The organism is Mesorhizobium sp. M0410 (genome assembly GCF_040321435.1).
Lineage (GTDB): Bacteria > Pseudomonadota > Alphaproteobacteria > Rhizobiales > Rhizobiaceae > Mesorhizobium.
Genome location: NZ_JAMYRN010000006.1, coordinates 1 through 226,142, shown reverse-complemented (window position 1 = coordinate 226,142; position 226,142 = coordinate 1). Strand labels below are relative to the sequence as shown.

General features: G+C 62.5%; 210 protein-coding genes, 4 tRNA genes, 4 pseudogenes and 1 riboswitch. Of the genes and pseudogenes, 107 read left to right on the top strand and 111 right to left on the bottom strand.

Annotation, left to right across the window (positions count from 1 at the left end; translation table 11 throughout):
* Window positions 1-5: 5 nt before the first annotated feature.
* The 9 genes and pseudogenes from NKI63_RS10980 to NKI63_RS10940 all read right to left on the bottom strand — a co-directional run bounded on the left by NKI63_RS10980 (window position 6) and on the right by NKI63_RS10940 (window position 7,505).
* Window positions 6-2,075: an ASKHA domain-containing protein gene (locus NKI63_RS10980; RefSeq protein WP_352688163.1), complete on the bottom strand. Its 2,070-nt coding sequence runs from the start codon at window positions 2,073-2,075 to the stop codon at window positions 6-8.
* 111 nt (window positions 2,076-2,186) lie between these two features.
* Window positions 2,187-3,161, bottom strand: a complete 975-nt coding sequence (locus tag NKI63_RS10975; protein ID WP_023676516.1) for a methyltetrahydrofolate cobalamin methyltransferase — start codon at window positions 3,159-3,161, stop codon at window positions 2,187-2,189.
* Window positions 3,162-3,241: 80 nt separating this feature from the next.
* Entirely contained in the window at window positions 3,242-4,333 is a 1,092-nt protein-coding gene (locus NKI63_RS10970) for a methylenetetrahydrofolate reductase (RefSeq protein WP_352477600.1), read from the bottom strand.
* A complete protein-coding gene (locus NKI63_RS10965) occupies window positions 4,330-4,953 on the bottom strand; it encodes a methylenetetrahydrofolate reductase C-terminal domain-containing protein (protein ID WP_352505747.1) in 624 nt (207 codons plus the stop codon). The genes NKI63_RS10970 and NKI63_RS10965 overlap by 4 nt, the downstream gene beginning before the upstream one ends.
* Window positions 4,946-5,248 carry a virulence factor gene (locus NKI63_RS10960; protein ID WP_352505748.1) on the bottom strand — a complete coding sequence of 101 codons (303 nt, stop codon included), beginning with the start codon at window positions 5,246-5,248 and terminating at the stop codon, window positions 4,946-4,948. Before NKI63_RS10960 ends, NKI63_RS10965 begins: the two co-directional genes overlap by 8 nt.
* Window positions 5,249-5,482: 234 nt before the next feature.
* Complete coding sequence (locus tag NKI63_RS10955) at window positions 5,483-6,169, bottom strand: fatty acid desaturase (RefSeq protein ID WP_352821546.1); 687 nt, start codon at window positions 6,167-6,169, stop codon at window positions 5,483-5,485.
* A gap of 32 nt (window positions 6,170-6,201) precedes the next feature.
* On the bottom strand, window positions 6,202-6,393 hold the full coding sequence (locus NKI63_RS10950; protein ID WP_352821436.1) for a hypothetical protein: 192 nt from the start codon (window positions 6,391-6,393) through the stop codon (window positions 6,202-6,204).
* 43 nt (window positions 6,394-6,436) lie between these two features.
* Window positions 6,437-6,852: pseudogene (locus tag NKI63_RS10945) on the bottom strand (hypothetical protein).
* Window positions 6,853-6,929: 77 nt separating this feature from the next.
* Window positions 6,930-7,505, bottom strand: a complete 576-nt coding sequence (locus NKI63_RS10940; RefSeq protein ID WP_352505750.1) for a DUF4893 domain-containing protein — start codon at window positions 7,503-7,505, stop codon at window positions 6,930-6,932.
* 121 nt (window positions 7,506-7,626) lie between these two features.
* Between NKI63_RS10940 and NKI63_RS10935 the strand changes: the two genes are divergently transcribed.
* Window positions 7,627-8,550, top strand: a complete 924-nt coding sequence (locus tag NKI63_RS10935; protein ID WP_254818172.1) for an NAD-dependent epimerase/dehydratase family protein — start codon at window positions 7,627-7,629, stop codon at window positions 8,548-8,550.
* Window positions 8,551-8,558: 8 nt separating this feature from the next.
* Here the strand turns inward: NKI63_RS10935 and NKI63_RS10930 are convergent, their stop codons facing one another.
* On the bottom strand, window positions 8,559-9,188 hold the full coding sequence (locus NKI63_RS10930) for a DUF1638 domain-containing protein (RefSeq protein ID WP_254818173.1): 630 nt from the start codon (window positions 9,186-9,188) through the stop codon (window positions 8,559-8,561).
* Window positions 9,189-9,252: 64 nt separating this feature from the next.
* Here NKI63_RS10930 and NKI63_RS10925 point away from each other — a divergent pair, with 64 nt between their 5' ends.
* Complete coding sequence (locus NKI63_RS10925; RefSeq protein ID WP_292654758.1) at window positions 9,253-9,393, top strand: EncA/B family entericidin; 141 nt, start codon at window positions 9,253-9,255, stop codon at window positions 9,391-9,393.
* A gap of 81 nt (window positions 9,394-9,474) precedes the next feature.
* Here NKI63_RS10925 and NKI63_RS10920 read toward each other — a convergent pair whose 3' ends face one another.
* A complete protein-coding gene (locus tag NKI63_RS10920) occupies window positions 9,475-10,173 on the bottom strand; it encodes a cobalamin B12-binding domain-containing protein (protein WP_023676506.1) in 699 nt (232 codons plus the stop codon).
* Window positions 10,174-10,481: 308 nt separating this feature from the next.
* Between NKI63_RS10920 and NKI63_RS10915 the strand changes: the two genes are divergently transcribed.
* From NKI63_RS10915 to NKI63_RS10895, 5 genes are all read left to right on the top strand, one after another.
* Window positions 10,482-12,056, top strand: coding sequence for a trimethylamine methyltransferase family protein (locus NKI63_RS10915; protein WP_292654762.1), 1,575 nt, complete (start codon window positions 10,482-10,484; stop codon window positions 12,054-12,056).
* 106 nt (window positions 12,057-12,162) lie between these two features.
* Window positions 12,163-12,834 carry a hypothetical protein gene (locus NKI63_RS10910; RefSeq protein ID WP_352821432.1) on the top strand — a complete coding sequence of 224 codons (672 nt, stop codon included), beginning with the start codon at window positions 12,163-12,165 and terminating at the stop codon, window positions 12,832-12,834.
* Window positions 12,835-12,938: 104 nt separating this feature from the next.
* The gene (locus tag NKI63_RS10905) at window positions 12,939-13,694 is read left to right on the top strand and encodes a dienelactone hydrolase family protein (RefSeq protein ID WP_352821430.1); all 756 of its coding nucleotides are present in this window, start codon (window positions 12,939-12,941) and stop codon (window positions 13,692-13,694) included.
* Window positions 13,695-13,762: 68 nt separating this feature from the next.
* Window positions 13,763-14,323: an RNA polymerase sigma factor gene (locus NKI63_RS10900; RefSeq protein WP_352452095.1), complete on the top strand. Its 561-nt coding sequence runs from the start codon at window positions 13,763-13,765 to the stop codon at window positions 14,321-14,323.
* Window positions 14,324-14,325: 2 nt separating this feature from the next.
* Window positions 14,326-16,443 carry a vWA domain-containing protein gene (locus NKI63_RS10895; protein ID WP_352821428.1) on the top strand — a complete coding sequence of 706 codons (2,118 nt, stop codon included), beginning with the start codon at window positions 14,326-14,328 and terminating at the stop codon, window positions 16,441-16,443.
* Between the two features lie 150 nt (window positions 16,444-16,593).
* On the opposite strand, the gene bmt is transcribed toward NKI63_RS10895, so the two are convergent.
* On the bottom strand, window positions 16,594-17,610 hold the full coding sequence (gene bmt / locus NKI63_RS10890; RefSeq protein ID WP_292654777.1) for a betaine--homocysteine S-methyltransferase: 1,017 nt from the start codon (window positions 17,608-17,610) through the stop codon (window positions 16,594-16,596).
* Between the two features lie 88 nt (window positions 17,611-17,698).
* Window positions 17,699-18,541, bottom strand: coding sequence for a helix-turn-helix domain-containing protein (locus NKI63_RS10885; protein ID WP_254818179.1), 843 nt, complete (start codon window positions 18,539-18,541; stop codon window positions 17,699-17,701).
* A 228-nt stretch (window positions 18,542-18,769) separates the two neighbouring features.
* On the opposite strand from NKI63_RS10885, the gene NKI63_RS10880 reads away from it, so the two are divergent.
* Entirely contained in the window at window positions 18,770-19,780 is a 1,011-nt protein-coding gene (locus NKI63_RS10880; RefSeq protein ID WP_352505754.1) for a fatty acid desaturase, read from the top strand.
* An 84-nt stretch (window positions 19,781-19,864) separates the two neighbouring features.
* Window positions 19,865-20,665: a phosphate/phosphite/phosphonate ABC transporter substrate-binding protein gene (locus NKI63_RS10875; protein ID WP_352821424.1), complete on the top strand. Its 801-nt coding sequence runs from the start codon at window positions 19,865-19,867 to the stop codon at window positions 20,663-20,665.
* Between the two features lie 109 nt (window positions 20,666-20,774).
* Here the strand turns inward: NKI63_RS10875 and NKI63_RS10870 are convergent, their stop codons facing one another.
* The 5 genes from NKI63_RS10870 to NKI63_RS10850 all read right to left on the bottom strand — a co-directional run bounded on the left by NKI63_RS10870 (window position 20,775) and on the right by NKI63_RS10850 (window position 28,559).
* Window positions 20,775-22,088 (bottom strand): M24 family metallopeptidase, encoded by a 1,314-nt coding sequence (locus NKI63_RS10870; RefSeq protein WP_352821542.1) that lies wholly within the window; start codon window positions 22,086-22,088, stop codon window positions 20,775-20,777.
* Window positions 22,089-22,113: 25 nt separating this feature from the next.
* The gene (locus NKI63_RS10865; protein ID WP_352821422.1) at window positions 22,114-23,691 is read right to left on the bottom strand and encodes an ArnT family glycosyltransferase; all 1,578 of its coding nucleotides are present in this window, start codon (window positions 23,689-23,691) and stop codon (window positions 22,114-22,116) included.
* A gap of 88 nt (window positions 23,692-23,779) precedes the next feature.
* Window positions 23,780-26,365 carry a GcvT family protein gene (locus tag NKI63_RS10860; protein ID WP_352821419.1) on the bottom strand — a complete coding sequence of 862 codons (2,586 nt, stop codon included), beginning with the start codon at window positions 26,363-26,365 and terminating at the stop codon, window positions 23,780-23,782.
* Entirely contained in the window at window positions 26,362-26,847 is a 486-nt protein-coding gene (locus tag NKI63_RS10855; RefSeq protein ID WP_352505758.1) for an endonuclease domain-containing protein, read from the bottom strand. Before NKI63_RS10855 ends, NKI63_RS10860 begins: the two co-directional genes overlap by 4 nt.
* 134 nt (window positions 26,848-26,981) lie before the next feature.
* A complete protein-coding gene (locus NKI63_RS10850) occupies window positions 26,982-28,559 on the bottom strand; it encodes a trimethylamine methyltransferase family protein (RefSeq protein WP_352706019.1) in 1,578 nt (525 codons plus the stop codon).
* Between the two features lie 210 nt (window positions 28,560-28,769).
* On the opposite strand from NKI63_RS10850, the gene NKI63_RS10845 reads away from it, so the two are divergent.
* The 3 genes from NKI63_RS10845 to NKI63_RS10835 all read left to right on the top strand — a co-directional run bounded on the left by NKI63_RS10845 (window position 28,770) and on the right by NKI63_RS10835 (window position 33,744).
* Window positions 28,770-29,930 carry an MFS transporter gene (locus NKI63_RS10845; protein ID WP_352821415.1) on the top strand — a complete coding sequence of 387 codons (1,161 nt, stop codon included), beginning with the start codon at window positions 28,770-28,772 and terminating at the stop codon, window positions 29,928-29,930.
* 95 nt (window positions 29,931-30,025) lie between these two features.
* Window positions 30,026-32,095: a prolyl oligopeptidase family serine peptidase gene (locus NKI63_RS10840; protein ID WP_352821412.1), complete on the top strand. Its 2,070-nt coding sequence runs from the start codon at window positions 30,026-30,028 to the stop codon at window positions 32,093-32,095.
* A gap of 269 nt (window positions 32,096-32,364) precedes the next feature.
* Entirely contained in the window at window positions 32,365-33,744 is a 1,380-nt protein-coding gene (locus NKI63_RS10835; RefSeq protein WP_352821410.1) for an aspartate aminotransferase family protein, read from the top strand.
* A gap of 322 nt (window positions 33,745-34,066) precedes the next feature.
* Here NKI63_RS10835 and mmsB read toward each other — a convergent pair whose 3' ends face one another.
* From mmsB to NKI63_RS10820, 3 genes are read right to left on the bottom strand one after another with little or no spacing between them, the layout of a single operon-like run.
* Window positions 34,067-34,951 carry a 3-hydroxyisobutyrate dehydrogenase gene (gene mmsB / locus NKI63_RS10830; RefSeq protein WP_352505761.1) on the bottom strand — a complete coding sequence of 295 codons (885 nt, stop codon included), beginning with the start codon at window positions 34,949-34,951 and terminating at the stop codon, window positions 34,067-34,069.
* Window positions 34,952-35,009: 58 nt separating this feature from the next.
* Window positions 35,010-35,378 (bottom strand): four helix bundle protein, encoded by a 369-nt coding sequence (locus tag NKI63_RS10825; RefSeq protein ID WP_254818189.1) that lies wholly within the window; start codon window positions 35,376-35,378, stop codon window positions 35,010-35,012.
* A 44-nt stretch (window positions 35,379-35,422) separates the two neighbouring features.
* Window positions 35,423-36,589 (bottom strand): isobutyryl-CoA dehydrogenase, encoded by a 1,167-nt coding sequence (locus tag NKI63_RS10820; RefSeq protein ID WP_352505762.1) that lies wholly within the window; start codon window positions 36,587-36,589, stop codon window positions 35,423-35,425.
* Between the two features lie 138 nt (window positions 36,590-36,727).
* Here NKI63_RS10820 and NKI63_RS10815 point away from each other — a divergent pair, with 138 nt between their 5' ends.
* Complete coding sequence (locus NKI63_RS10815; protein ID WP_352737201.1) at window positions 36,728-37,342, top strand: dimethylsulfonioproprionate lyase family protein; 615 nt, start codon at window positions 36,728-36,730, stop codon at window positions 37,340-37,342.
* Window position 37,343: 1 nt separating this feature from the next.
* Window positions 37,344-38,813 (top strand): cobyric acid synthase, encoded by a 1,470-nt coding sequence (locus NKI63_RS10810; protein WP_352505764.1) that lies wholly within the window; start codon window positions 37,344-37,346, stop codon window positions 38,811-38,813.
* Here NKI63_RS10810 and NKI63_RS10805 read toward each other — a convergent pair.
* From NKI63_RS10805 to NKI63_RS10795, 3 genes are all read right to left on the bottom strand, one after another.
* Complete coding sequence (locus NKI63_RS10805; RefSeq protein WP_352505765.1) at window positions 38,810-39,232, bottom strand: VOC family protein; 423 nt, start codon at window positions 39,230-39,232, stop codon at window positions 38,810-38,812. The genes NKI63_RS10810 and NKI63_RS10805 overlap by 4 nt on opposite strands.
* A 73-nt stretch (window positions 39,233-39,305) precedes the next feature.
* Window positions 39,306-40,133 (bottom strand): helix-turn-helix domain-containing protein, encoded by an 828-nt coding sequence (locus NKI63_RS10800; protein ID WP_352505766.1) that lies wholly within the window; start codon window positions 40,131-40,133, stop codon window positions 39,306-39,308.
* A 111-nt stretch (window positions 40,134-40,244) separates the two neighbouring features.
* Window positions 40,245-40,415 (bottom strand): hypothetical protein, encoded by a 171-nt coding sequence (locus tag NKI63_RS10795; RefSeq protein WP_254818195.1) that lies wholly within the window; start codon window positions 40,413-40,415, stop codon window positions 40,245-40,247.
* 189 nt (window positions 40,416-40,604) lie between these two features.
* Here NKI63_RS10795 and NKI63_RS10790 point away from each other — a divergent pair, with 189 nt between their 5' ends.
* Window positions 40,605-41,036 (top strand): tellurite resistance TerB family protein, encoded by a 432-nt coding sequence (locus NKI63_RS10790; RefSeq protein ID WP_352505767.1) that lies wholly within the window; start codon window positions 40,605-40,607, stop codon window positions 41,034-41,036.
* A 10-nt stretch (window positions 41,037-41,046) separates the two neighbouring features.
* Here NKI63_RS10790 and NKI63_RS10785 read toward each other — a convergent pair whose 3' ends face one another.
* The 5 genes from NKI63_RS10785 to NKI63_RS10765 all read right to left on the bottom strand — a co-directional run bounded on the left by NKI63_RS10785 (window position 41,047) and on the right by NKI63_RS10765 (window position 47,616).
* Window positions 41,047-42,669, bottom strand: a complete 1,623-nt coding sequence (locus NKI63_RS10785; protein WP_352505768.1) for an ABC transporter ATP-binding protein — start codon at window positions 42,667-42,669, stop codon at window positions 41,047-41,049.
* A complete protein-coding gene (locus NKI63_RS10780) occupies window positions 42,666-43,535 on the bottom strand; it encodes an ABC transporter permease (RefSeq protein ID WP_352505769.1) in 870 nt (289 codons plus the stop codon). Before NKI63_RS10780 ends, NKI63_RS10785 begins: the two co-directional genes overlap by 4 nt.
* Window positions 43,532-44,479 (bottom strand): ABC transporter permease, encoded by a 948-nt coding sequence (locus NKI63_RS10775; RefSeq protein WP_352505770.1) that lies wholly within the window; start codon window positions 44,477-44,479, stop codon window positions 43,532-43,534. Before NKI63_RS10775 ends, NKI63_RS10780 begins: the two co-directional genes overlap by 4 nt.
* Window positions 44,480-44,717: 238 nt before the next feature.
* A complete protein-coding gene (locus NKI63_RS10770) occupies window positions 44,718-46,196 on the bottom strand; it encodes an ABC transporter substrate-binding protein (RefSeq protein WP_352821404.1) in 1,479 nt (492 codons plus the stop codon).
* 130 nt (window positions 46,197-46,326) lie between these two features.
* Window positions 46,327-47,616: an acetylornithine deacetylase/succinyl-diaminopimelate desuccinylase family protein gene (locus NKI63_RS10765; protein WP_352505772.1), complete on the bottom strand. Its 1,290-nt coding sequence runs from the start codon at window positions 47,614-47,616 to the stop codon at window positions 46,327-46,329.
* 222 nt (window positions 47,617-47,838) lie between these two features.
* Here NKI63_RS10765 and NKI63_RS10760 point away from each other — a divergent pair, with 222 nt between their 5' ends.
* A complete protein-coding gene (locus NKI63_RS10760) occupies window positions 47,839-48,267 on the top strand; it encodes a L,D-transpeptidase (RefSeq protein WP_254818202.1) in 429 nt (142 codons plus the stop codon).
* A 151-nt stretch (window positions 48,268-48,418) separates the two neighbouring features.
* On the opposite strand, the gene NKI63_RS10755 is transcribed toward NKI63_RS10760, so the two are convergent.
* From NKI63_RS10755 to NKI63_RS10725, 7 genes are all read right to left on the bottom strand, one after another.
* Window positions 48,419-49,411, bottom strand: coding sequence for a lipid A biosynthesis lauroyl acyltransferase (locus NKI63_RS10755; RefSeq protein WP_352505773.1), 993 nt, complete (start codon window positions 49,409-49,411; stop codon window positions 48,419-48,421).
* A gap of 2 nt (window positions 49,412-49,413) precedes the next feature.
* Window positions 49,414-50,442: a zinc-binding dehydrogenase gene (locus NKI63_RS10750; RefSeq protein ID WP_352505774.1), complete on the bottom strand. Its 1,029-nt coding sequence runs from the start codon at window positions 50,440-50,442 to the stop codon at window positions 49,414-49,416.
* A 36-nt stretch (window positions 50,443-50,478) separates the two neighbouring features.
* Window positions 50,479-51,768, bottom strand: a complete 1,290-nt coding sequence (locus NKI63_RS10745) for a beta-ketoacyl-ACP synthase (protein WP_352505775.1) — start codon at window positions 51,766-51,768, stop codon at window positions 50,479-50,481.
* A gap of 75 nt (window positions 51,769-51,843) precedes the next feature.
* Window positions 51,844-53,031 (bottom strand): beta-ketoacyl-ACP synthase, encoded by a 1,188-nt coding sequence (locus tag NKI63_RS10740; protein ID WP_352505776.1) that lies wholly within the window; start codon window positions 53,029-53,031, stop codon window positions 51,844-51,846.
* A 39-nt stretch (window positions 53,032-53,070) separates the two neighbouring features.
* Complete coding sequence (locus NKI63_RS10735; RefSeq protein WP_023676462.1) at window positions 53,071-53,355, bottom strand: acyl carrier protein; 285 nt, start codon at window positions 53,353-53,355, stop codon at window positions 53,071-53,073.
* A gap of 213 nt (window positions 53,356-53,568) precedes the next feature.
* A complete protein-coding gene (locus NKI63_RS10730; RefSeq protein ID WP_352454578.1) occupies window positions 53,569-54,117 on the bottom strand; it encodes a histidine phosphatase family protein in 549 nt (182 codons plus the stop codon).
* A 106-nt stretch (window positions 54,118-54,223) separates the two neighbouring features.
* Window positions 54,224-57,235 carry a caspase family protein gene (locus tag NKI63_RS10725; protein ID WP_352505777.1) on the bottom strand — a complete coding sequence of 1,004 codons (3,012 nt, stop codon included), beginning with the start codon at window positions 57,233-57,235 and terminating at the stop codon, window positions 54,224-54,226.
* Between the two features lie 149 nt (window positions 57,236-57,384).
* On the opposite strand from NKI63_RS10725, the gene NKI63_RS10720 reads away from it, so the two are divergent.
* From NKI63_RS10720 to NKI63_RS10700, 5 genes are all read left to right on the top strand, one after another.
* Window positions 57,385-58,335, top strand: a complete 951-nt coding sequence (locus NKI63_RS10720; RefSeq protein WP_352505778.1) for an AEC family transporter — start codon at window positions 57,385-57,387, stop codon at window positions 58,333-58,335.
* A 315-nt stretch (window positions 58,336-58,650) separates the two neighbouring features.
* Window positions 58,651-60,108 carry an NAD-dependent succinate-semialdehyde dehydrogenase gene (locus tag NKI63_RS10715; RefSeq protein ID WP_352505779.1) on the top strand — a complete coding sequence of 486 codons (1,458 nt, stop codon included), beginning with the start codon at window positions 58,651-58,653 and terminating at the stop codon, window positions 60,106-60,108.
* Window positions 60,109-60,188: 80 nt separating this feature from the next.
* Window positions 60,189-61,214, top strand: a complete 1,026-nt coding sequence (locus NKI63_RS10710) for an aldose epimerase family protein (protein ID WP_352505780.1) — start codon at window positions 60,189-60,191, stop codon at window positions 61,212-61,214.
* A 226-nt stretch (window positions 61,215-61,440) separates the two neighbouring features.
* A complete protein-coding gene (locus NKI63_RS10705; RefSeq protein WP_352821398.1) occupies window positions 61,441-61,563 on the top strand; it encodes a hypothetical protein in 123 nt (40 codons plus the stop codon).
* A 130-nt stretch (window positions 61,564-61,693) separates the two neighbouring features.
* Window positions 61,694-61,966, top strand: coding sequence for a colicin immunity domain-containing protein (locus tag NKI63_RS10700; RefSeq protein WP_352505782.1), 273 nt, complete (start codon window positions 61,694-61,696; stop codon window positions 61,964-61,966).
* A 127-nt stretch (window positions 61,967-62,093) separates the two neighbouring features.
* Here the strand turns inward: NKI63_RS10700 and NKI63_RS10695 are convergent, their stop codons facing one another.
* The 5 genes from NKI63_RS10695 to NKI63_RS10675 all read right to left on the bottom strand — a co-directional run bounded on the left by NKI63_RS10695 (window position 62,094) and on the right by NKI63_RS10675 (window position 66,902).
* Window positions 62,094-63,014, bottom strand: a complete 921-nt coding sequence (locus NKI63_RS10695; RefSeq protein WP_352505783.1) for a phosphorylase family protein — start codon at window positions 63,012-63,014, stop codon at window positions 62,094-62,096.
* Between the two features lie 14 nt (window positions 63,015-63,028).
* Window positions 63,029-63,820 carry an ABC transporter permease gene (locus tag NKI63_RS10690; protein WP_352505784.1) on the bottom strand — a complete coding sequence of 264 codons (792 nt, stop codon included), beginning with the start codon at window positions 63,818-63,820 and terminating at the stop codon, window positions 63,029-63,031.
* Window positions 63,813-64,700, bottom strand: a complete 888-nt coding sequence (locus NKI63_RS10685) for an ABC transporter permease (protein WP_352505785.1) — start codon at window positions 64,698-64,700, stop codon at window positions 63,813-63,815. Before NKI63_RS10685 ends, NKI63_RS10690 begins: the two co-directional genes overlap by 8 nt.
* Complete coding sequence (locus NKI63_RS10680; protein WP_352821394.1) at window positions 64,697-65,734, bottom strand: ABC transporter ATP-binding protein; 1,038 nt, start codon at window positions 65,732-65,734, stop codon at window positions 64,697-64,699. Before NKI63_RS10680 ends, NKI63_RS10685 begins: the two co-directional genes overlap by 4 nt.
* Before the next feature lie 127 nt (window positions 65,735-65,861).
* Entirely contained in the window at window positions 65,862-66,902 is a 1,041-nt protein-coding gene (locus NKI63_RS10675; RefSeq protein WP_352737187.1) for an ABC transporter substrate-binding protein, read from the bottom strand.
* 33 nt (window positions 66,903-66,935) lie between these two features.
* Between NKI63_RS10675 and NKI63_RS10670 the strand changes: the two genes are divergently transcribed.
* Window positions 66,936-68,099, top strand: a complete 1,164-nt coding sequence (locus NKI63_RS10670; protein WP_352821391.1) for a LacI family DNA-binding transcriptional regulator — start codon at window positions 66,936-66,938, stop codon at window positions 68,097-68,099.
* Between the two features lie 12 nt (window positions 68,100-68,111).
* Here the strand turns inward: NKI63_RS10670 and NKI63_RS10665 are convergent, their stop codons facing one another.
* Window positions 68,112-68,696, bottom strand: coding sequence for a TetR/AcrR family transcriptional regulator (locus NKI63_RS10665; RefSeq protein ID WP_352821388.1), 585 nt, complete (start codon window positions 68,694-68,696; stop codon window positions 68,112-68,114).
* Between the two features lie 107 nt (window positions 68,697-68,803).
* Between NKI63_RS10665 and NKI63_RS10660 the strand changes: the two genes are divergently transcribed.
* The 3 genes from NKI63_RS10660 (at window position 68,804) to NKI63_RS10650 (ending at window position 71,661) form a co-directional block, all read left to right on the top strand.
* Entirely contained in the window at window positions 68,804-69,619 is an 816-nt protein-coding gene (locus NKI63_RS10660) for an oxidoreductase (protein WP_352821386.1), read from the top strand.
* Between the two features lie 86 nt (window positions 69,620-69,705).
* Entirely contained in the window at window positions 69,706-70,647 is a 942-nt protein-coding gene (locus NKI63_RS10655) for an alpha/beta fold hydrolase (RefSeq protein WP_352821383.1), read from the top strand.
* A 12-nt stretch (window positions 70,648-70,659) separates the two neighbouring features.
* On the top strand, window positions 70,660-71,661 hold the full coding sequence (locus NKI63_RS10650; protein ID WP_352821381.1) for an NADP-dependent oxidoreductase: 1,002 nt from the start codon (window positions 70,660-70,662) through the stop codon (window positions 71,659-71,661).
* On the opposite strand, the gene NKI63_RS10645 is transcribed toward NKI63_RS10650, so the two are convergent.
* A complete protein-coding gene (locus tag NKI63_RS10645) occupies window positions 71,654-72,583 on the bottom strand; it encodes a sugar kinase (RefSeq protein WP_352821378.1) in 930 nt (309 codons plus the stop codon). The genes NKI63_RS10650 and NKI63_RS10645 overlap by 8 nt on opposite strands.
* Window positions 72,584-72,740: 157 nt before the next feature.
* Between NKI63_RS10645 and NKI63_RS10640 the strand changes: the two genes are divergently transcribed.
* Both NKI63_RS10640 and NKI63_RS10635 read left to right on the top strand, forming a co-directional pair.
* Window positions 72,741-73,187 (top strand): FixH family protein, encoded by a 447-nt coding sequence (locus NKI63_RS10640; protein ID WP_352821540.1) that lies wholly within the window; start codon window positions 72,741-72,743, stop codon window positions 73,185-73,187.
* Window positions 73,188-73,194: 7 nt separating this feature from the next.
* On the top strand, window positions 73,195-74,394 hold the full coding sequence (locus tag NKI63_RS10635; RefSeq protein ID WP_352821375.1) for a cytochrome-c peroxidase: 1,200 nt from the start codon (window positions 73,195-73,197) through the stop codon (window positions 74,392-74,394).
* Window positions 74,395-74,595: 201 nt separating this feature from the next.
* On the opposite strand, the gene NKI63_RS10630 is transcribed toward NKI63_RS10635, so the two are convergent.
* Complete coding sequence (locus tag NKI63_RS10630; RefSeq protein WP_023676441.1) at window positions 74,596-75,048, bottom strand: Lrp/AsnC family transcriptional regulator; 453 nt, start codon at window positions 75,046-75,048, stop codon at window positions 74,596-74,598.
* Between the two features lie 162 nt (window positions 75,049-75,210).
* On the opposite strand from NKI63_RS10630, the gene putA reads away from it, so the two are divergent.
* Window positions 75,211-78,822, top strand: coding sequence for a bifunctional proline dehydrogenase/L-glutamate gamma-semialdehyde dehydrogenase PutA (gene putA, locus NKI63_RS10625; RefSeq protein WP_352704626.1), 3,612 nt, complete (start codon window positions 75,211-75,213; stop codon window positions 78,820-78,822).
* 69 nt (window positions 78,823-78,891) lie between these two features.
* Here putA and NKI63_RS10620 read toward each other — a convergent pair whose 3' ends face one another.
* Genes NKI63_RS10620 through NKI63_RS10610 form a run of 3 tightly spaced genes read right to left on the bottom strand, consistent with a single transcriptional unit; the run spans window position 78,892 to window position 82,802 of the window.
* Window positions 78,892-80,169 carry a TonB family protein gene (locus NKI63_RS10620; RefSeq protein WP_352821372.1) on the bottom strand — a complete coding sequence of 426 codons (1,278 nt, stop codon included), beginning with the start codon at window positions 80,167-80,169 and terminating at the stop codon, window positions 78,892-78,894.
* 48 nt (window positions 80,170-80,217) lie between these two features.
* The gene (locus NKI63_RS10615) at window positions 80,218-80,649 is read right to left on the bottom strand and encodes a hypothetical protein (RefSeq protein WP_352704622.1); all 432 of its coding nucleotides are present in this window, start codon (window positions 80,647-80,649) and stop codon (window positions 80,218-80,220) included.
* Between the two features lie 5 nt (window positions 80,650-80,654).
* Entirely contained in the window at window positions 80,655-82,802 is a 2,148-nt protein-coding gene (locus tag NKI63_RS10610) for a TonB-dependent hemoglobin/transferrin/lactoferrin family receptor (RefSeq protein ID WP_352704620.1), read from the bottom strand.
* Window positions 82,803-83,089: 287 nt separating this feature from the next.
* On the opposite strand from NKI63_RS10610, the gene hemP reads away from it, so the two are divergent.
* The 5 genes from hemP (at window position 83,090) to NKI63_RS10585 (ending at window position 87,334) form a co-directional block, all read left to right on the top strand.
* On the top strand, window positions 83,090-83,296 hold the full coding sequence (hemP, locus tag NKI63_RS10605) for a hemin uptake protein HemP (RefSeq protein ID WP_352477658.1): 207 nt from the start codon (window positions 83,090-83,092) through the stop codon (window positions 83,294-83,296).
* A gap of 9 nt (window positions 83,297-83,305) precedes the next feature.
* Window positions 83,306-84,364: a hemin-degrading factor gene (locus NKI63_RS10600; protein ID WP_352688203.1), complete on the top strand. Its 1,059-nt coding sequence runs from the start codon at window positions 83,306-83,308 to the stop codon at window positions 84,362-84,364.
* A gap of 12 nt (window positions 84,365-84,376) precedes the next feature.
* Window positions 84,377-85,285, top strand: coding sequence for a heme/hemin ABC transporter substrate-binding protein (locus tag NKI63_RS10595; protein WP_352505794.1), 909 nt, complete (start codon window positions 84,377-84,379; stop codon window positions 85,283-85,285).
* Window positions 85,286-85,290: 5 nt separating this feature from the next.
* Window positions 85,291-86,388: a FecCD family ABC transporter permease gene (locus NKI63_RS10590; protein WP_352505795.1), complete on the top strand. Its 1,098-nt coding sequence runs from the start codon at window positions 85,291-85,293 to the stop codon at window positions 86,386-86,388.
* A 157-nt stretch (window positions 86,389-86,545) separates the two neighbouring features.
* Window positions 86,546-87,334 (top strand): heme ABC transporter ATP-binding protein, encoded by a 789-nt coding sequence (locus tag NKI63_RS10585; RefSeq protein ID WP_352505796.1) that lies wholly within the window; start codon window positions 86,546-86,548, stop codon window positions 87,332-87,334.
* A 13-nt stretch (window positions 87,335-87,347) separates the two neighbouring features.
* Here the strand turns inward: NKI63_RS10585 and rirA are convergent, their stop codons facing one another.
* Window positions 87,348-87,809, bottom strand: coding sequence for an iron-responsive transcriptional regulator RirA (gene rirA / locus NKI63_RS10580; protein WP_352477664.1), 462 nt, complete (start codon window positions 87,807-87,809; stop codon window positions 87,348-87,350).
* Between the two features lie 191 nt (window positions 87,810-88,000).
* On the opposite strand from rirA, the gene NKI63_RS10575 reads away from it, so the two are divergent.
* The 3 genes from NKI63_RS10575 (at window position 88,001) to NKI63_RS10565 (ending at window position 90,447) form a co-directional block, all read left to right on the top strand.
* Window positions 88,001-89,299: a DUF445 domain-containing protein gene (locus NKI63_RS10575; protein WP_352477666.1), complete on the top strand. Its 1,299-nt coding sequence runs from the start codon at window positions 88,001-88,003 to the stop codon at window positions 89,297-89,299.
* Between the two features lie 83 nt (window positions 89,300-89,382).
* Complete coding sequence (locus NKI63_RS10570) at window positions 89,383-89,811, top strand: phasin family protein (RefSeq protein ID WP_352505797.1); 429 nt, start codon at window positions 89,383-89,385, stop codon at window positions 89,809-89,811.
* 138 nt (window positions 89,812-89,949) lie between these two features.
* The gene (locus tag NKI63_RS10565; protein WP_352505798.1) at window positions 89,950-90,447 is read left to right on the top strand and encodes a MaoC family dehydratase; all 498 of its coding nucleotides are present in this window, start codon (window positions 89,950-89,952) and stop codon (window positions 90,445-90,447) included.
* A 38-nt stretch (window positions 90,448-90,485) separates the two neighbouring features.
* Here the strand turns inward: NKI63_RS10565 and NKI63_RS10560 are convergent, their stop codons facing one another.
* On the bottom strand, window positions 90,486-91,889 hold the full coding sequence (locus tag NKI63_RS10560; protein ID WP_352505799.1) for an aminotransferase-like domain-containing protein: 1,404 nt from the start codon (window positions 91,887-91,889) through the stop codon (window positions 90,486-90,488).
* 104 nt (window positions 91,890-91,993) lie between these two features.
* Here NKI63_RS10560 and NKI63_RS10555 point away from each other — a divergent pair, with 104 nt between their 5' ends.
* A complete protein-coding gene (locus tag NKI63_RS10555; RefSeq protein ID WP_352505800.1) occupies window positions 91,994-92,887 on the top strand; it encodes a DMT family transporter in 894 nt (297 codons plus the stop codon).
* Window positions 92,888-93,925, top strand: a complete 1,038-nt coding sequence (locus NKI63_RS10550; protein WP_352821365.1) for an alpha/beta fold hydrolase — start codon at window positions 92,888-92,890, stop codon at window positions 93,923-93,925.
* Here the strand turns inward: NKI63_RS10550 and NKI63_RS10545 are convergent.
* Window positions 93,894-95,324: an MFS transporter gene (locus NKI63_RS10545; RefSeq protein ID WP_502896038.1), complete on the bottom strand. Its 1,431-nt coding sequence runs from the start codon at window positions 95,322-95,324 to the stop codon at window positions 93,894-93,896. The genes NKI63_RS10550 and NKI63_RS10545 overlap by 32 nt on opposite strands.
* 138 nt (window positions 95,325-95,462) lie before the next feature.
* Between NKI63_RS10545 and NKI63_RS10540 the strand changes: the two genes are divergently transcribed.
* Complete coding sequence (locus NKI63_RS10540; RefSeq protein WP_352505868.1) at window positions 95,463-96,356, top strand: LysR family transcriptional regulator; 894 nt, start codon at window positions 95,463-95,465, stop codon at window positions 96,354-96,356.
* 19 nt (window positions 96,357-96,375) lie between these two features.
* Here the strand turns inward: NKI63_RS10540 and NKI63_RS10535 are convergent, their stop codons facing one another.
* From NKI63_RS10535 to NKI63_RS10520, 4 genes are read right to left on the bottom strand one after another with little or no spacing between them, the layout of a single operon-like run.
* A complete protein-coding gene (locus NKI63_RS10535) occupies window positions 96,376-97,416 on the bottom strand; it encodes a zinc-dependent alcohol dehydrogenase family protein (RefSeq protein ID WP_352505802.1) in 1,041 nt (346 codons plus the stop codon).
* Complete coding sequence (locus NKI63_RS10530) at window positions 97,413-97,952, bottom strand: DUF4262 domain-containing protein (RefSeq protein ID WP_352821362.1); 540 nt, start codon at window positions 97,950-97,952, stop codon at window positions 97,413-97,415. Before NKI63_RS10530 ends, NKI63_RS10535 begins: the two co-directional genes overlap by 4 nt.
* Window positions 97,942-98,592 (bottom strand): maleylacetoacetate isomerase, encoded by a 651-nt coding sequence (gene maiA / locus NKI63_RS10525; RefSeq protein ID WP_352505804.1) that lies wholly within the window; start codon window positions 98,590-98,592, stop codon window positions 97,942-97,944. The genes NKI63_RS10530 and maiA overlap by 11 nt, the downstream gene beginning before the upstream one ends.
* Before the next feature lie 4 nt (window positions 98,593-98,596).
* The gene (locus tag NKI63_RS10520) at window positions 98,597-99,307 is read right to left on the bottom strand and encodes a fumarylacetoacetate hydrolase family protein (protein ID WP_352505805.1); all 711 of its coding nucleotides are present in this window, start codon (window positions 99,305-99,307) and stop codon (window positions 98,597-98,599) included.
* Window positions 99,308-99,530: 223 nt separating this feature from the next.
* Here NKI63_RS10520 and NKI63_RS10515 point away from each other — a divergent pair, with 223 nt between their 5' ends.
* Window positions 99,531-100,214 carry a response regulator gene (locus NKI63_RS10515; protein ID WP_254818245.1) on the top strand — a complete coding sequence of 228 codons (684 nt, stop codon included), beginning with the start codon at window positions 99,531-99,533 and terminating at the stop codon, window positions 100,212-100,214.
* Window positions 100,215-100,741: 527 nt separating this feature from the next.
* On the opposite strand, the gene NKI63_RS10510 is transcribed toward NKI63_RS10515, so the two are convergent.
* From NKI63_RS10510 to NKI63_RS10500, 3 genes are read right to left on the bottom strand one after another with little or no spacing between them, the layout of a single operon-like run.
* Window positions 100,742-101,275 (bottom strand): hypothetical protein, encoded by a 534-nt coding sequence (locus tag NKI63_RS10510; protein ID WP_352505806.1) that lies wholly within the window; start codon window positions 101,273-101,275, stop codon window positions 100,742-100,744.
* A gap of 60 nt (window positions 101,276-101,335) precedes the next feature.
* Complete coding sequence (locus tag NKI63_RS10505; protein WP_352505807.1) at window positions 101,336-102,676, bottom strand: ATP-binding response regulator; 1,341 nt, start codon at window positions 102,674-102,676, stop codon at window positions 101,336-101,338.
* 10 nt (window positions 102,677-102,686) lie between these two features.
* Window positions 102,687-103,826, bottom strand: a complete 1,140-nt coding sequence (locus NKI63_RS10500) for an FIST N-terminal domain-containing protein (protein ID WP_352505808.1) — start codon at window positions 103,824-103,826, stop codon at window positions 102,687-102,689.
* A 313-nt stretch (window positions 103,827-104,139) separates the two neighbouring features.
* Between NKI63_RS10500 and NKI63_RS10495 the strand changes: the two genes are divergently transcribed.
* Entirely contained in the window at window positions 104,140-105,162 is a 1,023-nt protein-coding gene (locus NKI63_RS10495; RefSeq protein WP_352505809.1) for an acyltransferase family protein, read from the top strand.
* 20 nt (window positions 105,163-105,182) lie between these two features.
* Here the strand turns inward: NKI63_RS10495 and NKI63_RS10490 are convergent, their stop codons facing one another.
* Both NKI63_RS10490 and NKI63_RS10485 read right to left on the bottom strand, forming a co-directional pair.
* Entirely contained in the window at window positions 105,183-105,680 is a 498-nt protein-coding gene (locus NKI63_RS10490; RefSeq protein ID WP_352821357.1) for a GNAT family N-acetyltransferase, read from the bottom strand.
* A gap of 20 nt (window positions 105,681-105,700) precedes the next feature.
* On the bottom strand, window positions 105,701-106,465 hold the full coding sequence (locus NKI63_RS10485) for a copper homeostasis protein CutC (protein WP_352505811.1): 765 nt from the start codon (window positions 106,463-106,465) through the stop codon (window positions 105,701-105,703).
* Window positions 106,466-106,685: 220 nt separating this feature from the next.
* Here NKI63_RS10485 and NKI63_RS10480 point away from each other — a divergent pair, with 220 nt between their 5' ends.
* Both NKI63_RS10480 and NKI63_RS10475 read left to right on the top strand, forming a co-directional pair.
* Complete coding sequence (locus NKI63_RS10480; RefSeq protein WP_254818252.1) at window positions 106,686-107,129, top strand: SRPBCC family protein; 444 nt, start codon at window positions 106,686-106,688, stop codon at window positions 107,127-107,129.
* 72 nt (window positions 107,130-107,201) lie between these two features.
* Window positions 107,202-107,593: pseudogene (locus tag NKI63_RS10475) on the top strand (carboxymuconolactone decarboxylase family protein).
* 27 nt (window positions 107,594-107,620) lie between these two features.
* Here NKI63_RS10475 and NKI63_RS10470 read toward each other — a convergent pair.
* Window positions 107,621-108,523 carry a LysR family transcriptional regulator gene (locus tag NKI63_RS10470; protein ID WP_352505812.1) on the bottom strand — a complete coding sequence of 301 codons (903 nt, stop codon included), beginning with the start codon at window positions 108,521-108,523 and terminating at the stop codon, window positions 107,621-107,623.
* 128 nt (window positions 108,524-108,651) lie between these two features.
* On the opposite strand from NKI63_RS10470, the gene NKI63_RS10465 reads away from it, so the two are divergent.
* From NKI63_RS10465 to NKI63_RS10455, 3 genes are read left to right on the top strand one after another with little or no spacing between them, the layout of a single operon-like run.
* On the top strand, window positions 108,652-109,155 hold the full coding sequence (locus NKI63_RS10465) for a nuclear transport factor 2 family protein (protein WP_352505813.1): 504 nt from the start codon (window positions 108,652-108,654) through the stop codon (window positions 109,153-109,155).
* A 57-nt stretch (window positions 109,156-109,212) separates the two neighbouring features.
* The gene (locus NKI63_RS10460) at window positions 109,213-110,196 is read left to right on the top strand and encodes an alpha/beta hydrolase (RefSeq protein WP_352505814.1); all 984 of its coding nucleotides are present in this window, start codon (window positions 109,213-109,215) and stop codon (window positions 110,194-110,196) included.
* Window positions 110,193-110,747 carry a nuclear transport factor 2 family protein gene (locus NKI63_RS10455; RefSeq protein ID WP_352821353.1) on the top strand — a complete coding sequence of 185 codons (555 nt, stop codon included), beginning with the start codon at window positions 110,193-110,195 and terminating at the stop codon, window positions 110,745-110,747. The genes NKI63_RS10460 and NKI63_RS10455 overlap by 4 nt, the downstream gene beginning before the upstream one ends.
* Before the next feature lie 237 nt (window positions 110,748-110,984).
* Here NKI63_RS10455 and NKI63_RS10450 read toward each other — a convergent pair whose 3' ends face one another.
* On the bottom strand, window positions 110,985-111,683 hold the full coding sequence (locus tag NKI63_RS10450) for a type 1 glutamine amidotransferase domain-containing protein (RefSeq protein ID WP_254818257.1): 699 nt from the start codon (window positions 111,681-111,683) through the stop codon (window positions 110,985-110,987).
* Between the two features lie 168 nt (window positions 111,684-111,851).
* On the opposite strand from NKI63_RS10450, the pseudogene NKI63_RS10445 reads away from it, so the two are divergent.
* The 3 genes and pseudogenes from NKI63_RS10445 (at window position 111,852) to NKI63_RS10435 (ending at window position 113,833) form a co-directional block, all read left to right on the top strand.
* Window positions 111,852-112,759: pseudogene (locus NKI63_RS10445) on the top strand (LysR family transcriptional regulator).
* A gap of 138 nt (window positions 112,760-112,897) precedes the next feature.
* Window positions 112,898-113,239: a nuclear transport factor 2 family protein gene (locus tag NKI63_RS10440; protein WP_352505816.1), complete on the top strand. Its 342-nt coding sequence runs from the start codon at window positions 112,898-112,900 to the stop codon at window positions 113,237-113,239.
* A 147-nt stretch (window positions 113,240-113,386) separates the two neighbouring features.
* The gene (locus NKI63_RS10435; protein ID WP_352821350.1) at window positions 113,387-113,833 is read left to right on the top strand and encodes a nuclear transport factor 2 family protein; all 447 of its coding nucleotides are present in this window, start codon (window positions 113,387-113,389) and stop codon (window positions 113,831-113,833) included.
* 56 nt (window positions 113,834-113,889) lie between these two features.
* Here NKI63_RS10435 and NKI63_RS10430 read toward each other — a convergent pair whose 3' ends face one another.
* Together NKI63_RS10430 and NKI63_RS10425 are read right to left on the bottom strand one after the other, a co-directional pair.
* Window positions 113,890-114,321: a cupin domain-containing protein gene (locus NKI63_RS10430; protein ID WP_352821347.1), complete on the bottom strand. Its 432-nt coding sequence runs from the start codon at window positions 114,319-114,321 to the stop codon at window positions 113,890-113,892.
* A gap of 70 nt (window positions 114,322-114,391) precedes the next feature.
* Entirely contained in the window at window positions 114,392-115,222 is an 831-nt protein-coding gene (locus NKI63_RS10425; protein ID WP_352737165.1) for a helix-turn-helix transcriptional regulator, read from the bottom strand.
* 88 nt (window positions 115,223-115,310) lie between these two features.
* Here NKI63_RS10425 and NKI63_RS10420 point away from each other — a divergent pair, with 88 nt between their 5' ends.
* On the top strand, window positions 115,311-116,510 hold the full coding sequence (locus NKI63_RS10420; RefSeq protein WP_352505820.1) for an amidohydrolase: 1,200 nt from the start codon (window positions 115,311-115,313) through the stop codon (window positions 116,508-116,510).
* Here NKI63_RS10420 and NKI63_RS10415 read toward each other — a convergent pair.
* From NKI63_RS10415 to NKI63_RS10400, 4 genes are all read right to left on the bottom strand, one after another.
* The gene (locus NKI63_RS10415) at window positions 116,488-118,710 is read right to left on the bottom strand and encodes a xanthine dehydrogenase family protein molybdopterin-binding subunit (protein WP_352704567.1); all 2,223 of its coding nucleotides are present in this window, start codon (window positions 118,708-118,710) and stop codon (window positions 116,488-116,490) included. The two genes, NKI63_RS10420 and NKI63_RS10415, sit on opposite strands and share 23 nt — an antisense overlap.
* Window positions 118,707-119,696, bottom strand: coding sequence for an FAD binding domain-containing protein (locus NKI63_RS10410; protein WP_352821342.1), 990 nt, complete (start codon window positions 119,694-119,696; stop codon window positions 118,707-118,709). Before NKI63_RS10410 ends, NKI63_RS10415 begins: the two co-directional genes overlap by 4 nt.
* Window positions 119,693-120,178, bottom strand: coding sequence for a (2Fe-2S)-binding protein (locus NKI63_RS10405; RefSeq protein ID WP_254818266.1), 486 nt, complete (start codon window positions 120,176-120,178; stop codon window positions 119,693-119,695). Before NKI63_RS10405 ends, NKI63_RS10410 begins: the two co-directional genes overlap by 4 nt.
* 275 nt (window positions 120,179-120,453) lie before the next feature.
* A complete protein-coding gene (locus tag NKI63_RS10400; protein WP_352821339.1) occupies window positions 120,454-121,341 on the bottom strand; it encodes a LysR family transcriptional regulator in 888 nt (295 codons plus the stop codon).
* A gap of 104 nt (window positions 121,342-121,445) precedes the next feature.
* On the opposite strand from NKI63_RS10400, the gene NKI63_RS10395 reads away from it, so the two are divergent.
* From NKI63_RS10395 to NKI63_RS10370, 6 genes and pseudogenes are all read left to right on the top strand, one after another.
* The gene (locus NKI63_RS10395; protein WP_352505824.1) at window positions 121,446-122,309 is read left to right on the top strand and encodes an SDR family oxidoreductase; all 864 of its coding nucleotides are present in this window, start codon (window positions 121,446-121,448) and stop codon (window positions 122,307-122,309) included.
* A 32-nt stretch (window positions 122,310-122,341) separates the two neighbouring features.
* Window positions 122,342-122,623, top strand: a pseudogene (locus NKI63_RS10390) (AtaL-like protein); the annotation flags it as partial.
* A 341-nt stretch (window positions 122,624-122,964) separates the two neighbouring features.
* The gene (locus NKI63_RS10385) at window positions 122,965-123,474 is read left to right on the top strand and encodes a hypothetical protein (protein ID WP_352505825.1); all 510 of its coding nucleotides are present in this window, start codon (window positions 122,965-122,967) and stop codon (window positions 123,472-123,474) included.
* Between the two features lie 192 nt (window positions 123,475-123,666).
* Window positions 123,667-123,867 carry a DUF982 domain-containing protein gene (locus tag NKI63_RS10380; protein WP_352505826.1) on the top strand — a complete coding sequence of 67 codons (201 nt, stop codon included), beginning with the start codon at window positions 123,667-123,669 and terminating at the stop codon, window positions 123,865-123,867.
* A 125-nt stretch (window positions 123,868-123,992) separates the two neighbouring features.
* Window positions 123,993-124,865 carry a hypothetical protein gene (locus NKI63_RS10375; protein ID WP_352821334.1) on the top strand — a complete coding sequence of 291 codons (873 nt, stop codon included), beginning with the start codon at window positions 123,993-123,995 and terminating at the stop codon, window positions 124,863-124,865.
* A 290-nt stretch (window positions 124,866-125,155) separates the two neighbouring features.
* A complete protein-coding gene (locus NKI63_RS10370; protein ID WP_352505829.1) occupies window positions 125,156-125,989 on the top strand; it encodes a trypsin-like peptidase domain-containing protein in 834 nt (277 codons plus the stop codon).
* A 605-nt stretch (window positions 125,990-126,594) separates the two neighbouring features.
* Here the strand turns inward: NKI63_RS10370 and NKI63_RS10365 are convergent.
* Together NKI63_RS10365 and NKI63_RS10360 are read right to left on the bottom strand one after the other, a co-directional pair.
* Window positions 126,595-127,971: a tyrosine-type recombinase/integrase gene (locus NKI63_RS10365; RefSeq protein ID WP_352505830.1), complete on the bottom strand. Its 1,377-nt coding sequence runs from the start codon at window positions 127,969-127,971 to the stop codon at window positions 126,595-126,597.
* A 93-nt stretch (window positions 127,972-128,064) separates the two neighbouring features.
* Window positions 128,065-128,139, bottom strand: a tRNA-Asn gene (locus tag NKI63_RS10360).
* Between the two features lie 220 nt (window positions 128,140-128,359).
* On the opposite strand from NKI63_RS10360, the gene NKI63_RS10355 reads away from it, so the two are divergent.
* Window positions 128,360-128,620, top strand: a complete 261-nt coding sequence (locus tag NKI63_RS10355; RefSeq protein WP_254818304.1) for a hypothetical protein — start codon at window positions 128,360-128,362, stop codon at window positions 128,618-128,620.
* 55 nt (window positions 128,621-128,675) lie between these two features.
* Here the strand turns inward: NKI63_RS10355 and NKI63_RS10350 are convergent, their stop codons facing one another.
* A complete protein-coding gene (locus NKI63_RS10350; RefSeq protein ID WP_352505831.1) occupies window positions 128,676-128,876 on the bottom strand; it encodes a hypothetical protein in 201 nt (66 codons plus the stop codon).
* Window positions 128,877-129,092: 216 nt separating this feature from the next.
* On the opposite strand from NKI63_RS10350, the gene NKI63_RS10345 reads away from it, so the two are divergent.
* The 8 genes from NKI63_RS10345 to NKI63_RS10310 all read left to right on the top strand — a co-directional run bounded on the left by NKI63_RS10345 (window position 129,093) and on the right by NKI63_RS10310 (window position 140,167).
* Window positions 129,093-129,166, top strand: a tRNA-Cys gene (locus NKI63_RS10345).
* Between the two features lie 89 nt (window positions 129,167-129,255).
* Window positions 129,256-129,924, top strand: a complete 669-nt coding sequence (locus tag NKI63_RS10340; protein ID WP_352505832.1) for a protein-L-isoaspartate O-methyltransferase family protein — start codon at window positions 129,256-129,258, stop codon at window positions 129,922-129,924.
* 185 nt (window positions 129,925-130,109) lie between these two features.
* The gene (locus NKI63_RS10335) at window positions 130,110-131,501 is read left to right on the top strand and encodes a TolC family outer membrane protein (protein WP_352505833.1); all 1,392 of its coding nucleotides are present in this window, start codon (window positions 130,110-130,112) and stop codon (window positions 131,499-131,501) included.
* 198 nt (window positions 131,502-131,699) lie between these two features.
* Window positions 131,700-132,566, top strand: coding sequence for a DUF2497 domain-containing protein (locus NKI63_RS10330; protein ID WP_352821329.1), 867 nt, complete (start codon window positions 131,700-131,702; stop codon window positions 132,564-132,566).
* Between the two features lie 391 nt (window positions 132,567-132,957).
* On the top strand, window positions 132,958-135,741 hold the full coding sequence (locus tag NKI63_RS10325) for a valine--tRNA ligase (RefSeq protein WP_352821326.1): 2,784 nt from the start codon (window positions 132,958-132,960) through the stop codon (window positions 135,739-135,741).
* Between the two features lie 381 nt (window positions 135,742-136,122).
* Complete coding sequence (locus NKI63_RS10320; RefSeq protein ID WP_352821323.1) at window positions 136,123-137,343, top strand: OmpP1/FadL family transporter; 1,221 nt, start codon at window positions 136,123-136,125, stop codon at window positions 137,341-137,343.
* 276 nt (window positions 137,344-137,619) lie between these two features.
* Complete coding sequence (gene ilvD, locus NKI63_RS10315; RefSeq protein WP_352505837.1) at window positions 137,620-139,344, top strand: dihydroxy-acid dehydratase; 1,725 nt, start codon at window positions 137,620-137,622, stop codon at window positions 139,342-139,344.
* Window positions 139,331-140,167 carry a tetratricopeptide repeat protein gene (locus NKI63_RS10310; RefSeq protein WP_352505838.1) on the top strand — a complete coding sequence of 279 codons (837 nt, stop codon included), beginning with the start codon at window positions 139,331-139,333 and terminating at the stop codon, window positions 140,165-140,167. Before ilvD ends, NKI63_RS10310 begins: the two co-directional genes overlap by 14 nt.
* A gap of 24 nt (window positions 140,168-140,191) precedes the next feature.
* Here the strand turns inward: NKI63_RS10310 and NKI63_RS10305 are convergent, their stop codons facing one another.
* The 4 genes from NKI63_RS10305 to erpA all read right to left on the bottom strand — a co-directional run bounded on the left by NKI63_RS10305 (window position 140,192) and on the right by erpA (window position 142,152).
* A complete protein-coding gene (locus NKI63_RS10305) occupies window positions 140,192-140,509 on the bottom strand; it encodes a hypothetical protein (RefSeq protein WP_254818311.1) in 318 nt (105 codons plus the stop codon).
* A 77-nt stretch (window positions 140,510-140,586) separates the two neighbouring features.
* Window positions 140,587-141,381 (bottom strand): exodeoxyribonuclease III, encoded by a 795-nt coding sequence (gene xth, locus NKI63_RS10300; RefSeq protein WP_352505839.1) that lies wholly within the window; start codon window positions 141,379-141,381, stop codon window positions 140,587-140,589.
* Between the two features lie 30 nt (window positions 141,382-141,411).
* Complete coding sequence (locus NKI63_RS10295; protein WP_352704543.1) at window positions 141,412-141,801, bottom strand: VOC family protein; 390 nt, start codon at window positions 141,799-141,801, stop codon at window positions 141,412-141,414.
* Window positions 141,802-141,804: 3 nt separating this feature from the next.
* Window positions 141,805-142,152 (bottom strand): iron-sulfur cluster insertion protein ErpA, encoded by a 348-nt coding sequence (erpA, locus tag NKI63_RS10290; RefSeq protein WP_254818314.1) that lies wholly within the window; start codon window positions 142,150-142,152, stop codon window positions 141,805-141,807.
* 73 nt (window positions 142,153-142,225) lie between these two features.
* Here erpA and NKI63_RS10285 point away from each other — a divergent pair, with 73 nt between their 5' ends.
* The 13 genes from NKI63_RS10285 (at window position 142,226) to NKI63_RS10225 (ending at window position 158,722) form a co-directional block, all read left to right on the top strand.
* Window positions 142,226-143,440 carry a deoxyguanosinetriphosphate triphosphohydrolase gene (locus NKI63_RS10285; RefSeq protein WP_254818315.1) on the top strand — a complete coding sequence of 405 codons (1,215 nt, stop codon included), beginning with the start codon at window positions 142,226-142,228 and terminating at the stop codon, window positions 143,438-143,440.
* 61 nt (window positions 143,441-143,501) lie between these two features.
* A complete protein-coding gene (argS, locus tag NKI63_RS10280) occupies window positions 143,502-145,259 on the top strand; it encodes an arginine--tRNA ligase (RefSeq protein WP_352821317.1) in 1,758 nt (585 codons plus the stop codon).
* A 103-nt stretch (window positions 145,260-145,362) separates the two neighbouring features.
* Window positions 145,363-149,040, top strand: coding sequence for an SPOR domain-containing protein (locus NKI63_RS10275; protein ID WP_352505844.1), 3,678 nt, complete (start codon window positions 145,363-145,365; stop codon window positions 149,038-149,040).
* A 117-nt stretch (window positions 149,041-149,157) separates the two neighbouring features.
* Window positions 149,158-150,177 carry a beta-N-acetylhexosaminidase gene (nagZ, locus tag NKI63_RS10270; protein WP_352505845.1) on the top strand — a complete coding sequence of 340 codons (1,020 nt, stop codon included), beginning with the start codon at window positions 149,158-149,160 and terminating at the stop codon, window positions 150,175-150,177.
* Between the two features lie 58 nt (window positions 150,178-150,235).
* Window positions 150,236-151,036, top strand: a complete 801-nt coding sequence (locus tag NKI63_RS10265; RefSeq protein ID WP_352505869.1) for a segregation and condensation protein A — start codon at window positions 150,236-150,238, stop codon at window positions 151,034-151,036.
* The gene (gene scpB, locus NKI63_RS10260) at window positions 151,033-151,812 is read left to right on the top strand and encodes an SMC-Scp complex subunit ScpB (protein WP_352451389.1); all 780 of its coding nucleotides are present in this window, start codon (window positions 151,033-151,035) and stop codon (window positions 151,810-151,812) included. Before NKI63_RS10265 ends, scpB begins: the two co-directional genes overlap by 4 nt.
* A 178-nt stretch (window positions 151,813-151,990) precedes the next feature.
* Window positions 151,991-152,212, top strand: coding sequence for a twin-arginine translocase TatA/TatE family subunit (locus NKI63_RS10255; protein ID WP_352505846.1), 222 nt, complete (start codon window positions 151,991-151,993; stop codon window positions 152,210-152,212).
* Between the two features lie 28 nt (window positions 152,213-152,240).
* Window positions 152,241-152,927: a Sec-independent protein translocase protein TatB gene (gene tatB, locus NKI63_RS10250; protein ID WP_352505848.1), complete on the top strand. Its 687-nt coding sequence runs from the start codon at window positions 152,241-152,243 to the stop codon at window positions 152,925-152,927.
* The gene (tatC, locus tag NKI63_RS10245; RefSeq protein WP_254818322.1) at window positions 152,924-153,787 is read left to right on the top strand and encodes a twin-arginine translocase subunit TatC; all 864 of its coding nucleotides are present in this window, start codon (window positions 152,924-152,926) and stop codon (window positions 153,785-153,787) included. The genes tatB and tatC overlap by 4 nt, the downstream gene beginning before the upstream one ends.
* Window positions 153,788-154,201: 414 nt before the next feature.
* Window positions 154,202-155,506 (top strand): serine--tRNA ligase, encoded by a 1,305-nt coding sequence (serS, locus tag NKI63_RS10240; protein ID WP_352505849.1) that lies wholly within the window; start codon window positions 154,202-154,204, stop codon window positions 155,504-155,506.
* Window positions 155,506-156,264, top strand: coding sequence for a 5'/3'-nucleotidase SurE (surE, locus tag NKI63_RS10235; protein WP_352505850.1), 759 nt, complete (start codon window positions 155,506-155,508; stop codon window positions 156,262-156,264). Before serS ends, surE begins: the two co-directional genes overlap by 1 nt.
* Window positions 156,261-156,926 carry a protein-L-isoaspartate(D-aspartate) O-methyltransferase gene (locus NKI63_RS10230; RefSeq protein ID WP_352479785.1) on the top strand — a complete coding sequence of 222 codons (666 nt, stop codon included), beginning with the start codon at window positions 156,261-156,263 and terminating at the stop codon, window positions 156,924-156,926. Before surE ends, NKI63_RS10230 begins: the two co-directional genes overlap by 4 nt.
* 263 nt (window positions 156,927-157,189) lie before the next feature.
* Entirely contained in the window at window positions 157,190-158,722 is a 1,533-nt protein-coding gene (locus tag NKI63_RS10225; RefSeq protein ID WP_352505852.1) for a peptidoglycan DD-metalloendopeptidase family protein, read from the top strand.
* Between the two features lie 97 nt (window positions 158,723-158,819).
* Here NKI63_RS10225 and NKI63_RS10220 read toward each other — a convergent pair whose 3' ends face one another.
* On the bottom strand, window positions 158,820-159,695 hold the full coding sequence (locus tag NKI63_RS10220; RefSeq protein WP_254818327.1) for an ATP-binding protein: 876 nt from the start codon (window positions 159,693-159,695) through the stop codon (window positions 158,820-158,822).
* Between the two features lie 289 nt (window positions 159,696-159,984).
* Here NKI63_RS10220 and yajC point away from each other — a divergent pair, with 289 nt between their 5' ends.
* The 5 genes from yajC to NKI63_RS10195 all read left to right on the top strand — a co-directional run bounded on the left by yajC (window position 159,985) and on the right by NKI63_RS10195 (window position 165,348).
* Window positions 159,985-160,326 carry a preprotein translocase subunit YajC gene (gene yajC / locus NKI63_RS10215; protein WP_254818328.1) on the top strand — a complete coding sequence of 114 codons (342 nt, stop codon included), beginning with the start codon at window positions 159,985-159,987 and terminating at the stop codon, window positions 160,324-160,326.
* A gap of 76 nt (window positions 160,327-160,402) precedes the next feature.
* Entirely contained in the window at window positions 160,403-161,449 is a 1,047-nt protein-coding gene (locus tag NKI63_RS10210; RefSeq protein WP_254818329.1) for a SecDF P1 head subdomain-containing protein, read from the top strand.
* An 88-nt stretch (window positions 161,450-161,537) separates the two neighbouring features.
* Window positions 161,538-164,090: a protein translocase subunit SecDF gene (gene secDF, locus NKI63_RS10205; protein WP_352505853.1), complete on the top strand. Its 2,553-nt coding sequence runs from the start codon at window positions 161,538-161,540 to the stop codon at window positions 164,088-164,090.
* Between the two features lie 15 nt (window positions 164,091-164,105).
* Window positions 164,106-164,495 carry an Mth938-like domain-containing protein gene (locus tag NKI63_RS10200; RefSeq protein WP_352505854.1) on the top strand — a complete coding sequence of 130 codons (390 nt, stop codon included), beginning with the start codon at window positions 164,106-164,108 and terminating at the stop codon, window positions 164,493-164,495.
* A 25-nt stretch (window positions 164,496-164,520) separates the two neighbouring features.
* Window positions 164,521-165,348, top strand: coding sequence for a phytoene/squalene synthase family protein (locus tag NKI63_RS10195; RefSeq protein ID WP_502900468.1), 828 nt, complete (start codon window positions 164,521-164,523; stop codon window positions 165,346-165,348).
* A gap of 63 nt (window positions 165,349-165,411) precedes the next feature.
* Here NKI63_RS10195 and NKI63_RS10190 read toward each other — a convergent pair whose 3' ends face one another.
* The 5 genes from NKI63_RS10190 to NKI63_RS10170 all read right to left on the bottom strand — a co-directional run bounded on the left by NKI63_RS10190 (window position 165,412) and on the right by NKI63_RS10170 (window position 168,191).
* A complete protein-coding gene (locus tag NKI63_RS10190; protein WP_352505856.1) occupies window positions 165,412-165,744 on the bottom strand; it encodes a type II toxin-antitoxin system RelE/ParE family toxin in 333 nt (110 codons plus the stop codon).
* Window positions 165,728-166,018 (bottom strand): type II toxin-antitoxin system ParD family antitoxin, encoded by a 291-nt coding sequence (locus tag NKI63_RS10185; RefSeq protein ID WP_352505857.1) that lies wholly within the window; start codon window positions 166,016-166,018, stop codon window positions 165,728-165,730. The genes NKI63_RS10190 and NKI63_RS10185 overlap by 17 nt, the downstream gene beginning before the upstream one ends.
* Window positions 166,019-166,089: 71 nt before the next feature.
* Window positions 166,090-167,499, bottom strand: coding sequence for a methylenetetrahydrofolate--tRNA-(uracil(54)-C(5))-methyltransferase (FADH(2)-oxidizing) TrmFO (gene trmFO / locus NKI63_RS10180; protein WP_352689951.1), 1,410 nt, complete (start codon window positions 167,497-167,499; stop codon window positions 166,090-166,092).
* 362 nt (window positions 167,500-167,861) lie between these two features.
* Window positions 167,862-168,002 (bottom strand): DUF1127 domain-containing protein, encoded by a 141-nt coding sequence (locus tag NKI63_RS10175; protein ID WP_023678914.1) that lies wholly within the window; start codon window positions 168,000-168,002, stop codon window positions 167,862-167,864.
* 48 nt (window positions 168,003-168,050) lie between these two features.
* A complete protein-coding gene (locus NKI63_RS10170) occupies window positions 168,051-168,191 on the bottom strand; it encodes a DUF1127 domain-containing protein (RefSeq protein WP_254818335.1) in 141 nt (46 codons plus the stop codon).
* Window positions 168,192-168,413: 222 nt separating this feature from the next.
* Between NKI63_RS10170 and NKI63_RS10165 the strand changes: the two genes are divergently transcribed.
* Window positions 168,414-169,532, top strand: coding sequence for a DUF2157 domain-containing protein (locus tag NKI63_RS10165; protein ID WP_352689952.1), 1,119 nt, complete (start codon window positions 168,414-168,416; stop codon window positions 169,530-169,532).
* Window positions 169,529-170,113, top strand: a complete 585-nt coding sequence (locus tag NKI63_RS10160; protein ID WP_352689953.1) for a GDYXXLXY domain-containing protein — start codon at window positions 169,529-169,531, stop codon at window positions 170,111-170,113. The genes NKI63_RS10165 and NKI63_RS10160 overlap by 4 nt, the downstream gene beginning before the upstream one ends.
* Window positions 170,114-170,202: 89 nt before the next feature.
* On the opposite strand, the gene NKI63_RS10155 is transcribed toward NKI63_RS10160, so the two are convergent.
* Window positions 170,203-170,287, bottom strand: a tRNA-Leu gene (locus tag NKI63_RS10155).
* 342 nt (window positions 170,288-170,629) lie between these two features.
* Here NKI63_RS10155 and tig point away from each other — a divergent pair.
* From tig to NKI63_RS10130, 5 genes are all read left to right on the top strand, one after another.
* Complete coding sequence (tig, locus tag NKI63_RS10150; protein ID WP_352689973.1) at window positions 170,630-172,105, top strand: trigger factor; 1,476 nt, start codon at window positions 170,630-170,632, stop codon at window positions 172,103-172,105.
* A 161-nt stretch (window positions 172,106-172,266) separates the two neighbouring features.
* Entirely contained in the window at window positions 172,267-172,788 is a 522-nt protein-coding gene (locus NKI63_RS10145) for a hypothetical protein (protein WP_352689954.1), read from the top strand.
* A 212-nt stretch (window positions 172,789-173,000) separates the two neighbouring features.
* Entirely contained in the window at window positions 173,001-173,354 is a 354-nt protein-coding gene (locus NKI63_RS10140) for a c-type cytochrome (RefSeq protein ID WP_502896050.1), read from the top strand.
* Between the two features lie 147 nt (window positions 173,355-173,501).
* Window positions 173,502-174,434 (top strand): heme o synthase, encoded by a 933-nt coding sequence (locus tag NKI63_RS10135; protein WP_352479773.1) that lies wholly within the window; start codon window positions 173,502-173,504, stop codon window positions 174,432-174,434.
* A 316-nt stretch (window positions 174,435-174,750) separates the two neighbouring features.
* The gene (locus NKI63_RS10130) at window positions 174,751-175,563 is read left to right on the top strand and encodes a DUF2189 domain-containing protein (RefSeq protein ID WP_254818341.1); all 813 of its coding nucleotides are present in this window, start codon (window positions 174,751-174,753) and stop codon (window positions 175,561-175,563) included.
* Between the two features lie 65 nt (window positions 175,564-175,628).
* Here the strand turns inward: NKI63_RS10130 and NKI63_RS10125 are convergent, their stop codons facing one another.
* The 9 genes from NKI63_RS10125 to NKI63_RS10085 all read right to left on the bottom strand — a co-directional run bounded on the left by NKI63_RS10125 (window position 175,629) and on the right by NKI63_RS10085 (window position 183,317).
* A complete protein-coding gene (locus NKI63_RS10125) occupies window positions 175,629-176,102 on the bottom strand; it encodes an aminoacyl-tRNA deacylase (protein ID WP_254818342.1) in 474 nt (157 codons plus the stop codon).
* 144 nt (window positions 176,103-176,246) lie between these two features.
* Entirely contained in the window at window positions 176,247-176,651 is a 405-nt protein-coding gene (locus NKI63_RS10120) for a cytochrome C oxidase subunit IV family protein (RefSeq protein WP_352689955.1), read from the bottom strand.
* A gap of 10 nt (window positions 176,652-176,661) precedes the next feature.
* Window positions 176,662-177,384 carry a heme-copper oxidase subunit III family protein gene (locus NKI63_RS10115; RefSeq protein WP_254818344.1) on the bottom strand — a complete coding sequence of 241 codons (723 nt, stop codon included), beginning with the start codon at window positions 177,382-177,384 and terminating at the stop codon, window positions 176,662-176,664.
* Window positions 177,385-177,397: 13 nt separating this feature from the next.
* Window positions 177,398-178,102, bottom strand: coding sequence for a cytochrome c oxidase subunit 3 (locus NKI63_RS10110; protein WP_352508764.1), 705 nt, complete (start codon window positions 178,100-178,102; stop codon window positions 177,398-177,400).
* Window positions 178,099-179,868 carry a cytochrome c oxidase subunit I gene (gene ctaD / locus NKI63_RS10105; protein ID WP_352689956.1) on the bottom strand — a complete coding sequence of 590 codons (1,770 nt, stop codon included), beginning with the start codon at window positions 179,866-179,868 and terminating at the stop codon, window positions 178,099-178,101. Before ctaD ends, NKI63_RS10110 begins: the two co-directional genes overlap by 4 nt.
* A gap of 91 nt (window positions 179,869-179,959) precedes the next feature.
* Window positions 179,960-180,775, bottom strand: a complete 816-nt coding sequence (gene coxB / locus NKI63_RS10100) for a cytochrome c oxidase subunit II (protein WP_254818347.1) — start codon at window positions 180,773-180,775, stop codon at window positions 179,960-179,962.
* Window positions 180,776-181,036: 261 nt separating this feature from the next.
* Window positions 181,037-182,314: a PQQ-dependent sugar dehydrogenase gene (locus tag NKI63_RS10095; RefSeq protein ID WP_502900467.1), complete on the bottom strand. Its 1,278-nt coding sequence runs from the start codon at window positions 182,312-182,314 to the stop codon at window positions 181,037-181,039.
* Between the two features lie 68 nt (window positions 182,315-182,382).
* On the bottom strand, window positions 182,383-182,832 hold the full coding sequence (locus tag NKI63_RS10090; protein ID WP_352689959.1) for a DUF2231 domain-containing protein: 450 nt from the start codon (window positions 182,830-182,832) through the stop codon (window positions 182,383-182,385).
* A gap of 128 nt (window positions 182,833-182,960) precedes the next feature.
* Window positions 182,961-183,317: an SPW repeat protein gene (locus NKI63_RS10085; protein WP_254818350.1), complete on the bottom strand. Its 357-nt coding sequence runs from the start codon at window positions 183,315-183,317 to the stop codon at window positions 182,961-182,963.
* Between the two features lie 493 nt (window positions 183,318-183,810).
* Here NKI63_RS10085 and NKI63_RS10080 point away from each other — a divergent pair, with 493 nt between their 5' ends.
* The 3 genes from NKI63_RS10080 to NKI63_RS10070 all read left to right on the top strand — a co-directional run bounded on the left by NKI63_RS10080 (window position 183,811) and on the right by NKI63_RS10070 (window position 188,946).
* The gene (locus tag NKI63_RS10080; RefSeq protein WP_352508760.1) at window positions 183,811-184,905 is read left to right on the top strand and encodes a glycosyltransferase family 4 protein; all 1,095 of its coding nucleotides are present in this window, start codon (window positions 183,811-183,813) and stop codon (window positions 184,903-184,905) included.
* 247 nt (window positions 184,906-185,152) lie between these two features.
* On the top strand, window positions 185,153-186,007 hold the full coding sequence (locus NKI63_RS10075; protein ID WP_352479767.1) for a class I SAM-dependent methyltransferase: 855 nt from the start codon (window positions 185,153-185,155) through the stop codon (window positions 186,005-186,007).
* Between the two features lie 359 nt (window positions 186,008-186,366).
* The gene (locus NKI63_RS10070; protein ID WP_352508769.1) at window positions 186,367-188,946 is read left to right on the top strand and encodes a bifunctional diguanylate cyclase/phosphodiesterase; all 2,580 of its coding nucleotides are present in this window, start codon (window positions 186,367-186,369) and stop codon (window positions 188,944-188,946) included.
* Between the two features lie 88 nt (window positions 188,947-189,034).
* On the opposite strand, the gene radC is transcribed toward NKI63_RS10070, so the two are convergent.
* Complete coding sequence (gene radC, locus NKI63_RS10065; protein ID WP_254818353.1) at window positions 189,035-189,781, bottom strand: RadC family protein; 747 nt, start codon at window positions 189,779-189,781, stop codon at window positions 189,035-189,037.
* 51 nt (window positions 189,782-189,832) lie between these two features.
* On the bottom strand, window positions 189,833-190,660 hold the full coding sequence (gene map / locus NKI63_RS10060; protein ID WP_254818354.1) for a type I methionyl aminopeptidase: 828 nt from the start codon (window positions 190,658-190,660) through the stop codon (window positions 189,833-189,835).
* Between the two features lie 302 nt (window positions 190,661-190,962).
* On the opposite strand from map, the gene NKI63_RS10055 reads away from it, so the two are divergent.
* A complete protein-coding gene (locus NKI63_RS10055; RefSeq protein ID WP_254818355.1) occupies window positions 190,963-191,262 on the top strand; it encodes a DUF982 domain-containing protein in 300 nt (99 codons plus the stop codon).
* Between the two features lie 124 nt (window positions 191,263-191,386).
* Here the strand turns inward: NKI63_RS10055 and NKI63_RS10050 are convergent.
* The 3 genes from NKI63_RS10050 to phaC form a co-directional block, all read right to left on the bottom strand.
* Window positions 191,387-191,461: transfer RNA gene (locus tag NKI63_RS10050), tRNA-Glu, on the bottom strand.
* 173 nt (window positions 191,462-191,634) lie between these two features.
* Window positions 191,635-192,747 carry a YcbK family protein gene (locus NKI63_RS10045; RefSeq protein WP_352508768.1) on the bottom strand — a complete coding sequence of 371 codons (1,113 nt, stop codon included), beginning with the start codon at window positions 192,745-192,747 and terminating at the stop codon, window positions 191,635-191,637.
* A gap of 327 nt (window positions 192,748-193,074) precedes the next feature.
* Window positions 193,075-194,901: a class I poly(R)-hydroxyalkanoic acid synthase gene (gene phaC / locus NKI63_RS10040; protein ID WP_352508758.1), complete on the bottom strand. Its 1,827-nt coding sequence runs from the start codon at window positions 194,899-194,901 to the stop codon at window positions 193,075-193,077.
* A 97-nt stretch (window positions 194,902-194,998) separates the two neighbouring features.
* Between phaC and NKI63_RS10035 the strand changes: the two genes are divergently transcribed.
* The 5 genes from NKI63_RS10035 (at window position 194,999) to recJ (ending at window position 201,028) form a co-directional block, all read left to right on the top strand.
* A complete protein-coding gene (locus NKI63_RS10035) occupies window positions 194,999-195,385 on the top strand; it encodes a hypothetical protein (RefSeq protein ID WP_254818357.1) in 387 nt (128 codons plus the stop codon).
* A 40-nt stretch (window positions 195,386-195,425) separates the two neighbouring features.
* Window positions 195,426-196,643: an LL-diaminopimelate aminotransferase gene (locus tag NKI63_RS10030; protein WP_254818358.1), complete on the top strand. Its 1,218-nt coding sequence runs from the start codon at window positions 195,426-195,428 to the stop codon at window positions 196,641-196,643.
* 42 nt (window positions 196,644-196,685) lie between these two features.
* Window positions 196,686-197,999, top strand: a complete 1,314-nt coding sequence (locus tag NKI63_RS10025; protein ID WP_352508757.1) for a homoserine dehydrogenase — start codon at window positions 196,686-196,688, stop codon at window positions 197,997-197,999.
* Between the two features lie 200 nt (window positions 198,000-198,199).
* Entirely contained in the window at window positions 198,200-199,183 is a 984-nt protein-coding gene (gene glpX, locus NKI63_RS10020; protein ID WP_352689960.1) for a class II fructose-bisphosphatase, read from the top strand.
* 60 nt (window positions 199,184-199,243) lie between these two features.
* Complete coding sequence (gene recJ, locus NKI63_RS10015) at window positions 199,244-201,028, top strand: single-stranded-DNA-specific exonuclease RecJ (protein ID WP_352689961.1); 1,785 nt, start codon at window positions 199,244-199,246, stop codon at window positions 201,026-201,028.
* Window positions 201,029-201,049: 21 nt separating this feature from the next.
* Here recJ and NKI63_RS10010 read toward each other — a convergent pair whose 3' ends face one another.
* From NKI63_RS10010 to folE, 3 genes are all read right to left on the bottom strand, one after another.
* Complete coding sequence (locus NKI63_RS10010) at window positions 201,050-202,021, bottom strand: patatin family protein (protein WP_352689962.1); 972 nt, start codon at window positions 202,019-202,021, stop codon at window positions 201,050-201,052.
* A gap of 84 nt (window positions 202,022-202,105) precedes the next feature.
* Complete coding sequence (gene hisI / locus NKI63_RS10005) at window positions 202,106-202,576, bottom strand: phosphoribosyl-AMP cyclohydrolase (RefSeq protein WP_352479758.1); 471 nt, start codon at window positions 202,574-202,576, stop codon at window positions 202,106-202,108.
* 10 nt (window positions 202,577-202,586) lie between these two features.
* Complete coding sequence (gene folE, locus NKI63_RS10000) at window positions 202,587-203,249, bottom strand: GTP cyclohydrolase I FolE (protein ID WP_254818364.1); 663 nt, start codon at window positions 203,247-203,249, stop codon at window positions 202,587-202,589.
* Window positions 203,250-203,489: 240 nt separating this feature from the next.
* Here folE and NKI63_RS09995 point away from each other — a divergent pair, with 240 nt between their 5' ends.
* Window positions 203,490-203,936, top strand: a complete 447-nt coding sequence (locus tag NKI63_RS09995) for an iron-sulfur cluster assembly scaffold protein (RefSeq protein ID WP_023678879.1) — start codon at window positions 203,490-203,492, stop codon at window positions 203,934-203,936.
* Here NKI63_RS09995 and NKI63_RS09990 read toward each other — a convergent pair.
* Entirely contained in the window at window positions 203,933-204,847 is a 915-nt protein-coding gene (locus NKI63_RS09990) for a LysR substrate-binding domain-containing protein (RefSeq protein ID WP_352689963.1), read from the bottom strand. The two genes, NKI63_RS09995 and NKI63_RS09990, sit on opposite strands and share 4 nt — an antisense overlap.
* Before the next feature lie 336 nt (window positions 204,848-205,183).
* On the opposite strand from NKI63_RS09990, the gene yidD reads away from it, so the two are divergent.
* The 3 genes from yidD to thrS all read left to right on the top strand — a co-directional run bounded on the left by yidD (window position 205,184) and on the right by thrS (window position 208,660).
* The gene (yidD, locus tag NKI63_RS09985) at window positions 205,184-205,558 is read left to right on the top strand and encodes a membrane protein insertion efficiency factor YidD (protein ID WP_352689975.1); all 375 of its coding nucleotides are present in this window, start codon (window positions 205,184-205,186) and stop codon (window positions 205,556-205,558) included.
* A 145-nt stretch (window positions 205,559-205,703) separates the two neighbouring features.
* Entirely contained in the window at window positions 205,704-206,519 is an 816-nt protein-coding gene (blaOXA, locus tag NKI63_RS09980; RefSeq protein ID WP_352689964.1) for a class D beta-lactamase, read from the top strand.
* A gap of 167 nt (window positions 206,520-206,686) precedes the next feature.
* Entirely contained in the window at window positions 206,687-208,660 is a 1,974-nt protein-coding gene (thrS, locus tag NKI63_RS09975) for a threonine--tRNA ligase (RefSeq protein WP_352689965.1), read from the top strand.
* Window positions 208,661-208,788: 128 nt separating this feature from the next.
* Here thrS and NKI63_RS09970 read toward each other — a convergent pair whose 3' ends face one another.
* The gene (locus NKI63_RS09970) at window positions 208,789-209,754 is read right to left on the bottom strand and encodes an RgsD C-terminal domain-containing protein (RefSeq protein ID WP_352508766.1); all 966 of its coding nucleotides are present in this window, start codon (window positions 209,752-209,754) and stop codon (window positions 208,789-208,791) included.
* 156 nt (window positions 209,755-209,910) lie between these two features.
* On the opposite strand from NKI63_RS09970, the gene NKI63_RS09965 reads away from it, so the two are divergent.
* On the top strand, window positions 209,911-210,495 hold the full coding sequence (locus tag NKI63_RS09965) for a nitroreductase family protein (RefSeq protein WP_352508748.1): 585 nt from the start codon (window positions 209,911-209,913) through the stop codon (window positions 210,493-210,495).
* Between the two features lie 18 nt (window positions 210,496-210,513).
* On the opposite strand, the gene NKI63_RS09960 is transcribed toward NKI63_RS09965, so the two are convergent.
* Window positions 210,514-211,395 (bottom strand): HpcH/HpaI aldolase/citrate lyase family protein, encoded by an 882-nt coding sequence (locus tag NKI63_RS09960; RefSeq protein ID WP_352777448.1) that lies wholly within the window; start codon window positions 211,393-211,395, stop codon window positions 210,514-210,516.
* Between the two features lie 2 nt (window positions 211,396-211,397).
* Entirely contained in the window at window positions 211,398-211,850 is a 453-nt protein-coding gene (locus tag NKI63_RS09955; protein WP_352821291.1) for a MaoC family dehydratase, read from the bottom strand.
* A 152-nt stretch (window positions 211,851-212,002) separates the two neighbouring features.
* Between NKI63_RS09955 and NKI63_RS09950 the strand changes: the two genes are divergently transcribed.
* The gene (locus NKI63_RS09950; RefSeq protein ID WP_352704454.1) at window positions 212,003-213,124 is read left to right on the top strand and encodes a DUF2336 domain-containing protein; all 1,122 of its coding nucleotides are present in this window, start codon (window positions 212,003-212,005) and stop codon (window positions 213,122-213,124) included.
* A gap of 168 nt (window positions 213,125-213,292) precedes the next feature.
* Here NKI63_RS09950 and parE read toward each other — a convergent pair whose 3' ends face one another.
* Window positions 213,293-215,344, bottom strand: a complete 2,052-nt coding sequence (gene parE, locus NKI63_RS09945; protein WP_352704452.1) for a DNA topoisomerase IV subunit B — start codon at window positions 215,342-215,344, stop codon at window positions 213,293-213,295.
* 272 nt (window positions 215,345-215,616) lie between these two features.
* Between parE and NKI63_RS09940 the strand changes: the two genes are divergently transcribed.
* A complete protein-coding gene (locus NKI63_RS09940; RefSeq protein ID WP_352704451.1) occupies window positions 215,617-216,786 on the top strand; it encodes a GGDEF domain-containing protein in 1,170 nt (389 codons plus the stop codon).
* Between the two features lie 72 nt (window positions 216,787-216,858).
* Here NKI63_RS09940 and gcvP read toward each other — a convergent pair whose 3' ends face one another.
* From gcvP to NKI63_RS09920, 4 genes are all read right to left on the bottom strand, one after another.
* Window positions 216,859-219,669, bottom strand: a complete 2,811-nt coding sequence (gene gcvP / locus NKI63_RS09935) for an aminomethyl-transferring glycine dehydrogenase (protein ID WP_352777446.1) — start codon at window positions 219,667-219,669, stop codon at window positions 216,859-216,861.
* A 16-nt stretch (window positions 219,670-219,685) separates the two neighbouring features.
* Window positions 219,686-220,054, bottom strand: coding sequence for a glycine cleavage system protein GcvH (gcvH, locus tag NKI63_RS09930; RefSeq protein ID WP_352508741.1), 369 nt, complete (start codon window positions 220,052-220,054; stop codon window positions 219,686-219,688).
* A 5-nt stretch (window positions 220,055-220,059) separates the two neighbouring features.
* A complete protein-coding gene (gcvT, locus tag NKI63_RS09925; protein WP_352689967.1) occupies window positions 220,060-221,178 on the bottom strand; it encodes a glycine cleavage system aminomethyltransferase GcvT in 1,119 nt (372 codons plus the stop codon).
* A 148-nt stretch (window positions 221,179-221,326) separates the two neighbouring features.
* Window positions 221,327-221,413: riboswitch (glycine riboswitch) on the bottom strand.
* 117 nt (window positions 221,414-221,530) lie between these two features.
* Window positions 221,531-222,358 carry a transporter substrate-binding domain-containing protein gene (locus NKI63_RS09920; RefSeq protein ID WP_352704447.1) on the bottom strand — a complete coding sequence of 276 codons (828 nt, stop codon included), beginning with the start codon at window positions 222,356-222,358 and terminating at the stop codon, window positions 221,531-221,533.
* A gap of 86 nt (window positions 222,359-222,444) precedes the next feature.
* On the opposite strand from NKI63_RS09920, the gene NKI63_RS09915 reads away from it, so the two are divergent.
* On the top strand, window positions 222,445-223,056 hold the full coding sequence (locus NKI63_RS09915) for a DUF3011 domain-containing protein (protein ID WP_352704445.1): 612 nt from the start codon (window positions 222,445-222,447) through the stop codon (window positions 223,054-223,056).
* 28 nt (window positions 223,057-223,084) lie between these two features.
* Here NKI63_RS09915 and NKI63_RS09910 read toward each other — a convergent pair whose 3' ends face one another.
* From NKI63_RS09910 to NKI63_RS09895, 4 genes are all read right to left on the bottom strand, one after another.
* Window positions 223,085-223,894, bottom strand: a complete 810-nt coding sequence (locus tag NKI63_RS09910) for a molybdopterin-binding protein (RefSeq protein ID WP_352704443.1) — start codon at window positions 223,892-223,894, stop codon at window positions 223,085-223,087.
* 1 nt (window position 223,895) lies between these two features.
* The gene (locus NKI63_RS09905) at window positions 223,896-224,774 is read right to left on the bottom strand and encodes a cytochrome b/b6 domain-containing protein (protein ID WP_352751282.1); all 879 of its coding nucleotides are present in this window, start codon (window positions 224,772-224,774) and stop codon (window positions 223,896-223,898) included.
* A 100-nt stretch (window positions 224,775-224,874) separates the two neighbouring features.
* A complete protein-coding gene (locus NKI63_RS09900) occupies window positions 224,875-225,552 on the bottom strand; it encodes a DUF1345 domain-containing protein (protein WP_352821282.1) in 678 nt (225 codons plus the stop codon).
* 5 nt (window positions 225,553-225,557) lie between these two features.
* The gene (locus NKI63_RS09895) at window positions 225,558-226,025 is read right to left on the bottom strand and encodes a YaiI/YqxD family protein (RefSeq protein WP_254818384.1); all 468 of its coding nucleotides are present in this window, start codon (window positions 226,023-226,025) and stop codon (window positions 225,558-225,560) included.
* Window positions 226,026-226,142: the final 117 nt, after the last annotated feature.

Sequence of the window (226,142 nt, the reverse complement as noted above, 5' to 3'; positions counted from 1 at the left end):
GCGAGTCATCCCCGCCCGCGCCGCGCGGCGTGGCCTTCGCGCGAACGCCGTCGCGGGGCAGCGTCGCCGGCAATGCCGTCTTCGCTCACCGTCTTGCGCGGCGGCAGTTTCACCGCCGCCGACAGCTTGGGGAACGGGTCGATCTTATTTGGGAGCGCCATGGCATAAACGAAATGTTCCTGGAATTTCGGCTCCAGCGCCGTCTCGATCTTCTCGATCCTGCTGACGGTTTCCTCGATCTCGCGGCGATAGCCGCGGTTCAGGAGCGCCATGCGGGCGCCGGCGCCGGCCGCATTGCCGACGGCCGAGACCTTGTCGAGGTCGCAGTCCGGGATCAGGCCCAGCACCATTGCGTATTTCGGATCGATGAACGAGCCGAACGCGCCGGCAAAATGGATACGGTCGACATGTTCGGTGTGCTGCTTTTCCATCAAAAGCTTGGTTCCGGCATAAAGCGCCGCCTTGGCAAGCTGGATGGCGCGCACGTCGGTCTGGGTAATGGTGATCTTGGGCTCGCCTTCCTTCAGCACATAGGAGAAGGTGCGGCCATTGGCGACGACGCGAGGCGAGTGGCCGCTCAGCGATCCATCGACGACGCCGTCCTCGGAAATGATGCCGGCGAGGTACATCTCGGCTACCACCTCGATGATGCCGGAGCCGCAAATGCCGGTGACGCCGGTCGCCTGCACGCTGTCGAGGAAGCCCGGCTCGTCGGACCAGAGTTCCGAGCCGATAACGCGGTATTTCGGCTCCAGCGTTTCGGGATCGATACGGACGCGTTCGATTGCACCCGGTGCGGCGCGCTGGCCACCGGAGATTTCCGCACCCTCGAAGGCCGGGCCGGTTGGCGAGGAGGCCGCCACGACCCGCTGGCGATTGCCGAGCACGATCTCGGCATTGGTACCGACATCGACGATCAGCATCATCTCGTCCTGCCGATGCGGGCCTTCCGACAGCGTCACTGCAGCCGCATCAGCGCCGACATGGCCGGCAATGCAAGGCAGCATGTAAAGCCTGGCGCCCTGGTTGAGTTTCAAGCCGATATCCGATGCCTTGATGTGCACGGCGCCGGAGACGGCTAGCGCGAAGGGAGCGCCGCCGAGTTCGGTCGGATCGATGCCGAGGAACAGATGATGCATGATCGGATTACCGACGAAAACGGAATCCAGGATATCGTTACGCTGGACGTTGCCTTCGGCGCAGACCTTGTCGACGAGGCCCGAAATGGCCTCGCGCACGGCGACCGTCATGCCTTCGCGGCCGTCCGGGTTCATCATCACGTAAGAGACGCGGCTCATCAGATCCTCGCCGAAGCGGATCTGCGGATTGGAGGTGCCCGACGAGGCGGCGACCCGACCCGACAGCAACGACACCAGATGCATGGCGATCGTGGTCGAGCCGATATCGCAGGCAAGCCCGTATGCCTCGTTCTTCAGGCCAGGCCACAGAGCGATGACCCGCGCGGTCTCGCTGTCGGTGTCCTTGTGGATGGCGGCCGTCGCGGTCCAGTTGCCTTTGCGCAAAATGCCTTGCACCTGCGGCAACAGATGGAAATCGAAATCTAGGCTCTTGAGGCCCCAGTCCTTCATCAGCGCGATCTTCAGGCGGTCGAGGTCGCCGAGCGGCTTGTGCATGTCGGGTTCTTCGATCTCGACATAGCACATGCGGATAGCCGCATCGCGGGCGATGACCCTGGTATCGGCGTCCTTGCGGATAGTCTGCGCGTTAATAACGGTGTCCTGCGGCACGTCGACGACGAGATCGCCGAGGATCTGTGCCGAGCAGGACAAGCGGCGCCGCTCGGGGAGCCCGCGAACGCGCTCGTAGCGCTCTTCCTTGGCGCCCTTGGGCGAGAGGTGATCGTTGGAGGAGACGATCTTGTGCTTGGCGAAATTGCCTTCCTGCACCTCGATCTGGCAACGCCCGCAAGTGGCACGCCCGCCGCACACGCTCTCGACGTAGACACCAAGCTGGCGCGCGGCATCCAGAACCGGTGTGCCGACCGGAAACCGCCCGCGCTTGCCCGACGGCATGAACAGCACGAGCGGATCAGTGATGTTGACGGGAGAGTTCATTCGTTCCAGACTTTACTTTCTACGCTGCTCGGGTCTTGGCCACGGCAGCGATGCCGCTGTGTTTCGGTTCCTCCCAGTCGTAAACCCATATCGTGTCGGCCAAGCCATGGCTCAACCCCGGGCCATCCGCGCTTCGCGGCCGCCGCGCCTGCGTCCGCCATTGCCATTGCCATCGCCCGGCGCGTTGACCTGCGTCCGGGCGGCAACGGCCTGGCCGCCTTCAGCAGGCTTGTAGTCCTTGTATGTCCTGATCCAGTTGGTGCAGTTCTCGTCGGTGCCGTTCAGCACGTTGGCGCCGCGCACCGCTTCCATTTCCTGCGGCCGCACCGGGTTCATGATCGCCGAGGTCATGCCGGCGCCGATCACCATCGGGATGAAGGCGGCGTTGATGCCATGACGGTGCGGCAGGCCGAATGAGATGTTGGAGAGGCCACAGGTGGTGTTGACCTTGAGCTCCTCGCGCAGCCGGCGTAGCAGGGCAAATACCTGGCGGCCGGCATCGCCCAGCGCGCCGATCGGCATGACCAGCGGGTCGACGACCACGTCATGCGCCGGAATGCCGAAGTCGGCGCAGCGCTGAACGATCTTCTTGGCGACGGCAAAGCGCACATCGGGGTCCATCGAAATACCGGTCTCGTCGTTGGAAATGGCGACGACCGGAACGTTGTATTTCTTGATCAGCGGCAGGATGGCTTCGAGCTTTTCCTCCTCGCCGGTGACGGAATTGACCAGCGGCCGGCCCTTGGCGACCTTCAGCGCCGCTTCGATCGCGGCGGTCACCGAGGAGTCGATCGACAGCGGCAGATCGACCAGGCCCTGCACGATCTCCAGCGTCTGCACCAGCAGCGCCGGCTCGGTGGCGTTGGGGTCGACTGCGGTGACGCCGGCGTTGACGTCGAGCATGGTCGCGCCGCAGGCGGCCTGCTCCAGCGCATCCTTGATGACGGTCTCAAAATTGCCGGCGATCATTTCGGCGGCGAGCTTTTTGCGGCCGGTCGGATTAATGCGCTCGCCGATCACGCAGAAGGGCTGATCGAAGCCGATGATGATTTCTCGTGTCGCCGAGGCGACGATGGTGCGGGTCATGAAATCTCTCCATCGTGATATAAAGAGTTCTTTATATCGTTATCTGTTTGTGATCAAGCGAATGCTGACGATTCGCGCTGTCAATGCGCGGTTTTGACCATGTCGACCTGGGTTTCGGTGAGGTCGTCATGCAGTATGTGGTCGAGCCGGTCGGCAACGAGCTGGTCGTCGCGGCGGATTTCGCGCTTCCATGGCCGGCGACCCTTCAGCACGCCGGATTCGTCGACGATCTCGGCGACGTATTCTTCCTGGCGATAGGCCATCACATGAACGCCGGACACACCGGGAATTTCCTTCACCTCATTGATGATGTCGATGCAGAGCTGCTTACCTTCCTTCTTCTGATCCTGAGCGCCTTCCAGGCGCTTGACGATCTGATCGGGAATGTGAATGCCCGGCACGTTGGAGCGGATCCATTTGGCCGTCTTGGCCGAGGCCAGCGGCCCGACGCCGCACAGGATGAAGCATTTCTCGGTATAGCCGAGATCGCGGACCTTCTGCATGTAGGTACGGAACATCGGCACGTCGAAGCAATACTGGCTCTGCACGAACTGCGCGCCGGCAGCGATCTTCTTGCCAAGCCGATAGGGCCGGAAATCGATCGGCGGCGCGAACGGGTTGATGGCCGCGCCAAGGAAAAGCTGCGGCGGGGTCGTCAATTTGCGGCCGGACAGGAATTTTCCGTTGTCGCGCATGATACGGCAGGTTTCGAGCAGCGACATGCAGTCGAGATCGAACACCGGCTTGGCGCCGGGCTGGTCGCCGGCCTGCACGCCGTCGCCGGTCAGGCAGAGCATATTGGCGACGCCCATCGCAGCACCCCCAAGCACGTCGCCCTGGATGGCGATGCGGTTCCGGTCGCGGCAGGCGATCTGCATGATCGGGGCATAGCCCATGCGGGTCAGGAGGGCGCAGATGCCGACCGACGACATGTGGCAGTTGGCGCCGGAAGCGTCGACGGCATTGATGGCGTCGACCCAGCCGTCGAAAATCCTGGCGCGGTTGTAGACGTCTTCCGGATCGGCGCTGTCGGGCGGATTGAGCTCGGTCGTCACTGCGAATTCGCCGCGTCTCAATACGCGCTCCAGGCGACCACGCGAGGTGTGGCCGGGCAGGGGATCGAGCGGCAAATGGATGCCGGCCGGATTCTCGTCGGGCTGGCGGCCAATCATGCCGACGCTCCAGTGTTGGTAATGTTCCGGGCCGCATCGCGGGCGGCCGCCGCCTGCGCGGTGACGCGCAGCCACGCGGAGGTCTCGCGCAAGGATTGGTCGACCGGTTTCTGCACCTCCAAAATCCTGTCGCCATGCACCATGTTCCGCGAGCCTTCCCAGGCCTTAACCCAGACGCAGGGCATATCAGGCTCGACCTCGCAATTGCCGTTGGCGCGGACACCGCCACAAGGGCCGTTGCGCAATTGCTTAGGGCAGTTCATCGGGCACGACATGCCGGTCGAGGAAAGGATGCACTGGCCGCACATGCGGCAGTCGAACATGAAACCCTTGACGCGCTTTTCGACGAATTTCACCGGTCCTTCGACGCGGCTGTAGCCGATGCCCTTCCAAAGCGGGTGGAGGAGCAGAAACATGTCGGCGAATTTGGCGTAAAACCATTCGAGCAACCGCGAATGCCGGACCGACCAAAGCCGCACTGCAAACGAACGCTGCACGCGCCGCTGCGGCGACACGTCGGCCGGCTTGTAGTCGGATTTCGGCGCCGCCTTCCTGACGATGGTCGCCTGCGTCAGGCCGGTCTGAGCCGTCGTCGCCGGCATTGATTGGGGATCAGACATTTTCTTTGCCGCCCGCCTTGACCAGAGCTATCAGCCGCTCGCGGTCGTATTTCGCATCGATTTCCTGAAGAGCCTTCTCCGCCTCGGCTTCAAGATCGTCACCGACTAGGATGGGTTCTGCCTTGCGCCATTCGGCAAGATAGTCGTCGGTGCCGCCGGCGCCGGTGCGCATGGCGCACATGTCGATCGCCTCGGTGAAGCGCAGCGGCAGTTCGCGCTTGGCGTTCTGCCGGCCCTTTTTGACGATGACCTGGGCGGGGATGTCGCGCCAGTAGACGACGATCAGATCGGCCATGAATTCCTGCTCCTGCAGAGCGCCGCGCGTCCAATCGAACGCACAAACGATGCTCTACCATCTAACTCCGCTGCATCGTGCCCTCCAAAGATCGATTCCGATGTTTTGGGCCAATGCAGTGGTTTCGAGCATTGCCGGAAGCGCTGTTGGGCTGCTTGTTATGGGACGACGCGGGGGCCTTCAAAAGCGACGCAATCGACGGCCGCGGTTGAAAGCGGAGTCTTTCAGCACAGGTCAGCCGGCGCGGCCATCGAAGCTGCCGACCAGCTTCCTGTGGAAACGCACGTAACCTCGTTCGGTCGTGCCTAGATGCTCCGCGACGATCTCATGGAAGCGCGGCAGGCGGTGGAAGGGAACGGCCGGATAGGAATGGTGCTCCGAATGGTATGGCATGTTCCAGGCCACGAAGCGCACCAGCCTGTTGGTGAAGGTGGTGCGGGTGTTCTCGAGCATGTTGGCGACATGCGGGCACAACGCGTGCTCGGCCAGCAGGTAGGCCCGCAAAAACGGCTGTCCTACCAGCACCGGCACGATCCAGACCCACAACAGCAGCGCCGACTGTATGGTGAGAGATGCGGCCAGCAACACCGCATAACCGATAAGGAACAGCCGTGCTTCGGCAACCACCTTGCCGCGACTCTTTTCCGGTACGAAGCCGTCGCGATTGCGGCCAGCCGCATTGGTTGCGACCACGCGGCCCATGGCGATCCAATAGGGGCCGCCCGACAGATAGCGCAGATATTGGCTGACGGTCTCCGGCTTCTGCGCCCTCAGTTCGGGGTCGTTTTCGGGGTCGTGCGTATGGCGGTGATGGGCGAAATGGAAATAGCGGAACCATGCCGGCGGCAGCAGGATCAGGAAGCCGGCCACGGCGGCAACAGCGCGATTGAGCCACGCCGTCCTGAACGCCGTTTCATGGATGGTCTCGTGCAGCGGCGTGAAGAAGAAGACGATCAGGATTCCCTGCGCAAGACGAGAAGCGGCCAGAACGGGATGCGGGCGGCGATCAACGCGCCCAGCAGGATAACCAGCCCGCCATGGGCGGCCAGCCGGAAAATGCCTGGCCGGTCAAGCCTGGCGGTGAGGTCGCGACGGTCCTCGACCGAAAGGCCGGCAATGATGGTGCGGTGATCGATGTCGCTCATGATGCAATGTTAGCGGCGGGTGGGCATCCGGTAAATCGGCGCGTCACCAGACGCCGTTCGTTATCCCGGTCCAGAGATAGGACCAGACCGTCGGGTGATACCATTGTTTCGAAGGCAGGCCGGGCTCGACCGTGCCGAGCTTGCCGGCCAGCGCATCTCTGACCGCCTCGACGCAGATGTCGCGCGAGAACGCCGCCTGCCGCAACGCGTAGCTTGAAATTGTGTCGCCCGGCTGCGGTTTTGCCGGGTCAGCATCATCGTGCCGAGTTGACCGATGGCCGAGGCCCAGCCTTGCCGTCGCGCCCGTCCGAGAAGCAATTGCTTTTTGGATTCAGGTGCTTCGAGGATAACACTGACCGGCCCGAGTTGATCGGCGACCGCGTTGACGATCGCCCAGATATGCGAGCCGCCTTCGGTGACGACGACGATCGGTCGTTGGTTTGGTTTCGACCGTGCCATGGTTCGCGACCTCCGCAAAGACCTGTTCTTTGCGCGCGAATGCTAGGCTGACCGGGTTAACCCTTGGTGATCGGGGCTCAGCGCTTGAGTTCGAGGATGTCGAGCTTCGATTCGTAATAGGGCGCCGGGAACTCGATGCGCCATTCGCTGGCGCTGTTGCGGAAGGCATAGCCGACCTGATCGCTTTCCGGGCCGCTGCCGTAGGGCTTTGCCGGATCGTCGTTGACGTAGAAGGAACCAACATAGATGGCGCGTTTCTCGCCATCGTCGAAGAAGCGGCCCTTGGTGCGCTGCGAGCCGGTGATCTTTTCCAGTCTCCAGCCGGAACCATCGTCGCTCACCTTGCATTTGAACCAGCCATAGATGACGAGCGGGCTCAATCCGCCGGCCTTGATGGTGCGGCATTGCCACTTGCCGGTCAGGTCGTTGTCGGAGAAGGAAACCAGCGGCTTTGCCAGCAAGGCGTCGAGCTGCTTGACCTCGGCCGGATCGCCGGCCTTCGCCTCGTCAAGCGCTGCCTTGCGCGTCTCGCCATATTTGTCGAGCCGCGCCTTGTCGGCAGCCGTTATCAACTTCTGCACCTCGCCGTCGGCGAACGCGGGCATGGTCAAGCAGAGGACAGTTGCTGCGGCAAACATGAGGCGAGCGATCATCGGTGGCGTTTCCCTGTTGATGGCTAGAGCAGCCCGTTTTCTTGTCTGGCGCATACCTTAATGTTTCGCCACGTTCTGTCATCCGTGCTTGGGCATCGACAGCGGAAACGAGGTGGAAAGAATGCGGATCTTGCTGACGGGATCGTCGGGCTGGCTGGGCAGCGCCTTGGCACCGCGCCTGCGGGCCCTCGGCCATGACGTCACCGGCCTCGATCCCGTTCCGTCTTCGGAAACTCCAATCGTCGGCTCAGTCGCCGATCGCGACCTGGTCATGCAGGCGGTCGAGGAGAACCGCATCGAGGCCATCATCCACAGCGGCGCGCTGCACAAGCCCGACATCGAACGTTATCGCAACGAGGATTTCGTCGAGACGAATGTGCGCGGCACGCTCAACCTGCTCGATGCGGCCGCTGCATTCGCGGTTCAGCGCTTCGTGTTTACGTCGACGACATCGCTGATGATTTCCGAGGCCATACGCGCCGGTTTCACGGGAGGCGCGCGCAAGGCGGCATGGCTGACGGAAGACATGTCGCCGGAGCCACGCAACATCTATGGCGTCACCAAGCTTGCCGCGGAACATCTTTGTCGCCTTTACCAGCTCCAGTTCGGCCTTCCGTCGATCGTACTGCGCACCGCTCGGTTCTTTCCCGAAGCAGACGATATGGCGCACGTGATCGAACAGTCGGACGCCAACACCAAAGCCAATGAGCTTTTGTTTCGCCGGCTGACGGTGGAGGATGCTGCCGATGCCCATATCGCTGCCTTGGAGAAAGCACCGCAATTGGGCTTCGACATCTTCATCATTTCGGCACCGACACCGTTCCAGCCCGAGGATTGCGCGGCATTGATCGCCGATGCACCCTCGGTCGTCGCACGCTATTTTCCGGATTATCCGGCACTCTACGCGAAGAAAGGCTGGACGATTTTTTCGTCGATCGACCGGGTCTACGATGCGTCGCGAGCGAGGGACCGGCTGGGTTTCGTCTGCAAGACGAGCTTTGCCGATGTGCTCGCCGGGCTCGAAGCTGAAGAAGGCCTTGCCTAGAAGTACCGTCAAGCCAGGATTGCAGCGCTGGCCAGTTCCTTCGTCAGGTCACCATAGCCGGTCGAGCGCCGCTCATAGGCGAGACCGAGCATTTTCGCCGCCTTTTCGGCGACCTTGTCGAGTTCCGGGTCGTCAGTCTGAGCGATATAGATCAGCTTCTCGTAGTTGCCGAAATAGTCCTTGATCAGCTCCGGGTGCTTGTCCAGGCCGAGCGGCTTCATGAAGAAGGCATCGAATTGCCGGCAGAGGAAATCGGTCATGTAGAACGACATCATGTCATCATCGGCGACCTTCGCATAGGTATCCATGCCCTGGTAGAAAGCAAAGCAATGCGGCCCGGCCATGCGCTCGACGCCATGCTTCTCGCAGATCCGATCGAGCAGGCCACCCGTGCCGCAATCGGCATAGCCGACGAAGATGTGTCTGTAGCCGTCGGTCTTGGCCTTCTCGATAGCCTTGTCCATGGCCGGCGCGATGCGGTCCGGATAGAAATGGAACTCCGCCGGCAGGCAGGTCAGGTCGAGATGGTCGAGCCCGAGCTGCTCCTTGACCGCCAAAACTTCGCGCGCGATCATCCCGCAGGCGATGACGAGCAGCCTGTCGCCTTGATCGGATTGTTGTTTTCGCGCGGTAGTCATGGAACCAGTCTAATCGATCTTCGTTGCTGTCCAGCGAATTTATATGCTGAGGGAGACACCATTCATGAAATTGTTCCGCGTCGCGCCAATCGCTATTCTCGCCTGCGCCTTGGCTGTTTCGGCCTGCGCCAACACGGTGCGCGGCGTCGGTAAGGATCTCAAATCCACCGCGAAGGCAGTTGACGATACCGTCAAGAAACCCTGATCTGCACGGCTCTAAACATTTGGGAATAAAAAAGCCGCACTGCAAGGCGCGGCTTTTCTCGTTCGTGCCGGACTTATTGGCTCAGGCCGAAGCGCGCACGTTGTGCTTGCGCTTCATGAAGTCCTTGGCGGTCTCGACTGCCACCGCGGCGTCGCGGCAATAGGCGTCGGCGCCGACGGCTTTGCCGAATTCCTCGTTGAGCGGCGCACCGCCGACCAGCACGACATAGTCGTCGCGAATGCCCTTTTCCTTCATCGTATCGATGACGACTTTCATGTAAGGCATGGTCGTCGTCAGTAGCGCTGACATGCCGATGATGTCGGGCTGGTGCTTTTCGATGGCATCGAGATATTTTTCGACCGCATTGTTGATGCCGAGGTCGATGACATCGAAGCCGGCGCCTTCCATCATCATGCCGACCAGGTTCTTGCCGATGTCGTGGATGTCGCCCTTGACGGTGCCGATCACCATTTTGCCCTGCTTCGGCGCGCCGGTGGCGACAAGCAGCGGACGCAGGATGAACATGCCGGCCTTCATCGCATTGGCCGACAGCAGCACTTCGGGAACGAACAGGATGCCGTCGCGGAAATCCTCGCCGACGATACGCATGCCCTCGACCAGAGCCTCGGTCAACACCTTGTAAGGCGCCCAGCCGCGCTCGAGAAGGATATTGGTGCCTTCCTCGATTTCTTCCTTCAACCCGTCATAAAGATCGTCGTGCATCTGCTGCACCAACTCGTCGTCGGAGAGTTCCGAAAGGATGATCTCGTCGTCGGCCATTTTTTCTCAGGCTCCTTGCCGGCTACAACTATCGCGGCAGCTTAAAAATATCGCGTCAATACCTAACCCGCACGGGCCGGTTGTCCATAGCTGATTTGCGACTTCCCGCAAAACGAAAGCGACCGTAAATCTCTTGGAATTCTTGTCGATTTTGCGACAGGCGTTGGCGCTGGCGAGCCGTTTCGAATAGGGTGCATGGCTACGATCCGGCCAGAGACCGCAATATGCGGCCGCAAACGGATTTCAGGCCGGTACAACAGCCCGGCCGGAGTAAATCAGGCCAGAACGAAAGCCAGGGAAGAACGATTATGAGTGAGAACGCGCCGGTCGATCAGGAAGCGTCAAACGCACGGCGCGGGCGCGCTGCCAGCGGTGGCGCCGCAGCCCGACGGGCCGCGCGTTCGGGCGGCGGCCCCGGCACACAGCTCACCTATATCAAGCGCAAGATCAACGTCTATGAAGTGCTGGACGAGGAAGGGCTGGCGCTGATCGAAAAGAACACCGACACGGTGCTGGAGGAGATCGGCATCATCTTCCGCGACGACGCCGAGGCGCTGCAGCTTTGGAAAGAGGCGGGCGCCGACGTCAAGGGCGAGCGGGTGCATTTCCCCAAGGGCCTCTGCCGCTCGCTGTTGAAGACCGCTCCGTCCGTCTATACCCAGCACGCCCGCAACGGCGAGCGCTCGGTGCAGATCGGCGGCAACGCGACAGTGTTCGCGCCGGTCTATGGACCGCCCTTCGTGCGCGATCTCGACGGCGTCAGGCGCTATGCGACGATCGAGGATTTCCGGAATTTCGTGAAACTCGCCTATATGGCGCCGTCGATCCACCATTCGGGCGGCACGGTTTGCGAGCCGGTCGACGTGCCGGTCAACAAACGGCATCTCGACATGGTCTACAGCCATATCAAATATTCGGACAAGCCGTTCATGGGCTCGGTGACCGCGCCCGAGCGCGCGGAAGATACGGTGGCGATGGCCAAGATCGTGTTCGGTGACGATTTCGTCGAGAACAACACGGTGCTGACCAGCCTGATCAACGCCAACTCGCCGATGGTCTTCGACGAGACCATGCTGGGAGCGCTGAAGGTCTATTCGCGCCACAATCAGGCCTGTATCGTCACGCCGTTCATCCTTGCCGGTGCGATGAGCCCGGTGACGGTCGCCGGCACGCTGACCCAGGTTTTAGCCGAGGTTCTGGCGGGAGCGTCGTTCACCCAGCTGATCCGGCCGGGTGCGCCGGTGCTGTTCGGCACCTTCGCCTCGTCGATCTCGATGCAGTCGGGCGCGCCGACCTTCGGCACGCCGGAGCCGTCGCTGGTCTCGTATGGCGCCGCACAGCTTGCCCGTCGGCTCGGCCTGCCGTTTCGCACCGGCGGTTCGCTCTGTGCTTCAAAAATCCCCGATGCGCAGGCCGCCTACGAGAGCGCCAACACGCTGAACTCGACGATCCTCGCCGGCACCAACTTCGTGCTGCATTCGGCCGGCTGGCTCGAGGGCGGTCTCGCCTCCTGCTACGAAAAGTTCATGATGGATATCGACCAGCTCGGCATGACGCAGAAGTTCTCCGAGGGTGTCGACCTGTCGGAAAACGGCCAGGCGATGGACGCCATCCGCCAGGTCGGCCCGGGCAGCCACTATCTCGGCTGCGATCACACCCAGGCCAATTTCCAGACCGCGTTCTACCGTTCCAACATCGCCGATAACAATTCCTACGAGCAATGGCTGGCCGAAGGCGAAAAGACCGCGCCGCAGCGCGCCAACGAGCTCGCCCGCCGCTGGCTGGAGAGCTACGAGGCGCCGTATCTCGACCCGGGCATCGACGACGGGCTGAAGGACTTCATCGCCAGGAAGAAGGCGTCGATGGCCGACGCCTTCACCTGAAAGGAGCCCGAATCAGGCGGGGCTAAAGTCGCCAATATCATCCACAAGGAAGTCTGGCGGAGCGCCTTCTCCGACCCGGACAAGAAGGGGTGATCCCGAGCGCGGCATGACTCAAACAATCGCGGCGGCACTTTCCGTCCATGGCCTTATGCTTCGCGGCGGCTTCAATTTTGCAGGTGCTGAGGAGACACCTTCCGGTCTCTCCGGCGCTGCCGCCAGATCCGTTCTGCTGGTGGGGCAGGCGGGTGCCGCACCTTGGCCGCACTTCCTGCGCTGGTTGGAGAAACAGTCACAGCCGATCGACGATCCGCTCGACAGATGGTCTCGCGAAGTGATCGGCGCGGTGGCCGGAAAATTCGGGGCGCGCGCGGTTTCGCCCTCCGATAGGCCATATCTGCCTTTCCAGCAATGGGCGGTGCGGGCGGAGGGCTTGCGGCCGTCGCCGCTCGGCATCCTCATGCATCCGCAATACGGGCTCTGGCACGCCTATCGCGGCGCGCTGCTGTTCGAAAATGAGATTGCGCTCCAACAACCCCACGAGGTGGTTCACCTTTGCGATACATGTTTGGAAAAACCTTGCCTGAAATCCTGTCCGGTCGAGGCTTATTCTGCGAATGGTTTTGCACATGAAACCTGTCTGGCCCATGTGCGCGGGCAAAACGGCGCGTCCTGCCGGACCGGCGGCTGCCTTGATCGCAACGGCTGTCCTTACGGCACCGATTATCGCTATCCGGCCGAGGTTCAGGCCTTTCACATGGCAGCATTCGCGCGTCTGTAGCGTCGCCGAATGCCGCACGAAATCTTGAAGCAGATCGCCTCATTACAGCTTGCGGCGACGGTCAGCGCGGATATCTATCGCACGACACGTCAACGGAGCGGGCGATGGCCAAGCAAGCGATCCAGATTAAGACGAGTGACGGCATGGCCAAAGCCGGGCTGTTCCGCTCGGCAGCCCCAGCCAAGGCAGCGATCATCCTCTACATGGACGCTTTTGGCCCGCGACCGGCGCTCGACCAGATGGCGGAAAGGCTTACCGACGAAGGCTATGCGGTGCTGGTGCCGGACCTTTTTTACCGCAACGCGCCCTACGGCCCTTTCGAAGCCAAGACTGCGTTCAGTGACGAGAGGAGCAAGGCCGCAATCACAGGTCTCGTCGGCGGCACGACCCAGGAGATGACGATCCGCGACAGCGGCGCGTTCCTCGATGCGCTCGCTGCGCAAGGCCTGACCGGGCCGGTCGGCATTGTCGGCTACTGCATGGGCGGAGCGCGGGCGCTGAACGCGGCGGCCACCTATTCCGACCGCATCGCCGCTGCTGCCAGTTTCCACGGTGGCAATCTGGCCGGTGACGCCGCCGACAGTCCGCACCGGAAGGCCGCCTCACTCAAGGCAAGGGTCTATATCGGCACTGCCGGTGTCGACCGCAGCTTTCCGCCGGAGCAATCGGCGCGGCTCGCCGAAACACTGCGCGCCGCCGAGGTTGATCATGTCATAGAGAACTATGCCGGCATGGCGCATGGCTGGTGCATGCCGGACCATAGTGCCTTCGATGCAGCCGGCGCCGAACGCCACTGGAAGCGGCTGACGACGCTGTTTGCGGAGACGCTCGGCCAAGTCACGCCAACCATTACGACGTGACCGCCCACCAAAAAATTCTTTCCATCGCCCCAAGGAACCGCCATTAGCCTTCGTCCAACAGGCAAATGATGGCGATGATGCTGGACGAAAGCGAAGCCTCGGACGCCGAACTGATCGGACGGGCGAAGGGCGGAGACCGGGGTGCTTTCGGCAAGTTGCTCGAAAGGCACTATGGTTTCGTCTATCGCGCCGCCTATCGTTGGTGCGGGAAAAAGGCCGACGCCGAGGACATCGCCCAGGAAGTCTGCGTCCGGCTCGGCCGGGCGATCCGCGACTATCACGGCAGCGGTGCCTTCACGACGTGGCTCTACACCATGACGCTGAATGCGGCGCGCGACATGATGCGCAAGACCGCCCGCGAGACGGTCAAGACCGAGGCTTATGGCGCCTATGCGCTGATTTCGGGGGAAATCTCGGCTGAGCCGGAAGACCCGGCCGAGGCGCTGTGGGCAGCGGTGCGCAAGCTGCCGGACAAGCAGCGCGATGCGGTGCTGCTGGTTTATGGCGAAGGGCTGAGCCACGCCGCCGCCGCCGAGGCGATGGCGATCTCGGAGACGACGGTTTCCTGGCACATCCATGAAGCGAAGAAACGGCTGAAGACGCTGATGCGTTCAGCCGGGGAAGTGTGACCATGGTCGACGACAACGAACTGAACAGACTGCGCGACATCGCGGCACCGGCGCCGGACGCGGACGCAAAGGCGCGTGCCCTCCAGGCCGCGCTGCGCGCCTATGACATGGAAGAAAAAACTTTGCCGGGCGCCCAAGGATCGGTGAGCGGGCTTCGTCTCACAGAGCGAGCACAAAGGCTCTGGAGCGAAATCATGCAAAAGAAACTCTTCGCCACGCCGGCCATTGCCGGGCTCGTTGCCCTGCCGATCGCCGGATACGCTACCATTTACATGCTGGGGGAATCCAAATTCGGCGGGCCCGAATTCGGCGGGGATAAGATCACCGAAACGCTGGCTGACAAGCCGACGACTGTCAAACCGCCGGTCGTTGCCGAAGCGGACAAGCAGAAGAAGGCGGACGCCGACAGCGAAAGCCGTAACGCCGGCGAGGCGCTTGTGGCGCCGACATCGCCGCCGAAAGCGGAATCGACCGCAGTCGGCGGGTTGACCCAGCAGGACGTGCTCACCCGCAATGCTCCCGAACCGGCGCAGAGTGGCGAGTTTGTGCTGAATGGCGGCACCAGCACCGCGGCTCCGGCCGTCGATGGCGGCGCGCGGGTCGGACGCATGCCTGGCACGGTTGCCGAGCCCAAGCTGATGGCACAGCAGCCTGCCGCTGCGCCGGCCGACCAGATGCTGCCGCAAGAGGAAAACCGCGATCGCATCGAGAATTTCAAGACCAATCCGGTGCATGCCGCGCTGGAAGATCCGGTCTCGACGTTCTCTATCGATGTCGACACCGCTTCCTATTCCTTCGTGCGGCGCTCGCTGAAGGAAGGTTTTATTCCGCAAGCCGATACGGTGCGCGTCGAGGAGATGGTCAACTACTTCCCCTATGACTGGAAAGGCCCGGACTCCACCTCGACGCCGTTCAACTCGACCGTCAGCGTCATGCCGACGCCATGGAACGAACACACCAAGCTGATGCACGTCGCCATCAAGGGTTTCGACGTGAAGCCGGCCGAGCAGCCCAAGGCCAATCTGGTCTTCCTGATCGATGTGTCGGGCTCGATGAACGAGCAGGACAAGCTGCCGCTCCTGCAGTCGGCCTTCCGACTGCTGGTCAACAAGCTGAGACCTGACGACACGGTCTCGATCGTCACCTATGCGGGCGATGCCGGTACCGTGCTGGAGCCCACCAAGGCTTCGGAAAAGGACAAGATCCTCGCTGCCATCGACAATCTGACATCGGGCGGCTCGACGGCAGGCGAGGCCGGCATCAGGCAAGCCTACCGGCTGGCGCAGAAATCCTTCGTCAAGGACGGCATCAATCGGGTGATGCTCGCCACCGACGGTGATTTCAATGTCGGCCAGACCGACGACGACGATCTGAAGCGGCTGATCGAAAAGGAGCGCAAGACAGGCGTATTCCTGTCGGTGTTCGGCTTCGGCCGCGACAATCTGAACGATCAGATGATGCAGACCATCGCCCAGAACGGCAATGGCACCGCTGCCTATATCGATATGTTGGCGGAGGCCGAGAAGGTACTGGTCGAGGATGCCTCCTCGACACTGTTCACCATCGCCAAGGACGTGAAGATCCAGGTCGAGTTCAACCCGAACAAGGTTTCGGAGTACCGGCTGATCGGCTACGAGACCCGCGCCTTGAATCGCGAGGATTTCAACAATGACCGGGTCGACGCCGGCGAGATCGGCTCAGGCCATTCGGTCACAGCGATCTACGAAATCACGCCTAAGGGCAGCGGCGGCGAACAGATTGATCAACTGCGCTATGGCCAGGCCTCGGTGAACAATGGCGGTGTTGCCAATGCCGACGAATATGCCTTCGTCAAGATCCGCTACAAGCTGCCGAACGAGGACACTTCAAAGCTGATCACCACGCCGGTAACGTCAGCCGACGAGGTGGCGTCGTTCGACCAGGCCAGCACCGACCAGCGTTTTTCCGTTGCCGTTGCTGCCTTCGGCCAGAAGCTGCGCGACGAGGATGCGACCGCGAAGTTCGGCTACGACAAGATCATGCAGATTGCCACCGCCGCCAGAGGACCCGACCCGTTTGGATACCGGTCCGAGTTCCTCTCGCTTGTGCGCCTTGCCTCGGCGCTCGGCGGTAACCGGTAGTGGCAATGACGGCCGGTTTCTTTCAGATGGGATCGTTCTGATAGGGGGAGCCGGCCTACGGGCGGGTGAGGCAGGCCGGCGAGGGAAACCTTGCCGGCCTTTTTTTCGCGGCCGCACTGCTTCGCGCGGACCGCGTCGCAGACGAAAGCGTCAGGCGCGTCCGCGGCGCCGCTCGCGGCGGGCTTCGCTGGTCTCGGCGACGTTGACCGTAGCCTGCTTGTTGCGCATCGGGCCGATGCGTTCGACGATCTGCTCGACGGTCGGGCGATCCGACTTGGTATGCGCATCGAGCGCCTTGCGCATGGCGGCAAGGTGCTGGAACGAGGTACCGCAGCAGCCGCCGACGATTTTGGCGCCGGCATCGACGGCGAGGCGCACATAGTCGGCCATCAGCTCGGGTGTGCCCGAATAGTAGATCTCGGCACCGCGAAATTCGGGAATGCCGCAATTGCCCTTGACGATCACCGTTGCCTCCGGCTTCGCCTCGGTCATGTCGAGCAGCGAAGCGAGAATATCGGAGGCGCCGACACCGCAATTGGCGCCGACACCGAGCGGCGTCTGCGACAGGCCATCGACGACGCCGTGGATGTCCTTCGGCAGCAGTCCCATCATGGTGCGGCCGGCGGTATCGAAGGAGCCGGTATAGGTATACGGCAGGCCGACGCGGATGGCGGCTTCGGCGGCGGCACGGATCTCGTCCGGCGCCGACATGGTTTCGATCCAGGCGACTTCGGCGCCGCCCGCCTTCAACCCCTCGATCTGCTCGGCAAAGGCCTCGACCGCCTCGTCATAGGTCATGGCGCCAAGCGGTACCAGCAGCTCGCCGGTCGGGCCGACTGAGCCGGCCACGATCACCTTGCGGCCGGCCTTTTTTGCAACGGCGCTTGCGATTTCGGCGGCGCGCTTGTTCAGCGCATAGACCCGGTCCTGCGCATGGTGCAGCTTGAGCCGATGGCGGGTGCCGCCAAAAGAGTTGGTCAGGATGATGTCGGCGCCGGCATCGACAAAGTTCTGGTGCAGGCTGGTGATGGTGTCGGGAGCGGTCTCGTTCAAGAGCTCGGGAGCCTCGCCGGCCTCAAGGCCCATGGCGAACAGATTGGTGCCGGTGGCGCCATCGGCGAGCAGGACGCCCTTTTCGGCAAGCAGAGCGTCGATCGGATTGGTCATTGTGGAATACGCCTTCCCGGAGAATTATTGAGATAACGATATAAAGAATTCTTTATGTGACGTCAATGTCGGCGCGGGAAACAACCGGTCAAAATCGCATCTCCGCCAGCTTTCGTGTGAAGCTGGCCGCCTCATGCGCGTTGACGTCCGCGGCACGGATCAGATTGTCGAAATGGCTGGTCAGGATGCGGATCGGCTGCGTGGCGTTGAGCACCAGATACATGTCGCCGACGTAAATGGCAGCGCGATAAGGCCCGAAGATCGTGTAGGGGATCGAATAGCGCATCCGCCCGTCATAGAGAAACAGGCGGAAGGTGGGATAGAGGTCGTCGAGCAGTGTCGCCATGTGGAGGAGTTGCTGGTGGCGGTCGGCTTCCGGAAAGCGGTCCCACACGCCCAGCCCGCGCGCGAAGATCTCCAGCGTGTGGCGCGGCATACAGACTTCCATGTCGGTTTCGGGCCGTCGGTTGTAGTCAATGCGATACTGCGTTTCGCCGGCCTGTGCCTCGCGGCTCTTGTTGGCGATGACGGCTTCATAGTCGACAAGCGCCTCGGTGCGCAGAAGATCGGGAATGCCGGCCGGCACGTAGCGGATTTTCGTTCCCGCCGCCTCGGCATGCCAGCGAGCCAGCAGCGTGCGGTCGAAGCCGTCCGGCGCCTCCTCGATCTCAAGGCTCTCGCGGATTTCACCGGTGACGCCCTCGTCGTGGCTGAGGCCGAGCAGCCAGTCGAGCGAGACTTTGAATTCGGCGGCGATGTTAAGCAGCGTTTCAGCACGGGGAAGGCGGGTCGAGCCGCCGGAGAGCAGCTGCGACAGTGCCGAACGGTCGATGCCAACCGCACCGGCGAAGGCCGACTGGTTCAAATCGGACCTTGTCAAGAGCATTTTCAGGCGCTCGCGAAAGATCGTCGACAGGTCGCGCTTGTCCAAATCGCCGTCCCACTCGATAGGAGGAAAAATTTGCGCTGAAACCTGCGAACGCGGGCTTCAGGCGTAAATGAATCCGGTCCGTTGTTTACAATGCATAACATATGCAGCTGAAAATGCGCAATCGCAACAGTTTGTGCGCTTTATCGCGTTGCCTCGATGCAACACTCCTGACACAATGCTGTCAGGAATCAAACGGGTTCCGGCGACTGGAAGGCAGTGGTCGATAGCATGACGAGCATGGGCAATAGGCGACACGGCGCAGCAGCCATCGAATGGCCGACCGTATTTCTCGCACTTCTCTGTTACGGCGGCTGGCTCGCTGCCGGCTTTCTGCTCTGGCCATCCTACCCGCTGCTGGCGCTCGCCTTTCTGACCCTGATTGCGACGCTGCAATCCTCGCTGATGCACGAGGTCCTGCACGGCCACCCAACCCGGAACGCGCGGCTCAACGAAGCGTTTGTGTTCCTGCCGATTGGCCTTGTCTGGCCGTTTCGCCGGTTCAAGACCATTCACCTGCGCCACCATGCAGACGAGCGCCTGACCGATCCGCTCGACGATCCCGAAAGCTATTACGAGGCGCTCTGGCAGCACGAGGGCCTGCCGTCGGCGATGAAATTCCTGCTGAAGATCAACAACACAATGCTCGGCCGTTTCGTGCTGGGCCCGTGGCTTTCCTGCATAGGCTTCTTCATCGACGACGCCAGGCAGGTTGCCGCGGGCGACAAGGTCGTCCGCAAGGCCTGGCTGCTGCACGCTATCGGCCTCGCCATCGTGCTGCCCATCGTGCAGTTCGGCTTCGGCATGCCGTTGTGGCTTTACGTTCTGGTGCCGGTATGGCTGGGACAATCGCTGATTTCGATCCGCACCTACGCCGAGCACCAATGGTCGGAACATCCGGAAGGCCGCACGATCATCGTCGAGCGCTCGCCGCTGTCCTTCCTGTTCCTCAACAACAATCTACATTTCGTCCATCATAAGAGCCCGACGGTGGCCTGGTACAGGCTGCCGAAACTGTTTCGCGACCGCCGCGACGAGTGGCTGCGGATGAACAATGGCTACGCCTATCCGAACTATTTCGCGTTGCTCAAGGCCTATGCCTTCAAGGCGAAGGAGCCGGTCGTCCATCCCGTGCTGCGGCGCATGCCGGAACCGGGACGCGCATTCAAGCCGCGTGTCAGGGCACGCAGCCTCAATGGGCTTGGCAGCGCACCGGTACCCGCCGAGCCGCCGAAAGAGTGATTCTTGCGTTGTTGCAGGCGGTTCCGCGCGGACGACGCTTTCCTGAACTTGTCAATTTCCCCGCATAACGGTCAAATCCCCGACATGAGCGAATTCATTGCGGCTTTGCCGATGTATGACTGGCCGGAAGCGCGGGACGAGGTCGACGCGCAATGGGCGCGGTTGCGCGATACTTTCAGACAAAGGGGCATCGATGCGCCGGAGACAATCGTCCGCCGCAATGGCGATTTGCCTCCAGTGCCTGGCGGTATCCGAGACGATCAGGGAAAACCCGTCGCGCCAGATCCGGCGACATTGCCGCCGGACGAGCTGGATTTTCACCGGCTCTGGCTGCACCCGGCGCTGCTCCTTGCGCAAACCTGTTGGGGACCGATGGAACTCGGCCTGTCGCAACGTGTCCAGCTCGTCGGTCAGCCGCGTTACGATGCCTTCGAGGGTGGACAGGGCGAACTCTATTCGAGCGCCCTCATCATGAGAGCGGGCGAGGCACCGCAGGCAAGGTCGCCGGCCGACGGCGGTGCCGTCATTCCGCTCGATCTGCTGCGCGGCCAGCGTTTCACCTTTAACAGCCTGGATTCCATGTCGGGCATCATCGCGCCAACTCGTGACCTGCAAGCATTGGGCGAGAGTCTGGACATCTTTTCCGCGTTGAGCGAAAGCTGTGGGCACCGTGCTTCGATCGTTGCCGTTGCCGAGGGCAGGGCCGACGTCGCGGCGATCGACTGCGAGAGCTGGGCGTTGGCGCAGCGTTTCGAGCCTGCGGCGCAGAAGGTGACGGTCGTCGGCTGGACAAGGCGGCGCAAAGGCCTGCCGTTCATCACGGCCAGGACAACGCCGGAAACGATCGTCACCACGATGCGCGAGGCGATCGCGGCGCTCACGTAAAGCGCGTCGCGTTCGGTCGGCCTCATGCGACGCGCTTTAGATTCCTGTTTTATGCATGTCGTTATCGCAAAGCCGCTGCACACTTTTGCGCGACATGCATTAGCGTCGCTCAGCCGCCAAGCAGCCGATTGTCGAGCGGGTAGGTCGAAAGCTTCTCATTGCCGGACTCGGTGATCAGGATCTGTTCCTCGATCTTGACGCCTTCGTAGCCGCCAAGCCGGCCGATATAGCTCTCGACGCACAGCACCATGCCAGGTTCGAGCACTCCGTCGGGTGTGTCGTCGGTCCAGTCGCTAGCATGCGGCAAGGTCGGGTATTCGTCGGCAAGACCGACGCCGTGATAGAGCACCCCGTAACGGGCCGGGAAGCAGTCCCCCGGCGGCACTGACGAGCGCTCGACGAGGTCGCGGAACGATACGCCCGGCCGCATCAGCTCCGTGTTGTGGGCGATCTGGTCGGCGGCGATGCGGAACAGGTCGCGCTGCTCCTGCGAGGGCGGCGCGTCAGCGCAAAGCCAAGTGCGCGAAAGGTCGGCGCAGAAGCCGTAAGGACCGATCAGGTCGGTGTCGAAAGCGACGAGCTCGCCGGCCTCGATCGTCCGCGACGAACACTCCTGAAACCATGGATTGGTGCGCGGACCTGACGACAGGAGCCGGGTTTCGATCCATTCGCCGCCGCGCGCGATGTTGCCGCGATGGAGTTCGGCCCATAATTCGTTCTCGGAGATGCCAGGCCTCAGCGCCTGCTCCATCTCGCCCATCGCCGCCTCGCAAGCGACGATCGCCCGGCGCATGGCAAGGATCTCGTCGGGTGATTTTATTAGCCGCGCATTTTCCATCACCGCCTCGCCATTGCCGGCCGAGATGCCGAGACGGGCGAGCTCTTCGATGCCCTCGGGATTGATGTGGTCGACTGCGATGCGGCGATTGCCCCCGCCGTGTTCCAATACCAGCTCGGCGATGCCGGCTGCCCAGCGGCGGACTTTTTGACCGGTCAGCTCGCCGCTGTAGAGGTAAGCCCACGACACCGCCGGCCGCACCTCGTCGACGACGCCGGAATGATCGGAAAGGTGCTCGCAGGAGAAGTAGTCGAACAGCACCACCGGGCCATCGGTGGCGACGAAACAGTGCCTGGTCCGATTGTGTGCGACCCAGAGCTGCATGTTGGTCGCATCCGTCGCATAGCGGATGTTGACCGGATCGTAGAGCAAGGCTCCCGCATAGTCGCGGCGCTTCAGCTCGGCGCGGATGCGCTCGAGCCGGTATCGGCGCATGGCGGGCAGGTCAGGGGCAGCAATTCCCGCCGCCTGCCATTCGGCTTCCGCCAGCGCTCCATAGCCCAGCGCATGCTGGTTGAGTTCAGCGGCCTTCAGCCGCGATTTTTTGCGCAGCACATCGTTCGAGCCGTCCGGCTCGAACGGCATGATCTTGCGGTGATGACGGGGCCGGTCAGTCGGGTTCCTGTCCACCCTCGGCTCCTCCGCTAACGCTTTCTTTTGGCGCTGTGGCTCCTCCCACCGCCATTCTCTTCAATCTTACATAGGCGCCGGGACGGGTGGACTTGTCGGTTCCACGCAACAGCGGAACCATCATTTGCCGCGGCTGGCCGTCCGGCTCATAGCCGGCCGCTTTGAGCTGCTCCAAAATGACCGGACGCGGATCGTCGCGGTCAAGCCAGACGAGTACGGCCGGCTCCTGCATCAGCATTTCGAAATTAGGCACTTCCTGGTCAAGTGCGACCAGTTTTTCGTCGACCAGCCGCAGGTTTCCGACCCATGCACCATCAGATATTGCGGTTTTGACCGGTCCGTCCGCAGTCAGTTGGCGATAGAGGGCGGGGTAATCCACGCGGATCATCCGCGACAGACCACTGGTCCCGTTTATCTGGACGTACCAGGTGGCGGGCGCGAGGAGCACGGCGATGATCGCTCCAGCCGCGATTACCAGGAGCTGCGCATTCCTGCCGTGCGGTGCCAGCCGTTCCATAGTGGCGACGATGGCCAGCGGCAACATGAACAGGACCGGTAGCAGCCAACGGTCTTTGACCACCGTCACGCCGGTGGCCAGTACCAGTATTGCAAGCATGGCCAGGCCGAGCGCCAAGGTACGCCGCAACAGAATTTCCCGAGGCGGACCTTTCGGGTGCCACTCGGAGAAACGAAACCCGGCCAGCCCGAAAGCCAGCGCGGAAACGAGCACCGGCAAGACCGCGAAATTGAAGGTTCCCATGATAAACTTGCCGGCACCGACAAAAGCCGCCGCCATGCGCCCTCGTTGCGAGTCTATTCCGAACTTCTCGCCTCTCGACAATAAATCGGCGGGATGCATGAGGCTCCAATAGGTGGTTGGCGCCAGCACCAATATCGCGACCGCTATGCTGATGGCGAACTTCGGATCGAGGATTACGCTGCGCCATTCGCGCAGCGACAGCACTGCAGCAACAAGGGCCACCACGAGGAAGACATCATTATATTTGGCAAGAATTGCGGCCGCCGTGGCCAAGCCAAACGCCGCATAGGCGACCATGCTTCGCCGCTCGAGAAGATAGGCCATGGCAAGCAGGAGCAGCGAACAGAAGGCGACGACGGCGACGGAATGCGACAAGGCGCGCTGCGATTCCCAGACGATCTGCGGGATCGTAAACAGGCCGAACATGGCCGCCGCCGCTGTCGCTTTGGTGTAGCCAAACCGCCGCATGGCGGCGAACACGCTGCAGGCGGCGAGGAACAGCACGGAGTATTTGACGAGCTTCAGCGTGAAGATACTGGTGCCGAAAACATGCGCGGCCAGCCAGTTGATCCAGGTGTAGAGGGGTGGTTGCGAGCCGCCATATCCAGCCCAGAGATACGGTATATAGATCAGCTGCTCCGCATCATCGATGCCGACGCCGGTTCCCGCCCAAGAGCTCAACAGGGACAGTATGACGGTCTGCAAGGCGAAGTAAGCCGCGACCACGACGATCGCCGCCGGGAACGGGCCGATCCGTCCCTCGGCCAGCCACTCGGCCCATCTCAGATTGTACTTCAATGAAATCTCATCGCCCCTGCCAGCAGAGTGTTGCCGGCTGCGCTAACATGAAGAGCATGCTCCGCACAATGCGACCGGCTGGCTGCGCCTACGTCCTCATCTTTTCGCCGCTCGGATCGAACGGCGGTTCGACATTGATGCGTGCGGGACGCCGGTGGCCAAGGATTTCGATCTCGAACAGGCCGGCGCTCTCGTTCTCGGCAAGCGCTGCCGGTACATAGCCTTGCGCCATCGACTTCTCGACATAATGCGCATAGCCGCCGGAGGTGACCCAGCCGACCACGCGCCAGTCGCCGTCGACAATGCCGCGCACGGCAGACGCGCCTTCGGCGGCGTTCGAGCCGCGCACTTCCTTGCCGCCCGCGTCGAAGCGCGGCGCGCCATAGCCATGCGGCTTTTCCACGGTGCCGTAATCCTTGCCGCCGATCTTGGCCCAGATCGGCTCGTCGCCCATGACGTCGGCATCCGCGGCATCGACGATGAAGGAAACGCGGCGCAGCTTCGGCCCCGCCGCCTGCTCCCTGGCCGCTGCCTCCCGGCCGATGAAGTCGTTCTTCTCCAGCTTGATGAAGCGGTCCATCGAGCCTTCGAATGGTCCGTAGATTGGACGTAGCTCGCGGAACCAGGTCGGGAAGTTCTTCTCAAGGCGCATCGAGAGCAAAGCCCGCATGCCGAAATCGATAAGGCCAAACTCTTCGCCAGCCTCCTTGATCGCCTTGTAGACCAAGCGCTGGTAGGCGGGCGCCATCCAGATCTCATAGCCGAGGTCGCCGGTGTAGGTGATGCGGTTGACCATGCAGGGCGCGCCGCCGACCGCCATCTCGCGGAAATCCATGAAGCGGAAGGCCTTGGTCGAGATGTCGACATCGACCAGTTTCTGCAGCAGGTCACGCGATTTCGGCCCGGCGATGGAGAGGCCGACCAGCGTCTGGTCGAAGCGGTGGATGCGCACCTCTGCCGCCCTTGGGCCGTCCTTGGGCAGATGCTTCTCGAACCAGCGCATGTGATACTTTTGCGCTGCCGAAGAACCCCAGATCATGAAGCGTTCTTCGCCCGCCTTGGCGATGGTGAAGTCGCCGATCAGCCGGCCGAACTCGTTCAGCATCGGCGTCAGCACGATGCGGCCGGTCTTTGGCATGCGATTGGTCATCAGCCGGTTGAGGAAATCCTCGGCCCCTGGTCCGGAGACTTCGTATTTGGCGAAGTTGGCGATCTCGGTGACGCCGACCCTCTCGCGGGTGGCTCGCACTTCCTCGCCGATCGGGCCAAAATCGTTGGAACGGTGGAAGGACACGATGTCCTTCGGCTCAGAGCCTTTCGGCGCGAACCAGAGCGGGGTTTCGAGCCCCCAGCTATCGCCCATGACCGCGTTATTGGCGAGCATCGTGTCGTAAAGCGGGGTCGTCTGCGCTGGTCTTGCCGCCGGCAATTCCTCGTTGGGAAAGCGGATGGAGAAACGGCGCGAATAGTTTTCGCGCACCTTTGCGTTGGTGTAGCGCAGCGTTGCCCATTCGCCGAAGCGGGCCACGTCCATGCCCCAGACGTCGAAGCCCGGATCGCCATGGACCATCCAGTTGGACAGTGCGAGACCGACGCCGCCACCCTGGCTGAAGCCGGCCATGACGGCGCAGGCGCACCAGAAATTGGTCAGGCCCTGCACCGGGCCGACCAGCGGGTTGCCGTCCAGCGCGAAGGTGAAGGGACCATTGATGATCTGCTTGATGCCGGCCTTCTCGATGCCGGGGAAATGCTTGAAGCCGATCTCGAGCGACGGCGCGATGCGGTCGATGTCGGGCTGCAGCAGCTCGTGGCCGAAATCCCACCGCGTGTTGACCGGCGACCACGGCTTGCAAGCCTTTTCATAGGTGCCGAGCAGGATGCCGTTGCGCTCCTGGCGGGTATAGATCTCGCCCTTGAAATCGAGCACGCCGATCATCTCGCGGCCGGTCGACTTGTTGAATTCCTCGACCTCCGGCATCGGCTCGGTCAGGAGATACATGTGCTCCATGGCCAGCACCGGCAGTTCGACGCCGACCATGCGACCGATCTCGCGCGCCCACAGGCCGCCGCAGTTGACGACATGCTCGGCTTTGACCGTGCCTTGCTCGGTGACGACGTTCCAGGTGCCGTCGACCTCCTGCGTCATTTCGACGACGCGGTTGCGCAGCACAATCTCGGCGCCCAGCTTCCTGGCGGCCTTGGCATAGGCGTGGGTGGTGCCGGAAGGATCGAGATGGCCCTCGACCGGATCCCACATGGCGCCGACGAAATTCGTCTCGTCCATCAGCGGGAACATCGCCTTGGCTTCGGACGGCGTGATCAGTTCGGTGTCCATGCCGAGATAGCGGCCCTTGGCGTGGGCGAGCCGCAAGAAGTCCATGCGCTCGGGCGTGTCGGCCATCATCACGCCGCCGGTCAGGTGCAGCGAGCAGGATTGGCCGGAAATCTCCTCGATCTCTTTGTAGAGCTGCACCGTATAGGCCTGCAGCTTGGCGACGTTGGGATCGCCGTTCAGCGTATGGAAGCCGCCCGCCGCATGCCAGGACGAGCCGGAGGTGAGCTCCGAACGCTCGATCAGCAGGATGTCGGTCCAGCCAGCCTTGGCCAGATGATAGAGCACCGAGCAGCCAACGACCCCACCGCCGATGACAACCGCTTTTGCATGAGATTTCATGAAGATAGTTCCGTTTTTGAAGAGATTGACTCGAGTGAGCGGGGCGCGAAAACAAAGCGGAGGTCGAATACAGCGGTGTTTTCGGCCAGCCTGCCATCAAGCGCGGCAAGAATGGTTTCACAGACGGAAGTACGATGTTTCAGGACGTCATGGTTCCAAAGACGCAGGATCGAATAGCCTTGGGCGCGCATGAAATCATCGCGGCGGCGGTCATATGAACTGTCGGCGTGCTGTTGTCCGTCGATTTCAACAACAAGCCATTTTTCGCGGCAGACGAAGTCTGCAAAAAAGGCGCCGATGGAGAACTGACGCGTAAAGCGATAGCCGCCAAGCTTGCGCGCCTTTAATTCAAGCCAGAGCAGTGCTTCCGCCTGATTGCCTGCTTGCCTAAGTTTTCGTGCTCGCTCGGTTGTACCTATTTTGCGGCGACTACGCGTTTCATGAACGGCTTCCCCCACTCCGTCGCTGCTTCGCAGCGCCACCTCTCCCCCCTCCGGAGGGAGAGGAAGGGGGCTGGCTGGAATAAGGTCGCGCCCTTCCTCTACCCCGTCGATCGGGGGAGAGGTGTCGAGCGAAGCTCGACGGAGCGGGGGTCGACTGTTCATCAAACCAATGATCAGAAATCGGTCGGCGCGCCGCCTTCGGCCCGGCGCTTGTCGACGAAAGCGTTGAGCTCCTCGCGAATTGCCGGGTCCATATAAGGCTCTTCATAGGACGCCAGCCGTTCCTTCCACACGCGATTGGCCTTTTCGAGTGCGGTCGGCGATCCGGCCTCAACCCAACTCTCGAAATTGCGCCAGTCGGAAATGATTGGCGCGTAAAACGCGGTCTTGTAGCGGTCCTGCGTGTGCTGGGTGCCGAAGAAATGGCCGCCGGGGCCGACCGACTGGATGGCGTCGAAACCGAGCGCTTCCTCGGAAAGGTCGAGCGGCGTCAGGAACTCGGCGACCATCTGCAACAGGTCTATATCGAGGATGGTCTTTTCGTAGGAACAGCGCAGGCCGCCTTCGAGCCAGCCGGCCGCATGCATCATCAGATTGCCGCCACCCTGAATGGCGCCCCACAGCGAGAACACGCTTTCATAGGCGGCTTGCGCGTCGACCGTGTTAGCGGCGCAGGTGTTGGAGGTGCGGTAGGGGATGTTGTAGCGGCGGGCGAGCTGCCCGCCGACCAGCTGCGCCTTCATATATTCCGGCGTGCCGAAGGCCGGCGCGCCGGACTTCATATCGACATTCGAGGTGAAGCCGCCGTAGCCGACAGGCGCGCCCTTGCGCACCATCTGCGCAAAGGCGATGCCGGACAGCGCCTCGGCATTCTGTTGCACCAGCGCGCCGGCAATCGTCACCGGCGCCATGGCGCCGGACAGGGTGAAGGGCGTCACGATGACCACCTGGCCCTTGCTCGACATCTGGATGATACCTTCCATCATCGGCACGTCGAGCTTGAGCGGCGAATTGGTGTTGATGATGGTGAATACCGACGGCTCTGCGAGCAACTGCTCATGGCTGATGCCGCGCGCGATCCTGGTGATCTCGATGCCGTCGACGTTGCGCTCCTTACCGAGCGAATAGATGTGGAACATCTTGTCGGTCAGCGTGGCGAGGTCACGGATGCATTCGAGGTGGCGCACGGACGGATGGATGTCGATCGGCTCGACCGGGTACCCGCCCGTGCAGTTCAATATGTTGTGCATCTGCGCAAGCTTGAGGAAGTTGCGGTAGTCCTGCTGGTTGCCTGGCCGACGGCCGCGGTCGACGTCTGAGCAATTGGGTGCCGACGCCATCATCGAGATGATCAGATTATCGCCACCAAAGCGCACATTGTGCGCCGGGTTGCGGGCGTGGATGGTGAATTCCGGCGGGCAATGGGCAACCAGTTCCAGGATCATGTCGCTGTCGAAGCGCACCCGCTCACTGCCCTCGCGGACATCGGCGCCATGCGCCTTCATGATGCGCCGGGCTTCGTCATGCAGCACGTCGACGCCGATTTCCCGCAGCACGCGCAGAGAGGCGAGGTGAATTGATTCCAGCTCGTCGTCGGAAACCAGCCGGGTCGGCGTCAGCGGGTTCTTCAACTGCCGAAACGGCGGCTGCTCAAACACCGTCGAGCCGCCGGCACGCTTCCCCGCGCGGCCGCCGCGACGGGCGCGGTCGTTTGCCAGTGCCGGTTCGGCGGGCTGAAGGGCGGCGGTCATGATAGTCCTCGTACGCTGCGGCAATGCGGCGGCATAATGGACCGCCGGCCGTCCGGCCATTGCGGAGGCGGCGACCACTAGGGCGAGGGAAGCGACATGCCCTGGGGGCAGCCGGCGGGATCGCCAGCCTCTTGATCGCGTTCCGGCTGGCGCAAGCGGTTTTCGTTGCCGGTGCTTACCGCGACGGAACCGAAACGCTAATCCTGCATCATGGACCGGGCGGAACAAAGCAGCGGCGAAATAGCGCAATGGGCGGCGATCACCGGCGTGATCGCCACCGTCTCGGTGTTCGCCATCGCGCAAGGGCTGAGCTATCCGCTGTTGAGCTTCATCCTGCAGCGCCAGGCCGTCTCGCCGGCCATAATCGGCCTGTCGGCGGCAATGACGCCGATCGGCTTCATCGTCTCGTCGCCGCTGGTTCCGGCGCTGGCGCGGCGTTTCGGGGCAGGGCGCACCGCGCTTACGTGCGCGGCACTTTCCGCGCTGGTGCTGGCGCTGATCGGCTGGACCCAAAATGTCTATCTGTGGTTTCCGCTGCGTTTTTTGATCGGCGCCGTCACCAACCCGCTCTACGTGCTGAGCGAAGTCTGGGTGATCGCACTGGCCCCGCCGGCACGCCGCGGCCGCGTCATGGGCATCTATTCGACCATCATTTCGGCGGGCTTTGCGGCGGGGCCGCTGTGCCTGCTTGCGGTCGGCACCGTGGGATGGCCGCCGTTTCTGGTCGGCATCGGCGCATTCCTGTTTTGCGGCGCCTGCCTCGCCTCGGTGCTGGCACGGCTGCCCAAGGTCGACGAGAGCGGGCACCGGGTTTCGGTGCTGGGGTTCGTGCCGCAGGCGTGGCTGCTGTTATCGGCGGTGATTGTGGCCGCCGGTTTCGAACAGGCGGTGCTCGCCTTGCTGCCGGTCTACGGAACACATTATAGTATTGCGGAAGCGCGCATGTCGGCGCTGCTGTCAGTGATGATCGCCGGCAATATCGCTATGCAGGTGCCGCTCGGGCTATTGGCGGAACGACTGACGGCGCGGCTGGTGCGGTTCATCTGTGTTTCGATGACAGTGCTGGGATGCGCGCTGCTGCCGGTTCTCATCGAGACGCCGCTGATCTGGCCGTGCGTCTTCGTCTGGGGTGCGGTTTCGTACGGTATCTATACGATGTCGATCATCGAGCTCGGCGAGCGGTTCACCGGCTCGGCACTGGTCGCCGGCAATGCCGCCTTCTCTTTGATGTGGGGCATCGGCGGCATCGCCGTGCCGCCGCTGGCGGGCAGCGCCATGGATGTTGTTGGCGCCGGCGGCCTGCCAATGACGCTCGGTGCCATTTGCCTGGCGCTGGCAGTTGTAACGGTCATTCGAAGACGGATGGCGTGAATGCCAGAAAGCCGCCGTTTCTGACGAATGACTTGCATATAAGCGGCCCCATGTCGATCTTGGCTATGCCGCCGCCCGACTCAACCGGAGACCTCATGACCAAATCGAATACCAAGGGCCAGCCGGGTTCGGCGGCCGAAGACCCGTTTCTCTGGCTGGAGGACAGGAGGGGCAAGCAGGCGCTCGACTGGGTGCATCGCCAAAATGCGATCACGGTCGGGGAGCTGCAGGGTGATCCGTCCTATCAGACGTCGTTCGAGACGGCGCTCGACCTGATGACGGCCGAGGATAACATCGCCGTCGGGGCCGCTATCAACGGCTATGTCTATAATTTCTGGCAGGACCGAACGAACGTACTCGGCCTCTGGCGGCGCACCACGGTCGCGTCCTACAAGACCGACAAGCCGGAATGGCAGACGATCATCGACTTCGACAGCCTGGCGGCGAAAGAGGGAGTGAAATGGGTGTTCAGCGGCGCCAGCCGACTTTATCCCGACTTCAGCCGCTGCCTGCTCAGCCTGTCGCCGGATGGCGGCGATGCCAGCGAGATGCGCGAATTCGATATCGAAAGCAGGTCCTTCGTCGATGGCGGCTTTCGTGCTCCTGCCTCGAAGTCGAGCTTTAGCTGGCTGGACGAGGACACGGTTATCGTTTCCGCCGCCTTCGAGGAGGACGACAAGACCCAGTCCGGTTATCCGCGCGTGGTCAAGCTTTGGCGGCGCGGCACGCCACTGAACGAGGCGATGCCGATCTTCGAGGCGCTGAAGCAGGATCTTGCCGCCGGCGGGTCCGTCGAATTCGACGGCAACAAGCGTCATGTCTTCCTCGCCCGGACCATCGACTTCTTCGCCTCGCACAGTTTCCTGCGGCTGCCATCGGGCGAAAACAGGCGCATCCCGTTGCCGGACGACGTCACCGATACAGCACTGTTCAAGGGCCAGTTTGTCTTCGGCGTGCGTACGCCATGGACGGCGCCGGACGGCACGCTGTGCAAGCCCGACGGGCTCTATTCACTCGATTTCGAGCGCTGGATCGAAACCGGGCTATTCGGATCCCTCGATACCGTGCTCGAGCCGGCGCACCGTGTCTCGATCGCCGGTATTGCCCGCACGCAGGACCGGCTTTTCATCAATTTGATGGACAATGTGCGCGGCAAGGTCGTCGCCGGCAAGCGCAGCGACAGCGGCTGGGAGTTCAAGCCCGTGGCTTTGCCCGAAAACGGCAATGTCGGCATCAGCCATGCCGAGCATTTCGGTTCCAGCGTCTCCTTCTCCTTCACCGATTTCCTGACGCCGAGCTCGATCATCTGGTCGGACGACAACGCCGCGGGGCTGGCAACGGTGAAGTCGCAGCCGGCGCGTTTCGATGCCTCGTCGCTGGTCTCCGAACAGTTCGAGGCGCGCTCGAAGGATGGCACGATGATCCCGTACTTCGTCGTCAGGAGGCGCGACTTGCATGGACCCGTGCCGACATTGCTTTACGGCTATGGCGGCTTCGAAGTGCCGCTGCTGCCCGGCTATGCCGGCGTGCGCGGCAGGCTGTGGCTGGAGAAGGGCAATGCCTATGTGCAGGCCAACATCCGCGGCGGCGGCGAGTTCGGGCCGAACTGGCATCAGGCGGCGCTCAAGGCCAATCGCCAGAATGCCTTCGACGATTTCGCCGCGGTGGCGCAAGATCTGGTCAAACGCGGCATCGCTACGCCCGCCACGCTGGGCATCCAGGGCGGATCGAATGGTGGCTTGCTGACCGGCGTCTCGCTGACCCAGCACCCGGAATTGTTCGGTGCAGTGATCATCGACGTGCCGCTGCTCGATATGCTGCGCTACACCGAACTGCCGCCCGGCGCGTCATGGATGGCCGAGTATGGCGATCCGGCGAAGCCGGAAGAGGCAGCCTGGCTTGCCGCCTATTCGCCCTACCAGCATGTAGACACGGACGCAGCCTATCCGCCGGTGTTGCTGATGACCTCGACCGCCGACGATCGCGTCCATCCCGGGCATGCGCGCAAGATGGCGGCACGGCTGCAGGCGGCCGGCCACGGCAAGACGCTGTTCTTCGAGGAGACCGAGGGCGGCCATGGCGGACGCGGCGATCGGCGGCCGCAGGCCGCACAGGCGGCAATGAAGTACGTCTTCCTGCAGCGGGCCCTGACTGGCACCAATTGACTGGCACCAATTGACTTGGCACCAATTGACCGGCGTCGCTTGACCGGCACGGCTTGAACTGAGGGCTCGAGGCAGCCTAAGGTACATGCATGGCTCGGCTGGCGAAATCGGGTTGCGCATTTGGGGTCGCGGTGACGCCGTCGCCGCGCACGCTTCGCGCCGAGCTGTTGCGGCTGTGCGCCCGCATCGGCTATTCGCCGCCCGCTGTCCTCTGACGAATCCGCCCCGGCGCAAAAGCTGCCGGATTGGTTCAAGAGGAAAGATCAGACATGACCTACCAGAATTATTCGCTGAAGCAGCTTCAGCAGATCGATGCCGCGCATCACCTTCATCCGTTCACCGACCACAAAGAGATGCGCGAGACCGGCTCGCGGATCATCACTCGCGCCAACGGGCCGTTCATCTACGATTCCGAAGGGACGGAAATCCTCGACGGCATGGCAGGGCTGTGGTGCGTCAATGTCGGCTATGGCCGCGACGAGCTGGCCGACGCCGCCTACGCCCAGATGAAGGAATTGCCCTACTACAACTCCTTCTTCAAATGCTCGACGCCGACGCCGGTTTTGCTGTCGAAAAAGCTGGCGGAGATCGCGCCAAGGCACATCAACCAGGTGTTCTACGGCTCGTCCGGTTCGGAGGCCAACGACACGGCGCTGCGCCTGGTCCGTCACTATTGGGTGCTGGAAGGCAAACCGGAAAAGAACCGCATCATCTCGCGCAAGATGGGCTATCACGGCTCGACCATCGCCGGCGCCTCGCTCGGCGGCATGGATTTGATGCACAAGCAGCTCGGCGGCGCCGTGCCCAACATCGTCCATGTAATGATGCCCTATGCCTATGAGCTCGCACTGCCCGGCGAAAGCGACCATGATTTCGGCCTGCGCGCGGCAAAAGCGGTCGAGGACGCGATCCTCGAAGCTGGCGCCGACAAGGTGGCCGCCTTCATCGGCGAACCGGTGATGGGGGCAGGCGGGGTGAAGATTCCGCCGATGAGCTATTGGCCGGAAGTGCAGCGCATCTGCCGCAAATACGACGTCCTGCTGATGCTGGACGAGGTCATCACCGGCTACGGCCGCACCGGCGAGTGGTTCGCGGCACAAGCCTTCGATGTCGAGCCCGACACCATCACCACGGCCAAGGCGCTGACCTCTGGCTATCAGCCGCTGTCGGCGCTGCTGGTCGGCGACCGCATCGCGGCGACGCTGGTCGAAAAGGGCGGCGAATTCTATCACGGCTACACCTATGCCGGGCACCCGGTGGCCTGCGCGGTGGCGCTGAAGAACCTTGAGATCATCGAGCGGGAGAGCCTGGTCGAGCGCGTCAGGAACGACACCGGGCCTTACTTCGCCAAGGCTTTGCAGGAACGTCTCGGCGGGCACGATCTGGTCGGCGAGGTGCGCTCGTTCGGGCTGATGGGAGCGATCGAGATCGTCAAGGACAAGGCAACCAAGGAGCGCTTCCTGCCGGCCGGCAGCGCGGCGGTGACCGTTCGCGACCACGCAATTGCCCAGGGCATGATGCTGCGCGCCACCGGCGACACGATGATCCTGTCGCCGCCGCTGATCTGGACGCGCGAGACGATCGACATGGCCTGCGATCGTATCGCAAAGGCGCTCGATCTGGCCGAAGCAGATCTGCGCAAGCGGTGAACGACCGCCGGGCGCTCCATGTCGGGCGCCCGGCGATCGACCGAGCGCTTGCCAGGCGAGGAAGCGAAACGCAAAAACCGCGCTCCATCGGAACGCGGCTTTGCCAGATAGGCATGGCGTTTCGCCAACTAAACACTTGCGAAACTAACGGCGAAACTTGCGGGCTCCGGTACGCGAGACCTGATCCGGAGCGCCGGGCGGATGTCCGCCTCGCAATCCGTTTTAAACGCATATCGTTACTGCAGGGTTAGCAAGAGCTTAAGCAAACCTAAATTTGCCGACTTTCCGCTTTGGGCAGATCGAAAACCTGTGAACTTGGAGCTTACGCCGGGTTACCACGGAGGAAATTAATGATGCCGGAAAAATCGGCACCGGCATTCCCTTGTGCGTTGAACAGCGCATAGAGCTGAGCTGCCTCGGCGCCGAGCGGCGTTGCTGCACCGATGCTCTGTGCGGCCTCCTGCGACAGTTTCAGGTCCTTCAGCATCAGTGCCGCCGCGAAGCCAGGCTTATAGCCATTGTTGGCGGGCGATGTCGGCACCGGGCCGGGCACCGGGCAATAGGTGGTCAGCGACCAGCACTGGCCGGACGAGGTCGAGGCGACGTCGAACAGCGCCTGGTGCGACAGGCCGAGCTTTTCCGCCAGCACGAAGGCCTCGGCAACACCGATCATCGAAATGCCCAAAATCATGTTATTGCAGATCTTCGCCGCCTGTCCGGCGCCGTCGTCGCCGCAATGAACGATGCGGCCGGCCATCGGCTTGAGGATTGGTTCGGCCTTGGCGAAGGCATCCTTCGAACCGCCGGCCATGAAGGTCAGCGTGCCGGCCGCGGCACCGCCCGTGCCGCCGGAGACCGGCGCGTCGATCGACAGCAACCCGTGCTTGGCGGCGATGGCATGGGCCTTTCGAGCCGACTCGACATCGATGGTCGAGGAATCGATGAACAGCGCGCCTTTTTTTGCCTTGGACACTATGTCTGCGTAAACCGTCAGAACATGCTTACCGGCTGGCAGCATGGTGATGACCGCATCGGCGTCTTTCACCGCTGCAACGGCGTTGGCCATGATGACGGCGCCGTGTTCCCTGGCGATGACGAGGTTCTCCGGCACCAGGTCGAACCCGTGCACGGCATACCCGGCCTTGACCAGGTTGGCGGCCATCGGATTGCCCATATTGCCGAGGCCGATGAAGGCGATGGTGGTCATATTGGCGCTCCCGTGGTGTGGGTAGGCAGTAGGCAGTAGGCGGTAGGCAGTAAGCGACCTATTCGGGCGCAAGTTTGTTAATAAGCTGGCGAAGCATTTTCCCAATGCCCTCGGTCGCTAAAAGCACGTGATAAGCTTGATCATGCGTAGCAAGGCCAATGCGTTCAGCGATCTGGAGGTGTGTCTCGAACTCCTTCAGCGATCCCTGGGCAATCCTGAGAAATTGCTGATAGGAGCCTCTGTTGTCTCGGCCGTAACCTTCCGCGATGTTTGCAGGAATAGAGGTTGCTGAGCGGCGGATCTGGCTGGTCAACCCATACAATTCCTCTTTTGGCCATGCCTTGGTCAGGGAGTAGGTGGTGACGGCCAGATCCATCGCTTGCTGCCATACGATAAGATCCTTGTACGAATTGATCTTGCCGGTCATCTTTCTGCCTACTGCCTACTGCCTACTGCCTACTGCCTACTGCCTTACCGCCCGATCAGGGCGCGAGCGATGATGACGCGCATGATCTCGTTGGTGCCTTCGAGGATCTGGTGGACACGCAGGTCGCGCACCAGCTTCTCGATGCCGTAATCGTGCAGATAACCATAGCCGCCGTGCAGCTGCAGGGCGTCGTTGGCGACATTGAAGCCGGTGTCGGTGACGAAGCGCTTCGCCATCGCCGACCATTTTGAGGCATCCGGCGTGTTGCGGTCGAGCTTCGAAGCGGCGGTGTAGAGGAAGACGCGCGCTGCCTGCAATTCGGTTTCCATGTCTGCAAGCTTGAACTGCAGCGCCTGGAACTGGTTGATCTTCGAGCCGAAAGCCTTGCGCTCGGCCGTGTAAGCGAGCGCCTTGTCGAGTGCCGATTGCGCGCCGCCGAGTGAGCAGGCGGCGATGTTCAACCGGCCGCCGTCGAGCCCGGCCATGGCGATGCCGAAGCCGGCGCCTTCTGCAGACAGAAGGTTTTCCGCCGGCACCTTGCAGTCCTCGAAGACGACCTGGCGCGTCGACTGCATGTGCCAGCCCATCTTGTGCTCGTTGGCGCCGAAAGAAAGGCCCGGCGCATCGTTCGGCACGACGAAGGTGGAAATGCCTTTCGGCCCGTCGGCGCCGGTGCGCGCCATGACGACATAGAGGTCGCTGTCGCCGGCACCGGAGATAAACTGCTTGGCGCCGTTCAGCACATAGTCGCCGCCGCTCTTTGCCGCGCGCGTCTTCAGCGCCGCCGCATCCGAGCCCGAGCCGGGCTCGGTCAGGCAATAGCTTGCCAGCCATTCCATTGAGGTCAGCTTCGGCAGGAAGCGCCGGCGCTGTTCGTCGCTGCCGAAGCGGTCGATCATAGATGCCGCCATATTGTGGATAGAGATGAAGGCGGAAAACGCCGGATCGGCCCGCGAAAGCGCCTCGAAGATCAGCACGGCGTCGAGCCGGCCGAGCCCCGAGCCGCCGACATCCTCGCGGACATATATGCCTCCAAGGCCGAGCGGGCCCGTCTCGCGGATCACGTCGGCGGGGAAATACTTGTTGCGATCCCAGTCGAGTGCGTTCGGCGCCACACGGTCGGCGGCGAAGGCCTCGGCCATCTCCTGGATGGCGCGCTGGTCCTCGTTGAGTTCGAACTGGCTGGTGCCAGCATCGACAGCGGCGTCCATGGCGTGCTCCCTGACGTTTCCGGCCTGCTGGCCTGTCGTTTTTGGCTTTGCGCGCCGTTCAATCTAGACCAATGATGCCGCCGCGCAACCCGACCCGTCTGCGCAGCCGCTGTGCGCGAATGCGCTTTGGAGCAAAGTGTGACGACAAAATTCGACGAACTGCTTGGATGCTTCCATGCCTATCTCCAGACGTTCGATGCTGCGCTGGTGCGCGACGCCGTGGCCCGGATCGGCTGGGATATGCCAAGCCGGCCGCTCGAACCGCATGCACTGCCTTGTCTCGTCCAGCTCGACCGTATCGTCGAACTCGCTCCCGTTGCGGCCAAGCCGCTGGCGCGGCTGGTTGCGGCGCGTCGCGGCGATCTGCGCTGGGGCCAGACCTATGGGGAAGCGGATTTCGGCAAGGTTTTCATCGACAATTACGGCTGGCTTGAGGTGTTCGGTACGCGCGGCTATTTCGTCAATGAAGAGGTCGCGGCCGGCCTGCTGATCCTTGGACCCGACATCGTCTACCCCGACCACCACCATGTCGCGGAGGAGATCTACATCCCGCTGACCGGCGGCACCGAATGGCGCATGGGCGATGGCGGTTTTCGCCTTCGAGCGCCGGGCGAGGTGATCCACCATGCCTCTGGCGTCAGCCACGCCATGCGCACCGGCAAGGAGCCGCTGCTGGCGCTCTATCTCTGGCGCGGCGGGCCACTGGCAGCCAAGTCGACGATCACCGGAACTGTTGCGCAGGGCAGGGACTGATATGGCCAAGGCGATCATGCTGCAGGGCACGGGTTCGGATGTCGGCAAGACGGTGCTCGTTGCCGGTCTGTGCCGCGCGGCCAGGAACCGTGGGCTGAAAGTGCGGCCGTTCAAGCCGCAGAACATGTCGAACAACGCCGCTGTCGCCGATATTCCAGGCGTTTCAGGCGGCGGTGAGATCGGCCGCGCCCAATGGCTGCAGGCGATCGCCTGCGGCGTGCCGCCGACCATCCACATGAACCCGGTGCTCCTCAAGCCGCAGACCGATGTCGGCGCTCAAGTCGTGGTGCAGGGCAAGGTGTTCGGCGAGGCGCGGGCGCGCGACTATCAGGCGCTGAAGGGCCGGCTGATGGATGCGGTGCTGGACTCCTGGGCGACGGTCGGCGAGGGCGCGGACCTGGTTATTGTCGAGGGCGCGGGATCGCCGGCCGAGATCAACCTCAGGAGCCGCGACATTGCCAATATGGGCTTTGCGACGCGCGCCGGCGTGCCGGTGATCCTGGTCGGCGATATCGATCGCGGCGGCGTCATCGCCTCGGTCGCCGGCACCCACCTGATCCTGCCGGACGAGGACCGGCGCATGATCGTCGGCTATCTCATCAACAAGTTCCGCGGCGATGTCTCGCTGTTCGACGATGGCATCGAGGCGATCGAAAAATTCACCGGCTGGCGCTGCTTTGGCGTGGTGCCGTGGCTGAAGGCGGCGGCGCGGCTGCCGTCGGAAGACTCCGTCGTGCTCGAACGGCTGACGTCCGGCGAGAAGCGCGCGCTGAAGATCGCCGTGCCGGTGCTCTCGCGCATCGCCAATTTCGACGACCTCGACCCGCTCAAGGCCGAACCGCAGGTCGAGGTGGTGTTCGTGCCGCCTGGCCAGCGCCTGCCGCAGGATGCAGGGCTGGTGGTCATTCCCGGCTCGAAGTCGACGATCGGCGATCTCCTGAAATTCCGCGAGAACGGCTGGGACCGCGACCTTGCCGCGCACAGGAAACGCGGTGGCCATATCGTCGGCATCTGCGGCGGCTTCCAGATGCTCGGCCATGTCGTGCGCGATCCCGATGGTATCGAGGGCAGCGTTACCGAGGCGCAAGGCCTCGGGCTGCTCGACGTCGAAACGGTGATGGAGCCGGAAAAGACGGTGCGCAACGTCAGCGCGCGCTCGGTGCAATTCGATCTGCCGCTCGAGGCCTACGAGATCCATCTCGGCCGCACCACCGGTCCGGACACGCTGCGGCCGTCCGCCGTTATCAACGGCGTCGATGACGGCGCTATCTCGGCCGACGGCAAGGTGCTGGGCACCTATATGCACGGGCTGTTTTCCGCCGATGCCTTCCGGGCGAAATTCCTCGAAAGCCTCGGCGTCAAGGGCGGCGGCATCGACTACGGCGCCGAGGTCGAACGGGCACTGGACGAGATCGCCGCCGAGCTGGAAACCCACCTCGACTGCGACGCGATTTTTGGGCTGGCGCGTTAGCTGGCGGGCTCGTCAGCCTTCGGCCAGTAGGTGCCGAACGACCAGAGATTGCCTTCCGGATCGCGGCAGATGAATTCACGGCTGCCATAGTCGCGGTCGGTGAGTTCTTCCAGAATCTCGGCGCCGGCGGTCTTTGCCCGCGCGTATGCCGCATCTGCGTCAGCGACCGCAACGTAGATCGACTTGCCGCCGCCCGAACCGGGCGCGCCGACCATCTTGCCATAGGCATCGTCGCGCGCCGTGCCGAGCATGATGATCGAGGAGCCGAAAGCGAGTTCGGCATGGTGCACCACGTCGCCTTCGCCATAGCGGGCGCGAACGCTAAAGCCGAAGGCCTCGCACAGCCAATCGATCATCCTGCCGGCATTCCTGTAGCGCAGCGCCGGGTAAAGCCGCGGTGGTTCGGTGATGTTCGGCATGACTGATCTCCTTCAGCGGGTTGGTCGATCAACCCAGTCTGGGCGAAGGCTGGTTGCGCGTCTTGAAGAAATGTTACCTCGCGGCGACAGTGGTCGGCGTGACGCCTGCGAGGTCGCGGAACTCGCGCACCAGATGCGCCTGGTCGGCATAGCCGCAGTCGGCGGCGATGTCGGCCCAATCACTGTTGGTCTGTCTCGACAGGCCAAGCGCATGGTTGAAACGGACGATGCGCGACAGCGTTTTTGGGCCGGTACCGACTGCGTCCGAAAATTTTCCGGTAAGATGCTTGCGACTCCAGCCAAGCTTTTCGGCCAGCGTCGAGATGCGGGTCCGCCCACGCGTCGAGATGATCGTCTCATAGGCCCAGACCATTTCGGCCTGAGTGCGGTCTGCGCTTACCAACCGATCGCCGACGAAGGCCTCGGCGATGGCAAAGCGTGAGCTCCAATCCGGCGCATTGCCAAGCCTTTCGCGAAGCGCGATGCCTTCGACGCCGAGCACGTCATCCAGGCCGACCATGCGGTCGGTCAGTTCGCTCATCGGGCGGCCGAAGAAGCGACGAGCGCCGAGCGGAGTGAAATTGATCTGCACACAGCAGGCGCCGCCGAAGGATTCGATCACCACCGGCCCGGCATAAAGGCCGGCGGCAAAACTGGCGAAGCGGTCATTGTCGCTGGGGTTCCTGCCGAGCCCGATGGCAAAGGGTTCGGCAAAGCTGATGACCAGCGGCACGGTCAGCGAGGCATATTCGATCGCGCGGAAATGGCTTGGCATGGTTTCGCGAAAGCCGCACATGTCAGTGACGGCGCCCTGAAGCCGATGGCTCGGCGCGCGCCGCACCATCTCGAACTGATCGAGCTCCGGGCTGTCGTGGCGGCCGCCGTCTTCGCTGGTGGGCATTGTGCTTTCCCTGGTCCAGGAATTCTAACAGACCATCCTGCAGAATCAAAAGCGCCCGGCTTTTGGCCGGGCGCTCCGAGTTGCCTGAGATTCCGAATTGTCTGGACGTGTTTAAGCGCCGCGCATCAGACAGCCGGCGGCCAGCACGATGTAGGCGATGACGACAATCCACACAGAAGCCAAAGGGATAAACGCAAGAACGCCAAGCGCGGCGAGAACGCCGATGATGGCGATGACAAGGGATATGATAAAAATAAGCTGGGTAGGTGCACTGAGATTCATGTCCGTCCCTCCTCAACATGATTCGTACAGCGGCATAGTATCAGTCGCACGGTCACACACCAATGAGCGCAGCGGCTTGCCGGATTGGCCGGCAGCTTTCCAGCGAGAAAACATGCGGCTCCAGCACGCGCACCCCCGTTTGCGCCAGGCCGATTCCGCGCTACCTTCCGAACGAATCGGAAGGGGCTGATGGCGATGGGATTGCTGGACCAGATACGCTCGATTTTCGACGGCGACCCCGGCGTGCGCAAGGTGGCGGACGATCCGGTGCTGTCGGCGGAGCTACTGATGCTGTTCCGCATGATCCTGGCCGATGGTTCGGTCAGCGAAAGCGAAATGACCGCCTTCAGGCGTATCTGCCGGGACGCCTTCGGCATTCCCGAAACCAGCGTCGACAGCGTCATCGAATACCTCAACGAATTCGGCTACGAGACCAACGGCTCGCAGGCCATCGCGCAGTTCCGCGACCTCGATGTCGAACGGCGCAAGCTGCTCGCCCGCCATATGGCCGAGATCGCCAAGGCCGATTCGCAACTTGCCGGGAGCGAGATGCAGCTGTTGCGCCGCACCCTCGACCTGCTTGAAATCAGCCCTGCCGATGTGGTGAAGCCGCAAGGCTAACGGTCGCAGCTCACCCCTGTTCCTGCAGCCGTTTCGCGATCGCCCGATGCAAATCGGGAGCGGCGGCGACCAACGCCTTGGCGGCTGCGGATTGCGGGTGGTCGAGCACTTCGCTCGTCCTGCCGCGCTCGACGATCTTGCCGTCATGCATCACCATCACTTCGTCGGTGATGGCGCGGGCGACGGTCAGATCATGGGTGATGAACAGATAGGCGATGCCGAGCTTCTGGTTGAGCTCGGCGAAGAGGTCGAGGATCTGGGCGCGGATCGAGACATCGAGTGCCGAGACCGGCTCGTCGGCGACGACCAGCTTCGGCCGCGTGATGATGGCGCGGGCGATCGACAGGCGCTGACGCTGGCCACCCGAAAACTCATGCGGATACTTGTCCATGTCGCCTGGTGAGAGGCCGACCTCGTGCAGCGCATGCGCCACCATCTCGCGCCGTGCGGCGGGCGCCGGCTTCTTCTCCAGCACATGCAGGGGCTCTGCCACCAATCTTTCGACCTTCTGGCGTGGGTCGAAGGAGCCATACGGGTCCTGGAATACGACCTGCATGTCGCGCCGCGCCGGCTTGAGCTCCGCCTCGCTCTTGCCGGTGAGGGTGTCGCCGCGGAAGCGGATCGTACCGGTCGTCGGCTTGTCCAGTGCCAGGATCATGCGGGCAAGCGTCGACTTGCCACAGCCGGAACGCCCGACCAGTGCCACCGACCGGCCGGGCGCCATCGCGAAGGAGACATCGTCGACGGCGCGGATTGGAGCCGCGCGTTTCAACAGGGATGTGCGCCGTCCCGGATAATCCCGCGTTACGTTCTCTACCTGAAGCAGCGGTTTGGCCGATCCGCTGTCATGTGTGCGGGCCCGCGCCGGCACATGCATCGAGGCCTGCGCCAGCTGTCGCGTGTAGGGATGAAGTTGTTCCGACAGCGTGCGCGCGGTATCGCCGGCCTCCATCACCTCGCCATGGCGCAGGATGGTGATGCGGTCCGCCATCTCGGTCACCACTGCGAGGTCATGCGAGATCAGCAGCAGGCCCATGCGGTTTTCCGCTACGAGATCTCGCAGCAGGTCGAGGATCTGCGCCTGCAGCACCACGTCGAGCGCGGTCGTCGGCTCGTCGGCAATCAGCAGCTTGGGCTTCAGCGCACAGGCGATGGCGATGACGACGCGCTGGCGCTGGCCGCCGGAGAGTTCGTGCGGATAACGCGAGAGCGGGAATTGTGCTGCCGGCAGGCCGACCCGGTCCAGCATTTTTCGCGCCCGTTCCTCGGCGTCGGCGCGGCTCGCCCTGGTGTGCCAGCGAATACCCTCGGCGACCTGCTCGCCGATGGTTTTGACCGGATTGAGCGCCGTCATTGGCTCCTGGAACACCATGCCGATGTCGTCGCCGCGCAGCGCGCACATCTGGTCCTCGCTGGCGGCAAGGATGTCGACGCCGTCGAAGTTGATGCGTCCGCTGGCGCGCGCCGCCCAGGGCAGAAGCTGCATCACCGTGAGCGCTGTCATCGACTTGCCGGAGCCGGATTCGCCAACCAGCCCCATCACTTCGCCCGGCGCGACGGAAAGTTCGATGTCTCTGAGGATACGGGTGCTGCCGATGGTCAGCGACAGCTTCTCGATTTCGAGCAGGCTCATCGCTGCCGCCGCGATTTCGGATCGAGAATGTCGGCAATGCCGTCGCCAAGCAGGTTCAGGCCAAGCACGGTGACGACGATCGCCATGCCTGGAAAGATCGCCATCCAAGGCGCCACCACCATGCGGGTCTGGGCATCGAACAGCATGCGGCCCCAGCTCGGCATTGGCGGCTGGGTGCCCAGCCCGACATAGGAAAGCCCGGCTTCGGCCAGTATGCCCATCGCGAACTGGATGGTGCCTTGCACCAGCAGCAGCGTGGCGATGTTGGGCAGCACATGTTCGATGCTGATCAGCGTCCTGCTCTTGCCGGCGGCGCGGGCGGCGAGGATGAATTCGCGCGGCCAGATCGCCAAGGCGCCGGCCCGGGCGACGCGCGCGAACACCGGGATGTTGAAGATGCCAATGGCAATGATGGCGTTGAACGCGCCCGGCCCGAAGATGGCGGTGATCATAATTGCCGAAAGCAGCGCCGGAAAGGCGAAGACCAAATCGTTCAACCGCATCAGCACGTCGTCGGCGAAGCCGCCGCGCGCCGCGGCAAAGGCGCCGAGCGGTACGCCGACGCCCATGCCGATGCCGACCGCCACCAGCGCCACGGCAATCGAGTTGCGGGCGCCAACCATGATCATCGACAGGATGTCGCGACCGAAATGGTCGGTGCCGAACCAGTGCGCCAGCGACGGCGCCTGGGTCTTGTCGGAAATGACCAGATTGGTGACATCGTAAGGCGTCCAGAAGAACGACAGGATCGCGACCGCCGCCACCAGTGCGGTGATGAAGAAGCCGGCGAGGAACGAACGGTTTCGAAACGCCTTGGCCAGGATGCCGGCAAGGTTCTCGTCGGGGATGTCGATGTGCAGCGTCATTGCCGGCCTCTCAGGCGCGGATCGACCACCGCATAGGAGAGATCGACAACGAAATTGACGATGATGACCGCGGCGACCAGCAACATGACGACGCTCTCAACCACGATCAGGTCACGCTGATTGATCGCCTGGAACACCAGCCGGCCGAGGCCGGGCAAGTAGAAGACGTTCTCGATGATGATGGTGCCGGCAAGCAGGAAAGCGAATTGCAGGCCTAGAATGGTGACCACCGGGATCATGGCGTTGCGCAGCGCATGCCGCCACAAGACAAGGCGATAGGGCAGGCCCTTGGCGCGGGCGGTTCGGATGTAGTCCTCGTTCAGCACTTCGATCAGCGCCGAGCGGGTGACCCGGGCGAGGATCGCCGCCTGTGGCAGAGCGAGGGCGACCGCCGGCAGAAGTAGCGATTTCAGTGCCGGCCAGACGCCGGCGCTCCAGCCGGGAAAGCCGCCGCCCGGCACCAGCCGCAGCCAGACGGCGAACAGATAAATCAGCATCAGCGCAAACCAGAAATTGGGCACGGCGACGCCAAGCTGGGCGGCACCCATCGCGATCGTGTCGCCGGCCCGGCCGCGCCGGCTGGCGGAAAACAGTCCGACCGGAATGGCAATGACGGTGGACAGCGCCAGCGCCATCAGTGCCAGCGGCAGCGAGACGACGAGGCGCTCACGGACCAGATCGATGACCGGCACCGAATAGGTGTAGGAACGGCCGAAATCGAGGCTCAGCAAGCCGCCGGCCCAATGCAGATAGCGCAGCACGACGGGAGCGTTGAGACCCATCTGGTTGCGCAGCAATTCGATCTGGTCGGCACTGGCGTTCAGGCCAAGCATCAGCCGCGCCGGGTCGCCGGGAATGATCTCCAGCACGGCAAAGACCACTATCGAGGCCAGAACCAGCGTGACGACGGCGATGGCGAGCCGCTTGAGGAGGTAGGCGGTCATGGACGTTGAGGAACCGCTGTGTTGGCGAACGCAAAAACCGGGCGAAGCTTGCGTTCCCGCCCACCCTCTGTGCCGGACATCTCCCCCTCAAGCGGGGAGATTGAGCCCTCTTCGCTAACCACTGGCGTTGCAAGGACAGAGCCAGCGTGGAAACGGCCAGTCTCCCCGCTTGAGGGGGAGATGTCCGGCACAGAGAGGGGTGTGACGGAGTGCAACTTTCGCCCCTTCTGTCAGCGCCTCAATCCGTCCACTTCACCTTGGTCAGGTCGTTGGCCTGGATCGGGGCGTTTTCCCACAGGCCCTGCAGTTTGGCGTCCCAGACGCCGACCTTCGGCAATTCGTACAGGAAGCCGACCACGGCGTCATCTGCCAGGACCTTCTGCGCCTCGCCGAGCAGCGTCGTGCGCTTGGCCTCATCGGAGGTAAGGTTCAGCTCCTCGATGATCTTGTCGAAGGCCGGATTGTCGTAATTGAAGTAATAGTCCTTACGCGAATAGATATCGATGTCGTTGGGCTCGGTATGGGAAACGATGGTCAGGTCGTAATCCTTCTTGGTGAAGACCTGGTCCAGCCATTGCGCCCATTCAACCGGTATGATCTCGAGATCGATGCCGATTTCGCGAAGCTCGGAGGCGATGATCTCGCCACCGAGCCGCGCGTAGGAGGGCGGCGGCAGCTTGAGCGTCGCCTCGAAGCCATTCTCCAAGCCGGCTTCCTTCAGCAATTCCTTGGCCTTGTCCACATTGTGAGGATAGAGGCCGGTGAGGTCGACATAGGCTTTGCTGGCGGGCGACATGTGCGAGCCGATCGGCACGCCGAGGCCGGCCGAGGCGCCGTCGATGATCGCCTTGCGATCGAGCGCAAAGGAAATCGCCTGCCTGACCTGCAGCTTGTCGAAGGGCGGCTTCTTGTTGTTGATCGACAGGATGGTTTCACCCTCGGTCGAGCCGATCACCACCTTGAAGCGTGGGTCGTCCTTGACCTGGGCGACGCTGTCGGGGTCGAAGAACGGAAAGGCCTGAACGTCGCCGGAAAGCAGCGCCGGAACGGCGGCGGCGGCATCCGGAATGATGCGGAACTCGGCCTTGTCGAGGAATACCGGGGCGCCCCAGTAATTGTCCGACTTGACCAGCGTGATCGATGAGCCCTTGGCCCAGTTCTGGAACTTGAATGGGCCGGTGCCAACAGGCTTTTCCTTGTTGGTGTCGGCTGTCTCAGGCGCCACGATAACCGCGTCGCCCCAGCCCATATTGTAGAGGAACGAGCCTTGCGGGTTCTTCAGCGTGACCTTCACCGTCGCGGGATCGACAACCTCGACCTTGTCGATGGCGGCAAACAGGCCCTTTTGCGCGTTGACGGAATTGTCGGCGCGGGCACGGTCGAGCGAGAATTTCACGTCGTCGGCGTTGCAGTCGGTGCCGTCATGGAATTTCACGCCGGTATGCAGCTTGAAAATGTAGACCTTGCCGTCGTCGGAAATGCTCCAGCTTTCCGCGAGATCGGGCAGCACTTCGCCGTTCGGGCCGATGCGGGTCAGGCCCTCGAAGACATTGGCATAGAGTACCTCGTCGATTGCCGCGGCGGCACCCGCGGTCGGGTCGAGATGCGGGGGTTCGAGCGTAATGCCGATGACCAGGTCGGTGCGCGCGGCCATCGCCGAGGTTCCGGCGGCCAACGCCAGCGCCGCGGCGGCCAGAATGGTTTTCCACAATTTCATCGTGCAACTCCCCATGTCTAAAACACGTGCTCAAACCCGGCCGGATAGAAGCGTGAATTCGCCGCCGAGTAAATTGCGTTTCGTCCCGTCGGCGGTCGCCGGGAGGAATGTTTTTTCGCCCAAGGCCGGATCATCGCGGGCCGGCGTCCCTCAGCAGAACGTCGAGGCCGATCGCCATCACCTTTGCCGAGTCCAGCATATCGGCAATGCCGACCCATTCATCGGGCCGGTGGGCGAGATCGAGGATGCCCGGGCCATAGGCGATGCAGTCATAGATGTGGCCGATACGGGCGATGTGCTTCTGGTCGTAAGTGCCGGGCGAAATCACGTAATCCGGTTCGCGGTCGAATATCTCCATGATGCCTTGCGCGACCGCCTTAACCACCGGCGCGTCGCGCTCGGTCATCAGCGGCAGCACCTCCATCAGATCGCGGATTTCGTAGTCGAACTTTTTGCGCTCGCGCTTCAGCCGTTCGAGGATATCGGTCACCTCGCTCTTGACCGTAGCGAGATCCTCTTCGAGCAGGAAGCGGCGGTCGATGGTCAGCCGGCAGGAATCGGGCACGTTGGGCGAGGGCAGGCCGGGCCGGAAATCCTCCGTCTGGCCGCCATGGACCGAGTTGATGTTCATGGTTGAGCGTTTTGCGCCTTCGGGCACGACCGGCATGCACGTCATCTTGCGGTCGAGCGCCGGAAACAATTCGTCCTCGAAGGCGCGCAGCACGGCGCCCATATGGCGCACCGCATTGTCGCCGAGGAACGGCATCGAGCCGTGCGCGATCTCGCCCCTGGTCTCGATCTCCGCCCACCAGACGCCGCGATGGCCAAGGCAGATGCGATCCTTGTTGAGCGGTTCGGGAATGATGACGTGGTCGACCTTCGGCCTGGAGAAATAGCCGAGCTTGGCCAGATGCGCGACGCCGCCAAAGCCGCCGGACTCCTCGTCGACCGTGCCTGAAATCTCGATGGCGCCGGGAAAATCGGGAAAGACCTCCATGAAGGCTTCAGCGGCGATGATCGAGGCGGCAAGCCCGCCTTTCATGTCGCAAGCGCCGCGGCCATAGACCTTGCCATCCCTGACGATGCCGGCGAATGGATCGAGACTCCAGCCGTCGCCGGGCTCGACGACGTCGATATGCGAATTGAAGTGCACGCAAGCACCCGGCGCCCGGCCATCGAAGCGGGCGACGACATTGACGCGCGGGTAATGGTCAGTGTCGCCAGGCGTGCCCTCGGCACGGATGAATTCCGTCTCAAAACCACGCTTCTTCAGCCGCGCGCCGATATATTCGGCACATGGCCGATAGGCTTCGCCGGGCGGATTGATGGTCGGAAAGCGGATCAGATCCGCAGCCAGTGCAACCAGATCATCGGCTCGGTCATCGATAGCCTTGAGGAGCCGTTCGTTCGGTTCGTTCATTCGGCGAATTGAGCAGCGGATGAGGGGGTTTTGCAAGCCCGATGGCGAATTGCCAGGCGATTGCGTGTCGTTACGGCAACTATTGCGGGAAATCGTTCAAATTCGCTGCTTGGGATTGGTGAAATCGTCAGGGAGTAAGTGTTAGCTCGCTGGCTTGCCATCAAAACGCTGGGGAACAGCGTGAGGGCAGGCAGGCAAGGGGCATCAAAGGGGTTTGATTGCATGAAAAACACTGTTCTCATGGCAGCGGCATTAGTAGCGATGCTGTTCGGTTCGTCGTTCGAGAGTCGTGCGGCCAGCCTGGTCGCGAACATCGATATTTCCTCACAGACGATGACGGTAAGATACGGGCTGTCGTATTACCGGTGGAGCGTTTCCACCGCCCGCAAAGGCTACATCACGCCACGCGGCAGCTATCGTCCACAGCGGACGGCCCGGATGTGGTATTCGCGCAAATACGACATGTCGCCGATGCCCTATTCGGTGTTCTTCCGCGGCGGCTATGCCATCCACGGCACCGGCGCGATCCGGCAATTGGGGCGCCCGGCATCGCATGGCTGTGTGCGCCTTCACCCCAGCAACGCGGCCGCATTCTATTCGATGGTGCGCAAAGCCGGCTTCGGCAATACGCGGATCCTCGTGACGAATTAGGGTCTGCTCCCCGGCCCGCAACAAAAAACCCGCCGGAGCGGCGGGTTCGTCGGAGCCAAATAGCACCATAACTAAATTTGTAGCATAGCTGCCGGCACAAAGCAAGAACAAAAATACGTCAGTAGCGGAAAACGCTTGCTATGGTTTCCGCTCAAGCGGCTTTGTCGCGCATTGTCACCGGCCGACGCTTTTTGCGCTTGCTGATCTCCCAGCGCTTGTGGAACCACATCCACTGGCCGGGGTCTTCGCGCACCCAGCGCTCGACGACGTCGTTGAGAAGCTGGGTGGTGGCGGGGACGTCGACACTGCCGCCGGCGGTGCGCGGCAAGGTGAGCTTGTCCTCGATCTCGAGCCGGAAACGATTGTTCGGCAAGCGCACGCAGCGCGCCGGGTAGACATCGCAATCGTAGTGCCGCGCCAGGGTGCCGAGGACCCGGTTGCTCTCGCAGGGGCGGCCGAAGAATGTCGTCTCGAGCCCGCCGGTGAATTTCTGGTCGACTAGCACGCCGATATTGCCGCCCTTCTCCAGGACGGCCGCAAGCGCGAACGAGGCACCGGTCGAAGACGGCAGCAGCGATCCCATGCTCGAGCGGCGGGTCGAGAGGATGTAGTCGGCGAGGTAAGGGTTGTTGGGCGGGCGAAACAGCGCCGTGATATTCATGCCGAAAGTCGCCGCCGCCACCGGCAGCAGTTCGAAATTGCCGAGATGCCCGGTGAAGACGATATGCGGCTTGTCCTCGCCCGCGATGCGCACGAAATGCTCCACGCCCTTGACCTCGACGCGGCCTGGCTTCGTCGCAGTGGGATCGTAGTCGAACAAAGCATCGAGAAAAATGTATTCGGCGGCCAGGCGGGCCATGTTGCCCCACATGTCGGAAGCGATCGCTTCGATCTCGGCATCGCTTTTTTCCGGATAGGCCTGGCGCAGATTGTCGACCGCAACCTGATGGCGCGCCACCCAAGGGCCGATGCGGCGGGCGGCGCGGTCGGCAAAATTGAGCGCGCTGTCGGGCGGCAGCAGGCGCAGCGCGGAGATGATGATCATCGCGACCCGCGCGACCAGCCAGTAATTGAACTGGCGAAGCCGCCTGCCATAGCGGAATCCCAGGTCCCTGCGGATCTTCTTGAAGGCGTTGCCGATCATTCTCAGCCGACGCGCAGGATGATCTTGCCGAAGACGTCGCGGCCTTCCATGCGTTTCAGCGCCGCATCGATGCCGTCGAAGCCGACCTCGGTGTCGATCACCGGCGCGACCAGGCCCGCCGCCATCTTCTGCATGGCGTCGGCCATGTTTTCCATGCGGCAGCCGAACGAGCCTAGCAGCTTCAGCTGCTGCTGGAACAACTGCATCAAATTGATCTGCGTCGACACGCCCGAGGTCGAGCCGCAGGTGACCAGCCGACCGCCGCGTTTGAGGCACAGCATCGAGGCGGCAAAGGTGTCGGCGCCGACATGCTCGAACACCACGTCGACGCCCTTCTTCTTGGTCAGCTTGCGCACGACGCCTTCGAAGCGGTCGTCGCGGTAATTGATGACGTGGTCGGCGCCGAGCGCCTTGGCCTTGTCGATCTTGTCGTTCGAGCCGACGGTGGTGATGACCGTGCAGCCCATCTTCTTGGCCAGCTGAATCGCGGCGGAGCCGATGCCGGAGCCGCCGGCATGGACCAGTATCGTCTCGCCGGACTGCAGCCGGGCATTGTCGAACAGCATGTGCTCGACCGTGCCGAAGGTGACAGGCGCCACCGCCGCGCCGATTTCGCTCACGCCGGGCGGAACTGGGACCAGAAGGCGCGCCGGCAGGTTGATCTTTTCCTGCGCAAAGCCGTCGAGATGGAAGCCGTGCACGCCCGAAACATGCTCGCAGAGATTGTCGCGGCCTTCGCGGCAGGCGCGGCAAAGCCCGCAGGTGCGGGCGCCATAGATCGAGACCAATTGCCCGGGCACAAGGCTGGAAACGCCGGGGCCGACCGCCTCGACCTCGCCCGAGGCCTCGGCGCCGACGACCAGCGGCAGCTTGCGCTTGGCAAAAGCCATGCCGCGCCAGCCCCAGACGTCGATGTGGTTCAGCGCCACGGCCTTGATGCGCAGCGTCACCTCGCCTAGCGCAGGTTGCGGCGGGGGCGGCAGGTCCACCGTTTCAAGGCGGCGGTCCTCGATAAGTTGCAATGCGCGCATGGTGCCTGTCGGTTCAGTCTGGCTGAAAAAGGTCGCTTAGACCGGTTCCCGCGCCATGACAAGGCAGGTGTTCTGGCCGCCGAAGCCGAAGGAGTTCGACAGGACCGTGCCGACCTCGGCGTTGCGCTTGGTGTTCGGCACCACGTCGAGGACGATCGCCGGGTCGGGATTGTCGTAGTTGATGGTCGGCGGAATGACGCTTTCGCGCATCGTCATCAGCGAAAATGCTGCCTCGACAGCACCGGCAGCCGATAGGGTATGGCCGATCATCGACTTGTTCGACGAGACCGGCATTGACGAGATCCGCTCGCCGAACACCGTCGACAGCGACAAATGCTCCATCTTGTCGTTTTCGGGCGTCGAGGTGCCATGGGCGTTGACATAATCGATCCCGTCCTCGCTCAAGCCGGCATCGGCAAGAGCGGCGCGCACCGCCGCGATCGCCGGCGAACCGTCCGGCTTAGAGCGGGTGCGATGGAAGTCGTCGGCCTTTTCGCCGCAGCCGCGCAATATGCCGAGAACGGTGGCGCCGCGGGCAAGTGCTGCCTCCAGCGATTCCAGCACAAGGGCGCCCGAGCCTTCGGCGAGCACGAAGCCGTCGCGATCCTTGGAGAAGGGTTTTGAGGCCTTTTCAGGGATGTCGTTATGGGTGGAGAGCGCCGATAGAAGCGAGAAGCGGATCAGCGCCTCGGCGGTCGCCGAGCCGTCGGCGCCGATCGACAGCGCCCTGTCGCATTCGCCGCGGCGGATCGCCTCGACGCCGAGCTGGATCGAGGTGGCGCCCGAAGCGCACGCGGTCGACAGCGTAATCGGCAGGCCGCGCGTGCCGAAACGGTCGGCAAGCCGGTCGGCAATCGAGCCGAACTGGGTGGTCTCGAAGATGTCGAGTTCTCTGAGGCCGCGCGCTACCCGCAGCAGCCTTTCGGCGCCGGAATCGTGCCTGTCTGAATTATTGGGCTTGTCGGAATTGTAGAGCGAAAAGCGCTCGCTCCAGTCGAGCTCGACCGGCGGCGAAGCGAGGAACAGCGGTCCGCCGAAATCGCCGGCATCGAGGCCCGCCTCCGACATCGCTTCCTGGGCGGCGGTTTCGGCAAGCTCATAGGTGAGGAGACTGGCGCCCTTGGAGCTCGACGGCAGGAAGTCGACCATGCCGGAGATGCGGGTGTTGAGATGATCGACCGGGAAGCGGGTGATCGGATGGATGCCGGATTTGCCCGATGTCAGCGCCGCCCAATTGTCGGCCTTGCCGACACCGAGCGACGTCACCACGCCGATGCCGGTGACCGCGACGATCGGCCTGCCCATATGGTCGTTCAGATTGGCCATTTGTTGTCCAAAAACCTGTTTCTCTTGGAGCGTCGCATCGCCCGAAAACCGCGTCACACTTTTCGGTCCGATGCTCTAGGCGGCTTTGATCAGCGCCATACCCTCGAATTGGTGATAGCCGATCGCCGTTGCAAGGACGGTCTTCGGGACACCGGCAAACGGTTTTTCGACTGTGGCGTCGAACACAGGGTAGGCGGCCTTGCGGTCGACAGCCAGTACCGCCAGCGCAACGGCAAAGGGGAACTGCGCTTCCTTCATGTGGCCGGTCAGCGTCGAAAAGCCGCGTGCGGCGATCGCCGGATTGGCGTCGAGCGCCGATTTCTCGGCGGCGGTCGCGGCATGGGCGCCCGAAGCGCCGGAGATCGCGAGCAGCTCGCCATTCGGCAATGCGGCCTGCTTCAGCAGCGCGGCGATCTCACCGTCGAGTTCGCCCCGCCGGCGCTTGGCACGGCCGGACAGGATCGGGCCGAGTTCCGCATAGATCTTCCGGCCACGGCTTTCCGCATGCTCGCGCTGCTCCAGAACGAGAAACGCGCCGCCGGATCCGGTCACCACGCCGCCGCCCTCGGCACCTTGCCTTTGCCAGACCGGCGTCCACGGACCGCGATGCAGGTAGCCGGCCAGTTCATAGCCGAGCAGCATGTCGGAGTGTTCGGTCTGGAAAGCGCCGCCGACCAGTATATGCGTCGACTGGCCGGAGCGGATGCGCGCGGCCGCCGTCTCGACAGCGGCAACGCCGGCACCTTCCTCGCCCATGAAGGTGCGCGATGATCCCGTCACCTTATGGACGATCGAGATGTTGCCGGCGAGCAGGTTGGAGAGCTGTGCCAGAAACAGCGTCGGGCGCAATTCCGTGGTAAGCTTCTCGTTGAGCAGCACGTCGCGGTCATTGCGGCTTTCCGATGCCGCGAGAATGGCCGCGTCGACCGCCTCGTCGCGCTCGCCGCCGCCGGCGGCCACCACCATGTCCATGGTCGCGCAGAGTTCGTCATTGCCCTTGATGCCGGCATCGTCGAGCGCAAGGCCGGCCGCATAGGTGCCGAGCCTCTGCCAGGTCTCCATCTGCCGCTGGTCGCCACGCTTGGCGATCTGCAGGTTCCAGTCGATCTCCGGCAGCGGGTGGACCGTATAGGGCGAGAAGCGCGAGGCCTCCAGAACCGGTTCAAGGCGCGGCTGGACGAGCTTTTGCCAATGCGCATCCGGACCCTCGCCCAGTGACGAGACAAGGCCGATGCCTGATATGACGACGTCGCGGGGGTTCATGGGCGGCTGTTGTGGGTGAGGGCGCGTCAAGCGCAGTGCTTAGATGGCGTTCTTGGCGGCGACGAGCGCGTCGATCTTGGCGCACAGGTTCTTCATGACGAAATAGTCGTCGGTCGAGGCCTTGCCGTCATTGACCTCCTGCGTCCACTTTTCCAATGGCACCTTGATGCCGAATTCCTTGTCAATGGCAAAGACGATGTCGAGGAAGTCGAGGCTGTCGATGCCGAGATCGTCGATGGTGTGGCTTTCGGGCGTGATCGTCTCGATGTCGATCTCGCTGGTGTCGGCGATGATCTTGGCGACTTTGTCGAACGTGGTGGACAAGGGCTTTTCCTTCGATTGCGGGCGGAATCTGTCCGCATGTGTTTTGGGCTGTCTAATCGGTTTTTCCGGGCAGGAAAAGGCCTGATACGCCGGGCGCAGATGGGATTGATGTTCTGGCAGAGCAAGATGAGATCGGAATCCAACCACGGCTTCTCGTGGCAGTGGCATTTCGGCAACACCTATCTCGCTCGACGCGAGGAGCGACCGGCCCGGTCAGAAGGTAACGCGGCCGAGCACGCGCAATCCGTCGCCTTGCGGCTCGACGACCACGGCTTCGCCTTCGCGCGGCGAGATGCCGGTCAATTCCTTGATGTCTTCGAGATGCGTGACCATGACCAGATTGTCGGAGCCGGAATAGCCGCGGATCTCTGCCAGGATCGCAGCGATCTGAGCGGCCTTCTCCTTTTCGTCGGTCTTCAGCAGGTCAAGCGGTGCGAACGGCTCCGGTTCGCTTTCGAAAGCTATGCGCGCGGTTTCGAGGCAGCGGCAATAGCGGCTGGACAGCACGCGCTCGACCGGTGCCGCGCGGGCGCCAAACAGCGCGCCGATCTTGCGCGCCTGTTGCTTGCCGCGCTCAGAGAGATTGACCTGGGTGGCGCATTTGCCGAGGTCGAAATTGGCCGCATCGGTGGTGCCGGTGACCATGGCATGGCGAAGCAGCACCACATGCCCGCCGTCGCGCAGCAGCGCCCAGCCGGCTTCCGTCGCATGGGCTGTGGCGGAAACGGCAAGCAACAGCAGCGCCAGCACAAATCGAAGCATCAGACATCCTTTTCGGGTGACCGGCAGGCAGGTCCCCGGTGACCGGCATATAGGGACGGCAAAGCCGGCTGAAAGACAAGCCGAGTGCAACCTGCGGCCGAGACGCCTATTTCTTCGCTATCTGCTTCTTCACCAGATCGATCTTGCGGTCGGTCAGCGGGATGGGGAGTGTATAGCCAGCATCGGTAAAGCCCTGCTTGGCGTTCTCGAAGAATTCGATCGCCTTTTGGTATTCGGCATTGCCACCGCCATAGCTGCCGCGGTTCCAGTGGACGTCGCCGAGATTGTTCTGCTCGAAGGCCCATTGCATCGGCTGGCTTTCGCGGGTGAAGACCTTGAGCGTTGCCTCGAAGGCGGCTTCGGCTTCGTCCAGATATTTGCCGGTGCGTTCGAGATTGCCTAGATTGATCAGGCTCATGCCGATGCCGTTCTGCGCGTTCGCCCAGTCGACGGGCGAGGTCTCGAAGGTCAGCACCTCCAGCGCTGCCCGGCGCGCGGCGATCGAAGCGGCCAGTTTGCGGGGATCGGCCTCGCTCATGCTCAGCCATTGCAGCGCCGAGCCTAGACCGGCCTGCGCCAGTGCCCATTGCCGCGGCGTCGTCTCGCGCTTGTATTCGCGAAGTGCATCGCGATAGGCCTCGATCGCCTCCTCGTAATGCACCGGCTTGTCGGTCACGCCGCCGAGCAGTTGCAGCGTGTTGCCGAGATTGTAGTGGGTCATCGCCCAGTCGAGCGGAAACTCCTTCTTGGTGTAGACGCGCCGTGCCGCCCGGTATGCGGCCGCCGATTGCTCAAGCCTGGCAGGATCGCGCGTGCGCTGGCCGAGCGTCTGGTAGATCGAGCCGAGATTGTTCTCCGCCGAAGCCCAATCCGTCGGAAAACGTTGGCGTGTGAATATGGTCAGCGCGTCGCCATAGGCGGCAGCCGCCTCTTCGAGCAGGCCGGTGCCGAGATCGAAACGGGCAGCACTGCTCAGCGCGTTACCCAGATTGAGACGGCTGCTCGCCCAGGAGAGCGGGAAGGTGTCGCGTGTGCGGATTTCGAGCGCGGCGCGGAATGCCGCGGCTGCCTCGTCGATTTTTGCCTTGTCGTTGCGTTGCGTGCCGAGAGACACCAGCGTGTTGCCGAGATTGTTCTGGACCATCGCCCACTGAACGGGCGCCTTTTCGCGCGTGTATTCTTCAAGCGCCAGCCGGTAGGCGGCCTCGGCCTCGGTCAGGCGCTCGCCGTCCGGTTCGCGCTCCGAAAGCGCGTAAAGCGCAAGGCCAAGGTTGCTTTGCGAGGCGGCCCAGTCCAGCGGGACTTTGTCGCGGGGCCGCTTCTCCAGCGTGGCGCGCATCGCCACCACCGCCTCATTCAGGCGTTTCGGGTCGCTCTCGCGTTCGCCGATCTTCAACAGCACATTGGCCAGGTTGTTCTGGGCCGCGGCCCAGTTGATGTCGTCCTTCTCGCGCTCGAACACGGCAAGCGAATCGCGAAAGATTTTCGCTGCCTCTTCCAGCCGGTCGGTTTCGCGCTCGCGCTCGCCGATCGTCTGCAGCACCACCGCCATGTTGTTGCGGGTGATCGCCCAGTCGCGGTTCTGCTCGCCATTGGGGATGAAGTTCAGGATGACGCGGTAGGCGTCGATAGCGTGCTGCAGCGCTTGCCTGTCGCCGGTGGCGTTGCCATGCGCGTTGAGCGCTTCCGCCTCCTGGTTCTTGTAGTTCCAGCGCAGCCTGTCGTCCCATCTCTCGACCAGCGAGAAGGCCTCGCCGTAGTCGTTGGCGGCCGACAGATAGTCGAAGACCAGCGCCGAAGCGTCGGCGCGCCTGGCATAGATCGCCGCGTCGGCAAGACGCTTCTGCCTGACCAGATCCTCTGCCCGATCGACCACGCCGCTGGCCTGCTCGACCCGGCCCACCGCCTGGTCGAGGAAGTTGCGCGCGGTGACGATGGCGCCCTGGCCGATCGCTTTGTCGGCCGAGGCGACGAGGCGGCTGATCTCGGGGTCGTCGGTGCGCAGCGCGTTGCGCTCGGAGATCATCTTCTTCAGGCGCTCGGCCTGCGCATCAAGCAGCTTTTGCAGGTCGGTGGGGTCCTCCGGCATCTTTTCGGTGCCGAGCGCCTTCAGCACGCCATAAAGCGCGTCGAGCGGCACGCCGTCCTGCAGCGAGGCCAGTTCGACCTGTGCCCGCTTGGGGTTCGGCAACTCGGCGATCGTCAGCAGCAATTGCCGCCGCTCGCCGGTGATCAGGTCGTCGTCGCCGGTCGGCTCCTGCGGTGCAACGCCGAAATAGAGCAGCCGGCGCAGGCTTTCATTGACCCATGGCCGCTGCCTTGCCTTGGTGTCGAGATAGACCTCCTCGGTCACCATGCGCATGACCGAGCCGAACTCGGTGCCCTTCATTGCCGCTAGGTGGCGCAGAAGTGCCGCTGCGTAGGGGCTGTTTTCGCCGACGATGCCGTCGAGTGCCGGCCGCCCCGGCTCGGCGGCAAAGCCGATCACCGTTCCCAGATTTTCCGTCGCGGTCGCGTTTGCCAGTGCCCTGGCACCGCGCACCGGCTCCAATCCGCCGGCGCTGATCGGGGAGGCCGAGGCCGTCGGCGCCCGGCGCAGCACCGCATCCGCCGGAAACGGGTTGGTGCGGCAGGCATCGAGCAACATGATCGTTACCGGCACGGTCGTCTTCAATTCGTCCATGACGGCGGAGATCGGCACCAGGGCCTGATCGGCGTCCTTCAATGAAGAAACGTCGGCGTCGACCGGCACCAGATAGTTTTCGCCGCCGGCCTCGATGCCGTGGCCGGAATAGTAGATCAAGGCGACGTCGGCGTCCTCTGCATCCTCGGCGAAACGCTCGAGGTCGCGCTTCAGCTTTGCCGTGTCGCGGTCGGTTACACTGCGCGCGTCGAAGCCGAGGTCGGTCAGCATCTTGGCGATGTCGCGGGCGTCGTTGGCGGGGTTGGGAAGAGCCGCTATGTGCTGGTATTTCGACTGGCCGACGATCAGCGCCACACCCTTGAGGCTCGCCGGCTCCGCGGCATGAGCCGAGGTCACCACGAGGCAAAGCATGGCGCCGACGAAAGCCGTCAGCCACGCCTGCTTGAAGAAGTGCTGATTTCCGACAAGGCCCATTCGCCGCGTGTCCCCCGACAACCCTGTATAGCGCTGGCATCCAACCATGAGCAAATTCGGGCAAGATCCGAGCGGCCGGATTGTTGGCCGGTACATTCGCGAGGGAAGGGCGATTGCGCCGCGCTCAGGGCTCGCCTATCACGGGAAAAATGTCTCCGCTTACCGAAACCGTCCTCTTCGTCTTCAGTCTCGTCGGGCTCGGCTATCTTGCCGGGTTGACCGGCTATTTGAAGCCGGCGAGCGGCGAGGGCGTATCCGAATTCGCCATCAACGTGGCAATGCCGCTTTTGCTGTTCCAGACCATGGTAAAGGCCGATTTCCACGGCGTGGCGCCGTGGTCGCTGTGGGGCGCTTATTTCGCGGCGGTCGCGCTCACCTGGGCCACCGGCCATCTGGTTGTTACGCGCATCTTCGGGCGGGACGCCCGCGCCGGCGTCGTCGGCGGCGTATCGTCGTCCTTCTCCAACGTCGTCCTGCTCGGCGCGCCCTTCATCATCGGCGTGTTCGGGCCGGCCGGGTTCGAAGTGCTGTCACTGCTCGTCTCCATTCACCTGCCGGTGATGATGATGGCCTCGATAATCCTGTTCGAGATGTTCGGCCGCGGCGGCAGCGAGCCTGTGCATCCGGTCCGTGTCGTCAGGAGCTTTCTCAGGAGGGTAATCATCAATCCGCTGATCATCGGCATACTGGCCGGGCTGGCGTGGCGCTTCACCGGTGCGCCGCTGCCGGTGCTTGCGACGCGGCTGAGCGACGCGCTGGCCGGCACGGCCGCCCCGGTTGCGCTGTTTGCCATGGGGCTCAGCCTGCGCCGCTTTGGCATCTCCGGCAATGTAAGGCCGGCGCTGGCGCTGTCGGCGCTGAAACTGTTCCTGATGCCGGCGCTGGTTCTCGGCCTGGTGTGGCTGATCGGCCTGCCGCCATTGACGGCCAAGGTGGCGGTGATGGTTGCGGCGTTGCCGTCCGGCATCAATTCCTATCTCATCGCGGTGCAGTTCAACACCGGCCAGGCGCTGGCGTCGAACCAGATGACCATCGCCACCGCCTGTGCTGTCGTGACCACTGCGTTTTGGCTGACGGTGGTCGTCCATGTTTTTGGGTAGGGTATGTCGATATTCAGGTGATGCCGGCCTGCGAATGGCGGTTTCCTGCGCTTCCGGTACTCACGGACCCGAATGTCCGCTCCGTTCCGGTTCTCGGAACCCACCCTTCTCGACTCGGCCTGACCTGAATCTCAACATACCCTGGAGCCTTGGCTGCATCGCTCTCGCTTTGGCTGGCCCAAACCCTATATGCCATCTTGTGATTGCTTGCGGGGCTTGCCCTGGGCTAAGAGCAGTGGCTCTAGCGATGCTATCGCGCACGTCCATTCACGAAATCAGCGACCGGCCCGCCAGGTGCCGAACGGAGGCGAGATCATGCTTCAGAAAACCAGCCATTTCATGCGGCAGGCCAATCTCATCAATGGCGAATGGGTGCAGGCCGATTCAGGCCAGACGATCGACGTCAACAATCCTGCCACCGGCCTCAAGATCGGCACAGTGCCGAAGTCGGGCAAGGCCGAGACCCGCCGCGCCATCGAAGCCGCCGACGCTGCTTTCCAGACATGGCGCAAGACCACCGCGCTCGAACGCTCGAAGCTGTTGCGCAAGCTGCACGACGCGATGATGGACAATCAGGACGTGCTGGCCGAACTGCTGACCATCGAGCAGGGCAAGTCGCTGTTCGAATCGAAGGGCGAGATCGGCTCGGCCGCGTCCTACATATTGTGGTTCGCCGAAGAGGGCCGCCGCACCTATGGCGACGTCGTTCCGTCGCCCTGGGCGGACCGCCGTATCCTGGTGACCAAGGAGCCGGTCGGCGTCATCGCCGCCATTACGCCGTGGAATTTCCCATCCTCGATGTTGGCCCGCAAGCTTGGCCCGGCGCTTGCCGCCGGCTGTACCGCCGTGGTCAAGCCCGCGTCGCAGACGCCTTATTCCGGCCTTGCCTGGGGCGCGCTTGCCGAGGAAGTCGGCTTCCCCAAAGGCGTAATCAATATCCTGACCGGCGCCGCCGGTGAGATCGGCGACGAGATCTGTGCCAACCCGCTGGTCAAGAAGATCACCTTCACCGGCTCGACGGAGGTCGGCAAGATCCTGATCCAGAAGTCGTCGGTGACCGTCAAGAAAGTGTCGATGGAGCTCGGCGGCAATGCGCCGTTCATCGTCTTCGACGACGCCGACATCGAGCGGGCCGTCGCCGGCGCCATCACCGCCAAGTACCGCAATTCCGGCCAGACCTGCGTCTGCACCAACCGCTTCCTGGCGCAGGCCGGCATCTATGACCAGTTCGTCGAAAAGCTGGCTGCTGCGAGCAACGGGCTGAAGGTCGGTTCCGGCCTCGAGGAGGGTGTCCAGCAGGGACCGCTAATCGATGAGAAGGCGGTGGAGAAGGTCGAGGAGCTGATTGCCGACGCTACTGCCAAAGGCGGCAAGGTCGTCGCCGGCGGCAAGCGCCACGCGCTCGGCGGCTCGTTCTTCCAGCCGACAGTGATCGCCAATGCGACGCCGAAGATGCGCTTCATGAAGGAAGAAATCTTCGGCCCGGTAGCACCGGTATTCAAGTTCGAGACCGAGGAAGAGGCCGTAGCACTCGCCAACGACACCGAGTTCGGCCTGGCCTGCTACTTCTACACCGGCGATCTCGGCCGCGCCTTCCGGGTCATGGAAGGGCTGAAATACGGCATGGTCGGCGTCAATGAAGGGCTCATCACCACCCCTGAAGCGCCGTTCGGCGGCGTCAAGGAATCGGGCCTCGGCAAGGAAGGCGGCCATCAGGGCATCGAGGATTATCTCGACACCAAATATGTCTGCATCGGTGGACTTGGTCTCTAGAAGCCTGATGCGGTAATACCGAAAACGACCCTGGGCCGCTTCGAAAGGCCAGGCTGGCATCGAGCAGCGAACTTGCGAGCATGGCAATGAAGGACGGCGAGGTTTTCGGCACGACGCAGGCGGGCGAGGCCGTCCGCCGCTTCACCATCCGTGGTGGCGGCCTCACCGCCAACATCATCGGGCTGGGTGCGATCATCCAGGATCTGCGTCTGGCCGGGCACGACGCGCCGCTGGTGCTCGGCTATGATCGTTTCGAGCACTATGAGACTGACACCGCCTTCTTCGGCACCGTCGTCGGGCGCTATGCCAACCGTATCCGCGACGGCCGCTTCACGCTTGCCGGCAAACGCTATCAGACCGAGCGCAATTTCCTCGAAAAGCACACGCTGCATGGCGGTTCGCAAGGTTTTTCGCGCCGGGCCTGGGCGGTTTCGCTGCATGGCAGGGATTTTGTCACGCTGACCCTGCACGACCCCGACGGCACGATGGGCTTTCCCGGCGCGCTCGACGTGACCTGCACCTACCGGCTGAAGATCCCCGGCACGCTCAGCGTCGAACTGACCGCCACCTGCGAGGAGCCGACGCTCTGCAACCTCACCCAGCATTCCTATTTCAACCTGGATGACGGCGGCGCCGGCGACATTCTCGACCACCGGCTGATGCTGAATGCCGGCGCTTATCTTCCTGTCGACGCCGATCTGATCCCGACAGGCACGGTCAAGCCGGTCGACGGCACGCCTTTCGACTTTCGCCAGGCGCGGCCGCTGCGCATGGAGACCGAGGGCGAACAGCTCCCCTATGACCAGAATTTCTGCCTCGCCTCGACGCGCGGGCCGCTGAAACAGGCATCATGGGCGCAGGGCGCGAATTCCGGCGTCGAGATGGAGCTCTGGACCACGGAGCCGGGTGTCCAGCTCTATACCGGCCAGTATCTGGCGCCGTCTTCGCCTGGATTGGGTGGGCGTGAATACAAGGCCTTTTCGGGCTTCTGCCTGGAGCCGCAAATCTGGCCGGATGCGCCGAACCGGCCGTATTTCCCGCAAGCCACACTGTGGCCCGGGCAGATCTACCATCACGTGACGGAATACCGGTTCAGGCTGCCTTAGGGTTGGACTGCCGCTGCCGAAGCGTACGACTCGAGCGTCGCGAACATGCCCAACGTAGCGCCTCGGGATGATAGTGTCCTGAAGGTTCTGCAAAAGCTCTGGAGAGAGAACAGCTCTTGGCCTGAGGCAACGGGCTGCCATGGCACGCTGGTGACGTTTCGACCACCGATTCCCGTGGAAGGGGAGTGCCATGACCAGTCGAGAAATAGGCTGAGCAGAGGGCGAGTTGAAAGCGTCGCTGTCGTCGGATGAGGACGGCTTTCGCAAGGTCTTGCAGATTGTGGTGCAGGAGGCTTTGGAGGCCGAGATGACGCAGGCCATCCAGGAACTTACCAAGAGCAATCAGTAACGCACTTCGTCGACCCGCAAACCGGCTTGAATGTCATTCGCGATAGTTCAGGAAATCTCCTGTCTTGATGGAAGCTCAGTCCCAAGCAGTTAGAATATGTCTTGACGACCGGAAAACTGGGAGGCGAACAATGAGCAGCGTATCTGGCGAATACCGTGCGTTGGTTGAAACTTTTCTCGCAGGGGAAATAGATGCTCCTAAGTTGGTAGAAATTTACTTAAAGAAATTTAAGAATGAGACGCGAGCCATCCCAGAGCAGGAGTTTAAGGTGATAGATGAGATCTTTGCTGGCATTGACTCATATACTTCCGATATCAGCTTGATTAGAGAGAATCCTAGATTCTATCTTGACGAAGCGCAACTGAGAGTAAAAGTTGCGGAGGCCCTAGACCGGCTCCCATAGGCTTACCGGCTGCCCGGCGGACACGCCAACGTCATCGCTGAATGCAACGCCATTTTTGCAGAGCTTGACGCACACAACTCTCGAGATCCCTAGTCTGCGGCAGAGCTTCAGCCATCTGGCGGGTATCTCAGAACCGGCTGGAGCGTTCTTTCGGCTGAGGCGACTTCAAGCCCTGACAGGAGCATGCCGGATCAGCAGGAAGTCGCGCGGCGGTCTCCAGCGCGACCCGCGAGGCTGTCATTGAGAGATTGGGCAGCACGTCCTCCTGCAGCAATTTCTGGCGATTGCGATCCATATAGTCGTTGAAGCCCGCCGTCACGAACGCGCAAGGCACGAAACACGCGCCGATCTCGCGCGACAAGGTCGCCTCAGGGGCGATGGAATGGTTGAGTACATCCGCCCCCATGCCCCGATACGCCAAGGCTTCGGCTGGCGTTGTCAGCCGGGGCCCATAACAGTGGGCAGCCACCAACTGCTGTTCGATGCCATAAACGCGGCATTCGGCTGGCCAATGACGGCGGGCCGTTTCGACCAGAACCGCCGCACATCTTGGACACACGATTTGCTTGCCCGAACAGTCAAAGCTCTGGCGGTCAGGCAACAGTGAAAACGGGGTCTGCGTCAGTTCGATGATGTCGGCGGTCACCACCATGTCGCCCGGCTGGATCGCCTTGTTGACGGCGCCAACCGTCGAGCAGGCGAGAACTTGCCGTACACCCGCCCGCATCAATACCCAGAACGCGCGGCGATGACAGGAATGGTCAATATGGTCGCGGGGATTGCCGTGCGAATACATGCACAGAGCGCGCTTTGCTCTCCCGTCGGCAGTAATCGACGCGTCGAACTCGAGCAGCTTCCAGTTGTCGGTACGACCGAAAGGCGTTTCAAAACTCATGTCGCGCCGCAAGGTACGCACACCATCGAATTCGACATCTTCCGGGAAGGCAAGCCCCCAGTTTGCCGACCCGGTGATGATGGCCAACCCTACCTGAGGGATGTCCGTCGAATGATCCGTCAGATCGTCGGCTGCATGGTAATTGGTGGGCATGTTTCCAGTCTCGGTCAGGATTTTTGGCGAAGGGTCACAATCAGGACCACGGCCACGACGATGACGGTCCACAATGTCGAGATCGCCGCAATGGTCGGATCGATCTGATCGCGCAGCGACAGGAACATAAGCTTCGGCATCGTGCTATTGCGACCACTTGCGATGAAGATCGAAATCACCGACTCGTCGAGCGAAGTCAGGAACGCCATCAATGTCGCTGACAGCAAGCTGATCCGAAGTTGCGGAACGATGATTCCGCCAATGGACCTGGCCCAGTTTGCACCGAGGCTGCGCGCCGCCTGAACCTGGTTCCAGTCAAAGCGGGCGAGAGCGGGTAGCAACACAATGCAGGCGACCGGAACGGCCAGCACCACATGTCCGACCAGCACACCGAATAGCGTTCCGATCAGATGTTGTGCGGCCAACACAAAGAAGAGACCGATCGCAAGCAGGATACCTGGGGTGATCGAGGGGGTCAGCAGGACGCTCTGGATGGCCGTAGCGGTCTTTCCGCCCAGCCGATTCATTGAAATGCAGGCGAGCAGCGCGAAGGGTACCGCGATCAACGCCGTCAACGTCCCAAGGATCAAACTCGTTCTGAGCGCGGCCATCCACGTTGCCGAGCCGAAGAAGTTCTCGTACCAGCGCAACGAGTAGGCGTGCGGCGGAAACTCGAGAAGATTCGACGCCGAAAAGGAAAGCGGCACCACCACGAGCGTCGGCAGCATCAGAAATGCCATGACAAGAGCGGCAAAGCTCCAGAGCAAAATGCGGGCGAGCCTGTTTTGCGGATAGGCTTCAAGCATGGGAGGCTTCCACGGTGTTCTGGGCCACCATACGGCGTGCCGCCAGCAACATCACACCGATCAGCGACATAAGAACGAGGAGCAGAATGCCCAGGACGCTTGCCGACCCCCAGTCCTGAAAGGTCGATAGTGTACGCTCGATCCGGGTAGAGAGCGGATTTACCTTGCCGCCGCCAAGCACCGCCGGCGTGATGAAAAAACCTATGGCGTAGATGAGGACGATGATCGAACCCGAGAAGATGCCGCCCGCCGAAAGCGGCATAATGACTGTGCGGATGACCTGCCTGAGAGTGGCTCCCATGCTCGCAGCCGCGCGAATGAGATTTGGGTCGATATCGCGCATCGCAGCATAAACAGGCAGCAGAAAAAGTGGCAGCATGTAGTGCACCATGCCGATGAGCGTTCCCGTGAAGTTGTAGACCAGCGGCAATGGCTCCGCCGTCAGGCCTGAACCGGTCAAAGCCGCGTTGATCAGGCCGTCGCGCCGCAAGAGCACGAGCCAACCATAGGTACGCACCAGAATAGAGGTCCACAGCGGCAGCATGACGAACGCCATGAGCACGTTGGCCAGCCTTGGTCTGACGCTGGCCAGAGCCAGCGCCAGAGGAGTGCCGAGGAGAATGCAGGCCGCCACCGTACCCAAGGACAGTTCGAGGGTCGTGACGAGCGCCGACCACGTCAGTCCGCTCGAAAGGACCTTCTCGTAGTTGCCGACGGTGTACTCACCCCCGGTGGTCAGGAAGGATTGCCGGATGATCCAAAGGATGGGCAGTATCGCCGCCAGTCCAACGATGAACAGCGCCGGGAGCGAAAGTGAAAGAAAAAACCGCCGCTCGCGCCGCGCATCCGCCGCGAGCGCCGGGTCCCGGACGACGGTCACGCCATCGCTCCCGGTATCGCGTGAACCTTCGCTGCCGGTGCATATGCGGTCATCCGCTGACCGGCGGCAAGCTCGGCGCAGCCGCCGGCCAGCGCTGCCGGAATGCAGACAAGAACCTCTTGCCCGGCGTCAAGCGCCAGCGTCAAAAGCCAGTTCTCGCCGCGGAACGCTTTGGCGCGCAGTATTCCTTCGAGAGCCACTCCGTCTCCCCCGACGAGCTTCGCATCAAGATGGAAGCTTTCGGCGCGGATCATCAGAGTTTCGCGTGATGCTTCGGCGCCGTCGATTCTGCGCGCTGAGCCCGGGGCCACAATGTTGGCCTCGCCCATGAACTCCGCGACGAAGCGGGTCGATGGACGATCATAAATCCGCTGCGGCGTATCTATCTGCTGGATGCGGCCAGAATTCATCACCGCAATCCGGTCAGACGTAATCAGCGCTTCGCGCTGGTCGTGGGTTACATAGATCGTGGTGATCCGTAGATGATCATGCAGACGCCGGATCTCATACTGCATGGTCTCGCGCAGGTTCTTGTCGAGCGCCGACAGCGGCTCGTCCATCAACATCACGCGCGGTTCGAAGACGATAGCCCGCGCCAATGCCACCCGTTGACGTTGGCCGCCGGATAGTGCGGCAACATTGCGCTCCGCCAGGCCATCCAGCTTCACGCGGGCCAAGGTATCAAGCGCCCGCTGACGCGCCTCCGCTCTCGGTACCTTGCGCAGCACCAGCGGATACGCGACGTTCGCCAGGACGTTCATGTGGGGAAACAAGGCGTAATTCTGGAATACTATGCCGATGTCTCGTTTGTTGGGCGGCAGGCGGGTGATGTCTCGATCGCCCAGGAAAAGTTTACCGGAATCCGGCCGGACAAAACCGGCCAGAGCCATGAGTAAAGTCGTCTTGCCCGATCCCGATGGCCCTAGCAGGGTGAGGAATTCGCCAGCCTGAATGTCGAGCGAAACATCATCCAGTGCGACGTAGGCCCCGTAAGCCTTGTGCACGCTTTCGATGGTGATCGCGAGCGACTTCATCATGTGCTCCAGCCTTGAAGCGCGTCGCGTTCGACCGGCTTCACGCGACGCGCTTCAGGTTCTTGTTTTCATGCATGTCGTTGTCGCGCGCTGCACATTTTTGCGCGACATGCGTCAGAGCTGAGAGTCAGCGAGCCATCATTTCATCGAAGGCTCTTTGGGCAGCCTCGCCATTCTTGACCCACCATTCTGAATTGGAAAACACCGAAGTGCCAGCATTTTCAGGCGCGGTCGCAAGTGTCTTCAGACGGTCCGCGGGAATAAGTCCACCCTCATATGCCGCAGGATTGACTGGGCCATAGGCAATGAAATCGGTCAGCTTGGCAACCCGCGCGGGCTGCGTCATCGCTGCAATGAGCTTCATCGCGGCTTCCTTGTTCGGCGCTCCCTTCGGCACCCCAAGACAGTCCGTGCCGATGACCGAACCCTTGAACGTGTAGTCAGCCGCGCCGCCATCTGCTTTCACGGTTTGGGCGCGTCCGTTCCAGGTAATGACCAAATCCGCCTCACCGTCTTTCAGCAACTGCGCGGACTGGGCGCCCGAGGTCCACCACACGGCGACGTTTGGTTTAATCGCTTCAAGCCGCTTGATGGCGCGCTCTAGCCCTTCCGGCGTGCTGAGCACGGAATAGACGTCCGCCGGTGGCACGCCATCGGAGAGAAGCGCGATCTCGATCGAGTCTTGCGCATTGGCGCGCAACGCGCGACGGCCAGAAAATTTGGCAACATCCCAGAACTCCGCCCACGTCTTCGGCGGGTTCTCGCCATAGGTCTTGGTGTTCCACGACATGACGGTGCCATAGGAATCGAACGGATAGCAGTAGTCGGACTTTGCACCCTCCGGCACGGATTTCGGATCGATGATCTTGTAGTCGAGCGGCTCCAGCAGCGATTGCGCGGCCGCCTGCGCCCCTTCCGGCGAACCCAGGTGGACGATATCGGTCGTGACTGCACCCGAGGTAACCTGCATCTTCAGGGCGGCCAGGCCGTCGCTCTGCGTCTCCTCGCGGACATCATAGCCAAGCTCTTTTGCAGCCGGGCCCCACATGGCCTCCTTGATGGCGTTGCCATAGTCGCCGCCCGCGGTCGTGATGGTGACCGTCTGCGCATGCACGGGCAGGGCAGCCGAGATTGCGAATGCTGTTAAGGAAATGCGTAGCCAGGACATAGGTTCTCCTCCCCAACTTTTATGGAATATCGCTTGAAAGAGCCATTATTTTGTAATCGTAACGTTACGATTGCATCTGGATACGCTAGAGTCAAGCTGCTTCCTATGGGAGTTCGGATTGACTGGGATGTCGAATTCGGTAACGCTGTGGCGGTCAGCAAATCAGCCGGCGCTTTCGCAAATGAAGTCGGGCGAACAATGGCCAATCTAAAGCAGATCGCCGCGGAACTTTCCCTCTCGGTGACCACGGTGTCCCGCGCTCTGAAGGATGGGCCGGAAGTGCAGCCCTCGACCATAGCCCGCGTCAAGGAGGCGGCTAAGCGGGTCGGCTATTTACCAAATCACTATGGTCGCGCGCTCAAAACCGGTCGAACGCAGACGCTGACGGCGGTGCTCCCGATGGAGACACGAGACCATCTGTCCGATCTGTTGAAGCTTCCTTTGATCGAAGGCATGACGCTGGCGGCGCGGCAAGCCGGTTATAGTCTGTCCATCTATTCCACCACTCCCGACGACGATCCCGTTGAGAGTGTGCAGCGGCAGCTTCAGGCGCGCAGTGCAGACGGCCTGATCATCACACGCCTGGTGTCGGCTGATCCGCGCGTCAGGCTGCTGCTGGATCAACGCATGCCATTCGTCGCGTTTGGAAGAACCGACCTGGATATCGCCTATCCCTATGTCGACGTCGACAATGAACAGATTGCCTACGAGGCGACCCGGCGGCTCATGGATAAGGGCTGTCGACGCATTGCGCTGCAACTTCTCGTTCCGGAGGACCGGGCGAGTGCCATGCGTCTTTCCGGGTATGGAAGGGCAATGGCCGAGGCTGGTATTCCGATCGACCAGTCGCTGATCGGTCATGGCATGTTCACCATGGAATCGAGCGCCGGCTGGTTCGATCGCTTGCTGGCGTCATCGGATCCGCCAACGGGCTTGGCGTGCGCCAACGAACTGGGCCTTCTGGGAGCGTTGCACGCTCTCGGCAAGCGGGGTCTTACAGCAGGCCGCGACGTCCACATCGTCACCCGCGACAGCACGCGGCTGGCACGCTTCCTGCCGGCAAAGATCGGAGTTCATTCCGTGGATATGGCGGGTGTTGGACGCAAACTTATCGAAGTCCTGGAGAGCCGGATCATCAATCCGCTTGGGCCGGTGGAGACAGTCTTGGTGCAAGGCAGATTTGAGCCGGCCGAATAGTCCGGGCGGCCCTCAGGAGGCCACCTCGTTTTGAACCGGCCGGATCAGCGCCTTTGCGGCAGCTGCTCCCGCCGCTAGGATACGATCCGATAATTCCGTTCCTTCCACGGCGCGCGCGAGTTGAAGCGCGCCGATGAGCGTTGCAAACATGCCCAACGCAGCGCCCTCGGGATCGTTCGTCTGCGGCAGAGCTTCAGCTATCTGGCGCACCAGGGATTGAGCGCGTTCGGCATAGAGGGCTCGCGTTTCAGGCGGCTGCCGCGCGATTTCCGGCAACAACGCGGCCGAAGCGCAACCCTTTCCAGGATTGTCCCGGTGCTCGGCCGATAGATACGTCTCTATGGCCATTTCCGGACCGCCGGCGGCCAATGCTTGCTGCACTTGATGCGACTGCGCGTCCAAGGCGGCCGCCACGCTTTCACGGACGAGCTCCGCCTTCGACTGGAAGTGCGGATAGAAGGCGCCGTTCGTCAGCCCGGCGTCGCTCATGATGGTTGCCAGCCCGGACGCCGCGATGCCGTCAGATCGAAAACGTTCGCCGGCGACCTCCATGATCCGGCTGCGTGACGCGTCTTTTCGGCCCTTTTCGTAGCGCATGGTCTTTCTTTCCTGTCCTGCTATTGCATTATGCTCATAATCTGATATTACGATCATAATTCAATTCGTGGAAATAAGCTAGACCTCTCGAACCTGGAACATCAAAAATGAATGGGAATTCTGAAAAGACCGCAATCGTGACCGGAGCCTCCTCGGGCATCGGCCGCGCCAGCGCCGAGGCCCTGGCACGGGCGGGTTTCACTGTCTTCGGGACAAGTCGCCGCAAGACCAGTGATGGTCCGGGCGGAGTGACCATGCTGGCATGCGACGTGACCGATGATGCGGCCGTCAATGCGCTCGTTGCTAACGTGCTCGCGCAGACCGGCCGGATCGACCTCATGGTCAACAATGCCGGTGTCGGTCTGCTAGGAGGCGCCGAGGAATCCTCGGTCGCACAGGTACAAGCCCTATTCGACGTCAATCTGTTCGGCGTCATGCGGATGACCAATGCGGTGTTGCCGTCGATGAGGCGGCGCGGCGACGGGCGCATCATCAATATCGGCTCGATTCTGGGACTGGTACCCGCGCCATACTCAGCTCATTACTCGGCGGTCAAGCATGCGCTCGAAGGCTATTCGGAATCGCTCGACCACGAGGTGCGCGCCTTCAACGTCCGCGTTTCCGTCATCGAGCCGGCATTCGTCCGCACCGTCTTCGACCAGAACGGCATCGAGCCGGATTCGCTGTTGAAGGAATACGATCGGGCTCGAGCCGGGCTCAAGGCGCTGCTGGGCGATGTGATGCCCAAGGCCGATCGGCCGGAAGTGGTGGCGGATGTGGTTGTCAAGGCAGCGACCGATGCCCGTCCGCGACGGCGCTATACCGCTGGCAAGGCAGCGCGCCAGGTCAGCCTGCTGCGCCGCTTTGCCCCCGCGGGGATTTTCGACAAGAGCCTGCGCAAACAGTTCCGCTTGCCGGTCTGAACAACGGCGAGCCAGAGGATTTCACGCACATGCGACTAGCAACTACGACACATTTGGCCAGGCCCTACGAAACGGAGGCGCCAAGCATGACACATAGATCCAATCGGTCGCCGCGTTCACCGGCGTTGTTCCAGGACGCGCCAACGCGCTCCGTCGATGTCGGCGGCATAGCTTTTGCGTACAGGGAACTCGGGCCCAGGACGGGCGTGCCAGTGATCCTGCTCAACCATCTGGCTGCTCAGCTGGACAATTTTGATCCGCGCATCGTCGATGGCCTCGCTGCGACCCGGCGGGTAATTGCCTTCGACAATCGCGGCATCGGTGCTTCGGGTGGCAAAACTCCGTCGACCATTTCCGGCATGGCGCGGGATGCGGTCGCCTTTGTCCGGGCGCTGGGGTTCGAAGAAGTCGATCTCTTCGGCTTTTCACTCGGCGGCTTCGTGGCGCAAGAGATTGTGCTGACCGAGCCCAAGCTTGTGCGCAAACTCATCCTGGCTGGCACGGGGCCGGCCGGTGGGCAAGGCATCGACAGGGTGACGCCGCTGACGATCGTGGACATGATCAAGGGCGCGCTGACTTTTCGGGATCCGAAGTACTATCTCTTCTTCACAAGAACGCCGAATGGACGCCGCGCCGCAAACGCATTTCTGGAACGGCTGAAGGAGCGCCGGAATAACCGGGACAGGGCGATATCGCTGAGCGCGTTCGGCGCGCAACTCAAGGCGATCAAGGCCTACGGACTCCAGGCGCCTCAAGACCTGAGCACCATCCGCATTCCCACTTTGGTTGCGAATGGCGACCAGGACAGGATGGTGCCGAGCAGCAATACCTACGATCTCGCAGGGCGTATCCCGGGGGCGCATCTGGTCATCTATCCGGATGCCGGGCATGGCGGGGTATTTCAGAACTACGCCGATTTTGTCCCGAAAGCCCTGTCCTTCCTCGAGGCTGAGGCCTTGCCGCAGGGCGGCTATGCAGCTGAAAACGTTCGGCTTGTTTCGTCCCCGAACAGCAACAGACATTCTTAGAAAGTAACTGCCATGAAGGCATTCGTTGTCGATAAGTATAATAAAAAGGGCACCCTGCGGCTGGCCGAAATGCCGGAGCCGGAGCTCGAGGACAGCGATGTCTTGGTCGAGGTCCATGCCGCAGGGGTGAACCTGCTCGATTCCAAGGTCAAAACCGGAGAATTCAAGCTCATCTTGCCCTACCGCCGGCCCTTCATCCTGGGCCATGACGTGGCTGGGAAGGTTATCCGCGTGGGATCGAAAGTCAGCAAGTTCAAGGCCGGCGACGAGGTCTATGCGCGGCCGCGCGATGGCCGGATTGGGACATTCGCCGAATTCATTGCGGTGAATGAGGCCGACGTAGCCTTGAAGCCCGAGAATCTCAGTATGGAAGAGGCGGCGTCGATTCCCCTGGTCGGTCTCACCGCCTGGCAGATGCTCATCGAACGGGCAAACCTGAAGAAGGGACAGAAGGTCTTCATTCAGGCTGGTTCCGGCGGCGTCGGGACATTTGCTATTCAGTTAGCCAAGCACCTCGGCGCGACCGTTGCGACAACCGCGAGCGCGGCGAGTGCCGATCTGGTCAAAAGTCTCGGCGCCGATGTCGTCGTCGACTACAGGAAAGACGACTTCGAGAAAGTTCTGTCGGGCTACGATGTCGTCTTGAACAGCCAGGACGCCAAGACACTGGAAGAATCCCTGAGCGTGCTGAAACCGGGTGGCAAGCTCATCTCCATCTCCGGTCCACCGGATCCCGAATTTGCCAGGGAAAAGGGACTGAACTTGATGCTGAGGCTGGTGCTGCGCTTCCTGAGTCGCGGAATTCGGGCCAAAGCCAAGCGCCTTGGCGTGCAGTTTTCGTTCCTTTTCATGTGGGCGCAGGGCGATCAGCTGAGCAAAATCACCGCTCTCATCGAAGCCGGCGCGATCCGCCCGGTTGTGGATCGGGTCTTTCCATTCGAAGCGACCAATGACGCCCTGGCCTATGTCGAAACAGGACGCGCCAAGGGCAAGGTCGTCATCAAGGTCAGATAGCAGTTGCCTCGAACGCTGCCCTCAGCGTCTCGAACGGCGCCAGGGCGCCGCGCACCTGCACGACGGCGGCGGCGACGCGATGGGCGCGCAGCACCGCCTCTGCCGGGGCATGGCCGGCAAGTCGGGCGGCGAGGTAGGCGCCGTTGAAGGAGTCCCCGGCGCCGGTGGTGTCGACCGGGGTGGCGACGTGTACCGCCGGCACCGATTGCAAGGTTCCGTTTTGCGCGATCAGCGCCGGTTCCTCGCCGTTCTTGACGACGACTTCGCCGACCAGCTTTCGCAGCCGTTCGGCTGTTTTCTGAGGTGTCGTATCACCAAACAGCATCTGCTCGTCGGGAAAGGTCGGGAGCGCGATGTCGGCGACGGCGAGCGCCTCGAGGATCGCGGCCTGCGCTTCCTCGCTTTGGCGCCATAGCCGCGGCCGGTAATTGGGGTCGAAGGCAATCAGCGAGCCGGCCGCGCGCGCCTTGGCCACGGCCGTCAGCAGCACCGTGCGTGCGTCGTCGTCGAGGATTGCCAAAGTTATACCGGAAAAATAGACAAGCGCCTGGTTTTCAAGGCTTTTCTGCAAGGCAGCTGGGTCCGAAGCCAACTGCCTTGCGGCCGCATCGGCCCGCCAATAGGTGAAAGAACGTTCGGCGCCGGTCAGCGTGATCGCATAGAGGCCGGGGCGGGCGCCCGCTATCACCGGGCTGGCGCCGATGCCGATGCCGCTCTCGGCCAGGAACTTGATCTGGTCGCGTGAGAACGGGTCGTCGCCGAAGGCCGACACATAGGTCGCCGGCCGCTCGCCGCTCAAGGCATGCAGCGCCCACAAAGTGTTGAACGTGTCGCCGGCAAAGCCCATGCGCCAGTTCGGCCCGGCCTGGCCCGAAAGCTCTAGCATGCACTCGCCGATCGAGGCGATGCCGTTTCCTGCCATGAAGCACTCCTCCATCCTGCAATTGCGGTGCTGTAGCTTTTTGCAGCCGGCAGCGCCATGCTTGGCGACGGCGGATTCTTGCACTGGGCGCGATTTCCCACAGGGGCGTGGGACGCGATCTGCCCAGCGAAACGTTATCCGCAGAACAGGAATGGGTTTGGCATCGTTATGGCGTTATCTTCTTGGAGGCCTCGGCCTGGCTGCCTTGCTCGCCGGCGTGCTGGCAATCGTCTATCTGACGGCGCCGCATGCACCGCAACCAAGCTCGGACGTCGGCCGTTCCAAGACGACGGCGAACAAGCTGTTCGTGGCGACTTTCGAGCCCGAGAAAGGCGTCATCCGGCAGGGCGAACTGGAATCCTGGCTGCTCACGCTCAAAACCGTCGAGGGTGCGCCGGTGGAAGGTGCTGCGATAACGATTTCCGGCGGGATGCCGCAGCACAAGCACGGTCTGCCGACCAGCCCGCAGGCGACCGATTACCTCGGCGCGGGGTGCTATCGCATCGACGGGGTCAAATTCACGATGAGCGGGTGGTGGCAATTGCATTTTGCCATTTCCGCTGCGGCCGGTTCGGACACTGTCGTCTTCAATGTGGTGCTGTGAGCCACTGATGAGCCGGTTTCCCAGTCTTCTCGCGTTGCTGGTGGTGGCCGTGCTTGCCGGCTGCGGCAGACCGGAGTTTTCCGATGCCGAAAAGCAGACCATCGCCTCGCTGGCCCTGTCCAAGCTGCCGCCGCTGAAGCCCGATACCACCAATCGCTTCGCCGATGTGCCGGCCGCCGCGGCACTCGGCTCGACGCTGTTTTTCGACACCGGGATGAGCGGCGACGGCACGGTATCGTGCTCGACCTGCCACAAGATCGACCGGCAGTTCCAGGACGACCTGCCGCAAGCGGTCGGCGTCGGCCGCACCAACCGTCGTACCATGCCGCTGGCCGGCGTCGCGCATGATCCCTGGTTCTTCTGGGACGGGCGGCGCGACAGCCTGTGGGCGCAAGCGCTGACACCGCTCGAAAATCCGCTGGAGCAGGCCGGCAGCCGCGCCGCCTTCGCGCATTACATCAAGGCCCGCTTCGGCGAGCGCTACGAGCGCATCTTCGGGCCGCTGCCGGACCTTTCGGGCGTGCCGGCCAATGCCGGCCCGCTCGGCACCGATGCCGAGAAGGCGGCCTGGAACGCCATGCCCGCCAGCCAAGCCGAGGAGGTCAACCGCGTCTTTGCCAACATCGGCAAGGCGATCGCCGCCTTCGAGCGCTCGATCGCGCCGCCGCAGACACGCTTCGACCGCTTTGCCATCGACCTGGCTGCGGGCGCCGAGCCGAAAGGCGACGCCGCCTTTTCGCCGGAGGAAATCCTCGGCCTGAAATTGTTCATCGGCAAGGCCAATTGCGTGACCTGCCACAACGGCCCGCGTTTTACCGACGGCAGCTTCCACAACACCGGCGTGCCGCCGGTCGCGGGCCTGCCGCCGGATCGCGGCCGCGTCGAGGCGGTGGCGCAGGTCGAGGCCGATCCGTTCAACTGTTTCGGCGCCTTTCGCGACGGCGATGCCAGCGCCTGCCGCGAGTTGCGCTTCATGGTCAAGACCGGGCCGGAACTCGTCCGCGCCTACAAGACGCCGTCGCTGCGCGGTGCCGCCACCCGTCCGCCCTACATGCATGCCGGGCAGTTTTCCTCGCTGGACGAGGTGGTGGCGCATTATTCGAAGGCGCCGGCAAGTGTCGAGGGTGTGTCGGAGGTCCACTCGCTGCAGCTTTCGGACCGCGAGCGCGCGGCGCTCGTGGCATTTCTGAAGACGCTGGCGGAGTGAAGGCGGCGGGGTAGCGATCCTTCGCGCCCCCCTCTGTCCTGCCGGACATCTCCCCCTCTAGTGGGGAGATTGGCAGCTTCGGCGCGCCGTTCACTCCTGCGACGTTTAGAGATTGGCGAAAGCGGCAGTGACAACCGATCTCCCCCCTGGAGGGGGAGATGTCCGGCAGGACAGAGGGGGGCGCTGTCCCGCCGGCGTTTCCTACCGATCCTTCACCGTCTCCATCGCGACAAACGTCGAGGTCTGGGCTACGTGCGGCAGGGCGGAGATGCGCTCGCCAAGCACGCGGCGGTAGGCGGCGATGTCGGTGGTGCGGACCTTCAGCAGATAGTCGAAGCTCGATGCCATCATGTGGCACTGCTCGATCTCCGGCACCGCCTGCACGGCGCGGTTGAAGGCGTCGAGCGCGGCCGAGCGGGTGTCGGACAGTTTCACCTGGACGAAGGCGACATGGCCTTCGCCCATGCGCTCACGGTCGATGATCGCCTGGTAGCCCCTGATGAAGCCGTCCTTCTCCAGCCGTTTGACTCGTGCCTGCACCGGCGTCTTCGACAGGCCGACTTTCGCCGCCAGTTCCGACATGGAAAGCCGGCCATTGCTGCCCAGAGCCGACAGGATGTTCCTGTCGATCCGGTCCAATTGGTCTTCTGTCACTGGATTCCTGGTCGAATTGGAGGTGATCAGTCCTAATGATAGATCGATCGATCTGTTCTGTCGACTTCTTTGGACCGACTGCAATCCCTACTTATGTTAGCTTGCGCCGTTCGGTCCGGTGACCGCCGGCCCGCTCCCTTATGCTCGCTCTACAGGACCGCCATGCCAGCGCTCGACACCATCCGCCAGCAGATCCGTGCCAATTACCTGCCTGACGAAGACGAGGCTGTGAAGCGGCTGGCCGAGGCGACGGCGCTTTCGGGGAAAGACCGAAAGGCGATCTCGGCCCGCGCCGCCGATCTGGTGCGGGCAGTGCGCGGCTCGTCCGATCCGCGGCTGATGGAAGTCTTCCTGTCCGCCTACGGCCTCTCGACCAAGGAGGGCGTGGCGTTGATGTGCCTGGCCGAAGCGCTGCTGCGGGTGCCCGACACCGAGACAATGGACGACCTTATCGCCGATAAGATCGCGCCGCACGACTGGTCGGCGCATGCGGGCGGCTCGAGCTCGATCTTCATCAATGCGTCGACCTGGGCGCTAATGCTGACAGGCCGGGTGCTCGACGAAGGCGAGGGCGGCATCGAAGGCACGCTGCGTGCCATGGTGCGCCGGCTCGGCGAGCCGGTCATCCGCAAGGCGGTTGCGGCGGCCATGCGCGAGATGGGCGAGCAGTTCGTGCTCGGCCGCACCATTGCCGAGGCGGTCAGGCGCGGCCGGCCGATGACGCAGAAGGGCTATCTCTATTCTTTCGACATGCTGGGCGAGGCGGCCCGCACCGAGGCCGACGCGCTGCGCTACCTCAAGGCATATGCCGATGCCATCTCTTCGCTCGATGCCGGCGCCAACGGCCCCGACATCCGCCAGAACCACGGCATTTCGGTAAAACTGTCGGCGCTGCATCCGCGCTATGAAGTGACGCAGAAGGAAAAGATGCTGCCCGTCATGGCCGAGCGGCTGCTGTCGCTGGCGCTGGCGGCGCGCCATTCGCGCATGGGCCTCAACATCGACGCCGAGGAGGCCGACCGCCTCGACCTGTCGCTCGACGTCATCGAACGGGTACTGGCCGAGCCGGAGCTTGCCGGCTGGAACGGCTTTGGCGTCGTCGTCCAGGCCTACGGTCCGCGCGCGGCCTTCACCATCGACTGGCTCTATGCGCTGGCGAAGAAATACGATCGCACCATCATGGTGCGGCTGGTCAAGGGCGCTTATTGGGATACCGAGATCAAGCGGGCTCAGACGCTCGGGCTCGACGGCTATCCGGTTTTTACCCGCAAAGCCAACACCGACATCTCCTACCTGGCCTGCGCCAAGAAGCTTTTGTCGATGACAGACCGCATCTACCCGCAATTCGCCACCCACAACGCCCACACCGTCGCCGCCATCCTGTCGATGACGACGGACCGCGATACATTCGAGTTCCAGCGGCTGCACGGCATGGGCGAGGCGCTGCATGAGACGGTGCGGCGGGCCGAAGGCACGCGCTGCCGCATCTATGCGCCGGTCGGCGCGCATTCCGACCTGCTCGCCTATCTGGTCCGCCGGCTGCTGGAGAACGGCGCCAATTCCTCCTTTGTCCACCAGCTCACCGACGAGGAAGTCGAGCCCGAGGACATTGCCCGCGACCCGATCGACACGATGGAGAAACAAGGCCCCGCCGCCAATCCGGCGATCGTGCCGCCGTCGGCGATCTTCGGTCCCGGCCGGCGAAACTCCAAGGGTTTCGATATCACCGACACGCTGACGCTGGCGGCGATCGACCAGGCGAGGGCCGAGTTCGCCGGGCCGGAGCGCTGGCACGCCAAGCCGGTCAGCCGCGCTGCCGGCTATGGCAAGCAGCGTCCGGTGGTCAATCCTGCGAAACCTTCGGAAGTGGTCGGCACGGTCAGCGAGGCCGGCGCCAAGCAGGTCGAGACCGCCGTGCGCATCGCCGTCGAGGCACAACCGGCATGGGCAAGACGCCCGGTCGCCGTACGCGCTGCCATCCTCAACCGGGCGGCCGATCTCTACGAGGCGAACGCCGTCGAGTTCTTTGCGCTCGCCGCCCGCGAGGCCGGCAAGTCGCTCGCCGACGGCGTTGCCGAGGTGCGCGAGGCCGTCGATTTCCTGCGCTACTATGCTGCCGAGGCGGCCAATGCCGAAGCGGGCACCGAGGCGCGCGGCACCATCGCCTGCATCTCGCCGTGGAATTTTCCGCTCGCCATCTTCACCGGGCAGATCGCGGCGGCACTCGTCACCGGTAATTCGGTGATCGCCAAGCCGGCCGAACAGACGCCGCTGATCGCTTTCCGTGCTGTCCAGCTGCTGCGCGAGGCCGGCGTGCCGGAAGACATCATCCAGCTTCTGCCCGGCGACGGCCCCACGGTCGGCGGCCCGCTGACCGCCGATCCGCGCATTGCCGGCGTCTGCTTCACCGGCTCGACCGAGGTCGCCAAGCTGATCGAAAAGCAGCTCGCCGACACCGCCGCGCCCGACGCCATGCTGATCGCCGAGACCGGCGGCCTGAACGCCATGATCGTCGATTCCACGGCACTTCCCGAACAGGCGGTGCGCGACATCCTCGCCTCCGCCTTCCAGAGTGCCGGCCAGCGCTGCTCGGCATTGCGCATTCTCTACGTGCAGAAGGACGTCGAGAAGAAGATGCTTGAGATGCTGAAAGGCGCGATGGAAGCGCTCAGCCTCGGCGACCCGTGGCGGATCTCGACCGATGTCGGCCCGGTCATCGATGACGAGGCGCAAGCGTCGATCCGTGACTATTGCACCAAAATGGGCCTGCAGGGCCGGCTGATCGCCAAGCTCGAAGCGCCGAAGGACGGCCGCTTCGTTGCGCCGCACGTCTTTCGGGTCAAGGGCATCGAGGAGTTGGAGCGCGAGGTGTTCGGGCCGGTGCTGCATGTCGCCACCTTCGATGCCGACGAGATCGATGCGGTGATCGCTGCGATCAACCGCAAAGGCTATGGCCTGACCTTTGGCCTGCACACCCGCATCGAAGGCCGCGCCCAGCATTTCGTCGATGGCATCCATGCCGGCAACATCTACGTCAACCGCAACCAGATCGGCGCCGTCGTCGGCGCGCAGCCGTTCGGCGGCGAGGGCCTTTCCGGCACCGGGCCGAAGGCCGGCGGGCCACATTATCTCCGGCGCTTCCGCAAGGGGCCGGAAGCCGGCACCCATCTTGCCGAAGGCCGCAAGGTGACGGCGACCGAGCTCGCCGACAATCTGCCGGACCCGGCCTTTGGCGGCTGGTCGACGCGGCCGGATCGCGTCGCCATCCTGAGGAAACATCTGCGCGGCAAGGGTGCCGCGGCTATCGGCACTACCGCCGGCATCGATTTCGGCCAGGTCGACCTGCCCGGGCCGACCGGCGAGGCCAACACGCTGTCGCTGTCGCCGCGCGGGCGCGTGCTGTGTCTGGGTCCCGACGCGGATACGCTGCTTGCGCAGACGATCCAGGCGCTGGCCGCCGGCAATGCGGTGCTCGCCGTCGCACCCGGCGCGCCGGCGGCGCTATCAGCGCTGACCGGCAAGGGCCTGCCGCTGGCGGCGATCGACGGCCGGCCGGACCCGGTCGAAGCGCGCTCGCTGCGGGTCGATGTCGTCGCCTTTTCCGGCACGCCCGAGGCCGCGCGCATCGTGCGCAAGGTCATCGCCGAGCGCGCCGGCCCGATCGTGCCGCTGATCAGCGAAGTCTATTATCCGGCCGCCTACGCCCACGAGCGCGCCGTCTGCGTCGACACCACGGCGGCGGGCGGCAATGCCAGCCTGCTGGCCGCGGCCTGAGGGTTTCGCTAGGGCTCGCTCATCGCGGGCAGGGCGGCGCCGACTTTGGTGCCTGCATGGAGATGATCGTTACCTGATGCCGAGCGGCACTTCGAACTGCCAGGTCGAGCGACCGGCTCCGTCTGGAATAGGGGGAAAGGGAGAAGCCCGGCGGACTGCGTCGAGTGCGGCCTTGTCCAGCGCGGCAACACCCGAACTGCCCGTCAGCCTGGCCGACCGGACGCTGCCGTTCGAGCCGACGGTAAAGGCAACCGTAGCTGTGCCGGTGGCGCGCGTGCGTGTCGAATTGAAGGCCCGCACCAGTTTTGACCTGATCTTGCCGGGATAGTTCGTGACGGCTGCATTGCCGATGCCTGATTTGCCGCCCCTGCTGGCGGTCAGGATCTTGCCGTCCTTCCTGGCGTCGGCCATGCCGCGCGCGACATCCGTTTCGTCACGGCCGCCGGAGCCGGCTTTTTTCTTCTTGGTGTCGGCTTTGGCCGCAGCCTTGCCCGCCTTCTTGCGCAGGGCCGGCTTTTCAGGCTCGTTTGGTTCGGCCTTCCTGGCCGGCTTGTTCTTTGCGGTTGCCTTCTTCGGCTGCTTGGGCTCCGGCCTGTCCGGCTTCGGTTCTTCCGCCGCGCCGACTGTCTCGGTCGTCTGAGCTGTTTCGGCTGGCTTCGGATCGGCTGGTGCCGGTGCGCTTGTCTCGGCAGGCTCGGCCGTTTCGGCCGCGCTGACTGGCGGCGGCACGGCATTGTCGTCGGCAGGCACCAGCCTGTCGGTCGCAAGAAGGTCGGGCGATGGGTCCTGGCGCGCCGGCTGCGCAGGTGCTGGTTCGGTGCGATCGGCAGGCGCAGCAGTTTCCGTGGCGGCCTCGCTGACCGGCTCGACCACTTCTGTTCCCGATGCTTCGGCCGCGTCAGTGACCGGCTGGAGCGTCTCCTCTGCCGCGGCCGCCTGCGCCTCGACCGTTTCGACGGGCTTGGCGTCCAGCATGGTCACCATCGTCACGTTGGCCACTTCCGGATCGTCTCCGACATCGCCGGCCGCCTGGCGCGGGTCGGCGCCGAGCAGCATTTCGCCTTGCTGGTCGGCACCTTCGATCCTTGGCCGGTCGTCCGGCAGCGTGAGAAAGGCCAGCGCCACGGCTACGTGGAATGCGCAAGAGCAGGCGATCGCGACCGTCCAGTTGCGGCGCCGCCGCGTCTGTCGTGCCTGCCGCAATGGCTCCACAGGTACCGCAGTCAAGTCGCCGTCGCCATCGGCGATGTAACTGTCTTCCGGCCTGTCGCGCGGCGAAACAAGCAGCGCCCCGCGCGGGATGGCGAAATCCGGATCGTCCGGTTCCGGCGCCAGGAAACCGGCCAATGGCCACGCGACGGGGTTTCGTGCGAATGCGGGTTCCGGTCCCAAAATTCAGACCCCGAAGGCGATGCCGGTCCTGGTCTGCGTCTTCAGCCCGCGCATGCAGGCATTCGGCTCGGCGCCGGCGCATTCCGTGGCGCTGTTGATCAACACGCGGCTGACCTTGCCGCAATCCGTGCCGGCAAGATCGAAACGCGTCACCTTGGTCTTGCCTGCCGGTAGTTCCTTGAAGTCGAGCACGGTCAGCCGGTCGACGACGCCGGCCTCGTTGAACAGCGCGATCTCGAACGCCGCCTTGGAAAGGTCGGCGCCGAGGTTGTTGGTGACCACGAAGGTCAGGCGGCAGCCCTTGTCGGAAGGCTGCGCGCCATTGAGCTCGAGGATCAGCGCCGGTGCTTGCTGCTGTGTCCATGCCGGAACCGCCGCAAGCAATATTGCCAGCACCGCGGCGAACAGACGAAGGGATGCCGTCATGCCTGTCATTGTCGTCAGCCTCCAAACCTCATCGTCGCCGCCAGCTTCAGGGTGACGCCGGGCTCGTAGACGACGCTCGTCGTCGATGCGTTCAGCGGGTTGGCGTATTTGACGTCGAACAGATTGTCGGCGCGGAAATCGACCTTGAAATTGTCGGTCGCCTGGTAGCTGGCGAAGGCATTGACCAGCGTGTAGTCCCTGGCCACCGGGTTGCCCTGCGGCTTGCCGTTGTATTGCACCTCGCCGCCGATGGTCAGCCTGTCCTCGAGGAAGCGAAAGCCGAGTTGCCCAGTGATCTGTGAGGAGGGGACGGTGACAAGGTCCGCCCGTTCGCCTTCATAGGAGATGGTGTGGCCGTCGGTGACCGACGCCGACAGCCCGGCAAAGCCCCAGGCGGCATCATAGACGCCCTCCATCTCGAAGCCGTGAATCTTGGCATTGGCGAAATTCTGATACTGGAAGCAGATCGGTATGCCCGGACCGAACGGGCAGCCGCTGGTCGGGTCGAACGGCGACAACGTCACGCCGTCGATGTAGTCGTCGACGTTGTTGTTGAAATAGGCCGCCTTCAGCCGCAGCGCGTCGTCGGCCTCAATGACGCCGTTGGTGCTGTAATTGACGCCAAACTCCACCGTCTTGCCGGTTTCGGGCTTGAGATTGGGATTGGGGAGGAACGGGAAGCTGACGCCGGCTGGATGGTTACCGCTGATCAGGGTCTCCGACAGCGACGGAGAACGATAGCCTTCAGCGTAGGTGCCGTAAAATTGCAGCCCGGAAAGGCTGGCGCTCTCGAAGGGCGAAATGCCCACTGTGATGCGTGGCGACAGCCGGTCGCCAGAAGTTTCGCCGACATCGCTGTCGAGCTTGTAGCTGTCGTAACGCAGCCCGGCGATGACCTCGAGCCAGTGCCAGATGAGCTTGTCCTGAACGTAAGCGCCGGAGACGTTCCTGTTGCCCGAGGGCGTATAGAAGCTGTCGCCGCCGGCCGTGCCGCCTGTCTCGACATCGTCGCCGACCCAGTCGCCGCCATAGGTCAGCTCATGCGCGATTCCAACGGTCTCGAATCTCGACGTGTTCCAAATGTCGATGCCGGAGGTGCCGATGTCGAACGTCGATTTCGAACCCGCCGGCAAAACCACGGGCAGACCGGTGACCGGATCAAACCGGTTTTGCGCCACAAGGGTCGTCAGATCGAGCTTGGTCTTGTTGTAAGACGCGTTGATGTGGAGATCGAGCCAGCTCTTGTCTTCGTCGGTGATGTTGTAGCGGGCCGTGAAGGTATTCGCCTTCAGGTCGGCGTCGTTCACCGGCGCACTGCCGCTGGTTTCGGTCCATCGGTCGTTCGAGCCGATCCAGCCGAGCTTCAGCTCGCTGTTGTCGCTGGGGCGGATGGTCGTCTTGAGCAGCCCGCTCAAGACATCGAAGCCGGTGCCCGCTACAGTGTCGCCGCCGCCATGCCTGTAGTCGTCATAATCGCGGTAGACGATGTTGCCGAGCACGTCCCAATTCTCGTTGATCCGATAGGCACCGCTGGCGCTGGTGGTCCAGCCTTCGCCGTTGGTTTCGTAGCGCCCGGTCGCTGCTGCTGCCCAGGTCTCGTCCGACCTGAGGAAATCCTGCGCATCCTTGGTGTCAAAAAAAACGACGCCGCCGATCGCCCCGGAGCCATAGGTGTTGGCGACCGGGCCGCGGATCACGTCAACGGATTTGATTAATTCGGGATCGATGTAGAAGGTCGATTGCGTGCCATGATCCGAGCGCTGGAAATTCTGACGGGCGCCGTCGACGATGACGGAGACGCGGCCGAAATCCTGCAGGCCGCGGATGTTGATGCTGGAGCTGACACGCCTTGCGTCGGCCTGGACGGCGACACCCGGCACACCGAACAGCATTTCGTTGGGCGTCGTCGCCATGCGGCGCTCGAGCTGTTCCTCGTCGACATGGCTGGCTGACGCAAGCGATTCGATCGCCGTCTCGCCGGTGCGGCTGAGGATCAGGATCTTGTCGAGCAGCGTGGTACCCGTCGGAGCCGGCTTTGCCTGTTCGGGCTGTTGTGACGGGTCAGTCCGTTGCTGGCCGGTTGCCGGTTGGGCGGCCTGCTGGGCGCCGGCCGGTGTGGCGAGCAGCGGGATCGCCGCCGCGCCGGCCAGCAACGCGGCCATTTTGCTTGCCATAGAACCCATTTTTCTTGCCGTCGACCAGTGTGCCAGGCCGCTGCCCGCCGGCCGTCCCCAATTCGCCAACCCCATGCTGCAACTCCAAGAATCCATGTTCGATGCTGGCTGGCTTGGGGCTCGCTGGCATTTTTCATCGCGTCCGGCGCCTTAAATGTTGACTAATTTACTCCGGTATTGCACTGCTAGATAACATGACCATTCAAGTCAAGAATTGAATCGGCATTCACGCAGGCGCCGAGCCAGATGCCCGGCACAGGAAAGGGATCGAACCAATGAACACGCACAATCCCAGCGACTTTCGCTATCGCGTCCGCCGTTCCGACGAAAATTCCATCCGTTTCGACCGGGTCCAATCGGCCGTGAGAACGCTGTCCAGCAACACGCTGTTCCAGGGTGAGCACGAGATCGGCATCGAGCATCATGGTGCGCTGTATCGGCTGAAGATCACCCGGCAGGGCAAGCTCATCCTCAACAAGTAGGTGGTAGAAATGGACCAGCGCGTAAAACCCGCCCCGCACGAGATCCGGCGGGCACGGGCAGACAATCCGAAGATGCGCGAGCGTGAGCTCGCCGCCCAGCTGAGGATTTCGGAGGCCGAACTGGTCGCCGCGCATTGCGGCGACGGGGTCGTGCGCGTCGAGCCGCGTGTCAACGACCTCTTGACTGGCCTCGAAGCTGTCGGTGAGGTGATGGCGCTGACCCGCAACGAAAGCGCGGTGCACGAGAAGATTGGCGTCTACGACAAGGTCGTCACCGGCAATCACAATGCCATGGTGCTCGGCGAAAACATCGACCTGCGCATCTTCCCGAAAGTCTGGGCGCACGGCTTTGCCGTGGAAAAGCGCGATGGCGCCGACATCCGCCGCAGCCTGCAGTTCTTCGACACCGCAGGCGAGGCGGTACACAAGGTGCATCTCAGGCCAGCCTCCAACCTCTACGCCTATCAGAAACTGGTGGCCGGGCTGGAATCGCCGAACCAGGAGCCGACGGTGGCGATTTCAGCGGGCACGGCTGACGAGACCGAGACTGCGGACAATTCGGCGAGCGTCGACGATCTGCGCAACCGCTGGAGCCAGTTGACCGACGTGCACCAGTTCTTCGGCATGCTGAAGACACTGAAGATCAACCGCCGACAGGCGGTGCGCATGGTCGGCCAGGACTACGCCTGGCTGGTGGACAAGGATGTAGTGAACGCCATGTTCAACCACGCCGCTGCCGGCGCCATTCCGATCATGTGCTTTGTCGGCAATCGCGGCTGCATCCAGATCCATTCCGGCCCCGTCGCCTCGATCAAGCCGATGGGACCATGGCTCAACGTGCTCGACGAGACCTTCCATCTGCACCTGCGGACCGACCACATCGATGAGGTCTGGGCCGTGCGCAAGCCGACCAAGGACGGCCATGTCACGTCGCTGGAAGTCTATGGCGCCGACGGCAAGATGATCATCCAGTTCTTCGGGAAGCGGCACGAAGGCGAAAGCGAGCGCGAAGACTGGCGCTTTCTGGCCGAAAACCTGCCGCGTATCCCAAGCCCGACCGCAGCCTGAGGAAAAACGACGATGGTTCTTGTCTCCAGGCTGGCATCGGTCTCCAGGCCGGCGCTTGGTCCTGCGGCCGCCGTTTTCTTGGCATTCGCCACGCTGATGACGGCTCAAGCCGCCGAGGGCATCGCGACTTTCGCCGGTCGCTCGAGGATCGTGGCTATTGGTGGCTCGATCACCGAGATCGTCTACGCGCTCGGCGAGCAGGATCGGCTGGTTGCCCGCGATTCGACCAGCCGTTACCCCGAGGCGGCGCTCAAGCTGCCTGATGTCGGCTACATGCGCCAGCTTTCGCCGGAGGGTGTGCTGTCGGTCAATCCGTCGGGCATATTGGCCCTGCACGGCAGCGGACCGAAGGAAGCCGTCGACGTCTTGAAGAAATCAAGCATACCGTTCATCGAGGTGCCCGAGCGCTATGATAATCAAGGCATTCTCGAAAAGATCCACATCGTCGGCAAGGCGCTCGGCACCGAGGCCAAGGCCGATGCGCTGGCGGCCCAGACAGACGCCAAGCTGAAGGCAGCTGAAAAGCAGACCGCCTCGATCAAGGAGCGCAAGCGCATCCTGTTCGTGCTGTCGATCCAGGGCGGCAGGCTGCTTGCCGCCGGCAGCGACACCGCCGCCGACGGCATCATCAAGCTGTCGGGCGGCATCAACGCCATCGATGGCTTTGCCGGCTACAAGCAATTGTCGGACGAGGCAGTCATCACCGCCAGGCCCGACGTGATCCTGATGATGAACAATGCCGGGCCGGCCACCGCGGATGACGAATTGTTTTCGAACCCTGCCGTGGCTTCGACGCCGGCGGGTGCCGCCCGCAAGCTGATCCGCATGGACGGCGGCTATCTGCTCGGCTTCGGCCCGCGCACGGCCGACGCCATCCATGATCTCGCCGTCTCGCTCTATGGCAGCCAGGTCGCGGATTGAGCGCGATGGCCGATCATTCGATCGCCGGTGCGACGGGCATCATGGCGACGGCAGGTGACCGTTCGCGGCGTGCCTGCCTCGTCATCGTGCTACTCTGCGTCGGGCTGGTTATCGCCGTGCTGTTGTCGCTGACCTCCGGCGCGTCCGATGCCTCGGCCATCGGTGTCATGCACAACTGGCTGTTCGGCGCGTTGCCCGGCGACGCGGCGTTGAGCGCCCGCGACCGCCTGATCATCCATGACATCCGTCTGCCGCGCATCATTCTGGGCGTGCTGATCGGTGCATCGCTTGCCGTCTCCGGTGCCGTCATGCAGGGGTTGTTCCGCAATCCGCTGGCCGACCCCGGCCTGATCGGCGTTTCGGCTGGATCGAGCCTCGGTGCGGTCGCCGTCATCGTGCTTGGTTCGACCATGCTGGCGCCGCTAACTTCGGCGCTCGGCACGCTGGCTCTGCCGCTGGCTGCGTTCTGCGGCGGGCTGGCGACGACATTGCTGCTCTATCGGGTCGCGACACGACAAGGCCGGACCTCGGTCGCCACCATGCTGCTCGCCGGCATCGCGCTGGCGGCGCTTGCCATGGCGCTGACCGGCATCCTGATCTTCATGGCCGACGACCGGCAATTGCGCGACCTGACCTTCTGGCAGCTCGGTTCGCTGGGCGGCGCAACCTGGCAGAAGATCGGCTCGGTCGGGCCGGTCATCGTGCTGGCGCTGGCGGCAATGCCGTTCCTGGCGCGCGGCCTCAACGCGCTGGCGCTTGGCGAGGCCACCGCCGGCCATCTCGGCATCCCGGTGCAGCGGCTGAAATACACCGCCATCATCGGCGTCTCGGCAGCGGTCGGCGCCTCCGTCGCGGTCAGCGGCGGCATCGGCTTCGTCGGTATCGTCGTACCGCATTTGCTGCGTTTGCTGATTGGCCCGGACAACCGCTATCTGCTGCCTGCATCGGCACTGCTTGGTGCGGCGCTGCTGCTTTTGGCCGACGCCGTCGCCCGCACCATCGTCGCCCCGGCCGAATTGCCGATCGGCATCGTCACCGCGGTCGCCGGCGCACCGTTCTTCCTGTGGATACTGCTGCGTAAGCGCGGCGTCATCGACCTGTGAGAGACTGTTTGGAAACTCTACTCTGGCGGCCATCTGATGGCGTTTTTCTGCGCTTCCGGTGCTCACGGACCCAAATGTCCGCTCCGCTCCGGTTCTCGAAACCACCACCATATGACTCGCCAGAGCGAATTTCGAAACAGTCTCTAAGAGGGTTTTTATGATCGAAGCGCGCGATGTCTCGGTGGCGATCGGCGGCAAGCGCATTGTCGCCAATGTCGATTTCGAGGCGCGGCCGGGCGAAATCGCGGCCATTGTCGGCCCCAACGGTTCGGGCAAGACGACCTTCCTCAGAGCAATGTCCGGCGATCTTGGCTATTCGGGAGAGGTCACCGTCAACGGCCGCAATCTATCGGCGATGAAGCCGGTCGAGGCGGCGACGGTCCGTGCAGTGCTGCCGCAGGCGACGACGCTGTCCTTCCCGTTCACCGTGCGCGAGATCGTCAGGCTAGGCCTGGTCGGCGGGCGCTCCGGCGCCTTGCCCGGCGAGGACCAGCGCCTGCCCGAACGGGCGCTGGCTCGCGTCGACCTCGAGGGTTTTGCCGGCCGCTTCTACCAGGAGCTATCCGGCGGCGAACAGCAGCGCGTGCAGCTTGCCCGCGTTCTGTGCCAGGTCTGGGCGCCGGTGCTCGACGGCAAGCCGCGCTATCTGTTCCTCGACGAGCCGGTGTCCAGCCTCGACATCAAGCACCAGCTAATCATCATGGACATCGCTCGCGATTTCGCCAGACGCGGCGGCGGCGTGGTCGCCATCCTGCACGACCTCAATTTGACGGCGATGTATGCCGACCGGATTTTGGTCATGCATCACGGCAGGCTTGCCGCTAAAGGTTCGCCGCAACAGGTGCTCAGCGACGAGCTGATCGAAAAGGTCTTCGATTGCCGGCTGAAGGTCGGCGTGTTGCCGGCGGCAAACATGCCGTTCGTACTGCCGCAATCGGCGGCTTAGGCAATCAGAGAACTCAAGCGGCCGGCGCCCTTTGCACCAGCATGTCGATGCCGAGCAGGTGCCGCACATTCGGGCGCGCCGCCACCAGATCGGCGATCGTGTAGCGCGACAGTACCGCGAAGAAGGCGTTGAGCGCTTCGCGCAATGCCGAATTCAAGGCGCAGCTGTCGACCAGCGGGCATTCGGCGGCATCGTTCTCGAAGCACTCGGCCATGGCAAAGCTTTCCTCAGTCACCCGCACGACATCGAACAGGCTGATTGATTCGGCCGCACGGCCGAGCCTGACGCCGCCATTCCTGCCGCGCACCGTTTCGATCAGCCCGTGCTCGACCAGCGGCTGCAGGATCTTGAACAGGAAAAGTTCCGATACCGAATAGGCGGCAGCGATCTCGGGGATGCGGCTCAACCGTTCGGTGTTGGCGGCGCAATACATCAGAATGCGCATGGCGTAGTTTGTCTGACGGGTAAGCCGCATCGTGTCCTCACATAGCAGTGGTTGGCGTCAATATGGCCTATAGTTTGGAACAATTCCAGACTGGCGCTGCATAATAGATGAATTTCGGCCTCAAGTTTGCGTGCACGATTGCGCGCGCTGAAACCAGCGGCGCGCTTTCCGGGGCAGGCGGCACTAGATAAGTTCGCATACACGATCAGGAGCGGCCCATCATGTCTCGACCAGCCCCGGCATTTGCATCTGTCGCGTCCGCCCGGTTCGATGCCGATGCCAAGCTTTCGGCGCTCAGGCGCACCAAGTTCGTTGCCGCCGCAGCACTTGCGTTTTGCGTGCTGGTCTTTGCGGTGGCGAAATCGCTCGAGAGCCGGCATGCGTGGCTGGGCTTCGTCGCCGCTTTCGCCGAGGCGGCGACGATCGGCGGGCTGGCCGACTGGTATGCGGTGGTGGCGCTGTTTCGGCGGCCGCTTGGCCTGCCAATCCCGCATACGGCCATCATCCCGGAAAACCAGAACCGCATCGCCGACAATCTCGGCCGCTTCATCGAGGTCAATTTCCTGGCGCCGGAACCGGTGCGCGAAAAGCTCGCCGAGGTGGACTTTTCGGCGCTGGTCGCGGACTGGCTGGCCGACCCGAACCGCGCCGCCGATTTGTCGCGTTTCGTTGGCCGGCTGGTGCCGCAGACGCTGGCAGCGGTCGAGCAATCCGGGCTGCGCGGATTCGTCACCAGCCGCATGCTGGAGCAGATCGAGAAGGTACCGCTGGCGCCGCTTGCCGCCGAGCTGCTGTCGGCGCTGACCGACGATCGCCGCCACCAGAAATTATTCGACGAGTTCACCAAGGTGGTCGGCCGCTTCCTGAGCGACGAGCAGGCGCTGGCGACGATGCGCGAGAAGATCCGCGAGGAACTGCCGTCGCTGTTCAACCTGTTTCGCGCCGACGCCTATCTGTTGAAGAAGATCGTTGCGTCGGCCGGCTCGCTGCTCGATGAGGTGCGGGCCGATCCGCACCACCCGATGCGAGCCGAATTCGACCTTTTCGTCGAAACCTTCGTCGAGCGGTTGAGGACATCCAAACAATATGCCAGGCGCGCCGAAAAGCTGAAGCGCGATTTCCTTGCCCGGCCGGAGCTCAGCGCGTTGGCCGGCGATATGTGGGACAGCCTGCGGCTGTTCATCGAACAGGACGCCAAGGCGCCGAATTCGATGATCCGCGACCATCTCGCCACCATGTTCGTCGAGGTCGGCCGCCATCTTGCCGACGACGCGCAGATCAGGGCCGACATGAACCAGGGCTTCATCGTGGCGCTGGCCTCCTTCGTCGAAAGCCAGAAAAGCGGCGTGTCGAAGTTCATCGCCGACCAGGTCAAGCGCTGGGACCTCGCGCAACTGACAAGGCTTATAGAAATGAACATCGGCAAGGACCTGCAATATATCCGCTTCAACGGCATGATCATCGGTGGCCTCGCCGGGCTCGTGCTCTACATCGCCGAACGGCTGTTTCTCGTCGGCTGACTCGTCCGAATGGACCGCTGAGCTTCGCTGCACTATCTTCGGTGCAGTGGCGGCGTTCACGGCAACAGGGGGAGAGAACCAGCATGGCAAAACGACCGGAGTCTGAGTCCTTCATCGACATGTTCGGCAAGTTCGGCCGCGACCTGAAGCTGCCGAATGTCGACGTCGAGGCGATCCTCGCCCACCACGCCAGGAATCTGGAAGCGCTGGAGAAGTCGGCCCGGGCGAGTGCCGCCGGAGCGTCGGCGCTGTTGTCAAGGCAACGCGAGATGCTGCAGGACACACTGCGCGAAATCACCGACATGGCACAAAACTACCGAGCGCCCGGCACTCCGCAGGAAATGATGCAGAAGCAGGCGGCGTTCGCCAGGAAATCCTTCGAGACCGTGCTGAAGAATGCCGGCGAGATGGCCGAACTGGCGAGGGCGTCCGGCACCGAATCGATCGAAATCCTGCGCAGCCGCATCAAGGAGGCGATGGAGGAGATCCGCGCCGGCCATCATAAGGGGTAAGCTGTTCCCCGGCAGCACGCTTGCCGGCAGCGAAGACCGGCGGTTCGCGGCCGAAGATTACGGGCTGGAATCGCACTGGCGAATTGACACGGGGGGCCGGTCGTGGTCCGGAACAGGCAAGCGATCGGGAAAGCAGGAATGACGCAGATACGGCCGAGGACGCCGCCGACCTTCGAGCAACTCAGGGCGATGGCCGGGCAGGAGTTGGGCGTTTCGGACTGGACGTTGGTCGATCAGCACCGCATCGACCAGTTTGCCCAATGCACTGGCGATCATCAATGGATCCATGTCGATCCCGAACGGGCGAAGCGGCAAAGCCCGTTCCGAACGACGATCGCGCATGGCTATCTGACCCTGTCGATCATCGGCGCGCTGGCGCTCGAGATGGGCATCGTGCCCGAAAACACGCAGGCCGCGTTCAATTACGGTTTCGACAAAGTGCGTTTCGTGGCGCCGGTCAGGGTCGGCTCGCGAATCAGGCTGCGCACCACGCTGTTGTCGATGGAAGACAAAGGTCCGGGGCAGTATTTGATGAAGGCCGCCAATACAGTCGAGATCGAAGGCGAGCAAAAGCCGGCGCTGACCGCCGAGACGCTCGTCATGCTTTATGCACGCCGCAAGCGGGCAGGGGCCTGAGGGCACAGCCTCAGGCCAGCAGGCTTCCGGCAGCGCAATCAACGCGACATCGCCTCTTCAAGCGCCCTGAAAATCCGGTCGTCGCCCGATTGGGCGACGTTGAAGCGCATGTAACGGCTGGCCGAAAGGGACAGGCTGAACGCATTGCCGGGCGCAAGCACGACGTTGGCCGACAAAGCGTGACGGGCGACGTCCGCGGCATCTATTTCCTCCGGCAGCCTGCACCATAAAAACATGCCGGCCGGCTGATCTATCCACGGCACGATGCCGATTGCTCTGAGCCGAGTGCCGGTTTCTTCCATGGCGCGCGAGAGCCGCGCGCGCAGCAGATCGACGTGCTTGCGATAGAGGCCGTCCTTCAGCAGCGTCAGCACCAGTTCGGATGCAAGTCGCCCGCTGCCAAAGGATGTGGCAATCTTGAGATCGGTCAAACCTTCCATCCAGTCGCGAGGAGCGGCGATGAAGCCGCAGCGCACCGATGCCGACAGCGTCTTGGAAAAGCTTCCGATATGGATGACCCGGCTGAGGCCGTCGAAGGCCGCCAGCCTGGGGGCGGGCGTGTGTTCGAAATCGGCGAAGATATCGTCCTCGATGATCGTCAGCCCCGACTGATCGGCGAGCTTCAGCACCCGATGGGCAACGACCGGGGACAATATCGCGCCGGTCGGATTATGGAGCGCCGAATTGGTGATGTAGAGGCGCGGCCGGTGCTCGTTCAGCGCCTGCGCGAACAGTTCGATGTCCGGCCCCGAGCGCGTGTAGGGGACGCTGATCACCTTGGCCTGATGGGCGCGCAACAGGGCATGGAAGTTGAAATAGCAGGGATCGTCAACCAACACCGTGTCACCCGGTTCGAGCAGGAACCGGCACAGCAGGTCGATCGCCTGAGTGCCCGATGCCGTCAGCATGATCTGTTCCGGGGACGCTTCGATGCCGTGCTCGGCCATGCGCCGCGCCAGCAGGTGTCGCAACGCCGGCAACCCGAGCGGCGTGCCGTAATCGGTCAGCGCTGCGTCGTCGGCGCGGGCCATCGTCCGCAGCGCGCGACGCAATCCGGCCTCGGGCATCCATGACGCCGGCAACCAGCCGCAACCCGGTTTCAGGACGCCGTCGCCGGCTTCCAGCGATTGGCGCGAGACCCAGAGCGGGTCGACAGCACGGTCAAGCCTGGGGCCGATCTCGGCCAGCGACAGCGGAGCCAGCGGTCCGGCGGCATAGAAGCCCGAGCCTGGCCGCGAGCGGATCATGCCTTCCGCCGCAAGACGTTCATAGGCTTCGACCACGGTGGATTTGGAAACCTGCATGGCCTTGGCGAAAGCCCGGATCGAAGGCAGCCGCATTCCCGGTGTCAGGCCGCGCGAGGCGATCCTGTGCCTGATCGTCGCCATGACGCTTTCGACAAGCGTCCGGCTGCCTTCATCTGTTGTCGTCTGCTCGTCCATCCGTACTGCTCGCCCCACCATGACAGTTTTGTCAAACTGTACCTGATTGTCTCTGGCGGAGCCATACGCACGGCCCGATAGAGGGCGAAATCAGCGGGGCATCTATGGACAAGGCGGCGAGTAGCTGGGCGGCGAGCAGTTGGGCGGCAAGTGGCTGGGTCAACGGGTTCATCGGCGTGCTGATCTTCAGCGGTTCGCTGCCGGCGACGCGCGTGGCGGTGATGGATTTCGATCCGGTGTTCGTAACGGTCGCCCGTGCGGCTTCGGCGGGCATCCTCGGCCTGGGGCTGCTGCTTCTCTTTCGCCAGAAGCGCCCGGAGCGGCGAGATCTGTTCCCGCTGGCGATCGTGGCGCTTGGCGTCGTGGTCGGCTTTCCCCTGCTGACGGCGCTGGCGCTCAAGCACATCACGTCGGCTCACTCCATCATTTTCGTCGGCCTGTTGCCGTTGGCGACCGCGATCTTCGGCGTGGTTCGAGGCGGCGATCGCCCGAAGCCGGCGTTCTGGCTGTTCTCCTGCCTCGGCAGCGCCCTTGTTGCCGGTTTTGCAGTCACGCAAGGCCTGTCGGTCTCGCCGCTCGGCGACATCCTGATGCTGGCCGCCATCATCGTGTGCGGATTGGGCTATGCGGAGGGAGCGGCGCTGTCGCGCAAACTCGGCGGTTGGCAGGTGATTTCGTGGGCGCTGGTGCTGTCGCTGCCGGTCATGCTGGCGCTGACGTTCATCACCATGCCGCCGTCGCTCGAAAGTGCCGGCAGGGGCGCATGGATAGGCTTGGCCTATGTTTCGCTGTTCAGCATGCTGATCGGTTTCGTGTTCTGGTATCGCGGCCTGGCGCAAGGCGGCATCGCCGCGGTCGGGCAGTTGCAACTGCTGCAGCCTTTCTTCGGCCTTGGGCTGGCGGCAGCGCTGCTGCATGAGCAGGTCAGTCCCGCCATGATCGCCGTCACCGCCGCCGTCGTGCTTTGCGTCGTCGGTGCCAAGAGATATGCAAAATAGGTGCGCCAGCACACTCTTGACTCGATACAATCGCGTCCAATTGATACCAAGAGCTGCCGACCTGGCGGAATGACGTCTCGAGGTGCCGAGTCGGCCAGAGTGGCACAAGGCGCGAGGTGGCCTCACGTCGGCGTGGCGGAAAAAGGGATGATTTTGGTGCCTGGGGTCCAGAAGATAGTTTTGTCCTCCGGCGGCGAGGTGGCCGTCCGGACGGCTGGTGACGCTTCCAAGCCCGCGCTCGTGCTGCTGCACGGCTTTCCTAGCTCTTCGCGGACGTTTCGCGACGTGATCGCGCCGCTCTCCGGCAGCGCCTATGTCGTGGCGCCTGACCTGCCGGGCTTCGGCGCGTCCGATCTGCCGCCCGAGCCATCGTTCGACATGCTGGCCGGCGCGATTGAAGAGCTGCTCTCGCGTCTCAACGTTGGCCGCAGGTTTCTTTATCTGCATGATTTCGGAACCCCGGTAGCGCTTCATCTCGCCATGCGCGCGCCGGAACTCGTCGAAGGCCTCGTTATCCAGAATGCCAATGCCCACCGCTCCGGTTTTGGTCCGCAATGGGCAGACACATTGGACTTCTGGGCTGCGCCGAATGCGGCGAATGAGCAGGCCGCCACCGCCCATCTGACCCTCGAGGGAACCCGCGACCAGTATGTCGCCGGCCTGCCCGGCGAGATCGCGGCGCAGATCGATCCAGGTGGTTGGATTGAAGACTGGCGGGTCATGTGCCTGCCGGGACGACTTGATCTGCAGAAGGCGCTCATTGCCGACTACGGCCGATATGTCGACCGGTTCGGGGAGGTGGCTGATTATCTGGCGAAGCATCAGCCCCGAGCGATGCTTCTTTGGGGTCGCCACGATGCCTTCTTCGACATTGCAGAGGTTCAATCCTGGCTTGTGGATCTTCCCCGGATGGAGGCTCACGTCTTCGACGCAGGACATTTCCTCCTGGAGACGCATGCGCTCAAGGCTGCTGAACTGATGCTGGAGTTCGTCGCCGGCGGCTCAGCTAAGCGCGCTGGCCGCGGCGACCAGAAATAGTCGAAAGGATCAGCGCCGCCACTACCAGGGCCGTCGCCACCTGGAAAGTGACCTGCATCCCTCGTGCGGCTGCCGCAGGTGCTAATATGGCCAAGCCAGTTCCTTCGCTTCCGGCAGCCGATGCGAAGGCAAACACCGCGCCCATCACCGACGCACCGGTGATCAGGCCGAGATTGCGCGACAGATTGAGAAGGCCGGAGACGACGCCGCGCTGGTCGGGTGCCACGCCGGTCATCACGGCTGAATTGTTGGAGGTCTGAAACAGGCTGTAGCCGGTGCAGACGATGATGATCGGCACGATATAGCCGGCAATACCGAATTCCGCCCGCGACAGAGCAAAAGTACCAATAGCGAGATCGAACAGGCCGACGATCGTGATCCGGTGCGCCCCGAAACGATCGACCAGGCGTCCGGCCGGCAGCGCCGCCAGTGCGGTAACCAGAGGGCCGGTCGACAGAACCAGCCCGACCATGGCTGCGTCCAGTCCGAGCGCACGCGACAGATAGAACGGCGCGACCACCAGCGTCGCCATCATGACGGTGGCGACGATCAGGTTCATGGCGAGGCTTGCGTTCAACGCCTGATCGCGGAACCTCGCAGGTTGAATCAAAGGGTTCTCGGTCCTTGTCTGCGCAATGACGAACAGCAGGCCAGCCACGGCGGCGGCAATCAGCAAACCGGCATTGAGGAAACCAAAACTGCCGCGCCCAAGCGTCATGGCGAGCGCATAGGCGGCCAGCGTCAGAGCAAGTAAGGCCGTGCCGATCCCGTCGAAACCGCGCCGATCTGGCGTCTTTTTTCCGGCCGGCAGGACGCGCCAGGCGAGCGCGAAGGCCAGCGCCCCCAACGGCAGATTGATGAGGAAGATCGCGCGCCAGCCGAGGCCGGCGATCAGCAATCCGCCAAGCGAGGGGCCAAGCGTGGTGCCGATCGCCGACATGGCGCCGAGCAGGCCCATGGCGCTGCCGGTTTTTCCCCGGGGGACCGTGTCCGCGACAAAGGCCAGCGTCAGAGCCATCATGACAGCCGCGCCGAGCCCCTGTGCCGCCCGTGCGGCGATCAGCAGCCAGAGCGTCGGGGCAAGCCCGCAGAGCACGGATGCGAAGGTGAACAGGGCAATGCCGCCGAGCAATAGCGGGCGGCGGCCGAATATATCGGCGAGCCGCCCGGCGCTGACGATCAAGGTGGTGATGGCGAGCAGATAGGCAAGGACGACCCATTGCACGAGCTGGAACGATGCGCCGAACGCTTGCATCAGCGATGGCAGCCCGACGCTGGCGATGCTGGTGGCGAGCGACGACAGCAGCGTTGAAAGCGACAGGCTTGCCAATGCCCATCGGGTCGAGCGTGCGCTCACCGGGGCAACTTTGTCCCAGGTCTTTTCAGCGGTCGATGCCAAGGTGAACTCCTTTGCCGTCAGCCCCAAATCGGAGCTGTCGGAGACTATTCCCTCGCATGATGTGGCGGAAGGCGCAGTATTTGCATCTTATTCATGCATAAAACGCCACATCACGCCGAGCTGTGCTATGGTCGTTCCATGTCGTCGCCAGATCTCAATCTGCTTGTCGCCCTCGATGTGCTGCTGACCGAGGGCAGTGTGGCGCGCGCGGCCGGGCGGCTGCGCCTCAGTCCCTCGGCGATGAGCCGGACGTTGGCGCGGTTGCGCCAGGCGACAGGCGACCCATTGCTGGTTCGGGCTGGCCGTGGCCTGGTTGCGACACCGCGCGCCCTCGAATTGCAGCAGCAAGTGGGCCGCGTCGTGCAGGATGCGGAAGCGCTGCTGCGTCCGGCCAGGCCCCTCGACCTCTCCGCTCTCGACAAGGTCTTCACGCTGCGCGCCAACGAAAGTTTTGTCGAGGAGTTCGCACCGCGTCTTGTGACCCGTGTCGAAGCGGATGCGCCCGGCGTGCGGCTGCGTTTTGCGCCGAAATCCGACAAGAGCGACATGTCGTTGCGCGACGCGGCGATTGATCTCGAAATCGGGGTTGCCAGTGAGACGAGCCCTGAAATGCGCATTCAGGCGCTGTTTCGCGACCGCTTCATCGGTGTGGTGCGAACGGGACATAAACTGAGCGAGGGCCCGGTGAGCCCGGAACGTTATGCGGCCGGTCGCCACATCAGCGTGTCGCGGCGTGGCCGCGAAAAGGGCCCGATCGACGAGGCCTTGAAACTGCTGGGTCTCCAGCGGACGGTTGCGTGCATGGTTTCCAGCTTCTCGGCCACGCTCGCCATGGCGCGCGCCTCCGATCTGATCGCCAGCGTCCCCGAACGGCACACGCTGGGCGCGCGCGCAGGCATGTACAGCTTCCCGTTGCCGGTCGATATCGAGGAGGTCACCATTTCGATGCTCTGGCATCCGCGGCTCGATGGCGATCCGGCGCAGCGCTGGCTGCGAGCCTGCGTGCGGGAGGTCTGCGCGTCGTTTCGTTGATCCAGAGTCGGGGCGTGATCTAGAATCTGGTCACCACGCCGATGCCGATGCCTTCGAAGCCGCCCATCGCCATCAAAGCGGCCGGCGCTTCCTCGAGGCTGATCTTCTTGCCGACCAGGAGTTCGGGTTTGAGCTTGCCGGTGCGGATCATCTCCATCATCGCCTGGTAGCGAAACGCCTGCATGCCGTGGCTGCCGCGGATTTCGAGCTCGAATGCGATCACCTTGTCCATCGGAATCTGCGGCCTGGCATGGTCGCCGAGCATCAGGCCGACCTGCACGTGGCGCCCGCGGCGGCGCAGGTTCGCGATCGAATTGAACGAAGTACTGGGGTGGCCGAGCGCGTCCATCGACATATGCGCGCCGCCATTGGTGATCTGCTTGACCGCCTTGACCACGTTGGGCGTCTTTGCCGCGTTGATCGTCGCCACCGCGCCGATCTTTTTGGCAAAGTCCAGCTTCTCGTCGGTGAGGTCGATGGCGACGACATTGGCGCCCATGGCGCTGGCGATCATGATCGCCGACAGGCCGACGCCGCCGCAGCCATGTACGGCCACCCATTCGCCGGGAGCCACGCGGCCCTGATCGACGATGGCGCGGAACGAGGTGACGAAGCGGCAGCCGAGGCTGGCGGCGGTGGCGAATTCCATCTCGTCGGGCAAGCGTACGAGATTGGTATCGGCATGGTCGATGGCGACATATTCGGCGAACGACCCCCAGGCGGTGAAGCCGGGCTGGAACTGGTGCTCGCAGACCTGGTGGTTGCCCGACGTGCATTCGAAGCAGCGGCCGCAGCCGACGGCAAACGGCACGGTGACGCGCTCGCCGCCCTTCCAGCGGGTCACCTGGTTGCCTGCGGAGACCACGACGCCGGCCAGTTCGTGGCCCGGCACATGCGGCAGCCGGATGCCGTCGTCGTGGCCCATCCAGCCATGCCAATCGCTGCGGCAGAGGCCAGTCGCCTCCACCTTGATGACGACGCCTTCCGGCGAAGGCGTCGGATCCGGCACGGTCTGAATCGTCGGCGCCTCGCCGAATTTTTCGAAGACGACGGCTTTCATGACAAGGCTTTCATAAGTTTCAATTCACCAAGGGCGCATTCGTCAGGCGGTTGTTCGGAGTTAGCTTGATGCCGGCGGCGTGTCGAGAAGCGGTTGCCGCTTTCGAAACCACTCGCTCGCTTCAGTATCCCACGGCCAGATCCTTCGGTCGTAGGATAGATAAGCTGCATAACCCTGAAGCCCAGGCCGTCGTAGAACCAGATGTCCCAACCGAAATGTTCAGGGTAGTGCTCAACATGGACCGAGCCGAACTGACAGTCGAAGCCGCCTATGAAACCAGACGATCGCTGCCCGATGCGGAAAATCTCGCCGTTGCACACCCGTCTGCAGTATTGGTTGATGACAGACTGGGAAAGCTCTGGCTTCAGCCCGACAACGACCAGTTCAGGAGCATTGAAATTGTGCTCTATCCCAACCGAGTAGCTGAAAGGCGGATGCTCGCCTTCTTCCAGCACATACAGAATGTGGCAGCCATATTCTTCGATGTCGGCGAGCGTTTTCGCTTCATCTGGATCTTTGGCTTCTCTATTCGGCATCGATCTGGTTCTCCGGCGCGGCCTTCTGGAACCCCGGCAGCGCCATGCAGGCGGCATTGATGCGCGAGATCGTCGGGTAGGGCGTCATGTCGACGCCGAAGCGGGCATTGCTGGTGACCTGTGCGACCAGGCAGATATCGGCCAGCCCCGGCGTGTCGCCATGGCAGAATGTCTTGGTCTCGGGCGAGGAAGCCAGAATCTTTTCAAGCGGCTGGAAGCCTTCGTTGACCCAGTGCCGGAACCAGTTGACGACATCCTGGTCGCCGGCGCCGAACAGCGTGCGCAACGAGGTCAGCACGCGCAGATTGTTCACCGGATGGATGTCGCATGCGATCATCTGCGCCAGCATCCTGACGCGGGCGCGGCCAGACGCATCCTTGGGCAGCAGCGGTGGCTCAGGGGTGGTCTCGTCAAGATATTCGATGATCGCCAGCGATTGCGTCAGCAGCGTGCCATCGCTGAGGACCAGCGCCGGCACCAGCCCTTGCGGATTGACCGCGAGGTAGGCGGGATCCAGATGCTCGCCGTGGCGCAAATGATGCGGCACGTACTCGTAGGCCAAGCCCTTCATCTCCAGCGCGATCCGCACCCGGTAAGAGGTCGAGGAACGGTAGTAGTTGTGAAGGACGATATCGCTCATTGTGTCACGGGCTCGGTTGGCCGATGGTCAGTTCGATTTCGCCGATGCCGTCGACGCCGCCGGTGATCTTTTCGCCCGGCCCAACGGCGCCGACGCCGGCCGGCGTGCCGGTGAAGATCAGGTCGCCGGGCCTAAGTTCTACCGCCTCGCTGCAAATCGAGACGATGTCGGGAACCGGCCAGATCAGTTCGGCAAGGTCGCCGTCCTGCCTGATCTCGCCGTCGACCGCGAGCCAGATGCGGCCCTTCTCGGGATGACCGGATTGTTGCGCCGGGACCAGCGGGCCGCAGGGCGCTGAACGGTCGAAGGCTTTCGACCAGTCCCACGGTCGTGCCGCCTTTTTCGCCTCGTCCTGAAGGTCGCGGCGGGTCAGGTCGACGCCGACGCCGTAACCCCAGACATGGTTCAGCGCCCGCTGGCGCGGGATGCGAAAGCCGGTCTTGCCGATCGCGACGACCAGCTCGATTTCGTGATGCAGGTTTTGGGTCAGCGGCGGGTAGGGGATCGTGGCGCCCGAACGGACTACCGCGTCGACCACTGCGTCGCCCGGTTTGGTGAAGAAGAAGGGCGGGTCGCGCTCGTCATTGCCGAACTCGCGGGCATGGGTGGCATAGTTGCGGCCGACGCAGAATATGCGGCGCACCGCAAAACGCTCCGGCGAGCCGGCGACGGCCACCGACGGGGTTGCGGGCAGGGGAAGGACGAAGCCGGTCATGCACTGTCTCTGTTCAGTGGATCTGTCGCCGGCACATTCGGCCGATTTGGGCAAACGGGCAAGGCATTGGATGGCGGAGGAGCAGGCCTGCCGCACGGTGCCGCGGAAATCGTCGGTCCATTCTGCTTTAGCCAGCCAAGATGGCAATGTACTATTTGGCAATAAGCTGGCCATGGTTGCCGGACTATTCTAGACCAGACCAGACCGAACCGAAGTGAAGCTAATGACCGCAGTCAACGATCGCGCCCGGTTCCTCATCATCGACGACCATCCGCTGTTTCGCGAGGCCCTGCACAGCGCAGTGCAGATGGCCTATCCGGAGGTCGACACGGTGGAAGCGCGCTCGATTGCCGAGGCGCTCGAGCTTCTGACGGATGCCAAGCCGTTCGACCTCGCATTGCTCGATCTCAGTATGCCCGACGTGCATGGCTTTGACGGGCTGCTGCAGCTCAGGACGCGTTATCCGCGCCTGCCGGTCGTCATCGTCTCCGGCTATGAGGAGCCGAAGATCATTTCCGAGGCGCTGTCCTACGGCGCGGCCGGCTTCATCCCGAAATCGGCACGCAAGAGCGATCTTGCCGCGGCCATCCGCTCGGTGATGGAAGGTGCGATCTATGTTCCCCAGACCTATGAGGGCCGGCCGCCCGACGCCGACAGCACCGACCGCGCCGAGATGGTACAGCGCCTGGCCACGCTGACGCCGCAGCAGCTCAAGGTGCTGCAGATGCTGCGCCAGGGCCTGCTCAACAAACAGATCGCCTACGAGCTGCAGGTCGGCGAGACCACGGTCAAGGCGCATGTCTCGGAAATCCTGCGCAAGCTCAACGTCTACAGCCGCACCCAGGCGGTGATCGAGGTCTCGAAGCTGGACAATGCCGAGCTGTTTCGCGATCCGGCGGGGTTTTGATCGCACGGAGGTGGCGCGTCTTCTGGTTGGCCGATCGGACGATGACATTGATGACAAATACGGCTGTAATTATTGTCGATCCTCGCTCGAGAGTGACGGCAGCCAACCAGAGCCTTCTGAGCATTGATTTCGGACGTCGACAAAAACGCCGCCGCCACAATTTTCCAAAGAGGAAACTGCTGGCCGCTGCCTCCAATTAGCGATCGAGCGATGATATTGGACGCTCGCTCAAACGGTTCGTCTAAGAGGATGAAAAAGCGGAAAAAATCTCTCACCTCGCTGAGAGGGTAGGAGCCCTTGCTCGTCTCCAAGAGCCACAGACCATGATCGTATCGCAACTGGAATTCTTGCACTGCCTACAAACCCTCAAAGTGAACAAGGACCAATATGCGAAAATCCAATAACGAGCGTTCGTCGTGTCCATTGTATACATGGAACACCTGATCCCTTGCGCAAAGCTACCGCCTCTGAGACGTCAAGCCAGCACATGCGCCAGCACGCCGCGCAGTCGCGCCGGCTTCAGCGGCTCATGTCGCAGAAAACCGCAGCCCCGTCATTCCATGCGACTCATACATGTACTTGAATTTATCAGAAACAATTATATGGAATCTCGTCCCGAAGTTGTCATTCAGGCGAAAAATATCAAACTCGGTCGAGAAACCATCAACGAGCCTTAGCTGATCAATGCGGTATATGTCTCCGTCTTCAAATGTTTCGAAAATAGACTCGGAAAAGTCGAACCCTTTTATCTCCTCCATGGGTACATATATTTTCAAGTCGCCCCTATCCGTCTTGGACGTATAAAAGAGGTGCTTGCTTCTCGAAACAATCGGACCAAACGCCTCGAATATCTCGCGCTTTGCAAACAAGACGCCTGGATGAGAGCTTGGTACGAAATCCGAGATAGGCAGCGGCCGCTCGTCATCAAAGCGAAAAAGCAACTTACTTTTGTCGACAGGCCCAGCCTCCTCCATCTCGAGGAAAGCCTGGGATCCATTTGTATTTCCGTCGTCGACGAGAATACAGTAGTCTCGGGCGTTTTCTTCTATTCTCCAATGCATCCTTGGCCTTTTCAAAATTTGGTACTGCCTGAAGCAGTTCGCCCATGCCCTCAGATGGGATCAAGCCAGCAGATGCGCCAGCAGCGCCCGGAGCTGCGCGGGCTTCAGCGGCTTGCGCATCAGCTCGATGCCAGCGGCGCGGGCGGCGTTGGCGACGGTCTCCGAACCGTCGGCGGTGACGATCAGCGCCGGCACGGCGCGGCCGAGATAATCACGGACCTCGGCGATTGTGGTGGTGCCGAGGTCGCCGCCGTCGAGATGCTGGTCGGCTATGACAATATCTGGCAACCAGTCGGTATCGCCAAGCAGGTCGAGCGCGTCACCGGTCGAGGTGGCGGGACGTACCAGGCATTGCCAGCGCTCGAGCAGGGAGGTCATCGCCTGCAGCACCTCGATGTCGTTCTCGACCAGCAGCACCCTTGTGCCGAACAGACCGTACCCGCGCGGCCGCTCCATGTCGACGGTGCCGGCGATTGGATCGGCCGTGTCGCCGATCCCGACCGGAACGTCGATATGGAAAATCGTGCCATGTCCGACCTTCGACGAAAACGTGACGGGATGGCCGAGTGCCGCGGCGATGCGGCGCACGATGGCCAGCCCCAACCCCAGCCCGCCGGCGGCAAGCCCGGCATCCGTGGGGATCACGCCCCGATGGAATTCCTCGAACACCGCCTCGCGCTGGTCGTCGGGGATGCCGCAGCCGGTATCGGCGACGTCGATGCGGATCGTGTCGCCGCGATGCCTGGTGCCGACCAACACGCCGCCCGAGCGGGTATAGCGCAGTGCATTGGACAGGATGTTCTGCAGGATGCGGCGCAGCAAGGTTCGGTCTGAACGAACGAGCGCATCGACCGGCCGGAACTTCAGCGTCAGCCCCTTCATCTCCGCGACCGGCTGAAAATCCGAGCGCAGAGACGAAAACAGCGTCTCCAGGCTGACATCGGTGATGTCGGGCTGCACGACGCCGGCATCGAGCTTGGAAATGTCGAGCAAGGTGCGGAGCAGGTCCTCCATCGTCTCCAGCGATCGCTCGACCTGGCGGACCAGGTTTCTGCCTTCCTCGCTGGTCTGTACTTCGGCAAGCGCCGAGACCGACAGATGCGCGGCGTTCAGCGGCTGCAGCACGTCATGGCTGGCGGCCGCAAGGAACCTGGTCTTGGACAGGTTCGCCAGCTCGGCGTTTTCCTTGGCTGCATTCAAGTCGATGTTCGACTGCTCCAGCCGGCGCAAGGTCGAATGCAGCTCTTCGGTGCGGCTGCGCACCCGGCTCTCAAGCGAAATGGCGGTCTGGAACAGCGAAAAGGCATTGCCTTGCTGGTCCATGGAGCGCTCGACGCGGCTGATCAGCGCGGCGTTGATCTTCTTCAGCCTTTCCAGGTCGTCGATGTTCCTGAGCGGCATGCCGGATTTCCTACTCCGCCGCTTCGGCCGCATTGCGTTCACCGAAGGCGATGCCGGTGAAGGTCTGGTTCAGATGCATCGAACGGTACTGTTCGCCATAGGTGCCGAAGCCGAGGACGTTGTTGACCTTGTAGAGTTCCGAAATCTCGCGATAGACCTGCCGATTGCGCGCGTCGAGCCGGCGCAGCACGCAGTCGAAACCGAGGATCAGGTCGATGCCGCCAAGCCTTTCACTGACGTCGCTGAGAGCGGCGCGGGTCGCCTCGACCATGTCCTTAGGCTGGGCGACGGCAAGCACGACACCATCGTCGATGGCGCAGAAGAACGACAGCGAGCCGTCCGCGTGCATCTTCTGGATTGAACGGCAGTAAAATTCGCCGCCGACTTTCACCACCACCGGGTGCGAGGCAAAACTCAGTGGCGTCAGCATCTGCGCGACGACGCCGACCGAGGCGGCATATTCCTCGGCGGCAATGGTGGCGTTGAATTCGCGCACGATGCGGTGGTCGGGATCGGATGCCGTCACCACCAGCTTCTCGTCGGTGGGAACGAAATTGTCGGTCTTGAACACGTGGAAAGGAATTTCCGTGGTGATCAGCACGATGATGGCGCTGTCGGAGGTCACTTTGCCGTTCGAGATCAGCCGCGTTGTCTCGAATTTCAAATCATCGCCAGCCGAACCGCCGATTAATGGAATATCGTCGAGCCCCCAATGGATGGCGGAGGTCACCGCTTCTTCGGCATAAGACAGGCCGTCGATCAAGCAGAGCGCGAAAGTGGTGTCGGCTCGCTCGTGCCCGAAGCGCTCGCGTAATGACCGCCTCAGCGCCTCGACTTCGCCGGTAATCCCGTCCATGCCCGATGAGGACAGATTTTCGACCATGGTGCTGGCTGCCGAAAACGATGCGGAGGGAAGCAGCATAGCCAGGATCTGGCCTTCCTCCAGCCCTTTGGGCGTTATCTCACCGGCCGTCGAGCAACCGGCATAGTGGAGCGCCGGCGCGTGGGTCTTCAGCGCTTCCGACAGGGCGACGGCCTCTATGAGTCTCTGCGAGAAAAACAGGAGGGCAAACCCGGCGTCAATGGCCACTGCTTCCGCTGCCACCGCCCGGGCGAACGCATCCGCGTCGGATTCGTCGGTGGTGAGCACCGAGAGGCCGCATGCATAGCGCGTCCGTGACTTGGCCAGCGGCTTCCTCCTCCATTTCCTCCGACGCTTTTTTTTGTGCGCGTCTGGCGCGCCGGCGTCGAGGTCATTGTTGTCTTGAAGCGGCGCTTTGGCAATGAGCCAACATGATGGATTTGAAGTTTCTACCGTTTGACGGCGTCAGCGCAGCCGCTGACGGACGGAAGGTGTGCGTCCCGTCGGGCGTGTCGTTATCTCGCACTTGCACAAAGTTGTAGTGCACTGCAATATAGCTGAGAATGCGGCCTTGAGCCCGCCTTTTGCAGAGGGGACCGGCATGACGGACATCTCCGCGACGCGTCTTGTCGTGGCCAGGCCTGTCGCCGACACATCGTCAAGGGCGAGGCTTGCCTATCTCGACGGCTGGCGCGGCCTGTCGATCGCGCTGGTGCTGATCGGCCATTTCTTCCCCGTCCCCGGCATCAATCTCGGCGTCCTGGGCGTCGAATTCTTCTTCGTGCTCAGCGGCCGGCTGATGGCCGAGATCCTGTTCGTCGAATACTATCCGCTGAAGAAATTCTTCAAGCGCCGGTTCTCCCGCATCTATCCGGCACTGCTGGTTTTCGTCGTCGTCGCGATGATCGCCTTGTCCGGCACGTTCATCGCCTTCAAGTGGAAGGCGGCGCTGACGGCGCTGACGTTCACCTACAATTACGCCGGAGTTCTCGTTACCCGCGCCGGCGCGCTCGACCATATCTGGTCGCTCTGCGTCGAAGAGCATGCGTATATCATTCTGGCTCTGATCAGCGTCGTCGTCCGGGGACGGTCCCGCGTCATCATGCTGCTCGGCGCTTTGTCGCTGCTGGCCATGGCGAACGGCGCCATCTCCTACTGGGTGCTCGCAATAGGCTACGAGGGCACCTATTGGCGCACTGACGTGCACATCGCCTCGATCCTGCTGTCGACGGTGTTATGCCTGCTCAAGGCCGACGACAGGCTGCCGGCGCTGCTCAAGGGGCCGCATGTTGCCCTGGCGGCCACAGTCGTGGCTGTGCTCCTTTTCATGGCTGCCGTGCCAACCCCCATTCACTATCTGGTCGCGGTGCCGCTGCTGGCGCTCGCCGTCAATTTGCTCGACTTCAGCAGCCGCTACCTGACCAGGTTTCTGTCGTCCCTGCCAATGACGATGCTGGGGCTGTGGTCGTATTCGCTCTATCTGTGGCAGCAGCCCTTTTATCAATTCGTCGACATACAAGGCAGTTCGCCGTGGCTGATGCTGGCGGCGGCGTTCGCTTGCGCGCTGTGCAGCTACTACATCATCGAAAGGCCGGCCCGCTCCTGGCTGAACCGCAATTGGTAGGGCGAACGGCGCCCGCCGTTTTAGCCGGCGATCCGCCTTGCATAATACCGCACGGCTTTCCTGCCACCGTGGATTACCGCGTCGCCCACTTCCGCAAAGCCGAGTCCGGCATGGAAGGCGTCCGAAGCCGGATTGGGCGGCTCGGCATTGACTTCGCAGGTGACGATCGCCTGGCTGGCGCGTGACGCCTGCTCGAACAGATCCTCATACAGCCGGCGGGCATGGCCGCGCCCGCGCGCTGCAGCGGCGACCACGACGCGATCGACATAGACGAACCGCGGGTAACGATCGCGAAACCACAGGAAGTTCGGGCTATCGTAGCTGGCGTCCTGGTCGAAGGTCATGATGAAGGCTTCGAGCGAACCGATACGGCGCGCGTAAAACGCTTCGCCGAGCAGGAAGGAAAGGCGCTCGGGTTCGAGCCACGACAATTCGGCGGCGTGCTCGTTGTTGAGCGCGAGGACGGCCGGCTCATCACGCGGCGAAACCCGCTCGATCGGCAAACGCGTTTCGATCATGTTTTTTCTGTCTTCCGGGATCATGTCCGGACGGCGGCGATGGTCGCCGCCACCATCGCCTCGTCGGTCCCGGTGTTGCGGTATTCGCGGTCGAGATCGGTGCCGCCCATGCCGACCCTTGGGTTGCGGTAACGCATAGCACTCGGCACCTCCTTGAGCGCGGCGAAATGCATTTCGCTCAACCCGGTTTTCCTCCGCACCTTGCCGATGTTCTCTGGGTCAAGCCCGCCGCAGCCGAGGATGATGATGCGGTCGCCGGCCTGCCTGACAAGATCGGCGAGCAGGTCAGCGCCCTCGAGCGCCGTGTCGCGCTGGCCGCTGGTCAGCACGCGGCCGACCTTGCAGCGGATCAGTGTCTCCAGCGCCTCTGTCGGGTCGCGCGTCATGTCGAAGGCGCGGTGGCAGGTGACGTTCAATCGCCCCGCCGCCTGCACCAGTTCGCTCATGCGCTGTTCATCGATCGTGCCGTCGGCATTAAGGCAGCCGATAACGACACCGGCGACGTCGGTGTCGGCAAGCGCGTGGACATCGGCGAGCATCGAACGATATTCGGCTTCGCTATAGAGAAAATCACCGCCGCGCGGCCGCACGATGACGTGGAACGGGATCGTCGCCAGCTCGAGCGCCGTGCGCACCGTGCCGAAGCTCGGTGTGATGCCGCCTTCGATCAGGCTGGCACAGAGCTCGACACGGTCGGCGCCAGCGGCTTGCGCGGCCAGCAGGCCGTCTATGCCTTCGACGCAGATCTCGATCAGCGGCAGGCGAGGGCGTTCGGTCTCGGGCATGGGGGATCCATTCATGATTTCAGCTGGCCAGCGGTAGCATCGGGCCTAGTGCGATGAAAGCCGGAACTGTTGGCTCAATGTGCTTGCGCCTGCCATTCCGCCGCTTGACACATTCATAACTTCAGAGTTATGCGTAAACGATAGCTGCTGGGTTATTGGTTCTCGTGGAGAGCGCGTTGGTGAACAGACCAGCCAAACCCCAAACAACGGGTCCGAAGTTATGACTGGAGCAACTACAGTCGAAACCAAATCCATTGTCGTCGAGCGTCTCATACCGCACGCGGCTGAAAAGATATGGCGCGCACTGACCGTGCCGCATCTGGTTGCCGAATGGCTGATGAAGAACGACTTTGCGCCTGTGCAAGGCCATCGCTTCACCTTTCGCGCGACGCCTGTACCGGGCTGGTCCGGCGTGACGAACTGCGAGGTGCTGAAGATCGAGCCGCCGCGCCTACTCGCCTACAGCTGGGGCGACGGCACCGAATCCGACAGCGGTCTGAAGACCGTCGTGACATGGTCATTGACGCCCGAAGGTACGGCGACCCGGGTGCGCATGGAGCATTCCGGGTTCCGGGCCGAGGACGAGCGCGGGTACGTCGGAATGGGAAGCGGCTGGCCGCGCATTCTCGAGCGGCTTGAGCAGGTGACTGCCTCGCAAAGCTGAAGATCCCTGCGCTCGCCGCAACGCGGCGGCCGGCGAACTGACAGAGCCAAGGATGTCGAGACCCCGGATGTGATGCTCATTCCCCGGGCCCGGCAGGCGCTGCTCGCGCTGGACAAGTCGACGGAAACGGCCGATCTGTCCTATGTGACGCGCAAGCTCGTCCATTTGCGCGCCAGCCAGATCAACGGATGCAGCGTCTGTATCGATATGCATGCGCCAGAATTGAAGAAGGCCGGTGAAAAGGACGAGCGCGTCTTCACCGTGTCCGCCTGGCGGGAAACACCTTACTTCACCGACGCCGAGCGCGCCGCACTGGCGCTGACCGAGGCGGCAACCCGGTTGGCTGACCGGCCGGATCCGGTGCCGAAAAGGCCCTTGCCGCCCTGGTCATCCAGATTGCCCTGATCAACGCATTCAACCGGCTCAACGCAACTACCAGGCAGATGATCGGCGCCTGGGGCTGAACGGGGCCGGGTTCTCGAAAGGTCACATCAGATACGCAGCTTGTGAGCGTTCGCGCGCACGAAGTCGATGAAGGCCCGCAGCTTCGGCGGTACGAGGCGGCGGCTGGGATAATAGAGGTGGAGCGGCTCGTAAGCGGGACAGAAAGGCTCCAGCACCTTGACCAGCGCGCCTGAGGCAAGAAGCGGCGCGGCGAGGCCCTCGACCGCGAAGGCGAGGCCAAGCCCTTGCGCGGCGGCGGTAATGCACAGCGGAAGCGTGTTCGCGACCAGATATGCGTCCGGCGTGAATGCGACTTCGCGTCCCTCCACGATGAACTCCCATGGCGAAATCGCGCGGGTGAGGGCGAATGCGATGCAGCGATGGGCGGCGAGGTCGGCCGGCCGCTTCGGCGTACCATTGCGCGCCAGATAGTCCGGGCTGCCCACCACGACCATCTGCAAGGGCCCGCCCAGACGCGCGCCGATCATGTCTTTGTCGAGAAGCTCGCCGATGCGCAGACCGGCGTCGAAGCCCTCGGCGGCGATGTCTACGAAGCTGTCGTCGAAAATCAGACTAAGCCGCACTTCGGGATAAGCATCCATGAACGGCCGCATCAGTGGCTCGATCAGCAGCGGGGCGGCGATCCAGGGCAGGCTGAGGCGCAGCGTGCCGGCGGGACGGTCGCGAGCTTCGCGCAGTGCCGCACCAGCCGCCTGGATATCTTCGGCTGCCGGGCGCACGTGGTCGAGGTATTGAGCGCCAGCTTCGGTCAAGCCAACGCTGCGAGTCGTCCGATTGAGCAGCCGCACCCCCAGACGCTCCTCGAGCCCCTTGACCGCCTCGCTCAACGAGGCCGGAGCGACGCCGAGCTCGGCGGCGGCGCGGGTGAAGCTTTTGGCCTCCGAAACTTTTACGAAAGCGACGATGCCGCTGAACTGGTCGAGGCGCATTGTAAGGATTTTCCAAATAGCCCTGTCGAATTCTACTGGTTTTTCCGGTGAACAAAAGGCGTCATGTTGAATCCGACGAACGGGCCTCGGTGTTGGGAACGGCTCGAACAGGGAAGGAAACAGGACCGATGACCAGGCTTGCTTCGCTCGCCGCCGCCGCTCTTCTGGCGGTGTCTGCCGCCCCGGCGAATGGCGGCCCGCTGGAAGACAGCAACATCCAACTCGTCAAGGACTACTACGCCGCTTATGCGACCGGGAATCCCGAGGCCGTCCGGCCCTTCCTCGCACCCGACATCGTGTGGCGCATTCCCGGCCATCATCCGCTTGCCGGCGACAAGCGCGGGCCGGACGAGGTGGTCGCCTTCTTCCGCGGCTTGGCCGACGGCAAATTCAAGGCCGAGCCGATCTTCTTCCAGGCGCAAGGCGACCTTGTCGTCGATGTCCATCGCGGCTGGTCGAATGTCGGCTCGGGTCCCGAGATCGACCAGCTCTACGCCCTGATGTTCCGCATCAAGGACGGCAAGATCACCGAGGCACAGAATTTTTTGACCGACATGTACCAGTCGGACGCCTTCTACTGGGCGCATTACCTGCTGAAGCCATTGCCCGGCCGACTTGCTGGCGAGCGCTGAGACGGCGGTCTTTTTCGCAACGCCGCGGTTCTCACTCCAAGCTAAAGGAGACTTGCAATGTTTAAAGCCCTGACATTTGCTGCAGCAACCGCCGTAGCGCTCGCCGCGTCCAATGCCGCCGCCGCACCGCGCGTCGAGCGCGTCACATTCTCCTCGCACGGTGAGCAGATCGTCGGCGAACTCTATCTGCCGGAGGATCTGGACGCGGCAAAACCTCGGCCCGCGCTGGTCGTGACCGGCGCCTGGATGACGGTGAAGGAACAGATGCCGGCCCGCTACGCCCGCGAGATGGCGGATCGCGGGTTCGTCGCCCTGACCTTCGATTTTCGCGGTTGGGGCGAAAGCGGCGGCATACGCCGCCAGTACGAGGATCCTAAGGCCAAGATCGCCGACATAGAAGCGGCGGTCGCCTATCTCGCGACCCGGCCCGAGACCGATCAGGACCGCATCGGCGGCCTCGGCATTTGCGCCAGCTCCGGCTACATGGTCACTGCCGCCGCCGAAGATACCGCGATCAAGTCGGTCGCTCTCGTCGCGCCCTGGTTGCAGGATGCCGAAGTGGTCGAGCAGACCTATGGCGGCAAGGAAGGCGTCGCCAGGCTTGAGGCCGCGAGCGATGCGGCAGAGGCCGCGTATCGCCGCACCGGCAGACAGGCGTTGCTGCCGGCCGCCAGCTTGAGCGACGATCGCGCGATCATGTTCAAGGTGCCTTATTACACCGAACCCGATCGCGGCATGATCCCGGCCTGGCGTAACGAGGCCGATCCGGCCTTCTGGCGCGGCTGGCTGAGGTTCGACGCCATCCAGGCTGCCCCGCGCCTGCACCAGCCCTTTCTGATGGTGCATAGCGAGGCGGCTGCCATTCCGCAGGGTGCGCACAAGTTCTACGCGCGGCTGACCAGTTCCAGGCAGGAGCTGTGGCTCGACAACGTCACCCAATTCGATTTCTACGATCGCGCCGCGCCGGTGAAGGCGGCGAGCGACGCCGTCGCCGCGCACTTCCGCGCGACACTGGGCAGTGCGGGGGAGGCGGGACAATGAGCGTCGTCACCCGCCGGCATATCCTGGCCGCGGCGGTTTCCGCCGCGATGATTTCCGCCGTCTCGGCGTCCGTTTCGAGCGCCTCGGGAGCTGCGCTGATGGTTGAAGACAGGATGGCCATCGCCGAGGCAGTGGCGGGGATCGGGCTGTATGCCGATCTGCGTGATTGGAACCGGGTCAAATCCTATTTCGCGGCCCGCGTCACGACCGACTATACCAGCCTCTTCGGCGGCGCAGCCGCGACCAGCGGCCGAGACGCGCTGATCGCGCAGTGGCAAGGACTGCTTCCAGGCTTCGACGCCACCCAGCACCTCATCACCAACATCATTGTCGAAGGCGCAGGCAATGACGCGGTTGCGCGCAGCCATGTCCGCGCAACCCACTGGATCGGCGGGCGTTTCTGGAGGGTCGGCGGCCGCTATCTCCACCGGCTGGTGCGGGGGCCGGAAGGCTGGCGCGTCAAGGCAATCTCCATCCGCCGCTTGTACGAAGAGGGGGATCGCGCCGTTCTGGCCGCTGCGGCCGACCGGGTAAAGGCGGAGGCCAAATGAGTGTTCGGGTTTGCGCATGCCCAGCCACGCGGCGAGGTTGCTCGGAGCATCGGCAACGTGAATATTGATCGAAAATGTCGGGGCAGGCTTGGCGCATGCGGCATTAGTGGCGCCACCGCGGACACGAGACATGACCCTTTCACTGCAAGACGTTTCGGATCGGCTTGAGACTGTAGCGGGTTCTGAAGTTGATCCGCCGACGCGAGCCGTCGGCAGATCACGGTTGTTCCAGACCGCTCAGGCGGTCTTGCTCTTCCTCTGGCTCAAAGCGCCTAGCAGCGCCTCAGCTGCCTCGCTCGATGATGCTGGGTTCTGACCCGTGATAAGCTGGCCATCGACGACTGTGTGGACGCCCCAGTCCTTGACCTTGGAGAAAACCGCGCCGAGGCTGATCAGCTCGTCCTCGACCAAGAACGGCACGACATTCGTGAGACCTACGGTCTCCTCCTCGCTATTGGTGAAGCCGGTGACGTAGCGTCCCTGCACAAACGGCGTGCCGTCGGGACTGGTCACGCGATGCAGAACGCCCGGTGCGTGGCAAACGAGGGCGATCGGCTTGCCGGCCGCGATGAAGGATCCGATCAGCTTGATCGAATTCGGATCTTCGGCCAAATCCCACAACGGGCCGTGGCCGCCGGGGTAGAAGACCGTGTCGAAGTCCTTCTGGTCGACACTGTCCAGGCGCACGGTTTCTGCGAGCTGCGCCTTGGCAACATCGTCAGCACTGAAGCGCCGTGTAAGGTCGGTCTGGAACATAGGCTCGTCGCTTTTCGGATCGAGAGGCGGCTGGCCGCCCTTCGGCGAGGCGAGGGTGATCTCGGCGCCAGCGTCCTTGAAGACGTAGTAGGGGGCTGCCAGTTCCTCGAGCCAGAAGCCGGTCTTCTTGCCGGTGTTACCGAGAGTGTCGTGGGAGGTGAGTACCATCAGGACTTTCATTGTCGGATCCTTTTCTCAGGTGATGCCGCGCCAATGAGGCGTCGTAGTTGGTTGATTTGGAGCTCGATCGGCCGCGTCGGCCTGTCGATGCACGGATAATGGCACCTGCCCATGTATTTCAGAAATTTATTTCATTTATTTTATATATTCATGTCAGATTATATCTCGATGAGATACGATCTGAACCTGCTCCCGGTTTTCCTCGCCCTGATGGAAGAGCGGAGCGTGACACGGGCAGCAGCGCGACTGGGCATCACCCAGCCGGCGCTGTCCAATTCGTTGAACCGCCTGCGCGACACCCTCCGGGATCCGCTATTCATCCGGGAAAGGTATGGCATAAAGCCGACGCAATTGGCTGAGGAGATCGCTCCGACGATCGAAGCAGCGCTGGCGCAACTGGACGATCTCATTTGAACCAGCAGGAATTTCAGCCAGCAAAGGCCGAACGGCTGTTCACGCTTGCCCCCAACAGTTACGTGGAGCTTGTGTTGATGCCGGCCCTCGTCGCGAGGACGCGTGAGCTGGCGCCTGGTATCAAGCTCCGCATGACAGCATTTGGCAACGATCTCGCCGAAACCGGCGTCATTTCCGGTACCACGGCCATGGTGATTGGCCGGATCGTCGATCCGCCGGGCAATCTTGTCGTCCAGCATCTTATGGACGATGGGCTCGCCTGCGCGGTGCGCAAGGATCATCCCGACGTTCGAGACCATATTTCCCGAGAACAGTATGAAAGGCTCAAGCACGTGAACGTGCTCCCGCCGGGCCGGCTGCGGGCGGGCCTCTTCCAGGCATTGGAGCAACAAAACCTCAAGCGAGAGATTGCCCTTTCTGTCACGCACTTCCTGGCCGTGCCAGAGATGCTTGCCGTCACGGATTACTGCGCAACGCTGCCGAGACTGATCTGCCGCAGCCTTGAGAGGGATCCGCGCCTGAAGATACTACCGCCGCCCGTCGACCTCGGCACTTTTCCAGTGCAGATGGCTTGGCACATTCGCTACCGCCACGACCCAGCCCACAGGTGGTTGCGTTCGATGATCGGCGAATTGGCAAAAGAAATGGCGTCGGAGACCTAAGACGGCTTTCTTGTATCCGCGTTGATGTCCGCAAAGGCCAAACCGGGCCATTCATCGTGCCGTATGCCGAGCACCAGATCCGGACTTGCCCGAGCTATCAGCAAGCGGCAGCTAGGGTCGCACCATGCCGCCAACTAAGTGCTGTCCGTCACGACCGACTATACCAGCCTCTTCGGCGGCGAAGCCGCGACCAGCGGCCGCGACGCGCTGATCGCCCAGTGGCAAGGACTGCTGCCGCGTTTCGACGCCACCCAGCACCTCATCACCAACATCATTGTCGAAGGCGCGGGCAATGACGCGGTTGCACGCAGCCATGTCCGCGCAGCCCACTGGATCACGGGCGGTTCTGGACGGTCGGTGGCAGCTATCTCCACTGGCTGGTGCGGACGCCGGAAGGCTGGCGCGTCAAGGCAATCTCCATCCGCCGCTTGTACGAAGAGGGGGATCGCGCCGTTCTGGCCGCTGCGGCCGACCGGGTAAAGGCGGAGGCCAAATGAGTGTTCGGGTTTGCGCATGCCCAGTCGCGCGGCGAGGTTGCTCGGAGCATCGGCAACGTGAATATTGATCGAAATGTCGGGGCAGGCTTGGCGCATGCGGCATTAGTGCCGCCAACCGCGGAGACGGGACATGACCCTTTCATTGCAAGAGGTTTCGGATCGGCTCGAGATCGAACAGCTGCTTGTTCGCTATTGCTACGCTGTGGACGATCGCGACTGGGACGCCTATCGCAAAATATTCACACTCGATGCCGTGCTTGACGACACTGTAACAGGTGGAATCAGGAGCGGTGTGGATGAGCATGTTGCTTACGTGAAAGGCGCCCTTTCGAAGATATTGATCTCGCAACACGCCATTTCGACAATCCTTCTGGACCTCCGAGGGGATGAGGCCAGCGCGCGCGTGCATTGTTCATGCCCGATGGTGGTCGACCTCGGCGAAGGCAAAAGGCAGGTCTTCTTCCAGGGGCTTTGGTATCGAGACCGCGTCGTACGCACGTCCGAGGGCTGGCGCATAAGTGAACTTGTCGAGGAAGGCTATTGGAATCACAATTTGCCGGAGGGGTTCGCGTTCTGACGTCTGTTGCGCGCTGTGCTGGATCCGCCCCCGGACGCCATTTTCAGACGTGGCAGCTACTGGCGCAACACGGTGTTCTTGGTGCCTTCTTCGACCTGGTCGATGACCAGCAGCTTGACCGGATCGGCGCCGACATTGGTCGCCTGATGCCATTGCCCGATCATCTCGATGATGAAATCACCTGTTTGATAGGTGTTGCTCTTGCCGGTCTCGACGTTGGTGACCTGAAGCGTGCCAGCCTCGACATAGGCATAGCGCGGAAACGGATGCTTGTGGACCGGCAAGGTCGCGCCCGGCGCGATCTGATAGGCCGAGACCAGGACCTGGGCGTTCTTCTGGGGCAGCGTGATCGGCTGGCCGGACGCGGTCTCGGTGCGAGAGGCAAGCGGGGTTACGACAACCGGCGTCCCGCTGGCATCCAGCGCCTGGGCGCTGTTTGCAAACAGTGCAGCCGTGAGCAGCAGCGTCGGTGCCAAGATTTTTCGCATGATTCCCCCCGAACTGCGTCAGCATTGCGCAGCAAGCTTTGAGGCGCAAGGTTGTCTGTTCAGGAGCGCCTTATCCCGCTCTTCTGAACATGCCCGGCGTCATACCATGCATGGCCCGGAATGTACGGGAAAAATGGCTCTGGTCGGCGAAACCCGCCGTAATAGCGGCGTCGGCGAGGCCAAATCCCTGTTCGATCAGCGCGCTCGCCCGGCGCAATCGCCGGTCGCGGATATAGGCCGCCGGCGTCAGGCCAATTGCCTTGTTGAAATCGCGGATGACCTGGAACCGGGTCACGCCAGCCGCGCCGGCAAGCCGCTTGAGGTCGAGCTGCGAGCCAAGCTCGCTTTCGACAAGATCGCGGTACAGCGAAAATCTTCGCTGCGATCCGCAGCTTTCGATCTCTTCGGCCGGTCCGCTCGAGTCGCCATGCCGAACGATCAGTTGTCTAAGCGCCACGAGCAGGGACGTCTCTGCCGTCATTGTGTCCGGGGATGTCGAGCCCTGGTGCGCTGCCGTCAATGCTGCGGCGAGACTGCTGTCTTCGATCGTCGCGCGCGAAAACGCCGGAGCGCCGTCGCGGCCGAGTTCGCGGGTAAGCGCGGTCATCATCGGCACCGAAGGATAAAATGTCCGGTAGGCCCAGCCTTCATCCGCCCCGCGTTCGCCGTCATGCCACTCTTCAGGATTGACGACGGCAATGGCGCCCGCCGGAGCGAGAACGCTTTGACGGCCGATGCGAATGCGCTCGCAGCCGGCGGTGATCAGGGCGATCACATAGGTCGGGTGCGTGTGCAGGTCGTAGCGGTGCTGGGTGAAGCGCGCCTTGAACAGGCCCAGGTCGGGGAAGCACGGATGGCGCCAGTATTTCCCGGTCTCTGCCGCTTCGATTGTCTTTGCCATGGTCAATCCGGTTCAAGACGCTTTTCGTCGGGCCTTCTATGGCTGGCAGGATCAAAGCGCGCCGCCTTGCCGGCGTGAAGGAGGCATCATGCTGCATAATGACCCCATCGCCGCCCTGACACCAGAGGTCGTAGGCTGGCGGCACCATATCCATGCCAATCCGGAGCTCGGATTCAATGAATACGAAACGGCGCGTTTCGTTGCAGAGAAGCTGCGCTCCTTCGGCGTCGACGAGGTGCATGAAGGGATCGGCGGCACCGGCGTCGTCGGTGTCCTGCGCAGCGGTGGCGGCGCACGCGCCATCGGCCTTCGCGCCGAGCTCGACGCGCTTCCGGTGCTGGAGAAAACCGGCTTGGCCTATGCCTCAAGGAAAGAAGGAGTAATGCACGCCTGCGGCCATGACGGCCACACCGCCATGCTGCTCGGCGCCGCCAAACTGCTCAGTCAATCGCGCACCTTCGACGGCACCGTCACTTTCATCTTTCAGCCGGCCGAGGAAAACGAGTGCGGCAGCATGCGCATGATCGAGGACGGCTTGTTCAAGCGCTTTCCGGTCGAGGCGGTCTATGCGGTCCACAACTGGCCGGGCGTCAGGCTGGGAACGGTCGCCGCCCGCGCTGGTGCGCAAATGGCGGCCGTGGATAATTTCGAACTGATCTTCGAGGGTCTTGGCGCGCATGCCGCGATGCCGCAGCTCGGCGACGACCCGATCCTGGCCGCCGGCGCCTTTGTGCAAGCCGTCCAGCGCATCGTCAGCCGCTCGGTCGACCCGCAAAGCGCGCTTGTCGTCAGCCTCACGCAGATCCATGGCGGCAATGTCGGCAACATCGTGCCGGGCAAGGTCTGGCTGCAAGGCACCTGCCGCTTCTTCGAGCCCGGCCTTTCCGATCACTGCGAGATGCTGATCGGGGAGATCGCACAAGGCATTGCCGCCGCGTATTCGCTCAACGCCAGGCTCGACTACAGGAAGGGCCATCCGCCGCTGATCAACACGGCGGACGCGACGACCCGCGCCGTCGAGGCGGCGGCCTCCGTCGTCGGCCGGGAGAATGTCTTGACCGAGTTCAGCCCCAGTCTCGGCTGCGAGGATTTCGCTTTCATGATCCGCGACGCCGGCGGCTGTTATGCGTGGATCGGTGCCGGCGAGGTCGGCCCGGGCGAAGGCCTGCATGGCGACCGCTACGTCTTCAACGACGAGATCGTGCCGACGGTGATGCGCTATTACCTCAACCTCGTCGAGCAGACGCTTGCGCGGGCCGGTCCTTCTACAGCAGTTTTTCCGGCGTGATCGGCAACTCCCGGATCCGCTTGCCTGTGGCGTCGAAGACGGCATTGGCCACCGCAGCGGCAACGCCGGTGGCGCCGAGCTCGCCGATGCCCTTGCCGCCGATCGGGCTGGCATGCTCATCCACCTCGTCGACGAAGTGGATTATGATGTCGCCGGGAATGTCGGCATTGACCGGAATGGCGACCCCGGAAAGGTTCTTCGACAGGAACCGCCCAAGCACTGGTTCGTGCCTGCTCTGCTCCATCGCCGCCATGCCCCAGCCCCAGATGATGCCGCCCGTCATCTGGCTGCGGGCGGTGCGGGGATTGACGATGCGGCCGGCGCTGTAGCTGCCGACGGCGCGACGAAGCCTGAGCAGGCCGAGCCCCGGATCGACGCCGACCTCCATGAAAATCGCGCCGAAAGTGCGCATGGCGAGGCCTTTGCCATGCTGCGCCGGATCGAACGAGCCGGAGCCGATGATCTCGCCGATGTCGGTATGCCTCATAACGTCGGCGATCGTCTGACCGCCGGCAGCGCCTTTGCGCCGAATCTTGCCGTCCTGCATCTCCACCTCGTCCGGCAGCAGATTGGCAAGACGGGCAAGCTGCGAACGCGCATCTTCGGCGGCGGCAAGCACCGCCGCGCCCACCCCCATGGTCGATGACGAGCCATAGGTCGGTCCCGCCTCCGGCAGCTCTGTATCGCCCATTTCCAACTCGATCTTCTCCATCGGCAGGCCCAGCACATCGGCCGCGATCTGCGGAAAGATGGTGAGTGTTCCGGTCCCTATGTCCTGGGTGCCGGTGCGGATGAGCACTCTGCCGTCCCTGTGCAGCCTGACCTCGGCTGCAGGCGTCGGGTGGCGGAAACAGCCCATGGTACAGGTCGCCATGCCGTAGCCGATCAGCCAATCGCCATCGCGTTGCGGCTTGCGCGGGCGCTCGCGCCAGCCGAACAGGCGGGCGCCTTCCTCATAAGCCTCGCGCAGCTTCTTCGATGACCAGGGCTGGCCGGTGGCCGGATCCGTGTCCGCATGGTTGATCAGACGCAGGTCGAGCGGATCGATGCCGAGGCGGTGGGCGAGCTCGTCCATCGCGCTTTCGAGGGCCCAGGTACCCGGACCCTCGACCGGCGCGCGCAGCGCCGTCGGCATGGCGACGTTCGCGCGCTCGACACGCTGGCTGAGACGCATGGCCGGCGTGGCGTAGAGACCCTTCGAGGCTTCGGTGGCGAACTCGACGAAATCGTCGCTCACGGTGGTCAGGTTGACCACGTCCTGTTGCACGGCGGTCAGCTTGCCCGACCTGTCCGCAGCCAGCACGATCTTCTGTGCCATGCGCGGCTGGTAGCCGAGGCAGGAATAGGCATTGGCGCGGCTCAGCGCCAGCCTGACCGGGCGCTGCATGATGCGCGCCGCGGCGGCGGCCAGCACCTGATGCGGCCAGATCCAACCCTTGCCGCCGAAGCCGCCGCCGGTATGGCGGGAAATCACGCGGACCTTCCCGGCGGGGACATTCAAACGGGCGGCAAGCACCTGGCGGACACCATAGACGTGCTGCGTGGCGTCGTGCAGCGTCAGCTCTCCGTCGTTCCACTCAGCGAGCGTCGCCGAGGGCTCCATGGCGTTGTGGTGGCGCGACGGCTGCAGGTAGACGGCTTCGACCATGGCGGCTGCGTCGCTAAGCCCGCGGTCGACGTCGCCCTTGGTAAATGTCGGCTCCAGGAACAGGAAGCCGCTCTCCCTCGGCACGACCGCAGCCTTGTCGATGGCGGTCCACTTCGGCGGTGCCGGCAATTCCGGCTCGGCGAACTCGAAGCGCAATGCGACGTGGCGGGCACCGGCCTCCGCCGCCTCCAGCGTCTCGCCCAGCACAATGGCAAGCGGCTGACCCTCGTGACGTATCTCGTCGCCCTGCATGGGCATGAAGCTCTGCGCTGCCGGTGGGCCTTCGGCCTGCTGCATCTGCGTATCGGGCTCGGCCCTCGGCGATGCGAACCGGCCGAATTTGGGCATGTCCTCATGCGTGAGCACACGCACGACGCCCTTCTCGGCGAGCGCGTCGTCGACCATGATCGACGTCATGCGGCCGGCCGGAACGGGCGCGGTCACGAGTACCGCATAGAGCAGGTCGGGGGCGAAATAGTCGGCCGCATAGCGGGCGCGGCCGGTGACCTTGACGCCGCCGTCAGGGCGGGCAACAGGCTGGCTGATCATCATGACGACATCCTCGCTGCTCTTTCGATCGCCCGCAAAGCGGCGGTCTTGGCCAGTTCGATCTTGTAGGCGTTCTGCGACAAGGGACGCGCTTGGGCGAAGGATTGCTCGATAGCGGTGTTCAACGCCTCGCGATCGCCGATTTCGGCACCGGCGAGCTGCTCCTCGGCGGCGCTCAGCCGCCACGGCCGCAGCGCCACGGACCCCAGCGCCAGGGCGGCCCGACGGATAGTTTGGCCGTCCATCTCCAGCACAGCGGCGGCAGAGACGATGGCGTATTCGTAGGATTCGCGCTCGCGCACCTTGAGGTAAGCCGATCGCGGCGCCGGCGCCGGCAGCTCGATTGCCGTGATCAGTTCGCCTTGCTGCAACACATTGTCTGCCTCGGGCCGCGTGTCGGGAAGCAGGTGGAATTCCGCTGCCGGAATGCGCCGGCCGCCGCTGCCGTGCGCGGTGACGATGACCGCATCAAGTGCTGCCAGCGCCACGGCCGGGTCGGATGGCTGGGTGGCGACGCAATCCTCGGTCCAGCCGAATATCGCGTGATTGTCGTTGATGCCATGCAATGCCGAGCAGCCGGAGCCGAGCTGACGCTTGTTGCATGGCAACTGCTCTTCGGCACGGAAATAGGCACAGCGCGTCTTCTGCAGAAGATTGCCGCCTATCGTTGCCAGGTTTCTCAGCTGCGGCGATGCGGCGTTGAGGATCGCCTGGCTCAACACCGGATAGTCGCGCACGACCAACGCATGCTGCGCGACATCGTTGAGATGCGTCAGCGCGCCGATCGTCAAGCCGCCGCCGGGCAGTGTTTCGGCCTGATCCAGCCCGTCGAGGCGGGAGATGTCGATGATCCGGGTCGGCTCGGCAATGCCAAGGCGCAGCCAGTTGAGCAATTCGGTGCCGCCGGCGAGAAAGGCGCTGTCCGGCGCGGCACCGGCTGCGATCGTGTCACCCAGGCTGTCGGCGCGTGCATAGACGAATGGGGTCATTGGCTCGCCCTCCCGGCCGCTGCGCGCACCGCCTCGACGATTTGCGGATAGGCCGAGCAGCGGCACAGATTCCCGCTCATCCATTCGCGGATCTCGGCATCGGAGCCGGTATGTCCCTCCTCGATCAGCGCCGCCGCCGACATCACCTGGCCGGGCGTGCAGAATCCGCACTGAAAACCATCATGATCGATGAACGCCTGCTGCACGGGATGAAGCGCATCGCCGTCTGCCAGCCCTTCGATCGTCGTAACCTCGCGTCCCTCGCAGGACACGGCAAGTATCATGCAGGCATTCACACGCCGTCCGTCGAGATGCACGGTGCAGGCGCCGCACTCGCCGAAATTGCATCCCTTTTTCGTTCCGGTCAGATGAAGCCGCTCGCGCAGCAGGTCGAGCAGCGTGACGCGGGGATCGAGATCGGAAAGGCTGTGATCCTCTCCGTTCACCCGCAACCTCAATAGGTGCCGATCGTGGAAGTTCATGTGGGGTACCTCGAAGCACATGCCGTACTCGCCGCAAGGACTCGTCCAGCAAGCAGCCACCCACCTGTCGAGGCGAAATAGGGCGGTCGATTCCGGGGAAAAGGCGCTGCCGGTCAGGGAAGGCTAAAAAACGCGCATTCGAGATTTGCGGCGGAAAGGCCCTGAATGCCGCCGCAAAAAGTGCACTGTCGCCGTAATTTCGTAATTCGGATGTGAAGTAACGCTGAAAGATTTATGGAGTAACGTATCAGCTTGGTTAGCCAGTTTCCTGGGAGTCATTTGCCGATATAGGCGGCCAGCTCGTCAGGTGTCCCCATGGGAAAGGCGCGTTTCAGATGGTCGAGGAATGCGGAGACGCGCGCGCTCAGCAGCCGCCGAGAGGGATAGAGTGTCCACAGGGCAATGTCGGGTCCCTCGACATCCCCCCAAAGTACCAGCGTTCCGTCCGCCAGATCATGGCTCACTAGCGACACTGGAAGGCGTCCCGCGCCGACGCCCGCTCGCACGGCATCCCGGACCATGATGAGCGACGACAACGCAAGGACGGGCTCGATCGCGATTGTTAACCGGCCAGTGGGCGTCTTCACGTCCCAAGCCCCGCGATCTGTCGAACGCATGACGGCCGGGGTCGCCAGCCCTTCGGCCGGCTGGGCGAGGTCAGGACTTGCCACGACCACCAGCCGATCACGCAGAAAGGCTCGCCCAACGAGGCTCTCATCCGGATCCGGATTGACCCGGATCACCAGGTCAAATCCCTCTTCGATCATGTCGACGACGCGGTCTTCGGTCGTGACCTCGAGCCTGACCCCCGGGTATTTCAGGGCGAAGCCGGCGGCGATCTTCCCCATGGCGGTCTGTGCGAACAGCAATGGGGCGCTGATCCGCAACCGGCCGCGCGGCCTTTCGCCGCCTGAGGCGATCGCCGCCGTCGTCTCTTCGAGCTCGGAAAGCAACCGGCCCGCGCGCTCGAAAAGCGCGCGTCCTTCTTCCGTCAGCTTTAACGCGCGCGCGCCACGCTCAAACAGCCGTAGATCCAGACTCGCCTCCAGCTCCGCCACGCGTCGGGACAAGGTGGCTTTCGGGCGCCCGGCAGCGCGGGCGGCCTTACCGAAGCCCCCGTGGCGGGCGACCAGATTGAAATCAGCAAGGGCAAGTAGATCCATGTGTTCCACCTGTGGGACGGCGTGTTCAGATATAATGCCTACCGACACAAACGTGGATCACTAATTTTGTGGGACGCCATCCGGCTCAACTCAGGAGTAATCCCATGACCATTCTCGTTACCGGCGCGACCGGCAATGTCGGCCGCAACGTAGTCGAACAGCTCGTGAAGCGTGGCGCCGATGTGCGCGCTTTGGTTCGCGATCCCTCGAAGGCCAATTTCCCCACTGGCGTAGATGTCGTGCAGGGCGACCTGCTCGATGTCGATTCCCTGCGCAAGGCGTTCTCCGGCGTCTCCACCCTTTTCCTGCTGAACGCGGTGGTGGCCGACGAATACACCCAGGCGCTGGTAGCGCTGGCCGTTGCTCGCGAGGCCGGCCTCGAGCGGATCGTCTACCTGTCGGTGATCCACAGCGATCTCTACGTCAACGTGCCGCATTTCGCGGGCAAGTTCGGCGTCGAGCGGATGATCGAGCAGATGGAGCTCAACGCCACCATCCTGCGGCCCGCCTACTTCATGGACAACGACATCACGATCAAGGACGTGGTGATCGGCTACGGCATCTATCCGATGCCGATCGGAGCCAAGGGCATCGCCATGATCGACGCGCGGGACATCGGCGAGATCGCCGCGATCGAACTCATCCGCCGCGAGCAGGCCGCGGCGCCGCTGCCGTTCGACCGCATCAACCTGGTCGGCCCCGACACGCTGACTGGCACGGACGTCGCAGCCATCTGGACGGACGTCCTCGGTCGACATATCGCGTATCCCGGCGACGACACCGCCGGCTTCGAGCAGAACCTGCGGCAGTTCATGCCGAGCTGGATGGCGCTCGACATGCGCCTGATGGCCGAGCGCTTCCTCACGGACGGCATGGTCCCCGATGCCGGCGATGTCGATCGGCTGACCGCGCTGCTGGGCCGACCGTTGCGCTCCTATCGCGACTATGCGGCCGCAATTGCCGGCTGAGGCCCATCACCGACGTTCTGTCCAGGAGACATATCACGATTTACTCGACCGCTACCGTTCCGGTGAATCCCCGAGGCGAGACCAAGCTGACCCGTGCGCAGATATGGCAGGGCCTGGAACTCAAGGCGCGCGACGCCCGCCTGTTCCTGCCCGCAGGCCTCTGCACCCGTTGCGACGTCGTGGAGGAGAGCGCGACCCACTTCGTGCGCGAAGCTATGATCGCCGGTACTGATCTGCGCGAAATCATCATGATCGAGCCGGAAAGCAAGGTCACCTTCTTCCAGGCGGCCGGTCCGCGCGAAGGCGCGGAAATCGCCTTCATAGCTAGTGGTCGGGTCATTCACATCAGAAAGTTGCGCCAACGGCAATTGCAACCAGCTGGTGAGCGAGCTGCTTCATAAGCACGGACGAAACGCAAAGCCAGTCCGTCAAAACGCGGGTGTAGATGACGTACTGTTTCACGGCTTTGTCCAGCTCAAGCGTTGTGCCTGACAAGGTGGTGGCCGAAGCATTGTCTAACGTCAACGTTCGTTGTGACTGTCAAGGAGGCGCGGCCAAATCTTCCATGAGGCCGGTCTCCATCGAAGGCCAAATGGGATGGCTAGGAGGCGCGCAGTCCCTCTGGTAGTCTCAACGAAGGGCGTGGGGGATTATCATGGCAAAGACGGCCAAAAACTTCTTTGATGGACTGACTGAGGAGCAGCGTGAGAAATTTGCGTTGAGTTTTGCCGAGCATCTCAAGGCAGGATCGGCAGGGAAGGTTCTTGTGCTGTGTGGCATGTTGGACAAAAAGTTGCTCGACTTGCTGGCAGCGAACATGAGCGGGCTGAACAAAACCAACAAGGACGCATTGTTCAAAGGAACGGGTGGACTTGCGACTTTCAGTTCGCGCATTCATCTTGCGCACGCGCTTGGACTGGTCGAGCCGAGTGCGGCGGCGCAGCTACACAGGCTCAGAAAGATTAGAAACTGTTTTGCGCACAGCGACGTTGTGATCGATTTCGATCACGCTGATGTCGACAAGCTGATGAAGTCCCTAGACAGAAAAGGCGTTCCTTCGAAGGCCAAATCTATGGGCACGATTAATGCGATAGGAAAGATGCTGCTTGGAGCCATCGAAGGTGCGATGCCCGCCAAACCAGCGGCGAAGAGCAAGGCCCAATGACCCAACTCGCCAGCAATTCCGAAACAGCACGTGGCGCCCGGGGGGCACGGGGGGCTTCGCGCGAGCCAGTTATCCAATCCCCCGCTCGGAAATTTCTGCCAAACATTCCCGACCTCTATTAGCTTCCCCTCATGGCTCTTCACTGGTTCAACTCTCCGGTGTACGTCAAGGCGGATCGACCTGGGCTCCGCTATGGGGTTCAGCCACGACGAGGGCGCCGCCGAGCAGCTCCAGTGGACCAAGCTTGGCCCCAAATGGAAACAGGCGGTCGAGACCTGCATGGCCGCCATGGCAGGAGACATGCCCTCTCAGGATGCCCGTAGAGCATTCGAGGCGGCGGCCAGGAGAAGGGGACGTTGCTATCCCCGCTCTAGCCTCGGGGATGCCCCGTAGGTTCAGTTCATGGAGCCAGAATCGGGGATTTGATGTAGATTGTCCTCAATAGAATTTCGCGGGGGACTATGGCGCAATCAAGCGGGTATTTCGGATGCACCGACAAAGACGGAAAGGGCCAAGGGATGTGGCATTTCGATGGAACAGTCGCGACACGGATCGGTATTCCTGAGCCGCTCAATCACGAGTCAGCGCACGTCGTGGTTCCGTCAGGGCGCGACGTCTTCGATGCTGTCGGGACAAAATTGGCGCAACTCATTCCAGAGTCAGCACCCTTCGCCTTTGAGCATACACACCTCAAACCGGGGCAGTACTATCCCCGCATGTCTAGAGTGGTTGATCAGCATGTTGGTAGCCCAAATGCGGTCTACCATTGCCCGGGTTCGAATACCGTAGAGTCCCAGCTTGCGGTCATGCGCGGGCAGCTAGTCTCGCTCACGCACAAGCTAACTGACATTTGCCAAACTGTTCACCCTTCGCCGTCAAACTTCAAAGTGTACGGGCACGAGATAAGAAACCTCCTCATTCTTGCGTGCACTGAAGTGGAAATGCATTGGCGTGGTGTGCTTGAGGCGAATGGGCAGTCAGGTAAATTCACCACGCAGAACTACGTCGCGCTTCAAAATGCGATGCGCCTGGGTGAGTTTGGAATCTTGCTCCCATACTATCCGTGGATGAAGGAGGTGAGACCATTTGAGGGTTGGGACAGCGCCCGTCCAACGGAATCGCTCCCTTGGTATCGGGCGTACAACGCAGTGAAACATGATCGCGAGGGAAGTTTTGAAGAAGGGACGCTATCCCACGCTGTCGATGCTGTCGTTGCCTGCGCCGTCATGCTGATCGCCCAATTTGGACAAATGGAAGCATTTCGTTGGCGTTCAGAGTTTGGCTACTTCTTCCAAGTGGCGTCTAAGCCGAATTGGAAGATCTCGGAATCGTACATCCACCCTTATGATGGTCATTCGGCAGGACTGACGCCGGTGCTGTATCCGTTCTAAGAATAGGAATGGCCGAAATCGGATTTACAACCGAGGCTACGCAAGGGGTAGCAAAATAGGGGGGCGAGAAAGTGGTGATTACACCACCTATTTCAATACTGAAATCATTGTGGTCACGCCGATCAGATGGACGGTGGGGCGTCACTGATCTTAGAGGTCTCGAATTGACGCCTAAGCCGGGTTTCGATTCTGACTATTTCACATTTGAGGGCAACATTGAACTTCTGACCTCCACCCCGAGCCGAAACATACATGAAGCTCTGGCTTCTTTTGGACCCGCAGACTTTCTCATGAAGCAGAGTATCGTTCCTGTCGTTGCCTGGAGGGAGGGCGACGATTTTATTCGGTGTATCGGGACCGGTTCCGTTATTAGTTGCTCTGGCTACGTCATGACCGCAGCCCACATTCTTATGGACCCCTTCGACAGCGGCTACGGTGCGACGCGACAGGGGAACCAAATGGTCTTCGCAGAGGCGCTAAATTTCGGCGTCATCGTCCCCTATAGCCCTGCCTACGGGACGCGTGGATTTAGGTACTTTTCCTTTCAGAAATACTGGCTATGGGGCCGCTGGAAGGAAAGTCCCCTCGTCTATGAGAAGGATAGGTTTGAGTACTCGACGGACATTGCGATCTGCAAAATCGCAGAGATGCCCCACGGCGCTGCGCATCAACCTCTGAGTTTGTCGTTGAACCCATTCATACCGGGCGAAGCAGCGTACTCGCTGGGCTATGCGGAGATGAACGACATTCCCTTAGACTACGGTAAGGGCGGAATGGTCATCAAAGAGTTCGAAATGGACCTTTTCGTCTCTGTAGGTGAAGTGATGCGAGTATTTCCCGAGAACCATTTGCAGAAAGACGTATCCACCCCGGGACCCTGCTTCGATTTCAACGCAAAAATTCCCGGCAAAATGAGCGGAGCGCCTATTTTTGGCGCCCAAGGAGCGGTCATTCGTGGTGCCGTCAGTCGGAGCTTTTCAGGCGAGCGGCATGCGTTTGGCGCGATGCTAGGGCCCGCGATGCATTTACCCCTCGATGAACCTCAAATCACCGGCCGGACACTCCGGACCCTCATGGAGACAGGAAACGAGGGCATGGCTCAAGTGCAGGGGGCGGGTCTGTAGCCTATGGTTCAGATGCCGCGTCTGTTGCGGCCTTGTTCCTACAGCAACGGCACTTCGGCCCCGGCATGGACGGTCCGTGCGGAAAGGTGATCTGCGTGACGGCTTCTAGCGATTCGGCATCGCCCGGGCCCGTGCGCTGCCCGCAGTCCCCGCGGCGGGTTGATAATTGTGGGTTTAGGTCTTTGCCTTTGTGTCTGGCTATCCGTCGATAGGAAGCCCCCAGACCCCGGACTTTCACGGGATTAGTCGCCTTGCTCGGGGTTGTCCCGATGCTGGAGCCGCCCGGTTCCTCCCCGGTCTGGCCTTTGGTTCCGCTGTACGGGGCACAAAGGTCCCCTGCGCCGGGGAGTGTCCCCGGTCCCGTCATGACAACGATGTCGTTTGGTGATGCATAGATGCCAGCGAGATCAGCCTATCGCAAGCAGAAAATACCAGCAAAAACAGCTATTTGGTAGACGCACTGGATCTAACATCCCTTGCGCGCATCAGTGATTTCAGGGACTTGCAGCAATCCATGCCACAGATGTGGGAAAAATCCTGTGACATGTGACACGAAAAAAGTTGCGGGTAGGGCCGATTTGTTGCCACGACGCAACACGTCTGGGTCAGGCAAGTGCCTTCTCAAGCGCCCGTCTGGCGACCTCAAGCCGCGCCTCGTCACCCCCGTAGTCCTCCCCAACGCTGCCCGAGGAGTGACCCAGCACAATGTCTTGGTCCGAGTTGGTGACCCCGGCCAATCTCAATCGGTCCTTCATGAGATGCCGAAGCGAATGGGTTGTGGCCTTCGGATCGGTCACACAAGCCCGAACGTGCTTGCCCAAGGCGGCAGACGCTGAGGACGCGCCTTTGGGACGCCCGTAGGTCGGAAAGAGCATCGTTGCGCTGCCGGCAGCTTTGACGGCTTCCTTTGCAGCGTCCAGCGCGCCACCTATCAGCGGCACATTTCGCCGAGAAACCTTGTTCTTAATGCGTCGGTCGTCGTGCCACTCGACCGTGATGTGCGGAATGGCGTGGTCAAGATGGACGTCCGCAACACGAAGACCTGAGACCTCGGCGAGGCGGCATCCGGTACCATTTAGGATTGCCCAGATGTGTTGAAGGTCTGCCTTCGCATGGTACGCGATGCGGGCGGTTATGGCTGTGACCTCGGCCTGCGTGAAGGGGCGGCGCTTGTCCTTATCGGGCTCGGCCTTGTCCTTCGGCGCAGCTTCCAAATTCATGAATGGGTTGATGACGCCGGCCAGGTCAAACTCCCTGACAGCATGGTTTATCACCGCGCGGACGACGTTCAGATAGCGGTCCACAGAAGACGCCTTGCGACCGTCGAGCATGTGGTCACGGACTTCCTTGGCGTCTTCGCGCTTGAGGCTGGACAGTTTGCGGTCCTTGCCAAGTGCTTCGCCGACCAGCTTGAAGACCCGATCAAGCTCCATTTGCTTCGTTTCGTCGTCCCCGACACGCTCCTTGAGATAAAGGCGCTTGGCGTCTTCGAGAGTTGGATCGGGCCGCTGTTGGCGCTGGCTGAGCAGAAGCGCATGGAGGAGGGCGCGGTCTTCCACTGCAATGCCGACAGGATTGCCATCAGGGTCCACGGGGTACTTCCCTGCAATCTGCTCAGCGATCACCTCACGTGCGAGCGCCTCCGGATCATCCTCATCCTCGGGGCCGCTCCACTCGGGATCTAGATTAAGCGCCCTGAGCTGCGAACGGCTCCGCCTGAATTGCTCAAACGCGGTCGGGGAGGGCACGTTGTCATGGCCACCGCCTTGCGAGACTCGGTGCGGCTGTGACCAAAGGCGCAACTGCTGCTCTGCCCGGGCATGCACCTTGGGGTACGCCTTTAGAGCTTGGTGTTCGGTAGCCCCGAGCGGAACGAGGATTTCCAACTTGCCCGCAGCGGCCTGAAGTTTCTTTGGGATTTTGCGCCGATAGCGCCAGCCGGCAAGGCCACGTTTCTGGATGTGCTTCACGTCGATCTTCATAGCTCAAGGTACCCCGCAGTGTATCTCGCGGTGTATCTCTGGGGAAGCGGAAACCCTTGCAATCCTTGGGTTTCAAGACTTTTCTGGATTAAGTGGCTCCCCGGGCCGGATTCGAACCAGCGACCAACCGGTTAACAGCCGGTTGCTCTACCACTGAGCTACCGGGGAACAGAGGCTCTTGCGTGAGTGGGGCAGCCTATAGCAAACCCGTTTCGGCTTTGCAAAGAAGCATTTCGCATTTTTTCGACGCTTTTTGGCGCGAGGCTTCCTGGCAGTGGCCGGCAAGCGCTCTCATATGAGCTGTCTCTCGCCTGTCACGGAACGGAAAAGGCCGTTGCGGCTTTCTCCGGGTGATGGTGCTACTGAAGCAAACGGATCGATATTTCACATGACGGCAATGAGCGACGACCAGCCACCGGCCCGGAAAATCTCGGTCTTCGGCCGCCAGTTCACCATGCCGCGCTCGCGCGGCCTCCGGATTGCGATCGGCGTCGTGCTGATCATCGGCGGCATTCTCGGCTTCCTGCCGATCCTGGGTTTCTGGATGGTGCCGATCGGATTGCTGGTGCTCTCCTACGAATTCGCGTTGGTGCGCCGTCACCGGCGCCGCTTCGTCGTCTGGTGGGAGCGACGCCGCCGGCCGGATTGAGGTTGCCCTGCTGACAGGCGGGAAACAGGGCAATTGTTTGAGAGCGGCGTGGTCATCACCGAGGCTGGTCGAAACAGCTTTCCAGGCGTTCGCAGAGCTCCTTGAGAACGGCGGTAGCCGATGCCAGCCGCGCCCGGTCGCGCGGCGGCAGGCTGTTTGCGCCTTCTATGCTGAGGCGATCGATGGCATAGCGCACAAGCTCTGCAGACTGCGACAATCCGCGCGGTGTGCCGTCTTTCGTAGCTGCTCGACCCATGGCGGAACCCTCCTTTCTGCCCAACGTGGCCGCCGGTTTCGGGTTCCTGTCGCCGAGGATCATCCTTAACGATAAGCTAATATGTTATTGCTAGCATGGCATTGCATTTATAAGCAGTGCCTCGATGTAGGAAGAACCGTTGGGAATGCATGGTGGCCGCTTGACGGCATTTTCGCCGCAACCTATTGGAGCCGGGTGGAACGCCGGGAGCAATGAGGCCTCGTGGCGGAGTGGTTACGCAGAGGACTGCAAATCCTTGCACCCCGGTTCGATTCCGGGCGAGGCCTCCAATGCCCGAGCTCCCGCGCGTCAGCGCCAGGGGGCTTCAGTTCCGGTCGAAACAGCCGCGGCCTTTGCGCGGCAAGCGGATGGTTGGAACATGAGCGCTGATTTTGCCGAACGCCGGGTGAAGATGGTCGACGGCCAGATCCGCACCACCGACGTGACCAGCGCACCGCTGCTCGAGGCTATGCTTGTCGTGCCGCGCGAGGCCTTTGTTGCCCCCGGCCAGCGTGACCTTGCCTATATCGACGAGGACATCCGCATTGCCTATACGGCCGATGGTCCGCGCTATCTGATGGAACCGTCGCCATTGGCCAAGCTGATGCAGCTGGCCGATATCGGCCCAAGCGATTCGGCACTCGATGTCGGCTGCGGCACCGGCTATGCGGCGGCGATCCTGTCGCGGCTGGCAAGGTCCGTCGTCGCGCTGGAAAGCGATCCGGCGCTGGCCGAGACCGCCACTTCGACGCTTGCTGCGCTGGGTTCCGGCAATGTCACCGTGGTCCAGGGACCGTTGCCGCAAGGCCATGCCGCCAATGGGCCTTACGACGTCATCTTGATCGGTGGCAGCGTCGGCGAGGTGCCGGCGGCGCTGTTCGACCAGCTTGCCGAAGGCGGCCGACTCGTCGCCGTTGAAGGGCAGGGCAATTCGGGCGTAGCCCGGCTTTTTTTTAAGACTGGGGGGGTTGTAACGGGAAGACGCGCATTTAATGCGGCAATTAAGCCACTACCGGGATTCGAACGCATTCCCGCCTTCGAATTCTGAGTGATTTTGCCTTGCAGCGAAGGCGTTGTCATGATCGCTTGCGTTTGAACAATCGTTGCTGATCTGCATAACCGGGCGTTTCTGGGGCTTTCAGCGGGGGAACGATAAAAAACGCGGCGCCGGCTGATCAGAAGGAGAAGCCAGCGTGGCGCAGTTCCCGTGCAAAACGAATGAGGGAATATAACGTGCCGTCTGTACGCAAGTTGCTTTTTACCGCCGTCCTCGTTTCGGCGACCGCGCTTTCTCCATTGGCCGCCTCGGCCGAAACCATTCTCGGGGCGCTGTCAAAAGCCTACCAGAACAATTCCTCGCTTAATTCTTCGCGCGCCGGCGCCCGCGTCACCGACGAGGGCGTTGCTATTGCCAAGTCCGGCTACCGCCCGACCATCACCGGTTCCGGAAGTATTGATTATACCGCCAGCCACAGCAACCGGTTGCACCGAAACATCTCGATAACCACCGGCAACTTCGGCGTCGAGATCGATCAGACGCTGTTTGACGGTTTTCAGACCAGGAACAATGTGGCGGCCGCCGAATCGCGGGTCCGCGCTTCGTTCGAAAGCCTGCGCAACGCCGAAGAAAACACTCTCTTCAACGCGGCAAGTGCCTATATGGACGTTATCCGCGACCGTCAGGTCGCCGTGCTGACCGAACAGAACCTGCAATTCCTGACCGAGCAGGCGCGTGCGGCGCGTTCGCGCTTCGAGGTCGGCGAAGGTACGCGCACCGACGTCGCGCAAGCCGACGCCCAGCGCGCCTCCGCGGTGGCGCAGTTGAGTGCCGCCCGCGCCACGGCGCTGGCAAGTGCTGCGACCTATCGCCAGGTCGTCGGCGACGAGCCGGGCAAGCTCAGGCCGGCTGCGCCGGTGTCGAAGCTGTTGCCGTCGAGCCTCGATGCGGCGATCGCGATCGCATCGGCCGAGCATCCGGCCATCCTCGCCACCGCGCATCTGGTCGACGCGGCGGCGTTTTCGGTGAAGTCTGCCGAAGGCGCGCTGCTGCCGCAGCTCTCGGCGTCGGCGGGTGTTTCGAGTGCCATTCGCGGCACCGCGCCGGGCTCGCTCTCCTCGACACAGGATGGCGTAACCAATTCGGCGAACATCGGCGCGACACTGACGATACCGATATATTCCGGCGGCCGCACTTCGGCACTGGTTCGCCAATCAAAGGAATCACTTAGCCAGGCCCGTATCGAGGTCGATGTCAGCCGCGACACCGTGCGCCAGGCTGTGACCTCCGCATGGTCGCAATACACCGCCGCGCAGCAAAGCGTCACGGCCAATCGGCAGGTGGTCGCAGCCGCACAGCTTGCCCTGAACGGCGTCATCGAGGAGCGCAATGTCGGCCAGCGCACCACGCTCGACGTGCTCAACGCGCAGGCGACCCTCATCACCGCCAAGATCAATCTTGTCAGCGCCGAACGCGATGTGGTGGTGGCAAGCTATGCCATCCTCTCGGCGGTTGGCCATTTGTCGGCAGACCGCCTTGCTCTCAACGTGACGAAGTACAGGCCGGAAGAGCATTACGACGCCGTCAAGGACAAGTGGATCGGCCTGCGCACGCCGGACGGCCGCTGATCGCCAGGCCGTGCTTTCAGCCCGCGCTCGAACGACGCGCGGGCTCCAACTCCCGACCCTAATCTGTTGAAATCCGAGATGTCGCCAGATTGGGGATTCTCGCAAGGCGTTCCGTCGGTTACGCTGTTGCCATGATTCGAATCCGGCATTGCCGGACAGGAAATCTGAGAACGAGTCACAAGGGCGGCGGATGTGACGATGGCGACGGCGAGCAGCGTACAGCGCGAACCTTCCATGGAAGAGATACTGGCTTCCATCAGAAGGATCATCGAGGACAGCGATACCGGCCGCAAGCAGCCGGGCGAAGCGGACGAGCTGCGCCAGGATCTGCAACCGGCACCGGCAGCCGGACGCACAGCAGAGGCGGATGCGTTCCGCTCCGAACTGCGCGGCGGACTGGAGATCGCCAAGCCGGCCACGCGGGCCGAGGTGCAGCCAACGGCCGCACCGGTTATTGAGCGCCTGGAAACGCCGCTCCGCCCCGGCCCGGTAAAAGCACCGGTGACGCTGGCTGAGGTGAACGCCGCTCCCGTACCGCCCGCAAAGCCGGAACGGCCTGCAATGGCCAAGGCTGCCGAGACGACCGACACCATCATTGCCGATTGGCGGCGCGAGATCGCCGCGGTCGGCGACGCGATGGCCAAGCCGGTGCGCGCCGAGCCACCCACGCCGGACGCCGAGCCGAAAGCCGAGGTTTTCGAGAACGAGGCGACTGCTGGACCTGCGCCGGAGCCTTCGGAAATTGGGCCGGAGCTTTCGGAAAGCGGCCCGGAACCTTCGAAACTTGGCCCGGAATCTTCGACAATCGGATTGGCGCGTCGGGCGGCCAGCGAGCCGCCGCCCGCACGTCCGGCGATCCTTTCGGAGCATACGGGCCGGCAGGTTGCCGCCGCCTTCGGCGAGCTTTCCGACGCGTTTGCCAGCCGCAGCAAGAAGACCTTCGACGAGATGGCTGAAGAGATGCTGCGGTCCATGTTGCAGGACTGGCTGGACAACAACCTGCCGACGCTGGTCGAGCGGCTGGTGCGCGAGGAAATCGAGCGCGTCGCGCGCGGCGCACAATAGCAGTTCGGAGGAAACGCCGCCGATAGGCGGCTCGACCGGCGAATTGTCGAAGTCGGCGCCGCCTCTCATCCGCCTGCCAGCACCTTCTCCCCGTATAGTGACGGGGAGAAGGGGTTGACCGCAATTTAGCCGCCTTTTCCGCAACGTTCGTGACTGGCGAAAGCTTCAGTACAGGCGTTTTTCTCCCCGTCACTATACGGGGAGAAATGCCCGGCAGGGCAATGAGGGGCAGCGCAAACCTGAAGCGATTGCCTTGCAACATTCAGTCCCGCGAGTTGCACCGAACCATCCCGGCGCTATCTATTGGCCATGCCGCCCTTGCGGTTGACTTGGCAACAACCTTCCGATTTACACCGCACCACAAATTCCGGACAGCGCGGACCGTTTTCCCATGCTCGAAAAGACCTACGACGCCAAAGCCGTCGAGCCGAAGATTGCCAGGATCTGGGAAGAGGCCGACGCGTTTCGGGCCGGTGCCGGGGCCGAGGAGGGGGCTGAAGCCTTCACCATCGTCATCCCGCCGCCGAATGTCACCGGCTCGCTGCATATGGGTCATGCGCTCAACAACACGCTGCAGGACATTCTGGTGCGCTTCGAGCGCATGCGCGGCAAGAACGTTCTTTGGCAACCTGGCATGGACCATGCCGGCATCGCCACGCAGATGGTGGTCGAGCGCCAGCTTATGGAAAAGCAGATCCACCGCCGCGACCTGACGCGCGATGAGTTCATCGACAAGGTGTGGGAGTGGAAGGCCGAGTCCGGAGGCGCCATCCTCAACCAGTTGAAGCGGCTCGGGGCCTCGGCCGACTGGAGCCGGGAGCGCTTCACCATGGACGAGGGCCTGTCGAAGGCCGTGCTCGAAGTGTTCGTGACGCTCTACAAGGAAGGGCTGATCTACAAGGACAAGCGCCTTGTGAACTGGGACCCGAAGCTGTTGACCGCCATCTCGGATCTCGAGGTCGAGCAGCAGGAAGTCAACGGCAACCTCTGGCACTTCCGCTATCCGGTTGAAGGCATGACCTTCGATCCGGAAAATCCGAAGACCTTCATCACCGTTGCGACGACCCGGCCGGAGACGATGCTGGGCGATACGGCTGTCGCAGTCCACCCCGACGACGAGCGTTTCCGGCATCTTGTCGGCAAGAAACTCATCCTGCCGATCGTCGGCCGCAGGATCCCGGTGGTCGCGGACGAGTATTCCGATCCCGAAAAAGGCAGCGGTGCGGTCAAGATCACGCCGGCGCATGACTTCAACGATTTCGAGGTCGGCAAGCGCCACCGGCTGCCGGCGGTCAACGTCCTCACCGTCAATGCGGCGGTGAGCCTCAAGGACAATGAGGACTTTCTCGCCGGGCTGGAAGTAACGCCGGAGCGCCAGGCCGTATGGGACAGCCTCGACGGCCTGGACCGTTTCGACGCGCGCAAGAAGATCGTCGAGTTGATGGAGGCGGGCGGCTTTCTCGAGAAGGTCGAGCCGCATCGCCACACGGTGCCGCACGGCGACCGCGGCGGCGTGCCGATCGAGCCGTTTCTGACCGACCAATGGTATGTCAATGCGGCGGAACTGGCCAAGCCGGCGATCGCCTCGGTGCGCGAGAGCCGTACCAATTTCGTGCCCAAAAACTGGGAAAAGACCTATTTCGACTGGATGGAGAACATCCAGCCCTGGTGCATTTCGCGCCAGCTCTGGTGGGGCCACCAGATCCCTGCCTGGTATGGGCCGGACGGGCATGTCTTTGTCGAAAAGACCGAGGAAGAAGCCCTCGGTGCCGCCGTCGAATATTATCTGGCGCTGGAAGGGCCGTGGAAGGCCTGGGTCGAGGACAAGCTCGAGAATTTCCAGCCTGGCGAGATCCTGACCCGCGACGAGGACGTGCTCGATACATGGTTCTCGTCGGCGCTGTGGCCGTTCTCGACGCTTGGCTGGCCGGACCAGACGCCGGAACTGAAGACCTATTACCCGACCGACGTGCTGGTGACCGGTTTCGACATCATCTTCTTCTGGGTCGCCCGCATGATGATGATGGGCCTGCATTTCATGGATCAGGAGCCGTTTCATACCGTCTATGTCCATGCGCTGGTTCGCGACAAGAACGGGCAGAAGATGTCGAAGTCGAAAGGCAACGTCATCGATCCGCTCGAGCTCATCGACGAATACGGCGCCGATGCGCTGCGCTTCACCTTGACGGTGATGGCAGCGCAAGGGCGCGACGTTAAGCTCGATCCGGCCCGCATTGCAGGTTATCGCAATTTCGGCACCAAGCTGTGGAACGCGACGCGCTTCGCCGAGATGAACGAAGTGGCGCGCGACGACGATTTCTGGCTGCAGGACGCCAAGCTGGCGGTCAACCGCTGGATCCTGACGGAGCTGACGCGAGCCGCGCGGGACATAACGGACGGCATCACCTCATACCGCTTCAACGAGGCGGCGGGTGCTGCCTACCGGTTCGTCTGGAACCAGTTCTGCGACTGGTACCTGGAACTGCTGAAGCCGGTGTTCATGGGCACCGACGAGGCCGCCAAGGCCGAGAGCAGGGCATGCGTCGCCTTCGTGCTGGACGAGATCTATAAGCTGCTGCATCCGATGATGCCGTTCATGACCGAGGAACTGTGGGCCGAAACCGCCGGCGAGGGCAGGCAACGGCCGTCGCTGCTTTGTCATGCGGCTTGGCCGTCGCCCGACTTCGAGGACGAGGCGGCCGCCGCCGATATTAACTGGCTGGTCGATCTCGTCTCCGGCATCCGCTCGGTGCGTTCGGAGATGAACGTGCCGCCGGCGGCGATCGCACCGCTCGTGGTGATCGGCGCCAACGAAACGACGCGCGAAAGGCTCGAGCGTCAGGGCTCGGCCATCAAGCGTCTGGCGCGGGTCGGCGACATCTCGCTAGCGGAGGCGCCACCCAGGGGATCCGCCCAGATCGTCGTCAACGAGGCGACCATCTGCCTGCCGCTCGGCAGCCTGATCGACCTTGCCGCCGAGGCAGCGCGCCTGCACAAGGAGCTTGCCAAGGTGACCGAGGAAATAGCGCGGCTCTACAAGAAGCTGTCCAACGAGAAATTCGTCGCCAACGCGCCGGAAGAGGTAGTGGAGGCCGAGCGTGAAAAACTCGCCGAATATCGCGAGGCGCAAGAGAAGCTTTCGGTGGCATTGGCGCGGGTGCGCGATGCGGGCTGATCAAACAAACCGGGCCGGCTGGCCGCAATAGATTCGCCGGTCACGAATCTGCTTTCCAGCTAGGCCGCCTGCCACGAAAACAGGCATTCCGCAGCGTAAATCTTGAGGCAAACTGAATGTTTTTGCCCCATTGTTGCCATAATGTAACAATGGCCGGCTGGGCAGGCAAAATTCCCTGTTCCCTGGTGATTTAGGCGGTTTTACCAAGTTTTCTCGTCGATTTGCATTGAGGCGGCCATTTTCCTGCCTCGGTAAGAAGGCCGACACCTTGTCGGAAATGCGGTCCGCCAAGGTATACATGTACGCACGGCGAATTCGTTGTTGCGCCGTTAACCTGAATTGGTTCTAGCTTGATGCAAGGACATTTCGGGGAGGAGATTCATGTGTTGTTCGCGTCTGAAAGTGCTGCTGGGCGCGGGGGCTTTTTCGCTGGCTTTTGCTGGGACGGTGCAAGCCGGGGGCTTTGACCGGGGCGGCGTCAACATCGACCAGCTGTTCGACGCGGCGCCATATTCGTTCGATGCGGGCGTCACCTATGTTTCGCCACAGCGCAAACTCAAGAATGTGCAGCGTCTCGATGGCTCGGGTTTGTCGACATCGGCGGTGGACGTTGGTGGCGATTATGCGGTGCCGCATGTCGGTATCAAAGCCAACATCTTTGAGCCCGTAGACTGTCTTGCCACCTATACGAGACCGTATGGTGCGGACGCGAATTTCGGCCTGAACAACGCCTATTCGCCGACAGCGGTCAAATACGCCGTCGACACAGACGATTTCGGTCTCACCTGCTCCTATAAGGTGAACGTCGGCAAAGGCGCCATACGATTCATCGGCGGTGTCTCCTACCAGCAGGTAGACGCGTTTCTTTCCCGTCAGACACTGCTCGCCTTCGGCAATACCGGCCTCGGCGTCTTCAAACTATCCGACGAGGCATGGGGTTGGCGTGCAGGCGCAGCCTATGAGATCCCCGAGATCGCTCTGCGCGCCAGCCTAATGTACTCTTCGAGCTACAAATATGACGGGCTGTCGGGAACCGTCGACACGACCGGCTTCAGGGGCGCCTTTCCAGCGGATCTGATTCCCGGCTCTACCGGCGTGTACCCAGTCTCGGCGTCGGCTGAGATACCTCAAGCTCTGGAATTCAAGCTGCAGAGCGGCATAGCTCCTGGCTGGCTGGCCTTTGGTTCCGTCCGCTGGCAGGAGTGGAGCAAGCTTGGCGTCATTGCCATCAATGGCGTGCGCAGTCCGGTAACCGGTGCTCCCTCGCCCGTTTCATTCGATCTGCTTTATCGCGACGGCTGGACGGTCACCAGCGGCATCGGTCACAAGTTCACCGATCAATTGTCGGGCGTGGTTTCGCTGACCTGGGATCGCGGCACCTCGACGACCTCCGGCTATCAGTCGGATACCTGGGCCGTGGCCAGCGGCGTCTCCTATTCGCCGAACGACCAGATCGAGGTCAGGCTCGGCGGCTCGATCGGTGTGCTGACGAGCGGGTCATCGACTTTCAGCGGTGTCGGCGACGAGGCAAATGCCGTCACCTACACTTACGACAACGACCTGCTTCTCGCCGGTTCGGCTTCCGTTAAGATCAAGTTCTAACTACGGATTTTTAAACGACAAAACGGCCGGGCACTGCCCGGTCGGTTCGTTCGGCGCTCGTCCGGCATTCGGCGGCGCAACAATTGCCCCCAAGATGTTCGCTCCTGTAATTGTGACGTTTTGGCAACAGTTTCTGAACAACCCTCGCGCCACCCGGCCGCCCGGGAACATTGCCCATTTCCCGCCATAAACGCGGCGCACCTCGAATTTGTCTCGGGACACGCGCCAAAAGGCTAGGCGAAGAGGCAGGCCGCACCGCCCGCGGCAAGGACGAGTATGGACACCAGAGCGATCTCCAAGGCCAAGCTGCCGAGCCGCCACGTGACCGTTGGTCCCGAGCGGGCGCCGCATCGCTCCTACCTCTATGCTATGGGGCTGTCGGCGGCCGAGATCGCGCAGCCGCTGGTCGGTGTCGCCAGCTGCTGGAACGAAGCCGCACCCTGCAACATCTCGCTGATGCGCCAGGCGCAAGTGGTCAAAAAGGGCGTGGCGGCGGCCAACGGCACGCCACGCGAATTCTGCACCATCACCGTCACCGACGGCATCGCCATGGGCCATCAGGGCATGAAGTCGTCGCTGGTGTCGCGCGAGGTCATCGCCGACTCGGTCGAACTCACCATGCGCGGCCATTGCTACGATGCGCTGGTTGGATTGGCCGGTTGCGACAAGTCGCTGCCCGGCATGATGATGGCCATGGTGCGCCTCAACGTACCGTCGATCTTCATCTATGGCGGCTCGATCCTGCCCGGCAGCTACCGTGGCCGGCAGATCACCGTGCAGGACGTGTTCGAGGCGGTGGGCCAGCACTCGGTCGGCACCATCAGCGACGCCGAGCTGCTCGAGATCGAGCAAGCCGCCTGTCCTTCGGCCGGCTCCTGCGGCGCCCAGTTCACCGCCAACACCATGGCCACCGTCGCTGAGGCCATCGGCCTGGCGCTGCCCTATTCCTGCGGCGCGCCTGCACCCTACGAGATGCGTGACCGCTTCAATTTCGCTTCCGGCGAAAAGATCATGGAGCTGATCGCAAGGAACATCCGCCCGCGCGACATCGTTACCATGGAAGCGTTGGAAAATGCCGCGACCGTGGTCTCGGCCACCGGCGGCTCGACCAACGCGGCGCTGCATCTGCCGGCGATCGCGCACGAGGCCGGGATAAAGTTCGATCTTTTCGACGTGGCCAGGATATTTGAGAAGACACCCTACATCGCCGACCTCAAGCCGGGCGGCAAGTACGTCGCCAAGGACATGTTCGAGGCCGGCGGCATTCCGCTCTTGATGAAGACGCTGCTCGACCATGGCTACCTTCATGGCGATTGCCTGACGGTGACTGGCCGCACTTTGGCCGAAAATATGGAACATGTTTCCTGGAATGACAGCCAGGATGTGGTCCGTCCCGCCAACAGGCCGATTACCCAGACCGGCGGGGTCGTGGGCTTGAAGGGTAACCTTGCCCCCGAAGGCGCGATCGTGAAGGTCGCCGGCATGACGGAGCTGAAATTCTCGGGTCCGGCGCGCTGCTTCGATTCGGAAGAGGAATGTTTCGAAGCGGTTACGCATCGCAACTATAGGGAAGGCGAGGTTCTCGTCATCCGCTACGAGGGTCCGCGCGGCGGCCCGGGCATGCGCGAAATGCTGTCGACGACGGCGGCTCTCTACGGCCAGGGCATGGGCGGCAAGGTGGCGCTCATCACCGACGGGCGTTTTTCGGGCGCAACGCGCGGTTTCTGCATCGGCCATGTCGGGCCGGAAGCGGCAGTGGGCGGCCCGATCGGGCTGCTTAGGGATGGCGACTTGATCTCGATCGATGCGGTGAACGGCACGATCGAGGTTGCATTGTCCAAAGCCGAACTGGCGGCGAGGGCAAAGGCATGGAAGGCGCGCACGACCGACTATCAATCGGGCGCGATCTGGAAATACGCACAGACGGTCGGATCTGCCCGCGACGGCGCGGTCACCCATCCCGGCGGTGCCAAAGAAACACACTGCTATGCGGACATCTGAGTTGTTGAGGTCGTCTGTCCTTTCGGCAATGGTTGCGCTCGCCACGTTTGGCGCGACCTTGGGCGCCGTCGGCCAGGCCATGGCCTTTGACGACAAGGTGTTCGACGACAAGACCGGCGTGAAGCCGCAGTCGAGCCCGTGGGCGGTGTTCCAGTTCGGCTTTTCCGCCTACAAGAACGGCCATAAGGAGCAGGCCGCGGAAGCCTATAAATATGCCGCCGAGAACGGCCAGATCGGCGCCACCTGGAAGCTTGCGCGCATGTATGCCGAAGGCGATGGCGTGGCGCGAGACGACTACGCGGCGTTCAAGTTCTTCTCAGAGATCGTCGACCAGGATGTCGAGCCCGGTTCGCCCGAGGAAAGCTATGTTTCGGACGCATTGGTGGCGCTTGGCGACTATCTGAGGAAGGGCATTCCCGGCAGCCCCGTCGAGGAGAACGAGGTGGCGGCCCAGGAATATTACATGCGTGCCGCCGCCAACTACCGCAATCCGAATGCCCAGTTCGAGATGGGCCAGATGTTCCTCAAGGGTGAGGGCGGCGTCAAGGCCAGCGTCAAGCAGGCAGGACGCTGGTTCCAGCTGGCGGCCGAAAAGGGCCATGCGGGCGCGCAGGCGACGCTCGGCAATCTGCTCTTCCAAAGCGGCAAGATCGTGCGAGGGCTGGCGATGATGACCGCGGCGCTCGAACGGGCCTCACCTGCCGACCAGCCATGGATCCGTGGCATGCAGGAAGAAGCGTTTGCCGCCGCCGGCGAAGCCGACCGCCGCACCGCGATCTCGCTGGCCGACGACATCCTCACCAAGGGTGGCGGCGACCAGTAGGCCGGCAGAAATTCCGTTTTGAGATCAATTCTCGTTCGGTTCCGCCGGCATGCCGCTGGGCGCCGGCGTTGAGATCGGTGTGCCTTGCAAATGCGGGGCCGGCGTGTCCTCCGGGCATCCATCCCGCTGCTTTGTCCAGGACGTGTTGTTGAGCACCATCTCGCAACGGGCGAGGTAGCTTTGGCCGGCAGGCGTCAGACAGGCGACCCGGCCGATCTGGAATGATTTGCCGTTGGCAAGGCACTCTGCATCGGCAAAAGCCGGCGTCGCCACCGCCATCGCAAGCGCGCAGCCAATCGGGCAGAGTGCAAATCGAGTAGTCATGGGAACCCCAGCCACCATGATGATTTCGCATCAAGCGCGCGATTTGTGGCGATAAGAGGTCAACTTATCAATGTGCCGCCGGACGGCAGGTCCCGTCAGGCTGGCCGCAGCGCCAGATCGATCGCCACCGGCACGTGGTCGGAGGGTTTTTCCCAGGCGCGCACCTGCTTCTCGATCGAAGCCGAGGAAAACCAGTTGGCGGCTTCGGGCGACAGAAGCAAATGGTCGATGCGGATGCCGTTGTTCTTCTGCCAGGCGCCGGCCTGATAGTCCCAGAACGTAAAGACGTCCGCGGAGTCGGTGACGGCACGCACGGCTTCGGTGAAGCCGAGATTCTTCAGCCGCCGGAACGCCTGCCGCGTCGCGGGCTGGAACAGTGCATCGCTTAGCCAGTTTTCCGGATATTTCGCGTCGATTGGCTCGGGGATGACATTGTAGTCGCCGGCCAGGACCAGCGGCTCTTCCAGAGCAAGCCGCTCCTCAGCCCAGCGCTCAAGTCGCGCCATCCAGGAAAGCTTGTAGGAGAACTTCTTCTCGTCGTCGATCGGGTTGCCGTTCGGCAGATAGATCGAGGCAACGCGCAAGGCGCCCTTGTCGGTCGAGAACACGCCCTCGATGAAACGCGCCTGTTCGTCGGCATCGTCGCCCGGCAAGCCGCGATTGACCTCATCGAAACGCAGCTTCGACAGGATAGCGACGCCGTTGAAGCCTTTTTGGCCGTAAGTCTCGACATTGTAACCGAGCGCCTCGATCTCGGCGCGAGGAAACTGCTCGTCGACCGTCTTGATCTCCTGCAGGCAGGCGATGTCGGGCGCGCTTTCCGTCAGCCAGTGGGTCAAATTGCCGATGCGGGCGCGAACGCCGTTGATGTTCCAGGTGACGATTTTCATGGCGGCCTCGATAGGCTGGTGGTCCGGAGACTAGCGATCCGGTGGATGACGTTCGACAAGGCCGATCGTATTGCCTGCCGGGTCCTTTAGGAAGGCCATCCATTCGCTTTCCCCGGCCTGGCCGAACAGGCCTTCGGTGTCGCGATGAACGAGCGCCGGCGGCGCGGTGAAGGGGATGCCGGCGGCCTTTGCCGAAGCGTGGAATTCTTCGAGGCCCGATATATCGAGATAGACGGTGCCGGCCGACAGGCCGTCGGTGAAAAGCAGGCGCACGTCACCGGCCAGGATGAAGGCGATGCCCGGCGGGTCGAAACGCGCGTGCAGGCTCATGCCGAGCACTTCGCGCCAGAACGCCAGCGTCGCATCGAGGTCGCGCCCGGCGGAAAGCGCGACCTGACGGACCGCGCCGATGATCGGCATGATCTAGATGGAGAAGCTGGTGCCGCAGCCGCAGGAGGCGACCGCATTCGGGTTTCTGATCTGGAACGACTGGCCCATCAGATCGTCGACGAAATCGATTACCGAGCCGCCCATGTAGACCAGCGACAGGTCGTCGATAAGTACGGTGGCGCCGTCCTTTTCGATGGCGACGTCGTCGTCATTGCGCCTGTCGACCAGATCGAACTTGTAGGAAAAGCCGGAACAGCCGCCGCCCTCGACCGAAACGCGCAGCGCCGTCTTACCGGCTTCGCTCGCCACAATCTTGGCGATCCGCCTGGCGGCGGCGTCGGTCATCTCGACTTTCATGGCAGTCTTGGCATCAGCGCCCATGGGCGTCACCTTGCATTCGGTTTCGTATGATAGGTATGAAGCGCGACGGGGCAAGTCAACTGCGGCATACGCTATGACCAACGAGTTGGGCGACATCGGATTCGGCTATCGGCCGCGCGCGGCCTATGCCAGCGACCCGGCAAAGTCGCGCGGGCGGTTGTTCGACGAGGTGGAAAGCCCGACGCGCACGCCGTTCCAGCGCGACCGCGACCGCATCATCCATTCGACGGCGTTCCGCCGGCTGAAGCACAAGACGCAAGTGTTCGTCGCGCACGAAGGCGACCATTACCGCACGAGGCTGACGCATTCGATCGAGGTCGCGCAAATCGCACGCGCTCTGGCGCGGGCGCTGCGCGGCGACGAGGACCTGGCCGAGGCGGTGGCCCTGGTGCACGACTTCGGCCACACGCCCTTCGGCCATACCGGCGAGGACGCGCTGAATGAGAAGATGGCCGCCTGGGGCGGATTCGACCACAATGCGCAGTCGCTGCGTGTGGTGACGCGGCTGGAGCGGCGCTATGCCGAGTTCGATGGGCTGAACCTCACCTGGGAAACGCTGGAGGGGCTGGTCAAGCACAATGGCCCACTGACCGATGCCAAGGGCAAAGGGCTGAAGGGGCCGGTGCCGCAGGCAATCCGCGACTATTCCGAACTGCACGACCTCGAGCTCGACCGCTTCGCCGGTATCGAGGCGCAGTGCGCCGCAATTGCCGACGACATCGCTTACAACACCCACGACATAGATGACGGCTTGAGGGCAGGGCTGTTGACGCTGGATATGCTGGAGGGCGTTTCGCTGCCGGGGTCGATCCTCAAGGGCGTGCGTCAGCGCTATCCGGCGCTCGATGACGTACGCACCGGCCACGAGCTGATGCGCCGGCAGATCACCATCATGGTCGAGGACGTGATCGTCTCGACGACGGCCAATCTGGCGCGCATCAAGCCCGACAGCGCCGAAGCGGTAAGGGCGGCCGGCGAGACGATGGTGAGCTTCTCCGCCGAAACGGCCGTATCGGAAAAGGAGCTGAAGGCCTTTCTTTACAAGCATCTCTACCGGCACGCGGACGTCATGCGGGTGCGCGCCGAGGCCGACCAGATCGTCCGAGACCTGTTCGACGTCTATTTCGCCGATCCGCGCGCCATGCCGGATGGCTGGCGCGAAGGGCTCGACCGGGCAGAGGACCGCGTCAAGGCGCGCAGTGTTGCCGATTTCCTGGCCGGCATGACGGACACTTATGCGCTCAAGGAACACAGGCGTTTGTTTGACCATACGCCGGATTTGAGCTAGGGCGGGCTCGATTTTGCCGGCCAGCGAGCCGGACCCCTGCAAAACCGTCAGAGCCACAGCAATGAACATCTTCGCCGATTTCAACGCGCGAATCATAAAGGCCGTCGAAGCGCTTGATTTGAAAGACAAGGATGGCGCGTCGCCGGACCTGTCGCGCATCGCTGTCGAGCCGCCGCGCGATGCCAGCCATGGCGACCTCGCGACCAACGCTGCCATGGTGTTGGCCAAGCCGACCGGCCAGAATCCGCGCGCGCTGGCAGAAAGGCTGGCTGAGGCGCTGCGCGCCGACGAGGATATCGCGGCCGCCGAGATCGCCGGCCCGGGCTTCGTCAATCTCAGGCTCAAGGACGGCTTCTGGCAGGCGCATCTGACGGCGCTGCTCGGCGAAGGCCGCAATTACGGCCGCTCGACGATCGGCGGCGGCAAGAAAACCAATGTCGAATATGTCTCGGCCAACCCGACCGGGCCGATGCATGTCGGCCATTGCCGGGGTGCCGTGGTCGGCGACGCGCTCGCCAATCTGATGGCCTTCGCCGGTTACGACGTGACCAAGGAATATGTCATCAACGATGCCGGTTCGCAGATCGACGTGCTCGGACGCTCGGTCATGCTGCGCTACCGCGAGGCGCTTGGCGATGAGATCGGCGACATTCCGGCCGGGCTTTATCCAGGCGACTATCTGATCCCCGTTGGTCAAGCGCTGGCCAGCGAATTCGGCCGCTCCCTGCTGCAGATGCCGGACGAGGAGGCGCTTGCCATCGTCAAGGACAGGACGATTGATGCGATGATGGCGATGATCCGCGAGGATCTGGCGCTGCTCAACGTGCATCACGACGTCTTCTTCTCCGAGCGGACGCTGCATGCCAACAATGCGAAGAAGATCCGCTCGGCGATCAACGACCTGACGCTGAAGGGGCACATCTACAAGGGCAAGCTGCCGCCGCCCAAAGGCGAGAAGCCGGACGACTGGGAGGACCGCGAGCAGACGCTGTTCCGCTCGACCGCAGTCGGAGACGACATGGATCGGGCGCTGGTCAAGTCGGACGGCACCTTCACCTATTTCGCCGCCGATGTCGCTTACCTCAAGGACAAGGTCGATCGCGGTTTCGTCGATCTGATTTATGTGCTTGGCGCCGATCATGGCGGCTATGTGAAACGGCTGGAAGCGCTTGCCCGGGCGATTGCCGGCGACGAGGTCAAGCTTACCGTGCTGCTTTGCCAGCTGGTGAGGCTGTTTCGCGCCGGCGAGCCGGTGCGCATGTCGAAGCGGTCGGGCGAGTTCGTGACCTTGCGCGAAGTGGTCGAGGAGGTCGGCCGCGACCCGATCCGCTTCATGATGCTCTATCGCAAGAACGACGCGCCGCTCGACTTCGACTTCGCCAAGGTGACCGAGCAGTCGAAGGATAATCCGGTATTCTACGTGCAGTATGCCTCGGCGCGCTGCCATTCGGTGTTCCGGCAGGCGAGCGAGCAATTGGGCGAGGCCATGTTCGACCGCAACCAGCTGGCCGCCGAAGTGGCTTTGCTGACCGACGAGGGTGAGATCGGCCTGATTAGGAAGCTCGCCGAATATCCTCGGCTGATCGAAGCCGCGGCCCTCGCGCTCGAGCCCCACCGGCTGGCATTTTACCTCTACGAACTCGCTTCCAGCTTCCACGGACACTGGAACCGGGGCACCGACAATCCCGACTTACGTTTTGTTAAGGTTAACGACCGACAATTGACGCATGCCAGACTAGGGCTGGTGCAGGCTGTTTCGGACGTTTTGACGTCCGGCCTGACGCTGATCGGAGCCAATGCGCCCACCGAAATGCGTTAGGTTTGAGTAAAAAACCTGTCACCTTTTGCCCACATTGCGCTGGTAAGGGCCAACCCTACGCGACGTCCATGGCGTCCGAATGAGTGCGAGTTCGGGAACAATAATGGCAGACAGAACCCAGCTGAGAGCAGCCGACCACAACGACATCGCCAGCGATGATCCGTTCGCGGAACTGACCAGGATCATGGGGTTCGACCCGCGCCAGCCGGTCAAACCGCAAACGCCGGCCCAGCCGAAAACCGCTGCCGCCGAACCGTCGGTGGGCGAGGGCGATTTCGAGATCGATCTCGAGAAGGAGTTGATGGGCGAATTCGGCGCCGACGCCAATGACAATGCTTTCCCTGTCGAGCTTCGCGAGCCGGCACCCGAACCGGCTACCACGGATGAGATGGAGGACGCGCTTGCCGCCTCGTTCGAACAGGATTTCGCGTTCGACGACAGTGCGGTGGATGATGTTGCTCCTGTTGCGGCCGCTCCTGTTGCCGCCGACGAAATTGCCTCCGGCCCCGAAAGGGCGTTCGCTCCCGCTGTCGAGCCGGAGTTCGATGAAGAGTTCGATAACGCCGTCGCCGGCTCGCTCGAAGACGTGTCGCCGTTCGAGGACGACCTTTCGAGTGACGACGAACTTGCCGCCTCGCTCGACCAGGATTTTCGGCTCGACGACGATGTGACCGGCGAGGACGAACCCAGGGCCGCGGCCGAGGCGATCGAGCTGGTCGACGAGCCCGCCTTCGACAACGAGTTCGACGACGCCGTGGCAAGCTCGCTCGAAGACGAACTAATGCTCGAAGAGCATGAGCCGATGGAGCAGGCGGTCGCCGCTGAAACGGCGGCGCAAGCGGCCGCGCCTGCGTTCGATGACGAGTTCGACGACGCGGTTGCAAGCTCGCTTGAAGACGAGCTGATGTTCGACGAGCAGGAGCCGGCTGATAACGCCGCCCCGGTATCGCCGGTTGAGGCGGCCGATGAGAATTTTGCCGGCCATGCCGATGATGCCATGGCCGATGTCGACATGGACTTCGACGTTCGCGCGAACGAGCCTGCCGAAATCGAAGAACCAGAGTTTATCGAAGAGCTGTCGATCGAAGAGCCAGAGGCCGCCCGGCTTTCCGGCACGGCCGCTGAAGCGGCGCTCGACGACGATTTCGATCTGAGCTTCGACGATGCGCCTGCCGAGCACCCCGAACAGCCCGTAGCCCAGGTCGTTGCAGCCGAACCCGCGGCCCAGGCCGCCGCTGTCGTCCCAACGGCCCCAGTGGCCGAGGAACGCAGCCTGGAGGACGAACTGAACGCGCTGTTGGGTGCGATGAGCACACGGCCGGCACAAGCGGTCAACGAACCTCAGACAAGCCAGCAGGAACGTCAGACAAGCCAGCAGCCTGCCCAGAAGCCCGTGATGGCTGTTCAGCAGCCCATCGCGCCGGTAATTCAGAAGCCAGCAGTGGCTGCTGAACAGCCAATGGCGGCGGTCAAAGACGTCGCCAACGACCCGGTGCATGCTGTCGACGAGCTGGATTGGGAACTCGACGAGCGCGAGCCCGCTGAGCCGCCGCAGTCCAGTGCCGCCGATGACGCCGATCTTGGCAGTGTCCTCCTCGATGAGCTTGAAGGCGAGGATTTCGGTATTGAAGCCGCTGCCGGACCTGCGGGTGATCTAGACAACGATGCGCTCGATGCCGACTTCGCCAGGAACATCGGCCTGGATCACGACTCGGCCGACAAGAGTGCGGCAGCTGCTGCCGACGAAGACCCGCTCGATGCGCTGAACTGGCTGACGACACGCGCCACGCCGCCCGAGCCGGCCCGCTCGTGGAGCCGCGTGACACCGGTTGCACAGCCTCAACCCGCCTTTGCAAGCCAGCCGGTGGCGCGTCCGGCACCACCACCGCAACCGGCTGCAACGCCGTCCTATCGGGCCGCACCGGTCGAAGAGAGGCCGTCCTATGAAGGCCAGGCATCCCGTGAAGATAGGTCATCGTATGAAGGTCGGCCCGCCCGCATGGAAGCTGCGCCAAGCTCGCATCAACAGCCTTCCGCCTATGACGAGATGCCCGATGTCGAGACGGTCGACGTGCCCGAGCGCGTCGTGGCGCTGGCGGACGATCTCGACATTCCGGAGCTCAACTTCGACGATGACGAGCCGGTGGCGCCCGCCTACGACGATCTCGATGCCGATTTTGCCAGCCTTCTCACCGAAATGAATGCCACGGATATAGCGCCGGCCCCGGTGCGCAGTGCTGGCTATGACGATGAATACGATGCCGGCCTCGCGTCTGGCTACAAGCAAGATCGCGGCGAGACGCGCGCCTATGGCACCAAGCCTGCGGAAGCCCCTGTCAGCCCGGCAGCCGCTTCCTATGCGGATGCAGCGGACGGTTTCGATCTGGGCTCGTTGCCCGGCGGCCAGCCGGTTTCGCAAGCCGACGATTTCACCTTCGATGAGCTCGACTACGATCCCGAACTGGACGAGGAGATGTCGGTTCCCGGCCTCGCCGAACGCGAGGCCGAAAGGCAGCCGCGCAGGCGCGGGCTGCTGATAGGTGCGGTGGTCGGCGCCGTTGCGATCGCCGGCGGCCTTGGCGCCTTTGCGTTGACCCTCGGCGGCAAGAGCGGCGGCGATGCGCCGGTCATCGTCAAAGCCGACAACAGGCCGATCAAGATCAAGCCGGAAAATCCAGGCGGCACTGTCGTGCCGAACCAGGACAACAAGGTTTATGACGCTGTGGCCAAGGGCGCCAAGCCCGCCGAGCCGGTTCAGCAGAAGCTGGTCACCAACACCGAAGAGCCTGTCGACCTGAAGGCCAACGAACCGGAGAGCCGCGTCGTCGATCTTTCGCCCAATGACCCCGATGCCGCAGACGATATCGACGCGCTCGGCACCGAGGCGTCTGATAGCAATGCGTCTGGCACCAACGCGCGTGACACCAGCGCGCCTGACACCAATGCGCTTGGCACCGCGGCTGGCGATACCGTAGCCGCCGCACCGGCGCCCAAGTCCGAGGATCGCATCGCGCAGGTTCTGCAGGAGGCCGAGAAGGGTGCCGAGACCGTCGCCGTTGCGCCGCGCAAGGTACGGACCATGGTCGTGAAACCTGACGGCTCGCTGGTGGCGCGCGAAGATCCGGCGCCAGCCGCCCCGCAGATGGCTGCTGCCGAGCCGGCCGATCCGGCGCCGCAGCACGTGGCTCCGGCCGCCCAGGCCGACGCCGCCGCGCAGACCGGCACCGTGCCCCTGATCGACCAAATGACAAGCGATCCGAAGATTGGCGACCCGAAGATTGGCGACCAGCCGAGTGGCGATCAGGCGAGCGGCGATCGGGCGAGCGGCGATCAGGCCGAAACCTCCAAGCTGCAGCCGGCGCCCAAGCCCGACACAAAGGCTGAAGCCAAGGCCCAGGCGTCAGCCAGCAAGCAGTCGGCCACCACCCCGGCCACGGTTCCGGTGGCGCCGCAGCGCCCGTCCGACCAGCCGGTCGACGTGGTCGGCGAGGTCAAGCCCGATCAGGTTGCTTCCATCGATCCGGCCGCGGCCGGCGCTGGTTCTTGGTCGATACAGATCGCTTCGCAGCCGACAGTCGAAAGCGCCCAGGCGACTTACCAGGATCTGCAGCGCCGCTACGGCAGCGTGCTTTCCGGCCGCACCGCCAACATCGTCAAGGCCGAGATTGCCGGCAAGGGCACCTTCTACCGCGTCCGCGTTCCGGCGCAGTCTCGCAACGAGGCGATCAAACTGTGCACCAGCTACAAGGCTGCCGGCGGCAATTGCTTCGTGTCCCACTAGCGGCACCAAAGCCCTCGAAAAGCCGGCGCCCGCGCCGGCTTTTTTGCGTGAAAGGAAACCTTTGGAGGCAATCGCGGGCGATTCCCTTTGTCGTCGCGAAGCTCTAAACTGTTCCGCATGACCGAATCAAAATCCATGATCCTCGGCTGCGCCGGGAAATCACTGAGCCGCGACGAGATCCGTTTCTACCGCAACGAATGCCCGTGGGGTTTCATCCTGTTTGCGCGCAATATCGGCGAGACCGAGCAGATCCGCGATCTGGTCGCCGCCATGCGCGACTGCGTCGGGCGTGCGGACGCGCCGGTATTCATCGACCAGGAGGGCGGCCGCGTGCAGCGCCTGCGGCCGCCGCTGGCGCCAAACTATCCGGCTGCCGGTGCACTCGGCGCCTTGTGGCGCGACGACCATGACGCCGGCACCCGTGCCGCATGGCTGATGGCGCGGCTGCATGCCTTCGACCTACTGCGCTACGGCATCACGGCGGATTGCCTGCCGGTGCTCGACGTGCCGATCGAGGGCGCCAGCGACGTCATCGGCGCGCGCGCCTATGGCAAGGAGCCGCGCGCCGTCATCGAATTGGGTCGCGCCGCGGCGGAAGGCCTGATGGCGGGCGGCGTGCTGCCGGTGATGAAGCATATTCCCGGTCATGGAAGGGCCTTCGCCGATACGCATTTCGAACTGCCGACCGTCGACGCCTCGATCGGCGACCTGCAGCGGCATGATTTTGCGCCATTCAGGGAGCTCAACCATTTGCCGATGGCGATGACGGCGCATGTCGTCTATAGCGCGATCGACCCGAAGAACCCGGCCACCACATCCGGCAAGGTCATCGAAAAGATCATCCGCGGCGAAATCGGCTTCGACGGTCTGTTGATGAGCGACGACACTTCGATGAAGGCACTTTCTGGGGATTTCCCGTCAAAGGCGGCCGCTATCCTTGCGGCGGGCTGCGATCTGGTCCTTCACTGCAACGGCGTGTTCGAGGAGATGGCCGGCATTGCATCGCGAACGACCGGGCTTGAAGGCAAGTCGTTTGAGCGCGCGGAGCGGGCGCTGACCTATATCAGGAACCGTGACGTTGCGGACGAGACCGAGATTCGGGCCGAATTTGCCAGTTATTTCGACGCGGTAGCCTAGCATCGAAGGAAGCGAAGTGGCGGAAGCATTGGACCTGAAGGCCGGCAAGGCCGCACCGATGGACCGCTTGTGGGCCGAGAACGACGATTCCCGGCTGACCGGCGATCCGGCGTTGGTCGTCGATGTGGCCGGTTTCGAAGGTCCGCTCGATCTTCTGCTGCATCTTGCCCGCAATCAGAAGGTCGACCTGTCGCGCATCTCGATCCTGGCGCTGGCCGAACAGTATCTGGCGTTCGTCGAGAAGGTGAGGGCGCTGAGGCTGGAGCTTGCCGCCGACTATCTGGTGATGGCAGCGTGGCTGGCGTTTCTCAAGTCGAAGCTCCTGATCCCCAAGCAGCCCGGCGACGAAGGCGAAAGCGGCGAGGAACTGGCGGCGGTACTGCAGTTCCGGCTGAAGCGGCTGGAGGCCATGCGCGACGCGGCGGCACGGCTGGTCAACCGCAACCGGCTCGGACGCGACGTGTTTGCACGCGGCATGCCGGAGATGGTGATCGTCGAGAAGCGCAATGCCTATTCGGCCTCGCTCTATGACCTGTTGACCGCCTATGCCCAGCAGCGCCAGAAGCAGGCGATCACCAATGTGACGATTGCCAGGCGCGGCGTGTGGTCGCTCAAGGATGCGCGCGACGTGCTGACCAGGCTGATCGGGTCGCTGCGCGACTGGACGGCGCTCGACAGTTTCCTGGTCGAATATCTGGCCGGCCCGGAAGACCGGCGCACCGCGGTTGCCAGCTCGTTTGCGGCGACACTGGAACTGGTGCGCGAAGGCAAGATGGAAATGCGGCAGGACCAGGTTTTCGCGCCGCTTTATCTGCGCGGCCGCGCCCAGGCCATCAAGATAGTCGAGGTGACATCATGAGCGAACGCGCCAACGCTTCGGTCATTCCGTTCAAGGTCGACGACGACGCCGAGCAAGGCGCGGTCGCCGAGAACCCGGCACAAAATCAGGGGCAAAATTTGTCGCGGAATCCTGGCGAGCGGCTGCATATGGCGGAGGCCGTACGGATGGCCGAGGCGATCGTATTCGCCAGCGCCGAGCCGGTCAGCGAAAAACAGCTCACTTCGCGGCTGCCCGACGGCATCAACATTGCCGCGGCAATGGCCGAACTGCAGCAGATCTATGCGCGGCGCGGCGTCAATCTGGTGCGCGTCGGCGATGCCTGGGCGTTTCGCACCGCCGGCGACCTCGCCTTCCTGATGAGCCGCGACACGGTGCAGCAGCGCAAACTGTCCCGCGCTGCCCTCGAAGTGCTGGCGATCATCGCCTACCACCAGCCGGTAACGCGCGCCGAGATCGAGGACATCCGCGGCGTCGAAACGTCAAAGGGGACGCTCGACACGCTGATGGAGACCGAATGGGTGAGGATGCGCGGCCGGCGCCGCACGCCCGGCCGTCCCGTCACCTATGGCACGACCGATATTTTCCTCGACCATTTCGCACTGGAGGAGATACGCGATCTCCCCGGCATGGAGGAATTGAAGGGTGCGGGGCTGCTGTCCGGCCGTATGCCGTCGAATTTCTCGGTGCCGCTGCCGCCGGCCGACCCCGATGCGCTCACCGACGACGAGGATCCGCTGACCGATATCGACCTCGAGGAACTCGGCCTTTTGACGCCGCGCGTCACGGAAGATTGAGCCAAGCGCCATCTTAAAGCCACAGGCAGGATGGAACTGCGCCGATTGGTAGCGGGCCGCTGTGCCGAAAGTGCGTGACTTCGGCCACTCATTCATGAACTCTGTCGCAGTTCTGTTTGAATCCGAACCCGAAAGCGCATAGATCAGCGTCTGGGAAACCGTTCGAGAGAGATTTGCTATGGGTTCATTTTCGATTTGGCACTGGATGATCGTTCTGGTGATCGTGCTGCTGGTCTTCGGCCGCGGCAAGATCCCCGAGCTGATGGGCGACATGGCCAAGGGCATCAAGAGCTTCAAGAAGGGCATGGCGGACGACGACGCTGCCGACGACAAGCGTACCGTCGAACACCGTGCCGACGAAACCGTTTCGGTACCGAAGGAAAAGGCCAGCAAAGGCTGAGCCCAAACTTTAGTCGGAACGTATAGCCATGTTCGAAGTCGGCTGGACCGAGATGCTGGTGATCGCGATCGTCATGATCGTGGTCGTCGGGCCCAAGGATTTGCCCAACATGCTGCGCACCTTCGGTCGCACGACGGCGAAGCTGCGCGCCATGGCGTCCGATTTCCAGCGGCAGTTCAACGACGCGTTGAAGGAAGCCGAACTCGACGACGTCAAGAAGTCGGTCGATTCGCTGAGAAGTCTCAATCCGGCAGCCGAGATCAGGAAGCAGCTCAATCCATTCGAACAGGCCGCCGCCGACGTCCGTTCCGGCGTCGACGCCGTGATGAAACCCAAGCCGGCCGTCGATGCCGCCGCTTCGACGGAGCAGGCAGCCGAGCCGCTGAACAACGGCGCAACGACGATGCCGGGCGTCAGCCCGCCGGAGCCGACGCCGGCCACGCCGATCTTTCCGGCGATGACGGACGAGTCCGTCGTGGCGCCGGCCGTGCAGGCGCAAACGGCTGCGGCGGCAGTGCCGCAAAAAGCATCTACGGCAAGGAAGAAGCCGGCGCCCGCGAAAGCCGCGGCCGCCGCGCCGGCCAAGCCGGCAAAGACCGCTGCGCCAAAGGCCGCCGCAAAAGCTGAGCCGAAACCGCAGTCGCCAGCAGCGAAGAAGCCGGCGTCAGCAGCGAAGAAGCCGGCCGCCAGGAAAACGGCGGGAGCCGCCAAGTGAGCGTTTCGGACAAGGAAAAGGACGAGATCGAAAAATCGTCGGCTCCGCTGATGGAGCACCTGATCGAGCTGCGCCGGCGCCTGATCTGGTCGATCGGCGGTTTTTTTGTTGCCTTCCTGGTCTGCTTCTTTTTCGCCAAGCGGCTGTTCAACCTTCTGGTCATTCCGTTCAAATGGGCCACGCAATGGGCTGGGCTCGACCCGCACAAGGTCGAGCTGATCTATACGGCGCCACAGGAATTCTTCTTTACCCAGGTCAAGCTCGCCATGTTCGGCGGCATGGTCATAGCCTTTCCGCTGATCGCCACGCAGATCTACAAATTCATCGCGCCCGGCCTCTACAAGAACGAACGCAATGCCTTCCTGCCGTTCCTGATCGCCTCGCCGATCCTGTTCCTGATGGGCGCGTCGCTGGTCTATTTCTTCTTCACGCCGATGGTGATGTGGTTCTTCCTCGCAATGCAGCAGACCGGCACCAATGACCAGGTGCAGATTTCGCTGCTGCCGAAAGTGTCCGAATATCTCAGTCTGATCATGACGCTGATCTTCTCCTTCGGCCTGGTGTTCCAGTTGCCGGTAGTGACAAGCCTGATGACGCGGGTCGGCATGCTGTCGTCCACGGCCCTTGCCGAGAAGCGCAAATGGGCCATCGTCATCGCCTTCGTCGTGGCGGCGGTGCTGACGCCGCCCGACCCGATGAGCCAGATCGGCCTCGCCATTCCGACGATCCTGCTCTACGAGGTCTCGATCTGGTCGGCCCGGCTGATCGAACGCAGCAAGGAGCGCGACCGTGTGGCTCGCGAAAAACAGGACGCCACGGAAGAGGTGGCCGACAAGCCGGCGGACGCGTCTTCGACGTAGGTTCGGTTGAAGCGGACAGCATCTTTCTTCCGGCCGCTGCAACTTTGTTCTTGCTTTGTGCCGGCAGCTATGCTACTAATTTGGCTATGGTGCCAATTGGCTCCAAAAACCCGCCCACTCAGGGCGGGTTTTTTTGTTTCTTCCTTTTGAAGTTCCGGTGTTGCCGCCTGAGGTCGGCGGGACAGCGCCCCCCTCTGTCCTGCCGGACATCTCCCCCACTTGGGGGGAGATGGCAACTTCGCCGATGGCTTGCTTTTTCAGCGCCGGAGATTGGCGAAAGCCGCAGTGACGGCCGATCTCCCCACCCGTGGGGGAGATGTCCGGCAGGACAGAGGGGGGCGCGAAGGAACTCTGCCTTGACGCCTTGCATCGATGCGGTTTACCCCCTCTGGCCTACTCAAGGACGAACAGACCATGCTTGACATCAAATGGATTCGCGACAACCCGAAGGCCCTTGTCGAAGCGCTCCAGAAGCGCTCGTGGTCGGCTGAGGATGCGCGGTCCACGGTCGACGACTTGATCGCGGCGGATGAGGCGCGGCGCGAGCATCTGACCGAGCTGCAGGCCAGACAAGAACGCCGCAACGCCGCCTCGAAGGAGATCGGCAATGCCATGCGCTCGGGCGACGCCGCTCTTGCCGAAAGGCTGAAGGCCGAGGTCGGCGAGATCAAGGCCTTCATCCAGAATGGCGAGGCGCGCGAGCGCGAGCTCGACAAGGCGCTGAACGATGTGTTGGCTGTGCTGCCAAACGTGCCGTTCGACGACGTGCCGGTCGGCAAGGACGAGCACGACAACGTCGTCAAGCGCGTCGTCGGCGAGGTGCCGACGCGGCCGAACTGGGTGAAGGAGCATTTCGAGATCGGCGAAGCGCTCGGCATGATGGATTTCGAGCGGGCAGCACGGCTTTCCGGCTCGCGCTTCACCGTACTCAAAAGCGGCCTGGCGCGGATGGAACGCGCGCTCGGCCAGTTCATGCTGGATCTGCACACCACCGAGCACGGCTATGTAGAGATCCAGCCGCCGTTGATGGTGCGCGACGAGGTGCTTTTCGGAACCGGGCAACTGCCGAAATTCGAGGAGGATTTATTCTTCGTTCGGCACGGGGACGGCAGGCTTGGCCTGATCCCAACCGCCGAAGTGCCGCTCACCAATCTCGTTCGCGACGAGATCACGCCGCACGAAAAACTGCCGCTGCGCTATACGGCGCTGACGCCGTGCTTCCGCTCCGAGGCGGGCTCGGCCGGGCGCGACACGCGCGGCATGCTGCGCCAGCACCAGTTCTACAAGGTCGAACTGGTGTCGATCACCGACCAGGAGACTTCGGTTGCCGAGCATGAGCGCATGACCGAATGCGCCGAGGAGGTGCTGAAGCGGCTCGGCCTGCCGTTCCGCACCGTGACGCTGTGCACCGGCGACATGGGCTTTGGTGCGCGCAAGACCTACGACATCGAGGTCTGGCTGCCCGGCCAGAATGCCTATCGCGAGATATCGTCGTGCTCGGTATGCGGCGATTTCCAGGCGCGGCGCATGGACGCCCGCTACAAGGACAAGGACGGCAAGGGCAACCGCTTCGTCCACACGCTGAACGGTTCGGGCACCGCCGTCGGCCGCGCTCTCATTGCCGTCATCGAAAATTACCAGAACGAGGACGGCAGCGTAACCATTCCTGAAGCGCTTCGGCCTTACATGGGCGGTCTGGAAAAGATCGAATCGACATAATGCGCATCCTTCTGACCAACGACGACGGCATCCATGCCGAGGGCCTTGCATCACTCGAACGCATCGCGCACACGCTGTCGGACGACGTCTGGGTGGTGGCACCGGAACAGGATCAGTCCGGCTATGCGCATTCGCTGTCGATCTCGGAGCCGCTGCGGCTCAGGAAAATCGGCGAAAAGCACTTTGCGGTGCGCGGCACGCCGACCGACTGCGTCATCATGGGCGTGAAGAAGATCCTGCCCGAAGCGCCTGACCTGATCCTGTCCGGCGTCAATTCCGGGGCCAACATCGCCGACGACGTCACCTATTCGGGCACGGTCGCCGGCGCCATGGAAGGCGCGCTGCTCGGCGTGCGCTCGATCGCCATCAGCCAGGCCTATTCCTATGTCGGCGAGGACCGCGTCGTTCCCTACGAGACCGCCGAAGCGCTGGCGCCGGCGCTGCTCGAAAAGCTCGTCGCCATGCCGTTGCCGGACGGCGTGCTGCTCAACGTCAATTTTCCGAATTGTACGCCGGAAGAGATCGCCGGAACTGTGGTTACTTCGCAGGGCAAGCTGGTCCACAGCCTGTGGGTCGACGAGCGGCGCGACGGGCGCGGCTTGCCTTACTACTGGCTGCGCTTCGGCCGCGAGCCGGTCGAGGGCAAGCAAGGCACCGACCTCCATGCCTTGCGCAATCGGCTGGTGTCGGTGACGCCGCTGCAGCTCGATCTCACCGCGCATGAAATCCGCGATCAACTGGCCAAGGCGCTCGCATGAACTCAAACCACGCTGCAACGGTCGACGAGCGCGAAGGTTTCGCTGCCTTCCTGCTTCGCCTGCGCGGCAGGGGCACGGTGCCGAAGGCGCTGATCGCCGCCTTTGAGGCGACGCCGCGGCGCGGCTTTCTGTCTCCGCATTTTCACTCCATAGCCTGGTCGGACCGTATGCTGCCGATCGAATGCGGCGAGGCCATCGAAGGCGCCGACCTGCAGGCGGCGGTGATCGCGGCACTTGCGATCGAGCCGGGCAACCGCGTGCTCGAGATCGGCACCGGGTCGGGCTACACGGCGGCGGTGATGTCGCGGCTTGCCGCGCGGATCGTCACCATCGACCGTTACAAGACGCTGGCCGAACAGGCCCGGCAGCGCCTTGAGGCACTCGCCATCGGCAATGTCATCGTGCGTCAGGCGGACGGTTCCAACGGACTGGCCAACGAAGCGCCGTTCGACCGCATCGTTGCCTGGGCGGCCTTCGACAGCCTGCCGCGCTTTCTCCTCGATCAATTGTCGAGCGGCGGCATCGTCATCGCGCCGATCGGACCCGACGAGGGCGAGCAGGTGCTGGCCAAGCTTACCAAGGTCGGCAGCCGCTTCGAACGCGAGGATATCGGCCTGGTGCGCCTGCAGCCGATCCTGCACGGTGTCGCCGCAGTGATCTAGGCTGTGTCGATATTCAGGTGAGGTCGGCCTGCAAATGGCGGTTTCCTCCGCTTCCGGTGCTCATGTACCCAAAAGTACGCTCCGCTCCGGTTCTCGGAACCTACCATTTTCGGCTCGGCCTGACCTGAATCTCGGCACACCCGGCGCCCGGATCCTGGAATATTTTAAGAAAATTTGCGCCTGATTCTACAGGTTTAACCGACCGGTAACATTAACGCGCTTTAATCGCACTCAGTTGTACCGGGTCTGTGCGGGTTAGTGCGATGCAATTCAGTGTTTTGAAGGCAAACGGACGCAATCTGGCGCGTGGCTGCGCCGTCCTCATGATCGCAGGCGCTGCGACGGGGTGTAGTTCCCAGGTGGCGCGGTTCAACAGCGTCGACGACGTGTTCACCGCCTCGACCAACAACCAGCGCGCCATCATCGACAAGCAGGATGCTGCCCAGCCCTATCCGGGCGATGTTGCGGCCGCGCCGATCGACGGCAGCCACACCCAGTCGGTCAGCCGCTCAAGCCTCGAACCGGTCACGGCGCAGCAATTGCCACCGCCGGCTCCCGCCCTGGCACCTGCCGCCCGGCCGGTGCGTACCGCTGCCGCGCCGGCCCTGGCGCCTGCCGCTCCTCGTGTCGACAGGACGGCAACCGGCACCGTCGCTCCGGCGGCAAGGCCGTTCAAGAACGCCGAGCCCGACGCGCCGCGCATGGCGACGGCCGCCGGCGCGCCGCATGCAACCGAGATCGTCGTCAAGGACGGCGAGACCATTTCCGGCCTGTCACGGCGCTACGGCGTGCCGGCCGATGCCATCATGAAAGTCAACGGGCTGAGCGCGACCAAGGGGCTGAAGACCGGCCAGAAGCTCGTCATCCCGGCCTATGCGTATTCGAGCAACGGCGCCGCGCCGAAAGTCGCCGACGCCAAGCCCGCGAACGGCACCAGGCACGACCAGCCGGCCGAGGCGCCGGCGAAGGTGGCCGTGCTGCCGCAGCAACCGAAGCTCAGGGAAGGCAAGTCTGCCGCGCAGGTGGACGCCTCGGCTGCCGCGAGCCAGCCGAAGGATGGAAAGACTGCGGCGAAGGTGGCTTCGGCGACGGCCAAACCGGCCGGTACCGGCGGCACTTACACGGTTCAGCAAGGCGATACGCTGTCCGCCATTGCCAGAAAGACCGGCGTCGGCGTCGTTGCGCTGAAGCAGGCGAACGGCATGCAGGATGGACTGCTCAAGATCGGCCAGACCCTGAAAGTGCCGGCAGGCGGAACCGCTGTCGTCGCCGGCGTGAAGCCGGCAAAGGTCGATCCGGTGACGACGGCTACCACCCAGCCGCCGGCCAAGGCCACGCCGACGCAGACGCTCGCCTCCTACACGCCGCCGAAGAAGGATGCGAAAGTCATCCAGCAGGCCGAGGACGACGATGCGGTGGCGCCGGACGCGACCGGCATCGGCAAGATGCGTTGGCCGGTGCGCGGCCGCGTGATCTCAAGCTTCGGCGGCGGCAAGGACGGCGTCGACATTGCCGTGCCCGAGGGGACGCCGGTCAAGGCGGCTGAAAACGGTGTCGTCATCTATGCCGGTGACGGCCTCAAGGAATTCGGCAACACGGTGCTGGTGCGGCACGAAAACGGTCTGGTCACTGTCTACGGCCACGCCAGCTCGATCGAGGTGCAGCGCGGCCAGAAGGTCAAGCGCGGCCAGGAAATCGCCCTGTCCGGCATGAGCGGCACCACCGACTCGCCGAAACTGCATTTCGAAGTGCGCAAGAACTCGGCGCCGGTCGATCCTTCGACCTATCTCGAATAGACGACGAAAAGCGATTTGCGGGCCACCTGACCTTCAGCCCGCCGAGGAAGTCCGCTTCGCAAGGTGCGGGCTTCTTCTGCTGTTAGCCCTTGAGCGGCTAATCCTTCAGCGGCTTGCCGAGCCTGCCAGCCAGGTCCTGGGTGAACTGCCAGGCGACGCGGCCCGAACGGCTGCCGCGCGTCGTCGCCCATTCCAGCGCCTCGGCGCGCAGCGTCTCGGGATCGATGGCGAGATCGTGATGGCGGACATAGCCGTCGATCATGTCGAGATATTCGTCCTGCGAACATTTGTGGAAGCCAAGCCACAGGCCGAAGCGGTCCGACAGCGAAACCTTCTCCTCGACCGCTTCGGACGGATTGATCGCCGTCGAGCGCTCATTGTCGATCATGTCGCGCGGCAACAAATGCCGCCGGTTCGAGGTGGCGTAGAAGATGACGTTGGCCGGGCGGCCCTCGACGCCGCCTTCAAGCGCTGCCTTCAGCGATTTATAGGACGTGTCGTCATGGTCGAATGACAGGTCGTCGCAAAACAGGATAAAGCGGAAGGGCGCTGCCTTCAGCAGGCTCATCAGCTTCGGAAGCGTGTCGATGTCTTCGCGATGGATCTCGATGAGCTTGAGCGGCAGGTCGAGCTTGGTCGAAGCGTTGACCGCGGCGTGCACGGCCTTGACCAGCGACGATTTGCCCATGCCGCGCGCGCCCCACAACAGCACGTTGTTGGCGGCATAGCCGGAGGCGAAGCGCTCGGTGTTGTCGACCAATATGTCGCGGACGCGGTCGACCCCGCGGATCAGGCCGATGTCGACGCGGTTGACCTTGAGCACCGGCTCCAGATAGCCGGGATCGGCCTGCCAGACGAAGCAATCGGCGTCGCCGAGGTCGGTTTGCGGCACCGGCGGCGGCGCGAGGCGGGCGATCGCCTCGATCAGACGGTCGAGCTTCTGGCTCAGGATATCGATGGTGCTGTCGGTCATCTCTTGTCTTTTTGTTCGCATTCGGGACGGTGCGGCAGGCCAACCTACCTGATTTCAGCGGTTTCGAAACTCGTCCCAAGCATTTGTTCGGGCATCATCTTTTGCGAAAACCGAGCGTCGCTTTTCGGGATCACCCTCTAACACGGCTCACCAGGCCGGAAAAGCAGCCGATTTGCCCGGCCGCGCAGTTGCATTGGCAACGTTACCGACTATATTCCGGCCAAATTTGGCGGGGCCGTCAAATTCCCAGAACGGTTTGCGGCTGTTTTTAAAATTCAGGAGTACCTCGATGTTCGTGACACCGGCATACGCCCAAGGCATCGGCGGGGACTCGTCCGCAATGTTTATCCAGATCGTGCCGTTTGCTCTGATTTTCGTGATCATGTATTTTCTGATCATCCGGCCGCAGCGCACGCAGCTGAAGAAGCGCGGCGAGATGCTGGCGGCGGTTCGCCGTGGCGACACCGTCGTCACCGGCGGCGGCTTTGTCGGCAAGGTGACCAAGGTCATCGACGACAACGAGCTCGAGATCGATCTCGGCGGTGGCACCAAGGTGACGGCGCTGCGATCGACGATCGCCGACGTGCGCGTCAAGGGCGAGCCGGTGGCGAACCAGAACGCCAAGAAATAACCGAATTGTCGGCGGAACGATCCGCGGGCAGGGCTCTGACGAACGACGGCATATGTTCCACCTTTGGCGCCTGAAGATGATCCTGAAGTGGCTTGCCTTGGCCGGCACGGTTGTCTTCCACGCGACTAATATCTTCGCCGCCGGTTTGCATACCACGCGACCCGAATGGCTTGCCGAAAGCCAGTCAATAGTTGAAGCAAGCCAGCAAGATGGTCCACACATCCTGCTCAGGTTGGATGTGACCGACGTGATCGAGGGCCGGCTGAAAGCGACACGCGACGAGGTCCGGTCGCTGCTACGCGAAGCAAGGATCGGCTATACCGGCCTTGCCAGTTCGGCTCGGACCGTTCAGGTGCACATAACAGATCCGGCTCAGCTTGACCTCGCCAAGGCGGCAATCAAAACGGTGACCGATCCTGTCGCGGACAGCGGCGTCCAGGAAATGACCCTGGACGACAGTGAGCCCGGCCTGCTCAAATTCACCGTAACGGATGCAGGTTTGAAGTATCGAACTTCGGCCGCGCTTGCACAGTCGGTTGAAGTCATCAAAGATCGTATCCGCGACCTGGGCGCCACCCACCCGGTGGTTCGGTCAACGAATGAAGACGGCATATTGGTCCGCACGTCGGGCGTTGCCGATCCGCAAAGGCTAGGACAAATTCTCACCCGGCCCGGTCACCTGAGCTTCCAACTCGTTGATCTGTCGATGCCAGTCGACGAGGCAATCAGCGGCCGCCCGCCCGTCGGCTCGGCGGTTTTTTATTCGATGGACGATCCTCCGGTTCCCTACTTGATCGAAAATCGGGTTATCCTTTCAGGTAAAAATGTGCTGGATGCGCAAGCAACCCGCAATTTGGCGACCGATGAACGCGTCGTCTCATTCCGGCTTGATTCCCGGGGTACGGCGCGTTTCAAATGGGCTACGACGCAATATATCGGCAAGCCGTTTGCGGTTATATTAGACGATAAGGTTATTTCGGCGCCTGTTATCCGAGAGCCCATTGAAGGCGGCACCGGTCAGATATCGGGAAATTTCACCGCTGAAAGCGCCAATGACCTCGCCCTGCTGCTGCGCACCGGCCCCTTGCCAGCAAGATTGACAATCGCCGAGGAAGCACGATAGGGCCGGCCGTGGTCAGAATTAGAAATATGCCCGCAAACCGACCGATGGCGGAATGCTGCCGCTTGTACGCCTGAACGGATAAGAACTGATGCTTTATTTTTCGCGCTTCAAGATGATCCTGATCTGGCTGGCCGTGGCCGCCACAGTGGTCCTCGCTGCGCCCAACCTTTTTTCCGCCAGCACGCTGGCCAAGTTGCCCGACTGGGTGCCGAAGCGGCAGATGACGCTCGGCCTCGACTTGCAGGGCGGCTCGCACATCCTGCTCAGGATGGATCCGAACGATCTGATCAAGGATCGGCTGGAGACGACGCGCGACGAAATCAGGACGCTGCTGCGCGATGCCAAGATCGGCTATACCGGCCTTTCCGGAACGGGCCGCACGGTGCAGGTCCGCATCACCGATCCCGCACAGATCGACGCTGCCAAGACAGCCTTGAAACCATTGACCAATCCGGTGGCCGCAGGCCTGTTCAGCGGCGGCTCCATCCAGGAGATGACGCTGGATGATTCCGAGCCCGGCCTGCTCAAATTCTCCGTCACCGATGCGGGAATCAAATATCGCACCTCGACGGCGCTGACGCAGGCGATCCAGGTTGTCGAGCGTCGTGTCAACGAACTCGGCACCACCGAGCCGATCGTGCAGCGCCAAGGCGACGACCGTATCCTGGTGCAGGTGCCTGGTCTGCAGGATCCGCAACGGCTGAAGGAAATTCTTGGCCAGACTGCCAAGCTGACCTTCCAGATGGTCGACCAGTCGATGCCGGTGCAGGATGCGCTGAACGGCCGCCCGCCGCCGGGATCCTCGGTGCTGTATTCGCAGGACGACCCGCCGGTTCCGTACCTGATCGAGAACCGCGTCATCGTTTCCGGCGAAAACCTGGTCGATGCCCAGGCGACGTTCAATTCCCAGACCAACGAGCCGGTTGTTTCGTTCCGGTTCGATTCGAAAGGGGCGCAGCGGTTCGGCCAGGCGACGGCACAGAATGTTGGCAAGCTGTTTGCCATCATCCTCGACAATCAGGTGATTTCGGCGCCGCAGATCCGTGAACCGATCCCGGGCGGCACCGGACAGATATCGGGGAATTTCACCGCCGAGAGCGCCAACGATCTCGCCGTGCTGCTGCGCGCCGGCGCCTTGCCAGCGACGCTGACGGTAATCGAAGAGCGGACGGTGGGGCCGGGACTTGGCCAGGACTCCATCCATGCCGGCAAGGTCGCCGGCATCATCGGGTCGATCCTGGTGGTGGCATTCATGTTCGTCGCCTACGGTTTCCTCGGCTTCCTCGCCAACATCGCGCTGGCGGTGCATGTGGCGATGATCGTCGGGCTGCTGTCGCTGCTTGGAGCGACACTGACCCTACCCGGTATCGCCGGTATCGTGCTGACCATCGGCATGGCGGTCGATTCGAACGTTCTCATCTATGAACGCATCCGCGAGGAGCGACGTGCCGGCCGCTCGGTCATTCAGGCAATCGATACCGGTTTCAGCAAGGCGCTGGCGACCATCGTCGATTCCAACGTGACCTCACTGATCGCGACCGTGGTGCTGTTCTGGCTCGGAACCGGGCCGGTGAAGGGCTTTGCCGTCACCTATGCCATCGGCATCCTGACCACGGTCTTCACCGCCTTCACCTTCACACGCCTGCTCGTGTCGATCTGGCTTCGCCGCGCCCGTCCGAAGGAGTTGCCGCGGGCGCCTGTGACGTTCATTCCACCAGGCACGAAAATTCCGTTCATGGGTATCCGGCGCTGGACGTTCACACTGTCCAGCGTGCTTTCGGTGCTGTCGGTCATCGGCTTCATGACCATCGACATAAATTACGGCATCGATTTCAAGGGCGGCTCACTGATCGAGGTGCAGTCCAAGGTCGGCAATGCCGATCTGGCCGACATCCGCGGCAGGCTGACGGAACTTAATATCGGCGAGGTGCAGGTTCAGCAGTTCGGCGAACCGAACGACGTGCTGATCCGCGTCGGCACGCAGGCGGGCGGCGAGAACGCTGAGCAGACCGTCATCGACAAGGTGCGCGGCGAGCTGCAGGATCAGTATGATTTCCGCCGCGTCGAAGTGGTGGGGCCGACGGTCTCGGGCGAGCTTGCCAAGCAAGGCACCATCGCCATGCTTATCGCGCTGCTCGGCATCCTGATCTATGTCTGGTTCCGCTTCGAATGGCAGTTCGCGGTCGGCGCCATCGTTGCGACCGTGCACGACGTGGTCATGACGATCGGCTTCTTCGTTATCACCGGCCTGGAATTCAACCAGTCGTCGCTGGCGGCGATCCTTACCATCATCGGTTATTCGCTCAACGACACCATCGTCGTCTATGACCGCGTTCGCGAGGATCTGCGAAAATACAAGCGAATGCCGCTGCCGCAACTGCTGAACAACGCCATCAACGAGACGCTGTCGAGGACGACGCTGACCTCGGTGACGACGATCCTGGCGTTGCTGGCGCTGGTGCTGTTCGGCGGCGAGGTGATCCGCTCGTTCACCATGGCGATGCTGTTCGGCGTCGTGTTCGGCACCTATTCGTCGATCTTTATCGCCGCGCCACTGCTTATCCTGTTCAAGCTGCGGCCGCAGGCCACAGCGTCCGATGAGGAAAAGCCGGTGGGCGGCGGCAAAGCCATAGCTACCTGACGGCTTGCCTCAAAAGTGGCCAAGGGCATCGTCATCCGCGAGGCGCATTTCCCGGGCCGCGCACCGATCGAGGCTTACGGCAATGGCGGTTTCCGCTTTGCCGACATGTCGCATCGCGGCTCGCTGCTGTGCCTGCCTTCGGGCATCTATGGCTGGGAGCCGGCCGATCCGTTGGCGCTGACGGCAGCGGATTTCGCCAAGCTGTTCAACGAGGCCGCCAAGGTTGAGATCCTGCTGGTTGGCAGCGGCAAGGATCTGAGACCATTGCCTGCCGCGCTGCGTACGGCACTGAAAGAAGCGGGCATTTCCGCCGATCCGATGTCGACGGGGGCGGCGGTGCGGACCTATAATGTGCTGCTGGCGGAAGATCGCGCCGTGGCCGCAGCGCTCATCGCCGTCGACTGACGTGGCCGAAAACACCAAACTCGTCATGGAGACGGTGCGTGCCGCCGACTATGACCGCTATCTCAGCGTGCTCTATGCGCCCGAGAACAAGCGTGACGCGCTGTTTTCGCTCTATGCCTTCAACGCCGAAATCGCCGGCGTACGCGATCGCATCCACGAGGCGCTGCCGGGCGAGGTGCGGCTGCAATGGTGGCGCGACGTCATCGCCGCCGAAGAGGATCGGACTCAGATCGGCCATCCCGTGGCGGACGCGCTGAGGACGGCGATTTCCGCTCACCGCCTGCCTAAGGCCGCTTTCGACAATATGCTCGAAGCGCGCATCTTCGATCTCTATGACGATCCGATGCCGTCACGCACCGACCTCGAAGGCTATTGCGGCGAGACTGCCGCAGCACTCATCCAGCTTGCGGCGATGGTGCTCGATCCGGTCCAAGCGCCGCGCTTTGCCGATCTTGCCGGCAGGGCAGGTTGTGCGCAGGCGATGACCGGTCTCCTGCTTCTGCTGCCGCTGCATCGCAAGCGGGGACAGTGCTTTGTCCCGGCCGATATTTTGGCTGCGGCGGGATCGTCGCCGCAAGAGTTCGTTACAGGTGACGGCGGGCCGGGCGCGGAACGCGCGGTCGCCGCGATGATCGCGCTGGCACGCGAGCATCTTTCCGCTTTCGAGCAGGGGGCGTTCGCTCTGCCGGTTTCACTGCGCCCGGCCTTTCTGCCGCTGGCTCTGACGCGCGCCTATCTCGACCAGATGGACGGCTCCCGCCATTCACCGCTTGATGGCGCGGTACGGCTTTCGGCCTTGCGCCGGCATTGGCTCTTGTTCCGGCGTGCGACGCAAGGCTGGCCGGCTGTGTGAAGGCTGATTGCTAATGAGGAAATCCGGCCTGCGGCGAGCATCGGCCCGGCTGAGTAGTTTCCATCATGATGGATCACTTGATCCGCCATCGCGCATCAGCATTTCATAGTCGCGACCGCCATAGAAGATGTTGACGATGCGGACGACATCATCGTCGACAACATAGGCGGGTGATAGCCGAGTGCTCGAACGGCACCGTTCGCAATCCTGGCGCAATGTCGCCGCGCGGCTGGCCGCCACGCGGTGCATTGCCGATGTTTTGACATCGATCTTCGATGCGCAGGACGATTTCAATGCAACGTCAGGATTTCCACCAGTCTCAACAATATGCCGGAAAATATCGGCCAAATTATTTTGGGCGTCTTCGCGATATTCGACCTCAAGGCGCCGAATCATCGGCGCGGCTCGAATACTGCGCGACGAATTCCCTAAGACGGGCACGAACTTCTTCGCCTGAAAGGTTTGGCCTTGTGTCCTCGATCGAGGCCTTCACGCGCGCCCGGATCGAGGCCATGCGCTCGGCATGTTCTTCCTCTTCGCGCTGGAAGGCGCGAAGAGCCGCGCGGACGACCTCGCTCGCCGATCCGTAGGAGCCGTCCTCGACCTTTTCGCGGATCATTCGCGCCATGGCGGGTGTTACGGTGACGGACAGTTTCTCAGCGGATTCCATGGGATTTGGCTCGCGATACAAAGTAGGATATTATCCTACTTCTCCGCCGCGAAATCCGCAAAAACCGAGATCTATTCCGCAGCTTGCGCTGTTGCAGGCAGCCCCAGCCATTCGCGGCAGTCGGCGAGCGCGCGCGATGTCACCGCGTGCCGCTTGGCGACCGTCTTGTCCTTGCCGCGCAGCCGCTTGCCTTCGATCTTTGGCGCCTCCACGGGCGGGAACAGGCCGAAATTGACATTCATTGGCTGGAAAGAGCGCTTTCCCGGCTCGTCGTCAGAGACAATATGGCCACCAGTGATGTGGTTGAGCAGCGCGCCGAAAGCGGTGGTCAAGGGCGGCAGGGACGGCGCATGGCCAAGCCTTTCGGCGGCGGCGAAACGCCCGGCGAGCAGGCCGATGGCGGCACTCTCGACATAGCCCTCACAGCCGGTGATCTGGCCGGCAAAACGCAAGCCGGGCCGCGACTTCAACTGCAGCGAAGCGTCGAGCAGCGTCGGCGAATTGATGTAGGTGTTGCGGTGCAGGCCACCGAGGCGGGCGAATTCGGCGTGTTCCAGCCCGGGAATGGTGCGGAATATGCGCACCTGCTCGGCGTGCTTCAGCTTGGTCTGGAAGCCGACCATGTTATAGAGCGTGCCCAGCGCATTGTCCTGGCGAAGCTGAACGACGGCATACGCCTTTACAGACGGATTATGCGCATCGGTCAGTCCCATCGGCTTCATCGGCCCGTAGCGCAACGTCTCGACGCCGCGCTCGGCCATCACCTCGATCGGCAGGCAGCCGTCGAAATAGGGCGTGCCTTCCCACTGCTTGAATTCGGTTTTCTGGCCGTCGACCAGCGCCTGCACGAAGGCAAGGTACTGCTCCTTGTCCATCGGGCAGTTGATGTAATCCTTGCCGGTGCCGCCGGGGCCGACCTTGTCGTAGCGCGACTGGAACCAGCAGATGTCCATGTCAATCGTGTCGAAATGGACGATCGGCGCGATGGCGTCGAAAAAGGCGAGCGCGTCGGCGCCGGTCGCTTCCGCGATCGACTGGGCGAGCGACGGCGCGGTCAGTGGACCGGTGGCAACGATCGCCTGGTCCCACTCCGCCGGCGGCAGGCCGGGCACTTCCTCACGCTGGATGGTGATGAGCGGGTGGGCTTCGAGCGTTCTGGTCACCGCTTCGGAAAACCCGTCGCGGTCAACGGCAAGCGCACCGCCGGCCGGCACCTGATGCGCGTCGCCGGCGCTCATGATCAGCGAACCGGCGAGCCGCATTTCGGCATGCAGCAGGCCGACGGCATTGGTTTGCGCATCGTCGGAGCGGAAGGAATTGGAACAGACGAGCTCGGCCAGCCCGTCGGTCTTGTGCGCGTCGGTACCGCGGACGGGACGCATTTCATGCAGGACAACGGGAACGCCGGCTTCGGCCGCCTGCCAGGCGGCTTCGGAGCCGGCGAGACCGCCGCCGATGACGTGAATGGGATTTTTGCTCATGAGCGCCGAAATAGTCGCTTGGCGCAAGGATTGCAATTGCATGGCTGACGGGGGAAGCCGCCCCAAAAACAACAACACCCGCCGGGGGAGGAGGTCCGGCGGGTGTCGTTTTGTTGGTCGATCCTCGGGAGGAGGTGAAGATCGACCGTATTCGTCATTGCCGGGGAGGAGGTCGGCTTTGACGAAATTCTTTTCGCCATTTGAAGGGCGCGAAACCCTTTTAGAAACAACCTGGAAACAGCGCCCGCCGGGGGAGGAGGTCCGGCGGGCGCCGTTTTTGTGGTCAACCCTCGGGAGGAGGTGAAGGCTGACCGTATCCGTCAGGGTCGGGGAGGAGGTCGACCCTGGCGAAATTCTTGTGGTTAGATCGCCCTGCGGGCGACCATCTTGATCTCGTCGCGGACGATGCCGAGATCGTTGAGCTGGCGGTTCGACAGGCGACCCAGCTCGGTAACCGTCTCGCGGTAGACGCGCCAGTTACGATAGTTGCGGATCAGGTTCATTGTCGTTCTCTTTTCAAAACTGGTTCGGACCATTTGCGGCCCGAAGGATTAGACCGACTTGCGGGCGACGTAGTGAATGTCGCTGCGGCTGATGCCGAGATCGGTCAGTTCACGGGTGCTCAGGCGGCTCAGCTCGGACACGGTGTCCCTATAGCGGCGCCAGTTGCGATAGTTGCGGATCAGGTTCATGGTAGTCTCGTTTCGTCTTTCTTTCGGATCATTCCGTCTTTGTGTGCACCGTGAAAATAGGTGGGGTCATATCGATTTAAAAGCGCTATTGGTGCATGGCAGCAATGCAATTTGTGCAATGCAACATTAACGCGCGTCCGGTTTTCCGCCCAGATCGGAAAAATGCCGTTAGGTCAAACGCTTGGCCGGACAAGCTAAAAGGACCAAGCAGAGGGGAGGGGCATGGCGGGCTATTCGTCACGGGTCAGGTCGGATATCGCACGATGGCAACAGGCCGGCCTGATCGATGCGCCGACAGCCGTTGCGCTGACGCGCGACGTCGAGGCAAACGAACGCAAATCGCTGAGTTTCGGCTCGATCCTGGCGATGATGGCGGCGCTGCTGTTCGGCGCCGCTATCCTCATCTTCATCGCCGCCAACTGGGAAGTCATCCCGCGGTTGGTGCGGGTCGCGGCACTTTTTGCCGTTATCCTTGCCGGCTATGTCGGCGGGGCGGTGCTGAAGATGCGCGACCATGCGGCGATCGGCGAGGCGCTGTGGATCGTCGCGGCAGCAGCGTTCGGCGGATCGATCGCGCTGATCGGCCAGATGTATCATTTGTCGGGCGACGAGGCCTCGGCCTTGATCACCTGGGGCGCCGGTACGGCGCTGGCGGCGGTGGCGCTGCGTTCAAACCCGCTGACCGTCGCTGCCGTCGGCATCGCCGATGCCTGGCTGTTCCTGAGAGGGTTCGACTACTTCCGGCGCACGGAATTTCCGCATCTCTTCGTGGTCATGGCGCTAATTCTGTTCGCCGTTTCGTTCTGGACGCGCAGCCAGGCGGCGCGCCACCTGATCATCCTGTCGGTCCTTTTCTACCTCGTGCTGTTGGCCATGGAATATGACACGCTGCACGTCGCCATCCCGCTCGTTGCCGCATCGGTGCTGCTTTTTACCGCTGCGATCTTTGCTGCCGGGCCGGTCGAGAGGGTTTTGCAACTCGGCGGCAGGTTGCCCTTGCACGCGCTGATCGGCTTTCTCACCGGCCTGGCGATGATCCAATTCGAACTGGCGGATGAAAGCAGCTACAATGGCGGCTTCGCCATTGCCTCGGCTGTTGCGCTGGCCGGCATCGTCGCGGCGATCGTGCTGGGCGGCCGCGAGAGCCGGGGACTGCGCTGGGTTGCTTATGCGGGCTTCGCCTTCGAACTCGCCATCATTTATGTGGTGATGCTGCAATCAATGCTCGACACGGCAGGCTTCTTGCTTGCGGCGGCGGTACTTCTCGCCGTTCTTGCTTTCATTATCATCCGCATAGAAAAGCGCATGAACGCCTCGAACATGACAGGAGCGGCGGCATGATGACCGGCAAAAGACTGATCATCTCGGCGCTGGTCCTGGCGCTCGTCCAGATCGGCTTTCTGAGCTGGATCATCGCCGGACGCGCGGCGATCCTGCGCGATGGCAAGCAGGTCCTGCTCAGGGTCGAGCCGATCGATCCGCGCGATCTCTTGCGCGGTGACTACATTCTGCTCGGCTACGATATTTCGCGCATACCGGTGAAACTGATCGGCAACATTCCGGCCGGCAAGCTTTCCAGCGAGGAAACGTCGATCGTGGTCAGGCTGAAGCAGGGCGCCGATGGCTATTGGGGGCCGACCGCGGCTTGGTTCGGGCAAGCGCCGGCGCCGGCAGCATCCGGTGAAGCCGATATCGTCGGACACGTCTCCGAGGGCTGGGATATCAGCCAGGGAGCAACGACGATCGCGCCGGAGTACGGCATCGAGCGCTTCTATCTGCCGAAAGGCGAGGGGATAGCGATCCAGAACGACATGCGGGTGCGGCCGTTCGGCATCCGCGTGGCGATCGCGGCCAACGGCACGGCGCAGATCAAGGCGCTGGTGGACGGCGACAAGACACTGTTCGAGGAGCCGCTTTATTAGATCGCTACTGCCTTGCCAATGACCCTCCTTCGCCAGGGCTTCGGAGGAGCTTCGAGTGGCCTGCCACCCGAAGCTCGAAGAGCGAAGGGTGGTGCGGATGAAGGGACTCGAACCCCCACGCCTTTCGGCACTGGAACCTAAATCCAGGGCGTCTACCAATTCCGCCACATCCGCATTGCCCGGCCAATCCCATGTAGCCATCATTCTGTCAATGTCAGAGCCCACATCGGCATCATTGGCCGGAATGCAAAGATGGTTGAAAATCGGCCGCGCCTGTGACAAAAGGCGTGTCGAATGTGACGGGACGCGACGATCCGCTTCTGCAGAATGTGATAAGAAGTAGGAAAAACAAAGACTTATTCACATTTTGGAGCGTATTTCTGGAGGATTTGTGCCGCGCTGAGCGGACAGATCGCCAAGTCCCGCACCAAAAGCCATTCCCGGCAAGATCATACCGGCAGGCTGTAAACGGCAGGGGCCGTTTGACGGCCTCATTGGTGGAACAAAGGTTTTATGATGCAGGTCACCGAAACGCTCAACTCCGGTCTCAAGCGCGAGATCAAGATCACCGTGCCGGCTGGTGACATGGAAGCCAAGCTGATGGCGCGGCTCTCCGATGCCAGGAACAAGGTCCGCATCAACGGCTTCCGCCCCGGCAAGGTGCCGGTGCAGCATCTGCGCAAGGTCTACGGCAAATCGTTCATGGCCGAAGTGGTCAACGAGATCCTCAATGACTCGACCCGTTCGATCATCACCGGGCGCGGCGAAAAGGCTGCCATGCAGCCCGAAGTGATCATGACCGAGGACGAGAAGGAAGCCGAGAAGATCCTGGCAGGCGGTGCCGACTTCGAGTTCCGCCTGAACTATGAGGTCATTCCGCCGATCGAGATCAAGGATTTCTCCGACATCAAGGTGACGCGCCAGGTGTTCGACGTGCCGGATGAAGAGATCGACGAGCAGGTCAAGCGTGTCGCTGAATCCGCCCGCACTTACGAGCCGAAGACCGGCAAGGCCGCCGAGGGCGACCGCGTGACCATCGATTACGTCGGCAAGATCGACGGCGAAGCCTTCAACGGCGGCGCCGGCACCGATCAGCCGCTGGTGCTCGGCTCGAAGGAATTCATCCCCGGCTTCGAGGACCAGCTGGTCGGCAGCAAGGCCGGCGACGAGAAGCAGGTCACGGTTACCTTCCCGGAAAACTACCAGGCGACGCATCTGGCCGGCAAGGAAGCCACTTTCGACGTGACCGTCAAGGAAGTGTCGAAGCCCGGCGAACTTGAGATCAACGACGAGATGGCCAAAAACCTTGGCCTGGAATCTCTGGAGCGCCTCCGCGAGGTGGTGCGCGGTCAGATCGAGAACCAGTTCGGCTCGATAACGCGCCAGAAAGTCAAGCGGCAGTTGCTCGACCAGCTCGACGCTGCCTACTCGTTCGAGGCGCCGTCCAAGCTCGTCGAGGCCGAGTTCAACAACATCTGGAACCAGGTCAATCGCGATCTCGAAGCTGCCGGGCGCACCTTTGCCGACGAAGAGACGACGGAAGAAGAAGCGCGTGCCGAATATATGCGGCTTGCCGAGCGCCGCGTGCGTCTCGGCCTGGTTCTCGCCGAAATCGGCGAGAAGGCCGGCGTCACCGTGACGGACGAGGAACTGCAGCGCGGCCTGTTCGAGCAGGTACGCCGCTATCCGGCCAACCAGCAGCAGGAAGCCTTCGAATTCTATCGCAACAATCCCGAAGCGCTGAACACGTTGCGCGCGCCGATGTTCGAAGAGAAGGTGGTCGACCATCTGCTCGGCCAGATTTCGGTCACCGATGTCAAGGTCAGCAAGGAAGAGCTGCTGGCCGACGACGAGGATACGGAGACAACCAAGGCCAAGCCGGCGAAGAAGGCGGCTGCGAAAAAAGCGGACGCAAAGAAGGCCGACGACGACGCCGAAGAACCGAAGAAAAAGGCCGCGCCGAAGAAGAAGGCCGCCAAGGACGCTGAATAACGTTCCTGCTGAATTCCGAAAGGCCGCCTTCTCGAGGCGGCCTTTTTCGTTGTGGCGCAGACGCAACGGATTTCACGTATCTGGCGGTCGAGGTAGCGATACGAAACTTTGATGATTATCTGCGCTGGGTTGCGAAATCGCAGCGGTTGTTGGAGGCATCGTTGAGACAGTTCTTCGGTATCGGAAGCGTGGCGGCGGCGTTCCTGCTTGCGTCGGTCTGCGGCAGTGCCCAGGCTGATACGGTTCTCGCCAACTGGCGGTTCGACAAGAGCAGCGATGGCCTTGTCACCGCCTCGCTTTACGCGACCAACAAGCTCATCACCGGCGGCGGCGCATTGAGCTACAGCCCGGTTTTGACGATCGCCTGCCGGACAGCCGGCGAACCGCGTTGGAGCGAATGGCTGCAGCTGAGCGACACCGTTTCCGCCAGCCGAACCATCGCCATGTCGGTGACTGTCGACCAATCCGCCAAGCTCAACGAAAGCTGGTCGGTCGGGCCGCACAGCAAGATGCTGGTCCGCGACGGTGCTGACGGCATCAGGCGACTGATTTCCGCGGACCGGCTGCTGCTGTCCTGGCGGTTCGGGCTGCTGTCGGGGCGCGGCAAAGCCGAGTTTGACCTCGCCGGAGTTGAAGAGGCGGTCGGCCGGATCGCCGCCACCTGCAACACCAAATTGCCTTGAGCGGATTGTCCGCATTAATCCATTGCATGATCGAACTCTACCTGCCGGCCGGGTTCCGTGGTATGTAGGTGCCGCAACTCCAGGCAGTGGATATCCGTTCTGCCATTCAAGAGCGCATGCCAGCGGACTAAAGGTGGGCCTGCGCAGGTCAGCCAGGGCAAATTGGCGATCAGGGAGGAAATGCCATGCGTGCCATTGTGTTTTTTATCGTAATGTCCGTCGCCACCGTCATTGCCGGCCCCTCGCGGGCACAGGATGCGGCGGCGGGTGAGAAGGTCTTCGCCAAATGCAAGGTCTGCCACGTCGCAGACAAGGACCAGAACAAGGTCGGTCCGTCGTTGAACGGCGTCATCGGCCGAACGGCCGGCACGCATCCAGGGTTCAGCTATTCCAAGGCCATGACCGAGGCCGGCAAGTCGGGCGTCAAATGGGACGAAGCCACGCTGACGACCTACCTTCGCGATCCCAAGGCGATGGTCAAAGGAACGAAGATGGCGTTCGCCGGCCTCAAGAAAGACGAGGACATCGCCAATGTCATCGCCTACCTGAAGCAATTCTCCAAATAGCGCGGCTCTTCCGCCGGATCTTGGTATCGCAAACAGGTCGAGGCATAGCCTCGGCCGCAATCTGCCGGCAGTGTCGGTGGTGAGGGCGGCTCGTTGCAAAAAAGACATTGGCCGGCTAGGCTGCCGTTCCCATCGGTGGTCGTCTGAATGTCGACTGAAGAAAGCCGTCTCAAGGATACCGGCATCCGCCTCTCGGAGGCGACGGCGGGCGATTTCATTGCGCTCTTGAAACCGCGGGTCATGGCGCTTGCCGTGTTTACTGCCTTCGTCGGCCTGATGATGGCGCCCGGCGTGATGAATCCAGTTATCGCCGTAATCGCCATCGGCGCAATCGCGGTTGGAGCGGGAGCCGCCGGCGCGCTCAATATGTGGTACGACGCAGACATAGACGCCTTGATGTCTCGCACGTCCAAGCGACCAATTCCGTCCGGTCGCGTCACGCCTGGCGAAGCTCTCGGCTTCGGTCTGGTGCTTTCCGCACTGTCGGTCATGACGCTCGGCGTGTTGGTGGGGTGGCTCGCCGCATCGTTGTTGGCGTTCACCATCTTTTTCTATGTCGTTATCTACACAATGTGGCTGAAGCGCTCGACGCCACAGAATATCGTCATAGGCGGCGCGGCAGGTGCCCTTCCTCCGGTGATCGGGTGGGCGGCCGCAACAGGCGCAATAGGCATTGAAAGTCTCATTCTGTTTCTGATCATTTTCCTTTGGACGCCGCCTCATTTCTGGGCGCTGGCCCTTTTCAAGGTCGGCGACTATGCCGCGGCGGGCATCCCGATGATGCCGAATGTGGCCGGCCAGCACTCGACCAGAAAACAAATCTTCGCCTATTCGTTGCTCTTGGCGCCAATCGGCGTGCTGCCTTGGGGCTTCGGCTTCGCGAGCGGATATTACGGCACTGCTTCAGCCGCGTTGGGTGCAGGTTTCATTTGGCAGGCTTGGAAGGTTCTCGTCGCCGACAAGGAGATGAAGCCGGCAAAGGCGCTGTTTGCGTATTCGATTGTCTATCTTTTCGCAATATTTGCGGCGTTGCTTGCCGACACCATTGTAATGCGAGTGATCGCTTCAGCCGGCTATTGACTCCGGCTCAAAAAATCACGTTGGCAGAGCACAAAATCCCAGCAACAGCAGAATAACGACGCCAAGGCCGAGTATGAGAACTGTCCTTCCGTCCATGACCTTCACCTTCGACTAGAAGAGCATATCGAAGAACCACGTCCGTAGCTAGTCGGGCTACCCGGGACCTCCTACTCCCGGGCCTTCCTACAAAGCGCGACAAGTCCCCCGCATGAGAGTATATTGATCATGGTGCAGGTCGCGGTTTGCGTGGGCCAATCATGCAGAACGGCAGCACCGTAAAACGCGACCTTACCGGACCTGGTCTGGAGGAATGGTCATGGCAAGCTTTCACGTGATAGCAGGCGCCAGCGAGACGCTGGAACACACCAGAATTCGAAAAATCGGTGTCTCCGATCTTTTTGATGCGCTCAGGCGTGGCGTCGATGATTTCATGGTCAAGCCGTCGCACATCGTATTTCTCTGCCTGATCTATCCGATTGCCGGAGTCGTGCTTGCTGTCTGGACATCAGGCAACAACACGCTGCCGTTGCTGTTTCCGCTTGTGTCCGGCTTTGCGCTGATTGGTCCGTTCGCGGCGATCGGCCTCTATGAGATCAGTCGGCGGCGGGAAGCCGGGCTCGACGCCTCGTGGAGACACGCCTTTGAGGTCAGGAGTTCTCCAGCGCTGCCGGCTATTGCAGCGGTCGGTGTCATGCTGCTTGCGATCTTCATCGCCTGGCTTTTGACGGCCCAGATATTTTACCAGACCCTGTTCGGACCGGCGCCGCCGCAATCGCTGTCCAGCTTCATCAGTGAAATATTCGCCACGGGACGCGGCTGGACGCTCATCATCCTGGGTCACGCCATCGGCTTCGTGTTCGCGGCGGTTGTGTTGTGCACCACGGTCGTCGCATTCCCGTTGTTGCTCGACCGCGATGTCGGCGCCTACGAAGCCATCCACACCTCGGTGCGCGTTGTGCTGGCCAACCCGATCGTGATGGCGGTGTGGGGCCTTATTGTCGCCGTCGCCCTGATCATCGGATCGCTGCCAGTGTTCGCCGGGTTGGCAGTCGTGCTGCCGATCCTTGGCCATGCCACCTGGCATGTTTACCGGAAAGTTGTGGAATCGCCGCCGGCGACCAGACCGTGAGCTGAAAAAATGCACTCTGCCCGCACCGGCGAAAGTGCCGGTGCGGGCAGGGTGAGGCAGAGCTTTCAATAGGCGGGGTGGCTGAAACGGGCTTGGCGCGCGTCCTTTGTCAGGTCGCGGAAATCTTTGCCGCTCACATGCACAAGCGTCTTGTGGTCGCCGCCCTCGAAATAGATTTCGGGAGCGTCGCCGAGGCTTTCATCGAGAACCACCGGCACATCATAGGCAGCGCCGATCGGCGGCACAGCGCCGACGTCGCAATCGCCGAACAACGAGACCACCTCGTCTTCGGAGGCAAGTCCAAGAGGCTTCTCCATGACATCCTGCAATGTCGCGAGTTCTATCCTGTGCGTGCTTGGAACCACGGCGAGCGCGTAGCCACGGTCGTGGTGAACGACCACCGATTTGGCCATTATGCTGCCGGGCACATGTGCCGCAATGGCGGATTGTCTGCTTGTCGCGGTGCGGTGATGCTCGACGGTGTCGTAGGAAATTCCTTTCCTATCGATGAAGTCCTTCAGTCTGTTTGCGATGGTCATCTTGGGCGCCCCTTGCTCGTGTTCGCGACGCATGTGGAAACGCCGGCATCGCCTGTCGTTTCCGATATCAACAGAAATGGACCAGCCATGGATTGTTTCAAGGCTAAGCCTCAAGGACCGGACCGCGTGGATCCGGACTGCATGTCAGGGCCCGGCCCCGAAAAACGCCATTCGGGTGAGCAGCGTGTAGTCCGCTTCGAAGACCATCATCGTCACGAACACCAGCACCAGCACGGGCGGCAGGATGATCGCATATGTCAGCGCCAGCCGTTCCCAGGCCATGTGCATGAAGATGGCGACGATCAGTCCGGCCTTGAGCATCATGAAGATCAGGATCAGCGACCATCTGAGATAGCCATGGAGACCGAAATAGTCGACCAGATAGGAGCAGGTGCTGAGGATGAACAGCCATGCCCACACCACCAGATAGAGCTTGATCGGGTGCTCCTGATGAACCTCCGCCGGGGTAACGCCGGTCGTCGTCGCATCATGCCCATGGGCGCTGTCCAGTGCGTGTTGTCCCAGGCCGTTTGCGGTTGCTTCAGCCATGTCCTGCCTCTCACCAAAGATAGAAAAATGCGAAAATGAACACCCAGACCAGGTCGACGAAATGCCAGTAGAGCCCCATGATTTCGACGTTCTCGTAGCGCCCCCTCCGGCTGGTGAAGAAGCCGGGCCGTCCGACGTCGAAATCCCCGCGCCAGACCTTTCGCGCCACGATGATCAGGAAGATCACCCCGATCGTCACATGCGTGCCGTGGAAGCCGGTAATCATGAAAAAGGATGCGCCGAACTGTGCAGCGCCCCAGGGATTGCCCCAAGGCCGCACGCCCTCGGTGATCAGCTTGGTCCATTCGAAGGCCTGCATGCCGACGAAGGTCGCGCCGAGTGCTGCGGTCAAGAGCATCAGGACTGCCGTCTTGCGGCGGTCGCGGCGGTAGCCGAAATTGACCGCCATGGCCATCGTTCCGCTGCTCGAGATCAGCACGAAGGTCATGATGGCGATAAGGATCAGTGGAATGTCGGAGCCGCCGATGCGCAGGGCGAAAACCTCGCTCGGATTGGGCCACGGCACGCGTGTTGAGATACGCGCGGTCATGTAGGAGAGCAGGAAGCAGCCGAAGATGAACGTGTCGCTGAGCAGGAAGATCCACATCATGGCCTTGCCCCAGGACACGTTTTTGAACGCCCGCTGATCCGAGGACCAGTCGGCGGCGATGCCTTGCCAGCCTGCGGGCCGCGGCTCTGTTCGGCCGATGTGGGCCAGTGTCGTCTCTGCCATCCGCCCGTTCCTCCTAGGTCAGCAACCCTCGGCAAATGTCGATTAAAGTCGAAGCCCAGCCGGCCAGAAGCGCAAAGATGGCGAGCCAGACGAAAAGCAGGAAATGCCAGTACATCGCGCACAGCTCGACACTGAGGCGAAGCCGCTGCGGCTGCGCTCCGTTCCAGGCACCGACGCTCGTTCTGCCCAGCCCGACCAGTCCTCCCAGTATATGCAGGCCATGCATTCCCGTTAGCAGGTAGAAGAAGCTGTTGGCCGGATTGGATGCCAGAAAATAGCCGTCCGCACTCAGTTCCCGCCATGCCACAAGCTGTCCAATCAGGAAGACGAGCGCCGTGAGTCCAGCTGTGGCGAGGCCGAGCCTGACCATGTCCACTTGACCCTTGCGCGCCGCGAGCGAAGCGCACTGTATCGCAATGCTGCTCAAGACCAGTACGCCGGTGTTAAGCCAGAGCAGGGGCGGGATGGGCAGAGGCCGCCAATCCGACAGCGCCATGCGCATGAAGTAAGCACTGGTGAACAGCGCGAACAGGCAGCCGACGACGGCAAGGAAGACGCCGAGACCGATCTTTGCGGTCGGCAGCGCCGATCGGTCCAGAGCGACAAAATCCCCGGCCATGCTTTGCTCGAGCCACGGCTTCGTCATTAGCCGCTGATGGGAAAGCCACCACCCAGCAATACCGGCGATCACGAGCAGGAAGACCAGGATTACGCTCATGCCGGCTCCCTGGAGGGCGCGAAGGAGCCCGGAACGTTTTGTGGTATGAAGTCCTCCTTGGCTCCCGGTACGCTGTAGTCATAGGCCCAGCGATAGACGATCGGCAAATCCTTGCCGAAATTGCCGTGGGCGGGCGGTGTTTGCGGCGTCTGCCACTCGAGCGTCGTTGCCCGCCACGGATTGCCGCCAGCCTCACGGCCATGGCGGATGCTCCAGATGAGGTTGAACAGAAACACAATCTGGGCAAAACCGACCATAAAAGCCATGATGCTGATAAACGAGTTCAGGTGGTGGGCCGATTCCGTCATGATCGTCATGTCGGTCAATTCGTTGTAGCGCCGCGGCACGCCCATCAAGCCGAGATAGTGCATGGGAAAGAAAATCAGATAGGCGCCGAGAAAGGTGATCCAGAAGTGGAACCGGCCCAGTGTCTCGTTCAGCATCCGGCCGGTGACCTTTGGGTACCAGTGGTAGATCGCCCCGAAAATCACGAGGATCGGCGCAACCCCCATGACCATATGGAAATGGGCGACGACGAACATCGTGTCCGACAGCGGAACGTCGACGACGACATTGCCGAGAAACAAGCCGGTCAGCCCGCCATTGACGAAGGTAACAATGAAGGCGAGGGCGAAAAGCATTGGAATGGTGAGGTGGATATCGCCGCGCCACAGCGTCAGCACCCAATTGTAGACCTTGATGGCGGTCGGAACGGCGATGATCAGTGTCGTGGTGGCGAAGAAGAAGCCGAAATAGGGATGCATGCCGCTGACATACATATGGTGCGCCCAGACTACGAAGCTCAACGCGCCGATGCCGACGATGGCCCAGACCATCATGCGGTAGCCGAAGATGTTCTTGCGCGCATGGGTGCTGATCAGGTCGGACACGATGCCGAAGGCCGGAAGCGCAACGATGTAGACCTCCGGGTGGCCGAAGAACCAGAACAGATGCTGGAACAGGATCGGGCTGCCGCCGCCGTGCTGCAACTGTTCGCCCATCTCGACGATCGCCGGCATGAAGAAGCTGGTGCCGAGCGCCCGGTCGAGAAGCATCATCACGCAGGCGACGAACAGCGCCGGGAAGGCGAGCAGCGCCATGACGGTGGCGGTGAAAATACCCCAGACAGTGAGCGGAAGGCGCATCAGCGTCATGCCGCGCGTGCGGCCCTGCAGCACCGTCACGACATAGTTCAGGCCGCCCATGGTAAAGCCGACGATGAACAGGATCAGCGAGACGAGCATCAGGATGATGCCCCAGTCCTGGCCGCCTGGCGTACCGGTCATGATCGCCTGCGGCGGATAAAGCGTCCAGCCGGCACCCGTCGGTCCGCCGGGCGCGAAAAAGCTCGACACCAGAACCAGCACGGCCAGCAGATAGATCCAGTAGCTCAGCATGTTGACATAGGGAAAGACCATGTCGCGAGCGCCAACCATCAGCGGGATCAGGTAGTTGCCGAAGCCGCCGAGGAAGAGTGCGGTGAGCAGGTAGATCACCATGATCATGCCGTGCATGGTGATGAACTGGTAGTAGGCTTCCGGGGTGATGAAATCGAATGTGCCGGGGAAACCGAGTTGCAGCCGCATCAGCCAGGAAAGCACCAGCGCGACCATGCCGATCGCTGTCGCCGTCGCCGAATACTGGATGGCAATGACCTTGGCGTCCTGCGAGAAAACGTATTTCGTCCACCAGCTGTGCGGATGGTAGAGTTCCATTTCCGCGACTTCGGCCGGCGGTACCGCATCTGCAGGTGTGATATCGACCATAGGAACACCTCCGTGCCCTTTTCGGCCAAGCCCGACAGTTCGGGCCTGCCGCACATTTTCAATCCCGACGGCGCACCGTCGTTTCGGTTTCCTACTCTGCCGAGCCCATCTGTTGGGGCGCGGACAGCTGCGCAAAAGTCTGCTGCTGGCCAAGCCACGCCAGATAGTCTTCCTGCGTATCGACCATGACCACGCCATGCATCATCGGATGTCCCTGGCCGCAGAGTTCGGCACACAGGACCTGGAAGGTTCCGGTCTTGGTCGGAGTGAACCAGAAATAGGTGACCGAGCCCGGGATCATGTCCATCTTGGCGCGGAATTCCGGCACGTAGAAATCGTGCAGCACATCGATCGAGCGGAGCAGCATCTTGACCGGTTTGCCAACCGGGAGGTGCAGGTCGGCCGCTTCCACTACGACATCGTCCTGGCCGTTGGCATCGGTGGCGATGACGCCGAGTGGATTTTCAGCGTTGACGTCGCGAGTGTCGGATGTGCCGAGCTTGCCGTCCTTGCCGGGCAGGCGGAAACTCCATTGCCACTGCTGGCCGACGACTTCGACCTCTGTTGCGTCGCTTGGAACGTTAACGAACCGGCTCCAGACGAACAGGCCTGGAACGAGCAAAGCCGTGACGCCAACCGCGGTGACAACCGTCAGCCAGGATTCGAGCCGCCTGTTCTCAGGTTCATACGCCGCCTGATTGCCTTCCCGATGACGGAAGCGGAAGACGCAATAGGCCATGAAAAGAACCACGGCGGCGAAGACGACGCCGGTGATCCAGAAAGTTATGATAATGGTGTTGTCGATATAGTCCCAGTTCGAGGCAATCGGCGTCCACCACCATGGGCTCAGGAAGTGGAACAACACCGAGCCCACGACTATCAGAACGAGTACAAGCGCAACGGCCATGTCCCGGTTCCTCCCGGTATTCCAAGCGGCGCAAGCCGTCCCGGGAAATACCAAGTGCATCATAACTTGATTTGCGATGAAAATTCTAGAGCCGGCTGTGGGAAGGGCAAAAATACCATTTCGCGGCGCTGGCGGTCCTTCGGTCGAAGCGGCAGGCAATGGCGAGCACACCGAATGCGCTTGGCAGAACCACGGAACGGCGATCGTCGGGGATCCCTTCCACCTGCTCGACCGACAGCTCGACGAAGGGAGCGGGCCACTTTATTGGCCGGCAGATGTCATCCGCCAAACTGTGTTGCCGACATCGTCGGCTATGAGCAGGGCCCCGGTTTTGTCGACAGCCAGGCCGACAGGCCGGCCGCGCGCCTTGTTGTCCTTGTCCAGGAAGTCGGTCACCACGTCGGTAGCGACGCCGCTAGGATGGCCGCCGCTGAATGGTACGAACACCACCTTGTAGCCATTGAAGCGCGTGCGGTTCCAGCTGCCGTGTTCGCCAACGAAAGCGCCGCCGCGATATGCCTCGGGGAGGCTGTTTGCCGTATAGAAGGCCAGTCCCAGAGGGGCGACGTGGGAACTCAGCGCATAGTCCGGAACGATCGCTTTCGCGACCAGGTCCGGACGCTGGGGCATGACGCGGGGATCGAGATGCTGGCCATAATAGCTGTATGGCCATCCGTAGAAGCCGCCATCCTTTACCGACGTCAGATAATCCGGCACGAGATTGGGGCCGAGCTCGTCGCGCTCATTGATCACTGCCCAGAGCGCCCCGGTCTGCGGCTCCCAGCTCAGGCCGTTTGGATTGCGCAAACCGCTGGCGAAAATGCGCGACTGGCCGGTGGCCCTGTCCACCTGCCAGATGGCGGCGCGGTTCTTCTCGGCCTCGATGCCGTTTTCGGCGACGTTGCTGTTCGAGCCGATGCCGACATAGAGCAGCGAGCCGTCGGGGCTTGCCACCAGGCTCTTCGTCCAATGGTGGTCGATCGGGCCGCCGGGCAGGGCGGTTAGCGGCGTTCCGGGCGCGGTGATCTTTGTGTCACCAGTGTTGTAGGGATAGCGGACGATGGAATCGGTATTGGCGACGCAGAGATCGCTTCCCACCAGCGCCACGCCGAAGGGCGAGTTGAGGTGGTCGAGGAATACGCTGGTCAGCTCCGGCTTGCCATCGCCGTCGGCGTCGCGCAGCAGCGTAATGCGGTTGCTCGGGCCGCTGTCGCCGCCCGAGGTGACCCAGGACTCGATCCAGCCCATCACCAAATCCTTGGGCCGTTTGATCGGTTCGCCGCCAGGCGCCTTGGACTCAACCACCAGGACATCGCCGTTGGGCAGCACATAAAGCGACCGCGGATGCTGCAAGCCGTTGACAAAGGCCTGGATCTGCAGCCCCTGCGCGACTGTCGGCTTTTCGTCGTTCTTCCATCCGACCACGGAAGCGAGATGCATGGGCGGGAAGAAATATTGGACCGGCTCCGGCAGTTTTGGATTCGGCCCTATCTGACTGCTGGGGTCCGGGTCGTTGCCGCTGCACGCTGCAAGAGTGATCGCCGCAGTGCAAATGAGCACGGACACCGTGATGCGCCTGGTCTGACTGATGGAGCTTGCTGCGCGTATCAATCCGCCACTCCGACGTGATGCCGGTAAACCATGGACCAGCCCAGCCAACCGGTGAAGATAAGGATGAGCACGACAACCGCCGAGAGGATCAAGCCGGTAGGAACGATGGAGGTCCATGCATCGCGGGTGTGCACGAGCATGTTGATGATGGACAATGCCAGCGCCAGCAGATTGCCTAGCACGTGCGGCAAGGCGGGGGGCTGTGCTCTTACCAGCGGATTGGCCAGGAAATCGATCAGCCCCGCGATCGCTGCAAGGCAGCCCATGATCACGCCGACGGTAACCAGCCAAGCGGAGAAGTCAGCCCACATCATCTCCGCTGTTCGCCAGTAGGCCAGATCCGTCAGCAGGGTGCCGACGAAGCAGGCGATCGGAAACGGCACCAGCATCGGATGAACGGGATGTCCTGCAATCCTGGCCGTCGAACGCGGATTGTCACCGACCATGATGCGCCATCCTTCTTGGTTCTCGTCCAGACAACCGCCTACCCGGCCTCCGGCGGCTGTTGCCGAGAGGCCGGCAGACGACCGATCGATCTGTCAGGCCCAAAAAGGGCGCTGGCTGGCTGCGCCTGCTAGGCGGCCGACTGGGTCGGCGGGTTCTGATACATCATCCAGAGCTCGATCGCCGCCAGCACCGCGACCAGAATGCCGATCACGACATGCACGGTCATCGCCGTTGTCGCCTGGAATCCAAGCACCCAGGGCGATACGAGAACCCACAGCCCGACGACCAGGTTCACCCACTCTTCCCACACGGCAAATGCTGCGAGGGCGGCAACCGACAGCACGACGATCAAGATTCCGCTGCCGAGGGCGTTCTGCGTCTGCGGGCCTGCCGCAAACGTGAAGATCCAGGGAGAGAAGAACAGAATTGCCCCAAGGATCAGGTTGGCTACGTCACAGAGCCTGGCGTTTGTCCACTGGTTCATGGCATCCTCCATAGGGAGCGTTTATGGCTCCCGAGTTCGGCAAGGTGGTGCCTGAGTTCGGCGAGATGCGCCCGAAGCCGCTCACTCCGTGTCACGGTAGTGCCCTGCCCAGCTGGAATTCGCATCTGGCGGTACTCCAGCCAAATCCGGCTATCTAACTGAATTCCGGGCTTTATGTTCCATTCGGCACCGGCACGCCTGGATCACTTGGTGGTGATCGAGCGATCCAAAGCTGCCTGTCAGGGGGCGGCGGGGCGGCGGCGCGTAGCTCATTCTGTCTTTTTATCGAGCCGGTGAAACATTTCTTATGGATCGCAGTTCTTGGATCCAGAGGAGTTGAATAAGGGCAACCTGCTTGCACGGGAGGAGCACGGAAGGCACAACTATAAATACGCTCTGCATAGAATACTTCGCAACGAGAAGCTCTCGCTTGTCTTGGTTGCCGCCGAAGCTTGTTTGAAAGACGGCGGTCGCCGCCGAAAAGATTTTCTAAATGAAAATAGCCCAGATCGCGCCACTAACCGAATCCGTGCCGCCCCGAACCTACGGTGGAACGGAGCGAATTGTTTCGTATCTGACCGAAGAACTTGTCCGACAGGGCCACGAGGTGACGTTGTTCGCCAGCGCCGATTCTCGTACCTCAGCCGAGCTGGTGCCGTGTTGCGACGTCGCGCTGCGCCTGAATCCCAGGGTCCAGGACGGTGGTCCGCACCACGTCATGATGCTTGAACGGGTGCGCCGGCGAGCCGATGAATTCGACGTTTTGCATTTCCACGTCGATGTTCTGCACTTCCCCATCATTCGGGATTTTGCCAGACGAACGGTTACCACGCTTCACGGCAGGCTCGACCTGCCCGATCTGGCGCAACTTTATGCTATGTTCGACGATGTTCCCCTGGTCTCGATCTCCTTCGACCAGCGCCGGCCCGTGCCGCCAGTCAATTGGATTGGAACCGTGCATCATGGCCTGCCACGCGATCTTCTGCCATTCCACCCGAACACCTCTGGCTATCTTGCGTTTCTCGGTCGCATCTCGCCGGAAAAGGGGCCGGAAGCGGCCATAGAAATAGCAGTGCGGGCGGGGTTTCCCCTGAAGATCGCCGCCAAGATCGACAAGGTGGACCAGTCGTTCTGGAAGGAAAGGGTCGAGCCGCAAGTGCTGCGGCATTCGAACGTGGAGTTCATTGGCGAAATCGATGAGCGGCAAAAGGCGGATTTTCTGGGCAATGCGAAAGCGCTTTTGTTCCCGATCGACTGGCCGGAACCCTTCGGGCTCGTGACGATCGAAGCAATGGCCTGCGGTACGCCGGTGATTGCGTTCCGGCGTGGCGCCGTCCCGGAGATCATCGATGACGGTGTGTCCGGATGGATCGTGGATACGGTGGAGGAAGCTGTGGGCGCGCTCCGGCGCATAGACTGCCTCGATCGCGCACGAGTGCGGCAGACGTTCGAGAAGCGGTTCACGGTCGAGCGCATGTGCAGCGATTATGTGGCACTCTACCGAGCACTCACGAACGGCACGGCGGGCGCAGGTGCCCCCACAAACGAACTCTCCCGAAATGTCGCGATGGTGGCTGTGCCGGGCTGAGGAACCGACAATCCACATGCAGACCACGAGGATGGCGTCAGGTGCGCCTGCAGGGTCTTATTGCCAAGCGCGGCGACTGCGCCAGAAGCCTTTGATCTGCGGCAAGCGTTCCAGAAGCTATGGTGTCCGCGAATGGTGGCAAACTGCCGCCCGGTCCGGATTGACGCGCGATACTTTCGCTGCAAAGGTAGTTTAACGACTTGTTTACCATGCGTCAGTCAGGGGTGGGGGGAATTTGGAACGGTTTTTGGGTGCGAACCGCCTTAATTGGGATGATCGGGCCGAACTGCACTCGACCGACACAACGGGCAGCTACCACATCGAGAATGTGCTGGCCGGCGGATCCAATCTCTACGAGCTGGAAACGCGCGAGGTCGGCGATATTGCCGGCAAGGATATCGTCCACCTGCAGTGTCACATCGGCCTCGACACGATCAGCCTGAAGAATCTCGGCGCAGGCAGTGTGACGGGGCTCGACTTTTCACCGGCGGCGATCGCGGCGGCGCGGGATTTTGCTGCGAAGGCAGGCACCGACGTGCGCTTCGTGGAAGCGCCACTGTTCGAAGCGGTGGAAGCGCTCGGTCGGACCTTTGACATCGCTTACGTTACATGGGGCTCGGTAAACTGGCTGGACGACGTTTTCCGTTGGGCGCGGGTGGTTGCCGACCTCCTGAGACCCGGCGGCCGTCTCTACATGGCCGAGGGCCATCCATTGATGTTTCAGTGCGATCGAAAGGCCGCGGCCCTGGAATTGAAGCACGACTGGCGAACGCCGATAGCTCGACCGCTCGCCTGGAACGAGGAACTGACCTACACCGGCGATGACCGCATCTTGAAGCATCCTCGCTATTATGAATGGATCCACCCGATCAGTGACGTGGTGAATGCGCTGATTTCAGCTGGTCTGACGCTCGATTTTCTCAATGAGCATGACACTGTTTCGTGGCAGCACTTTTCATTTGCCGTGCGGGCCGGCAAGGATATGTACGGCCTGCCAGAGAACTCTCCCAAGATACCGATGGCCTATTCCATTGGCGCGACGAAGCGCAGCATCGGCAAGATACCATACCTTGTGTCTCCCAAGGCGATCGAGGGGCACTAGTCCAGGTCGACGCTCCTGAGTACTCGGGTCGGAGCGTCGAAGTTTGCAATCGCTCGCGCTCCTCGATCTTCCGAAGGATCGCCGGCGCCAGCGCATCTCAACTCAATCAGTGGGACCATGTCAGTGGAAGTCGGCAGCTGGCTCCAACCGCTCGGGCCTGCAGCATCAGCAACGGGTCGGAAAGCGCAAAGCTCTAAGGAGCGTGAAGGTGACATTAAACATTGAAAGCTAATGTTTCCTCATCGGGTCGACCCGGGAACCTGAAATGGCACTTGAGGAATCGCCTATTGGCTTTTTTCCGCGCTAAGTTCGGCGGCATCAAGGAGGTCGTCTTTTCGTCGGCAAATATTCCGGCGGCGATCGCGCTTGTCGTCATACTTATCAGCGCCGCGTTCGCGGAGCACCAGAACAAAGTCGTCTCGGACCAGGCCGTCCGTGCGGACGTGTTGACCAAGGTCAATCTCATCCGCGCCAAGCTCGAAGGCAATATCAACGGAAACCTTCAACTCGTGCGTGGATTGGTCGCCGCCGTCGTGACCGAGCCTTATATGGGACAGCAACGCTTCGCCTCGCTGGCGAGCAATCTATTTGGCGCCGACTCGCAATTGAACAATATTGCCGGCGCGCCCGATCTGGTCGTTTCCCTGATGTACCCGATGGAGGGTAATGAGCAGGCGATGGGCCTGGACTACCGCAAGAACGAGCGGCAGCGTGCGGCTGCGCTGAGGGCGCGAGATGAACGCAAGCTGGTGCTTGCCGGTCCCGTCGAGCTGAAGCAGGGGGGACAAGGCTTCATCGGCCGCTTTCCGGTTTTCGTGCCCAGCGCGGGCAACACGGAAAGGTTCTGGGGCATTATTTCAGCCGTTGTCGACGTGCAGCGCCTTTACAAAGCGAGCGGCATGCTTGACGACGATCTCGGGATCGACGTAGCGCTGATCGGCAGGGACGCCCTCGGTCACCGAGGTGGTCAATTCTACGGCAATGAGGAGATCAGCAAAAGCGATCCGGTGACGGCTGACGTTTTGCTTCCTTCCGGCTCGTGGCAGCTCGCTGCCATTCCCGAGAACGGCTGGCCTTCGACGCCAAGTAACGCATGGTTGTTGCGCGCGATCATGGCGACGGCCGGGGCCTTGGTTGTGTTCCCTTTCCTGGTCACTGGTCGTCTGATAGGCGAAAGACAGCGCAATTATGCGGAATTGCGCCGATTGTCACGACGCCTCGAACTCGCTCTGGAAGCTTCGGCTATCGGGGTTTGGGAACACGATCTCGCGACCAACGAGCTTACATGGGATGAACGCGTCAATGAAATATATGGCAAACCAGCGGGGGAGCACCGGGGCTACACAGACTGGGCGGGAGCGATCCATCCAGATGATCTGGCTGGCGCCAACGCAGATTTCGATACGGCGGTGGCCAGCGGACGACCATATTTGTCGGAGTACCGGATTGTGCGCCCGAATGGCGAGGTCCGTCATGTCCGGTCCAAGGCGATCCTTTACCGGGCCACAAACGACACCCCAAAAATGATCGGCGCGGAATGGGACGTGACTGCCGACGTCCTGCTGAACAAGGATCTGGTTCGCGCAAAACAGCTGTCGGAGTCGAAAAATGCAGAACTCGAGTCGGCCAAGGCGCGCATAGAGCACATTGCGCTTCATGACTCGCTGACCGGCTTGCCCAACCGGCGTTACCTCGACCAGGTACTGGAAGACTACGCGGCAAACGCCAGGCGCTCAGGCGGGCGTGCGGCACTGCTTCACATCGATCTGGATCGGTTCAAGCACATCAACGATACGCTGGGCCACGCCGCCGGTGACGCGATGCTGGTTCACGCGTCGACAGTCCTCAGATCGAAGGTCGGCGACGAAGGATTCGTCGCCCGCATTGGAGGAGACGAATTCATCGTTCTGTGCGTGGTACGCGACGATACCAAGCAACTGGCGCTGCTTGCCGATCGGGTCATCAGCCAGATGCGCGAGCCCGTCTATTATCAGGGCCACCGGTGCCGTTTTGGCGTCAGCGTGGGTATAGCTGTCGACAACGGAAAAGATGTCGAAGCCAAACACCTGCTGGTGAACGCAGATATCGCGCTTTACCGAGCAAAGAGCCGAGGGCGCAATCGATACGAATTCTTCACTGACGCGATGCAAAGCGAAATCGTCGATACAAAACGGATTGCCGACGAAATTCTCGGCGGCCTCGAGCGCAACGAGTTCATCCCGTTCTACCAGCCCCAATTTGACGCAAAGACGCTCGAAATCGTTGGGGTTGAGGCGCTGGCGAGGTGGCAACATCCAGTAAAGGGTATTTTGGCGCCCGACATCTTCCTGAGGATTGCGGAAGAACTGAACGTCGTCTCGATCATCGACCAAGCCATATTGAAGCAATCGCTTTCGGATTTCGAAGAGTGGTCCGCTGCAAAACTTAACATTCCACGGGTGTCGGTCAATGTCTCGGCGAGGCGCCTTCAAGACGAGGAGCTTATCAAGAGCCTGCGAGAACAAGATATCAAGAGAGGAACAGTTTCGTTCGAGCTTGTTGAGTCGATTTTCCTGGACGAGAACGACGATCTTGTCACGTGGAACATCGAGCAAATAAAAGAACTGGGGATTGACATCGAAATAGACGATTTTGGTACCGGCTACGCTTCGATGGTCAGTTTGCTGAAGTTGCAGCCGCGCCGGCTGAAGATAGATCGGCAGCTGGTCACCCCAATCGTCAAATCGCCGCAGAGAAGGCAGGTTGTCTCGTCGATCATCGAAATCGGCAAATCGCTGGGTATCGAGGTCGTGGCGGAAGGCGTCGAGACGATGCAGCACGCACGGCTACTCAAGGGCCTGGGCTGCGACATATTGCAGGGTTATGCCTTCGGCCACCCGTTAGACTCCGAGGGACTTAAGACATTTGTCCGATCGCGGCGCCTGCGCACGGCCAGCTGAGCCTCGGCGCCAGAATTTATCGAGCCGATCGCCTTGAGGTTGCGGTACATAGGCGCACAGCGGACAAAGCTGAAAACAACGCCAAACCTCAGATCAGCAGCAGGCCCTTCATGCTGGAGTGGCCTTTCCTGCCGATGATGATGTGGTCGTGAACGGCAATGCCAAGCGGTTTGGCCGTCTCTATGATCAGCTTGGTCATCTCGATGTCGGCGCGCGACGGCGTCGGGTCTCCCGACGGATGATTATGCGCCAGAATGATCGCCGTGGCAGAGAGCTCCAGGGCGCGCCTGACCACCTCGCGCGGATAGACCGGTGTGTGGTCGACGGTGCCGACCTGCTGCACTTCGTCGGCGATCAGCGCGTTTTTCTTGTCGAGGAACAGGATGCGGAACTGCTCGCGCTCCTCGAAGGCCATCACCGACCGACAGTATTCGAGAACCTGCGTCCAGGTCGACAACAGCTCGCGGCCGGCGATCTCGCCGCGCGCCATGCGTTGCGCCGTTGCCGCAACCACCTTGAGGTCGAGCGCCACCATCGGGCCGATGCCCTTCACTTCCTGCAGGCGCTCGACGGGCGCGCCGAGGACCTCGGCCAATGTACCGAAGCGTGCCAGCAAGGCCTTGGCGACCGGCTTGGTGTCGGCGCGCGGGATCAGCCGGAACAATAGAAGCTCGAGCAGTTCGTAGTCGGGGAGGGTGTTAGGACTGGCGGCGAAGCGCTCGCGCAAGCGGTCGCGATGGCCGAGATAATGCGGCTTGTCGGCGGCCACCGCCTTCGCAGGCGACCGCACCGGCCTTTCGGGAAAGAAGGCCCGCTCGTCGTCGTCACCGTTCATGGCTGCCCACCCAGCATTTGCCGGGCAAGGTAACGCCCGATCTGCCAGACACTAGGCCCGCAGGCCGGGGCGGTCGAGGTTTTTTGGCGACAGCGTGAAGATCTCGCAGCCGGTTTCGGTGACGCCGATCGTGTGTTCGTACTGCGCCGAAAGCGAACGGTCACGCGTCACCGCGGTCCAGCCGTCCGACAGCACTTTCACATGCGGCCGGCCGAGATTGATCATCGGCTCGACGGTGAAGATCATGCCCGGCCGCATCTCGACGCCTTCGCTGGCGCTGCCGTAATGCAGGATGTTCGGCGCGTCGTGAAACAGCCGGCCGACGCCGTGGCCGCAGAAATCGCGCACCACCGAGCAACGCTCGGCTTCGGCGTAGGTCTGGATGGCGGCGCCGATGGCGCCGGTGCGGGCGCCCGGCTTGATTGCCGCGATGCCGCGCATCAGGCACTCATACGTGACTTCGAGCAGCCGCTCCGCGGCACGCTTGATCGTGCCCACCGGATACATGCGTGAGGAGTCGCCATGCCAGCCGTCGAGTATATAGGTGACGTCGATATTGACGATATCGCCATCCTTCAACGGCTTGCTGTCGGGTATGCCGTGACAGACGACGTGGTTGATCGAGGTGCAGGATGATTTCGTGTAGCCGCGGTAGTTGAGTGTCGCCGGAAGCGCGCCATGGTCCATGCCGAACTCGAAGACGAAGCGATCGATCGCTTCGGTGGTGACGCCGGGCGCCACCATCGATACCAGTTCGTCGAGGCAGCGCGCGGTGAGATCGCAAGCCTTGCGCATGCCGATAAAGCCTTCCTCGTCGTAAAGACGGATCTGGCCGGTGTTTCTGAGCGGTGCCGTGGCGGCGTCGAGATAGGTGACCATTTTTGTCCGTCTTGCAGGGATGCGAGGGCTGGATGAGCCCCCGCCAGAGAAATCTCCCCAGATTTGGCACTGGAAGGCGCAAGGTTCAAGGACGAACTGCCGGCGACGACCGAAGACCGGCGATATTCAGGTCTTTGGGGCACTCTCCTTGCCTGTAGCTGCCCATGCTCCCGACCGGTTCATTTGGCTACCGCAGTGACGACACATTTCTAGGCGAGAAGTCGGCCCAAGCATGAAGCCGCCACGGCAACTTTTTATGCCGAACGATGTTGCTGCGGGGGTGTCGGTTCGGGAGAGGTCGAATGGACAGACTGCAATTTGCGGTGCCGGTGCGTATCGCGCCTGTGCCCAGCCAGCCGGTCGAGGAAATCTACAGTGTCGAGCAGGCGCTCGATTTCCTGCAAACGTGGCCGGTTCGCCGGAAGGGGCCAACCTACCAGGCTGCGTTCAATGCCTGTTTTGGCGCCACGGTGGACATCGTCGAGACCGAAGACGCATGGCGGGCCTTCATGGCCTTTTGCCGGGTGAGCGGCCTGCTTGCCAGGGACATGATGGTTCCTCCGCGCAAGCGCGGCGGCGAGGCGAGGGGGCTGCGGGCGTAGGGAGCCCTGGGCACAATCCGCAGTTTGTCTTCGCCCTTTGCTGACACCCCCATCAGAGTGGGTGGGGTCCGGCCAAGTTTGCCAGCGTCACGCTGGCGATAGACATATGCCGAGTTGAAATTGCTGGTACGCCCAAGGGGAATCGAACCCCTGTTACCGCCGTGAAAGGGCGGTGTCCTGACCGCTAGACGATGGGCGCGCTCAGATGTGAGCGCTTATAGTTGCGTCGCGGCAAACCGGCAACCCGTCTGCCGCCGGCTGCGACAACTTTTTTCCTTTGGCTCCAAACCGCGTCTTTCCGACAGCCAAGGTGGTTTTGCAGCATGCTGCAACGTCGCCGAGGGGACTTCGCTGTGGCCGAAGAACCTCTCCCTAGCCGCGCCTGCGGCAACGCCAGTTCCAGTCGCGCTCGGGGCCGACATCGACATGGACGGATTCGGTGTGGCAGTAGGTGCCGACGCCGCCGCGGCCCGGCATGGTGCGGATATAGCTCGCCAGTTCCCATTTCGAGACGCCGGGGACCTGGATGTCGGCGGCGGCGCAGTACATGTGCAGCGAATTCTTGGCGCCGTTGGCGCGGCGGTTGCGGGCCGGGTCGCGATAGCCGGAGGTGACCGTCATCTTGCGGCCGTAATGGCCTTCGATCGTCTTCAGCACGCGAACCAGCGACGGCTTCAAGCAGGCGACATCGACGCTTTCGTTCTGTTTCAGGAGGCCGTTGGGCGCGAGCCTGGCGAGGCCGGCGGCGGAGGCGACCTGGTAGGCACCACCCGAACCTTCGTCTTCGTTGAGATCGACGTCGCTCTCATCGTCGAGGCCGGATTTGCGCTTGATCTCGAACAACGCCGTCTGGCGCACTCCGGGCAGCGCATCGGCCGTGAAATGGCTGGTATCGCCGGTCGACACCAACTGCACCGGCTTTTCAGCCGGATTGGCCGAGGCCAAGGTAACGGTGGGTTTCGCCGCAGGCGTCGCCTTGGCCTGCACGGCCGTTGGCTGCCCGCCCGATCTGCTGTTGGCCGGCGATGCTGCCGAAGCGGGGGTGGCGCTGAACAGCGAGGCTAGGAAGTTTTTCTTCGGTGCGTAGGCCTGTGGCTGCGGCATCTCGCCGGCGGTTACATAGACCGGGTTGTTCATCGCCGGCGCGGCGGCCTTGGCGTCGGGCTTCGATGCATCAGCACTGTTTTGTGCCACGGCCTGTTCGGCCGTCTGGGCGTTTGGTTGCAGCGGCTGCGGCGTGTGTCCCGCGATCGTCTCGGCTGCCGTTGGAACGGCGATCGGGAAGCCGGCATCGGGCTTGGCCCCTGGCTTGGCTATTGGCACATAGGCGACCTGCTCGGGAAGGTTGGCGTCACCGTCGGCATTCATCGTCATTTGTGCGGTTGTCATCTGCGACGATAATGCGGCCGTGCTGGCCTGGGGCGCACCGGCGGCCGTGCTGATTTCGGTAGCCGAGGTATTGTAGCCTGGCATGCCGACCGACATGGTCGGGTCGCCGGCCGAGGTGCAGGACGCCAGGAGCACCGAGAAAAGCGCCGCCACAATGGCGCGGCTTTCTCCCTTCGCGAGGCGCGATCCTGCTGATCTCAAAACAAAATTCCCCCTCGATATCCGACCGGTTCGTCATTGGCGCGGCGCCGAAACGTCTCGTCGAAATGACCCTTGTTCCCCGAACCGGAAACGAGACCTGTGTCAAATCTGCAAGCCTCAAAGTAATTTGGCGGCTAGAGGATGAATCAAGGCTGCTCAGGGTTGACGGCACCATTTCGCCCGCTTTTGGCGGCGCGTCAACTCACCACACATTACAGATGGTTACACGCGCACCTTGACATAGGTGCCGGGGGCTTCGCCTAGAACTTGCATGTGCTCGCCCGGTTTGCGGGCCGGAACGCGGGTATTGTCCTTGGCTTCGATCCAGCGTTGCCAGTGCGGCCACCAGGAACCGGGGTGGGCTGTGGCCCCGGCGAGCCATTTGTCAAAGTCGCCGGCCGGCTTGCCGCCGGTCCAGTATTGATATTTCTGCGCCGCCGGCGGATTGACGACCCCGGCGATGTGGCCGGAGCCGGCCATGACGTAGTCGACCTCGCCGCCGAAATATTTCGAGCCGAGGAATACCGATAGCGCCGGCGCGATGTGGTCCTCCTTAGAGGCGAGGTTGTAGACCGGAATGGTAACGTCCTTCAGCGAAACCGTGCGGCCCGCCAGTTCCATCATGCCTTGCGAGAGCCTGTTCTCGAGATAGCAATTGCGCAAATAGAAGGAATGGTTGGCAGCGCCCATGCGGGTCGAATCGGCATTCCAGTAGAGCAGGTCGAAGGGCAGGGGATCCTTGCCTCGCATGTAGTTGTTGACGACATAGGGCCAGATCAGGTCGCCCGAGCGCAGCATGTTGAAGGCGGTCGCCATCTTGGTGCCGTCGAGATAGCCTTTCTCGTTCATCGCCTTCTCGACGGCCGCGACCTGCTCCTCGTCGACGAACACTTTTAGATCGCCGGCATAGGTGAAATCGACCTGGGTCGTGAAGAAGGTGGCGGATTTGATGCGGTGGTCGCCTTCCTGCGCCATCAGCGCCAGGGCCGCCGCCAGAAGCGTGCCGCCGACGCAATAGCCGATGGCGTTGACCTGCCTTTCGCCGGTTGCCTTCTCGATCGTGTCGAGGCCGTATTGCAGGCCCTCCCTGATATAGGCCTCCCAACTCTTGGCGCCGTGCCGCTCGTCCGGGTTGATCCAGGAGATTACGAACACGGTGTGGCCTTGCTCGACCGCCCAGCGAATGAAGGATTTTTGCGGGTTGAGATCGAGGATGTAGTATTTGTTGATCCATGGCGGGCAGATCAGCAGCGGCCGCTTGAGCACGGTGTCGGTAGTCGGCTCGTATTGCAGGATTTCGGCGACGTCGCTGCGGCCGACCACCTTACCCGGCGTGGCGGCGAGATTCTTGCCGATCTCGAAGGGCGAATAATCTGCCTGCCGCAGCTTCAGGTCACCCTTGCCCGCGGCGATGTCCTCGGCGAGCATCTTCATGCCGCGCACCAGGTTTTCACCGTTCGAGGCGACAGTCTCGCGAAACAATTCCGGATTGGTCAGGATGAAATTCGACGGCGAGATGGCATTGGACACCTGCTTGACATAAAAGCCGGCCTTGTGGCGGGTATGCTCGTCCAGGCCGTCGGCGTGCTCGACCAGTTCGGCCGCCCAGCGCGAGGTGACCAGATACGCCTGTTTGAGGAAATCGAAGAAGGCGTTGCGGCCCCATTCCGGGTCCTGGAAACGCTTGTCGCCGCGCTCGGGCTTGACCGCGTCCTCGGCGCCGGCGCCGACGCGCTGGACAGCATTGGCCCAGACGGTCATGTAGCCGGAAAACAGCCGCGTTTGCGCCTCCAGCGCGCGCTGCGGGTCGGAGAGCCAGTACTCGGTGAGCTTGGAGAACGTCTTCACCATGTCGACGACCGGCTCGGCGACGTGATCGCGTACCTCGCCCTTTTCCCGCGGCTCGGCCCATGCCGAGGCGGCTTTGCCGGCCTGCTCGATCATGCGGGCCATGTTCAGAGCGAAGCGTTCCGGGTCCTTCACCAGATATTGCTCGACGGTCGAAGGTTGGTCATCTTCCGCTTTGCCCGAATCGGGTGTTTTGGCCATGGTTCGCGGGGTTCCTCCCGAAGCGTTTTGTTGACATATTACCATGGGATATCGAACAGGGTCCAATGTGCTCTAACCCGGCCGCCAGGAAAACAATATGACGATTAATATTGGCAAGAACGTTTTTTCCGGCACTGGTCGTTTTTGCCGCATGGCGCTCGTCATGTTGACGATGGCCGGTTGCACGAGCAGCAACATGGAAGGTGCGGCGCCCGCCACCGGCCTTGTCGGCGCGAAGGACACCGGTTCCTATCCGAACCTGAACATCCGGCCGCAGGTGGCGGCCGAGCAATTCACCGACGAGGAAAAGAACGCCAAGCTCGCCCAACTGAAGGCCGAGAAGCAGAGCCAGGCCGCCAAGGGCGGCGGCGTCAAGGTTGCGGACCAGGCAGCGCTGGACCAGCTGGCAAAAAAACACGGCGCCGAGGCGCTGAAGCAGATCGAAGGCAAATGCGACCCCGCTCTCGACCCTAGTTGCAAATAAGCTTATACGCGCGACCGCAACCTCACTGTCTGGAACTGCCATGGAAGAATTTCACAAGGTCCGCCGGCTTCCGCCCTATGTCTTCGAACAGGTCAACCGGCTGAAGGCCAGCGCCCGTTCGCGCGGCGCCGACATCATCGATCTTGGCATGGGCAATCCGGACCTGCCGACGCCCAAGGCCATCGTCGACAAATTATGCGAGGTGGTGCGCGATCCGCGCACGCACCGATATTCGTCGTCGCGCGGCATTCCGGGTCTGCGCCGTGCACAGGCCAACTACTATGCCCGCCGCTTCGGCGTGAAGCTCGACCCGGACAGCCAGGTGGTGGCGACGCTCGGCTCGAAGGAGGGCTTCGCCAATATGGCGCAGGCGATCACCGCCCCCGGCGACGTGATCCTGTGCCCCAATCCGACCTATCCGATCCACGCCTTCGGCTTCATTATGTCGGGCGGCGTCATCCGCTCGCTGCAGGTCGAGCCGGACGACGGCTTTATCCCGGCCCTGGAGCGCGGCATCCGCCATTCGATCCCGAAGCCGCTGGCACTAATCCTCAATTATCCGTCCAACCCGACGGCACTGGTCGCTTCGCTCGATTTCTACAAGGAGGTGGTGGCCTTCGCCAGGAAGAACGACATCATCATCCTGTCGGACCTTGCCTATTCGGAAATCTATTTCGACGGCAATCCGCCGCCTTCGGTGCTGCAGGTGCCGGGCGCCATAGACGTCGCCGTCGAGTTCACCTCGATGTCGAAGACCTTTTCGATGCCGGGCTGGCGCATGGGTTTTGCGGTCGGCAATGAACGGCTGATCTCGGCGCTGACGCGGGTGAAATCCTATCTCGACTACGGCGCCTTCACGCCGATCCAGGTGGCGGCGGCGCATGCGCTTAACGGCGACGGCGCCGACATCGCCGAAGTGCGCGACGTCTACCGCAAACGCCGCGATGTCATGGTCGACTCCTTCAGCCGTGCCGGCTGGACCATTCCCGCACCGGCGGCATCGATGTTCGCCTGGGCGCCGATCCCGGAGCCGTTCAAGCACCTTGGCTCGCTTGAGTTCTCCAAGCTCCTGATCGAGCACGCCGACGTCGCGGTGGCGCCGGGCGTCGGCTTCGGCGAGCATGGCGACGATCACGTGCGCATCGCGCTGGTCGAAAACGAGCATCGGATCCGGCAAGCGGCGCGCAACATTAAGCGCTTCCTCGCATCCAGCGCCAAGCAGCCGAATAATGTCGTACCGCTCGCCGCGCATCGCTGATCTTATACACATCGACCGAATTGTTGAGGGGCGTCGCCGGACATGGCTGAAGCGTTGCGTGTTGGAATTGCCGGCCTCGGCACCGTCGGTGCGTCTGTGGCCCGTGTGCTGCGCGACAAGGCGGCCGAACTGACGCGGCAGTGCGGACGCGACATCGTGGTGTCGGCGGTTTCGGCCCGCGATCCCAAACGCGACCGCGGCGTCGATCTTGGTACGGCACAGTGGTTCGACGATGCCGTCAAGATGGCGCAGATCGCCGAGATAGATGTCTTCGTCGAGTTGATCGGCGGCGACGAAGGCCCGTCGCGCTCGTCCGTCAAAGCGGCGCTCGAGGCCGGCCGACATGTCGTTACCGCAAACAAGGCATTGCTTGCCAAGCACGGCGTCTCACTGGCCGAGATCGCAGAAAAGAGGGGTGTGCTGCTCAACTACGAAGCGGCGGTGGCAGGCGGCATTCCGGTCATCAAGACGATGCGCGAGGCGATGGCCGGCAATTCGGTGACCCGCGTTTTCGGCATTCTCAACGGTACCTGCAATTATATTTTGACGCGCATGGAAGCCGAGGGCCTGTCCTTTGATGCCTGCCTGAAGGATGCGCAACGGTTGGGCTATGCCGAAGCCGACCCGACCTTCGACATCGAGGGCCACGACACCGCACACAAGCTGTCGATCCTGACCAGCCTTGCCTTCGGCACGAAGATCGCCGCCAACGATATCTACATGGAAGGCATCTCCAACATCAGCCAGGCCGACATCCGCGCGGCCGGCGATCTCGGCTACCGGATCAAGCTGCTTGGCGTCGCCCAACGCACCGAAAGCGGCATCGAGCAGCGCGTGCATCCGACCATGGTGCCGACGGCCTCGGTCATCGCGCAGGTGCACGGCGTCACCAATGCGGTGGCCATCGAGACCGACATCCTCGGCGAATTGCTGCTCTCCGGCCCCGGTGCCGGCGGCAACGCCACCGCATCGGCGGTGATCGGCGACATTGCCGACATCGCTAAGAGCCGGCCTGGGTTCCAGCATGGTCCGGTCTTCGGCCGGCCGGCGAAGGAGCTCAAGCCCTACAAGAAGGCGCAGATGCGCAGCCATGCCGGGGGTTATTTCATCCGGCTGACCGTGCACGACCGCCTCGGCGTCTTCGCGGCAATAGCCAAGCGCATGGCTGACAACGACATTTCGCTGGAATCGATCGTCCAGCATGCCGCCGGTCCGGAAACCGAGGCACAGAAGACCGTCATCCTGGTGACCCACGAGACGACCGAGGCGGCGGTGCGTAAGGCCGTCGACGGCATCACCAGGGACAGCCTTCTGACCGACAAGCCGCAAGTCATCCGCATCGAGCGGGCCGGATAGCAGTCTCACATTTTGCGTTTAATCGATTGATATTGCTGCGCTTTCAAAAAGGTCCAGCGCAGGTCTTGCTGTTGTCACGGGGCTTTGACACAAGGAGCGCGTCTCTGGCGGGAGGCTAATGCATGTCGCCCAAACGTGTGCGGCGGTTTTTGGGACGACGACATGCATAAAAACAAAGTGCCAACGAGGATTGTCCATCGATGAATGTGGCCCAGAACATTGTCGCCGGCCTCGACCGGATACTGACCATGGAATTGGTGCGCGTCACCGAACGCGCCGCGGTCGCGGCCGCCAGATTGCGCGGACGCGGCGACGAGAAAGCCGCCGACCAGGTTGCGGTCGATGCCATGCGGCAGGAACTCAACCGTCTTGCCATCAACGGCACGGTAGTGATCGGCGAGGGCGAGCGCGACGAGGCGCCGATGCTTTATATCGGCGAGGAAGTCGGTACCGGCAAAGGCCCGGCTGTCGACATCGCGCTCGATCCGCTCGAAGGCACGACGATCTGCGCCAAGAACCTGCCCAACGCATTGGCCGTTATCGCCATTGCCGAAAAAGGCAGCCTTTTGTTCGCGCCGGATGTCTATATGGACAAGATCGCGATCGGCCCGGGCTATGCCGACGGCATCATCGACATCGATGCCTCGCCGGCCGAAAACATCGCCAGCCTCGCCAGGGCCAAGGGCGTGCCGGTGGCGGAGATCACCGCCTGTATTCTCGACCGGCCACGCCATGGCGCGTTGATCGAAGCCGTGCGGGCGACCGGCGCCGCGATCCGTCTGATCGGCGACGGTGATGTCGCCGGGGTCATCCACACCACCGATCCGGACGAGACCGGTATCGACATTTATCTCGGCACCGGAGGCGCGCCGGAAGGCGTGCTTGCAGCTGCCGCCTTGCGCTGCACCGGTGGCCAGATGCAGGGCAGGTTGATCCTCGATACGCCGGAAAAGCTGGCGCGCGCCGCCAAGATGGGCATCTCCGACCCCAAACGGATCTACCACACGCAAGACATGGCACGCGGCGACGTGCTGTTTGCCGCGACCGGCGTCACCGACGGCAATATGCTGGCCGGCGTCAAGTTCGGCCACAATTTCATCACCACGCACACGATCGTGCTGCGCTCGTCATCGCGGACCGTGCGCGAGATCAAGGCCAGGCACCAGGATCTGGAAAAGTTTTGATTTCGACTCAGTTAGCCGTTGCATATTGTGCGCAATGACAAATTGCAGACGGCGCATCACGTGACGGGGGAAAGACGCTTTTTCCTCGATGTCAGGCAATCGGCCACCGGCGTTTCCTGGGAACACCGGCTGACCGAGCGCCAGGACATGGCCGCGCTCGCCATCGCGCAAGGTTATGGCGTGCCCGACATCGTGGCGCGCGTGCTGGCCGGGCGCGGCGTCACCGCCGAGCAGACCGAGCGGTTTCTCGATCCGACCATCCGCAACCTGCTGCCCGACCCGGCATCGCTGACCGACATGGACAAGGCCGCCTCTCGTATCGCCCAGGCGGTGACGGCCAGGGAAAAGGTAGCGATCTTTGGCGATTACGATGTCGACGGCGCCGCCTCGTCGGCGCTGCTCAAGCGCTTTCTCGCGCATTTCTCGGTGCCGTCGGAGATCTACATACCGGACCGCATCTTCGAGGGTTACGGCCCCAATCCGGAAGCGATGCGCGAACTCGTCTCGCGCGGCGCGACGCTGATCGTCACCGTCGATTGCGGCACCAATAGTGCTGCTTCCATCGATGCGGCGAAGGCCGCCGGCGCCGACGTCGTGGTGCTCGATCACCATCAGGTCGGCGGGCCGTTGCCGGCGGCGGCTGCGGTCGTTAACCCAAATCGCGAGGACGACCTTTCCGGCCAAGGTCATCTTTGTGCCGCCGGCGTCGTCTTCCTTTGCCTGGTGCAGACCGCGAAGATCCTGCGCGGCCGCTTGCCGGATGCCGCACCGCCGGACCTGCTTGCCCTGCTCGACCTGGTGGCGCTGGGCACAGTCTGCGACGTGGTGCCGCTCACCGGCGTCAACCGCGCCTTCGTGATCAAGGGGCTGCAGGTGGCGCGGCAGCAGAGAAACGAAGGGCTGGCGGCGTTGGCGCGGGTCTCGCGTATAGGCGAGCCGATCAGCACGTTCCATCTGGCCTTTCTGATCGGTCCGCGCATCAACGCCGGCGGGCGCATCGGCGACGCAGCACTTGGCAGCCGCCTGCTTGCAACCGACGACCCGGTCGAAGCCCGCACCATCGCCGAGACGCTGGATCGGCTCAACCAGGAGCGGCAGTCGATGGAGCAGGAGATGCTGGCCGCGGCGCGCTCAGAGACCGACGCCGAGCTTGCCGGCGGCAATGGTCCGGCGATCGTGGTCACAGCCAGCAGCAACTGGCACCCGGGCATTGTCGGCCTGCTTGCCTCGCGGCTCAAGGACCATGCGCGCCGGCCCGCATTTGCCATTGCCTTCAACGCCAACGGTGTCGGTACGGGTTCAGGCCGTTCAGTGTCTGGCTTCGACCTCGGCCGGCTGGTGCGCGAGGCTGCCGATGCCGGACTTATCGTCAAGGGCGGCGGCCACGGAATGGCGGCCGGCATCACTGTCGAGCGGGCGAAGCTCGGCGAACTCAGGGCTTTCTTCGAAGAGCGCGCGGCGGTGGACGTGTTCCGCCTGCAAGGGCAGGAGAGCCTGGCGATCGACGGTGCGCTTGCCGCCGAGGGCGCGACGCTCGCGCTGCTCGATGCACTTGAGAGGGCAGGGCCGTTCGGCGCAGGGCATGTCGCGCCGGTGTTCGCGCTGCCGCGCCACCGGCTTGTCGATGCGCGGGCGGTCGGCACCAACCACATCCGCGCCGACCTGCAGTCGGAAAGCGGCGGCCGCATCCAGGCGATCGCCTTTCGCGCCGTCGATACCGCGCTCGGCGAATTCCTGTTCAAGAACAGGGGTAAGCCGGTGCATGTAGCCGGCTCGCTGTCGGGCAACCACTGGAACGGCAACCGCACGGTGCAATTTCGTATCGTCGACGCGGCGCTTGCCTGAGAAGCTCGCCGTCCGCTCTGCCTAAGCGAGGACGGTCTGCAGCCGGGTCAGGTCGCCGATCTGCGCCATCGTTGCCTGGTAGCCGATACGGATTGCTTCGTCGGCGCGGTGGAATTCGGTCAGGCCGATATGGCTGAGCTTCGGCTGCAGCGATATGTCCGGCGGGTCGCCGGCCAGCCTGGCGCGCGAAATGCGATCCTGAATGATGTTGAAGGCCTCGACCATGACGCCGGTAATGCCGAGCCGCGTCTCGCGCGACTGGCGTTCGGGATCGGCGTGGCCGGCCCGCGGCGCGTCTTTCTCGATGACCAACTCGCCGGCATTGTGCTTGATCACCGCGGCGCGGCCGAACAGATCGTAGTGAAGGTTCACCGCGACCACGAGCGGCTGCTCGTAGGCACGGCAAACCGAGACCGGCACCGGATTGACCAGGGCGCCGTCAACCAGCACACGCCCATTGCAGGCGACCGGCTCGAACACGCCGGGCAGCGCGTAGGAGGCGCGCATTGCGGTGCTCAACGAGCCGCTCGACAGCCAGATCTCATGGCCGGTGCGGATTTCCGAAGCGACGCAGACGAATGGTTTTGGCAGGTCCTCGAAGCGGATGCCGGCTATGTGCTCGCGTAGCCGCGCATCGAGCTTCATGCCACCGAACAGGCCGCTGCCGCGTAGATTGAGGTCGAGAAGGCCAAAAATGCGCCGCCTGGTCAGGCTGCGCGCGAATTCTTCCAGCTCGTCGAGCTTGCCGGCAACATAGCAGCCGCCGACCAGCGCGCCGATCGAGGTGCCGGCGATCATCGACACTTCGATGCCGGCTTCGTCAAGCGCGCGCAGCACGCCGATATGCGCCCAGCCGCGCGCACAGCCGCCACCCAATGCCAGCGAAATCCCTGTTTTGCCCGGAGATATGGTTTCGGATGCGCCCGCGGCCGAGGAGAGGCCATTCGCCTCCCGAACGTCAGGTCTGTTGCGCAATGACGCCCAGTCGAGCATCACAATCTCCCTTGTCCCACGGTCATCCTACAGGCGGGCCGTATCGAAATCATGAATACACGTGGCTGAAGTGCTGCGAATGGTTCATATTGATGGTGTATTGGGCTTTCGATAGGTTTTTTCCGCATCGAACAGCGGCTTGCTGCCGTCGCTGGCAAGCGTCCCTTTGCCATCGCTCAGCCCCACCGTCCGATAAAAGCATGAACGTCGGCCGGTGTGACAAGTTGCTTCATGACCCAGCACTTTGACGCGCAACCATATCGCGTCCTGGTCACAATCCGTGAGCATCTCGACGACCTGCTGGACATTGCCCGAGGTTTCGCCCTTCTTCCACAGCGCGTTGCGCGAACGCGACCAGTAGTGCGCGATGCCGGTCTCGAGCGTTAGCGCCAGCGCCTCGGCATTCATATGCGCGACCATCAGCAGCATGCCGTCTTCGGCATCGGTGACGACGGCGGTGACGAGGCCGCCGGCATCGAAGCGCGGCGAAAGGACCGTGCCTTCCTCAAGCGCCTTCTTGTCTGAGGGAGCTTTCGGGAATTCCAATGCCGACATTCGCCGGTCCTTATTTAACGAAGGTGGGGCGGGTCTGATCAGTTCCGCCGCCGCGCACCATGGTGACGAAGCGGACCTGCTCTTCGGGTGTATCCTTGAAGGCGCCGGTGAAGGTCGAGGTCAGCGTGGTGGAGCCCTGCTTGCGGATGCCCCGCATGGCCATGCACATATGCTCGGCTTCAAGCATGACCGCCACGCCGCGCGGATTGAGGACGTCCTGGATGACGCCGGCAATCTGCGCCGTCATCGCTTCCTGGGTCTGCAGGCGATGGGCGAAGATGTCGACGACGCGGGCGATCTTGGACAGGCCGACAACCTTGCCGTCAGGCAGATAGCCGACATGCGCCTTGCCGATGATCGGCACCATGTGATGCTCGCAATGCGAGTGGAAGGATATGTCCTTGACGAGGACGAGGTCGTCATAGCCGGCGACTTCCTCGAAGGTGCGGCCAAGTTCCTCGGCTGGGCACATATCATAACCGTTGAACATTTCGCGGAATGCCTTGGTGACGCGCTTCGGCGTGTCGATCAGGCCCTCGCGGTCAGGGTTGTCGCCGGTCCAGCGCAGCAAGATGCGCACAGCGGCTTCGACTTCGGCCTCGCTCGGCCGGTCGGTGACCGGCTTTTCCATATAGGCGGACCGCGGCATGAGTTTCTTGATAACGGCGTCCATAAAGGCGTCTCCCGTAGTTCCTCTCTCAGGAGGAACGAGTTGAACGGACCACGACCTTTCGGGTGTCAGAAACTCGCCCGGTTTCCAGCCCGTAAGTGGCGTGAACAGAATTGGGCACGACGAGGTTTGTGGTCGCCTTGTCGATACCCGACTACCGCCATTATATATGTTCGTGCCGAGCGAAAGGAAGACGCCAGAGCGGCAATGACTGTTCGCTGGGCGGCGACGGATTGGAAAAATATGATCGACGATGTCTACAATGCGAAAATTCTGGGTTTTGCCGGAAACATCGCACGGATCGGCCGGCTCGACCGGCCCGACGCAACCGCACGAGCACATTCCAAGCTGTGCGGCTCGACGGTGACCGTCGATCTGAAGATGGATGATGGGGTCGTCAGCGATTTCGCGCATGACGTGAAGGCCTGTGCGCTTGGCCAGGCGTCCTCTTCGATCATGGCGCAGCATGTCGTCGGCGCCAGCGCCGAAGAATTGCGCAGCGTGCGCGAGACGATGCTGAAGATGCTGAAGGAAAATGGTCCGCCGCCCGAAGGCCGCTTCGCCGACCTGAAATATCTGGAACCGGTGCGCGACTATAAGGCGCGCCACGCCTCGACCATGCTGACCTTCGACGCAGTGGTCGACGCCATCGGTCAGATTGAGAAGAAGCGGGCCGAGGAGGCGGCCTAGATCTCGGCAAGGAAACGCCGGCTTTCGGCGAATTCCGCCCGGACCCAGTCGGCAAAAGCCCTGGCCGGCTCTGAAAGGTCATTCAGCCTTCTGGCCACCAGCCAATAGGCGCCGGACGCGACGTCGATGTCGAAAGGCTTGATCAGCGCGCCGGACGCAAGTTCTTCGCCGATCTGCAGAAGATCGCCCAGCGCGACACCATGTCCAAGCAAAGCTGCCTGCTTCGAAAGCGAAGCATCCGCCAGCATCGGGCCGCGCGCAGGCACGGCCTCAGCCGTCACGCCAGCCGCTTCGAACCAGCGCGCCCAAGCCTGACGGTTTTCTTCGTGCAGCAATGCGTAGCGACCAAGGTCGATCGGTTTTTCCAGAGCTGGCCCGGATGCAAGAAGCGCCGGCGACAGGACTGGTGAATCGACGACCGCGGCAAGCTGTTCGGCTTCGCTGCGTGGCCATGAGGTGGCGTGCGCACTGAAGCGCAGGGCAAGTTCGGGCTGATCGCTGCGAAACTCTATCAACCTCGGGTCGACCTCAAGGGAAACGTCGATATCGGGTCGCAACTCGCGAAAGCGGTTGAGCCGCGGGACCAGCCATACGGATGCAAGCGATGGCTCGACGCTGACACGGACCACGGACTGCGTCTGGGCCGCCGTCAACTCCGAAAGCAGCCTGTCGATGCCCTCGAAACTTCTGACCAACTGGTCGAGCAGCCGCCGGCCGGTGTCGGTCAACTCGACGCGGCGATGATGGCGGAAGAACAGAGGTTGGCGCAGGAAGGCTTCGAGCTCGCGGATCTGGCGGCTGATCGCTGCCTGCGAGACGTAAAGCTCCGCGGCCGCACGGCTGAAGCTCAGGTGACGACCGGCTGCTTCGAAGCTTCTGAGAGCCGTCAGGGGGAGGTGTCCGCGCTTCATTCGCATAACTCAGAGTTATCTGACGTGGACGTTATACTCGTTTGAAGGGCAAGGCCAGCGGCGCTCTAATCGGCGCTCAAGGAGTGCTGCCATGATCCAGTTTCTCAACGTTCTGGGCGATGTCGTACGGATCGCGACGTTTCAATGGCATGACGAGAAACCCATAGGGATTGGTGCGAGGAGAGGCCGCCGACCAGCGTCGCCGTATGCCGGAAGCCGACGCCCGACCGCTACCCGACTCGCCGTGCCAGGCCATGACGGGATTGCCGAAACGCCATTGCGTTTCTGGCCCGATGCGCACATTATCGTGTTGAAAAACGTGATGTGGAGACTGCGGTGGTTGGCCAATATCGGCATGCGCGCGGTGCCAGGCCGATTCGACAAGGACGCAACTGGCCCGGCCCGTGGCGCAAGACGCCGGGCCGCCTCTTCGGTACCGCGCTTGTCCGACTCTACCAGCTGACGCTGTCTGGCTTTGTCGGCAATTCCTGCCGGCATTTGCCGACCTGTTCCGAATACGCGCACGAAGCGATCGCCCGCCACGGGCTGTGGGCCGGTGGCTGGATGGGGTTTTTCCGGGTGCTGCGCTGCGGACCGTTCGGAACGCACGGCATCGACCGCGTACCGGAGATCCTGGCTGATCGTTACCGTTGGTTCACGCCATGGCGGTACTGGCGGATCGGGAAAAAACGTGGCGACCTGGACAGTTGACCGCAACTGTTCGGTGCACAACCGGACCGCTTTTACGATCTGGTAGGGTTAACCGCAGCTTGCGCGGACATAGCGCATTTAAGACAAAATCGAGACAAGACGTCTGGCTAAGCCGCTCCTGACACCCTTCAGGAGAGATTGCCAAATGCGCCGGATAGATCGTCTTCCCTTCGTTTTCGCCGTGGTTCTCTATGTCCTGGCGTGGCTGTTGGGTTTTCCGATCCGTGCGCAATCGGCGCCGCTCGGGGACGTCGAATGCACGCTGATCGTCGACGCCGCAGGCGGCGAGACGCTGTATCGCGAAGGGACCTGCGATCAGCGCGTCAGCCCCGCCTCCACGTTCAAGGTTCCGCTGGCGCTGATCGGCTACGATGCTGGAATCCTGAGCGACGAGCACACGCCAAGCTGGGAGTACAAGGCAGAGTTCAATGCGCCGAAACGGGACCGCAAGACCGTCGACCCGACGATCTGGGAAAGGGATTCGGTCATATGGTTCTCACGCGAGATTACGCGCCGGCTCGGCAGCAAACAATTTGCCGGCTATGTGTCGAAATTCGAGTATGGCAACACGGACGTTTCCGGAACTCCCGGCAAGAATGATGGACTCACCCATTCCTGGGTGAATTCTTCGCTCGAGATATCGCCCGTCGAGCAGGTCGATTTCCTGCGCAGGCTGCTGGCGCGAAAACTGCCGGTTTCGAACAAGGCCCACGCCATGACCGGTGCGATCATACCGACGTTTCGAGCGGGCGATTGGACGGTGCAGGGCAAGACTGGAACGACCAGGCTCGGCGACAGCGCCGACAAGCGCTCGCTTGGCTGGTTTGTCGGCTGGGCGCAGACCGATGCTCGCAAGATCGTCTTTGCCCGCCTGGTAATCGATACGGAACGTTCCGACACGCCCAAGGGACCCAAGACGCGGGCGATGTTCCTGAACGAGCTGCCGAATCTCGTCAGGTGACCTATATCCGGCTTTACGGCGCCGAAAACTGTCCATAAAAGACCGCTCGCCGCCGGACGCATCCGGCTCTTACTGATGCATGTCGTAGCCCCAAAACCGCTAGGCAGTTTTGGGCGACATGCATTTCACCACCCGCGCTCGTTTGCGGGACTGGATAGGAGAATCTTATGCTGAATTCCGTTTCCCTGACATTTCCCGATGGCTCCGTCCGCGACTACGACGCGGCGATGACCGGCGCCGACCTGGCGGAATCGATCTCGAAGTCGCTGGCCAAGAAGGCCGTTGCCTATTCGATCGACGGCACGCTGCGCGATCTTTCCGACCCGATCGGCAAGCCGGGCAAGGTCGAGATCATCACTCGCGAGGACCCGCGCGCGCTGGAGCTCATCCGTCACGATGCAGCCCATGTGCTGGCCGAGGCCGTGCAGGAACTTTGGCCGGGTACGCAGGTGACTATCGGGCCGGTGATCGAAAACGGATTCTACTACGATTTTGCTCGCAACGAGCCGTTCACGCCCGACGATTTCCCGGTGATCGAGAAGAAAATGCGCGAGATCATTGCGCGCAACAAGCCGTTCACCAAAGAGGTATGGTCGCGTGAAAAGGCGAAAAGGATCTTTGCCGACAAGGGCGAGCGCTACAAACTGGAGCTGATCGACGCCATTCCCGAGGATCAGGATCTCAAGATCTATGCGCAGGGCGACTGGTTAGACCTTTGCCGCGGCCCGCATATGGCCTCGACCGGCCAGATCGGCAGCGCCTTCAAGCTGATGAAGGTCGCCGGCGCCTATTGGCGCGGCGATTCGAACAACCCGATGCTGACGCGCATCTACGGCACGGCCTGGGCCGACCAGGCGCAGCTCGAAGCCTACCAGACGATGCTGGAGGAGGCCGAGAAGCGCGACCACAGGAAGCTCGGCCGTGAGATGGACCTGTTCCATTTCCAGGAGGAGGGGCCGGGCGTCGTGTTCTGGCACGCCAAAGGCTGGAGGATGTTCCAGAACCTGGCCAATTACATGCGTCGCCGCCTCGACGAGCAGGGCTATCAGGAAGTCAACGCGCCGCAGGTGCTCGACAAGAGCCTGTGGGAGACGTCCGGGCACTGGGGCTGGTACCGGGACAACATGTTCAAGGTGACGGTTGCTGGCGACGACACCGACGACGACCGGGTGTTTGCGCTGAAGCCGATGAACTGCCCCGGCCACGTCCAAATCTTCAAGCACGGGCTGAAGTCCTACCGCGATCTGCCGGTAAAACTTGCGGAATTCGGCAATGTGCATCGCTATGAGCCGTCCGGCGCGCTGCACGGGTTGATGCGCGTGCGCGGCTTTACCCAGGACGATGCCCACATCTTCTGCACCGAGGAACAGCTCGCCGACGAGTGCATCAAGATCAACGATCTGATCCTCTCGACCTATGCGGATTTCGGCTTCGACGAAATCACCGTCAAGCTGGCGACCCGCCCCGAAAAACGGGTCGGCACCGACGCGATGTGGGATCATGCTGAGGGCGTGCTGCAGGACGTGCTCGACAAGATCGCGGCGCGGTCGGGCAACCGGATCAAGACGGGCGTCAATCCGGGTGAGGGCACGTTCTACGGGCCGAAGTTCGAATATGTGCTGAAGGACGCCATCGGCCGCGAATGGCAGTGCGGCACCACACAGGTCGACTTCAACCTGCCGGAGCGTTTTGGCGCCTTCTACATCGGCTCCGATTCGGAAAAGAAGCAGCCGGTGATGGTGCATCGTGCCATCTGCGGTTCCATGGAGCGGTTTCTAGGCATCCTGATCGAGAATTATTCGGGCCATTTCCCGCTCTGGTTCGCACCGCTGCAGGTGGTGGTGGCGACGATCACTTCCGATGCCGACGATTACGCCCAAAAGGTCGTTGCGCAGCTGAAGGCGGCCGGGCTGATTGCCGAAGCCGACCTGCGCAACGAGAAGATCAACTACAAGGTCCGGGAGCATTCGCTGGCCAAGGTCCCGGTCATCCTCGTCTGTGGCAAGCGCGAGGCCGAGGAAGAAACGGTCAATATCCGCCGTCTCGGTTCGCGCGACCAGGAATCGCTTGGTCTCGCAGCTGCCGTGAAGCTGCTTGCCGACGAGGCGGTGACACCCGACCGCAAGCGCCGCGCGGCCTGAACCAGCCGACCTGCAATGAATGCCGGTGGAGCGATCCACCGCCATTTTCATATGCCTGTCACGCCGCGCGCCTATCCGGCTATCCGGTTGGCGCGACGCATGCGCAAGGCAGCTTAGAGAGGCAGGGCTTAGTCGGCGCCTTCCTCGGAATCGATGGCCGAAGCCTCTGTGGCCAGAACCTCGATGTCCTGGTTGTGCCCAGCCACCACCGTAAAATCCTTCTGGTAGATGCGGTCGCGGTTCTTGGCGATGATGGTGTAGTCGCCCTCGGCCAGCACCATCGAGGCAAAGGCACCGACGGTTTCCTTGATCGGATCGCCGGATTCGTTCAGCAGCGACCAGGAGGTGTCGGCGATCGCCTCGCCGCCCGGTTCGCGCACCAGCTTCATGGTCATCTCGGCCGCACGGTGCTCGACGGTCGCTTCAGTCAGCTTGCCGGCCTCGACGCGGATGTCGGAGCGGATGACCGCGTTCACAGCGCCATAGGTCGAAACAACGTGGTAGGTGCCGGCATTGAGCCGCACGACGCTGTTCGGCTCGACATCGGGTATGATCAGGGCGCGATCGCCGTCGGCCGCGGCGTGGCTCTCATAGATCGAGAAGCGCAGCTTCTTCGGCGGTATGCGCACCCCACCGGACAGCACGGCATCGAGCTTGAGGCCGCCGGCATCGAGCACGAGGCTCTCGCGCTTGGCTTCCTTGCCGACGGTGATGCGCTTGGTGGCGCCGGCCCGCCCGTAGGAGGCGTGGACCAGATAGGAACCCGGCTCGAGCTGGAATACGGCGGTACCGCCATGAGCGGAGGCGACCATCGGCAACTTGCCGTCGCTGGCCGATTCGGGCTTGAAGACGCGCCAGACGATGCCGCGCGTGATGTCGGCGCCCTTGTCTGTCAATTGCGCCGACAGCGTGATTGCCCCGCTGCTCCCCAACACCAGCGATGTCTCGCTTTTCGGAGGCGCATAGCCCGAAATTCCGGGAAGTTCCAGTTCGCCGAGGCCGTCCACATCCTGGGCGACGGCGAGCGAAACCGGCACCATCAACAGTGCGGCAGCGAGCCATATCAGGAAAAGACGCAATGTCCCCTCAAACATGCCTTGCGTTGAAGCCCAAGGCGGTGGCAATTTCAAGGCTTAAGAGTCCGGTCGGCTTCTGCTACAGGGCTCTTTGTCCGGCGCGCTGCGCCAATGCCCAAGCCGCCCGATGTCCCGATGGTGCGCTTCAGCTCAAATTCCAGGAGACTTGCGCCCATGGCGTCGCCGATCATCGATTTTCTGCTGACCCGAAATTCCGCGCCGATCCCAGATTTGAAAGAGCCGGCACCGGGCGATACGGAGATCGCGACGATGATCGCCGCCGCCTCGCGGGTGCCGGACCACGGCCGGCTGGAGCCCTGGCGTTTCATCCTCTATCGCGGCGAGTCTCGCATCGAGATCGGCAAGAAGCTGGCGGCACTTGCCGAGCAGCGTGAAGGACCGCTGCCGGAAGGCCGCCGCAACCAGGAATTGGCGCGCTTTTCGCGGGCGCCGCTGGTTATCGGCGTGATCTCGATCCCCAGGGAAAATCCAAAGATCCCGCAATGGGAGATGTTCCTGTCCGGCGGCATGGCGGCGATGAACCTGATGCTTGCCGCCAATGCGCTGGGCTACGGCACCAACATGATCAGTAACTGGTATTCCGACGTGCCCGAGGGCAGGGCGATCCTTGGCCTGGCGCCGCATGAACGGGTCGTCGGTTTTGTCCATATCGGCTCCTACCAGGGGCCGGCACCGGAGCGGCCACGGCCCGATCCCGCAAAGCTCTCTGCCGATTATTCAGGGCCGTGGCTGGGATAATTTCGGCGCGGAACAGACCTAAGCGCCAAGCCCAGCTACCCTGGCCCGCGCCAGGAGCCGCTCGGCCAGTTTTAGATGCGGCCGGTCGTACATCTTGCCGTCGATTCCGACGACGCCGGGGTTTCCCGCCGCCTTAAATGCCTCGACGATCGCCAGGGCGCTTTTCACCGCTTGCGCCGAAGGCGTGAAGGCGGCGTTGATGACCGGCACCTGCGCCGGATGGATCGCCATCTTGCCGGTGAAACCGTCGCGCTCGGCCTCGGCGCATTCGGCCTCGAAGCCCGCCATGTCGCGAAAGTCCGGAAAGACGGTGTCGATTGCCGCGACTTCCGCGGCACTTGCGGCAAGCATGGTCATGGTGCGGGCGAGGCGGAACACATCCGTGTAGCGGCCATTCGCGTCGCGTGTCGCGCGCGCGCCGATCGCCGCCGACAAATCTTCGGCCCCCCAGGTGACGCCGACAAGCCGCGCGCTTGCACGGGCGTAGGTCGCTGCGGCCAAGACGCCTGCGGCCGTTTCTGTGATGATCGGCAGGATCTTTATAGCTCCATCCGGCCGGCCGCTTTCAGCTTCGTGCACCCTGAGCTTGGCCGAGAGATGCTGGACATCCAGTCCGCTGTTCGACTTAGGCAGCATGATGCCGTCTGGTTTTGCCGGCACGAGCGCTGCCAGATCGTCGTCGGTCAGTCCGGTCGAAAGATCGTTGACGCGCACATAGATCGCGGAGCTGGTTTGGTGCCTGTGCCCGGCGATGAAACGCGCCGCTGTGTCGCGAGCCAGCCCCTTGTTCTGCGGGGCAATCGAATCCTCGAGGTCGACGATGACCACGTCGGCGCCCACGCCAAAGCCCTTCTCCAGCTTCTTTTCTGAATCGCCGGGAACGAAGAGCAGTGAACGCATCTTCACACCGCCTTTTTCATCATCATCGCCTGCCTCGTGCATTTGGCAACCAGCACGTCGTTCTGGTTATAGGCGCGATGCTCGAACTCGACGATACCGCGGTCCGGTTTGGACCTGGAATCGCGCACCGAAACCACCGTGGTCTCGACGCGAATGGTGTCGCCGTGGAAGACGGGGTGCGGAAACACCGTCTCCTTCATGCCGAGATTGGCGATGGTGGTGCCGACGGTGATGTCGTTGACCGAGATGCCGATCATCAGGCCCAGCGTGAACAGCGAATTGACCAGCGGCTTGCCCCATTCGCTCTTGGCGGCGAAATCGAAATCGATGTGCAGCGGCTGCGGGTTCAGCGTCATCACCGAAAACAGCATATTGTCGCTTTCGATCACGGTCTTGCGCAGCGCGTGCTTGAACACATGGCCGACAGCGAACTCCTCAAGATAAAGCCCGGCCATGGTCGATCTCCTCTGCTGCTTAAGGGGTGATAGGCGTTGCATACCGGGCTCGCAAGCCAGTTAACGAACATGGTGAACCGTTCGTAAACCATTTGTGCCTACGGTCGCGACAGGGGCCAGAAGCGTTCTGGCAAAGGGCGTAAGCAGGCGACATGGTCGTTTCGCATTTCCTGAAATGGATCCACACGGCGAAGGTGTCGGAGCGCGTTGCAGCGGCAAGCGCACTTGCTCGCGCATATGTCGATTCGGACCTGCCTTTCGAGGACCGCTGCGCTGCGGAGGCGGCACTGACATTGCTGCTCGATGACGCATCGTCGAAGGTGCGACTGGCGATCGCCGACGCGCTTTCCATGAGCCATCATGCGCCGCCGCAGATCGTCAGCGCGCTGGCCTCGGACCAGCCGGAAGTCGCAGCCCTGGTGCTGGCGCGGTCGCCACTGCTTACTGATGCCGACCTGATTGATCGGGTTGCCGGCGGCCAGAAAGCGACGCAGAAGGTGATCGCCGACCGGCCGCGGGTGTCGATGTCGGTTGCGGCGGCGATCGCCGAGATCGGCGAGCCGGAGGCCTGCACCACGCTGCTCGCCAACAGCGGCGCCGACATCGCATCGATCAGCTTTCGGCGCATGGCCGAGCGGCACGGCCATCTGCCTCTGGTACGCGAGGCGCTGATTGCCGATGCGCGCCTGCCCGCCGATTGTCGGCATTTGCTGCTGGTCAAAGTGGGCGAGACGCTCAAGGGCTCGCCGCTGGTGCTGGCGCTGATGGGCGCCGCAAGAGCCGAGCGGGTCACTCGCGATGCCTGCGTCAAAGCTTCCGTGACATTGATCGAAGGCACGCGTGCCGAGGAACATACAGCGCTTGTCGAACATCTGCGTCTGCGCGGTGACCTGACCGCAAGCTTCGTCATCCGCACCATCGCGCACGGCAAGGTCGACTTCTTTGGTTCGGCCCTGGTCGCGCTCAGCCAGCAATCCGAACAACGGGTGAGAGCACTGCTGGCCGGCGGCCATGACGTGGCGCTGCAGGCACTGTTCCGCAGCGCCGGGCTTGCCGCCGCCACCCACGCAATCATCCTGCGCGCGCTGAAGGTCTGGCGCGAGGTCGCCAATGGCAAACGCCTCGCCGGCGTGCAGGAAGTCAGCTGGCTGATGCTGAAGGAATTGGGCGGGCAGTCCGCCGAGGGCGATCTTGCCGGGCTGGTCAAGTCGATCCATCTCGACGCGTTGCGCGAGAACGCGCGCGAGCACGCGCTGGCGATCGCGGCTGCCTAAAGCAATTCCAGGAAAACTGTGAAACGGTTTTCCGTCCGGAATTGCTTTAAAACAAAGGAAAGAGCGGTTCGGCGTTTCCGTGAACGCTGAACCGTTCCAGGCCTCGTCCTTCGCGAAAATATCCGGATCGCAACAACCGCCGTCTGTGGCTCACCTGGCAGAAGACGCTCAGATATCCAGCACTTCCGTCTCGGCGAATTCCGCGCGTTCCTGGATGAAGCGGAAACGGGCCTCGGGCTTGGTGCCCATCAGTGCGTCGACAGCATCCTTGGTGGCCGCCTCGGCCTCGATCACATCGACCCTGAGCAGCGTGCGCTTTCTCGGGTCCATGGTGGTTTCCTTGAGCTGGGCGGCCATCATTTCGCCCAGCCCCTTGAAGCGGCCGATCTCGACCTTGCCGCGCCCGGTGAATTCGGTGCGCAGGAGTTCGTCCTTGTGCGCGTCGTTGCGGGCGTAGCCGACCTTGCCGCCTTGGCGGATCGAATAAAGCGGCGGGACCGCCAGGTAGAGATGGCCGCCGCGGACCAGGTTTGGCATCTCCTGGTAGAAAAAGGTGATCAGCAGCGAGGCGATATGGGCGCCGTCGACATCGGCATCGGTCATGATGATGACCCGGTCGTAACGCAGGTCCTCGTCGCGGTATTTCGAGCGCGTGCCGCAGCCCAAGGCCTGGATCAGGTCGGATATCTGCTGGTTGCCGGCAAGCTTGTCGCTGCCGGCACTGGCGACGTTGAGGATCTTGCCGCGCAGCGGCAGCACCGCCTGGCTGGCGCGGTCGCGCGCCTGCTTTGCCGAACCGCCGGCCGAATCGCCCTCGACGATAAAGAGCTCGGCGCCGGCGGCGGCATTCTGCGTGCAGTCGGCGAGCTTGCCGGGCAGGCGCAGCTTGCGCACCGCACTCTTGCGCGACACTTCCTTTTCCTGGCGGCGGCGCACCCGTTCGTCGGCGCGCGCGATCACCCATTCGAGCAGTTTCGAGGCCTCCTGCGGATTGTCCGCCAGCCAGTGGTCGAACGGGTCGCGGATGGCGGTTTCGACGATGCGGATCGCCTCGATCGTCGCCAGCCTGTCCTTGGTCTGGCCGACGAATTCCGGTTCGCGGATGAACACCGACAGCATGCCCGCCGCCGAGATCATCACATCCTCGGAAGTGACGATCGAGGCGCGCTTGTTGCCGACCAGATCGGCGTAGGCGCGCAAGCCGCGCGTCAGCACGTTGCGGAAGCCGGCCTCATGCGTGCCGCCTTCGGCGGTCGGAATGGTGTTGCAATAGGAATTGATAAAACCGTCGCCGCCGAACCAGGTCACGGCCCATTCGAGCGAGCCGTGACCGCCCTGCTTCTCGCTCTTGCCGGCGAACATTTCACGGGTCACCTGGAATTCGTCGCCGAGCGAGGCTTTCAGATAGTCCTTGAGGCCGCCCGGAAAATGGAATTCTGCCTTGGCCGGCGTCGTGTCCTTTTCCTTGATCAGCGAGGGATCGCAGGTCCAGCGGATTTCGACGCCGCCGAACAGATAGGCCTTTGACCGCGCCATGCGGTAGAGCCGCGCCGGCTCGAAAGCAGCACCCTTGCCGAAAATCTGCTCGTCTGGATGGAAGCGGATCTTCGTGCCGCGCCGGTTATGCACGTCGCCGAGCTGCTCAAGGCCGGTCACCGGAACGCCTCGTGAGAAGCGCTGGCGATAGAGCTTGCGCCCAATCGCGACCTCGACCTCGAGATGGTCGGACAGCGCGTTGACGACGGAAACGCCGACACCGTGCAGGCCGCCGGACGTCTCGTAAACCTTACTGTCGAACTTGCCGCCTGAATGCAGCGTCGTCATGATGAGTTCGAGCGCCGGCTTCTTGAATTTCGGGTGCGGATCGACCGGAATGCCGCGGCCGTTGTCGGTGACTGACAGGTATCCGTCGGCGGAAAGCTCGACATCGATGAAGGTCGCATGGCCGGCGACCGCCTCGTCCATCGAGTTGTCGATGACCTCGGCGAACAGATGGTGCATCGCCTTGTCGTCGGTGCCGCCAATGTACATGCCCGGGCGGCGGCGCACCGGCTCCAGCCCCTCCAGCACCTCGATGTCGGCGGCACTGTAACTCTCGCTGGCGTCGCGGGGCGCCGGCCGCTTCGCCGCCTGCACCAGCGGATCGGCCGGGCGCGTGGCGGCGCGAGCCGGCTGCGGCTGCTTGTCCAATTTGGCGAAAAGATCGTTGTTGTCGTCCATGCCGGTCCTGGATTCCGATGCTGCGAATCACCACCCGATACTGCCACGCTTTTCGCGGGCAGGCGACGGAGGTTCCTGTTACGTTCGAGGATAGAGCCTCTTACTGCAAAACCATTCGACAGCCAAGCGGCGGAAATGGGGTCGAAGTTGGAGCATCGACGTTTTGTAAACCCAGTCCGAAGGTTACGCCGGAAGATTGGCTAAAAAGCGGTATTTGCGGACTATCGCTGACCTAGAATGCAGCGGAACCCTCAAGAGGCTGTCGCTTAAGCATGTTGGATTACAGTTCGCTCCTGCTCGCGGCGGCGCTGTCGGGCACGTGCCTCAGCATCACCATGTTCGCCATCTGGTTCAGCGCGCCACAGGCACGCTTTGTGCTGACGGTGGCGTGTGGCATTCTCGTGCTCGTCGCACATGTGGTGTTGTTCTGGCATTACACCAGGGATCCAAGCCTCTGGCTTTGCCAGATCGTGCTTGCGCCTCTCAGCCTCGGTTTCCTGATTATCTGCCTGTCGGCCATGCAATATCTCGGCGTAGGCGATTACAGGCGCGCCATCTTGCCGACCTTGGTTGCGATGGCTGTTTGCGCGGGCGCGACGTATCTCGGGTTTGATGGTGTCGGCTTTATTGTCACCTACGCGACGGTAACGGCGCTGCTCTCGCTCATCGGGGCGATGTTCTGGATTGAGGGTGGTCACGATCGCCGGATATTGCTGGTCGTCTCGTTCCTGAGCGGCGTCTGTGCGCTGTCGTTTGGACTTTGCGGCGCGGTCCTGCTGGTCAAGGGGCAATGGGTGCTGGGTGTTGCGCCCGACAATTGGGCCGAGCGGGTGAATTCCGTCGTAGCCGTCGCCTGCATGACCGGGCTCGGCGCATTGACGCTCTCCCTGCACCATTTGCAGGCGCAGATCGAATTGAAGGCCGAGACGATGACCGATCCATTGACCGGGCTGATGAACCGGCGGGCGTTGACGGCACTCTACGGCGAACGGGTCTTCGGCCCGTTCATGTCCGTCGCCATGTTCGACCTCGACCATTTCAAGAGGACGAACGACGTTTTCGGTCATCCGGTCGGCGACCAGGTTCTGCGCCGCTTTGCCGCCGTCATCAGGAAATACGCCAGGACCGGCGTCGACGCGTTCCGGTTGGGCGGCGAGGAGTTCGTGCTCGTCATGTCGCGGATGCCGGAAGAGAAGGCCTATGACATTGCGAGCAAGATCAGCGTCGCCTTCGGCACGGAAGTCGTGGCCACACAACTTGGTCCGTTGCGAAGCACAGTCAGCGGCGGCATCGGCTTTGGCGGAACAAACGGCACCGGTCTCGACGATGTGCTGGCCGAAGCCGACGCAGCACTCTATGCGGCCAAGCGCGCCGGGCGAAATCGCGTCGTCGTTCGGGACCGGGCGAGCAAGGCCGACGGGCCGGCCTTGCGTTCTGCCTGATTGGGGTTTCTATCTTCTTGTTAGACCCATGATCTTGTCGGAAAACCGGATTCCACTTTTCGGAATCATGATCTATTCCGCCGCACCCAGATATTCCGACAGCGGCGGGCAGGAGCAGACCAGGTTGCGGTCGCCGGCGACATTGTCGATGCGTGACACCGGCGGCCAGTACTTTGCTGCCGTATCGGCATCGCCGGCGGGGTAGGCCGCCTCCAGACGCGAATAGGGATGGGTCCATTGGCCGGCCAGTGCCTCGGCGGCGGTGTGCGGAGCGTTGACCAGAGGATTGTCGGCCAACGGCCATTCGCCCTTCGCCACCTTGGCTGCCTCGCCGGCTATGGCGATCATGGCCTCGCAGAAACGATCCAACTCGCGCTTGGGCTCGGATTCGGTCGGCTCCACCATCAGCGTGCCAGCGACCGGGAACGACATGGTCGGCGCGTGGAAGCCATAGTCGATCAGCCGCTTGGCGATATCGTCGACGCTGATGCCGGCGCTGTCCTTGAGCACGCGGGTGTCGAGGATGCATTCATGCGCGACGCGTCCGTTGCGCCCCTTGTAAAGCAGGGGGAAATGCTCGCCAAGCCGCGTCGCCACATAGTTGGCGGAGATGATCGCCGTCTCGGTTGCCTGCTTCAGGCCGGAAGCGCCCATCATGCGAATATACATCCAGGTGATCGGCAGGATCGAGGCGTTGCCGAACGGTGCTGCCGCCACGGCATGGACCGAGCCTTCGGTGACGTGGCCGGGCAGATGCGGCTTCAGATGTGCTTTGACGCCGATCGGGCCGACGCCGGGGCCGCCGCCGCCATGCGGGATGCAGAAGGTCTTGTGCAGGTTCATGTGGCAGACATCGGCGCCGATATCGCCGGGACGGGCGAGGCCGACCAGTGCGTTGAGGTTGGCGCCGTCGAAATAGACCTGGCCGCCATGGCTGTGGACGAGGGCGCAGAGGTCGCGCGCCCCTTCCTCGAAGACGCCATGCGTCGAAGGATAGGTGAACATCAGCGCCGCGAGATTATGCGCATGCTCGGCCGCCTTGGCCTGCAGGTCGTCCATGTCGATATTGCCGTCCTCGGTGCAGCGCACGACGACGACGCTCATGCCGGCCATGGCCGCACTTGCCGGATTGGTGCCATGCGCCGAGGAGGGGATCAGGCAGACGGTGCGATGGCCTTCGCCGCGTGACAGATGATAGCGGCGAATGGCGAGCAGCCCGGCATATTCGCCCTGGCTGCCAGCATTGGGCTGCAGGGTCACCGCGTCGAAGCCGGTGATCTCCGCCAGCCAGCCTTCCAGCTCGTCGATCATGGCGCGATAGCCTATCGAATGGTTTGCCGGGGCGAAGGGATGCAGGTTGGCGACATCAGGCCAGCTCACCGGCATCATTTCGGCGGCGGCGTTGAGCTTCATGGTGCAGGAGCCGAGCGGGATCATGGCGCGGTCAAGCGCCAGGTCCTTGTCGGCCAGCCGGCGCAGGAAGCGCATCATGTCGGTTTCCGAGTGGTTTTCGCGGAAGACGGGCTGGGTGAGGAACTCCTTGCCGCGCGGTTTTCCGGGCGTGGAACTGCCGGCGGCAACGCCGGCCTTAGCGCCGAAAAGTGCTGCGATCGCCTCCAGATCGGCTTCGGTGGAGGTCTCGTCGAAGCTGATGCCGACATGGTCGGCGTCGATGACGCGCAGCAGGCGGCCCGTCTTTTCTGCGGCGGCGGCAATCGCGCCGGCTCTGCCCTTCACTTCCGCAGTCACCGTGTCGAAGCGGCTTTCGCCGATCACCGAAACGCCCGCTGCCTTGAGGCCGACGGCCAGGCAGTTGGCCAGCGTGTGGACGCGGCCGGCAATCGCCTGCAGCCCGGCAGGGCCATGCCAGATCGCGTAGGCCGTCGCCATATTGGCGAGCAACGCCTGTGCGGTGCAGATGTTGGAGGTCGCCTTGTCGCGGCGGATATGCTGTTCGCGTGTCTGCAAAGCCAGGCGATAACCGGGACGGCCCTTGCTATCCGTCGACTGGCCAACAAGCCGGCCGGGCATCAGCCGCGTCAGCCTGTCGGAGACGGCGCAATAGGCGGCGTGCGGCCCGCCAAAGCCCATCGGCACGCCAAAACGCTGCATCGGGCCGACGGCGATGTCGGCGCCAAGCCTGGCCGGCGCATCGGTCAGCGTCAAGCCAAGCGGGTCGGCGATGAAGACGACCAGCGCGCCGGCGGCACGGGCCTTGTCGATCGCTGCCTTGTGATTGCCGTAGACGCCGAATGTATCGGGCCAGGAGACCAGCAGGGCGGCGGTGTTGTCGTCGATCACCTCGCCGTCCACCTCGATGCCGAGGGGCTCGGCGCGGGTGCGCACGACGTCCAGCGTCTGCGGGTGCGGCGTGCCGGCCAGTGCCACCTTGGTGCGCTTGTCGCGATGATGGCGCAGCGCAATGCCGACCGCTTCGGCCACCGCCGTCGCCTCGTCGAGCAGCGAGGCCGATGCCACCGGCAGGCCGGTCAATTCTGTCACCAGCGTCTGGAAGTTGAACAGCATTTCCAGCCGGCCCTGGCTGATCTCGGCCTGGTAAGGCGTGTAGGCGGTATACCAGGCCGGGTTCTCGAACAGGTTGCGCTGGATCACCGGCGGCACATGGACGCCATGATAGCCGGCACCGATAAAGCTCTTCAGCACCGTGTTCTTTGCCATCGTCGCCGCGAGCTCGGCCAGCGCTTCCGCTTCGCTTGCGGGGGCGGGCAGGGCCAGCGGCCGGTCGAGCCGGATCGACTTCGGCACTGCCTGACTGATCAGGGTCTCGACCGAAGGGACGCCGATCGTCGCCAGCATGGCTCTGACGTCATGGAGGCCCGGGCCGATATGGCGAGCCGAGAAGGGGTAGGGTGCTGCGGTCATCTTCCTGGTCCTGCTATCAACCAATATGGGCTTTGTAAGCGGCTTCATCGAGGAGCCCATCGAGCTGGCTCTCATTGGCCAGCTTCATCTTCCACAGCCAGCCGTCGCCGGTTGCCGCCGAATTGACGAGCGAAGGATCGGCCGACAGCGCGGTATTGGCCTCGGTGATCTCGCCGTCGACCGGCGCGTAGACATCCGATGCGGCCTTGACCGATTCGACCACCACGGCGGTGTCGCCCTTGGCTAGCTTTCTGCCCAATTCCGGCAGCTCGACAAAGACGAGGTCGCCGAGCTGCTGCTGTGCGTAGTCGGTGATGCCGACCGTGGCGACGCCGCCCTCGACGCGAAGCCATTCGTGATCTTCGGTGAAATAGGTCTTTGCCATTGAAATCATCCTTTGCGGTAGCGATGGGGCGTGAAGGGCAAGGGGTGGATGTCGACCGGGATTTTCGTCCCGCGGACATCGGCGAACAGTTTTGCGCCGGATTTGGCAAGCGGCGTCTGGACGTAGCCCATGGCGACCGGATGACCGGCCGAGGGGCCGAAGCCGCCAGAGGTGACATGGCCGGCAGGGTTGCCGTCGGCATCGAAAAGGGCAGCACCGGCGCGCACCGGCTGGCGGCCTTCCGGCTTCAGGCCGACGCGTTTTTGCGCTGGACCACGCTCCAGGATGGCACGCAGCGCATCGGCGCCGATGAAGGCGCCCGAGGCGCGAACCTCCTTGGGGATGGCCCACATCAGCCCGGCGCTGGCCGGATCGATCTCCGGCGTGATGTCCAGCCCGTGCAGGCACAGTCCGGCTTCAAGCCGCAGGCTGTCGCGGGCGGCAAGGCCGACCCACATCACCCGCTCGTCCTCGAGCAGCCTGGCGACGAGGTTTCTTGCATCCGCTTCCGGCAGGCCGATCTCGAAGCCGTCTTCGCCGGTATAGCCGGACCGGCTCATGAACCATTTTTCGCGCGGCTCGATACCGTGCATGAACACCAGCGAACCCGTCTCGATGCCGGCGCGGGAAAGGGCAGCCCATGCTTCGGGGCCTTGGATGGCAAGGAAGACGCGGTCGAGTGCGTCCACCTTCACGTCGAAATCGCCCTCTGCTTCGAAATTTTTGGCCAATGCGCGCAGATGCTTTTCGTCGGCGGCGGCATTGCCGGCATTGGCGACCATCATGAAGCGCTCGGCGCCAAGCCTGGTGACGATCAGATCGTCCAGAATGCCGGCGGCCTCGTTGAGGAAGAACGTATATTTGGACAGGGAAACCTCAAGCGCGCCGGCATCGAACGGGCAGGCGCGGTTCAGAAGCGCTGCTGCCCCCGAACCGCTGATTTCGAACAGCTTCATGTGCGAGATGTCGAACAGGCCGGCATGCTCGCGGCTGTGCAGATGCTCTTTCATCACACCGGCCGGATAGGTCAGCGGCATCGACCAGCCGGCGAAGGCGCCAAAGCGCGCACCGCCTGCCACATGCAGATCTTCGAGGGGGAGGTGTTTGGTGTCGTCGCCCGTCATGTCATCTCCAGAGTCGCACGCAAGCGGCCGCGAATGGCGACCAGTCCGTGCCCCTCTGTCTGAAGCCTGAGAGACTCGCGCCCCGTAACTCTGTCGGCAGCGCTTACACCTTCGGCGCGGGGGCAAGCCCCGACTTTCCAGAGTGTCTTTCCCGTCTACGGTTCTTTTGCCTGAGAGATTTCGGGCGATTTCCCCTTCGGCGGCAGCTCTCGCTGCTCTCTCCCGCAAACAGGTAGGACTCGGTCAGGAGCCCTCGACTCGTCATCCATAGCCCGTGGACGACACCTTGTCACCTGCCAGCGACATTTTTACTGGCAAGTCTTCGCTGCCTCGTCGCGAACAGGTCGCGACCCTATTGTTTTGGGGGCTCGGGCTTGGCTGTCTCGAAGCGCGACATCCATTTGAAGCTGCCGAACCAGTAGCGGCGAACGCCGCCTATGGTGCCGTCGGCGGTGCGCGCGCCGATCCAGTTGTTGACGTATTGGATGAGGCGGACATCGTCCGGCCGCATGGCAAACGCTTCCGGCGTCCGCAACAGCGGGCCGCCCACCAGCTTGAGCCTGGCGTCATAAAGCCTGGCGGCCATTTGCGGCGTCGGCGATGTCGCCACCATCGCCTGTGCTTGCCCGCTGATGACGGCGGCGACAACATCGGCCGCATTGTCGAATGAAACGATGGCCGCTTTCGGGAATGCTTCCCTCGCGGCGGCTTCGTCCGTCGAGTTGGAGAGTACGGCGATCTTGTAGCCCGGCGCGGCCAGTGCCTTGCCCGGTCTTTTCCCAAGGCTGGCGATCGTCGCCACCATGCGGATATCGGCGGTACCGGTCTGGTCGGAGAACACCACCTCGCGTGCGCGTTCCGGCGTGCTGGCGTAGCCCGCCGCGATCATGTCGAAATCACCCTTGAGCAATCGCGTCTTGAGGTCGTTCCATGGCACCTCGACCAGCTTCAGGTCGACGCCGAGATCGGACGCCAGCGCACTGGTCAGGTCGACATCATAGCCGGCGAACTTTCCGTCGGCCTTCTTGAGGATCCATGGCGGATTAAGCGCGACGCCGACCGTCAGTGTCTTCTGATCGATGATGCGCTTGAGGCTGTCGTCCGCCCGGGCTGGCAGCAGCGACAAAGCCAACCATGCAGAAAGGGCAAGTATAATAGTGGCGATAATCTTAGCGCGCATTAATATAACCTCACTGAGCCCGTCCGGTTGTCAGACTTACACAGAGGTGCCATTCTGTCGATAGCGGACCCTGATGGAGAGTTGCGATGTCGGCACGGATGGCGGTTACCGGTTCGATGATGTTCCTGGGTTGCATCCTGGGCAACCCGGCGAAACTTTCGTTGATGCCGGCGGCAGCGCAGGCTGCGGGGGCAAAACGCGTGGTCTGCTCCAGCGCCGATTACCGTTATTCCTATTGCGGGGTCGATACGCGACGTGGCGTGCAGTTGACCTCCCGTCTATCGAAGGCGCGTTGCGTATACGGTAGAAGCTGGGGCTATGACGGCGGCGGCATCTGGGTCGACAATGGTTGCTCGGCCGAATTCGCGGTCGCCGGCCCCAACCGCAATCCCTCTGCTGGCGACGTTGCCGCAGCCATTATCGTCGGCGGCGTGGTAGGCGCCATTCTCGACAACAGCAATTCGCATCGCCATCATTCCGATAATTACTATCCGAAGCCGCGCCCGCGCCGTTACGACCAATCAATCGATCCGACGCCCCAATTCGACAATCAGGGCAATCCCAACTTCGATACCCACGGCAACTACCAAGGACCGCACGGGCTGGGGAAGCTCGTCACCCCGGACGATAATCCCGACCTCAATCCGGCCCTGCGCAGCGACGGCGACGACAGCGACGACAGCGACGACGACAGTTAGTTTAGGTGAAACTGAGGTCAAGTTTCAGTCAGATGCCGCCGTACCAATCGTAGCCATTGTCCTCCCAATAGCCGCCTCTGCCGCCGCCGATATTGGCGAAGCCGTCGACCAGCTCGATCTTGTAGAGGTATTTCGGCATCTTGTAGCCGAGCTGGCGCTCGACGCGGACGCGCAGCGGCGCGCCGTTCTCGACCGGCAGCGGCTTGCCGTTGAGGCCATAGGCAAGGATCGTCTGCGGATGACGGGCATCGATCAGGTCGATCGAGCCGTAATATTTGATATCGCCGGCAAGGCTGCGGTCGATCGTATCGAGGCAGTGGAACATGACATAGCGCGCCTGCGGCTTGACCACGGCCTGGTCGAGCACCAGCGACAGCGGCGTGCCGGTCCATTTGGCAATGCAGCTCCAGCCTTCGACGCAGTCGTGGCGGGTGATCTGGGTGCGGCTCGGCATGTTCATCAGCTGCTCGCGGGTCAGCGACAGCGGCTTTTCGACAAGGCCGGAAACCTCCAGCCGCCAGTCGGCGAAATCGCTGGCGAGCAGGCCCTTGTAGAAATCGTCGTCGGGTGTGGTGACGCCGTTCGGCCGCTGCGGCTGGCGAATGTCGGCCTCGGTGAATTCCGGCGCCAGCGCATCAGCGCCGGCAAGCAGTCGCTGCGCCCGCCAGGTCAGGCCATTGGCGCTTTCGAGGAAGCTGCGCAGGCTGTCGCCGACGCCAAGCTGGCTGTCGAAGGCGTCGCAGCCCGACAGCATGATGCCGGAAAGGCCGAGGCTGGCCGAGGTCAGGAACTTTCTTCGGCTTATCTGTAGCTTGGGGCTGATCTCGAATTTCGCCATGTCAGGCACTCCTCTCTGGCGCATTGTCGGCATGCGCCGGCGGGTCGGTTCGATACCAGCCGGTGATGATTGAGCGCAGCTCGTTGATCGGACCGGCGGCCAGGATCATCAGGATGTGGATAATGAAGAAGGCGACGAGCAGCAGCATCACCGTGAAATGAATGGTGCGCGCCGTCTGTCGGCCGCCGAGCAAATCGTTCAGGAACGGCAGGACCGAATCCATGCTCGGCGACATGGCAAGGCCGGTGATGATCATCAGCGGCAGCAGCACGAACAGCACGCCGCCATAAGCCATCTTCTGCAAGGTGTTGTATTCGCGCCTGTGGTGAAACCTGAACCTGGCGTGGTCGACAATGTCTTGCGGCAGCCGCCTGATGTCATCGAGGCGCGGGGCAAGATCGCGGCGCAAATGGCCGTTGATGAGGCTGGCGACCAGCCAGACCAGCAGCGTGGTGGTCAGCACCCAGGCAAAGAAGAAATGAACGACGCGCGCGGTGCCGAGATCGTAGTAGGAAGGAATCGTAGCCCAGGACGGGAAGGCCCGGGAAGTCTCCTGGCCGGCCGGACCCGACCAGCCGAGCACACCAGTGGTATCGAAGCGCTTGCCGAAGATTTCGGTGTAGCCGCGCGGGCCAGCCGCGGTATTCTCGGCGCCAATGGCGAAGATGGTGTTGTTGTAGCCAAAGCCCGACTCCTTGCCGATGTAGAGCTGCGGGCGGGCGTTGAAGATCTGCAGGCCGGAAAGCAGCATGAAGAACAGCGCGATCGCCCATAGCCAATGCGTCAGCCGCGTCCAGCGCGACTGGCGATAGATCAGCGTCACATCGCTCGGCGCGGCGGTATCTGCTCCGGCGGCTTGGTTTCTGGCAAGCGATTCCATCTGTTGTTCCTCCGGCCGCGCGTTCGCCGCGGCCTGTCAGATATCTTCTCCTCCCAATACGTCGCCAGCCTAAGCGATGTTTCACCCGATCACGGATTTATTACGGACTGCCGAGGCTGACGGCTAGGTTGACTGCGGCTGCGACGATGACTGTATTGAAGAAGAACGACAGGATCGAATGCACAAGCACGACACGGCGCATTTGCGAGGTCGTGATGTTGGTGTCGGCGGTTTGCGCCGTCATGCCGATCACTGTCGAAAAATAGAGGAAATCCGAGCCCTCCGGCCGCTTGCCGCCCGGGAAGTCGAGGCCGCCGACTGGAATCCTCTTTTTGGTGTCGCCATCCATCGCATCGCCGTCCAACCAATAGAGATGCGCGTAGTGAAGTGCCGCCATGGCATGGATGGTCAACCAGCCAAGCGGGATAGACAATAGCGCGACCGTAAGCTCGACGGGATCCGCGCTCTTCTCCCTGTTGATCAATTGAAACAACGAAATGATGGCAATAGCGACCACAACCAGAGTGACCGCGAAGATCGCCAGTACCGGCAGGTCCGTCTCGCCTGCATTCTTGCGCAGATAGCTGCCGGTAAGCCGAGGCATGTGGGCGATGACAAGAACGAGATAGGCGGCAAAGAACACGTTGGCGCCGATCGAATAGGCAAGCGGCGCACGCCAGATCAGCGCTGCGCCAAAGGCTGCCACGCCGATGCAGGCCGACACCGCGAACAGCGTGTGGCGTCGCATGGGCATCTTGGTCGTGGTACCGGTCGCCATGGTTTTCAGTCCGCTGGCGCGGATTTCAGCGCTCGCCGTAGGATGCGGTCAAGCTCGCCTAGGAACCGCGAGCGATCCTGCGGCGCGAAGCTCGAATTGTAGCCCTTGCTCTCGCCGGTTTCGCGCAGGTGCTGCTTGAGGTCGCGCATCGCCACCGCCATGCCGATCGTTTCGGGCGTAAACGGGCGTCCGGTCGGACCAAGTACGTGGGCGCCAAGCGCCACCGCGCGCGCGGCAAGCGGGATATCGGCGGTCACCACAATGTCGTTGGACCGGGCATTTTCGACGATCCAGTCGTCGGCGGCATCGGCGCCCTTGGAGACGACGACATTGCGGATCATCGGATCGCGCGACGGACGCAAGCCGCCATTGGAGACGAAGGTGACGACGATGCCGTGCCGCTCGGCGACTTTTTCGACCTCGGCCTTCACCGGGCAAGCGTCGGCGTCGACGAGAATAGCAGGTGCGGGCATCGTTGTTCCAAATGTGAAAGAGCCGGGCGGCGTCGCCCGGCTCGATCGATGATGGTCGAGCGGCTACTAGGCCGGCAACGCGCCGGATCTTTTGGCCGTCCAGGTGGCGATATAGTC

Bases quoted from the DNA above. Each gene is read 5' to 3' on its own strand.
- NKI63_RS10980 (WP_352688163.1), bottom strand. From the start codon at position 2,075: ATGAACTCTCCCGTCAACATCACTGATCCGCTCGTGCTGTTCATGCCG.
- NKI63_RS10975 (WP_023676516.1), bottom strand. From the start codon at position 3,161: ATGACCCGCACCATCGTCGCCTCGGCGACACGAGAAATCATCATCGGC.
- NKI63_RS10970 (WP_352477600.1), bottom strand. From the start codon at position 4,333: ATGATTGGCCGCCAGCCCGACGAGAATCCGGCCGGCATCCATTTGCCG.
- NKI63_RS10965 (WP_352505747.1), bottom strand. From the start codon at position 4,953: ATGTCTGATCCCCAATCAATGCCGGCGACGACGGCTCAGACCGGCCTG.
- NKI63_RS10960 (WP_352505748.1), bottom strand. From the start codon at position 5,248: ATGGCCGATCTGATCGTCGTCTACTGGCGCGACATCCCCGCCCAGGTC.
- NKI63_RS10950 (WP_352821436.1), bottom strand. From the start codon at position 6,393: ATGAGCGACATCGATCACCGCACCATCATTGCCGGCCTTTCGGTCGAG.
- NKI63_RS10940 (WP_352505750.1), bottom strand. From the start codon at position 7,505: ATGATCGCTCGCCTCATGTTTGCCGCAGCAACTGTCCTCTGCTTGACC.
- NKI63_RS10935 (WP_254818172.1), top strand. From the start codon at position 7,627: ATGCGGATCTTGCTGACGGGATCGTCGGGCTGGCTGGGCAGCGCCTTG.
- NKI63_RS10930 (WP_254818173.1), bottom strand. From the start codon at position 9,188: ATGACTACCGCGCGAAAACAACAATCCGATCAAGGCGACAGGCTGCTC.
- NKI63_RS10925 (WP_292654758.1), top strand. From the start codon at position 9,253: ATGAAATTGTTCCGCGTCGCGCCAATCGCTATTCTCGCCTGCGCCTTG.
- NKI63_RS10920 (WP_023676506.1), bottom strand. From the start codon at position 10,173: ATGGCCGACGACGAGATCATCCTTTCGGAACTCTCCGACGACGAGTTG.
- NKI63_RS10915 (WP_292654762.1), top strand. From the start codon at position 10,482: ATGAGTGAGAACGCGCCGGTCGATCAGGAAGCGTCAAACGCACGGCGC.
- NKI63_RS10910 (WP_352821432.1), top strand. From the start codon at position 12,163: ATGACTCAAACAATCGCGGCGGCACTTTCCGTCCATGGCCTTATGCTT.
- NKI63_RS10905 (WP_352821430.1), top strand. From the start codon at position 12,939: ATGGCCAAGCAAGCGATCCAGATTAAGACGAGTGACGGCATGGCCAAA.
- NKI63_RS10900 (WP_352452095.1), top strand. From the start codon at position 13,763: ATGGCGATGATGCTGGACGAAAGCGAAGCCTCGGACGCCGAACTGATC.
- NKI63_RS10895 (WP_352821428.1), top strand. From the start codon at position 14,326: ATGGTCGACGACAACGAACTGAACAGACTGCGCGACATCGCGGCACCG.
- bmt (WP_292654777.1), bottom strand. From the start codon at position 17,610: ATGACCAATCCGATCGACGCTCTGCTTGCCGAAAAGGGCGTCCTGCTC.
- NKI63_RS10880 (WP_352505754.1), top strand. From the start codon at position 18,770: ATGACGAGCATGGGCAATAGGCGACACGGCGCAGCAGCCATCGAATGG.
- NKI63_RS10875 (WP_352821424.1), top strand. From the start codon at position 19,865: ATGAGCGAATTCATTGCGGCTTTGCCGATGTATGACTGGCCGGAAGCG.
- NKI63_RS10870 (WP_352821542.1), bottom strand. From the start codon at position 22,088: ATGCCGTTCGAGCCGGACGGCTCGAACGATGTGCTGCGCAAAAAATCG.
- NKI63_RS10860 (WP_352821419.1), bottom strand. From the start codon at position 26,365: ATGAAATCTCATGCAAAAGCGGTTGTCATCGGCGGTGGGGTCGTTGGC.
- NKI63_RS10850 (WP_352706019.1), bottom strand. From the start codon at position 28,559: ATGACCGCCGCCCTTCAGCCCGCCGAACCGGCACTGGCAAACGACCGC.
- NKI63_RS10845 (WP_352821415.1), top strand. From the start codon at position 28,770: ATGGACCGGGCGGAACAAAGCAGCGGCGAAATAGCGCAATGGGCGGCG.
- NKI63_RS10840 (WP_352821412.1), top strand. From the start codon at position 30,026: ATGACCAAATCGAATACCAAGGGCCAGCCGGGTTCGGCGGCCGAAGAC.
- NKI63_RS10835 (WP_352821410.1), top strand. From the start codon at position 32,365: ATGACCTACCAGAATTATTCGCTGAAGCAGCTTCAGCAGATCGATGCC.
- mmsB (WP_352505761.1), bottom strand. From the start codon at position 34,951: ATGACCACCATCGCCTTCATCGGCCTCGGCAATATGGGCAATCCGATG.
- NKI63_RS10825 (WP_254818189.1), bottom strand. From the start codon at position 35,378: ATGACCGGCAAGATCAATTCGTACAAGGATCTTATCGTATGGCAGCAA.
- NKI63_RS10820 (WP_352505762.1), bottom strand. From the start codon at position 36,589: ATGGACGCCGCTGTCGATGCTGGCACCAGCCAGTTCGAACTCAACGAG.
- NKI63_RS10810 (WP_352505764.1), top strand. From the start codon at position 37,344: ATGGCCAAGGCGATCATGCTGCAGGGCACGGGTTCGGATGTCGGCAAG.
- NKI63_RS10805 (WP_352505765.1), bottom strand. From the start codon at position 39,232: ATGCCGAACATCACCGAACCACCGCGGCTTTACCCGGCGCTGCGCTAC.
- NKI63_RS10800 (WP_352505766.1), bottom strand. From the start codon at position 40,133: ATGCCCACCAGCGAAGACGGCGGCCGCCACGACAGCCCGGAGCTCGAT.
- NKI63_RS10795 (WP_254818195.1), bottom strand. From the start codon at position 40,415: ATGAATCTCAGTGCACCTACCCAGCTTATTTTTATCATATCCCTTGTC.
- NKI63_RS10790 (WP_352505767.1), top strand. From the start codon at position 40,605: ATGGCGATGGGATTGCTGGACCAGATACGCTCGATTTTCGACGGCGAC.
- NKI63_RS10785 (WP_352505768.1), bottom strand. From the start codon at position 42,669: ATGAGCCTGCTCGAAATCGAGAAGCTGTCGCTGACCATCGGCAGCACC.
- NKI63_RS10780 (WP_352505769.1), bottom strand. From the start codon at position 43,535: ATGACGCTGCACATCGACATCCCCGACGAGAACCTTGCCGGCATCCTG.
- NKI63_RS10775 (WP_352505770.1), bottom strand. From the start codon at position 44,479: ATGACCGCCTACCTCCTCAAGCGGCTCGCCATCGCCGTCGTCACGCTG.
- NKI63_RS10770 (WP_352821404.1), bottom strand. From the start codon at position 46,196: ATGAAATTGTGGAAAACCATTCTGGCCGCCGCGGCGCTGGCGTTGGCC.
- NKI63_RS10765 (WP_352505772.1), bottom strand. From the start codon at position 47,616: ATGAACGAACCGAACGAACGGCTCCTCAAGGCTATCGATGACCGAGCC.
- NKI63_RS10760 (WP_254818202.1), top strand. From the start codon at position 47,839: ATGAAAAACACTGTTCTCATGGCAGCGGCATTAGTAGCGATGCTGTTC.
- NKI63_RS10755 (WP_352505773.1), bottom strand. From the start codon at position 49,411: ATGATCGGCAACGCCTTCAAGAAGATCCGCAGGGACCTGGGATTCCGC.
- NKI63_RS10750 (WP_352505774.1), bottom strand. From the start codon at position 50,442: ATGCGCGCATTGCAACTTATCGAGGACCGCCGCCTTGAAACGGTGGAC.
- NKI63_RS10745 (WP_352505775.1), bottom strand. From the start codon at position 51,768: ATGGCCAATCTGAACGACCATATGGGCAGGCCGATCGTCGCGGTCACC.
- NKI63_RS10740 (WP_352505776.1), bottom strand. From the start codon at position 53,031: ATGAACCCCCGCGACGTCGTCATATCAGGCATCGGCCTTGTCTCGTCA.
- NKI63_RS10730 (WP_352454578.1), bottom strand. From the start codon at position 54,117: ATGCTTCGATTTGTGCTGGCGCTGCTGTTGCTTGCCGTTTCCGCCACA.
- NKI63_RS10725 (WP_352505777.1), bottom strand. From the start codon at position 57,235: ATGGGCCTTGTCGGAAATCAGCACTTCTTCAAGCAGGCGTGGCTGACG.
- NKI63_RS10720 (WP_352505778.1), top strand. From the start codon at position 57,385: ATGTCTCCGCTTACCGAAACCGTCCTCTTCGTCTTCAGTCTCGTCGGG.
- NKI63_RS10715 (WP_352505779.1), top strand. From the start codon at position 58,651: ATGCTTCAGAAAACCAGCCATTTCATGCGGCAGGCCAATCTCATCAAT.
- NKI63_RS10710 (WP_352505780.1), top strand. From the start codon at position 60,189: ATGGCAATGAAGGACGGCGAGGTTTTCGGCACGACGCAGGCGGGCGAG.
- NKI63_RS10700 (WP_352505782.1), top strand. From the start codon at position 61,694: ATGAGCAGCGTATCTGGCGAATACCGTGCGTTGGTTGAAACTTTTCTC.
- NKI63_RS10695 (WP_352505783.1), bottom strand. From the start codon at position 63,014: ATGCCCACCAATTACCATGCAGCCGACGATCTGACGGATCATTCGACG.
- NKI63_RS10690 (WP_352505784.1), bottom strand. From the start codon at position 63,820: ATGCTTGAAGCCTATCCGCAAAACAGGCTCGCCCGCATTTTGCTCTGG.
- NKI63_RS10680 (WP_352821394.1), bottom strand. From the start codon at position 65,734: ATGAAGTCGCTCGCGATCACCATCGAAAGCGTGCACAAGGCTTACGGG.
- NKI63_RS10675 (WP_352737187.1), bottom strand. From the start codon at position 66,902: ATGTCCTGGCTACGCATTTCCTTAACAGCATTCGCAATCTCGGCTGCC.
- NKI63_RS10665 (WP_352821388.1), bottom strand. From the start codon at position 68,696: ATGCGCTACGAAAAGGGCCGAAAAGACGCGTCACGCAGCCGGATCATG.
- NKI63_RS10660 (WP_352821386.1), top strand. From the start codon at position 68,804: ATGAATGGGAATTCTGAAAAGACCGCAATCGTGACCGGAGCCTCCTCG.
- NKI63_RS10655 (WP_352821383.1), top strand. From the start codon at position 69,706: ATGACACATAGATCCAATCGGTCGCCGCGTTCACCGGCGTTGTTCCAG.
- NKI63_RS10650 (WP_352821381.1), top strand. From the start codon at position 70,660: ATGAAGGCATTCGTTGTCGATAAGTATAATAAAAAGGGCACCCTGCGG.
- NKI63_RS10645 (WP_352821378.1), bottom strand. From the start codon at position 72,583: ATGGCAGGAAACGGCATCGCCTCGATCGGCGAGTGCATGCTAGAGCTT.
- NKI63_RS10635 (WP_352821375.1), top strand. From the start codon at position 73,195: ATGAGCCGGTTTCCCAGTCTTCTCGCGTTGCTGGTGGTGGCCGTGCTT.
- putA (WP_352704626.1), top strand. From the start codon at position 75,211: ATGCCAGCGCTCGACACCATCCGCCAGCAGATCCGTGCCAATTACCTG.
- NKI63_RS10615 (WP_352704622.1), bottom strand. From the start codon at position 80,649: ATGACAGGCATGACGGCATCCCTTCGTCTGTTCGCCGCGGTGCTGGCA.
- NKI63_RS10610 (WP_352704620.1), bottom strand. From the start codon at position 82,802: ATGGCCGCGTTGCTGGCCGGCGCGGCGGCGATCCCGCTGCTCGCCACA.
- hemP (WP_352477658.1), top strand. From the start codon at position 83,090: ATGAACACGCACAATCCCAGCGACTTTCGCTATCGCGTCCGCCGTTCC.
- NKI63_RS10600 (WP_352688203.1), top strand. From the start codon at position 83,306: ATGGACCAGCGCGTAAAACCCGCCCCGCACGAGATCCGGCGGGCACGG.
- NKI63_RS10595 (WP_352505794.1), top strand. From the start codon at position 84,377: ATGGTTCTTGTCTCCAGGCTGGCATCGGTCTCCAGGCCGGCGCTTGGT.
- NKI63_RS10590 (WP_352505795.1), top strand. From the start codon at position 85,291: ATGGCCGATCATTCGATCGCCGGTGCGACGGGCATCATGGCGACGGCA.
- NKI63_RS10585 (WP_352505796.1), top strand. From the start codon at position 86,546: ATGATCGAAGCGCGCGATGTCTCGGTGGCGATCGGCGGCAAGCGCATT.
- rirA (WP_352477664.1), bottom strand. From the start codon at position 87,809: ATGCGGCTTACCCGTCAGACAAACTACGCCATGCGCATTCTGATGTAT.
- NKI63_RS10575 (WP_352477666.1), top strand. From the start codon at position 88,001: ATGTCTCGACCAGCCCCGGCATTTGCATCTGTCGCGTCCGCCCGGTTC.
- NKI63_RS10570 (WP_352505797.1), top strand. From the start codon at position 89,383: ATGGCAAAACGACCGGAGTCTGAGTCCTTCATCGACATGTTCGGCAAG.
- NKI63_RS10565 (WP_352505798.1), top strand. From the start codon at position 89,950: ATGACGCAGATACGGCCGAGGACGCCGCCGACCTTCGAGCAACTCAGG.
- NKI63_RS10560 (WP_352505799.1), bottom strand. From the start codon at position 91,889: ATGGACGAGCAGACGACAACAGATGAAGGCAGCCGGACGCTTGTCGAA.
- NKI63_RS10555 (WP_352505800.1), top strand. From the start codon at position 91,994: ATGGACAAGGCGGCGAGTAGCTGGGCGGCGAGCAGTTGGGCGGCAAGT.
- NKI63_RS10540 (WP_352505868.1), top strand. From the start codon at position 95,463: ATGTCGTCGCCAGATCTCAATCTGCTTGTCGCCCTCGATGTGCTGCTG.
- NKI63_RS10535 (WP_352505802.1), bottom strand. From the start codon at position 97,416: ATGAAAGCCGTCGTCTTCGAAAAATTCGGCGAGGCGCCGACGATTCAG.
- NKI63_RS10530 (WP_352821362.1), bottom strand. From the start codon at position 97,952: ATGCCGAATAGAGAAGCCAAAGATCCAGATGAAGCGAAAACGCTCGCC.
- maiA (WP_352505804.1), bottom strand. From the start codon at position 98,592: ATGAGCGATATCGTCCTTCACAACTACTACCGTTCCTCGACCTCTTAC.
- NKI63_RS10520 (WP_352505805.1), bottom strand. From the start codon at position 99,307: ATGACCGGCTTCGTCCTTCCCCTGCCCGCAACCCCGTCGGTGGCCGTC.
- NKI63_RS10515 (WP_254818245.1), top strand. From the start codon at position 99,531: ATGACCGCAGTCAACGATCGCGCCCGGTTCCTCATCATCGACGACCAT.
- NKI63_RS10510 (WP_352505806.1), bottom strand. From the start codon at position 101,275: ATGCATTGGAGAATAGAAGAAAACGCCCGAGACTACTGTATTCTCGTC.
- NKI63_RS10505 (WP_352505807.1), bottom strand. From the start codon at position 102,676: ATGCCGCTCAGGAACATCGACGACCTGGAAAGGCTGAAGAAGATCAAC.
- NKI63_RS10495 (WP_352505809.1), top strand. From the start codon at position 104,140: ATGACGGACATCTCCGCGACGCGTCTTGTCGTGGCCAGGCCTGTCGCC.
- NKI63_RS10490 (WP_352821357.1), bottom strand. From the start codon at position 105,680: ATGATCGAAACGCGTTTGCCGATCGAGCGGGTTTCGCCGCGTGATGAG.
- NKI63_RS10485 (WP_352505811.1), bottom strand. From the start codon at position 106,465: ATGCCCGAGACCGAACGCCCTCGCCTGCCGCTGATCGAGATCTGCGTC.
- NKI63_RS10480 (WP_254818252.1), top strand. From the start codon at position 106,686: ATGACTGGAGCAACTACAGTCGAAACCAAATCCATTGTCGTCGAGCGT.
- NKI63_RS10470 (WP_352505812.1), bottom strand. From the start codon at position 108,523: ATGCGCCTCGACCAGTTCAGCGGCATCGTCGCTTTCGTAAAAGTTTCG.
- NKI63_RS10465 (WP_352505813.1), top strand. From the start codon at position 108,652: ATGACCAGGCTTGCTTCGCTCGCCGCCGCCGCTCTTCTGGCGGTGTCT.
- NKI63_RS10460 (WP_352505814.1), top strand. From the start codon at position 109,213: ATGTTTAAAGCCCTGACATTTGCTGCAGCAACCGCCGTAGCGCTCGCC.
- NKI63_RS10455 (WP_352821353.1), top strand. From the start codon at position 110,193: ATGAGCGTCGTCACCCGCCGGCATATCCTGGCCGCGGCGGTTTCCGCC.
- NKI63_RS10450 (WP_254818257.1), bottom strand. From the start codon at position 111,683: ATGAAAGTCCTGATGGTACTCACCTCCCACGACACTCTCGGTAACACC.
- NKI63_RS10435 (WP_352821350.1), top strand. From the start codon at position 113,387: ATGACCCTTTCATTGCAAGAGGTTTCGGATCGGCTCGAGATCGAACAG.
- NKI63_RS10430 (WP_352821347.1), bottom strand. From the start codon at position 114,321: ATGCGAAAAATCTTGGCACCGACGCTGCTGCTCACGGCTGCACTGTTT.
- NKI63_RS10425 (WP_352737165.1), bottom strand. From the start codon at position 115,222: ATGGCAAAGACAATCGAAGCGGCAGAGACCGGGAAATACTGGCGCCAT.
- NKI63_RS10420 (WP_352505820.1), top strand. From the start codon at position 115,311: ATGCTGCATAATGACCCCATCGCCGCCCTGACACCAGAGGTCGTAGGC.
- NKI63_RS10415 (WP_352704567.1), bottom strand. From the start codon at position 118,710: ATGATGATCAGCCAGCCTGTTGCCCGCCCTGACGGCGGCGTCAAGGTC.
- NKI63_RS10410 (WP_352821342.1), bottom strand. From the start codon at position 119,696: ATGACCCCATTCGTCTATGCACGCGCCGACAGCCTGGGTGACACGATC.
- NKI63_RS10405 (WP_254818266.1), bottom strand. From the start codon at position 120,178: ATGAACTTCCACGATCGGCACCTATTGAGGTTGCGGGTGAACGGAGAG.
- NKI63_RS10400 (WP_352821339.1), bottom strand. From the start codon at position 121,341: ATGGATCTACTTGCCCTTGCTGATTTCAATCTGGTCGCCCGCCACGGG.
- NKI63_RS10395 (WP_352505824.1), top strand. From the start codon at position 121,446: ATGACCATTCTCGTTACCGGCGCGACCGGCAATGTCGGCCGCAACGTA.
- NKI63_RS10385 (WP_352505825.1), top strand. From the start codon at position 122,965: ATGGCAAAGACGGCCAAAAACTTCTTTGATGGACTGACTGAGGAGCAG.
- NKI63_RS10380 (WP_352505826.1), top strand. From the start codon at position 123,667: ATGGGGTTCAGCCACGACGAGGGCGCCGCCGAGCAGCTCCAGTGGACC.
- NKI63_RS10375 (WP_352821334.1), top strand. From the start codon at position 123,993: ATGTGGCATTTCGATGGAACAGTCGCGACACGGATCGGTATTCCTGAG.
- NKI63_RS10370 (WP_352505829.1), top strand. From the start codon at position 125,156: ATGAAGCAGAGTATCGTTCCTGTCGTTGCCTGGAGGGAGGGCGACGAT.
- NKI63_RS10365 (WP_352505830.1), bottom strand. From the start codon at position 127,971: ATGAAGATCGACGTGAAGCACATCCAGAAACGTGGCCTTGCCGGCTGG.
- NKI63_RS10355 (WP_254818304.1), top strand. From the start codon at position 128,360: ATGACGGCAATGAGCGACGACCAGCCACCGGCCCGGAAAATCTCGGTC.
- NKI63_RS10350 (WP_352505831.1), bottom strand. From the start codon at position 128,876: ATGGGTCGAGCAGCTACGAAAGACGGCACACCGCGCGGATTGTCGCAG.
- NKI63_RS10340 (WP_352505832.1), top strand. From the start codon at position 129,256: ATGAGCGCTGATTTTGCCGAACGCCGGGTGAAGATGGTCGACGGCCAG.
- NKI63_RS10330 (WP_352821329.1), top strand. From the start codon at position 131,700: ATGGCGACGGCGAGCAGCGTACAGCGCGAACCTTCCATGGAAGAGATA.
- NKI63_RS10325 (WP_352821326.1), top strand. From the start codon at position 132,958: ATGCTCGAAAAGACCTACGACGCCAAAGCCGTCGAGCCGAAGATTGCC.
- NKI63_RS10320 (WP_352821323.1), top strand. From the start codon at position 136,123: ATGTGTTGTTCGCGTCTGAAAGTGCTGCTGGGCGCGGGGGCTTTTTCG.
- ilvD (WP_352505837.1), top strand. From the start codon at position 137,620: ATGGACACCAGAGCGATCTCCAAGGCCAAGCTGCCGAGCCGCCACGTG.
- NKI63_RS10310 (WP_352505838.1), top strand. From the start codon at position 139,331: ATGCGGACATCTGAGTTGTTGAGGTCGTCTGTCCTTTCGGCAATGGTT.
- NKI63_RS10305 (WP_254818311.1), bottom strand. From the start codon at position 140,509: ATGGTGGCTGGGGTTCCCATGACTACTCGATTTGCACTCTGCCCGATT.
- xth (WP_352505839.1), bottom strand. From the start codon at position 141,381: ATGAAAATCGTCACCTGGAACATCAACGGCGTTCGCGCCCGCATCGGC.
- NKI63_RS10295 (WP_352704543.1), bottom strand. From the start codon at position 141,801: ATGCCGATCATCGGCGCGGTCCGTCAGGTCGCGCTTTCCGCCGGGCGC.
- erpA (WP_254818314.1), bottom strand. From the start codon at position 142,152: ATGGGCGCTGATGCCAAGACTGCCATGAAAGTCGAGATGACCGACGCC.
- NKI63_RS10285 (WP_254818315.1), top strand. From the start codon at position 142,226: ATGACCAACGAGTTGGGCGACATCGGATTCGGCTATCGGCCGCGCGCG.
- argS (WP_352821317.1), top strand. From the start codon at position 143,502: ATGAACATCTTCGCCGATTTCAACGCGCGAATCATAAAGGCCGTCGAA.
- NKI63_RS10275 (WP_352505844.1), top strand. From the start codon at position 145,363: ATGGCAGACAGAACCCAGCTGAGAGCAGCCGACCACAACGACATCGCC.
- nagZ (WP_352505845.1), top strand. From the start codon at position 149,158: ATGACCGAATCAAAATCCATGATCCTCGGCTGCGCCGGGAAATCACTG.
- NKI63_RS10265 (WP_352505869.1), top strand. From the start codon at position 150,236: ATGGACCGCTTGTGGGCCGAGAACGACGATTCCCGGCTGACCGGCGAT.
- scpB (WP_352451389.1), top strand. From the start codon at position 151,033: ATGAGCGAACGCGCCAACGCTTCGGTCATTCCGTTCAAGGTCGACGAC.
- NKI63_RS10255 (WP_352505846.1), top strand. From the start codon at position 151,991: ATGGGTTCATTTTCGATTTGGCACTGGATGATCGTTCTGGTGATCGTG.
- tatB (WP_352505848.1), top strand. From the start codon at position 152,241: ATGTTCGAAGTCGGCTGGACCGAGATGCTGGTGATCGCGATCGTCATG.
- serS (WP_352505849.1), top strand. From the start codon at position 154,202: ATGCTTGACATCAAATGGATTCGCGACAACCCGAAGGCCCTTGTCGAA.
- surE (WP_352505850.1), top strand. From the start codon at position 155,506: ATGCGCATCCTTCTGACCAACGACGACGGCATCCATGCCGAGGGCCTT.
- NKI63_RS10230 (WP_352479785.1), top strand. From the start codon at position 156,261: ATGAACTCAAACCACGCTGCAACGGTCGACGAGCGCGAAGGTTTCGCT.
- NKI63_RS10225 (WP_352505852.1), top strand. From the start codon at position 157,190: ATGCAATTCAGTGTTTTGAAGGCAAACGGACGCAATCTGGCGCGTGGC.
- NKI63_RS10220 (WP_254818327.1), bottom strand. From the start codon at position 159,695: ATGACCGACAGCACCATCGATATCCTGAGCCAGAAGCTCGACCGTCTG.
- yajC (WP_254818328.1), top strand. From the start codon at position 159,985: ATGTTCGTGACACCGGCATACGCCCAAGGCATCGGCGGGGACTCGTCC.
- NKI63_RS10210 (WP_254818329.1), top strand. From the start codon at position 160,403: ATGATCCTGAAGTGGCTTGCCTTGGCCGGCACGGTTGTCTTCCACGCG.
- secDF (WP_352505853.1), top strand. From the start codon at position 161,538: ATGCTTTATTTTTCGCGCTTCAAGATGATCCTGATCTGGCTGGCCGTG.
- NKI63_RS10195 (WP_502900468.1), top strand. From the start codon at position 164,521: ATGGAGACGGTGCGTGCCGCCGACTATGACCGCTATCTCAGCGTGCTC.
- NKI63_RS10190 (WP_352505856.1), bottom strand. From the start codon at position 165,744: ATGATTCGGCGCCTTGAGGTCGAATATCGCGAAGACGCCCAAAATAAT.
- NKI63_RS10185 (WP_352505857.1), bottom strand. From the start codon at position 166,018: ATGGAATCCGCTGAGAAACTGTCCGTCACCGTAACACCCGCCATGGCG.
- trmFO (WP_352689951.1), bottom strand. From the start codon at position 167,499: ATGAGCAAAAATCCCATTCACGTCATCGGCGGCGGTCTCGCCGGCTCC.
- NKI63_RS10175 (WP_023678914.1), bottom strand. From the start codon at position 168,002: ATGAACCTGATCCGCAACTATCGTAACTGGCGCGTCTACCGCGAGACG.
- NKI63_RS10170 (WP_254818335.1), bottom strand. From the start codon at position 168,191: ATGAACCTGATCCGCAACTATCGCAACTGGCGCCGCTATAGGGACACC.
- NKI63_RS10165 (WP_352689952.1), top strand. From the start codon at position 168,414: ATGGCGGGCTATTCGTCACGGGTCAGGTCGGATATCGCACGATGGCAA.
- NKI63_RS10160 (WP_352689953.1), top strand. From the start codon at position 169,529: ATGATGACCGGCAAAAGACTGATCATCTCGGCGCTGGTCCTGGCGCTC.
- tig (WP_352689973.1), top strand. From the start codon at position 170,630: ATGCAGGTCACCGAAACGCTCAACTCCGGTCTCAAGCGCGAGATCAAG.
- NKI63_RS10140 (WP_502896050.1), top strand. From the start codon at position 173,001: ATGTCCGTCGCCACCGTCATTGCCGGCCCCTCGCGGGCACAGGATGCG.
- NKI63_RS10135 (WP_352479773.1), top strand. From the start codon at position 173,502: ATGTCGACTGAAGAAAGCCGTCTCAAGGATACCGGCATCCGCCTCTCG.
- NKI63_RS10130 (WP_254818341.1), top strand. From the start codon at position 174,751: ATGGCAAGCTTTCACGTGATAGCAGGCGCCAGCGAGACGCTGGAACAC.
- NKI63_RS10125 (WP_254818342.1), bottom strand. From the start codon at position 176,102: ATGACCATCGCAAACAGACTGAAGGACTTCATCGATAGGAAAGGAATT.
- NKI63_RS10120 (WP_352689955.1), bottom strand. From the start codon at position 176,651: ATGGCTGAAGCAACCGCAAACGGCCTGGGACAACACGCACTGGACAGC.
- NKI63_RS10115 (WP_254818344.1), bottom strand. From the start codon at position 177,384: ATGGCAGAGACGACACTGGCCCACATCGGCCGAACAGAGCCGCGGCCC.
- NKI63_RS10110 (WP_352508764.1), bottom strand. From the start codon at position 178,102: ATGAGCGTAATCCTGGTCTTCCTGCTCGTGATCGCCGGTATTGCTGGG.
- ctaD (WP_352689956.1), bottom strand. From the start codon at position 179,868: ATGGTCGATATCACACCTGCAGATGCGGTACCGCCGGCCGAAGTCGCG.
- coxB (WP_254818347.1), bottom strand. From the start codon at position 180,775: ATGGCCGTTGCGCTTGTACTCGTTCTGATAGTCGTGGGCTCGGTGTTG.
- NKI63_RS10090 (WP_352689959.1), bottom strand. From the start codon at position 182,832: ATGGTCGGTGACAATCCGCGTTCGACGGCCAGGATTGCAGGACATCCC.
- NKI63_RS10085 (WP_254818350.1), bottom strand. From the start codon at position 183,317: ATGAACCAGTGGACAAACGCCAGGCTCTGTGACGTAGCCAACCTGATC.
- NKI63_RS10080 (WP_352508760.1), top strand. From the start codon at position 183,811: ATGAAAATAGCCCAGATCGCGCCACTAACCGAATCCGTGCCGCCCCGA.
- radC (WP_254818353.1), bottom strand. From the start codon at position 189,781: ATGAACGGTGACGACGACGAGCGGGCCTTCTTTCCCGAAAGGCCGGTG.
- map (WP_254818354.1), bottom strand. From the start codon at position 190,660: ATGGTCACCTATCTCGACGCCGCCACGGCACCGCTCAGAAACACCGGC.
- NKI63_RS10055 (WP_254818355.1), top strand. From the start codon at position 190,963: ATGGACAGACTGCAATTTGCGGTGCCGGTGCGTATCGCGCCTGTGCCC.
- NKI63_RS10045 (WP_352508768.1), bottom strand. From the start codon at position 192,747: ATGTCGGTCGGCATGCCAGGCTACAATACCTCGGCTACCGAAATCAGC.
- phaC (WP_352508758.1), bottom strand. From the start codon at position 194,901: ATGGCCAAAACACCCGATTCGGGCAAAGCGGAAGATGACCAACCTTCG.
- NKI63_RS10035 (WP_254818357.1), top strand. From the start codon at position 194,999: ATGACGATTAATATTGGCAAGAACGTTTTTTCCGGCACTGGTCGTTTT.
- NKI63_RS10030 (WP_254818358.1), top strand. From the start codon at position 195,426: ATGGAAGAATTTCACAAGGTCCGCCGGCTTCCGCCCTATGTCTTCGAA.
- NKI63_RS10025 (WP_352508757.1), top strand. From the start codon at position 196,686: ATGGCTGAAGCGTTGCGTGTTGGAATTGCCGGCCTCGGCACCGTCGGT.
- glpX (WP_352689960.1), top strand. From the start codon at position 198,200: ATGAATGTGGCCCAGAACATTGTCGCCGGCCTCGACCGGATACTGACC.
- NKI63_RS10010 (WP_352689962.1), bottom strand. From the start codon at position 202,021: ATGCTCGACTGGGCGTCATTGCGCAACAGACCTGACGTTCGGGAGGCG.
- hisI (WP_352479758.1), bottom strand. From the start codon at position 202,576: ATGTCGGCATTGGAATTCCCGAAAGCTCCCTCAGACAAGAAGGCGCTT.
- folE (WP_254818364.1), bottom strand. From the start codon at position 203,249: ATGGACGCCGTTATCAAGAAACTCATGCCGCGGTCCGCCTATATGGAA.
- NKI63_RS09995 (WP_023678879.1), top strand. From the start codon at position 203,490: ATGATCGACGATGTCTACAATGCGAAAATTCTGGGTTTTGCCGGAAAC.
- NKI63_RS09990 (WP_352689963.1), bottom strand. From the start codon at position 204,847: ATGAAGCGCGGACACCTCCCCCTGACGGCTCTCAGAAGCTTCGAAGCA.
- blaOXA (WP_352689964.1), top strand. From the start codon at position 205,704: ATGCGCCGGATAGATCGTCTTCCCTTCGTTTTCGCCGTGGTTCTCTAT.
- thrS (WP_352689965.1), top strand. From the start codon at position 206,687: ATGCTGAATTCCGTTTCCCTGACATTTCCCGATGGCTCCGTCCGCGAC.
- NKI63_RS09970 (WP_352508766.1), bottom strand. From the start codon at position 209,754: ATGTTTGAGGGGACATTGCGTCTTTTCCTGATATGGCTCGCTGCCGCA.
- NKI63_RS09965 (WP_352508748.1), top strand. From the start codon at position 209,911: ATGGCGTCGCCGATCATCGATTTTCTGCTGACCCGAAATTCCGCGCCG.
- NKI63_RS09960 (WP_352777448.1), bottom strand. From the start codon at position 211,395: ATGCGTTCACTGCTCTTCGTTCCCGGCGATTCAGAAAAGAAGCTGGAG.
- NKI63_RS09955 (WP_352821291.1), bottom strand. From the start codon at position 211,850: ATGGCCGGGCTTTATCTTGAGGAGTTCGCTGTCGGCCATGTGTTCAAG.
- NKI63_RS09950 (WP_352704454.1), top strand. From the start codon at position 212,003: ATGGTCGTTTCGCATTTCCTGAAATGGATCCACACGGCGAAGGTGTCG.
- parE (WP_352704452.1), bottom strand. From the start codon at position 215,344: ATGGACGACAACAACGATCTTTTCGCCAAATTGGACAAGCAGCCGCAG.
- NKI63_RS09940 (WP_352704451.1), top strand. From the start codon at position 215,617: ATGTTGGATTACAGTTCGCTCCTGCTCGCGGCGGCGCTGTCGGGCACG.
- gcvP (WP_352777446.1), bottom strand. From the start codon at position 219,669: ATGACCGCAGCACCCTACCCCTTCTCGGCTCGCCATATCGGCCCGGGC.
- gcvH (WP_352508741.1), bottom strand. From the start codon at position 220,054: ATGGCAAAGACCTATTTCACCGAAGATCACGAATGGCTTCGCGTCGAG.
- gcvT (WP_352689967.1), bottom strand. From the start codon at position 221,178: ATGACGGGCGACGACACCAAACACCTCCCCCTCGAAGATCTGCATGTG.
- NKI63_RS09920 (WP_352704447.1), bottom strand. From the start codon at position 222,358: ATGCGCGCTAAGATTATCGCCACTATTATACTTGCCCTTTCTGCATGG.
- NKI63_RS09915 (WP_352704445.1), top strand. From the start codon at position 222,445: ATGTCGGCACGGATGGCGGTTACCGGTTCGATGATGTTCCTGGGTTGC.
- NKI63_RS09910 (WP_352704443.1), bottom strand. From the start codon at position 223,894: ATGGCGAAATTCGAGATCAGCCCCAAGCTACAGATAAGCCGAAGAAAG.
- NKI63_RS09905 (WP_352751282.1), bottom strand. From the start codon at position 224,774: ATGGAATCGCTTGCCAGAAACCAAGCCGCCGGAGCAGATACCGCCGCG.
- NKI63_RS09900 (WP_352821282.1), bottom strand. From the start codon at position 225,552: ATGGCGACCGGTACCACGACCAAGATGCCCATGCGACGCCACACGCTG.
- NKI63_RS09895 (WP_254818384.1), bottom strand. From the start codon at position 226,025: ATGCCCGCACCTGCTATTCTCGTCGACGCCGACGCTTGCCCGGTGAAG.